The sequence below is a fragment of the Acidovorax sp. NCPPB 3576 genome (assembly GCF_028473605.1).
Lineage (GTDB): Bacteria > Pseudomonadota > Gammaproteobacteria > Burkholderiales > Burkholderiaceae_C > Paracidovorax.
Map to the genome: position 1 here is coordinate 905,131 of NZ_CP097267.1, position 226,790 is coordinate 1,131,920.

The 226,790-nt window shown below is 67.1% G+C and carries 205 protein-coding genes (2 of these 205 only partly in view); 125 read left to right on the forward strand and 80 right to left on the reverse strand.

Annotation, left to right across the window (positions count from 1 at the left end; translation table 11 throughout):
- Nucleotides 1-144: the 5' end (the start) of a cyanophycin synthetase gene (locus tag M5C98_RS04290; protein ID WP_272551183.1), read on the reverse strand. The gene continues 2,061 nt to the left of window position 1, outside the view; 144 of the gene's 2,205 nt are visible here — the first part of the coding sequence; the start codon lies at nt 142-144; its stop codon lies beyond the left edge, outside the window.
- Nucleotides 145-366: 222 nt separating this feature from the next.
- On the opposite strand from M5C98_RS04290, the gene M5C98_RS04295 reads away from it, so the two are divergent.
- From M5C98_RS04295 to M5C98_RS04305, 3 genes are all read left to right on the forward strand, one after another.
- Complete coding sequence (locus M5C98_RS04295) at nt 367-2,685, forward strand: cyanophycin metabolism-associated ABC transporter (RefSeq protein ID WP_272551185.1); 2,319 nt, start codon at nt 367-369, stop codon at nt 2,683-2,685.
- 20 nt (nt 2,686-2,705) lie between these two features.
- Complete coding sequence (locus M5C98_RS04300) at nt 2,706-3,209, forward strand: cyanophycin metabolism-associated DUF1854 family protein (protein WP_272551186.1); 504 nt, start codon at nt 2,706-2,708, stop codon at nt 3,207-3,209.
- Between the two features lie 214 nt (nt 3,210-3,423).
- Nucleotides 3,424-3,855 carry a hypothetical protein gene (locus M5C98_RS04305; RefSeq protein WP_272551187.1) on the forward strand — a complete coding sequence of 144 codons (432 nt, stop codon included), beginning with the start codon at nt 3,424-3,426 and terminating at the stop codon, nt 3,853-3,855.
- Between the two features lie 99 nt (nt 3,856-3,954).
- On the opposite strand, the gene M5C98_RS04310 is transcribed toward M5C98_RS04305, so the two are convergent.
- The 4 genes from M5C98_RS04310 to M5C98_RS04325 all read right to left on the reverse strand — a co-directional run bounded on the left by M5C98_RS04310 (nt 3,955) and on the right by M5C98_RS04325 (nt 7,865).
- Nucleotides 3,955-4,401, reverse strand: a complete 447-nt coding sequence (locus M5C98_RS04310; protein ID WP_272551188.1) for an EF-hand domain-containing protein — start codon at nt 4,399-4,401, stop codon at nt 3,955-3,957.
- Nucleotides 4,402-4,552: 151 nt separating this feature from the next.
- Nucleotides 4,553-5,458: a 5'-nucleotidase gene (locus M5C98_RS04315; RefSeq protein ID WP_272551189.1), complete on the reverse strand. Its 906-nt coding sequence runs from the start codon at nt 5,456-5,458 to the stop codon at nt 4,553-4,555.
- Nucleotides 5,459-5,486: 28 nt separating this feature from the next.
- Nucleotides 5,487-6,722 (reverse strand): type II secretion system inner membrane protein GspF, encoded by a 1,236-nt coding sequence (gene gspF / locus M5C98_RS04320; RefSeq protein ID WP_272551190.1) that lies wholly within the window; start codon nt 6,720-6,722, stop codon nt 5,487-5,489.
- Nucleotides 6,723-6,845: 123 nt separating this feature from the next.
- Nucleotides 6,846-7,865 carry an LLM class flavin-dependent oxidoreductase gene (locus tag M5C98_RS04325; protein ID WP_272551192.1) on the reverse strand — a complete coding sequence of 340 codons (1,020 nt, stop codon included), beginning with the start codon at nt 7,863-7,865 and terminating at the stop codon, nt 6,846-6,848.
- Nucleotides 7,866-8,050: 185 nt separating this feature from the next.
- On the opposite strand from M5C98_RS04325, the gene M5C98_RS04330 reads away from it, so the two are divergent.
- Nucleotides 8,051-8,647 carry a peptidoglycan recognition protein family protein gene (locus M5C98_RS04330; RefSeq protein ID WP_272551193.1) on the forward strand — a complete coding sequence of 199 codons (597 nt, stop codon included), beginning with the start codon at nt 8,051-8,053 and terminating at the stop codon, nt 8,645-8,647.
- A 9-nt stretch (nt 8,648-8,656) separates the two neighbouring features.
- The gene (locus M5C98_RS04335) at nt 8,657-9,049 is read left to right on the forward strand and encodes a hypothetical protein (protein ID WP_272551195.1); all 393 of its coding nucleotides are present in this window, start codon (nt 8,657-8,659) and stop codon (nt 9,047-9,049) included.
- Between the two features lie 9 nt (nt 9,050-9,058).
- Here the strand turns inward: M5C98_RS04335 and M5C98_RS04340 are convergent, their stop codons facing one another.
- The 10 genes from M5C98_RS04340 to gspG all read right to left on the reverse strand — a co-directional run bounded on the left by M5C98_RS04340 (nt 9,059) and on the right by gspG (nt 18,547).
- Nucleotides 9,059-10,420: a GspE/PulE family protein gene (locus M5C98_RS04340; protein ID WP_272551196.1), complete on the reverse strand. Its 1,362-nt coding sequence runs from the start codon at nt 10,418-10,420 to the stop codon at nt 9,059-9,061.
- Between the two features lie 4 nt (nt 10,421-10,424).
- Entirely contained in the window at nt 10,425-12,836 is a 2,412-nt protein-coding gene (gene gspD / locus M5C98_RS04345) for a type II secretion system secretin GspD (protein ID WP_272551197.1), read from the reverse strand.
- A 4-nt stretch (nt 12,837-12,840) separates the two neighbouring features.
- The gene (gene gspN / locus M5C98_RS04350; protein WP_272551198.1) at nt 12,841-13,656 is read right to left on the reverse strand and encodes a type II secretion system protein N; all 816 of its coding nucleotides are present in this window, start codon (nt 13,654-13,656) and stop codon (nt 12,841-12,843) included.
- Nucleotides 13,657-13,705: 49 nt separating this feature from the next.
- Nucleotides 13,706-14,302 (reverse strand): type II secretion system protein GspM, encoded by a 597-nt coding sequence (gene gspM / locus M5C98_RS04355; protein WP_272551199.1) that lies wholly within the window; start codon nt 14,300-14,302, stop codon nt 13,706-13,708.
- On the reverse strand, nt 14,299-15,534 hold the full coding sequence (gspL, locus tag M5C98_RS04360; protein ID WP_272551200.1) for a type II secretion system protein GspL: 1,236 nt from the start codon (nt 15,532-15,534) through the stop codon (nt 14,299-14,301). The genes gspM and gspL overlap by 4 nt, the downstream gene beginning before the upstream one ends.
- Nucleotides 15,535-15,590: 56 nt before the next feature.
- A complete protein-coding gene (gene gspK, locus M5C98_RS04365; RefSeq protein WP_272551201.1) occupies nt 15,591-16,589 on the reverse strand; it encodes a type II secretion system minor pseudopilin GspK in 999 nt (332 codons plus the stop codon).
- On the reverse strand, nt 16,586-17,272 hold the full coding sequence (locus tag M5C98_RS04370) for a PulJ/GspJ family protein (RefSeq protein WP_272551202.1): 687 nt from the start codon (nt 17,270-17,272) through the stop codon (nt 16,586-16,588). The genes gspK and M5C98_RS04370 overlap by 4 nt, the downstream gene beginning before the upstream one ends.
- 1 nt (nt 17,273) lies before the next feature.
- A complete protein-coding gene (gene gspI, locus M5C98_RS04375) occupies nt 17,274-17,657 on the reverse strand; it encodes a type II secretion system minor pseudopilin GspI (protein ID WP_272551204.1) in 384 nt (127 codons plus the stop codon).
- Nucleotides 17,654-18,091: a pilus assembly FimT family protein gene (locus M5C98_RS04380; protein WP_272551205.1), complete on the reverse strand. Its 438-nt coding sequence runs from the start codon at nt 18,089-18,091 to the stop codon at nt 17,654-17,656. Before M5C98_RS04380 ends, gspI begins: the two co-directional genes overlap by 4 nt.
- 78 nt (nt 18,092-18,169) lie before the next feature.
- Nucleotides 18,170-18,547 (reverse strand): type II secretion system major pseudopilin GspG, encoded by a 378-nt coding sequence (gene gspG / locus M5C98_RS04385; RefSeq protein WP_272553150.1) that lies wholly within the window; start codon nt 18,545-18,547, stop codon nt 18,170-18,172.
- Nucleotides 18,548-18,669: 122 nt separating this feature from the next.
- On the opposite strand from gspG, the gene M5C98_RS04390 reads away from it, so the two are divergent.
- Complete coding sequence (locus M5C98_RS04390; RefSeq protein WP_272551207.1) at nt 18,670-19,113, forward strand: general secretion pathway protein C; 444 nt, start codon at nt 18,670-18,672, stop codon at nt 19,111-19,113.
- A 114-nt stretch (nt 19,114-19,227) separates the two neighbouring features.
- Here M5C98_RS04390 and M5C98_RS04395 read toward each other — a convergent pair whose 3' ends face one another.
- From M5C98_RS04395 to ilvA, 3 genes are all read right to left on the reverse strand, one after another.
- Nucleotides 19,228-19,812, reverse strand: a complete 585-nt coding sequence (locus tag M5C98_RS04395; RefSeq protein WP_272551208.1) for a histidine phosphatase family protein — start codon at nt 19,810-19,812, stop codon at nt 19,228-19,230.
- Complete coding sequence (locus M5C98_RS04400) at nt 19,809-20,621, reverse strand: adenosylcobinamide-GDP ribazoletransferase (protein WP_272551209.1); 813 nt, start codon at nt 20,619-20,621, stop codon at nt 19,809-19,811. The genes M5C98_RS04395 and M5C98_RS04400 overlap by 4 nt, the downstream gene beginning before the upstream one ends.
- Before the next feature lie 78 nt (nt 20,622-20,699).
- Nucleotides 20,700-22,265 (reverse strand): threonine ammonia-lyase, biosynthetic, encoded by a 1,566-nt coding sequence (ilvA, locus tag M5C98_RS04405; RefSeq protein WP_272551211.1) that lies wholly within the window; start codon nt 22,263-22,265, stop codon nt 20,700-20,702.
- A gap of 304 nt (nt 22,266-22,569) precedes the next feature.
- Here ilvA and M5C98_RS04410 point away from each other — a divergent pair, with 304 nt between their 5' ends.
- Nucleotides 22,570-23,019 carry an OsmC family protein gene (locus M5C98_RS04410; RefSeq protein WP_272551212.1) on the forward strand — a complete coding sequence of 150 codons (450 nt, stop codon included), beginning with the start codon at nt 22,570-22,572 and terminating at the stop codon, nt 23,017-23,019.
- A 49-nt stretch (nt 23,020-23,068) separates the two neighbouring features.
- On the opposite strand, the gene coq7 is transcribed toward M5C98_RS04410, so the two are convergent.
- Nucleotides 23,069-23,686 carry a 2-polyprenyl-3-methyl-6-methoxy-1,4-benzoquinone monooxygenase gene (gene coq7, locus M5C98_RS04415; protein ID WP_272551214.1) on the reverse strand — a complete coding sequence of 206 codons (618 nt, stop codon included), beginning with the start codon at nt 23,684-23,686 and terminating at the stop codon, nt 23,069-23,071.
- A gap of 306 nt (nt 23,687-23,992) precedes the next feature.
- Here coq7 and M5C98_RS04420 point away from each other — a divergent pair, with 306 nt between their 5' ends.
- From M5C98_RS04420 to M5C98_RS04460, 9 genes are all read left to right on the forward strand, one after another.
- On the forward strand, nt 23,993-25,027 hold the full coding sequence (locus tag M5C98_RS04420; RefSeq protein ID WP_092743423.1) for a porin: 1,035 nt from the start codon (nt 23,993-23,995) through the stop codon (nt 25,025-25,027).
- A gap of 208 nt (nt 25,028-25,235) precedes the next feature.
- On the forward strand, nt 25,236-26,357 hold the full coding sequence (locus M5C98_RS04425; RefSeq protein WP_272551215.1) for a porin: 1,122 nt from the start codon (nt 25,236-25,238) through the stop codon (nt 26,355-26,357).
- A 265-nt stretch (nt 26,358-26,622) separates the two neighbouring features.
- Complete coding sequence (locus M5C98_RS04430) at nt 26,623-28,203, forward strand: ABC transporter substrate-binding protein (RefSeq protein WP_272551216.1); 1,581 nt, start codon at nt 26,623-26,625, stop codon at nt 28,201-28,203.
- Between the two features lie 121 nt (nt 28,204-28,324).
- Nucleotides 28,325-29,305 carry an ABC transporter permease gene (locus tag M5C98_RS04435; RefSeq protein ID WP_272551217.1) on the forward strand — a complete coding sequence of 327 codons (981 nt, stop codon included), beginning with the start codon at nt 28,325-28,327 and terminating at the stop codon, nt 29,303-29,305.
- A gap of 3 nt (nt 29,306-29,308) precedes the next feature.
- Entirely contained in the window at nt 29,309-30,529 is a 1,221-nt protein-coding gene (locus M5C98_RS04440; RefSeq protein WP_272551219.1) for a M20 aminoacylase family protein, read from the forward strand.
- A gap of 53 nt (nt 30,530-30,582) precedes the next feature.
- Complete coding sequence (locus tag M5C98_RS04445) at nt 30,583-32,154, forward strand: ABC transporter substrate-binding protein (RefSeq protein WP_272551221.1); 1,572 nt, start codon at nt 30,583-30,585, stop codon at nt 32,152-32,154.
- Between the two features lie 103 nt (nt 32,155-32,257).
- Nucleotides 32,258-33,169 carry an ABC transporter permease gene (locus tag M5C98_RS04450; protein WP_272551222.1) on the forward strand — a complete coding sequence of 304 codons (912 nt, stop codon included), beginning with the start codon at nt 32,258-32,260 and terminating at the stop codon, nt 33,167-33,169.
- 9 nt (nt 33,170-33,178) lie between these two features.
- Entirely contained in the window at nt 33,179-34,156 is a 978-nt protein-coding gene (locus M5C98_RS04455) for an ABC transporter ATP-binding protein (RefSeq protein WP_272551223.1), read from the forward strand.
- A complete protein-coding gene (locus M5C98_RS04460) occupies nt 34,153-35,226 on the forward strand; it encodes an ABC transporter ATP-binding protein (protein ID WP_272551224.1) in 1,074 nt (357 codons plus the stop codon). The genes M5C98_RS04455 and M5C98_RS04460 overlap by 4 nt, the downstream gene beginning before the upstream one ends.
- 118 nt (nt 35,227-35,344) lie before the next feature.
- Here M5C98_RS04460 and M5C98_RS04465 read toward each other — a convergent pair whose 3' ends face one another.
- Together M5C98_RS04465 and M5C98_RS04470 are read right to left on the reverse strand one after the other, a co-directional pair.
- Nucleotides 35,345-35,779, reverse strand: coding sequence for a DoxX family protein (locus tag M5C98_RS04465; RefSeq protein WP_272551225.1), 435 nt, complete (start codon nt 35,777-35,779; stop codon nt 35,345-35,347).
- Nucleotides 35,780-35,957: 178 nt separating this feature from the next.
- Nucleotides 35,958-36,560, reverse strand: a complete 603-nt coding sequence (locus tag M5C98_RS04470; protein WP_272551226.1) for a TetR/AcrR family transcriptional regulator — start codon at nt 36,558-36,560, stop codon at nt 35,958-35,960.
- Nucleotides 36,561-36,727: 167 nt separating this feature from the next.
- On the opposite strand from M5C98_RS04470, the gene fabF reads away from it, so the two are divergent.
- Nucleotides 36,728-37,996, forward strand: a complete 1,269-nt coding sequence (fabF, locus tag M5C98_RS04475; RefSeq protein WP_272551227.1) for a beta-ketoacyl-ACP synthase II — start codon at nt 36,728-36,730, stop codon at nt 37,994-37,996.
- An 87-nt stretch (nt 37,997-38,083) separates the two neighbouring features.
- Here fabF and M5C98_RS04480 read toward each other — a convergent pair whose 3' ends face one another.
- Together M5C98_RS04480 and zwf are read right to left on the reverse strand one after the other, a co-directional pair.
- Nucleotides 38,084-38,929: a MurR/RpiR family transcriptional regulator gene (locus tag M5C98_RS04480; protein ID WP_272551228.1), complete on the reverse strand. Its 846-nt coding sequence runs from the start codon at nt 38,927-38,929 to the stop codon at nt 38,084-38,086.
- Nucleotides 38,930-39,103: 174 nt separating this feature from the next.
- Nucleotides 39,104-40,570 carry a glucose-6-phosphate dehydrogenase gene (gene zwf / locus M5C98_RS04485; protein WP_272551229.1) on the reverse strand — a complete coding sequence of 489 codons (1,467 nt, stop codon included), beginning with the start codon at nt 40,568-40,570 and terminating at the stop codon, nt 39,104-39,106.
- 170 nt (nt 40,571-40,740) lie between these two features.
- Here zwf and tal point away from each other — a divergent pair, with 170 nt between their 5' ends.
- The 3 genes from tal (at nt 40,741) to M5C98_RS04500 (ending at nt 45,382) form a co-directional block, all read left to right on the forward strand.
- Nucleotides 40,741-41,688 (forward strand): transaldolase, encoded by a 948-nt coding sequence (gene tal / locus M5C98_RS04490; protein WP_272551230.1) that lies wholly within the window; start codon nt 40,741-40,743, stop codon nt 41,686-41,688.
- Between the two features lie 3 nt (nt 41,689-41,691).
- Entirely contained in the window at nt 41,692-43,287 is a 1,596-nt protein-coding gene (gene pgi, locus M5C98_RS04495) for a glucose-6-phosphate isomerase (protein WP_272551231.1), read from the forward strand.
- 148 nt (nt 43,288-43,435) lie between these two features.
- On the forward strand, nt 43,436-45,382 hold the full coding sequence (locus tag M5C98_RS04500) for a methyl-accepting chemotaxis protein (protein ID WP_272551233.1): 1,947 nt from the start codon (nt 43,436-43,438) through the stop codon (nt 45,380-45,382).
- Nucleotides 45,383-45,420: 38 nt separating this feature from the next.
- Here M5C98_RS04500 and M5C98_RS04505 read toward each other — a convergent pair whose 3' ends face one another.
- The 3 genes from M5C98_RS04505 to M5C98_RS04515 are packed head-to-tail and all read right to left on the reverse strand — an operon-like array spanning nt 45,421 to nt 47,635.
- Nucleotides 45,421-45,594: a hypothetical protein gene (locus M5C98_RS04505; protein WP_272551235.1), complete on the reverse strand. Its 174-nt coding sequence runs from the start codon at nt 45,592-45,594 to the stop codon at nt 45,421-45,423.
- 44 nt (nt 45,595-45,638) lie between these two features.
- Complete coding sequence (groL, locus tag M5C98_RS04510; RefSeq protein WP_272551237.1) at nt 45,639-47,291, reverse strand: chaperonin GroEL; 1,653 nt, start codon at nt 47,289-47,291, stop codon at nt 45,639-45,641.
- A gap of 53 nt (nt 47,292-47,344) precedes the next feature.
- Nucleotides 47,345-47,635, reverse strand: coding sequence for a co-chaperone GroES (locus M5C98_RS04515; RefSeq protein ID WP_005799501.1), 291 nt, complete (start codon nt 47,633-47,635; stop codon nt 47,345-47,347).
- 577 nt (nt 47,636-48,212) lie between these two features.
- Here M5C98_RS04515 and M5C98_RS04520 point away from each other — a divergent pair.
- From M5C98_RS04520 to M5C98_RS04605, 18 genes are all read left to right on the forward strand, one after another.
- Nucleotides 48,213-48,584: a DUF2304 domain-containing protein gene (locus tag M5C98_RS04520; protein WP_272551238.1), complete on the forward strand. Its 372-nt coding sequence runs from the start codon at nt 48,213-48,215 to the stop codon at nt 48,582-48,584.
- Entirely contained in the window at nt 48,581-50,065 is a 1,485-nt protein-coding gene (locus tag M5C98_RS04525) for a mannose-1-phosphate guanylyltransferase/mannose-6-phosphate isomerase (RefSeq protein WP_272551240.1), read from the forward strand. Before M5C98_RS04520 ends, M5C98_RS04525 begins: the two co-directional genes overlap by 4 nt.
- 66 nt (nt 50,066-50,131) lie before the next feature.
- Nucleotides 50,132-51,427 (forward strand): nucleotide sugar dehydrogenase, encoded by a 1,296-nt coding sequence (locus M5C98_RS04530; RefSeq protein WP_272551241.1) that lies wholly within the window; start codon nt 50,132-50,134, stop codon nt 51,425-51,427.
- A gap of 20 nt (nt 51,428-51,447) precedes the next feature.
- Complete coding sequence (locus M5C98_RS04535) at nt 51,448-52,398, forward strand: Gfo/Idh/MocA family oxidoreductase (RefSeq protein WP_272551242.1); 951 nt, start codon at nt 51,448-51,450, stop codon at nt 52,396-52,398.
- Nucleotides 52,399-52,402: 4 nt separating this feature from the next.
- Nucleotides 52,403-53,218, forward strand: coding sequence for an ABC transporter permease (locus tag M5C98_RS04540; protein ID WP_272551243.1), 816 nt, complete (start codon nt 52,403-52,405; stop codon nt 53,216-53,218).
- 2 nt (nt 53,219-53,220) lie between these two features.
- The gene (locus M5C98_RS04545; RefSeq protein WP_272551244.1) at nt 53,221-53,970 is read left to right on the forward strand and encodes an ABC transporter ATP-binding protein; all 750 of its coding nucleotides are present in this window, start codon (nt 53,221-53,223) and stop codon (nt 53,968-53,970) included.
- A 15-nt stretch (nt 53,971-53,985) separates the two neighbouring features.
- Nucleotides 53,986-54,579 carry an acyltransferase gene (locus M5C98_RS04550; protein ID WP_272551246.1) on the forward strand — a complete coding sequence of 198 codons (594 nt, stop codon included), beginning with the start codon at nt 53,986-53,988 and terminating at the stop codon, nt 54,577-54,579.
- A gap of 9 nt (nt 54,580-54,588) precedes the next feature.
- Nucleotides 54,589-55,683: a DegT/DnrJ/EryC1/StrS family aminotransferase gene (locus M5C98_RS04555; protein ID WP_272551247.1), complete on the forward strand. Its 1,095-nt coding sequence runs from the start codon at nt 54,589-54,591 to the stop codon at nt 55,681-55,683.
- A gap of 183 nt (nt 55,684-55,866) precedes the next feature.
- Nucleotides 55,867-56,943: a non-hydrolyzing UDP-N-acetylglucosamine 2-epimerase gene (wecB, locus tag M5C98_RS04560; protein ID WP_272551248.1), complete on the forward strand. Its 1,077-nt coding sequence runs from the start codon at nt 55,867-55,869 to the stop codon at nt 56,941-56,943.
- 5 nt (nt 56,944-56,948) lie between these two features.
- Nucleotides 56,949-57,740 carry an N-acetyltransferase gene (locus tag M5C98_RS04565; protein ID WP_272551249.1) on the forward strand — a complete coding sequence of 264 codons (792 nt, stop codon included), beginning with the start codon at nt 56,949-56,951 and terminating at the stop codon, nt 57,738-57,740.
- Nucleotides 57,737-59,566, forward strand: a complete 1,830-nt coding sequence (locus tag M5C98_RS04570; protein ID WP_272551250.1) for a glycosyltransferase family 4 protein — start codon at nt 57,737-57,739, stop codon at nt 59,564-59,566. The genes M5C98_RS04565 and M5C98_RS04570 overlap by 4 nt, the downstream gene beginning before the upstream one ends.
- Nucleotides 59,563-60,345: a polysaccharide deacetylase WbmS family protein gene (locus M5C98_RS04575; protein WP_272551251.1), complete on the forward strand. Its 783-nt coding sequence runs from the start codon at nt 59,563-59,565 to the stop codon at nt 60,343-60,345. Before M5C98_RS04570 ends, M5C98_RS04575 begins: the two co-directional genes overlap by 4 nt.
- A gap of 3 nt (nt 60,346-60,348) precedes the next feature.
- Nucleotides 60,349-62,238 carry an asparagine synthase (glutamine-hydrolyzing) gene (gene asnB / locus M5C98_RS04580; RefSeq protein WP_272551252.1) on the forward strand — a complete coding sequence of 630 codons (1,890 nt, stop codon included), beginning with the start codon at nt 60,349-60,351 and terminating at the stop codon, nt 62,236-62,238.
- Nucleotides 62,231-63,397, forward strand: a complete 1,167-nt coding sequence (gene wecB / locus M5C98_RS04585; RefSeq protein ID WP_272551253.1) for a non-hydrolyzing UDP-N-acetylglucosamine 2-epimerase — start codon at nt 62,231-62,233, stop codon at nt 63,395-63,397. The genes asnB (M5C98_RS04580) and wecB (M5C98_RS04585) overlap by 8 nt, the downstream gene beginning before the upstream one ends.
- A 95-nt stretch (nt 63,398-63,492) precedes the next feature.
- Nucleotides 63,493-65,379 carry an asparagine synthase (glutamine-hydrolyzing) gene (gene asnB / locus M5C98_RS04590; RefSeq protein ID WP_272551255.1) on the forward strand — a complete coding sequence of 629 codons (1,887 nt, stop codon included), beginning with the start codon at nt 63,493-63,495 and terminating at the stop codon, nt 65,377-65,379.
- A gap of 7 nt (nt 65,380-65,386) precedes the next feature.
- Nucleotides 65,387-66,541, forward strand: a complete 1,155-nt coding sequence (locus M5C98_RS04595; protein ID WP_272551257.1) for a glycosyltransferase — start codon at nt 65,387-65,389, stop codon at nt 66,539-66,541.
- Between the two features lie 4 nt (nt 66,542-66,545).
- Nucleotides 66,546-67,691, forward strand: coding sequence for a glycosyltransferase (locus M5C98_RS04600; RefSeq protein WP_272551258.1), 1,146 nt, complete (start codon nt 66,546-66,548; stop codon nt 67,689-67,691).
- Nucleotides 67,688-68,767, forward strand: coding sequence for a glycosyltransferase (locus tag M5C98_RS04605; RefSeq protein ID WP_272551260.1), 1,080 nt, complete (start codon nt 67,688-67,690; stop codon nt 68,765-68,767). The genes M5C98_RS04600 and M5C98_RS04605 overlap by 4 nt, the downstream gene beginning before the upstream one ends.
- Nucleotides 68,768-68,776: 9 nt before the next feature.
- On the opposite strand, the gene M5C98_RS04610 is transcribed toward M5C98_RS04605, so the two are convergent.
- From M5C98_RS04610 to M5C98_RS04620, 3 genes are all read right to left on the reverse strand, one after another.
- Nucleotides 68,777-70,618 (reverse strand): glycosyltransferase, encoded by a 1,842-nt coding sequence (locus tag M5C98_RS04610; RefSeq protein ID WP_442867229.1) that lies wholly within the window; start codon nt 70,616-70,618, stop codon nt 68,777-68,779.
- An 18-nt stretch (nt 70,619-70,636) separates the two neighbouring features.
- Entirely contained in the window at nt 70,637-72,634 is a 1,998-nt protein-coding gene (locus tag M5C98_RS04615) for a tetratricopeptide repeat protein (RefSeq protein ID WP_272551261.1), read from the reverse strand.
- A gap of 168 nt (nt 72,635-72,802) precedes the next feature.
- On the reverse strand, nt 72,803-73,540 hold the full coding sequence (locus M5C98_RS04620; protein WP_272551263.1) for a TetR/AcrR family transcriptional regulator: 738 nt from the start codon (nt 73,538-73,540) through the stop codon (nt 72,803-72,805).
- 306 nt (nt 73,541-73,846) lie between these two features.
- Between M5C98_RS04620 and M5C98_RS04625 the strand changes: the two genes are divergently transcribed.
- The 6 genes from M5C98_RS04625 to M5C98_RS04650 all read left to right on the forward strand — a co-directional run bounded on the left by M5C98_RS04625 (nt 73,847) and on the right by M5C98_RS04650 (nt 82,136).
- Nucleotides 73,847-75,196, forward strand: a complete 1,350-nt coding sequence (locus M5C98_RS04625; protein ID WP_272551264.1) for an NAD(P)-dependent oxidoreductase — start codon at nt 73,847-73,849, stop codon at nt 75,194-75,196.
- 49 nt (nt 75,197-75,245) lie between these two features.
- Complete coding sequence (preA, locus tag M5C98_RS04630; protein WP_272551265.1) at nt 75,246-76,553, forward strand: NAD-dependent dihydropyrimidine dehydrogenase subunit PreA; 1,308 nt, start codon at nt 75,246-75,248, stop codon at nt 76,551-76,553.
- Nucleotides 76,554-76,625: 72 nt separating this feature from the next.
- Nucleotides 76,626-78,116: an NCS1 family nucleobase:cation symporter-1 gene (locus M5C98_RS04635; RefSeq protein ID WP_272551266.1), complete on the forward strand. Its 1,491-nt coding sequence runs from the start codon at nt 76,626-76,628 to the stop codon at nt 78,114-78,116.
- A gap of 38 nt (nt 78,117-78,154) precedes the next feature.
- A complete protein-coding gene (gene hydA, locus M5C98_RS04640; protein WP_272551267.1) occupies nt 78,155-79,624 on the forward strand; it encodes a dihydropyrimidinase in 1,470 nt (489 codons plus the stop codon).
- Between the two features lie 26 nt (nt 79,625-79,650).
- Nucleotides 79,651-80,907, forward strand: a complete 1,257-nt coding sequence (locus M5C98_RS04645) for a Zn-dependent hydrolase (protein ID WP_272551268.1) — start codon at nt 79,651-79,653, stop codon at nt 80,905-80,907.
- Between the two features lie 116 nt (nt 80,908-81,023).
- Nucleotides 81,024-82,136 (forward strand): peptidoglycan-binding protein, encoded by a 1,113-nt coding sequence (locus M5C98_RS04650; RefSeq protein ID WP_442867230.1) that lies wholly within the window; start codon nt 81,024-81,026, stop codon nt 82,134-82,136.
- A gap of 109 nt (nt 82,137-82,245) precedes the next feature.
- Here the strand turns inward: M5C98_RS04650 and M5C98_RS04655 are convergent, their stop codons facing one another.
- From M5C98_RS04655 to M5C98_RS04670, 4 genes are all read right to left on the reverse strand, one after another.
- Nucleotides 82,246-83,292, reverse strand: a complete 1,047-nt coding sequence (locus tag M5C98_RS04655; protein ID WP_272551270.1) for a bifunctional nicotinamide-nucleotide adenylyltransferase/Nudix hydroxylase — start codon at nt 83,290-83,292, stop codon at nt 82,246-82,248.
- Between the two features lie 231 nt (nt 83,293-83,523).
- Complete coding sequence (locus tag M5C98_RS04660; protein ID WP_272551271.1) at nt 83,524-85,227, reverse strand: NAD+ synthase; 1,704 nt, start codon at nt 85,225-85,227, stop codon at nt 83,524-83,526.
- A 68-nt stretch (nt 85,228-85,295) separates the two neighbouring features.
- Complete coding sequence (gene pncB, locus M5C98_RS04665; protein WP_272551273.1) at nt 85,296-86,486, reverse strand: nicotinate phosphoribosyltransferase; 1,191 nt, start codon at nt 86,484-86,486, stop codon at nt 85,296-85,298.
- A gap of 46 nt (nt 86,487-86,532) precedes the next feature.
- The gene (locus M5C98_RS04670; RefSeq protein ID WP_272551275.1) at nt 86,533-87,408 is read right to left on the reverse strand and encodes a cysteine hydrolase; all 876 of its coding nucleotides are present in this window, start codon (nt 87,406-87,408) and stop codon (nt 86,533-86,535) included.
- A gap of 179 nt (nt 87,409-87,587) precedes the next feature.
- Between M5C98_RS04670 and M5C98_RS04675 the strand changes: the two genes are divergently transcribed.
- Entirely contained in the window at nt 87,588-88,268 is a 681-nt protein-coding gene (locus M5C98_RS04675) for an NUDIX hydrolase (protein WP_272551277.1), read from the forward strand.
- Between the two features lie 50 nt (nt 88,269-88,318).
- Here the strand turns inward: M5C98_RS04675 and M5C98_RS04680 are convergent, their stop codons facing one another.
- The 4 genes from M5C98_RS04680 to metK form a co-directional block, all read right to left on the reverse strand.
- Complete coding sequence (locus tag M5C98_RS04680) at nt 88,319-88,765, reverse strand: hemerythrin domain-containing protein (protein WP_272551279.1); 447 nt, start codon at nt 88,763-88,765, stop codon at nt 88,319-88,321.
- A gap of 14 nt (nt 88,766-88,779) precedes the next feature.
- On the reverse strand, nt 88,780-88,965 hold the full coding sequence (locus M5C98_RS04685; RefSeq protein ID WP_272551280.1) for a DUF1328 family protein: 186 nt from the start codon (nt 88,963-88,965) through the stop codon (nt 88,780-88,782).
- Nucleotides 88,966-89,208: 243 nt separating this feature from the next.
- Nucleotides 89,209-92,067, reverse strand: coding sequence for an ankyrin repeat domain-containing protein (locus M5C98_RS04690; protein WP_272551282.1), 2,859 nt, complete (start codon nt 92,065-92,067; stop codon nt 89,209-89,211).
- 302 nt (nt 92,068-92,369) lie between these two features.
- Nucleotides 92,370-93,551 (reverse strand): methionine adenosyltransferase, encoded by a 1,182-nt coding sequence (gene metK, locus M5C98_RS04695; RefSeq protein ID WP_272551283.1) that lies wholly within the window; start codon nt 93,549-93,551, stop codon nt 92,370-92,372.
- 131 nt (nt 93,552-93,682) lie between these two features.
- Here metK and M5C98_RS04700 point away from each other — a divergent pair, with 131 nt between their 5' ends.
- Together M5C98_RS04700 and M5C98_RS04705 are read left to right on the forward strand one after the other, a co-directional pair.
- The gene (locus tag M5C98_RS04700; RefSeq protein ID WP_272551284.1) at nt 93,683-94,534 is read left to right on the forward strand and encodes a lysophospholipid acyltransferase family protein; all 852 of its coding nucleotides are present in this window, start codon (nt 93,683-93,685) and stop codon (nt 94,532-94,534) included.
- Complete coding sequence (locus M5C98_RS04705) at nt 94,531-95,403, forward strand: lysophospholipid acyltransferase family protein (RefSeq protein WP_272551285.1); 873 nt, start codon at nt 94,531-94,533, stop codon at nt 95,401-95,403. The genes M5C98_RS04700 and M5C98_RS04705 overlap by 4 nt, the downstream gene beginning before the upstream one ends.
- Before the next feature lie 56 nt (nt 95,404-95,459).
- Here M5C98_RS04705 and M5C98_RS04710 read toward each other — a convergent pair whose 3' ends face one another.
- Together M5C98_RS04710 and yihA are read right to left on the reverse strand one after the other, a co-directional pair.
- Nucleotides 95,460-96,380 carry an alpha/beta fold hydrolase gene (locus M5C98_RS04710; protein WP_272551286.1) on the reverse strand — a complete coding sequence of 307 codons (921 nt, stop codon included), beginning with the start codon at nt 96,378-96,380 and terminating at the stop codon, nt 95,460-95,462.
- A 50-nt stretch (nt 96,381-96,430) separates the two neighbouring features.
- The gene (yihA, locus tag M5C98_RS04715) at nt 96,431-97,171 is read right to left on the reverse strand and encodes a ribosome biogenesis GTP-binding protein YihA/YsxC (RefSeq protein ID WP_272551287.1); all 741 of its coding nucleotides are present in this window, start codon (nt 97,169-97,171) and stop codon (nt 96,431-96,433) included.
- Between the two features lie 84 nt (nt 97,172-97,255).
- On the opposite strand from yihA, the gene M5C98_RS04720 reads away from it, so the two are divergent.
- The 5 genes from M5C98_RS04720 (at nt 97,256) to M5C98_RS04740 (ending at nt 103,282) form a co-directional block, all read left to right on the forward strand.
- The gene (locus M5C98_RS04720; protein WP_272551288.1) at nt 97,256-97,903 is read left to right on the forward strand and encodes a c-type cytochrome; all 648 of its coding nucleotides are present in this window, start codon (nt 97,256-97,258) and stop codon (nt 97,901-97,903) included.
- 117 nt (nt 97,904-98,020) lie between these two features.
- Complete coding sequence (locus tag M5C98_RS04725; protein WP_272551289.1) at nt 98,021-100,177, forward strand: cytochrome c biogenesis protein ResB; 2,157 nt, start codon at nt 98,021-98,023, stop codon at nt 100,175-100,177.
- A complete protein-coding gene (gene ccsB, locus M5C98_RS04730) occupies nt 100,174-101,544 on the forward strand; it encodes a c-type cytochrome biogenesis protein CcsB (RefSeq protein WP_272551290.1) in 1,371 nt (456 codons plus the stop codon). Before M5C98_RS04725 ends, ccsB begins: the two co-directional genes overlap by 4 nt.
- 71 nt (nt 101,545-101,615) lie before the next feature.
- Nucleotides 101,616-102,611 (forward strand): protein-methionine-sulfoxide reductase catalytic subunit MsrP, encoded by a 996-nt coding sequence (msrP, locus tag M5C98_RS04735; protein ID WP_272551291.1) that lies wholly within the window; start codon nt 101,616-101,618, stop codon nt 102,609-102,611.
- Between the two features lie 50 nt (nt 102,612-102,661).
- Nucleotides 102,662-103,282 carry a sulfite oxidase heme-binding subunit YedZ gene (locus M5C98_RS04740; RefSeq protein ID WP_272551292.1) on the forward strand — a complete coding sequence of 207 codons (621 nt, stop codon included), beginning with the start codon at nt 102,662-102,664 and terminating at the stop codon, nt 103,280-103,282.
- Between the two features lie 57 nt (nt 103,283-103,339).
- Here the strand turns inward: M5C98_RS04740 and M5C98_RS04745 are convergent, their stop codons facing one another.
- From M5C98_RS04745 to lptM, 3 genes are all read right to left on the reverse strand, one after another.
- Nucleotides 103,340-104,182: an MBL fold metallo-hydrolase gene (locus M5C98_RS04745; protein ID WP_272551293.1), complete on the reverse strand. Its 843-nt coding sequence runs from the start codon at nt 104,180-104,182 to the stop codon at nt 103,340-103,342.
- A gap of 80 nt (nt 104,183-104,262) precedes the next feature.
- Entirely contained in the window at nt 104,263-105,546 is a 1,284-nt protein-coding gene (gene lysA, locus M5C98_RS04750) for a diaminopimelate decarboxylase (protein ID WP_442867231.1), read from the reverse strand.
- Nucleotides 105,543-105,767 carry an LPS translocon maturation chaperone LptM gene (gene lptM, locus M5C98_RS24755; RefSeq protein ID WP_442867232.1) on the reverse strand — a complete coding sequence of 75 codons (225 nt, stop codon included), beginning with the start codon at nt 105,765-105,767 and terminating at the stop codon, nt 105,543-105,545. Before lptM ends, lysA begins: the two co-directional genes overlap by 4 nt.
- A 12-nt stretch (nt 105,768-105,779) precedes the next feature.
- Between lptM and cyaY the strand changes: the two genes are divergently transcribed.
- A complete protein-coding gene (gene cyaY / locus M5C98_RS04755; protein ID WP_272551294.1) occupies nt 105,780-106,109 on the forward strand; it encodes an iron donor protein CyaY in 330 nt (109 codons plus the stop codon).
- 167 nt (nt 106,110-106,276) lie between these two features.
- Here cyaY and M5C98_RS04760 read toward each other — a convergent pair whose 3' ends face one another.
- Entirely contained in the window at nt 106,277-108,664 is a 2,388-nt protein-coding gene (locus M5C98_RS04760; protein WP_272551295.1) for a penicillin-binding protein 1A, read from the reverse strand.
- Between the two features lie 261 nt (nt 108,665-108,925).
- Between M5C98_RS04760 and M5C98_RS04765 the strand changes: the two genes are divergently transcribed.
- The 14 genes from M5C98_RS04765 to M5C98_RS04830 all read left to right on the forward strand — a co-directional run bounded on the left by M5C98_RS04765 (nt 108,926) and on the right by M5C98_RS04830 (nt 127,969).
- The gene (locus M5C98_RS04765) at nt 108,926-110,005 is read left to right on the forward strand and encodes a pilus assembly protein PilM (RefSeq protein WP_272551297.1); all 1,080 of its coding nucleotides are present in this window, start codon (nt 108,926-108,928) and stop codon (nt 110,003-110,005) included.
- Nucleotides 110,002-110,628 carry a PilN domain-containing protein gene (locus M5C98_RS04770; RefSeq protein WP_272551299.1) on the forward strand — a complete coding sequence of 209 codons (627 nt, stop codon included), beginning with the start codon at nt 110,002-110,004 and terminating at the stop codon, nt 110,626-110,628. The genes M5C98_RS04765 and M5C98_RS04770 overlap by 4 nt, the downstream gene beginning before the upstream one ends.
- Nucleotides 110,629-110,630: 2 nt before the next feature.
- Nucleotides 110,631-111,305: a type 4a pilus biogenesis protein PilO gene (locus M5C98_RS04775; protein ID WP_272551300.1), complete on the forward strand. Its 675-nt coding sequence runs from the start codon at nt 110,631-110,633 to the stop codon at nt 111,303-111,305.
- The gene (locus tag M5C98_RS04780) at nt 111,302-111,841 is read left to right on the forward strand and encodes a pilus assembly protein PilP (RefSeq protein WP_272551301.1); all 540 of its coding nucleotides are present in this window, start codon (nt 111,302-111,304) and stop codon (nt 111,839-111,841) included. The genes M5C98_RS04775 and M5C98_RS04780 overlap by 4 nt, the downstream gene beginning before the upstream one ends.
- Entirely contained in the window at nt 111,838-113,979 is a 2,142-nt protein-coding gene (gene pilQ, locus M5C98_RS04785) for a type IV pilus secretin PilQ (RefSeq protein WP_272551303.1), read from the forward strand. The genes M5C98_RS04780 and pilQ overlap by 4 nt, the downstream gene beginning before the upstream one ends.
- 13 nt (nt 113,980-113,992) lie before the next feature.
- Entirely contained in the window at nt 113,993-115,828 is a 1,836-nt protein-coding gene (locus M5C98_RS04790) for an Ig-like domain-containing protein (RefSeq protein ID WP_272551304.1), read from the forward strand.
- Nucleotides 115,810-116,355 (forward strand): shikimate kinase, encoded by a 546-nt coding sequence (locus M5C98_RS04795; protein WP_272551306.1) that lies wholly within the window; start codon nt 115,810-115,812, stop codon nt 116,353-116,355. Before M5C98_RS04790 ends, M5C98_RS04795 begins: the two co-directional genes overlap by 19 nt.
- 253 nt (nt 116,356-116,608) lie before the next feature.
- Complete coding sequence (gene aroB, locus M5C98_RS04800; protein WP_272551307.1) at nt 116,609-117,772, forward strand: 3-dehydroquinate synthase; 1,164 nt, start codon at nt 116,609-116,611, stop codon at nt 117,770-117,772.
- 57 nt (nt 117,773-117,829) lie between these two features.
- On the forward strand, nt 117,830-118,999 hold the full coding sequence (locus tag M5C98_RS04805; RefSeq protein WP_272553156.1) for a deoxyguanosinetriphosphate triphosphohydrolase: 1,170 nt from the start codon (nt 117,830-117,832) through the stop codon (nt 118,997-118,999).
- Nucleotides 119,000-119,107: 108 nt separating this feature from the next.
- Nucleotides 119,108-119,728, forward strand: coding sequence for a DUF1415 domain-containing protein (locus M5C98_RS04810; RefSeq protein WP_272551309.1), 621 nt, complete (start codon nt 119,108-119,110; stop codon nt 119,726-119,728).
- Nucleotides 119,725-120,663, forward strand: a complete 939-nt coding sequence (locus M5C98_RS04815) for a class I SAM-dependent methyltransferase (protein ID WP_272551310.1) — start codon at nt 119,725-119,727, stop codon at nt 120,661-120,663. Before M5C98_RS04810 ends, M5C98_RS04815 begins: the two co-directional genes overlap by 4 nt.
- Before the next feature lie 138 nt (nt 120,664-120,801).
- A complete protein-coding gene (locus tag M5C98_RS04820) occupies nt 120,802-121,506 on the forward strand; it encodes a transposase (RefSeq protein WP_272551311.1) in 705 nt (234 codons plus the stop codon).
- A gap of 179 nt (nt 121,507-121,685) precedes the next feature.
- Complete coding sequence (locus M5C98_RS04825) at nt 121,686-126,440, forward strand: glutamate synthase-related protein (RefSeq protein WP_272551312.1); 4,755 nt, start codon at nt 121,686-121,688, stop codon at nt 126,438-126,440.
- A 50-nt stretch (nt 126,441-126,490) separates the two neighbouring features.
- Nucleotides 126,491-127,969 carry a glutamate synthase subunit beta gene (locus M5C98_RS04830; RefSeq protein ID WP_272551313.1) on the forward strand — a complete coding sequence of 493 codons (1,479 nt, stop codon included), beginning with the start codon at nt 126,491-126,493 and terminating at the stop codon, nt 127,967-127,969.
- A 203-nt stretch (nt 127,970-128,172) separates the two neighbouring features.
- Here the strand turns inward: M5C98_RS04830 and M5C98_RS04835 are convergent, their stop codons facing one another.
- From M5C98_RS04835 to M5C98_RS04855, 5 genes are all read right to left on the reverse strand, one after another.
- Nucleotides 128,173-128,451 (reverse strand): hypothetical protein, encoded by a 279-nt coding sequence (locus M5C98_RS04835; RefSeq protein WP_272551314.1) that lies wholly within the window; start codon nt 128,449-128,451, stop codon nt 128,173-128,175.
- Between the two features lie 356 nt (nt 128,452-128,807).
- The gene (locus M5C98_RS04840) at nt 128,808-131,018 is read right to left on the reverse strand and encodes a TonB-dependent siderophore receptor (protein ID WP_272551315.1); all 2,211 of its coding nucleotides are present in this window, start codon (nt 131,016-131,018) and stop codon (nt 128,808-128,810) included.
- A gap of 175 nt (nt 131,019-131,193) precedes the next feature.
- Nucleotides 131,194-133,644, reverse strand: a complete 2,451-nt coding sequence (locus M5C98_RS04845; protein ID WP_272551316.1) for a TonB-dependent siderophore receptor — start codon at nt 133,642-133,644, stop codon at nt 131,194-131,196.
- Nucleotides 133,644-134,624: a FecR domain-containing protein gene (locus M5C98_RS04850; protein WP_272551317.1), complete on the reverse strand. Its 981-nt coding sequence runs from the start codon at nt 134,622-134,624 to the stop codon at nt 133,644-133,646. Before M5C98_RS04850 ends, M5C98_RS04845 begins: the two co-directional genes overlap by 1 nt.
- The gene (locus M5C98_RS04855; protein ID WP_272551318.1) at nt 134,621-135,187 is read right to left on the reverse strand and encodes a sigma-70 family RNA polymerase sigma factor; all 567 of its coding nucleotides are present in this window, start codon (nt 135,185-135,187) and stop codon (nt 134,621-134,623) included. The genes M5C98_RS04850 and M5C98_RS04855 overlap by 4 nt, the downstream gene beginning before the upstream one ends.
- A gap of 358 nt (nt 135,188-135,545) precedes the next feature.
- Here M5C98_RS04855 and M5C98_RS04860 point away from each other — a divergent pair, with 358 nt between their 5' ends.
- From M5C98_RS04860 to hisD, 15 genes are all read left to right on the forward strand, one after another.
- Nucleotides 135,546-136,346 carry an amino acid ABC transporter substrate-binding protein gene (locus M5C98_RS04860; RefSeq protein ID WP_272551319.1) on the forward strand — a complete coding sequence of 267 codons (801 nt, stop codon included), beginning with the start codon at nt 135,546-135,548 and terminating at the stop codon, nt 136,344-136,346.
- 173 nt (nt 136,347-136,519) lie between these two features.
- Nucleotides 136,520-137,173, forward strand: a complete 654-nt coding sequence (locus M5C98_RS04865) for an amino acid ABC transporter permease (RefSeq protein ID WP_272551320.1) — start codon at nt 136,520-136,522, stop codon at nt 137,171-137,173.
- Complete coding sequence (locus M5C98_RS04870) at nt 137,154-137,948, forward strand: amino acid ABC transporter ATP-binding protein (RefSeq protein ID WP_272551321.1); 795 nt, start codon at nt 137,154-137,156, stop codon at nt 137,946-137,948. The genes M5C98_RS04865 and M5C98_RS04870 overlap by 20 nt, the downstream gene beginning before the upstream one ends.
- Before the next feature lie 206 nt (nt 137,949-138,154).
- Nucleotides 138,155-138,973 (forward strand): ABC transporter ATP-binding protein, encoded by an 819-nt coding sequence (locus tag M5C98_RS04875; RefSeq protein ID WP_272551322.1) that lies wholly within the window; start codon nt 138,155-138,157, stop codon nt 138,971-138,973.
- On the forward strand, nt 138,970-139,752 hold the full coding sequence (mlaE, locus tag M5C98_RS04880) for a lipid asymmetry maintenance ABC transporter permease subunit MlaE (RefSeq protein ID WP_272551324.1): 783 nt from the start codon (nt 138,970-138,972) through the stop codon (nt 139,750-139,752). Before M5C98_RS04875 ends, mlaE begins: the two co-directional genes overlap by 4 nt.
- A 39-nt stretch (nt 139,753-139,791) precedes the next feature.
- Nucleotides 139,792-140,289: an outer membrane lipid asymmetry maintenance protein MlaD gene (mlaD, locus tag M5C98_RS04885; RefSeq protein WP_272551325.1), complete on the forward strand. Its 498-nt coding sequence runs from the start codon at nt 139,792-139,794 to the stop codon at nt 140,287-140,289.
- Nucleotides 140,286-141,050 carry an MlaA family lipoprotein gene (locus tag M5C98_RS04890; RefSeq protein WP_272551326.1) on the forward strand — a complete coding sequence of 255 codons (765 nt, stop codon included), beginning with the start codon at nt 140,286-140,288 and terminating at the stop codon, nt 141,048-141,050. The genes mlaD and M5C98_RS04890 overlap by 4 nt, the downstream gene beginning before the upstream one ends.
- 137 nt (nt 141,051-141,187) lie before the next feature.
- Nucleotides 141,188-141,841 (forward strand): MlaC/ttg2D family ABC transporter substrate-binding protein, encoded by a 654-nt coding sequence (locus M5C98_RS04895; RefSeq protein WP_272551327.1) that lies wholly within the window; start codon nt 141,188-141,190, stop codon nt 141,839-141,841.
- Between the two features lie 22 nt (nt 141,842-141,863).
- Nucleotides 141,864-142,139, forward strand: a complete 276-nt coding sequence (locus M5C98_RS04900; protein WP_272551328.1) for an STAS domain-containing protein — start codon at nt 141,864-141,866, stop codon at nt 142,137-142,139.
- A gap of 130 nt (nt 142,140-142,269) precedes the next feature.
- A complete protein-coding gene (locus M5C98_RS04905; RefSeq protein ID WP_272551330.1) occupies nt 142,270-143,259 on the forward strand; it encodes an ABC transporter ATP-binding protein in 990 nt (329 codons plus the stop codon).
- The gene (locus M5C98_RS04910) at nt 143,256-144,011 is read left to right on the forward strand and encodes an ABC transporter permease (protein WP_272551331.1); all 756 of its coding nucleotides are present in this window, start codon (nt 143,256-143,258) and stop codon (nt 144,009-144,011) included. Before M5C98_RS04905 ends, M5C98_RS04910 begins: the two co-directional genes overlap by 4 nt.
- Nucleotides 144,012-144,048: 37 nt before the next feature.
- A complete protein-coding gene (locus M5C98_RS04915; RefSeq protein WP_272551332.1) occupies nt 144,049-144,291 on the forward strand; it encodes a BolA family protein in 243 nt (80 codons plus the stop codon).
- 94 nt (nt 144,292-144,385) lie between these two features.
- Nucleotides 144,386-145,669, forward strand: a complete 1,284-nt coding sequence (gene murA, locus M5C98_RS04920; protein ID WP_272551333.1) for a UDP-N-acetylglucosamine 1-carboxyvinyltransferase — start codon at nt 144,386-144,388, stop codon at nt 145,667-145,669.
- 70 nt (nt 145,670-145,739) lie between these two features.
- Entirely contained in the window at nt 145,740-146,384 is a 645-nt protein-coding gene (gene hisG, locus M5C98_RS04925) for an ATP phosphoribosyltransferase (protein WP_442867233.1), read from the forward strand.
- Between the two features lie 96 nt (nt 146,385-146,480).
- Entirely contained in the window at nt 146,481-147,794 is a 1,314-nt protein-coding gene (gene hisD, locus M5C98_RS04930) for a histidinol dehydrogenase (RefSeq protein WP_272551335.1), read from the forward strand.
- On the opposite strand, the gene M5C98_RS04935 is transcribed toward hisD, so the two are convergent.
- The gene (locus M5C98_RS04935; RefSeq protein WP_272551337.1) at nt 147,737-148,144 is read right to left on the reverse strand and encodes a DUF2917 domain-containing protein; all 408 of its coding nucleotides are present in this window, start codon (nt 148,142-148,144) and stop codon (nt 147,737-147,739) included. The two genes, hisD and M5C98_RS04935, sit on opposite strands and share 58 nt — an antisense overlap.
- A gap of 152 nt (nt 148,145-148,296) precedes the next feature.
- Here M5C98_RS04935 and M5C98_RS04940 point away from each other — a divergent pair, with 152 nt between their 5' ends.
- From M5C98_RS04940 to hisA, 7 genes are read left to right on the forward strand one after another with little or no spacing between them, the layout of a single operon-like run.
- Nucleotides 148,297-149,748 (forward strand): aminotransferase-like domain-containing protein, encoded by a 1,452-nt coding sequence (locus M5C98_RS04940; protein ID WP_272551338.1) that lies wholly within the window; start codon nt 148,297-148,299, stop codon nt 149,746-149,748.
- A gap of 59 nt (nt 149,749-149,807) precedes the next feature.
- On the forward strand, nt 149,808-150,032 hold the full coding sequence (locus tag M5C98_RS04945) for a CopG family transcriptional regulator (protein ID WP_272551339.1): 225 nt from the start codon (nt 149,808-149,810) through the stop codon (nt 150,030-150,032).
- The gene (locus M5C98_RS04950) at nt 150,029-150,481 is read left to right on the forward strand and encodes a PIN domain-containing protein (RefSeq protein ID WP_272551340.1); all 453 of its coding nucleotides are present in this window, start codon (nt 150,029-150,031) and stop codon (nt 150,479-150,481) included. Before M5C98_RS04945 ends, M5C98_RS04950 begins: the two co-directional genes overlap by 4 nt.
- A complete protein-coding gene (locus M5C98_RS04955; RefSeq protein WP_272551341.1) occupies nt 150,478-151,608 on the forward strand; it encodes a pyridoxal phosphate-dependent aminotransferase in 1,131 nt (376 codons plus the stop codon). The genes M5C98_RS04950 and M5C98_RS04955 overlap by 4 nt, the downstream gene beginning before the upstream one ends.
- The gene (gene hisB / locus M5C98_RS04960) at nt 151,605-152,243 is read left to right on the forward strand and encodes an imidazoleglycerol-phosphate dehydratase HisB (RefSeq protein WP_272551342.1); all 639 of its coding nucleotides are present in this window, start codon (nt 151,605-151,607) and stop codon (nt 152,241-152,243) included. Before M5C98_RS04955 ends, hisB begins: the two co-directional genes overlap by 4 nt.
- A gap of 50 nt (nt 152,244-152,293) precedes the next feature.
- Nucleotides 152,294-152,965: an imidazole glycerol phosphate synthase subunit HisH gene (hisH, locus tag M5C98_RS04965; protein WP_272551344.1), complete on the forward strand. Its 672-nt coding sequence runs from the start codon at nt 152,294-152,296 to the stop codon at nt 152,963-152,965.
- Nucleotides 152,966-153,025: 60 nt separating this feature from the next.
- Nucleotides 153,026-153,772 carry a 1-(5-phosphoribosyl)-5-[(5-phosphoribosylamino)methylideneamino]imidazole-4-carboxamide isomerase gene (hisA, locus tag M5C98_RS04970; protein ID WP_272551345.1) on the forward strand — a complete coding sequence of 249 codons (747 nt, stop codon included), beginning with the start codon at nt 153,026-153,028 and terminating at the stop codon, nt 153,770-153,772.
- Nucleotides 153,773-153,948: 176 nt separating this feature from the next.
- Here the strand turns inward: hisA and M5C98_RS04975 are convergent, their stop codons facing one another.
- The 9 genes from M5C98_RS04975 to M5C98_RS05015 form a co-directional block, all read right to left on the reverse strand.
- Entirely contained in the window at nt 153,949-155,154 is a 1,206-nt protein-coding gene (locus M5C98_RS04975; protein ID WP_272551346.1) for a spherulation-specific family 4 protein, read from the reverse strand.
- Nucleotides 155,155-155,238: 84 nt separating this feature from the next.
- Complete coding sequence (locus tag M5C98_RS04980; protein WP_272551347.1) at nt 155,239-156,456, reverse strand: spherulation-specific family 4 protein; 1,218 nt, start codon at nt 156,454-156,456, stop codon at nt 155,239-155,241.
- Nucleotides 156,457-156,526: 70 nt separating this feature from the next.
- Nucleotides 156,527-157,900 (reverse strand): exopolysaccharide Pel transporter PelG, encoded by a 1,374-nt coding sequence (pelG, locus tag M5C98_RS04985; protein ID WP_272551349.1) that lies wholly within the window; start codon nt 157,898-157,900, stop codon nt 156,527-156,529.
- The gene (pelF, locus tag M5C98_RS04990) at nt 157,900-159,432 is read right to left on the reverse strand and encodes a GT4 family glycosyltransferase PelF (RefSeq protein WP_272551350.1); all 1,533 of its coding nucleotides are present in this window, start codon (nt 159,430-159,432) and stop codon (nt 157,900-157,902) included. The genes pelG and pelF overlap by 1 nt, the downstream gene beginning before the upstream one ends.
- Nucleotides 159,429-160,442 (reverse strand): tetratricopeptide repeat protein, encoded by a 1,014-nt coding sequence (locus M5C98_RS04995; RefSeq protein WP_272551351.1) that lies wholly within the window; start codon nt 160,440-160,442, stop codon nt 159,429-159,431. The genes pelF and M5C98_RS04995 overlap by 4 nt, the downstream gene beginning before the upstream one ends.
- Complete coding sequence (locus tag M5C98_RS05000) at nt 160,435-161,835, reverse strand: PelD GGDEF domain-containing protein (protein ID WP_272551352.1); 1,401 nt, start codon at nt 161,833-161,835, stop codon at nt 160,435-160,437. The genes M5C98_RS04995 and M5C98_RS05000 overlap by 8 nt, the downstream gene beginning before the upstream one ends.
- 4 nt (nt 161,836-161,839) lie before the next feature.
- Complete coding sequence (locus M5C98_RS05005) at nt 161,840-162,391, reverse strand: penicillin-binding protein activator LpoB (protein ID WP_272551353.1); 552 nt, start codon at nt 162,389-162,391, stop codon at nt 161,840-161,842.
- A 23-nt stretch (nt 162,392-162,414) separates the two neighbouring features.
- Nucleotides 162,415-166,413 (reverse strand): tetratricopeptide repeat protein, encoded by a 3,999-nt coding sequence (locus M5C98_RS05010; protein ID WP_272551355.1) that lies wholly within the window; start codon nt 166,411-166,413, stop codon nt 162,415-162,417.
- On the reverse strand, nt 166,373-169,231 hold the full coding sequence (locus M5C98_RS05015) for a bifunctional glycoside hydrolase 114/ polysaccharide deacetylase family protein (protein WP_272551356.1): 2,859 nt from the start codon (nt 169,229-169,231) through the stop codon (nt 166,373-166,375). Before M5C98_RS05015 ends, M5C98_RS05010 begins: the two co-directional genes overlap by 41 nt.
- Nucleotides 169,232-169,594: 363 nt before the next feature.
- On the opposite strand from M5C98_RS05015, the gene galE reads away from it, so the two are divergent.
- The gene (gene galE, locus M5C98_RS05020) at nt 169,595-170,602 is read left to right on the forward strand and encodes a UDP-glucose 4-epimerase GalE (protein WP_272551358.1); all 1,008 of its coding nucleotides are present in this window, start codon (nt 169,595-169,597) and stop codon (nt 170,600-170,602) included.
- A gap of 12 nt (nt 170,603-170,614) precedes the next feature.
- On the opposite strand, the gene M5C98_RS05025 is transcribed toward galE, so the two are convergent.
- Entirely contained in the window at nt 170,615-171,943 is a 1,329-nt protein-coding gene (locus M5C98_RS05025; protein ID WP_272551359.1) for a dicarboxylate/amino acid:cation symporter, read from the reverse strand.
- A 152-nt stretch (nt 171,944-172,095) separates the two neighbouring features.
- On the opposite strand from M5C98_RS05025, the gene M5C98_RS05030 reads away from it, so the two are divergent.
- The 11 genes from M5C98_RS05030 (at nt 172,096) to tatC (ending at nt 178,875) form a co-directional block, all read left to right on the forward strand.
- Nucleotides 172,096-172,971: a D-hexose-6-phosphate mutarotase gene (locus tag M5C98_RS05030; protein WP_272551360.1), complete on the forward strand. Its 876-nt coding sequence runs from the start codon at nt 172,096-172,098 to the stop codon at nt 172,969-172,971.
- 55 nt (nt 172,972-173,026) lie between these two features.
- Complete coding sequence (gene hisF / locus M5C98_RS05035; protein ID WP_272551361.1) at nt 173,027-173,806, forward strand: imidazole glycerol phosphate synthase subunit HisF; 780 nt, start codon at nt 173,027-173,029, stop codon at nt 173,804-173,806.
- Nucleotides 173,807-173,808: 2 nt separating this feature from the next.
- Nucleotides 173,809-174,405 carry a hypothetical protein gene (locus M5C98_RS05040; RefSeq protein WP_272551362.1) on the forward strand — a complete coding sequence of 199 codons (597 nt, stop codon included), beginning with the start codon at nt 173,809-173,811 and terminating at the stop codon, nt 174,403-174,405.
- 120 nt (nt 174,406-174,525) lie between these two features.
- Nucleotides 174,526-174,915 (forward strand): phosphoribosyl-AMP cyclohydrolase, encoded by a 390-nt coding sequence (gene hisI, locus M5C98_RS05045; protein WP_272551363.1) that lies wholly within the window; start codon nt 174,526-174,528, stop codon nt 174,913-174,915.
- 11 nt (nt 174,916-174,926) lie between these two features.
- Nucleotides 174,927-175,343, forward strand: coding sequence for a phosphoribosyl-ATP diphosphatase (locus tag M5C98_RS05050; protein ID WP_272551365.1), 417 nt, complete (start codon nt 174,927-174,929; stop codon nt 175,341-175,343).
- Nucleotides 175,340-175,723: a DUF4870 family protein gene (locus M5C98_RS05055; protein ID WP_272551366.1), complete on the forward strand. Its 384-nt coding sequence runs from the start codon at nt 175,340-175,342 to the stop codon at nt 175,721-175,723. Before M5C98_RS05050 ends, M5C98_RS05055 begins: the two co-directional genes overlap by 4 nt.
- A complete protein-coding gene (locus M5C98_RS05060) occupies nt 175,716-176,750 on the forward strand; it encodes a patatin-like phospholipase family protein (protein ID WP_272551368.1) in 1,035 nt (344 codons plus the stop codon). Before M5C98_RS05055 ends, M5C98_RS05060 begins: the two co-directional genes overlap by 8 nt.
- Nucleotides 176,751-176,794: 44 nt before the next feature.
- Complete coding sequence (locus tag M5C98_RS05065; RefSeq protein ID WP_272551369.1) at nt 176,795-177,154, forward strand: histidine triad nucleotide-binding protein; 360 nt, start codon at nt 176,795-176,797, stop codon at nt 177,152-177,154.
- Nucleotides 177,155-177,259: 105 nt separating this feature from the next.
- The gene (tatA, locus tag M5C98_RS05070; RefSeq protein ID WP_272551370.1) at nt 177,260-177,508 is read left to right on the forward strand and encodes a Sec-independent protein translocase subunit TatA; all 249 of its coding nucleotides are present in this window, start codon (nt 177,260-177,262) and stop codon (nt 177,506-177,508) included.
- A 23-nt stretch (nt 177,509-177,531) separates the two neighbouring features.
- Nucleotides 177,532-178,026 (forward strand): Sec-independent protein translocase protein TatB, encoded by a 495-nt coding sequence (tatB, locus tag M5C98_RS05075; protein WP_272551371.1) that lies wholly within the window; start codon nt 177,532-177,534, stop codon nt 178,024-178,026.
- A 57-nt stretch (nt 178,027-178,083) separates the two neighbouring features.
- A complete protein-coding gene (gene tatC, locus M5C98_RS05080) occupies nt 178,084-178,875 on the forward strand; it encodes a twin-arginine translocase subunit TatC (RefSeq protein ID WP_272551372.1) in 792 nt (263 codons plus the stop codon).
- A gap of 285 nt (nt 178,876-179,160) precedes the next feature.
- Here the strand turns inward: tatC and M5C98_RS05085 are convergent, their stop codons facing one another.
- A complete protein-coding gene (locus M5C98_RS05085) occupies nt 179,161-180,324 on the reverse strand; it encodes a S1C family serine protease (RefSeq protein ID WP_272551373.1) in 1,164 nt (387 codons plus the stop codon).
- 303 nt (nt 180,325-180,627) lie between these two features.
- Here M5C98_RS05085 and M5C98_RS05090 point away from each other — a divergent pair, with 303 nt between their 5' ends.
- From M5C98_RS05090 to M5C98_RS05105, 4 genes are all read left to right on the forward strand, one after another.
- Nucleotides 180,628-181,950 (forward strand): MFS transporter, encoded by a 1,323-nt coding sequence (locus M5C98_RS05090; protein WP_272551374.1) that lies wholly within the window; start codon nt 180,628-180,630, stop codon nt 181,948-181,950.
- A 101-nt stretch (nt 181,951-182,051) separates the two neighbouring features.
- Complete coding sequence (locus tag M5C98_RS05095) at nt 182,052-182,459, forward strand: GFA family protein (protein WP_272551375.1); 408 nt, start codon at nt 182,052-182,054, stop codon at nt 182,457-182,459.
- Nucleotides 182,460-182,658: 199 nt separating this feature from the next.
- Nucleotides 182,659-183,612: an ADP-ribosylglycohydrolase family protein gene (locus M5C98_RS05100; protein WP_272551377.1), complete on the forward strand. Its 954-nt coding sequence runs from the start codon at nt 182,659-182,661 to the stop codon at nt 183,610-183,612.
- Between the two features lie 200 nt (nt 183,613-183,812).
- Complete coding sequence (locus tag M5C98_RS05105; protein ID WP_272551378.1) at nt 183,813-184,604, forward strand: Nif3-like dinuclear metal center hexameric protein; 792 nt, start codon at nt 183,813-183,815, stop codon at nt 184,602-184,604.
- 106 nt (nt 184,605-184,710) lie between these two features.
- Here M5C98_RS05105 and M5C98_RS05110 read toward each other — a convergent pair whose 3' ends face one another.
- The 4 genes from M5C98_RS05110 to M5C98_RS05125 form a co-directional block, all read right to left on the reverse strand.
- Nucleotides 184,711-185,754, reverse strand: coding sequence for a VWA domain-containing protein (locus tag M5C98_RS05110; protein ID WP_272551379.1), 1,044 nt, complete (start codon nt 185,752-185,754; stop codon nt 184,711-184,713).
- A 26-nt stretch (nt 185,755-185,780) separates the two neighbouring features.
- Nucleotides 185,781-186,842, reverse strand: coding sequence for a DUF58 domain-containing protein (locus M5C98_RS05115; protein WP_272551381.1), 1,062 nt, complete (start codon nt 186,840-186,842; stop codon nt 185,781-185,783).
- On the reverse strand, nt 186,823-187,851 hold the full coding sequence (locus tag M5C98_RS05120) for an AAA family ATPase (RefSeq protein ID WP_272551383.1): 1,029 nt from the start codon (nt 187,849-187,851) through the stop codon (nt 186,823-186,825). The genes M5C98_RS05115 and M5C98_RS05120 overlap by 20 nt, the downstream gene beginning before the upstream one ends.
- Nucleotides 187,852-187,912: 61 nt before the next feature.
- The gene (locus tag M5C98_RS05125; protein ID WP_272551384.1) at nt 187,913-188,890 is read right to left on the reverse strand and encodes a S1C family serine protease; all 978 of its coding nucleotides are present in this window, start codon (nt 188,888-188,890) and stop codon (nt 187,913-187,915) included.
- A 158-nt stretch (nt 188,891-189,048) separates the two neighbouring features.
- Here M5C98_RS05125 and M5C98_RS05130 point away from each other — a divergent pair, with 158 nt between their 5' ends.
- The 7 genes from M5C98_RS05130 to M5C98_RS05160 all read left to right on the forward strand — a co-directional run bounded on the left by M5C98_RS05130 (nt 189,049) and on the right by M5C98_RS05160 (nt 196,996).
- The gene (locus tag M5C98_RS05130; RefSeq protein ID WP_272551385.1) at nt 189,049-189,885 is read left to right on the forward strand and encodes a TatD family hydrolase; all 837 of its coding nucleotides are present in this window, start codon (nt 189,049-189,051) and stop codon (nt 189,883-189,885) included.
- Between the two features lie 164 nt (nt 189,886-190,049).
- Nucleotides 190,050-190,655: a DNA-deoxyinosine glycosylase gene (locus M5C98_RS05135; RefSeq protein ID WP_272551386.1), complete on the forward strand. Its 606-nt coding sequence runs from the start codon at nt 190,050-190,052 to the stop codon at nt 190,653-190,655.
- A complete protein-coding gene (locus M5C98_RS05140; RefSeq protein WP_442867234.1) occupies nt 190,642-191,424 on the forward strand; it encodes a spermidine synthase in 783 nt (260 codons plus the stop codon). The genes M5C98_RS05135 and M5C98_RS05140 overlap by 14 nt, the downstream gene beginning before the upstream one ends.
- A gap of 93 nt (nt 191,425-191,517) precedes the next feature.
- Nucleotides 191,518-193,311, forward strand: a complete 1,794-nt coding sequence (locus M5C98_RS05145) for a GspE/PulE family protein (RefSeq protein WP_272551388.1) — start codon at nt 191,518-191,520, stop codon at nt 193,309-193,311.
- A gap of 230 nt (nt 193,312-193,541) precedes the next feature.
- A complete protein-coding gene (locus M5C98_RS05150; RefSeq protein ID WP_272551389.1) occupies nt 193,542-194,030 on the forward strand; it encodes a tripartite tricarboxylate transporter TctB family protein in 489 nt (162 codons plus the stop codon).
- An 18-nt stretch (nt 194,031-194,048) separates the two neighbouring features.
- Nucleotides 194,049-195,560 carry a tripartite tricarboxylate transporter permease gene (locus M5C98_RS05155; protein ID WP_272551391.1) on the forward strand — a complete coding sequence of 504 codons (1,512 nt, stop codon included), beginning with the start codon at nt 194,049-194,051 and terminating at the stop codon, nt 195,558-195,560.
- Nucleotides 195,561-196,438: 878 nt separating this feature from the next.
- Nucleotides 196,439-196,996, forward strand: a complete 558-nt coding sequence (locus M5C98_RS05160; protein ID WP_272551392.1) for a hypothetical protein — start codon at nt 196,439-196,441, stop codon at nt 196,994-196,996.
- 96 nt (nt 196,997-197,092) lie between these two features.
- On the opposite strand, the gene M5C98_RS05165 is transcribed toward M5C98_RS05160, so the two are convergent.
- Genes M5C98_RS05165 through M5C98_RS05175 form a run of 3 tightly spaced genes read right to left on the reverse strand, consistent with a single transcriptional unit; the run spans nt 197,093 to nt 198,775 of the window.
- On the reverse strand, nt 197,093-197,437 hold the full coding sequence (locus tag M5C98_RS05165) for a hypothetical protein (RefSeq protein ID WP_272553158.1): 345 nt from the start codon (nt 197,435-197,437) through the stop codon (nt 197,093-197,095).
- Nucleotides 197,438-197,479: 42 nt separating this feature from the next.
- Entirely contained in the window at nt 197,480-197,866 is a 387-nt protein-coding gene (locus M5C98_RS05170) for a hypothetical protein (protein WP_272551393.1), read from the reverse strand.
- Between the two features lie 15 nt (nt 197,867-197,881).
- The gene (locus tag M5C98_RS05175; RefSeq protein WP_272551394.1) at nt 197,882-198,775 is read right to left on the reverse strand and encodes a DUF6402 family protein; all 894 of its coding nucleotides are present in this window, start codon (nt 198,773-198,775) and stop codon (nt 197,882-197,884) included.
- A gap of 439 nt (nt 198,776-199,214) precedes the next feature.
- On the opposite strand from M5C98_RS05175, the gene M5C98_RS05180 reads away from it, so the two are divergent.
- Nucleotides 199,215-200,090 carry a DMT family transporter gene (locus tag M5C98_RS05180; RefSeq protein WP_272553160.1) on the forward strand — a complete coding sequence of 292 codons (876 nt, stop codon included), beginning with the start codon at nt 199,215-199,217 and terminating at the stop codon, nt 200,088-200,090.
- Nucleotides 200,091-200,256: 166 nt separating this feature from the next.
- Nucleotides 200,257-201,087: an SDR family oxidoreductase gene (locus tag M5C98_RS05185; RefSeq protein ID WP_272551395.1), complete on the forward strand. Its 831-nt coding sequence runs from the start codon at nt 200,257-200,259 to the stop codon at nt 201,085-201,087.
- 31 nt (nt 201,088-201,118) lie between these two features.
- On the opposite strand, the gene M5C98_RS05190 is transcribed toward M5C98_RS05185, so the two are convergent.
- From M5C98_RS05190 to M5C98_RS05210, 5 genes are all read right to left on the reverse strand, one after another.
- The gene (locus tag M5C98_RS05190) at nt 201,119-201,502 is read right to left on the reverse strand and encodes a hypothetical protein (protein ID WP_272551396.1); all 384 of its coding nucleotides are present in this window, start codon (nt 201,500-201,502) and stop codon (nt 201,119-201,121) included.
- Complete coding sequence (locus tag M5C98_RS05195; protein WP_272551397.1) at nt 201,499-202,002, reverse strand: tlde1 domain-containing protein; 504 nt, start codon at nt 202,000-202,002, stop codon at nt 201,499-201,501. The genes M5C98_RS05190 and M5C98_RS05195 overlap by 4 nt, the downstream gene beginning before the upstream one ends.
- A 208-nt stretch (nt 202,003-202,210) precedes the next feature.
- A complete protein-coding gene (locus M5C98_RS05200) occupies nt 202,211-203,041 on the reverse strand; it encodes an urease accessory protein UreD (protein ID WP_272551398.1) in 831 nt (276 codons plus the stop codon).
- A gap of 78 nt (nt 203,042-203,119) precedes the next feature.
- The gene (locus M5C98_RS05205; protein ID WP_272551400.1) at nt 203,120-203,656 is read right to left on the reverse strand and encodes a nucleoside deaminase; all 537 of its coding nucleotides are present in this window, start codon (nt 203,654-203,656) and stop codon (nt 203,120-203,122) included.
- Nucleotides 203,657-203,672: 16 nt separating this feature from the next.
- Nucleotides 203,673-204,698, reverse strand: a complete 1,026-nt coding sequence (locus tag M5C98_RS05210; protein WP_272551401.1) for an ABC transporter substrate-binding protein — start codon at nt 204,696-204,698, stop codon at nt 203,673-203,675.
- Nucleotides 204,699-205,384: 686 nt separating this feature from the next.
- Between M5C98_RS05210 and M5C98_RS05215 the strand changes: the two genes are divergently transcribed.
- Nucleotides 205,385-206,323: an isopenicillin N synthase family dioxygenase gene (locus M5C98_RS05215; RefSeq protein WP_272553162.1), complete on the forward strand. Its 939-nt coding sequence runs from the start codon at nt 205,385-205,387 to the stop codon at nt 206,321-206,323.
- Between the two features lie 18 nt (nt 206,324-206,341).
- Here the strand turns inward: M5C98_RS05215 and M5C98_RS05220 are convergent, their stop codons facing one another.
- Both M5C98_RS05220 and M5C98_RS05225 read right to left on the reverse strand, forming a co-directional pair.
- Nucleotides 206,342-208,894: a sensor histidine kinase gene (locus M5C98_RS05220; protein ID WP_272551402.1), complete on the reverse strand. Its 2,553-nt coding sequence runs from the start codon at nt 208,892-208,894 to the stop codon at nt 206,342-206,344.
- A 1-nt stretch (nt 208,895) separates the two neighbouring features.
- On the reverse strand, nt 208,896-209,690 hold the full coding sequence (locus M5C98_RS05225) for an ABC transporter substrate-binding protein (RefSeq protein ID WP_272551403.1): 795 nt from the start codon (nt 209,688-209,690) through the stop codon (nt 208,896-208,898).
- Nucleotides 209,691-210,024: 334 nt separating this feature from the next.
- On the opposite strand from M5C98_RS05225, the gene M5C98_RS05230 reads away from it, so the two are divergent.
- Both M5C98_RS05230 and M5C98_RS05235 read left to right on the forward strand, forming a co-directional pair.
- Complete coding sequence (locus M5C98_RS05230) at nt 210,025-210,675, forward strand: response regulator (RefSeq protein WP_272551405.1); 651 nt, start codon at nt 210,025-210,027, stop codon at nt 210,673-210,675.
- A complete protein-coding gene (locus tag M5C98_RS05235; protein WP_272551406.1) occupies nt 210,668-211,405 on the forward strand; it encodes a response regulator in 738 nt (245 codons plus the stop codon). Before M5C98_RS05230 ends, M5C98_RS05235 begins: the two co-directional genes overlap by 8 nt.
- An 87-nt stretch (nt 211,406-211,492) precedes the next feature.
- Here M5C98_RS05235 and M5C98_RS05240 read toward each other — a convergent pair whose 3' ends face one another.
- A complete protein-coding gene (locus tag M5C98_RS05240; RefSeq protein ID WP_272551407.1) occupies nt 211,493-212,185 on the reverse strand; it encodes a FadR/GntR family transcriptional regulator in 693 nt (230 codons plus the stop codon).
- A 216-nt stretch (nt 212,186-212,401) separates the two neighbouring features.
- Here M5C98_RS05240 and M5C98_RS05245 point away from each other — a divergent pair, with 216 nt between their 5' ends.
- The 8 genes from M5C98_RS05245 (at nt 212,402) to M5C98_RS05280 (ending at nt 220,163) form a co-directional block, all read left to right on the forward strand.
- Nucleotides 212,402-213,085, forward strand: coding sequence for an amino acid ABC transporter permease (locus M5C98_RS05245; protein WP_272551408.1), 684 nt, complete (start codon nt 212,402-212,404; stop codon nt 213,083-213,085).
- A gap of 18 nt (nt 213,086-213,103) precedes the next feature.
- Nucleotides 213,104-213,754, forward strand: coding sequence for an amino acid ABC transporter permease (locus tag M5C98_RS05250; protein WP_272551411.1), 651 nt, complete (start codon nt 213,104-213,106; stop codon nt 213,752-213,754).
- Entirely contained in the window at nt 213,738-214,466 is a 729-nt protein-coding gene (locus tag M5C98_RS05255; protein WP_272551412.1) for an amino acid ABC transporter ATP-binding protein, read from the forward strand. The genes M5C98_RS05250 and M5C98_RS05255 overlap by 17 nt, the downstream gene beginning before the upstream one ends.
- A 79-nt stretch (nt 214,467-214,545) precedes the next feature.
- On the forward strand, nt 214,546-215,322 hold the full coding sequence (locus M5C98_RS05260) for a transporter substrate-binding domain-containing protein (protein ID WP_272551414.1): 777 nt from the start codon (nt 214,546-214,548) through the stop codon (nt 215,320-215,322).
- A 59-nt stretch (nt 215,323-215,381) separates the two neighbouring features.
- On the forward strand, nt 215,382-216,392 hold the full coding sequence (locus M5C98_RS05265; protein ID WP_272551415.1) for a zinc-binding alcohol dehydrogenase family protein: 1,011 nt from the start codon (nt 215,382-215,384) through the stop codon (nt 216,390-216,392).
- A gap of 13 nt (nt 216,393-216,405) precedes the next feature.
- Nucleotides 216,406-217,569, forward strand: a complete 1,164-nt coding sequence (locus M5C98_RS05270; RefSeq protein ID WP_272551416.1) for a mannitol dehydrogenase family protein — start codon at nt 216,406-216,408, stop codon at nt 217,567-217,569.
- A 49-nt stretch (nt 217,570-217,618) separates the two neighbouring features.
- On the forward strand, nt 217,619-219,175 hold the full coding sequence (locus tag M5C98_RS05275) for a UxaA family hydrolase (protein ID WP_272551417.1): 1,557 nt from the start codon (nt 217,619-217,621) through the stop codon (nt 219,173-219,175).
- Between the two features lie 22 nt (nt 219,176-219,197).
- Complete coding sequence (locus M5C98_RS05280) at nt 219,198-220,163, forward strand: sugar kinase (RefSeq protein WP_272551418.1); 966 nt, start codon at nt 219,198-219,200, stop codon at nt 220,161-220,163.
- Nucleotides 220,164-220,375: 212 nt separating this feature from the next.
- Here the strand turns inward: M5C98_RS05280 and M5C98_RS05285 are convergent, their stop codons facing one another.
- The 5 genes from M5C98_RS05285 to M5C98_RS05305 all read right to left on the reverse strand — a co-directional run.
- On the reverse strand, nt 220,376-221,146 hold the full coding sequence (locus M5C98_RS05285; protein ID WP_272551419.1) for an SDR family NAD(P)-dependent oxidoreductase: 771 nt from the start codon (nt 221,144-221,146) through the stop codon (nt 220,376-220,378).
- Between the two features lie 154 nt (nt 221,147-221,300).
- Nucleotides 221,301-222,107 (reverse strand): oxidoreductase, encoded by an 807-nt coding sequence (locus M5C98_RS05290; RefSeq protein WP_272551420.1) that lies wholly within the window; start codon nt 222,105-222,107, stop codon nt 221,301-221,303.
- Nucleotides 222,108-222,149: 42 nt separating this feature from the next.
- On the reverse strand, nt 222,150-225,236 hold the full coding sequence (locus M5C98_RS05295) for an efflux RND transporter permease subunit (protein ID WP_272551421.1): 3,087 nt from the start codon (nt 225,234-225,236) through the stop codon (nt 222,150-222,152).
- Nucleotides 225,229-226,347 (reverse strand): efflux RND transporter periplasmic adaptor subunit, encoded by a 1,119-nt coding sequence (locus tag M5C98_RS05300; RefSeq protein ID WP_272551422.1) that lies wholly within the window; start codon nt 226,345-226,347, stop codon nt 225,229-225,231. Before M5C98_RS05300 ends, M5C98_RS05295 begins: the two co-directional genes overlap by 8 nt.
- 72 nt (nt 226,348-226,419) lie before the next feature.
- On the reverse strand, nt 226,420-226,790 hold the 3' portion of the coding sequence (locus M5C98_RS05305) for a TetR/AcrR family transcriptional regulator (protein WP_272551423.1). The gene runs 247 nt beyond the window's last position; only the last 371 of its 618 coding nucleotides appear in the window; its start codon lies off the right edge, out of view; its stop codon occupies nt 226,420-226,422.

Genomic DNA, 226,790 nt, shown 5'->3' on the forward strand with positions numbered 1-226,790 from the left:
GTTGAACCCCGGCAGTGCATTGGACGGGTGGTCTTCGAGCGCGCCGAGATCCAGCCAGACTTCGAGCACCGGACGGTAAGTCCAGATGTTGGGACCGCGCAGGTAGTTGATGCGCAGCAGTTGGATGTCATTGAATGTCGCCATGGAGTGCAGCGTAAAGGAAACTGCGGCCCGAAGCGGACCGATTTGCGGAAGGAGTGTCGGCCAATTGTGCGCGCACTCGGGTATGGCCTAACGGATGTCAGCGCGGCCGGCGGGGAAGGCGTTACATGCGGATGCCAAAGCGGCGTCCGGAGCATCGGGGAGAATGGGTGCCAGAGCACGGGCTGGCTTCTCGGACTGTCCAGGGCGGAAAAACCAACCAAAATGCAATATCAACATCCTGTGGACGCCTCGAGTGTCTTGAATGGCCCCGACGGGGCCGAATGGCGAGCCAGGCTCGCCCCCCACGAAAACGTGCTGGCCGCGCTGCGGGTTGACCTGAGCCCGGCGCTGCGCTTTGCGCCCGGCCTGCTCTTGCTGACCCCCCAGCGCCTGCTGTCGCGCACCGATGGCGGCGCCGTGCAGGAATGGCCCCTGGCCGCCGGCATGGCCTTGCGCCTGTCGGACCACGGCGGCGTCGGTGCCCTGGAGCTGCACGACGCCGAGCGCCGCCTGGCGCTGTGGCGCTTCACCTTGGGGTCGCACCCCGAGGCCTTGCGCCTTCTGCAGAAATTCGACCAGCGGCTGGCCGCGCTCGGCATGCCGCACGATGCCACGGTCGAGTCCGAAAATCCCGACGAGCCCCGCTGCGAGGTCTGCCAGACCGCCCTGCCGCCCGATACCGAAGAATGCCCCGCCTGTGCCCGCGCGCCGGCCCCGCAGACCTCCACCTGGGTGCTGCTGCGCCTGTGGCGATTCGCCCGGCCCTATCGCAAGCAACTGGCGACCGGGTTCGGCCTGACGCTGGCCTCCACCGCGGCCACCCTGGTGCCGCCGTACCTCACGATTCCGCTGATGGATGACATCCTCATCCCCTTCCAGAACGGCCAGCAGATTCCGGTGCATCTCGTGGCGCTTTACCTGGGCGGCCTGCTGCTGTCGGCGCTGCTGGCATGGGGGCTGGGCTGGGCGCGCACGTACATTCTGGCGCTGGTGTCCGAGCGCATCGGCGCGGACCTGCGCACCACCACCTACGAGCACCTGCTGCGCCTGTCGCTGGACTACTTCGGCGGCAAGCGCACCGGCGACCTGATGGCGCGCATCGGCTCGGAGACCGACCGCATCAACGTCTTTCTGTCGCTGCACGCGCTCGACTTCATGACCGACGTGCTCATGATCCTGATGACGGCGGCCATCCTGTTTTCCATCAACCCGTGGCTGGCGCTGGTCACGCTGGTGCCGCTGCCGTTCATCGCCTGGCTGATCCACAACGTGCGCGACCGGCTGCGCACCGGCTTCGAGAAGATAGACCGCGTGTGGTCCGAGGTCACCAACGTGCTGGCCGACACCATTCCCGGCATCCGCGTGGTGAAGGCCTTCGCCCAGGAAAAGCGCGAGGCGCAGCGCTTTCGAGATGCCAACCAGCACAACCTGGAAGTGAACGACCGGCTCAACAAGACCTGGTCGCTGTTCACCCCCACCGTCTCGCTGATGACCGAGATCGGCCTGCTCATCGTCTGGGGCTTCGGCATCTGGCTGGTGGCGCACAGCCAGATCACCGTGGGGGTGCTGACGGCGTTCATCGCCTACATCGGGCGCTTCTACACGCGGCTCGATTCGATGAGCCGCATCGTCTCGGTCACGCAGAAGGCTGCGGCCGGCGCCAAGCGCATCTTCGACATCCTGGACCACGTGAGCAACGTGCCCGATCCGGCCCAGCCGGTGACGATGGAGCGCGTCGAGGGGGCCATCGCCATGCGCAACGTGGGCTTTCGCTACGGCAGCCGCTCGGTCATCAAGGGGTTGAATCTCGATATCCGGCCCGGCGAGATGATCGGGCTGGTGGGCCACAGCGGCTCGGGCAAAAGCACGCTCGTCAACCTGATCAGCCGCTTCTACGACGTGACCGAGGGCTCGATCCAGGTCGATGGCGTGGACGTGCGCCGGATGCGTGTGGCCGACTACCGCCGCCACATCGGGCTGGTGCTGCAGGAGCCGTTCCTGTTCTTCGGCACCATCGCCGAGAACATCGCCTACGGCAAGCCCGAGGCCACGCGCGCCGAGATCGTGGCGGCCGCGCGCGCCGCCCATGCGCACGAGTTCATCCTGCGGCTGCCCCAGGGCTACGACTCGCTGGTGGGCGAGCGCGGGCAGGGCCTGTCGGGCGGGGAGCGCCAGCGCATCAGCATCGCCCGCGCGCTGCTGATCGACCCGCGCATCCTGATCCTGGACGAGGCCACTTCGGCCGTGGACACCGAAACCGAAAAGGAAATCCAGAAGGCGCTCGATAACCTGGTGCAGGGCCGCACCACCATTGCCATCGCCCACCGCCTGTCCACGCTGCGCAAGGCCGACCGCCTGGTGGTGATGGACCGCGGCGAGGTGGTCGAGGTCGGCCCGCACGACGCCCTGATGGAAAAGCAGGGTGCCTATTGGCGCCTGTACGAAGCCCAGGCCCGCCGGGCCGAGGAAGACGCCGAGGCGTCGGGCCTCGTCATCGACAGCGCGTTGCTGCACCCCGCCCATCCGGCGGGCAACTCCTGACCCTTGAGAGAGCGCACGCCATGACCTCTTCGCCAGTCTTCAACGCAGCCTCTTCGGTGGCGACCGTGCGCCTGCAGCGCAATGCGCACGGTCGCTTGGTGCTCACCCTGCCCGACGGCACCCAGCACGCCGACGTGGTGCCCGTGCGGGCCTTTCCCATCGCAGCGCCCGCCGAGGGCATCTCCCTGGTCGGAACGGACGGCCATGAACTGCAGTGGATCGAGCACCTCGACCACCTGCCCGCCGCCGCCCGGGCGCTGGTCGAGGAAGACCTCAATGCCCGCGAATTCGTGCCGATCCTGCAGAAGCTGGTCAGCGTGTCGGGGTTTTCCACCCCCAGCACCTGGTCGGTGGAGACGGACCGTGGCCCCGCGCAACTGGTGCTCAAGGCCGAGGAAGACATCCGCCGGCTGGGGGGACGCACCACCTTGCTCATCGCCTCGGCCGACGGCGTGCAGTTCCGCGTGCCCGATGTGGCGGCGCTGGACAAGCCCTCGCGCCGGCTGCTGGAGCGTTTTCTATAGCGCCACCGCCCCGCAGGGCGTGGTGCCGTGCCGTTTTTACCGGGTCAGGCCTGGGGCCTGGAGCGGGCCAGGGTTTGTCGAATGACTAGGGGTAAACCCTGGTTTTTGCGTTGATCCCTTAAAAAGGCCTTAATTCCCCCTTCTTTTTGCCGTTATGAAGTACGACAAGGGATGAATTCCGCTTGCCGCTCCACCTTCACGAACGGACCCCGCCATGCAAATGCCACCTGTTGACCGATCGCCGAGCTGGCGTCCCCAGGGCGCCGATTTGTATTCCACGGGGGCCTCCGGCGCGGTTCCTGTGCGGCCCATCCATGCGGCCAACCCCGTCGAGTCGATGGACCGTCTGGGCGAGGGGGCCATCGTGCGAGAGCCGGACAAGCCGTCCGACCCGGACAACCGCAACCGCGACTGGACCGAGGTCAAGAAAAAGGATGCGGTCGAGGAGCCCCAGGACCCGCCGCCCGAGCCCATCTACAAGCAACTTCTCGAATTCATCCAGTCGATGTGGCGCGCCAGCGGCAGCGCCATCGAAATAGCGCAAGAACTCAACAAGACGCCGTTGCAGGAGCGCCTGGCCCAGGAGGCCAAGGACGAGCCGCTCACCTATGCCGACCCCAAGGTCAAACGCACCGGCGGACTCTGAAACGATTTGCTATTAAATAAATAGCATATCGCCCTAGTGTTGATTGCGCTGGGGGCGGTTTTGACTATCAGCCTGCGGGCCGCGGCAGCGGATGGACGCCTAGGGTTTAGCCGCGCTGGCCGGGGTTTTCGCCGCTTCGGCCCGAGCGCGGTCGCGTTCGGCGCGGTACTTGACGGCGAACGCCTGCACTTCGTCATAGGACACGAACCCGTCGTGGTTGGTGTCGGCGTCGTCGAAAGCGTTGGCCAGGCGGGGGAACAGCGCCACTTCCGAGCGGCTCAGCTTGCCGTCGCCATTGAAGTCCAGCATCTTGAACTCCTTTTGCGCCTTGATTTCGCCCTTGCTCAGCGGCGCGCTCGCCTTGGCCTGAGGGGCGGAAGCCGCGGCGGCCGGGGGCGTCGCGGCCACGGCGCTGAAGGCCAGGCCGATGGCGAGCAGGGAAAACAGCGCGATGGCACGCAGGGCGGTGGCCTGGGATGGTCGGGCTGGCGTGGCAATGGCGCGGCCAGGGCTGCGGGGCGACAGGGGGGCGGCTGGGGCGTTCATTGGGGGCATGTTGTCACAGATGGTGGAGCCGGCCGGTTTTGCAATCGGGAACCGCAGGGTTTCACCGGCGGTTGCAAAGGTTTGCGCTTCTTTGCCTGTCGGCACGCGCTCGACAGCCTCTCCAACCACCCTTCAACCGGCGCCAACCGACTCAGCCGGGATTGGAAATGCCGCTGTTCACATGCCCCGAAGGGACGTGCCGCGCCGCCGAGGTGACGTGGCCGGTCTGGTCGTCGAAGAAGAAATCGGGCTCGAACTCGCGCAGAAACCCGCCCTTGTCCAGCCCACCCAGGAACATGGCCTCGTCCACGGCGATGTTCCAGTTCATGAGCGTCTGGATGGCGCGCTCGTGCGCCGGCGCGCTGCGGGCGGTGACCAGGGCGGTGCGCAGGCGCATGCCCGACGAACTGCCCGCCGCCTGCTGCAGGCGGTGCAGCGCGGCCAGCAGGGGTTTGAAGGGGCCGTCGGGCAATGGCTGCGCGGCCTTGTCGGTCTCGTGGCGCTGGAAGGCGGCGAGCCCCTGCGCCTGGTACACGCGCTCGGCCTCGTCGGAGAACAGCACGGCGTCGCCGTCGAAGGCGATGCGCACCTCGTGCGGATTGGCGTGGCTGGCCTGCACCGATTCGGTCAGCACCCGCGCGGCCGGGTAGCCCAGCTGCAGGGCCTGGCGCACGTCGGCCTCGTTGGCGGACAGGAACAGGTGTGCGCCCAGCGGCCGCAGGTAGCGGAACGGATCGCGCCCCTGCGTGAACACGCCGCGCTCCAGCGGCACATGCGCCGCGCTGGCCGAGCGGAAGATGCGCATGCCGCTCACCGGGTCGTTGCGCGACAGCACCACCACCTCCACGCGCTGGTGGCCGGGTTCGTTGAAGGCCAGCAGCTTCTTGACCAGCGAAAACGCCACGCCCGGGCGCGCCGGCGTGTCCAGGCGGTCGAGCTGCAACTGCATGTAGGTCTGCGGCTGCAGCGGGTCGAACAGGCGGTTTTCCTCCTCGAAGTCGAACAGCGCGCGCGAGGAGATGGCGACGACGAGCTTGTCGTCCAGCGTCATGGCCATGGCGGGCTCCGGCGGCGGCGTGGGCTGGTCATTTGACGAATTGGTTGAGCTGGATGATGGGCATGAGCACGGCCAGCACGATCAGCATGACGATGAGCCCCATGGCGACGATGAGCAGGGGCTCCAGGATGGTGGCCAGCTGCAGCGCCCTGCGCTGCACCTCGGTGGACAGCTGCGTGGCGGCGCGCTGCAGCATCACGGGCAACTGGCCGGTCTGCTCGCCCAGGCGCGCGAACATGGCGACCAGGCCGGGAAAGCGCTTTTTCTGCGCCATGGCCGAGGCCAGCGGCGCGCCCTCGCGCACCAGCACCAGCGCGTCGAGCGCATCGGCGCGCATGGCGCGGTTGTTCAGCGTTTCCGCCGCGGCCTGCAGCGCCCGCAGGATGGGCACGCCCGCGCCGGCCAGCATGGCCAGTGTGCCGGCGAAGCGCGCCGCGTTGTAGCCGCGCGCCAGCTTGCCCACCAGCGGCAGTGTCAGCCACACGGCGTCGAACTTCTCGCGAAATCGCGGCTGCGCCAGGGCATACCTTGCCCCGAATGCTATAAAAATAAGAGCGATCAGCGCTGCCCAGCCGTAGTGGCGCACGGCGTCGCTGAGGGCCAGCATGGCCACGGTGAGAAAGGGCAGCGCGCGCTTGGTGCCGGCGAACACGGCCGCCACCTGGGGAACCACATAGCCCACGAGGAACAGCACGATCACGATTGCCACCAGGGTGACGATGGCCGGGTACAGCGCCGCGCCGACCAGCTTGGCCTTGAGGGCCTGCCGGTCTTCCAGGTCGTCCGCCAGGCGCTCCAGCACCAGCCCCAAGTTGCCGCTGTGCTCGCCGGCGCCGATCACTGCGCAGTAGATGGACGAGAACTCGCGCGGGTGGGCGGCGAGGGCGCGGGCGAAGGTGGAGCCGGCATTCACCTCGGCGCGCAGGGTGGCGACCAGATGGCGCTGGCGTTCGTCGTCGGCCTCGTCGGCCAGGGCGGTAAGGGCCCGCTCCAGCGGCAGGCCCGAGGCGACCAGTCCGGCGAGCTGGCGCGTCCAGATCGAGAGCGCCGTGGCGCCGAACACGGGCCGCGTGAAAAGCCGCTGGCTGAACGTGGTGGCCTCCCCGCCGGTCGGGCCCTGGCCCGCCGCGAGCGCCTCCACGGCCATGGGCACGAGCGCCTGGGCCCGCAGCAGGCTGCGGGCGGCCTTGGCGGTGTCGGCTTCGATGGTGCCTTTGCGGGTCTGGCCCTGCGCGTCGAGGGCTTCAAAGGAAAAGGCGGGCATGCGGTTCAGTCAGGGGCGGCAAGGTGGTGGCAACGGGGCGGTGCGTGATGGTAGCCGCTGCCGGTGGCAGGCCGATGTCGCGCAGCGGTGGGTGGCCCTGAAGCCCGCCCGCCGCATGCCCGCTCACTCCGCCCGGTTGGCGGCGGCCACGATGTCCAGCGACCGATGGCGCAGCGCCGGGTCGTACACGTCGGTCACCAGCATGAACTCGTCGGCACGGGTTTCCTCGGCCAGCGCGCGCAGGCCGGCGCGCACCGTGTCCGGCCCGCCGATCACGCCGGCGGCCAGGAAGTCGCCGATGGCGGCACGCTCCTGGGGAGACAGCCGCGCCGCGAAGTCCTCCACGGGCGGCTGCAGTTGCAGGCGGTTGCCGGTCAGGATGCCCAACACCCGCTGGTAGGTGCTGCTGGCGAGGTATTCGGCCTCGGCATCGGTCGGGGCGGCGATCACCGGCACGCCCACCACCACGTAGGGCGCGGCCAGCGTGGGGGAGGGGCGGAACAGCCGGCGGTACAGATCGATCGCCTGGTGCAGCATGCGCGGCGCGAAGTGCGAGGCGAAGGCATAGGGCAGGCCGCGCTCGGCCGCGAGCTGGGCCGAGAACAGGCTGGAGCCCAGCAGCCAGATGGGCACCTCGGTGCCGGCGCCGGGCGTGGCCACGAGGCGCTGGCCGGCCTGCACGGGCCCCAGCAGGCGCTGCAGCTCGGCCACGTCGCGCGGGAAGTCCTGTTCGGTCTCCACGCGGTCGCGGCGCAGGGCACGCATGGTGGGGCCGTCGGTGCCGGGCGCGCGGCCCAAGCCCAGGTCGATGCGGCCGGGGTACAGCTCGGCCAGCGTGCCGAAGGCCTCGGCCACCACCAGCGGCGCGTGGTTGGGCAGCATGATGCCGCCCGAACCGACGCGGATGCGCTGCGTGGCGCCGGCGATGTGGCCGACCAGCACGGCCGTGGCCGAGCTGGCGATGCCGGGCATGTTGTGGTGCTCGGCCAGCCAGTAGCGCGAAAAGCCGAGCGATTCGGCATGCTGGGCGGTGCGCACGGCGATCTGCAGGGCCTCGGCCACCGTGCCGCCTTCGCGCACGGCCACCAGATCGAGCATGGAGAGGGCGGGGAATCGTTGCGTGGGGCGTTGCGGAGAGGTCATGCGGGCGATTGTGGGGCGCCGGCCAAACCTGTGCTCGCCCATGGACATCCACTCATACCGCCGATGGACAAGGCCGTCTCGCGCAGGGTCGGCGCCTTGTAATATTCGGCCCCCAAGGGAGGGGTGATCGCCTCAATGGCAAATCACACGATCAACACAATGCGGCTCCGACCGCAACGACTTCTATGAAAATTGTCGATGGAATGATTCATGGCTCACGGATATTGCACAACCGTTATTCGAATCTTGAGCATGGCGAATTGTCGAGCGTCAACGGCATCATCCTGCACCAGACCAACAGCACTACCGCCTTTCCGACGCTGCTGGCCTATTACTGGCGCAGCGTGGGTGCGCACTTTCTCATCGCGCCTGGCGGGATGATTTACCAGACGGCGCGAATGGATCGGGTTTGCTTCCATGTCGGTGCAATCAAGTCCAAGTGCAGGGTGACCCATACCTGCACCCCAGACCAGACCAAGGCACTGAAAAGCATCCTGGCTTCGTCTTTGCCGCAGAAGGACAAGGACTTTGCGATACACCAACTGGAAATGAAAAAACCGGCCCATCTCAGGTACCCGAGCAATCTGGATTCCCTGGGCATCGAAGTCGTGGGCGCCTCGAAAGATGATCAATACGCATCGCCGACTGCCGCACAAAACGCTGCCAGCGTGTGGCTCATCGACGCCTTGATGCAGCACCTCAACCTCAAACGCACGGCGGTTTACCGCCATCCCGAGGTTTCCAGAAAACTGGAATCGGAAGCCTCTCAGGTCGCGTATTGAGTTCTTGAGATGAAGAAAAAAGCATTCTTTCTCTTTGTGTTGCCGGTGCCGCTGGCCGCTTGCATCGCCTATCTGTGGATCACCCATACGCCGCATGTGCACGCTGTGCGAATAGAGAAGGTGGTCAAGGTGGATATGGACCCCGACACCGCTTTGATGTGTGCCGGCTTTGAGATGAACGTCGAGCAGTTCAATGAAAAGTTCAACCAGGCCAAGCACTTCTGGCAGTTGTTCCTCGATGATTACTCATGGCTGCCTTGCTACTACAAAACCACCATCGAAGGCAAGGAGTACCGGCTGCGCGCCGGTGGATTGGCGGAGGTCGTCACCGCAGAGGGCGATATCACCTACTTTGATTGGGGCGACGGACCAGTTGATCACCAAAAGTACTCCGCTCCGTGAAGCGCCGCTTCAATCCCGCGTGACGCGCAGCACTTCCTCGGGGCTGGTGATGCCAGCGCGCACCAGGCGCTCGCCGTCGTCGCGCATCAGCGTCATGCCGCCGGCCAGGGCCGTGGCGCGCAGTTCGGCTTCGGAGGCCTGGCTGTGGATCTGGGCGCGCAGCGTGTCGTCCACCACCAGCATCTCGAACACGCCCGTGCGGCCGCGGTAGCCGCTGGGGTCGGACGGATCGAGCTTGCGCACCAGGCGCTGGGCCAGCACGCCGAGCAGCGAGCTGGACAGCAGGAAGGGCTCCACGCCCATGTCGGTCAGGCGCGTGACGGCGCTGGCGGCGTCGTTGGTGTGCAGCGTCGCCAGCACCAGGTGGCCGGTGAGCGAGGCCTGGATGGCGATCTGCGCGGTCTCGAAATCGCGGATCTCGCCGATCATGATCACGTCCGGGTCCTGGCGCAGGATGGCGCGCAGGGCCTTGGCGAAGGTGAGGTCGATCTTGGCGTTCACCTGCGTCTGGCCCACGCCCGGCAGCTCGTATTCGATGGGGTCTTCCACCGTCATGATGTTGCTGCTGGTGGCGTCCAGGCGACCCAGCGCCGAATACAGCGTGGTGGTCTTGCCCGAGCCCGTGGGCCCGGTCACCAGGATGATGCCGTGCGGCTGGTGGATCAGGCTGTCGAAGCGGCGCAGGGTGTTGCCCTGCATGCCCACGGACTCCAGGCTCAGCTTGCTTTCGCTCTTGTCCAGAAGGCGCAGCACGGCGCGTTCGCCATGGGCGCTGGGCAGGGTGGACACGCGCACGTCGATGGCGCGGGTGCCCAGGCGCAGGCTGATGCGGCCGTCCTGCGGCAGGCGCTTTTCCGAAATGTCGAGGTCGGCCATGATCTTCAGGCGCGAGATCAGCGCGGCATGCAGCGCGCGGTTGGGCTGCACCACCTCGCGCAGGGTGCCGTCCACGCGAAAGCGCACGCTGGAGTGGCGTTCGTAGGGCTCGATGTGGATGTCGCTCGCGCCGTCGCGCGCGGCCTGCGTGAGCAGCGCGTTCAGCATGCGGATGATGGGCGCGTCGCCCGCCGACTCCAGCAGGTCTTCCACCGCCGGCAGCTCTTGCATCATGCGCGAGAGGTCGGCATCGGATTCGACCTCGCTTACCACGGTGGCCGCGCTCGATTCGCCCTGCGAGTAGGCCGCGCTGATGCGCTGCGCCAGCGCGTGGGCATCCAGCGGCATGAGCTCGCGCACGGCGTACTTGCGCAGCACCTCCGACAGGGCGCCGGCATCGGGCGTGGGGCCGTGCCACAGAACGGTGGTCTGGCCGTCGTCCTCGAGCAGCAACTGGGCAGTGCGCGCGAACGCGTAGGGAAGCGGGTGGCGCATGGGCTTACTGGGGACTGAGCTTTTCCGGGGGCGCGGTGTACTCGTCGGATGGCGAGGTCACCGGCCGCGGAAGGGCGCGCTGCTCGGGCGCCAGCGGTGCGATCGGCGCGGTGCGCAGCGGTGCCTGCGGCACCAGCGGAGTCGTGGGTGCGGTGGTGTCGCTGCGCAGCGGCGGCAGCACCGGCGCATCGGACACGCTGCGCATCACGGTGCTGGGCGCGGGCTGCGTGTTCTGCTGCAGGGCGCGGATGGCCTCGTAGCGGTCGGCCATCACGGCGTCGCTGGTGGCGGCGTCGCGGATCACGAGCGGGCGCAGGAACACCATCAGGTTGGTCTTCTTGCGCGAGCGGTTTTCGTTGCGGAACAGGCCGCCCACCAAAGGCAGGTCGCCCATCAGCGGCACCTTGTCCTGGCCGAGCGCGTAGCGGTCTTCCAGCAGGCCGCCCAGCACGATCACGCTGCCGTCGTTCACCAGCACGGTGGATTCGATCGATCGCTTGCTGGTCGTGGGGCCGTTGGCGGCAGTGAGCGTGCCGTCGTTCACTTGAGAGACTTCCTGATACAGCGTGAGCTTGACCAGGCCGTTCTCGTTGATCTGCGGTCGCACGCGCAACATCAGGCCCACGTCCTTGCGCTCGACGGTGGTGAACGGGTTGACGGTGCTGCTGCCGGTGCTGTTGGCGTAGGAGCCGGTCACGAACGGCACGTTGTTGCCGATGATGATCTGGGCCTCTTCGTTGTCCAGCGTCATCAGGTTGGGGGTGGAGAGCACGTTGGCATCGCCCGTGTTCTCCAGGAAGTTGGCCAGCGCGCCCAGGTAGTAGTTGCCGTTGATGCGCGGCGCGATGGCCACGTTCATGCCGTTGCCCAGGCTGCTGCCGCTGGAGGTGAGGGCCGACGCGATGCTGGTCGAGTTGCCGCTGGCCGCCGCCAGGGCGAGGTTGATGATGTTGGAGCCGCCGCCCTGCGTGGAGTTGGTGCCGATCACGCCCACCGTGCCGCTGCCGGTGTTGCCCACCACGCTTTGCCACTGGATGCCGAACTCCGCCACCTTGTTGGCCGCGACTTCCACGATCAGGCTTTCCACCAGCACCTGTGCACGCCGGCCGTCGAGCTGGTCGATCACGGCGCGCAATTGCCGGAACTGCGGCTCGGGCGCGGAGATGATGAGCGAATTGGTCGTCGGGTCGGCCTGGATCTGCCCGCCGGTCGAGGGCTGGTTGCTGTTGGACGAATTCCCCAGGCTGCTGGCGTTGCTGCCCAGTCCGCCACCGCTGCTGCTGCTACTGCTCCCACCGAATGCGGAGTTGTTGCTCATGGAGCTGCCGCCCCCGGTCTGCGACATGCCGCCGCCCGAGAGGCCGGTGGAGCCCAGCCCTGAACCCGTGGGCGCGCCGGACGTCGCTCCCGAGCCCGAAGACCCACTGCCCGTGGCCGACGACAGCGCCGCGCGCAGGGTGGCCGCGAGCTTGGTGGCGTCGGCGTTCTTCAGGTACACCACGTGGATGTTGCCGCCGGCAGCGCTGCTGCCGGGCGTGGGCGGCTGGTCGAGCTTTTGCACCAGCGACCGCACGAGCGCCAGGCGCGCCGGGTTGGCCGCCCGCAGGATGAGCGAGTTGCTGCGCGGCTCGGCCAGCAGCGTGGTGCGAAACGATGTGTCGGACTGTCCCTGGGCCACGGCCGGCACGGCCCCGGCCGCCGTGCCGCTGCCCTCCAGCAGCCGCGACACCAGCGGCGCCAGTTCGGTGGCCAGCGCGTTCTGCAGCGGGATGACCTCCACGTCGCTGGCGTTGGAGACGTCCATCGCCGCCACGATGCGCGCCAGGCGCTGCAGGTTGTCGGCGTAGTCGGTGATCACCAGCGAGTTGTTGCCGGGGTTCACGTTGATGGTGTTGTTGGGGCTGATGAGCGGGCGCAGCACCGGCACCAGGTTGGCCGCGTTCTCGAAATTGAGCTTGAAGATCTGCGTGACGATCTGCCCCCCACCCCGCGTACCGCCGAGACCGCTTTCCGACACGTTCACGCTGCCGGCCTGCAGCTTGGCATCGGCCTCGGGCACGACCTTGTACAGGCCCGCGGCCTCCACCACCGTGAAGCCCTGCAGCCGCAGCGCGGCCAGGAACTGCTGGAAGGCGGCGGCGGGCGTCACCGCGCGTTCGGTCACCAGGGTGAGCTGGCCCTTCACGCGCGGGTCCACCACCACGTTGCGGCCGGTGATGGTCGCCATGGTGCGTGCCACGGCCTCGATCTCGGCGTTGGCGAAGTTCAGCGTGACCGGCTCGCCGGCGCGCACGCTGCTGGTGCCGGTGCCCACGGCCGTCTGGGCCTGGAGCGTGCCGCCCGCGCAGGCCAGCAGGGCCCCAGCGGCCAGGGAGTGAAGCGCGAACCGCAGGCGTTGCGAAGTCAAGGAAGTCATAGGGTCAACCCACGGTGATGATGGAGCGCGCGCCGGTGCGCCGCCCGATGATATTGAGGAGATTGGCCAGCGCGCCCTCGCGCTCGGGCGCTGCGGTGGCCTCGCCGGTGAAGCGCAGACGCTGGCCCACCCACTGGCCGCTGCCGGACAGGCGAAGGGCGCCGTCGAGCGTGGACAGCGCCAGGGTGGGCGCCTGCCCGCCCTGCAGCACCAGCCGGTAGCTGCCCATGGGGCGCAGCGTGGACAGGCGCGAGGACATGTCCAGCGCATCGATCTGCGCCTGCCCGTCCACCACCAGGCGGCCGGCGGACCAGTCGAACGAAAGGCTCTGCGTGCCCAGGGCCAGCTGGCCCTGCGGCTGCAGCGTGTTCCAGGGCGTGCCCAGGCCGGCGAGCACGGCGGCCGGCCACTGGCTGCGGCCGTCGGCCACGGTCACGCGGGCACCGCCCCAGTGCGGGCGCAGCCGCAACTGCACCGGCTGGGGCGTGCAGCAATCGGCCCGCAGTTCGGCACGGGCGCCGTTCCACGCCGGGCGCAGGCGCCACTGCAGGCGGCCGGGCAGGGCGGCCTGGTCCTGGCTGCCACGCCCGCCGGTCAGCACCACCTGGGCCGAGCCGGTCCACACCGTGCCGCGTGCCTGCGCCAGCAGCACCTGCCCGCCGCTGGCCTGCTCCACGGCGCTGGCCAGCCACTGCGCGGGCGCGAAGACCAGCAGTGCCGGCAGCGCGCCCAGCAGCACGCCGGCCAGCGCCCAGCCGCGCGGCGAGCGCGGTACGGCGGAGCCGGCAAGGGAGGTGCGGGGGGCAGGGTGGCGGGACAAGGTGGCGTTCAAAAAAGGATTCGGGAAAGCAAAGGCATCGAAATACGGATCAGCCCGGCGGCAATGCCAGCACCAGCGTGCCGTCCCACCGTGGCATGTCGGGGGCCGCAGGCTGGTTGGACAGGGCCGCTGGCGGCTTGTTGGCGGCCGTGGGACCGACCACGGCCGTGCTGCTGCGCGCCAGGCGCGCCTCGATCGGCACGGTGCGGGCATTGGTGCGCGCCTGCGACAGCCACAGGGCCAGCGCATCGGCGGGCGCTCCCTTGAGCGTGACGGTGGCGCGGTCGCCCAGCACCGCCATCTGCGCGGTGGTGCCCAGGCGCTGCGTGAGCGAGCTGCGCAGCACCTGGGCGGTGTCGCCCAGCGGCGCGCGGGGTGCGCTTTGCAATTGCAGCGCCTCGGCCTGCAGCGACTGCATGTGCTGCAGTTGCGCATCCAGCTCGGCGTGGCGGGCAGGCGCGCTGCGCAGGGTCTGCAGCGCGGGGGCGATCGCCACCCACCACAGCAGCGCGGCGGCGACCAGGCCGGCAGCAGCCAGCGCCAGCGATTGCTCGCGCGGAGCCAGGGCGTTCCAGCGCGCTTTCAGGGGCGCAGCTGCGCTGTTGTTGGAGGAAGAGGGAGAGGAGGCAGGTGCGGGGCGCTTCATGGCTGGCCTCCGGTGCGCAGCAGCCACTGGCCGTCCTGCATTCGCGATGAATAGCCGGCGGCGGACAGGCGCTGGTTGGCGCTGGCCAGCGCTTCGGCCGGCAGCTCGAGCCCGCGCAGGCGCAGGTCGCCCGCGCTGTAGTCGAGTGCCGTAGGCAGTTGGCCCGGCGGCAGCGCGGCGCCCGCGGCGGCCAGCATGGGTTCGAGGTCGCGCGGCGAGACGCTGCCAGCGGCCTGGCGCAGCTGGGCGAGTTCGCGCTCCATCTGCACGGGCGCATCGACCACCACTTTCACCTGCGGAAAGGTCTGCGTGAGCGCGGCACGCACGCCAGCCTGCTTGGCCTCCAGCGCCTGGCGCTCCTGCCAGGCCCAGGCATTGAGGCCCACGAGCTGCGTGGCCACCAGCACCCCGAGGGCCCAGCGCGCGGCGCGCCATTGCGGCGCGCGCGCGAAAGTGCCCAGCGTGCTGCCGGCCTTGCGCAGTGCACGGGTGCGGCCGCTGCTGGCCAGGTCGAACTGTGCCAGGTCCCACTCGCCGCGTGCGGCGTCCAGGGCGCGCTGGCTGGCGGTGTAGATCACGGCGGGGCGGCCCAGCATCTGCTCGGCGAGCGCGGCCACGGCGGGCTCGGCGCGCACCGCAGGGGGCTGCTCGGCCTCGGCCATCGCGCCCGTGAGCTGCAGGGCCATGGGCGACAGCGGCACCACCACCACGGCCTGGTCGGGCCCCTGTGCGGTGGCCACCAGTTGCGCGTCTTCGGGCGTGCCCACGGCGAAATAGCCGGGCGCGCCGCTGGCGGTGGGGCCGGGTGCCCATTCGGGCACCACGCGCTGCACCGGGCGGCCGGCGGCTTCCAGGGCCTGGAGCGCGGCGCGCAGCCAGGTCCGGTCGCACACGGCAACCCAGGCGGGCGCGCCGGGGCGGGCCCCGGGCTCCAGCGCGAAGTGCAGCGCGGCGGGGTCGTCCAGCAGGCGCTCTTCGAGCAGCCCTTCGAGCACGGCGCGCAGGCGCGGCGCCTGCGCGCCGGCACCGGGCGGCAGGGTCACGCGCTGCCATGACAGGGCACGGGCCGGCACCACGGCCACCACCTCGCCGGCGCGGCCGGGGTCGGGCAGCAGCGCGGCGGTCGTGCTCGCGTGTCGTGTGGCGGTGTGGCCGTCGGTGGTCAGCGTGTAGCCGTACTCGGTGGCCGGCCCCGGGTGGCCCGGGGGCAAGGAAAGGATGAGGGTGCTCATGGATGGGTTTCGCGGGCCATTTTAGGGGCGTGGCATGACGGATCGCGCGGCCGGGGTCAGCGGGTGGCCACGGCGGCGTCGTTGCGCGCGAAGACCCCCCGTTCGCGCCACAGTGTGCGGGCTTCGCGGCCGGCCTTGTAGACCAGGGAGCGTTCCTGCACCACGGTGCTTCCCAGCCGCAGCCGGCCGAGCACTTCGTAGTACGACGAGGAGACGGTGTGCGTGGTGGTGTCCATTTGCGCGGAGCCGCTCAGCAGCTTGCGCGCGTCTTCCTCGTTGCGAAAGTGCCGCGCCTCGCGCGCCTGCACCAGCTGCTGCGCGCCGGCCATGTCCAGCCCCTCGATGCTGGCCTGCAGCACCTGGGCGCTGGCCGTGTTCAGGTTCACCCGCGTGCTGCGTGGCAGCACGGTGGCGTAGGGCTCCAGCGCCGCGATGGTGGCGGCGTCCACGCCCAGCCAGGACAGCTGCGACAGGGTGCGCGGCATCAGGGGCGCATTGCTCGCATCACCGCCCGTGGCCTTGGCCTGGCGCAACCCGTCGGCCAGCAGGTTCAATTGCTGGCGCGGCAGGCCGAGCTGCTCGAAAAGGCGGGTGAACTGGCGCAGGGGAATTTCCTGCACCGCGTTGCCGTCCACCAGGTTGAAGAGGTTCAGGCGAGACTGCAGGTCGATGATCCGGCCGGACAGGAAGGCATCGGCCGTGTCGGTGCTCGCGTCCTCGGGCTGGCTCACGTTGCGGTCGGCCGCGAGGAAGGTGGACAGGCGCGCTTCTTCCAGCGGCACGGCCCAGGGCTCGGCCAGGTGGTCGGTGCCGTCGCTGTCGCGCGCGGCAGCGTCCTCGCGCAGGATGAGCCGCGACCAGTCGAGCGCGCCCGCCAGGATCCATGCCGACTGTGCCCGCGCCCGTTCGGCGGTTTCCACCTCGACCGCGCGCCACTGCTGCCACATGGCCGCGGCGGCGAACGTGGCCACCAGCGTCACGGTGAGCATGGCGGCCAGCAGCGCCGCGCCGCGTGCTGCGGGGCGGCGGCCGGGCGTGCGGTGGGCGCGTGTCATGTCTTGCCTCCGCCGTTCACCGGGTTGACCCAGTCGCGGGTGAGCGTGCCCGCCAGCGCCCGGCCGGAGGGCAGCGTCAGCTGCAGCCGCACGCCCTCGGGAATATTGGTCGCCGCCGTCGGGCCCTGCGATTGCGGCAGGTTGGCGGTCGTCTCGCTGCTGGACAGGGCGTTGTACCAGGCCCCGTCGCGGTAGTAGTAGATCTGCCAGTTCACCAGCGGCATGAGCACGGTCTCGGTGCGACGCTCTGCCTCGCCCGGCGTGCGGGCCCATTGCGCCGCGCGCTGCCAGGCCTCGCGCCATTGCGCCCGCGTGCGCACCGGCAGCGACTGCCAGCGCAGCCATTGGTCGATGCCGTTCACGTTGCGCCGCGTCCAGGCCACGACCACCGGGCCCTCGTCGGGCTCGGCGGTGCTGCGGCGCGTCATGCGCAGCACCTGGCCGTCCCAGTCGAGCGGCTCGGTCTGGTCGATGGCCTGCAGGGCATCCAGGTCGGTGCCCCACTGGGCGAGCGCCGCCTGGATGACGAGCAGGCCGTCGGCCCGCTCCCGCGTCTGCTCCTGCGCGCGCACCATGCCGTCGAGTCCGCGCCAGCTCATGATCGCCAGGATCGCCATGATGGCGATGGCCACGAGCAGTTCGATCAGCGTGAAGCCGCGCGAAAGCCGGGTTCGGTGGCCCATGTCAGTACCTCCCCACGATGGTGGACAGGCGCAGCACGGAGTTCTGCCCGTCGGACACCTGGGCATCGACCCGGCGGAACTGCGGGTTGGGCGTGGGCCGCACGACCAGCGTGACGTCGTAGCGGCGCCCGGCCTGCTCGCAGGCCAGCGTGCTGTCGCCGATGGGCGGCATCTGGCGCGACAGGCGCACCTTCACGAGTTCGTTCTCGGCGCACAGGTGGGCCAGCAGCACGTCGGTCTGGCGCGCGGCGTTGCGCGTGAGGGCCGACGTGGCCTGCAGCCCCGCCATGAGCGCGATCGCCACGATGGCCAGCGCCACCATCACCTCGACCAGCGTGAAGCCGCGCTCACGCGGCCGGGGATGCCCGCCGGGGCGGCCCGTCATGGCGCGGGCTCCACGGCGAAGGGCCGCAGACCGTCGGTGACCACGCGCACCGCGCGCCCCGGGTGGCCCTGGTTGGCCAGCACGACCTGCTGCGGGCCGATGAGCGGCTCCGGCCCGAGCTGCAGCAGGCCCGGCCCCAGCACCTGCGTGCCAGGGTCCAGCCAGGCACCGGGCGACGGATTGCCCGGCAGCCCTTCGAAGCGAAAGCCCCCGGCGAACGCGCGCCATCGCACCCTGGCGCCGGAGGCCCGCGATTGCGCGCGCGCTGCCTCCAGCAGCGCCGAAAGCCGTTCGCCCTCGCGCTCCAGCAGGGTCTGGCCGTTGTCGCGCAGCGCAAAGCCGACGCCGGCGGTGGCCAGCGCGATGATCGAAACCACCACCAGCAGCTCGAACAGGGTGAAACCCCGGGCGCGGCGGAAAGGGTGCGGGGTCACAGGATATCGATCGCCACAGGGCCTGGGGGCGGTGAGTTCATGGGCGCCGCGTCAGGCTGCGGCCCCGTGGGGCGGCCGTCACTGCCAGCTGCCGATGTCCGCATCCTTGCCCTCGCCGCCGGACTGGCCGTCGGCCCCGAACGACATCACGTCCACTTCGCCCTTGATGCCGGGGCTGAGGTACTGATAGGGGCGTCCCCACGGGTCGTTGGGCAGTTTGTCCAGGTAGGGGCGCCAGTTGCCGGGCGCTGGGCCCGATGCGGGCTTGGCGATGAGCGCCTGCAGGCCCTGCTCGGCCGTGGGGTAGCGCTGGTTGTCCAGGCGGTACAGCTTGAGGGCCTGCACGATGTTGGTGATGTCGGTGCGCGCCGCGGTGCTGCGGGCGTCGTCGGCACGGTCGAGCACGTTGGGCACGATGAGCGCGGCGAGCACGCCGATGATCACCAGCACCACCATCAATTCGATCAGGGTGAAGCCGGCCGCCAGGCGGCGGCGTGCGGTGCGTGCAAGGGAAGAGGCGTGTGAATTCACTGAGGGGCGACTCGGGTAAGGCAGATGCGGTCAATCATAATCGTGCGATGGTGACAAACACATACGGCAGGTGGGGCGTGCGCCTGGGCACGATGGCCCTGTGGGCGCTGGCAGGCGCAAGCGTGGTCTATTGGGGCCTGCGCCTTTCGGCCCGGCCGGCGGGGCCCGGCGTGGCGGCGGCAGCGCCCGCGCCGCTCGCTCCCGATGCCCAGGCCCTCGCGCGGCTGTTGGGCGCAGGCCCTGCAGCGCCAGCCGCGCCGGCGGTGCGCGAACCCAGCCGGTTCGCGCTGGTCGGCGTGCTGGCCGGCACCTCCAGCGGCGGCGGCGCGGCCTTGATCGCCGTGGACAGCCAGCCGGCCAAGCCGTTCCGCGTCGGGGCCACGGTGGCCGAAGGGCTGGTGCTGCAGGCCCTGGGCCGCCGCCAGGCACGCCTGGGGCCGTCGCACGACGGCGCGGCCACGGTCACGCTGGAAATTCCGGACAAGCGATAAGCGGAGTGGAAGGGGGGTCAGCGAGGATCGCGGGTAACAAATGAAAATCCATGAAACCCCGTGACAAAGACCCCCGGATTCCGGTCCGCTGCGAACGTTTGGCGCAAAACGTTTTCAGGCCGAGGGTGCCTCCAGCGGTACCGTGGCCCATTCCCCATAGCCCGTCGCGGCCACCGGCCATTCGTCGGCACGCGGCATGCGCCCGGGATGGGTCTGCAGCCATTGCACGCAGCGCGCCACGCCGGCATGGGTGATCCACAGCACATCGCCACGGCGGTCATGCGATAGCTGGCGCGCCTCGGCCAGCGCGGAGTCCACGCGCTGCAGCATCGCGACCAGGCTGTCGCCGCCGCTGGCGCGGGGGGCGTCGAAGTTCATCGTCCATGCATCGATCTCCGCCCGGGCAATGGCATCCCAGCCGCGGCCTTCCCAAGTGCCGAAATCCATCTCGGCGATACGGGCGTCGGGCTCACTGGCCAAATCGACCCTCATCGCAATCAGGGCGTACGCAAGCTGCTCACATCTTTGTAGCGGCGAGTGGCGCATGGCCGCGAACGTGCCAGGCAGCGCGTCGGCCAGCCGGCGGGCGGCATCGGCCGTCGCGGCAGGGTCTGCGGGCACATCGAGTGCGCCGTAGCAGACGCCCGGCGCCACGAGCGGCAGGGCGTGCCGCACCAGCCACAGGCGCCGCAGCGTCACCGCAGGCCCTGGCCGAGCGCGATGGCCGCGCCCAGGTAGATGGCGATTTCGCCGACCTGCTGGGTGGCGCCCAGGCAGTCTCCCGTGAACCCGCCCAGCCGCCGCACGAACCAGCGGCGCATCCACAGCGCAGCCAAGGCGCTGGCAGCGATGGACGCTATCAATACAGTAACGCCCAGCGCATATCCCATCAGCGCCAGAGGCCCCATCGACCACAAGAACGCCGTGGCCAGCGAACGCCCGCTGATCTGGTCTGCCAGCGGCTTGCTCTTGGAGGTGGCCGTGTCGCCCACATGGGCCAGGGTGCGTACCAGCAGCAGGGGCCAAAAGCGCGACAGCACATGGGCTGCGGCCAGCACTGGCAGCACCACGCCCAGGCCGCCCGCGCCCAGCAGCGCGAGCAAGGCCAGCTTGGCGGCGAGCGCCAGCACCAGCGCCATGGCCCCGAAGGCGCCGATGCGCGAGTCCTTCATGATCTCCAGCGCCCGCTCGCGCTGCAGGCTGCCCCCCAGGCCGTCGGCCACGTCGGCCAGGCCGTCTTCATGGAAGCCCCCGGTGACCAGCACGGTGGCCACGGTGCTGAACGCCGCACACACCCAGGGCGCGGCCGGCTGGGGCCCCAGAGCCCACCCGAGCGCGGCATACACCGCCGCCGCGGCAGCAGCCACCAGCCAGCCCACGCCCGGAAAGTGCCCGGCGCTGGCGCGCAACAGGGCCGGGCTGTAGCCCACCCAGGCCGCAGTGCGGCCGGTGACGGGAATCCGGGTGAAGAACTGCACGGCCAGCAGATAGTGGCGAAGCGCCTGCATTTTGTTTGCTACTAAATTAATAGCTATATGCCCTAGTCCTTATTGCGCTGGAGGCCATTTTTGCCTGAAGCGTTTGAACTAGGTGCGCCCAGCCTGCAGGAACAGCTGGTAAGCCGGGTTCAGCGTTTCTTCCACATAGGGATAGCCCAGCGTGGCTAGGAAGGCGTCGAACGCCGCCGCATCGCCCGGTGGCACCTGCATGCCCACCAGAATGCGCCCGTAGTCGGCGCCTTGGTTGCGGTAGTGGAACAGGCTGATGTTCCAGCTCGGCTGCATCAGGCTCAGGAACTTGAACAGCGCCCCTGGCCGCTCGGGGAAGACGAAGCGCAGCAGCCGCTCCTCCTGCGCGAGCGCCGAGCGGCCGCCCACCAGGTGGCGCAGGTGCTCCTTGGCCAGTTCGTCGTGCGTGAGGTCGAGCGCCTCGAATCCGTGGCCCTGGAAGTTGCGGGCGATCTTCTCCGACTCGCCCTTGCCGTGCGTGGTCAGGCCCACGAACACATGGGCGCGTGCCGCGTCGCTGATGCGGTAATTGAACTCGGTCACGTTGCGCGGGCCGCCGGGCAACTGCCCCACCACCTCGCAGAACCGCTTGAAGCTGCCGCGCTCTTCGGGAATGGTGACGGCCAGCAGGGCTTCGCGCTCCTCGCCCACCTCCGCGCGCTCGGCCACGAAGCGCAGCCGGTCGAAATTCATGTTGGCGCCGCACAGGATGGCAGCGTAGGTCTCGCCCTGCGTCTGGTGCGTATCGACGTACTGCTTGATGGCGGCCACGGCCAGCGCGCCGGCCGGCTCCACGATGCTGCGCGTGTCCACGAAGATGTCCTTGATCGCGGCGCACACGGCGTCGGTGTCCACGGTCATGAACTCGTCCACCAGGCCTTGGGCCACGCGGAAGGTTTCCTCGCCCACCAGCTTGACGGCGGTGCCGTCGGAAAACAGGCCCACATCGGCCAGCGTGACCCGGCTGCCCAGGGCCACGGATTGCGCCATGGCGTCGGAATCGTTCATCTGCACGCCGATCACGCGGATCTCGGGGCGCACCGCCTTGATGTAGTTGGCCACGCCGCTCACCAGTCCGCCGCCGCCGATGGCGACGAACACCGCATCGAGCCGGTTGCTGCCCAGGCTTTGCAACTGGCGCAGGATTTCCATGGCGATGGTGCCCTGGCCTGCGATCACATCGGGGTCGTCGAAGGGGTGCACGAAAGTCAGGCCCTGCGCCACCTGCAATTGGGCCGCGTGTTCGTAGGCGTCGGAATAGCTGTCGCCGTGCAGCACGACCTCGCCGCCCAGCGTCCTGACCGCGTCCACCTTGAGCTGGGGCGTGGTCGTCGGCATCACGACGACGGCGCGGGCCCCCAGCTTTTGGGCGCTCATCGCCACGCCTTGGGCATGGTTGCCGGCCGAGGCGCAGATCACGCCTTTTTGCAACTGCTCGGGCGACAGGTGCGCCATCTTGTTGTAGGCGCCCCGCAGCTTGAAGCTGAACACCGGCTGCTGGTCCTCGCGCTTGAGCAGCACCTGATTGCGAAGCCGGCGGCTCAAGGCCTTGGCGGGTTCCAGGGCCGACTCGACCGCCACGTCATAGACGCGGGCGGTGAGGATCTTCTTCAGGTAGTCCAGGGGCGTGAGGTGCGGGGTCATGTCGTGCAGATGTTGCCGCGCCGGTCGCGGGCGGGCCGCCATCATAGGCGTTGCCCCAGGGGCACCGCCGCCGTGCGCAGGACAAAAAAAACGGCCCCGGACTGTGAAGTCCGGGGCCGAATCCATCCTTTGAGGAGATGGAGGAGACAATGGGTGCGAACAAACCGTTTCGGGCTTGCTGTCCACTCTTTCGAGCAACGCATGGTTCGAAGTGTAGCCCAAACCATGCTGCGTTGCAGCAAAATTGACGGGCCATCCCGGGATGGAAATGCCGTTTTCGCTTTTTTTGATGGAGAAAAACAACATGGAATGCACAGTCACCTGGACGGGCGCCTCAGGCACCCGATCCGGCATGGGATTCATCGCCGAAACCGGCAGCGGCCATGTCCTGGCCATGGACGGCGCGCCGGATGCCGCCAACCCCGCCAACGGAGGGCAGAACCTGGCGCCTCGTCCCATGGAAACCGTGCTGGCAGGCACTGGCGGATGCACGGCCTACGACGTTGTGCTGATTCTCAAGCGCGGCCGGCACGATGTGCGCGGCTGCAGCGTCAAGCTCACCTCCGAACGCGCGTCGGTCGATCCAAAGGTGTTCACCCGCATCCACATGCAATTCACCGTGACGGGCAAGGCGCTGCCTGCTGCGGCGGTCGAGCGTGCGATCGCCATGAGCCACGAAAAATACTGTTCGGCCAGCATCATGTTGGCCAAGACGGCGGAGATCACCACGGGCTTCGACATCGTCGAGGGCTGATGCGAGCAGCGCGTTGGCCGGGCCAGCCGCTTCAACCGGTGCAAGTCAGTCAGATGCGATGGGCCACTGTGGTCATGCACTTGGCGGCGACTTTCATCAGCAGGCGCACCGGCGTGGGCAACTCCTGTCCACCTGCCGCCAGGGCGCCGCTGGCGTGGCGCTCTTCGTCGCTTTTCATGCGCGACACCACTGCGCGGGACGCGAGGTCCTGGGCAGGCAATCGCTCCAGATGGCTCTGAAGATGCTGAGCCACCTGCCGTTCGGTTTCCACCACGAGTCCCAGGCTCACCCGGTCGCTGACCTGGGCCGCCGTCCAGCCGATGGCGAACGCGCCGGCGAACCACAGCGGATTGAGCAGGCTCGGCCGGTCGCCCAGCGCATCCAGCCGCTCGCGCGTCCAGGCGAGGTGGTCCGTTTCTTCGCGCGCCGCTTCCAGCAGGTGGGCGCGCAATTGGGCATCCCGCGTCACGGCGGCCTGGCCGGTGTAGAGGGCCTGGGCGCATACTTCCCCCACGTGATTCACCCGCATCAGGGCGCCCGCCAGGCGCTTTTCCGCCGGCGAGAGTGGGGCCTCGGGATGTGCGCTGGCCGGTGACGGCTCGCCAGCCCGCGGTTTCGCAAAGAGAGTGCGCAGGGCGGTATCGACCGCCGACAAAAGTGAATCCATGGAAAAATCGGGTGAAGTTCGAAAAGTGCGACAAGGCTTTCGAATGGATACAAAAATGCGAGCAGGCTTTGCCCACGGGGCGCCGCGACAAGTCAGTTCCGTGACGTCTCTCGGGTTGTTGCAGTACAGCAACGATTTGGGCCTTTCGGTGCAATTGTGAGGGAATTCCTTTGCGAAACGGACGTGGCTCTGTTGCAATAAGGACAACTTCCCCACCAGGAGGTTGGCCCGGGGATCCGGCGGACTGCGCTTGTGCATCTCAGCCCCCCGAACCGGCGCCCTCGTTTAACCTTGGAGTAACTCGCAATGAAAAAATCCCTGATTGCCCTGGCTGTGCTGGCTGCTTCCGGCGCTGCAATGGCTCAATCTTCCGTCACGATGTTCGGTATCGTTGACGCTGGCGTTGGCCGCGTTTCCGCCGACAATTCCGTGACCGGCGTGTACAACAGCGGCAATGCAACCAGCCGTCTGGGTTTCCGCGGCGTTGAAGACCTCGGTGGCGGTCTGAAGGCTGGCTTCTGGCTCGAAGGCGCTATCCAGAACGACACCGGTACCGGTGCTGGCGGCGGCGCTACGGGTCCTGGCTTCGAATTCAAGCGTCGTTCCACGCTGAGCCTGATGGGCAACTTCGGTGAAGTTCGTCTGGGTCGTGAACTGACGGCTGGCTACGACAAGCCCAGCTCGTATGACCCGTTCGGTCAAGTTGGCGTTGCTAACTTCCTGGGCTTCGGCATTGCTGGCCAACCTTTCCGTATCGGCAACGGCGTGAGCTACCGCACCCCTGGCAACCTGGGTGGCTTCTTCGGTACCGTGCACTACGCTTTCGGCGAAACGCCTTCCAACGCTGCCTACGACAAGGCTGGCAACTACCTCGGCCTGGCCGGCGGCTACGAAAACGGTCCTCTGAGCGTGACCCTGGCAGCTGACAAGCTGCGCGGCGCTACCGCTCCCCAAGACGTGACCACGTACTCCATCGCTGGTTCGTACGATCTGGGCGTCGTGAAGCCAATCTTCATCTATCACCAAGAAAAGAACAACGCTGCTGTGCAGACCAAGTACGCTACGTACCTGATCGGCCTGACCGCTCCTGTTGGTCCTGGCACGGTGAAGGCTTCGTTCGCGAACCTGGACCTGAAGAACAGCGGCGCCGATTCGCGCGTGCTGGCTCTGGGCTATGTGTATGACCTGTCCAAGCGCACCGCTGTGTATGGCACGATCGCTCACATGCAAAACAAGGGCGGCGCAACGCGCGTTCTGGCCAGCAACGGCCTGACCGGCGCTACCGCTCTGCCTGGCGAGAACGTCAACGGCTACCAAGTTGGTATCCGTCACTCCTTCTAATAGAGCGCTGACGTAAGTCAGCGGTTCTTGAGAAGAAAAAAGCCGCCGACCTTCGGGTCGGCGGCTTTTTGCATTCATGCCCCCTCTGTCGCGCATGTAACAAATAACTAGGGAAAACGACTGTGGGTATGCCGCCATACGCTCTGTTCTACAAAAAAAGGGATTTCTAAAATGAATTTCCCTTATTCCAAGCAGAAAGAGACAACACATGCGCACTCCGTTTGTGACAAAGACCATTGCTGCCGCTGCATTGGCTGTGGCCTCGCCATTGCTGTTCGCCCAGGCCAATACCAGTAGCGTGCAGCTATACGGTATTGTGGATATGGCATATCGCCACACCAACAACGAAGGCCCTGCTGGCAGCCCTGGCGGCTCGCTGAACCAGATGGTGGGCGGCGGCATGTCGCAAAGCCGTTGGGGCATCAATGTGAGCGAAGACCTGGGCGGTGGGTTGAAAGCCTTGGTCAACTTGGAAAACAGATTCGGTGCGGACACGGGGACGGCAGCGACTCCTTATTTCCAGCAGTCATGGGTGGGTCTGCAAGGCGGTTTTGGACGGCTGACCATGGGTCGCCAGTACAACATCCTGTTTGATTTGGTCACGAGCACCTATGCCTCGTATCCCTATTCCCCCTACATGGACGTGTACAAGCCGGAAATCGGTTTTGCACTGGGCGCGCGGGCCGACAACATGCTCAAGTACATGGCCGAGGTCGGTCCGTGGCGAGGTGCGGTGCAGTATTCATTCGATGAGAAAAATCCCACCGGCGGCAAGACGGCGGGTGGCTATCTGCGCTATGCGGCGGGCGGCCTGGCTGCTGGCCTGGGTTACCAGAACTACGAATTTGCTTCGGGTAAGAAAGTCGATGCCTGGACGGTGGGCGGTTCCTACCGCATGGGCGACTGGTACTTCAACGCGGGGTACGGCCAGAACAAGGTGGACGATGGCCTCACCGCCGTGGACCGGGCGGTGCTGGGAGCCATGTGGCAGGGCACGATCAACGGCGGCTTCGGCGGGCCGGCCTTCCTGGCTGCCAACAAGCGCACCATCTACAAGATCGGCGCGGGTTACCAGATCACACCCCAGTTGAACATCGGGGCGCACTATTTCCGTGCCGAGCAAAAAGGCGCCACCGCGGCGGCCAAGGGCAAGGCGGACTTCTTCACGATGGCCTTCGACTATGCGTTCTCCAAGCGCACCGACGCGTACCTCGAACTCGACCACACCAAGCTCAAAGGCGACCAGATCAGCCTGAGCAATGCGGCAGGCCAGGTCAATGGTGCCAAGAGCCGCACGGGCTACACGATCGGCCTGCGGCACCGCTTCTGATGGGTCCTGGCTGCGCCCCCCCCAAGGCACAGCCGATCGTCAATGCGAACGCCAGCCTCTCCGCAATAGGCTGTCTGCACTGAGTGCACCCGAAGGGCCGGGCGGCCCGCCAGCGCCGATCCGCGCATGGTAGGGACTGGCACCTTCCTTGCATGGGTTTCCCGCTCATGCCAGATCCTGGGCCGGTCAGACCCCGGTTTCCAGTGACCTTCCGCATTCCTCAAAAAGGAATGCGGCATGTTCCACGCTTTATCCAAGAGGTTCCATGAAGCTCATCACTGCCATCGTTTCGGGCGCTGCCGCCTGCGCCATTCTCGCTTCGCCCCTTGCCCATTCCAAAACGTTCAAATGGGCCAGCCAAGGCGAGATCTCGACATGGGACATCCACTCGCAGAACAACGCCCTGCAGAACGGGCTGCACGCGAACGTGTACGAAACGCTGACGTACTACAACAGCCGCACCTTCGAGATCGAACCCGTGCTGGCGACGGCATGGCGGGAGGTGACTCCTACGCAGGTGCGCTTCACGCTGCGGCAAGGCGTCAAGTTCCATGACGGCTCGGCGTTCACGGCCGACGATGCGGTGTACTCGCTCTCGCGGGCCATGGCCAAGACCTCCAACTACACGCCGTTCGTTCAAGGCTTCGACCGGATCGTGAAGGTCGATGGACAGACGTTCGACATCTTCCTCAAGTCGCCCAATCCCGTGCTGCTGCGACAGCTGACCGAGCTGCGCATCATGAGCAAGGCCTGGGCCGAGAAGAACAAATCCGTGGAGCCCAAGGACATCAAGGGCACCGACGAAAACTTTGCCCACCGCAACGCCATGGGCACGGGGCCGTACACCCTCGAGTCCTGGCAGCCGGATGTGCGCATGGTGTTCAAGCGCAACCCGAACTGGTGGGGAACGATGGAAGGCAACGTGACGGAGATCGTCTACACGCCCATCAAATCCGCCTCCACGCGCGTGGCGGCCTTGCTCTCCGGCGAGGTGGACATGGTGCTCGATCCGTCGCCGCAGGACCTGGCAAGGCTGCGCTCCGGTGCCGACCTGAAGGTGGTCGATGGGGTGGAGAACCGCACCATCTTTCTCGGCATGGACCAGTTCCGCGAGGAACTGACGGGCTCCAGCGTGAAGGGCAAGAACCCGTTCAAGGACGTGCGCGTGCGCCGTGCGTTGTACCAGGCCGTCGATGTGAACACGCTCACCCGTAGCATCATGCGCGGGCTGGGCAAGCCGACCGGCACGCTGGTGGCGCCCCAGGTCGCAGGCTGGACCGAGGCGGTAGGCAAGCGCATGCCGTATGACGTCGAGGCCGCGAAGAAGCTCATGGCGGACGCCGGCTACGCCGATGGCTTCGAGGTGGACTTCGCCTGCCCCAACAACCGCTACATCAACGACGAAGCCATCTGCCAGGCCGTGACGGCCATGTGGGCGCGCATCGGCGTGAAAGCCAAGCTGCGCACGCTGCCGCAGGTGACGTACTTTCCGATGATCCAGCGCAGCGAAGCCAGCATCTACATGCTCGGCTGGGGCGTGCCGACCTTCGACGCGCTCTACAGCCTGCAGTCGCTGGTGCGCACCGTCGGCACGGGCGGCGATGGCAACTACAACGTGGGCCGCTACAGCAACGAGCGCATGGACTACCTCGTGGACCGCATCAAGGCGGAGACGGATGCACCGGTGCGCTCGCGCATGCTGACCGAGGCGCTGCAGTTGTCCAACGACACGGTTTCGCACATTCCGCTGTACGACCAGGTCATTCCCTGGGCCATGAAAAAGACGGTGGAAGTGGTCCACCGGGCCGACAACCGCGTGGACATGCGCACGGTCAAGATCAATTGATTCACGCAATGCGGCGGAGACTGCCAACCCGGGTTTCCGCTTGCCCAACTGTCGGCTGGGGGGTATTCGCGGCAATGGCCCATCCCCCTGCTAGCATGCCCGATTCACTCACGGTTCACTGATGCTTGCCTTTATTCTGCGACGCCTGATCCAGGCCGTCATCGTGATGATCGCGGTGGCCTTCATCTCCTTCATGCTGTTCCAGTACGTCGGAGATCCCGTCACCTTCCTGCTCGGCCAGGATGCCACGCCCGAGCAGATCCGTGAGCTGCGCGCGGCACTCGGCCTGGACAAGCCGTTCATCGTGCAGTTCTGGCACTTTCTGGTGAACGCCGCGCAAGGCGAGTTCGGCCTCAGCCTGCGCCAGGGCGCCAAGGTGTCGCGGCTGATCGCCGAGCGCTTTCCCGCCACGCTGGAGCTGGCGCTCGTGGCCGCCGTGCTCGCGCTGCTGATCGGCGTGCCGATGGGCGTGTATGCCGCGCTGCGGCGCGGCAGCTTTGCGAGCCAGCTATTCATGACGCTGTCGCTGCTCGGCGTGTCGCTGCCCACCTTCCTGATCGGCATCCTGCTGATCCTCGTGTTCGCCGTGCACCTGGGCTGGTTCCCGAGCTTCGGGCGGGGTCCTGTCACGCAACTGGGCTGGTGGAGCACCGGCCTGCTCAGCCTCAAGGGCTGGCACCACATCACGCTGCCGGCGATCACGCTGGCGATCTTCCAGCTCACGCTGATCATGCGGCTCGTGCGCGCCGAGATGCTGGAGGTGCTGCGCACCGACTACATCAAGTTCGCCCGCGCGCGCGGCCTGTCCGACCGGGCCATCCACTTCGGCCATGCCCTCAAGAACACGCTGGTGCCGGTGATGACCATCACGGGCCTGCAACTGGGCGGCCTCATCGCCTTCGCCATCATCACCGAGACGGTGTTCCAGTGGCCGGGCATGGGCCTGCTGTTCATCCAGGCAGTCACCTTCGCGGACATTCCGGTGATGGCGGCCTACCTGTGCCTGATCGCGCTCATCTTCGTGGTGATCAACCTCGTGGTCGATCTGCTGTATTTCGCCGTCGATCCACGCCTGCGCGTGGGCAAGGCCGGAGGGCACTGAGACATGGCGCAGGCGCTTCGCTTCAAAGCCGGGGGCCGGGCCTTCGCGCACATCGCGCAGTACCACCCCGAACTCACCGCGTTCCGGCGGGACCTGCACGCCCACCCCGAACTCGGCTTCGAGGAGGTGTACACCGGGGCCCGCGTGAAGGAAGCGCTCAAGGTCTGCGGCGTGGACGAAATCCACGATGGCATCGGGCGCACGGGCATCGTCGCCGTGATCCGCGGGCAGGGCCGGGGCAGCCGCAGCATGATCGGCCTGCGTGCCGACATGGACGCGCTGCCGATGGCCGAGCAGAACGATTTCGCGTGGAAGTCCTGCAAATCCGGCCTCATGCACGGGTGCGGTCACGACGGGCACACCGCCATGCTGATCGGCGCGGCGCGCTACCTGGCCGCCACGCGCCATTTCGACGGGACCGCCGTGCTGATCTTCCAGCCCGGAGAAGAAGGCTTTGCCGGCGCGCGGGTGATGGTGGAGGACGGCCTGTTCGAGCGCTTTCCCGTGCAGTCGGTGTACGCCATGCACAACTGGCCTGCCATGAAGCCCGGCACCATCGGATTGAACTCGGGCGCCATGATGGCTGCGGCCGACCGCGTGACGATCGAGATCACCGGCCGGGGCGGCCACGGCGCGCATGCCTACCAGACGGTGGACGTGGTGCTGGTGGCGGCGCACATCATCACCGCGGTGCAGGGCATCGTCTCGCGCAACGTGCGCCCCATCGACAGCGCCGTGATCAGCCTGTGCGCGATCCAGGCGGGCGATCTGGGCGCCTTCAGCGTGCTGCCCGGCACGGCCACGCTGGTGGGCACGGTGCGCAGTTTCGATCCGGTGGTGCAGGACATGCTGGAGCGGCGCATCCAGGAGCTGTGCAGCGCCATTGCGCTCGGCTTCGGCGCCACCGCCACGGTGCGCTACGAACGCATCTACCCGGCCACCATCAATACCGAAAGCCACGCGCAGTTCGCGGGCGACGTGGCCGAATCGCTGGTGGGCGGCGAGAACGTGGTGCGCGACATGGACCCCAGCATGGGCGCGGAGGACTTCTCCTTCATGCTGCAGAACAAGCCCGGCGCCTACCTGCGCATCGGCCAGGGCACGGGCCCGGGCAACAGCGCGTTGCACAACAACCGCTACGACTTCAACGACGACATCCTGCCGCTGGGCGCCGCGCTGCATGCCAGCCTGGTCGAGCAGGCCATGCCCCTGGCGAGCGCATGACGCCCGCATCGGCCCGCATGCGCACACCCCCCTTTTCTTCCTCAGGAGTCCCCATGAAATTCCAGACAAAAACGGCGTTGGCCCTGGCGATGGTCGCCACGGTGTCCGTCGCGGGGGCGCAGACCATCCGCGTGGCGAACCAGGGCGATGCCCTGTCGATGGACCCGCACTCGCTCAACGAGTCATTGCAATTGAGCGTGACCGGCAACGTCTATGAGCCGCTCGTGGGACGCAACAAGGACCTGAGCCTCGCGCCTGCGCTCGCCACCAGCTGGAAGATGACGGCGCCCACGGTCTGGCGCTTCGAACTGCGGCGCGGCGTGCAGTTCCACGACGGCACCCCGTTCACGGCCGACGATGTGGTGTTCTCGCTGGGCCGCACGCAGGTCGAGGGCTCGGACATGAAGAGCTATACGAACGACTTCAAGGAAGTGCGCAAGATCGACGACTACACGGTCGAGATCGAGACCCGCTCGCCCTATCCCATCCTGCCGGACGTGCTCACGCTCGTTTACGTCATGAGCAAGAAGTGGTGCGAGACCAACCAGGCCATGACGCCGGTGGACCGCCGCAAGGGGGTCGAGAACGCCGCGTCGTTCCGTGCCAATGGCACGGGGCCGTTCCGCGTGCGCGAGCGCCAGCCCAACGTGCGCACGGTGTTCACGCGCAACGGTACCTACTGGGGCGCCATCGAAAGCAACGCCAGCGAAATCATCTACACCCCGATCGGCAACGACGCCACCCGCGTGGCCGCCCTGCTGTCGGGCGAGGTGGACGTGATGGAGCCCGTGCCGGTGCAGGACATCGAGCGCGTCAACACCAGCCCCAACACCCGCGCCGTGACGGGTCCCGAGCTGCGCACCATCTTCCTGGGCATGGACCAAAAGCGCGACGAGCTGCTGTACTCCAGCGTGAAGGGCAAGAACCCCTTCAAGGACAAGCGGGTGCGGCAGGCGTTCTACCAGGCCATCGACATCGAGGGCATCCGCAAGACCGTCATGCGCGGCGCGGCCAACCCCTCCGCCCAGCTGGTCGGCCCCGGCATCAACGGCTTCCAGGCCGACATGAAGCGGCTGCCCTACGACGCCGATGCGGCCAAGAAGCTCATGGCCGAGGCGGGCTACGCCAACGGCTTCGAGCTGACGATGAACTGCCCCAACGACCGCTATGTGAACGACGGCCGCGTGTGCCAGGCGGTGGCCGCCAATCTGGCCCGCATCAACGTCAAGATCAACCTGCAGGCCGAAACCAAGGGCACCTATTTTCCGAAGGTGCTGCGGCGCGACACGAGCTTCTACATGCTCGGCTGGTCGCCCGCCACCTACGACGCGCACAACGCGCTGAATGCGCTCATGGCCTGCGTGGACGACAAGGGCGCCGGCCAGTTCAACCTGGGCGCGTACTGCAACCCCAAGGTCGATGAGCTCACCAAAAGGATCCAGTCGGAAACCGACAAGACCCAGCGCAACGCGATGATCCGCGAGGCGTTCGAGATCCACGCGGCCGACATCGGCCACGTGCCGCTGCACCAGCAGGCGCTGGCCTGGGGCGTGAGCAAGAAGGTCAAGCTGGTGCAGATGGCGGACAACTTCATGCCCTTCAAATGGATGAGCATCGTCAAGTGAACGCCGGTGTGGCGTGGCAAGCGGGGTGGCCCGGCAGGGCGCCCCACCGAGGCGGCAGCCATCCGGCGCCGGCGCAGTGAGTTTTCTGGGGTTTCCAAACACGATGAATAAAACGCTCTTCCGATGGTTCGACAGCGATGTCGGCCACAGCTTTCGCACCTCGCCCGTGGCCATCGGCGCGGCGGTGATCGCGCTCATCTGCGTGTTCTGCTCGTTCTTCGCAGGATGGGTCGCGCCGCACAACCCGTTCGACCTGACCACGCTCGAACTGGGCGATGCGCGGCTGCCGCCGGCCTGGAGCGCCGAGGGTTCCTCCAAATACCTGCTGGGCACGGACGATCAGGGCCGCGACATTCTTTCCGCGGTGATCTATGGCGCCCGCATCTCGCTCATCGTGGGTTTTGCCTCGGTGGTGCTGTCGGTGGTGGTCGGCGTGGCGCTCGGGCTGCTGGCGGGCTTTCGCGGCGGCTGGGTGGATGCGGTGCTCATGCGCCTGTGCGACGTGATGCTGTCGTTCCCGGCCATCCTGGTGGCGCTGCTGATCGCCGGCGTGGGCCGCGCGGTGTTTCCCAACGCGCACGAGTCGCTCGCGTTCGGGGTGCTGATCCTCTCGATCTCGCTCACCGGCTGGGTGCAATACGCGCGCACCGTGCGCGGCTCCACGCTGGTGGAGCGCAACAAGGAATACGTCCAGGCCGCGCGGGTGACGGGCGTCAACTCGCTGCGCATCATGCGCAAGCACGTGCTGCCCAACGTGATGGGCCCGGTGATGGTGCTGGCCACCATCCAGGTGGCGACGGCCATCATCACCGAGGCGACCTTGTCGTTCCTGGGGGTGGGCGCGCCGCCCACCTCGCCGTCGCTGGGCACGCTGATCCGCATCGGCAACGACTACCTGTTCTCGGGCGAGTGGTGGATCACGGTGTTTCCGGGCGCCATGCTGGTGCTGATTGCCCTGTCGGTGAACCTGCTGGGCGACTGGCTGCGTGACGCGCTGAATCCCCGTCTCCGCTGAAAGCACCCCATGAGCCTTCTCGAAGTCAAGAACCTCGTCGTCGAATTCCCCAGCCGCCGCGGCACCCTGCGCGCGCTGGACGACATCTCCTTTTCCATCGCGCCCGGCGAAATCCTGGGCGTGGTGGGCGAGTCGGGCGCCGGCAAGTCGCTCACGGGCGCGGCCATCATCGGCCTGCTGGAGCCGCCGGGGCGGGTGGCCTCCGGCCAGATCGTGCTGGAGGGGCAGCGCATCGACAACCTGTCGTCGCGCGAGATGCGGCACATCCGCGGCCGGCGCATCGGCGCGATCTTCCAGGACCCGCTCACCTCGCTGAACCCGCTGTACACCGTGGGCCAGCAACTCGTCGAGACCATCCAGGCCCATCTGCCGGTGAATGGCGCCGAGGCGCGCCGCCGCGCCATCGACCTGCTCAAGGACACGGGCATTCCGGCCGCCGAGCAGCGCGTGGACCATTACCCCCACCAGTTCTCGGGCGGCATGCGCCAGCGCGTGGTGATCGCCCTGGCGCTGGCGGCCGAGCCGCAGCTCATCGTGGCGGACGAGCCCACCACGGCGCTGGACGTGTCGATCCAGGCGCAGATCATCCAGCTGCTCAAGAACATCTGCAAATCGCGCGGCGCGGCCGTGATGCTCATCACCCACGACATGGGCGTGATCGCCGAGACCTGCGACCGGGTGGCGGTGCTCTACGCCGGCCGCGTGGCCGAGATCGGCCCCGTGCACGAGGTCATCAACCATCCGGCGCACCCCTACACGGCCGGATTGATGGCGTCCATTCCCGACATGGAGCAGGAGCGCGAGCGCCTGAACCAGATCGACGGCGCCATGCCGCGCCTGAACGCCATCCCCCAGGGCTGCGCCTTCAATCCGCGCTGCCCCCACACCTTCGACCGCTGCAAGGTGGAGCGCCCCGACCTGCTGCAGGCCGGCGCCACGAAAGCCGCCTGCTGGCTGCACGACCTGCCCGAGAAAGCCGCCGCATGAGCGCCCACGTTCCCACCCCTTCCGCCAGCACCAGCGCCGGCGCCGGCAAGCCCCTGGTGCAGGCGCACGACCTGGCCAAGACGTTCGATGTGTCCGCCCCCTGGCTCAACCGCGTGCTGGAGCGCAAGCCGCGCACGCTGCTGCATGCCGTCGATGGCGTGAGCTTCGAGATCGAGCGCGGCAAGACGCTGGCGCTCGTGGGCGAGTCCGGCTGCGGCAAGAGCACCGTGGCGCGGCTGCTGGTGGGCCTGTACGAGCCCACGCGCGGCGGCCTCACCTTCGACGGGCAGGACGCCCACGCGGCCTTCAAGGGCAAGGACGCACAGGCCATGCGCCGCCGCATCCAGATGATCTTCCAGGACCCGTATGCCAGCCTCAACCCGCGCTGGCTGGTCGAGGACATCATCGGCGAGCCGCTGCGCGAACACGGCCTCATCACCGACAAGGCCGAGCTGAAGGCCCGCGTGGGCGAACTGCTGCAGTCGGTGGGCCTGTCGCCGCTGGACATGGTGAAGTACCCGCACCAGTTCTCGGGCGGGCAGCGCCAGCGCATCTCGATCGCGCGGGCCCTCGCCACCGAGCCGGAATTCCTCGTGTGCGACGAGCCCACGTCGGCGCTGGACGTCTCGGTGCAGGCGCAGGTGCTCAACATCATGAAGGACCTGCAGCGCGAGCGGCACCTGACCTACCTGTTCATCTCGCACAACCTCGCGGTGGTGCGCCATGTGAGCGACCAGGTGGGCGTGATGTACCTGGGGCGCCTGGTGGAGCTGGCCGACAAGCGCGAGCTGTTCGCCACGCCGCGCCATCCCTACACGCGCATGCTGCTGGACGCCATCCCCAAGATGCACGACACCGGCCGCTCGCGCACGCCGGTGCAGGGGGAGGTGCCCAATCCTTTGAACCCGCCGTCCGGCTGCGCGTTCAACCCGCGTTGCCCGCATGCCAACGACCGCTGCCGCACCGAGCGCCCCCAGTTGCTGAACCAGGGCGGCGCCCGCGTGGCCTGCCACGGCATCGAGGAGGGCCGCATTCCGCTGGTGGCGGTGCCCGTTCCCGCCGCGGTTTGATCGAAATCGGGCGGATGCCCTAGTGAATCATGCCCTGGTTGCTATATTGTTTATAGCAAACGGCATGGGCTCAGGTGAGCCCGGTTGAGCGGCGGCGGGTGCCGCCGCGCATCCTTCTTCAGTTGAATTTGGCGTTCACGCCGCCCACGCTGTAGCGGCCGGCGCCCAGCAGCACCACGCTCAAAGCGCCGAACAGGTACAGGCCTTGCAGTTCCAGCGCCCATCCGCCCTGCTTGTTGAGCGCGAAGAGGTCGGCCATGTGCACCAGGCCGAACGCCACCAGCATGTTGACCACCACGATGGCGGCGCCGGCACGCGCGCCCAAGCCGATGATCATCAGCACGGGCGCCAGGATCTCGCCGACGAACACCAGGTAGCCCAGGGCGCCGGGCAGGCCGGCCCGCTCCAGCATGCCGCTGATGAAGCCCACTCCGTTCTGCAGCTTGAAGATGCCGTGCAGCAGCACCAGCACGCCGACGGCGACACGCAGGACGAGTTGGCCGGCATCTTGGGATGCTGCGGCGGAAGCGGTATGGCGGGATGCGTTGTTCATGGTTTCTCTCCTCTCAGATAAAAACCGCAGTATGCGGGGCCGTATCCGGCGTGTCAGTGCGTTTTCTCACAATCTTTCAGCCTGCCGAGTTTGGGTTTTAGGCCCGCATTGGCAGGAGAGGGGGCCGCTTTGGATCTGCCGGGCTGGCGCGTTCTCTGCAGCCGCCGAATCAGCCTTGTCAGCCTTTTGCGTCGTCGGGCGGCGCGGTCAGTTTCTCGCGCAGCGTGGCGAGGATTTCGTCGGAAAGCGCGGGCCTGCCCGCTGCCGTGGCCCGTGCCAGCACGAGCCCGCCCACCATGGTCGCCAGCATTTCCATGGCACGTGCCCGGTTTGGAGCGCTGGGGACACCTTCGCCCGGTGCCAGGTCTTCGATCACCCGGGCGAAGCGGTCGATGTTGCGTTCGATGCCCTGGGCAAACACCTCGGAGAGGTCGCCGCCGGCCCGGGCGGCATCCACGGCCAGTGCCGCTGCAGGGCAGCCTTCCCCCGGATGGTCACGGTGGGTGGAGGACAGGTAGCTCTTCACACGCGATGCCAGGTCGGTGGCGTCTTGCGCGCCCTCCAGCGGCGCGATCGACCAGTCGAACGCCTGTGCGCAGGCCTCGCGCACCAGGGCGTCCTTGGAGGCGAAGTGCCGGTACAGCCCGCCGTGCGTCAGCCCCGCATCGCGGGTGATGTCGGCCACGCCCACGCCCGACAGGCCGCGCTCGCGGTAAAGGCGCGCGGCGGCATCCAGAATGCCTTGCCGGTTTTCCGCCGCTTGGGCCTTGGAAACTTTCATCGCAGAAGACCTCTGTTTGATTGCGACCATACGCAAAAGTGAATCGCGCATTTATGATGACGACTGCAATCATAAAAGCGCGGGCATCCCGTGCACCAACCAGCGAGGCCGATGATGGTGAATCACGAGGTTACCCCGGACGGGGTGTTTTTGAACGGAGCGCCATGATGCGGCGCGTGGTTGTCACCGGCTTGGGGTTGGTGTCCCCCCTGGGCTGCGGGGTGGAGCTGGCGTGGGCGCGCCTGCTGGCCGGCGCGTCGGGCCTGCGGCGCCTGCCCGAATCCGTCGTGGAAGGGTTGGCCGCCAAAGTGGGCGGCGTGGTGCCGTCCATCGCGGAGGATGCGGAAGGCGGCTGGGACCCGGGCACCGTGGTGGGCACCAAGGATGCGCGCAAGATGGACCGCTTCATTCCCTTTGCATTGGGCGCCGCGCAGCAGGCCCTGGCGCAGGCGGGCTGGACGCCTGCGGACGACCGGGCGGCCCATCGCGCCGCGACGGTGATCGCCTCCGGCATCGGCGGCTTCGGTGCCATCGCCGAGGCTGTTCGCACCACCGATGCGCGGGGGCCGCAGCGCCTGTCGCCCTTCACCGTGCCGTCGTTTCTGATCAATCTCGCGGCCGGCCATGTCTCGATACGGCATGGCCTCAAAGGGCCCATCGGCGCACCCGTCACCGCCTGCGCCGCCAGCATCCAGGCGATCGGCGATGGCGTGCGAATGATCCGCTGCGGCGAGGCCGATGTCGCGGTCTGCGGCGGCACCGAAGCCGCCATCGACCGCGTCAGCCTGGGCGGCTTTGCCGCCGCCAAGGCCTTGTCCACCGGCTTCGCCGACGATCCCGCTGCCGCATCGCGCCCGTTCGATGCGGCACGCGACGGGTTCGTCATGGGGGAGGGCGCCGGCATGCTGGTGCTGGAGGCGCTGGAACACGCACTGGCGCGCGGCGCCGTGCCGCTGGCCGAGGTGGTGGGCTATGGCACCTCGGCGGATGCGTACCACATCACCTCCGGCCCGGAGGACGGCGACGGTGCCCGGCGCAGCATGGAGGCCGCCCTGGCGCAGGCCGGACTGCAGCCGGCGCAGGTGCAGCACCTCAATGCCCATGCCACGTCCACCTACGTGGGAGACCGGGGCGAGCTGGCGGCGATCCGCCGCCTGTTCGGCGAGGGCGCTGCGGTGGCCATTGCCTCCACCAAGGCGGCCACGGGCCATTTGCTGGGGGCAGCGGGCGCCGTGGCGTCGGTTTTCACGGTGCTGGCGCTGCGCGATCAAGTCGTGCCCGGCACGTTGAACCTGGACCAGCCCGACGACCTCGCCCAGGGGCTGGACATCGTGGCCCACCGGCCCCGCCCCATGGCGCTGGCGCATGCGCTGGTCAACGGCTTCGGGTTCGGCGGCGTCAATGCCTCGCTGGTGCTGCGCCGGTGGATGTCCTGACATCGCTATAAAAATAATAGCTACATGCCCTGGTGGATATTGCGGTGGAGGCCTGAAAGGCCCCTGCCTTTTGGAGGATTCCCCGGATCAGGTGTACCGCTTGGCCCGCAGGTTGTCCTTCATCTGCTGCAGGCGGGGCTGCAGCGGCTCGCCGATGCGCAGGGCCACGCAGGTGGCCAGCACGTCGATCACCAGCAGGTGCAGCAGCCGCGAGACCATGGGGCTGTAGCGGTCGTAGCCCTCGGGGTGGTCGGCTGCGAGGTGGATGTGGCAGGCCAGGGCCAGGGGCGAACCGCTGGCGGTGATGGCGATGGTTGTGGCGCCGTTCTTGCGCGCGATGTCGGCCGCGTCCATCAGGTCGCGCGTGCGGCCGGAGTTGGAGACGATCACCGCGCAGTCGCCCGGGCCGAGCAGGGTGGCGCTCATCACCTGCATGTGGCCGTCGCTCGTGCTGATGCTGGTGATGCCCAGCCGGAAGAACTTGTGCTGCGCGTCCTGCGCCACGATGCCCGAATTGCCCGCGCCGTAGAACTCGATGCGCCGGCCGGTCTGCCAGGTGTCCGCGATGGCCTTGGCGGCCCGCTCGATGGCGCCCGTGCTGGCGGCGTTGCGGTATTGCAGGAAAGCGGCTGCGGCGTTGTCCACCACCTTCACCAGCACGTCGCCGGTCTTGTCGTCGGCGTCCACGCTGCGGTGGATGAAGGGCACCCCTTCGCTCACGCTGCCCGCCAGCTTGAGCTTGAAGTCGGCCAGGCCGTCGTAGCCCATGCTGCGGCAAAACCGCACCACGGTGGGCTTGCTCACGCTGGCGCGGGCGGCCAGTTCGCGCACTGGCAGCCGGGCGAATGCCCGCGCGTCGTCCAGCACGAGCTGCGCCACGCGCTGCTCGGCAGGGGCCAGCGAGGGCAGGGATGCGGTGATTCGTTCAAGCATGACTGGGGGCCTTCATGGCCGGACAGCGCGCGCGCTGCAAGCCACCGACGCGGCCTTGACCGTCAGAAGGCCGCGGAGCAGGCCACGCCAGCAGACGCCGTGGAACTGGCTTTGCCAGGCCACGGGCGTCGTCCCCCTCCGGGGGAAGGCGCCGCAGGCGACACAGGGGGCGACTCAAGTCTCCTCCATCCAGGTGTGGCCGTCGCGCGCCACCATGGCGCTGGCGGCGCTGGGGCCCCAGCAGCCGGCGGCGTAGGGCCGGGGGCCGTCGTCGGAGTCGCGCCAGGCCTGCATGATGGGCTCCACCCAGCGCCAGGCGGCTTCCTGCTCGTCGGCCCGCACGAAGAGGTTCAAGCGCCCGCCGATCACGTCCAGCAGCAGGCGTTCGTAGGCGCCCACGCGCTCGGTGCCGAAGCGCTGCTCGAAGTCGAGGTCCAGGTGCACCGGCGCGAGCGCCTGCGCCTCCGCCACGCGGGTGCCGCGCTTTTCCTGGCCCGCCGCGAACAGGTGCAGCGCCACGCCGTCGCGCGGCTGCAGGTGGATCACCAGGCGGTTGGCCGCGCCCATCGGCGAGCGGTAGATGGGGTGGGGCGTGGGCCGGAAGTTGATGGCAATGTGCGCCTCGTGCGAGGCCAGGCGCTTGCCGGTGCGCACGTAGAAGGGCACGCCGGCCCAGCGCCAGTTGGCGATCTCGGTGCGCAGGGCCACGAAGGTCTCGGTGCGGCTGCCGGGCGCCACGCCATCCTCGTCGGCGTAGCCTTTCACGCGCTCGCCGCTCAGGCTGCCGGCCGTGTACTGGCCGCGCACCACGTCGCGTGCCAGGGTGGCGGGCGTCCAGGGGACCAGCGAGCGCAGCACCTTGAGCTTTTCGTCGCGGATGGCATCGGCATGGGCGTTGATGGGCGGCTCCATGCCGATCGCGCACAGCAGCTGCAGCGCGTGGTTCTGCACCATGTCGCGCAGGGCGCCCGTGCCGTCGTAGAACGCGCCGCGCTTTTCCACGCCCAGCTTCTCGGCCATGGTGATCTCGATGCTGGCGACGGTCTCGCGGCGCCACAGGGGCTCGAAGAGCGCGTTGCCGAAGCGCAGCGCCAGCAGGTTCTGCACCGATGGCTTGCCCAGGTAGTGGTCGATGCGGAAGATCTGCCACTCGTCGAACACCGTGCGCACCGCCGCGTTGATGGCGCGGTTGGATTCGAGGTCGTGGCCCAGCGGCTTTTCCAGCACCACGCGCGTGTTCGGCGTGGCCAGCCCGGCGGCGCCGAGCTGCTGGCAGGCGGTGGTGAACAGGCCCGGGGCGGTGGCCAGGTACATGACCACGGTATCGGCCTGCCGCTCGCCCAGCCGCTCGGCCAGCCGGGCGTAGTCCTCGGGCTTGGACAGGTCCATGCGCTGGTACTGCAGCAAGGCCGCGAACTGCTGGAATTCCTCCGCGCTCGGGCGCTTGTCGTCCACCACGGCGGCGAAGCGGCTGGCGATCAGTTCGCGGTAGGCGGCGTCGGTCAGGTCGTCGCGCGCCACGCCGATGATGCGGCCCCCCTCGGGAAGCGAGCCGTGGCGGAACGCCTGGAAAAGGGCCGGCAGCAGCTTGCGCCATGCCAGATCGCCCGTGCCGCCGAACAGAACCAGATCGAAACTCATCGTTGTCGCGTCCCCAGAGAATTGGTAAGGAAGGTGCCGGGCATGTTACCGAGTTTCATCATGGGGCGGCGACTGACAGGAACCCGGGTTACCGCGCAATACACTCTGCGGTTGCCGTGCCGCCGGGGCCCGTCCGAGCGCCCCCGCACGCCACCTCACGGGAGCATTGCATGAACCAACTCGACGCCCTCAAACAGGTCACCACCGTGGTGGCCGACACGGGCGACTTCCGCCAACTGAGCGCCTACCAGCCGCAGGATGCGACGACCAACCCCTCGCTCATCCTCAAGGCGGTGCAAAAACCCGACTACGCGCCGCTGCTGCAAGAGGCCGTGACCCGCTGGAAGGGCCATCCGCTGCAAGAGATCATGGACCGGCTGATCGTGCGGTTCGGCTGCGAAATCCTCTCCCTCATTCCCGGCCGCGTCTCCACCGAAGTGGATGCGCGCCTGTCGTTCGACACCATGGCCACCGTCACGCGGGGCGAACGCATCATCGAGCTGTACCAGGCCGAGGGCGTGGACACCGCCCGCGTGCTCATCAAGATCGCCGCCACCTGGGAGGGCATCGAAGCCGCCCGCATCCTGGAGGAGCGCGGCATCCACACCAACCTCACCCTGCTGTTCTCGCCCGTGCAGGCCGTGGCCTGCGGCCGCGCCAAGGTGCAATTGATCTCGCCCTTCGTCGGCCGCATCTACGACTGGTACAAGAAGCAGGCCGGCGCTCAGTGGGACGAGGCGGCCATGGCCGGCCCCAACGACCCCGGAGTGCAGTCGGTGCGCCAGATCTACCAGTACTACAAGCATTTCGGCATCGCCACCGAGGTCATGGGGGCGAGCTTTCGCAACGTGGGGCAGATCACCGCGCTGGCCGGCTGCGACCTGCTGACCATCGCCCCCGACCTGCTCGCGCAGCTGGCGGCCAGCGACGCGCCGCTGGCCCGGGCACTCGACCCCGAAGCCGCGCGCGCGCTGGACCTGCCGGCCGTCGAATACGACGAGCCCGCCTTCCGATACGCGTTCAATGCGGACGCCATGGCGACCGAAAAGCTCGCCGAGGGCATCCGCGCCTTCGCGGCCGATGCGGCCAAGCTCGAACAGATGATGCAGGCCGCCTGACCCATGACCATTCCCCAACGCATCCGCTGCGACCACACCACCGCCTGGGCGGCGCTGCAGGCCCGCTACGACGAAAGCGGCCGCACCTTCGACGTGCGCCAGGCGTTCGCCACCAACCCGCTGCGCTTCGAGGACTTCAGCCAGGAGGCGCCGCACCTGTTCGCCGACCTGTCCAAGAACCGCATCGACGGGCCGACCGAGGCGCTGCTCATGCAGCTGGCGCGCGAGTGCGGGCTGGAGGCCTACCGCGATGCGATGTTCGCGGGCGAGGCGATCAACCACACCGAGCAGCGCGCAGTGATGCACTGGTTGTTGCGAAATCCGGCCAACGCCCTAGAAAATCATGCCCCTGATGCTACTGATTTTGTAGCAAGCGGCCTGCGTGACGTGCACACCACGCTTGACGCGATGCTGGCGCTGGCCGAGCGCGTGCGCGCCGATCCCGCCATCACCGACATCGTGAACATCGGCATCGGCGGCTCGGACCTCGGCCCCTCGATGGTGGTGAAGGCGCTGGAAGACCTGCGCCAGAGCGACAAGCGCCTGCATTTCGTCTCCAACGTCGATGGGCAGGAACTGGGCACGCTGCTGCACACCCTGCGGCCCGAGAACACGATGTTTCTCATCGCCTCCAAGACCTTCACCACCGCCGAAACCATGTCCAACGCCCATGCGGCGCGCGACTGGTTCCTGTCGCACGGCGGCAGTCCGCGGCAGGCCGGGCGCGTGTCGGTATCGCGCCATTTCGTCGCGCTGACGACCAACGTCGAAGCCGCGGCGGAGTTCGGCATCGACACCACGCTCGGCTTCTGGGACTGGGTGGGCGGGCGCTATTCGCTGTGGTCGGCCATCGGCCTGCCGATCGCCATCGCCATCGGCGCGGCGCATTTCCGCGACCTGCTGGCTGGCGCCCACGCGATGGACGAGCACTTTCGCCACATGCCGCTGGAGCGCAACCTGCCGGTGCGCCTCGGCCTGCTGGACGTGTGGTATCGCAACTTCCATCGGTTCGCCAGCCGCTGCGTCGCGCCCTACAGCCACGGCCTTCGCCGGCTGCCGGCCTACCTGCAGCAGCTGGAGATGGAGAGCAACGGCAAGGGCGTGGACTGGGAGGGCCGGCCGCTGGCGGTGCAGACCTCGCCCGTGGTGTGGGGCGAACCCGGCACCAACGGCCAGCACGCGTTCTTTCAGATGATTCACCAGGGCTCCGACGTGATTCCGGTGGAGTTCATCGCGCTGCGCAAGGGCGCGCGCGACCTGCCGCACCACCACTCGCGCCTCGTGGCCAACGCCCTGGCCCAGGCCAAGGCGTTGATGCTGGGCCGGCCGCAAGAGCCTGGACACCGGCACTTCACCGGCAACCGGCCCAGCACGTTCCTGGTGCTGGACCAGTTGGCGCCGGCTTCGCTGGGTGCGCTCATCGCGCTCTACGAGCACCGCGTGTTCGTGAGCGGCGCGATCTGGGGCATCAACAGTTTCGACCAGTGGGGGGTGGAGCTGGGCAAGGTGCTGGCCAAGGAACTGGAGCCCCGCCTGTCCTCGGGCGACACCGAAGGGCTGGACGCTTCGACCGCCGGACTGCTGCGCCAATTGCGGTGACGTGGGCTTTCGGGGTGCCGGGCCCGCAGCCGGCACCGGATGGAAAAGCCGCAGGGGATGTGCCCTGGGGCCACCGCAACGTGGAGTGTAAAAGGGGGCTGGAGGGCTCAACGCCGCCGGATTGCTGCCGATAACGGAGGGAGACCGCGTGTCTTCCTTCCTTTATCCCACCATCGGGCTGCCTATGATCCGCACCTCCTCCACGCAAACACGGTTCACTCTCCTGATCTGCGGCTTCTTCCTGCTGCTGCTGCTGGGAACGTTCGCCGTCATCCAACTGTCCGTCACGCCGGACCTGTCCACGCTGGAGGGCAAGGTCGTCTCCGCCAACGTGGACCAGATCTCGGTGCGCATCAGCGAGCAGCTTCGACAGGTCGAGGCCCAGTCCCGCAGCATCACCCAGACCGTGGCCCTGCTCGCCAGCGACCAGATCGACGTGCTGCAGCCTGGCCTCGTGGACCAGTACGGCGACCCCAACGTGTTCGGCGGCGGCATCTGGCCCCTGCCCAACAAGCGGGAGCCGGGCCGCGACAAGTTCAGCACCTTCTTTGCGCGCGATGCCAGCAACAAGCTGGTGGTCAACACCCATTGGAATTCGGCGGAGTCGCTCAAATACTGGGAGCAGCCCTGGTATGAGAACGGCAAGACGGCGGCCAAAGGCACCTGCAAGTGGGCCAAGGCCTATCAAGATGCCGCCAGTCCGCAGCCGCGCACCAACTGCGCCATGCCCATCTACAAGGGCGATGAGCTGTATGGCGTGTCCACCATCGACGTGACGCTGGGCTTTTTCAACCGCCTGGTGGCCGACATGGAGAGCAAGGTCCAAGGCCAGATCCTGATCGTGGAGGGCGACGGCAAGATCGTCAGCAACAGCACGAAGATCCAGGGCAACATCGTTTTGAAAAACGTCTCGGACATCGCATCGAGTTCGCCCATGGCCGCAGAAATTCAGCGGATGCTGCCCACCCTGCAAGGCGGGGCGTCAGCAGAGGGTTCGTTCCGGGACGGGCAGGAATCGCAAGTGCTGTTCCTCAAGCCCATTCCAGGCAGCCCATGGTTCATCGCCACGGCCATCCCCGCATCGCTTTTGGCCATCAACAGCCACCGCATCCTGACCAAGCTGGCCGCTGTGCAAGTGCCCATGGCCTTTGTACTGCTGGGCCTGATGGTGATGGGAGTGCGTCTTTTCATGAAGCGCCTGTCGGTTCTGAAGAGCAACATCGATGCGCTTTCTGCGGGGGAGGCCGACCTCACGCGCCGCCTGCCGGAAACGGGGGGCGCGGAATTCAGCGAAGTCGCTGCAAGCTTCAACGCCTTCATCGCCCGCCTGCAGGGCGTGGTGAGCCAAGTGGTCACGGGGGCGTCGTCGATCGCCTCGGCCTCGGGCGAAATTTCGAGCGGCAACCACGATCTTTCCGTGCGCACGGAGGAGCAGGCGGCTTTCCTGCAGGAAACGGCGGGCTCCATGGAGCAGATCACCAGCACCGTCAAGCGCAACGCCGACAGCGCCAACCAGGCCAACCGCCTGGCCACCGATGCGTTCCAGGTGGCGTCCCGGGGTGGCCAGGTGATCGGTAACGTGGTCGAGACCATGGATTCGATCAGCAGCTCGTCCAAGAAGGTGGTGGACATCATCGGGGTGATCGACGGCATCGCGTTCCAGACCAACATCCTGGCGCTGAACGCCGCGGTGGAAGCCGCGCGGGCGGGTGAGCAGGGCCGCGGATTCGCCGTGGTGGCCAGCGAGGTGCGCAGCCTGGCCCAGCGTTCGGCCGAAGCGGCCAAGGACATCAAGAACCTGATCGCGGACTCGGTCACCAAGGTGGAGTCCGGCAGCGCCCTGGTGGTGCAGGCCGGCACGACGATGAGCGAGATCATCGCCACCAACACCAGCGTCGCCTCGATCATGGGCGAGATCATGGCCGCCAGTGTGGAGCAGAGCCGGGACATCGAGCGGGTGAACCAGGCCATCGCCCAACTGGACACCACCACCCAGCAGAACGCGGCGCTGGTGGAGGAGGTGTCCGCCGCAGCGCGCTCCATGCAGGAACAGACCGACTTGCTGCGCCAGGTGGTGGGGGCCTTCAAGGTGTGATGGAGCGGTCAGGCAGCCGAAGCTGAAAGCGGCGGCAGCTACTGCATCAAAGAATCCCTGCCGATCTTGCGGCCTGCGGGGATTTTCATGGGCTGAGCATGCGAAGCCTGCCTGGAAGATTCCATGCAATCAGGTGGTATCCCAGCGGAGCTGTTCGCCGCTCCATCAAAGAAAAACCCCGCAAGCCTTGCAGCCTGCGGGGTTTTTTCCATGGTGCAACCGGGTGGGAATCGATCCCGCCCGGTGCGGCTGGCAATTACATGCCCATGCCGCCCATGCCACCCATGCCGCCCATATCAGGCATGCCGCCGCCTGCAGCAGCTTCGTCCTTCGGGGCTTCGGCGATCATGCATTCCGTCGTCAGCAGCAGCGATGCCACGGAAGCGGCGTTCTGCAGAGCCGTGCGGGTGACCTTCGTCGGGTCCAGAATGCCCAGTTCCAGCATGTCGCCATACGTGTCGTTGGCGGCATTGAAACCGTAGTTGCCCTTGCCTGCCAGCACCGCGTTCACCACCACCGAGGCTTCGCCGCCGGCGTTGTTCACGATTTCGCGCAGGGGGGCTTCGATGGCCTTCAACACCAGCTTGATGCCGGCGTCCTGATCGGCGTTGTCGCCCTTGATCGAGGTGCCGACGGCTTGCTTGGCACGCAGCAGGGCCACGCCACCACCGGCCACAACGCCTTCTTCCACCGCTGCGCGCGTGGCGTGCAGGGCGTCTTCCACGCGGGCCTTCTTTTCCTTCATTTCGACTTCGGTGGCAGCGCCGACCTTGATCACTGCCACACCGCCGGCCAGCTTGGCCACGCGTTCTTGCAGCTTTTCGCGGTCGTAGTCGGACGTGGCTTCTTCGATCTGCACGCGCACTTGCTTGACGCGGGCTTCGATGTCTTCGGCAGCGCCGGCGCCGTCGATGATGATCGTGTTTTCCTTGCCCACTTCGATGCGCTTGGCTTGACCCAGGTCGGCCAGGGTGACCTTCTCGAGCGTCAGGCCCACTTCTTCAGCGATGACCTTGCCGCCCGTCAGGATGGCGATGTCTTCCAGCATGGCCTTGCGGCGGTCGCCGAAGCCAGGGGCCTTCACGGCCACGACCTTCAGGATGCCGCGGATCGTGTTGACCACCAGCGTCGCCAGGGCTTCGCCCTCGACTTCTTCGGCAATGATCAGCAGCGGACGGCCGGCCTTCGCGACTTGCTCCAGCGTGGGCAGCAGGTCACGGATGTTGCTGATCTTCTTGTCGAACAGCAGCACGAAGGGGTTGTCCAGAATCGCGGATTGCTTTTCAGGATTGTTGATGAAGTAGGGCGACAGGTAGCCGCGGTCGAACTGCATGCCTTCCACGACGTCCAGTTCGGACTCGAGGGACTTGCCGTCTTCCACGGTGATCACGCCTTCCTTGCCGACCTTGTCCATGGCGTCAGCGATCAGCTTGCCGATCGTTTCGTCGGAGTTGGCGGAGATCGAACCGACCTGGGCGATTTCCTTGGAGGTCGTGGTGGCCTTGGAAGCCTTCTTCAGCTCTTCCACCAGGGCCGTCACGGCCTTGTCGATGCCGCGCTTGAGGTCCATCGGGTTGATGCCGGCGGCCACGTACTTGAAGCCTTCGCGCACGATGGCCTGTGCCAGCACGGTGGCGGTCGTGGTGCCGTCACCGGCGTTGTCGGACGTCTTGGAAGCCACTTCCTTCACGAGCTGGGCGCCCATGTTCTGCAGCTTGTCCTTCAGTTCGATTTCCTTGGCCACGGACACACCGTCCTTGGTCACGGTGGGGGCGCCGAACGAGCGCTCGAGCACCACGTTGCGACCCTTGGGGCCCAGGGTGACCTTGACCGCATTGGCCAGGATGTTCACGCCTTCGACCATGCGGGCGCGGGCTTCGCCGCCGAAAACTACGTCTTTTGCTGCCATTTGATTTCTCCGGATTCAGTAAACAGGATGTTCGGGAAAAGGGCCGGGAGGGCTTACTTTTCGACGACTGCGAACAGGTCGTCTTCCTTCATCACCAGCAATTCGTCGCCCTTGACCTTGACGGTCTGGCCAGAGTACTTGCCGAAAAGAACGCGGTCGCCGACCTTCACGTTCAGGGCGATCAGTTCGCCCTTGTCGTTCTTCTTGCCGGGACCGACGGCCAGCACTTCACCTTGATCGGGCTTTTCAGCAGCGTTGTCGGGGATCACGATGCCGGAAGCGGTCGTGGTTTCGCTTTCAATGCGCTTGACGATCACGCGATCGTGCAGGGGGCGAAGGTTCATTGCATCTCTCCTGGTTCAAAAAAGGATTGCGACATCAACAATGCGCCCGCAGGGTGCGGGCGCTTTCTGACTTCAGCGGCCATGTGCCGGCGTTGCTAGCACTCGGTCGCGTCGAGTGCTAATGATACGGGCATTCTCTGGCATTTCAAGGGGGACCCTGTGAGGGCTTGATATCGAAGCCCGTGCAAACCGTGCCAGGATTCCAAGTCAAAGCCGTGAATCCAACCCGTTCCCGGGCGCCGCCGGCGCAAGAGGCCGGATTGCGCCGATGCGGTTCGCGTGCGCTGGCGGGATCGCCGCGTGAGTTGGCTGGGGACGGGCCGCCGCATGCTTTTCGAAAGCCAGGCATCGGATGGGGGCGCCTGCGTGCATCGGACAAACATCGTTGAACGCCCATCACCAGAGGCGGCTGCCTCAAGCAAGATAAGGCGTGCACCTACAATACCGACCTCCTTGAGACCGGAGGTGATCCGGCGTCCTAACACAGCCTGCATCGCCATGCAGGACCGGGGCGTCGTTCTCGGCGCTCTCAATCAAACCGCCCGGGGGCGGGTAGATCAACAGATTCGGGAGTCCGATGGCGTCTTTGCAAGCAACCACCGCGCTGATGGGCATCGGCCTTGCGGTGCTGATCCTCTACCTGATCCGCAGGGACCACCTGTATCTGATGCATGGCCTGTTCTGGGTGGTGGTGGCTGGCGCTGCCGCCATGCTGGGTGCCTGGCCCGGGTTGATCGATCGCCTGGCGAGGTTGTTGGGCATCAGCTATCCCCCTGCGTTGCTGCTGCTTCTCGCCAGCATGGTGCTGCTGGTGAAGTCGCTCCACACCGACATGGTGAACACCCGCATTGAACGGGATGTCCGCCGATTGAACCAGCGGCTGGCCCTGCTGCAAGCCGACAACGAAAGCCTGCGTGCGCACGTCATGGGTGATGGGTCGCAACCATGACCGTGGCGCAGCCGTTGTTGCCAGTCATTCTGTGCGGCGGGTCGGGCACGCGCCTGTGGCCCCTGTCGCGGGAGGCGTATCCCAAGCAGTTTCTGGCATTGGCAGGCGCTACCACCATGCTGCAGGACACGGCGCTGCGGTTGCAGGGGTGGGACCCTGACATCGGCATTGCGCCCCATCCCATCCTGGTTTGCAATACCGAGCACCGTTTCATCGCTGCCAGCCAATTGCTGGCGGTCGGCATCCAGTCGGCACGCGTGCTGCTGGAGCCCGAGGGGCGCAACACCGCCCCCGCGCTGACGCTGGCCGCACTGCAGGCAAGCTCGGAAGGGGAGGACCCGGTCATGCTGGCCATGCCGGCCGATCATGTAGTGAAGGACCTGCCCGCGTTTCACGCCGCAGTCCGCAAGGCGTACTCCCTGGCCCAGGCGGGGGGGCTGGTGACGTTCGGCGTTGTACCGGACCGGCCAGAAACCGGCTACGGCTACATACAGTGCCATGCGGCCGGGCCGCAGGGCGCGGGTATTCACCGCATCGCCAGCTTTGCCGAAAAGCCCGACGCTCCGACCGCGCAGCGCTATCTGGACGCAGGCGATTACTTCTGGAACAGCGGCCTGTTCATGGTGCGCGCCAGCCAGTGGCTGGCCGCCATGCGCGCATGCCGCCCCGACATCCTCGCGGCGTGCGAAGCCGCGATGGAGGGGGCACAGCGGGATCTCGACTTCATCCGGCCTGAGGCATCCGCCTTCAAGGCCTGTCCTTCCGATTCCATCGACTACGCCGTGATGGAGCGGCTGCCCCTGATGCCTGAACTCGGCATCGCCATCTTTGCCGTCGCCCTGCAGGCCGGTTGGTCCGACCTGGGCGCTTGGGATGCCTTGTGGAGCGTGCTTGAGCAGGACGGCGAAGGCAACGCCACCGTCGGCGATGCCCTGCTGCAGGACAGCCAGAACAGCTTGTTGATGTCCACCCACCGGCTCGTGGCGGGCGTGGGTCTGGACCATATCGTGGTGGTCGAAACGCCCGATGCGGTTCTGGTCGCGGACAAACGCCGCACCCAGGACGTCAAGCACATCGTGGCTCGGCTGAAGCAGGACGGCCATGCTTTGGCCCACCACCACCGGAAGGTGCATCGGCCGTGGGGCTGGTATGACGCCATCGACAGCGGCGAACGCTTTCAGGTCAAGCGCATCGTGGTCAACCCCGGGGCGCGCCTGAGCATGCAAATGCACTATCACCGCGCCGAACACTGGGTGGTTGTGCGGGGCACCGCAGAAATCACCAATGGCGAAGACACCTATCTGCTGGCGCAGAACGAGTCCACGTTCATTCCGGTGGGTCGGCGCCACCGATTGGCCAATCCCGGCAAGACACCCCTTGAAATCATCGAAGTGCAGTCCGGCGACTATTTGGGCGAGGACGATATCGTCCGCTTCGACGACATCTATGGGCGCTCATCCGGTCCCGAGAGCGTTTCATGATGGGCTGTGTTTGCGAACGGTGCGGTATTCGCGCCTGACTTCTCCCCATTCTTCCGACATAAAAATATGAATCTAGAACAAGCAAGCATCGCCGTGATCGGGCTTGGCTACGTGGGCCTGCCCTTGGCGGTGGAGTTTGGCCGCCAGCGTCCGGTCATCGGCTTCGACATCAATGCTGCGCGCATCGCCGAGTTGCAGTCGGGCAAAGACGGCACCCTGGAAGTGAGCCCGGAAAACCTGCAAGCTGCCCGCCATTTGCAATACAGCGCCAACCCGGAAGACCTGCGCAACTGCAAAGTCTTCATCGTGACCGTGCCCACGCCGGTGGACAAAGCCAACCGGCCCGACATGTCGCCGCTGGTCAGGGCCAGCGAAACCGTGGGCAAGGTCATGCCCGATGGCGCCGTGGTCATTTACGAATCCACGGTGTATCCCGGCGCAACCGAAGAGGTGTGCGTGCCGGTGCTCGAGCGGTTCAGCGGCAAGACCTTCAACACGGATTTCTTCTGTGGCTATAGCCCGGAGCGCATCAACCCGGGCGACCGGGTCAATACCCTCACGAAGATCAAGAAGATCACCAGCGGCAGCACCCCCGAAGTGGCAGACGCGGTGGATGCCTTGTACGGCAGCATCATCACCGCCGGTACCCACAAGGCCAGCAGCTTGAAAGTGGCCGAGGCGGCCAAAGTCATCGAAAACACGCAGCGCGACTTGAACATCGCCTTGGTGAACGAACTGTCCGTCATCTTTGAACGGCTGGGCATCGACACCCTCGACGTGCTGGAAGCGGCCGGCAGCAAATGGAATTTCCTGCCGTTCCGTCCCGGTCTGGTAGGGGGGCACTGCATCGGCGTCGATCCTTACTACCTGACGCACAAGGCCGAGGAAGTGGGCTATCACCCGCAGGTCATCCTGGCCGGGCGGCGCATCAACGACAACATGGCGCGCTACGTGGCGCGCAACACCATCCGGCTCATGCTGAAGAACGGCATGGACGTGCCCCGCTGCCGCATCGGCATTCTGGGCATCACGTTCAAGGAAAACTGCCCGGATATCCGCAACAGCAAGGTCGTGGACATGGTGCGCGAATTCCTGGCGTGGGGTGCGGACGTGGTGATTGCCGATCCCTGGGCCAGTGCGCAAGAAGTCGATCACGAGTACAGCCTGCCATTGGGGCTCGTCGATGCCGACCATCCGGTGGACGCGTTGGTCGTGGCCGTCGGCCATAACGAGTACCGGCAAGCCACCCCGGCAGAACTCCGTGCCTACTGCCGTGGTGTCCAACCCGTCCTTGCCGATGTCAAGAGCCTCTACAACCGCGAGCAGGCTGCAGAAGCCGGCTTCACCGTCTTTCGCCTGTAAATCCTTCCCTCGAATCCGACATGAAAAATTTCGCCCTCATCGGTGCCGCCGGCTACATTGCGCCGCGCCATATGCGTGCCATCAAGGACACCGGCAACCATCTGGCCGTGGCGTACGACATCAATGACTCGGTCGGCATCATCGACAGCATTTCGCCGCAGAGCGACTTCTTCACCGAGTTTGAACGGTTCGCGGAGCATGCACACCAGCTCAAGCGCAATGCGACCACGGCACTCGATTACGTGGCGATCTGCTCGCCCAACTACCTGCATCACGCGCACATCGCGGCGGGCTTGCGCCTGGGGTGCGATGTCATCTGCGAAAAGCCGTTGGTTCCCACGCCGCAACTGATGGATGAACTGGCGCGCATCGAGCAGGAAACGGGTCGGCGGGTGTTCAACATCCTGCAACTGCGCCACCACGACGCGATCTTGAAGCTGCGCGACAAAGTGGCCGCGGCACCCAAGGACACCAAGTTCGATGTCGAACTGACCTACATCACATCGCGTGGCAAGTGGTATCTGGAAAGCTGGAAGGGCGACCCTCGCAAGTCGTTCGGCGTGGCCACCAATATCGGCGTGCATTTCTTCGACATGCTGCACTTCATCTTCGGCAGGCTTCAGGACAATCGCATCCACCTGAGCGAGGAGACCAAGGCGGCCGGCTACCTGGAGTATGAGCGTGCCCGGGTGCGGTGGTTTTTGTCCATCGACGCCAATGATCTTCCGGACGAAGTCAAAGGCAAGAAGCCCACCTATCGCAACATCGATGTGAGCGGCGAGCAGCTCGAGTTTTCCGAAGGGTTTACCGATCTGCACACCACCAGCTACCGCGAGATTTTGGCGGGCCGGGGGTATGGATTGGCGGATGCGAGGCACTGCATCGAAACGGTGGATGTGATTCGCAGCGCCTCCGTTGCACGCGATGCGGATGAGCGCGTGCATCCTTTCGTTCGCCTGAAGGGGTATTGAGAGCATGGACGCTTCTCGTTTGAAGCCGCTTTCTCAGCTGCAGTTGTTGTTGTCCGATGTGCAAGATGCATTGAAGCTTTGGCGCTTCTGGTTGCATCTGGGCTTGGAAGATATCCTCAAGCAATATCGAAGGTCGTTTCTCGGGCCTGTATGGATATCCATTAATACGGCCATTTTCATCGGCGCATTCGGACTGATTGGATCGCAAGTATTCAAGATCGATGTTCAGACCTATCTGCCATTTTTTTGCGTCAGTCATGTACTGTTTCTTTTTATATCGCAGTCCATTTCAGATAGCTGTCAGACCTTCATCGCCGCCAGCGCATTTTTGAAGCAGACGCCTTACCCAAAGACCGCATTCGGCTTGCGGGTAATTTGGAGAAATTTATTGATGATGGGGCACAACATTCCCATCGCAATCATCGTTCTTCTGGCCTTTGGCGGTTTGGGTGATATCAGATTGCTGCCTTTCTTGTGTGGATTGGCATTTACGGTCATTTGCGCAGCATTGCTGTCTTGCATTTTGGGGGCACTTTGCGCGCGGTTTCGGGACATTCCAATGATTGTTACGAGCCTGATGCAAATTTCCATGTTCCTCACACCCGTCATGTGGCAGCCGTCGCAGTTGAGTGAGCGTGCGCAGCTCATCGTGCATATCAATCCATTGGCGGCATTTCTCGACTTGGTTCGTGCGCCAGTATTGGGGCAATCAGTCAGCTCATATAGCTATTTGATGGCTGGTGGTACGTTTCTTCTGCTTCTGTTTGCATTCTTTACTGTCTTTTTGAAGAGCCGGCGAAGGCTCGTGTATTGGCTCTGATCATGGCAAGTATCGAATTAGAGCGGGTCAATGTCGATTTCCCGCTGTTCTCTTCACGTTCGCGTGGCCTTTTGAATACCTTATTGGGGAAGGCTCAGGGGCATAGGGGGCGGATCGAAGATGTTGGTGGTGGTGCCATCGCTGTCCGTGCGCTGCGCGATATCACTTTGAGGCTCAAGGACGGCGACAGAATGGGGCTTGTCGGGCGCAACGGCGCAGGTAAATCCACTCTGCTACGGGTTTTGTCCAGTGTTTACGAGCCGACCTCGGGTGTCATGCGTGCATCCGGTCATATCTCGTCACTGATTGATCTCATGCTGGGCATGGACCCTGATGCCAGTGGATATGAATTCATTGCCACACGCTGCGTGGTCATGGGAATCGGAAGCCGTGAGGCAAAGGCCTTGGTGCCTGACATCGAGGAGTTTACCGAGCTGGGCGACTACCTCCATTTGCCGGTGCGCACATATTCGTCTGGAATGATGCTGCGGCTCGCTTTTGCTGTATCCACTGCCGTGGCTCCGGATATTTTGCTAATGGATGAAATGATTGGCGTCGGTGACGCGCAGTTCATCGATAAAGCACGCATACGACTTGAAAACATGATGAGCCGGGTGAAGATTCTCGTGCTTGCATCGCATAGCGATCCAATATTGAAGACCTTTTGCAATCAAGGTATTTGGTTGAATGAGGGCCAGATTCGCATGCAGGGCAACATCGAAGATTGCCTTTCTGCATACCATGCAAATTAAATCATCGAAAGTCCCATGAGCGAACAGAATTATTCGGCCCATTCGACCGCAATCATTGATGATGGTGCGCAGATCGGATCGGGCACACGGATATGGCACTGGGTTCATATCTGTGGCAAGGCGCGTATTGGACGGGACTGTTCGTTTGGTCAGAATGTTTATGTTGGCAATGACGTGGTAATTGGCAATAACGTCAAAGTGCAGAATAACGTGAGTGTGTATGACTCTGTTATTTTGGAGGACGATGTTTTTTGTGGGCCCAGTGTTGTATTCACCAATGTATATAACCCGCGTAGCGGTGTCACGCGTAAACATGAGTATCGGCCTACGCTGGTTCAACGTGGAGCGACGTTGGGGGCGAATTCCACGATCGTGTGTGGCACCACGGTAGGAGCATATTCCTTCGTTGCCGCGGGCGCCGTAATAAATCGTGATGTCAAGCCGTATGCATTGATGGCGGGAGTTCCCGCAAGACACATCGGCTGGATGAGTGAGCATGGAGTTCGTTTGAACTTTTCGCAGGGCGATGGAGTGGCCGTGTGCGCTGAATCGGGTGCGGAATATGAATTGTGTCAAGGCGACGTGCGGCGCCTTGATGCCAGACCATGAAAGTGGCTTATGGAATTTATTGATCTCAAATCTCAATATCTTGCATTGAAGGCGGAGGTTGATGGCCGCATTCAAAAGGTGCTCGAGCATGGCCAATATATATTGGGTCCGGAAGTGGCTGAGTTGGAAGAGCGACTCGTTGAGTACACAGGTGCTAAATACTGTATTTCAGTGGCCAATGGCACCGATGCTTTGCAAATTGCCTTGATGGCATTGGGGGTCGGACCGGGTGATGAAGTCATTACGCCCGGATTCACCTACATCGCGACGGCTGAAACTGCTGCTTTGTTGGGGGCGAAGCCTGTCTATGTGGATGTGCTTCCAGGATCGTGCAATGTGGACCCGTCCCTCATCGAATCAGCGATTACGAGCAAAACCAAAGCCATTATTCCAGTGAGCTTGTATGGGCAATGTGCGGATTTCGATGCGATCAATGAAATTGCATCTCGCCACGGAATCCCCGTCATCGAGGATGCCGCCCAGAGTTTCGGAGCGACCTATAAGGGTAAAAAGAGCTGCAATCTCAGTCGCATCGCCTGTGCGAGCTTTTTCCCCAGTAAGCCGTTGGGTTGTTATGGCGATGGCGGTGCAATATTCACAAACGATGAAGGCTTGGGAAAAATCATTCGTCAGATAGCCAGGCACGGTCAGGAGCGGCGTTATCACCATGTGCGCATAGGTGTGAATAGCCGGCTTGACACGTTGCAGGCAGCCATTTTATTGGCCAAGCTGGAAGTTTTTGACGCGGAGTTGAAGAAGCGGAGCGAGGTGGCTTTCGATTATGTTCAGGGATTGAGTGGCTGCAAGAATCTGGCTGTACCAGAATATTCAAAGAGCGAAATTTCTAGCTGGGCGCAATTTACCATTCAGCATCATCAACGCGATGTGTTGGCAGAGAAGCTGAAAAGCAGGGGTGTCCCAACTGCCATTCACTACCCTGTGCCTTTAAATAAGCAACCTGCGCTCGGCGACAACGGCTTCAGTTTGCCCGTGGGTGACAGGTTGGCGAGGCAGGTGCTTAGCTTGCCTATGAGTCCATGGTTGAGCCGGGTTGATCAAGATTTTGTTATTAAATCTGTTTTGGAAATTTGCGAAGAGATTTGATGTATCTTTCGATTTTTATTGGCTTGATTAAATAAATCATTTGCCTGCGGTTTGTTGCTTGCCTGGTGGTTAAGTAGTCTTAAGCTCGAGGTTTATGATTGGATTTTGCCTCTGAATAATAATGTTGCGGCCGCTTCACAACTACTTGCGTTAGACGGTTCATGTTGGATTGAGGGAAAAATAATGAAGGTACTCAGAGTGGTGGGGGCGCGGCCCCAATTTATGCAGGTGCCTGTGGTTCGTGACGTGCTGCTCCAAAGAGGGCATGAGCATGTGTTGTTGCATACCGGCCAGCACTATGACGACAGCATGAGTGCGGTATTTTTTAGAGAGCTCGGCATCCCCCCTGCCGATATCAACCTCGGTATTTCCGAGTTAGGCCATGGCGGTATGACGGGTCGCATGATGGAAGGCATAGAGCGGTCGCTGCAAGAGGTGCGCCCAGATGTTCTGCTCGTGGATGGCGATACCAACTCGACGATGGCCGCAGCTCTGAGCGCAGTCAAACTGCATATTCCGGTGGTTCACATCGAAGCAGGTTTGCGTGATTTCGACCGCAAGCGGCCCGAAGAGATCAACCGTGTGGTGACTGACCACGTCGCCTCGATCAATTGCGCACCGATTCCACGCGCCATCAGCAATCTTGAGAATGAAGGTCTGGGTGCGTCCGCTGTGTTGACCGGTGACGTCTTGCTGGACTGTTTCGTGCATTATTTCGAGCGGCGCAGCCACAGCGTCGTGGCGGAACTCGAACTGCAGCCGGGTGGCTACTACCTGTCCACCTTGCACCGGCCCGAGAACACCGATCTCGTCAATGCGGAGCGTTTCTCCGCGATCTTTGGTTTTCTTTCCGATCTTGACAAGCCGGTCATCCTGCCCTTGCACCCACGCAGCCGACGCATGGTGGAGCAATGGCAAAGCGCAGGAGGGCGACTGGGAGCCATTCGTCTGGTGCCACCGGTCACGTATCTCGAAATGCTTGCCTTGCTCGAAGGGGCTGATTGCGTGTTCACGGACTCCGGCGGGTTGCCGCGCGAAGCGGTGTGGATGGGCTGCCGCTGCGTCATGCTATTTCGTGAAGACACGTGGCACGATCTTTTGGAGCAGGGTTGGGCTGCTATCGGGAAGACCGACAGATCGTCGATCGAAGCCGCTTTCAATCAGGCAGTGCGGCCAGATAAAAAATCTACGCGCGACTTCTTCGGTGGGGGAGAGGCTGCAAAGAGAGTGGTTGAACAATTAGAGAGCATGAAGGAGTAACGACGATGACCACAGACATGATCTCGACAAAGGCCAAGATAGGCCGCAATGTCACGCTGGGCGCGCACGTCAGAATCCACGACAACGTTGAAATCGGCGATGACACGGTGATTGGCGATTTTTGTGTCATCGGTCATCCTGCCGGGGGCGAGTACCAAGGACAACCGCTGCAGATCGGGCCGCGCAGCGTGATCCGATCGCACTCCATCCTGTATGAGGGCAGCAGCTTTGGTGCGGATTTGAGGGTAGGTCATACCTCTCTTATCCGAGAAGGGGTGAAGGCCGGGGTGAATTTGCAGATCGGCAGCTTCAACGATCTTGAAGGTGACACGGTGATCGGCGATTGGGTGCGGTTCCATAGCAATGTGCACGTGGGCCGTGGCGCGGTGATCGGCGACCTGGTGTGGATCTTTCCCTATGTCGTGCTCACGAATGATCCTATTCCGCCATCTGGCCTCAAGGAGGGTGTGACTCTTGGCGCAGGGTCTGCGGTATGCACCAGCGCGGTGGTGCTGCCTGGCACGGTGGTCGGACGTGGGGCGTTCATCGCAGCGATGACCCGTGCAAGGGGAAATATTCCTGGGGGCGCACTCGTGGTGGGGGGGGAGGGACACATCGTCGGGACCATCCGGAAGCTGCGGCACAAGGAGTCGGGCAAGCAGCACCCGTGGATGACGCACTTCGCAGATTACTACCCCGCCGAAGCGCAATCGGCGATTACCGCTTTGCATCAAGCCGTCGAGTCGGATGTCGAACTGCTGGAGCGTGAACTCGCAGCAAAAAAGGCCAGTTCGTGACCCAGTCTTCTTCCAATATCCTGATGATCGATCGCAATTGCATGGTCGACCGTCGAATCGTGCTGGAGGCCAAGCTCCTGCGCGAGCAGGGCCATCGTGTTGCCCTGGTGGCTGCCTATGGCATTTTGGGTGGCAATGACGCGCAAATCGATGGCTTGCCCATTGTCCGATTCAATGAATCAGCCTTGCTGAGCCACGGCAATGACCCGACTTTCACCGCTTTCGAGGATGCGTGGAAGGGGCCTGACGAAGACGATTTGATCCAGCAGGAGTTGGATGCAGAGTTCGACCAAATATCACGTGATCGCTTCAACGCTGCGCTGGGCATCACGCGCAAGCTGTTGGGCAGCACGTTAGGTAGGGCCGTGGCGGCTTTGATGGCCCCGCGTTTCTCGATCAAGCAGTTGATTGCAGCCAACCAATTGCCGGGTTTGATCCGTAAGCCTGCGGTGCTGGTACTGGCGTTGGCCTCATTCAATTGGACCGCATTGGCGGGATGGCGCAAATTCAGTCGCGAGTCCCCGGGGCCCGCAACCGCTGGCCCGCGCGTGCGGATCGCGAAGCTGCAGTTCGGCCTCAGCCGCGCACGGGCCCTCAAGGCCCAAGCCAGAGGGATGTCGCCACTGTGGTCCAGCCTGCGCTATCCCCGCTATGGCTTGGAGCAGCTGCGCGGCAGCCGCAATCCGTTGCGTGTGGTGGTCGGGGTGCCGCTGGCGCTGCTGACCTGCGACGCCTATGTATGGGGCCGTCTTTGGTCGTTCGCTTCCGGAGATTTTTCGTTCGAGGAGCGCGTTCCCCAGGCGTTGCAAGGGCTTCACCCCGACATCATTGAGCACTTCATGGGGCAGCCGCTGGACAGTTGGGAACGCAAGGTGCTGCGCTTCGGAGGCGAACTGGATCGCGTTGATGCGGTTCACGCCCACGACTTGCCGGCATTGCGCGTGGCGACGCTGATTGCCAAGCGGCGCCGTATCCCCTTGATCTATGACGCGCACGAACTGTATAGCTACCAGCCTGGCATCGTCGGGGACCGCAAGAAACGGCTGCTCCAAACCGAGCACACGTTGATCGGTCATTGCGACGAGATCGTCGTCATCAACGAGGATCAAGCCCGCGTGATGCAGCGCGATCATGGGGTGGGGTCTTATACACCCCTCACCAATGCCACCGAGCAGCCTCCCGGCTTTGACATCCACCGGCGGACGACGGTCGTGCAGGACCATCTGGGGCTGGAGCCAGGTACACCGACTCTGATGTTCATGGGGGGCATCAATCGCACGCGCAAGATACACCTGCTGTTTGAAGGATTGGCCCTGTCAGAGGTGCAAGCCCATTTGATTTTGCTGACTTGGGGGATGGAGATCCCAGAATTCCAGCAGATGGCGCTGGATTTGGGCATATCGGACCGGGTGCATTTCATGGACCCGGTGCCCTGGAGCGAAATTGTCGATTGGGCCGCCTCTGTCGATGTGGGGGTCATGCCGTATCAAGCATTGGACCTGAACACCAAAATCTCTTCGCCCAACAAAATGTACGAATTCATCGCGGCGGGTACGCCGATGATCGGCTCCAGCGAACTGGTCAATGTGCGGCGCGTGGTGGAAGCGGAAGGCTTTGGCGTGCTGGTGCCATTCCATAAGTCCGAGGATTACGCCAAAGCCATTGATGCGATATTCGATGTGACCTTGGGAGGACCGGACCGCTTTCGTCCTGCCTTGATCGCGAAGGCCGACAAGTATCTATTTTCCGCGCAAGCAGAGGCTTTCGCGTCCATGTACCAGCGGGTCTTCGCGCCCGGACGCACGCCCAAAGCGGATATGTCATGAGCAGCATGCAACATTATTTCAAAGACGATCCGTTCCGTGATTTTTACAACTTGGATGGGTTAGATACCGTTGTCCTCACCACGGACATCGACTGGGCGCCCGATTACGCCACGCAAGCCGTACTCGATCTGGTGGCCCAGGCCGGCATGAAGATCACGGCCTATGCGACCCACGACAGCCCGCTGTTGAAAGCGTCCACAGAATTCGTCGAAATCGGGTTGCATCCGGACAATACCCGCCCCGATCCAGTGCACCGCTTCGCTCGAAAGCTGCCCGATCTGATGGAGATATTCCCGGACGCTGTCGGGCTGCGCTGCCATCGCAATTTCTTTGGCCAGAACATCAGTGACCTCGCAAAAGAGTGCGGGCTGCGTTACGACCTGAGCACCTTTCTTTGGCGCCAGCCTTTCGCCCAAGCCTATGTGGATTACAACGGCTTGGTGAAGATGGCCTATGTCTGGGAAGATGGCATTCACGTCGATGTGGGCGAGCCTCTCGCATTGGAGCGCGTCGGCCTGGATAGCCCGGGCCTGAAGGTATTGAATGTGCATCCCATGCTGATCTACCTGAATGCGCCGGATGACCATCTGCGCCGCCGGCTGACCAAGGGAATTGCGGATCTCACATCGGTGCCGCGCAGCCACTTCGAAAGCGACATCCACACGGGTTATGGCTTGCGCGACTTCTACCGTGACCTGCTGGCCGAACTCAAGCGCCGAGGCGTCAGAACCGTGTTTGCCCGCGATGTCGCGGCTGCAGTAGCGAAGCAGGGGCACTGAACCATGTGTGGCATTTTTGGTTTCGTCGCTGCCGCACCAGTGGACAGCGCAGAGCAGGTGCTGGCCACCGGGATTGCACGCCAGCGCCACCGGGGGCCGGACGGGGAAGGCACCTGGATATCGGGTGACCGAAGGGTGGGCTTCGCGCACATGCGTCTGTCCATCATCGATCTCTCGGCGCATGCCTCTCAGCCCATGCACGATGTCGATTCGGGCGTGGTGATTACCTACAACGGCGAGATCTACAACTACCGGGAACTGCGGGAGGAGATCGGAGGCGAGTTCCGCACCCAAAGCGATACCGAAGTGATCCTTCGGGCTTACCTGAAGTGGGGTGAAGACTGCGTCGGTCGCCTGCGCGGGATGTTTTCCTTTTTGGTGTGGGACCCGCGCACGAGCAAGGTGTTTTTGGCGCGTGATCGTTTCGGCATCAAGCCGCTCTACTACACGGAGCAGGCTGGAGTGGTGTATTTCGCCTCCGAGATCAAGGCATTGACGCCCTTCATGGCCCATCGGAGCATTTCCCGCCAAGCCCTGTCCGAGTACTTTACTTTCCAGTTCACCATCAGCGGAGCCGCATTGCTCGAGGGCGTGCACGAGGTGCCTGCCGCATATCGCGGCACGATCGCTCCGGGCGGGGGGTTGGCACTCAGCCGTTATTGGGAGATCCATTACGAGCCTGACCTCTATCACACGGAACAGTATTTCGTTGAGCGTTTGCGCGAGTTGATGGCCGAGTCGGTCAACCTCCATCTGCTTGCCGATGTCGATGTGGGGGCCTACGTGAGCGGGGGCGTCGATTCCAGCTTGCTGGCCATCCTGGCGCGTGAGGCAAGGCCCGGCGGTCCGTTCAAAATCTTCAATGGCCGCTTCAACGACGGCCCTTCCTATGATGAATCTCGCTATGCACAGGATGTGGCGGCCGAGAACAGCATGTCGTGTTACGTGCAGGACATCAGCGAAGATGACTTTGTCGAAAATATCCGCAAGGTCATCTATCACTTGGACGGTCCGATCGCCGGTCCCGGCGCCTTCCCTCAATTCATGGTCTCGCGGCTGGCGGCCAGCAAGCTCAAAGTGGTGCTGGGCGGACAAGGGGGCGACGAGATTTTCGGTGGCTACGCGCGCTATCTGGTCGCCTATTTCGAGCAGTGCATCAAGGGGGCCATCGAGGGGACGGCACACGGCGGCCAGTTCATCGTCACCTACGAATCCATCATCCCCAACTTGGTAACGCTCAAGGAATACCAGCCACTGATCAAGGAGTTTTGGTCGGAAGGGTTGTTCGGCCCACGCGATGAGCGCTACTTCCGGTTGATCAACCGGGCCAACATGCTGGGTGGGGTGATTGATTCTGCTGCCGTGGACTTTGAGCCGGTGCGTGATGCCTACAAGAAAATATTCTGGGGCAACAATGTCGGTCCTGAGGCCTACTTCGACCGGATGACGCATTTCGACTTCAAGACGCTGTTGCCAGCGCTGCTGCAGGTCGAAGATCGAATGAGCATGGCCCACGGCCTGGAGTCGCGTGTGCCCTTTCTCGATCACCCCGTGGTCGAGTTTGCCGCCACCATTCCACCGAACATCAAGTTCGCCAACGGTGAACTCAAGCGCCTTCTGCGCGTGGCTTTCGGGCAACGTCTGCCCGAATCCATCCGCAAACGCAGTGACAAGATGGGCTTCCCGGTGCCGCTGAACCAGTGGCTCAAGAGCAAGGGACGGGCGTCGGAGTTCGTGCAGGACGTGCTGGGTTCGACGCGTGCGCGGCAGCGGGGCTACTTGCAACCCGGCGCCGACATAGGCCGCCTCATCGGCGCACAGGGGGCGTTCAACCGCAACTTGTGGGCCCTGCTGTCGCTGGAACTGTGGCAGCAGGAGTTCATTGATGCCTGAAGCCGGCAATCCGTCATCCGCTGCATTTCCCAATGCATCAACAATGAAGATTCTCACCGTCATCGGGGCACGGCCCCAACTCGTCAAAGCGGCAGTGGTTTCGCATGAGATTCAGGCGAGGCAGCAGGCTGGTACGGCCGTGCAGGAACTGATTGTTCATACGGGCCAGCATTTCGACAAGAACATGTCCGACGTGTTCTTCGACGAGATGTCCATTCCGCGGCCGCACCGCATGCTCGCTCTGGGGGGGCTATCGCATGGCGCGATGACCGGCCGGATGATCGAGCAGATCGAATCGGTGTTGGTGGAAGAGCGTCCCGACTGGATGCTGGTGTACGGCGATACCAATTCGACCATGGCCGGTGCCTTGGCTGCCGTGAAACTGCACATTCCGGTGGCGCATGTCGAGGCGGGGCTTCGCTCCTGGAACCGCGCCATGCCGGAAGAAATCAATCGCGTCGTGACGGACCATGTATCCAGCCTGCTGTTTGCCCCCACCGATTCCGCAGTGGCCAATCTCAAGGCCGAGGGGATTGCCGGGCAGCAAGTGGTTCGCACGGGAGATGTGATGTTCGACGCCTCGCTGTTTTATGCCAGCAAAGCCGTGAACCTCCCTTTGCCGGCCGGCGTGGGCAACCGCCCCTTCGCGTTGGTGACCATCCATCGCGCAGAGAACACGGACGATCCCAAACGCCTGCAGGCCATCGTGGAGGCTCTGGAGAGAGCGTCACGCGCGATCCACATGGTTTTTCCGGTGCACCCGCGCACGCGTGGGGCTTTGGGTCGCTTGGGTTTGCTCGATCGGCTGGAGGCCATCGCCACTTTGCTGGACCCGGTCGGATACCTCGAAATGGTTCAACTGGAAAAGGCCTGCACCTTGGTCGTCACGGACTCAGGCGGGGTGCAGAAGGAGGCGTATTTCTTCGGCAAGCCATGTGTGACGCTGCGCACTGAAACGGAGTGGACTGAACTCGTCGAGATCGGCGCCAATGTATTGGTCGCGCCGGACGATGCGCAAAGCATCGCGCAGGCGATTGCCGATGGAGTGCAGCGGACCGTCGATACCAGTGCCCAGTTGTATGGCGATGGCCATGCCGCAGCACACATCGTGGATCAGTTGCTCTCGAATCTGCACGGAAGTGCTTGCACCAACCCCTGATCTGCGACTTGAAGTGATTCATTCATTGCCAAGCCCGGTGGGGAACTTCATGTCCAACAATCCATGATGGCCTCGCTTCAGAATAGGCCGACCCTATGTGCGGCATAGCAGGCAGTGCTTCGGGCATCGGGGATGGCCGCCTCGAAGGTCGATTAAAGGCGGCTCTTCATTTGCTGCAGCGACGAGGCCCGGACGAAAGCGCGTCTGCTTTCTGGCGCACCGATGGAGCGATGGTCGCGTTGGGCCATACACGCCTCAGCGTGATCGACCTTTCTTCGGCGGCTCAGCAGCCCATGTCCAGTAGCGATGAAAACTTCACGCTGGTGTTCAACGGAGAGATTTATAACTATCTCGAATTAAGGCGCGAACTGGAACAGCTAGGGCGGCAATTCCATTCCAGGTCTGACACCGAAGTTCTCCTGCAGGCTTGGCAGGTGTGGGGCGAGCGCGCCTTGCCGCGTTTGGTGGGCATGTTCGCCTTTGTCCTTTTGGACCGCCGTTCCGGAACATTGCACGGTGCCCGCGACGCGTTCGGCATCAAGCCGATTTACTACCACGCAGATCACCAGGGGCTGTGCTTTGCCTCCGAGATTCCAGCCGTGCAGGCCCTGCGGTCCTCTGCTCCCCGTCTGGACTGGCACGTCGCGTACGACTATCTGGCGCACGGCCGCTACGACAACGACGCGCGCACTTTCTTTGCGGATGTTCGCGCGCTGCCGCCTGGCCACCGCTTTACCTACGACCTCCAGTCCCGTCAGCTTGAGCTGCACGCCTGGTGGAAGCCGACGATTGCCCCGGTTCAGCGGCTGACGCTTGACGACGCAGCGGATGGCCTGCGCAGCCGTCTGCTGGACAGCGTTCGGCTTCATCTTCGCAGCGATGTTCCGCTGGGCGCGGCCCTGTCCGGTGGGCTGGATTCGTCTGCCATCGTCGGTTGCATGCGCCATCTGGAGCCCGATGCGCCGATCCACACGTTCAGCTTCATTGCATCGGGCAGCTCCGTTTCGGAAGAGCAATGGGTCGATCGCATGAATGCCTATGCGGGGGCTGTGGCGCACAAGGTGAGCATCGCGCCCCAGGAGTTGGCGGCCGACCTGGACGACATGATCGCGGCGCAGGGCGAGCCGTTTGGCAGCACCAGCATCTATGCCCAGTACCGGGTGTTTCAGTTGGCGCGAGAGCACGGCATGACCGTCACGCTCGACGGGCAGGGCGCTGATGAATTGTGCGGCGGCTATGTCGGCTACCCCGGGCCGCGTGTGCACAGCCTGTTGGATGAGGGGCGGTGGCTGGGCGCTGCGGCATTCCTGCGGCAATGGGGGCGTTGGCCCGGCAGGGCCGGCCTGGATGGGCTCAAGGCGGCCGTGGCCGAATACACGAGCGACACTGCCTACCAGGCGCTGCGGCGCATGAATGGTGCCGATGCCAGCCCGCCCTGGCTGGATGGGCGGGTGCTCGCAGACGCTGGCGTCGCCCTGCGCTTTCCGCGCGAGTCGCCCCCCCAAACCGCCCCCGGAAGGCGCCTGGTGGCCGAACTCGCCCGTTCGCTGCACGGCGTGGGCTTGCCAGGGCTGCTGCGCCACGGGGACCGCAACTCCATGCGATTCTCGGTGGAAAGCCGGGTGCCCTTTCTGACCACGGGGCTTGCCGACTTCTTGCTGACCTTGCCAGAGGATTACCTGGTGTCGCCCCAAGGCGAGACCAAGCATCTGCTGCGCCGTGCCATGCGGGGACTGGTGCCGCAAGAGGTGCTCGATCGCCGGGACAAGATCGGCTTCGCCACGCCGGAACAGGCGTGGCTCGTGCAGATGGCGCCCCAGGTGCGCGAATGGCTGCGGCACCCGCTTGGGTTGCCGTTCTTTCGCCAGGACGAAGTGCTCAGGGCATTCGACCAGGTGGTCGCAGGCCAGCGGCCTTTCAGCTGGCAGGTGTGGCGCTGGATCAATTTCACGCGCTGGCACGCCCGGCATTTCGCGGGTTGACGTAGCCATGGCCCGTGTGCTGCTGCTGTCGCTCTCGCCCATTGCCTCCGATCCGCGTGTGATGCGCCAATACGAGGCGCTGAGCGCGGAGCATGAGGTCCATGTGATGGGCTTTGGAGACTGCCCGCCCGGAGTGCGGCATTTCACGCCGGTGGAGCAGCCCCGGCCCGACCCTGGCGTGGTTCTGCGCAATGCGGTTCGCCTGGCGCTGCGCCGCTATGAAACGTATTACTGGCAGCACCCGCAGATCCGCGCATTGGAGAAAGCCGCCGCGCAGGTGCCCGCAGGCTTCGACTTGGTATTGGCCAACGATGTGATGGCATTGCCGATGGCCCTGCGGCTGGCAGGCAAGGCGCCCGTGTGGCTGGACGCGCATGAATATGCCCCGCGCGAATTCGAGGACCTGTGGGCATGGCGCATGTTGCTGGGGCCTTTCTTCGATGCCACCTGCCGTGATGCATTGCCCCGCGTGGCGCGCATGAGCACGGTGTGCGCAGGCATTGCGCGCGAGTACGAACGGTGTTACGGCGTGCCGGTGTCGGTGATGCCCAATTGCCCAGAACCGCAGGCTTTGCCTGTACGGCCCACGCAGGCTGACCGCATCCGGCTGATCCACCACGGCGCAGCCATCGCCTCGCGCAAGATCGAGGTGATGATCGACCTCATGGACCATCTGGACGACCGTTTCAGCCTGGACCTGATGCTGGTGGAGCAAGACCCGGCATACTTCGCGGCGCTGAAGCATCGCGCAGCCCGGCATGCCCGCATCCGGTTCATCCCGCCTGTCCCCATGCGGGACATCGCGGCGCACACCAATGGCCACGACATTGGGCTGTTCCTGCTGCCGCCCACCAATTTCAACTACCTGCATGCGCTGCCCAACAAGTTCTTCGAGTTCATGCAGGCACGCCTGGCGATTGCCATCGGCCCCTCGCCCGAAATGCAGGCACTGGTGACGGAGTCGGGGTGCGGCGTGGTCAGCGGTAGCTTTGAAGCGGCAGACCTGGCCGCCCAGCTCTCCCGCCTCACACCCGAAAACATCGATGCCATGAAGCACGCTTCCGACCGTGCCAGCCGGCGCTTCAACGCCGCGGTAACGCGCCAGTGGCTCCGCGACGAAGTACGGGATTTGCTGGCGGGCCCCACCAGCGCGGCTCACTGACGTCATGCGCGCCCTCGTTCTTGGCACCCAGTCGTTCATTGATGGCGGCACCAAAGTCGGCTCGCAACATCTGGCGCAAGCGCTGGCGGCGGCCGGGTGGGCGGTGGACTATGTGCCCACCCTCTCGTCGCCCATGGACGTGATCGGCCGGCAACGCCATGCCAGGCTGGCCCGGGCCTGGGGCGGTGGATTGCGGGAGCGCTCGGTGGGCATCTCTCCCGGCCTGACCGAATGGAGCGTTCAGTCGTTTTTTCCGGCGCATCGGTGGTTTTTGCGCTGGCCCTGGCAGTTGAAAGCGTATGGTCACCGCTGCCCGGCGGCGCTGCGCAACGTGCAGTTCGACGCCTGCATTGCCGACGTGGCGCCCAACATGCTGCTGCTGCACCAGATCACTGCGCATGCGAAGGTCTGCCGCCTCAACGATTGGCCGCGGGGCTTTGCGCGGGACCTTCATCCGGTGCTGGTGAATGCGCTCGAGTCGATGGTGGGCAGCGCCTGTTTCGATGAGGTGTGGGCCGTCTCGCAACCGCTGGCGGAATACGCGCATGCGCTGAATCCGCAGGCCAGGGTGGAGCAGATTCCCAATGGCGTGGAGGCCAGCATGCTCGTGCCTTTAAGCCATGACCACCCGATCGCGCGAAGGCCCCGCAGCGCAGTTTACGTGGGAGGGCTGACGGCTTGGCTGGACATCGGGCTGCTCGCGCAGGTGGCGCAGTTGCTGCCCGACTGGACGTTCGATGTCCATGCGCCCGGCGCCCCGCCGCAGCACGGGTGGCCGGCCAATCTCCGTTGGTGCGGCGCCGTGGCGCGCAACGAATTACCGGCAGTTCTCCAAAGCCACGAGGTGGGGTTGATTCCCTTTCGCGAGGCCGATGGCCGCATGCGCTATGTGGAGCGCCCCTTGAAGTTCTACGAGTACATCGCGGCCGGGCTGGGCGTGGCGAGCACCGACCTGGGAGCGCTGCGGCATGGCATGGGCGACCTGGCCTGCTATGGCAACGGTGCACAGGCGTTTGCCGATGCGGTGGTGCGCGCGCGCGAGCAGGCGCAGGCACGCTCCCCCGGCTTTGCAGACGGCTTCGTGCAGGCGCACGACTGGAGCGCCCGGGCCCAGACCATGCTGGCTCGGCTGGAGATCTTGCTGGCATGAAAAACTACCTGCTGTACGACTTCATGCAGGTGGCCGGCGGTGCGGAGCGCGTGACGCTCACGCTGGCGGAGGCCTTTCCCGAGTTTCAGACCGTGGTCAGCCGCTGCTACCCCGATGCCCAGCCGTTGATGAGCGCTTCTCCCGCCACGGTGCAGACGCTGCACGGTGGCTGGTCTTCCGTGCTGCCGCGCATTCTGGAGAGCCTGTGGTGCTTTCGCTTCCGGGCGGGGCTTCTAAAAGATGCACAGACCGTGCTGTACAGCGGCTTTTACGCGCCCCTGGCCGTCTATCAACAGCGGGCTGGCCGGCGCTTGTACTACTGCCACACGATTCCCCGGTTTGCCTACGACCTGTACGACAGCACGCTGGCCGGTTTTCCGTTCTGGCTGCGGCCTGCGTACGCCCTGTTCGTGCGCTGGTTCCGGGCGCAGTACGAGGCGGCCATCGGGCGCATGGACCGCATTTTCGTGAACTCCGAGAACGTGCGGGCACGGCTCCATCGCTACACGGGGCTGGACGCCGAGGTGGTCTATCCCCCCGTGGCGACGCAGCACTTTCGTTTTTTGGGAGACGAGGGCTATTACCTGTCCACCGCACGGCTGGTGCCGAACAAGCGGGTGGAGGTGATCGTGCAGGCCTTCCTGCAGATGCCAAATCGCTCCCTGGTGGTCTTGTCGGGCGGGCCGGAGCTGGAGCGATTGAAGGCCCTGGCGGGAAATGCGCCCAACATTCAATTCACCGGTTGGCAGACCGATGAGGCGCTGCGGCACTGGGTGGGCAACGCGCGCTGCGTGATCTATCTGCCCGTGGATGAGGACTTCGGCATGTCCCCCGTGGAGGCCATGGCCGCAGGCAAGCCCGTGATCGGCGTGGCCGAAGGCGGATTGCTGGAGACCGTGGTTCCCGGCCAGACGGGTGTCCTGGTCGCTCCTGCGCCCACGCCTGGGGCCGTCATGGACGCCGTGACACAGATCGAGCAGATCCATGGCGAAGACCTGTCCGCCCAGTGCCGGCTGCGCGCCCAGCAATTCACCGAAGCCGCCTTCATTGCAAGGATGCAGGCGATCCTTCGATAAGCCCTGGGGCTACTCTGCCGAGCCGCGCGTGCGCCAATGCGCAATGCACAGCAGGGACGACACTGCCACATACCGCAGCGCGTTGGCCCAGGATTGGAAAATCTTCGAGCGATCCACCTTGGCGGTGTGCATGGGCAAGGCGACTTCCTTGATGCGCAGGCCCTGGCGCCGCATCAGCAGCAGGGTGCCGATGTCCTGGTAGTCGAGCAGGGTGGCCTCGGTGGACACCGCCACTTCGAGGGCCTTGCGGTTGTACAGGCGAAAGCCGGACACGAAGTCGTGCAGCGCAAACCCTGTCAGGAACCGGAACCAGCCCCACGCCAAACGGCGCGCCCAACTGGTTCGGGTCGCGAAATGGCTCACCACCACATCGCCGTCCTGGCGGCGGGACAGCAGGCTGGAGATCTCTTCCACCTCATAGCGGCCTTCCGCATCGATGGTGATCACCGCGTCATAGCCCCGCGACAGCCCGTAGCGAAGCCCCGTCTGCAGGCTGCCCCAGGTGGTCATGGCCAGCAGTGGGCGCAGCACCCACGCGCCCGCGCTCTCCGCCAGATGGCAGGTGCCATCGCTGCTGCGGTTGTCCACCACCAGCACATCGGCCCCCACCAGCGAGCGAACGCGCTCGATGAGGTGCTGGATGCTCGCTGCATGGTTGCGCGTGGAGATCACCACCAGCACGCGCGGATTGGGCGGGGCCGGCGTGCTGCCAAGGGCCAGGTACTGGTACTGGTGCGCCAGCGCGCGTTCGCACTGGGCAATGTCGAAATGCTGGAGCAGCGCCTGGTATCCCGCTTCGCCGAACTGCGTGCGCAGCCGCGTGTCGTGCTGCAACCGGGCCAGGGTGCTGCGCCAGCTCTCCACGTCTTCGATGGGCACATGCAAGCCGGAGCGTGCGTGCGCCACCACCCAGGGCATGCCGGAGCCGGGCAGGTCTGTCACCACGCACGGGCGCTTGTGCATCATGGCTTCCAGCAACACGATGCCGAACGCTTCGGTGCGCTCGCGGGAAGCCAGGCAGAAGACGTCGCAGGCTTCGAGCAGGGCGTGCTTTTCCGCATCGAGCACCGAGCCGACCAGGCGCACCGCGGGTTCGCGGCCCGCGGGCGTGGTGTCCCGGATCAGGGATTCCAGCGACACCCGCAACTCGCCCTCGCCGGCGATCACCAGTTCCACCCCTGGCATGGCCTGCACCGCCTTGATGAGCGTCTCGAACCCCTTGTAGTAGGTGAGGCGCCCGATGGACAGCAGCCGCAGCTGCGTTTTGGGGCCCCACTGCAACTCGCTGCGCAAGGTGGCGGGCGGGGGCGGCCGCCGCAGGTTGATGCCCAGGGGAATGACTTCGCACTTGCTGCGCCACGGCTGCAGGGGCGCGCTGGCCTCCAGGTAGGGCGGCGACGTGGCGAAGATCATTTGCGCCCGGTCCAGCACCGCATGCTCGAAGGGGCGGTACAAAAAGTACGCCAGCGCCACCGACAGCTTGATGTCCGAGACGACGATGTCCGAATGCCAGTGCACCACGCACGGCACCTTGCGGGCCGCAGGCAGCGTCAGCGCCCAGAGCGCGGAATTGTTGGGCAGGTGCAGGTGCAGCACATCGGGCTGGAAGCGCCGGATGGCCCGCCCCAGCGCCGAGCGAAAGCCCAGGGCGATCGGGGCATACACCAGATTGAACTGCACCGGCACCCGCACCAGCCAGGGCGGATCCTGGGGCAATGGCGTGCCGTGCACCAGGGCAAACGCTTCGATGCCCTGGGCGCGCTGGGCCTCGATGAGATCGGCCAGAAACACTTCCATGCCGCCCAGGTAGGGCGGAAAGAATTTGCCGATGTGCAGGACGCGCAGTGCCACGGGGTTCGCTGACGCGGGCTATTTCTTCAGGGCCGCCACCTGGGCGCGCACCTGCGGATACTGCGGATTGCGCGGATCGATCGCGATGGCGCGGTCCAGGTCCTTGAGGCTGTCGTCCAGGCGGCCGGCCGTGCGGTGGGCCATGGCCCGCCCGTAGTAGGCCGCGGCGGCGTTGGGCGTGCGCGCGATGATCTGGTCGAACAGCGCAATCGCCGCCTTCGTGTCGCCCTTGCCGACCTGCGCCATCCCGAGGCCCAGCATCAGCCGCTGGTTGTTGGGCGTGGCCTTCATCAAGGTGCTGAAATCGCTGATGGCATCGTCGTACCGCTGCGCGCCAATCGCGGCTTCGGCACGGCGCATGCGCATCGATTCGCGCATGCGGTCGACTTCCTTGTCGGTGATGCCTTCGGCAGCGCGCGTCATGCCCTGGGTAAAGCTGTCGTACGCTGCGGCAAACTGCCCCAGCGCGAAAGCGGATTCGCCCCGGTGGTAGTACAGCGGCAGATCGGTGAAGCCTTGCTTTTCGGCCTCCGTGAACGCAGCCAGCGCCTCGGCATGTTTCTTTTGCTGCTGCAAGGCAACGCCGATGTTGAAGCGTGCGGAGCCCTGCAGCGATCCCAGCGCCTCGGCGGTGGCAAAGCTCTTCTGGGCCTCGGCGACCGAGCCGCGGTCCAGGTGATAGGCGCCGAGGTTCAGGAACGGCCGCCAGCGGCCCACGGCGCTCGGCGATGCCTGCAGGTCGATCTTTTCAGCGGCGTCTCCCCACGCGGCGTAGTCGTCCCGCAGGGACTCCACGCGCTCGAAGGCCAGCAGGCTGAACACCAGGCCCACCATGCAGCCCAGCACATAGATGGTTTTCGGCTTGAATCCGGTCAGCACGATGGCGATCAGCACCGGCATGGCGATGGCCCACAGATAGCTGCGGTAAAGCACGAACGGGTCTTGCACCCACACCGTCGCGAATTCGGTCACGAACAGCAGCAGGGGGAACATCAGCGCGACGCCTACCAGGCTCAATGCGCCACGGCGGCGTATCACGGCCCAGATCGCAGCGGCCCACAGCGCCAGATAGCCGAAGACGCCCAAAATCTGCGGAAACGCGGCATACGACAGGGGGAACGCGGGCCGCAGGTCCACCGACATCCACATCACGTTCGGGAAGAACCAGAGGAAGCCGTAGGCAAAGAAGAGCGCCGCCTCGTTCAGGATGCTGAGCGGGTACATGCGCTGCGTGATGCCGGGGCTCAGGCGCTCCAACTGCTTGGCGAAGTCCAGCGAGCGCTGGTCGAACAGCTTGCCGATGAATTCGCCGTAGATGCCGAAGAAGATCACCGCCGCGACCGCAATGATCGCGGCGCAGGCGCCCGCCAGGGTGGCGATGGTCTTCCAGCTGGGGCGGCGCACGTGGATGTACAGAGGCACCGCCATCGCCGCGATCATGACCGCGTGCTCCTTGGACAGCACCGCCGCCACGTAGCTCAGAAGGGCCAGGCCATACCAGAGCACGCCCCGGCCGGACAGCCCCCGCACGAAGCACCAGCACGCCAATACCGCGAACAGCGTGGCCATGACGATGGAGCGCTGCACCAGATAGGCCACCGCATACACCGCCATGGGGTTGACCGCGAACAGGGCCACGCCCACCCGCACTGCCGCCTGCCGCGACAGGCCGAAATGCGGCTGCGATTCGAATTCCTCCGGGAAGCGCGTGCGGGCCAGCAGGTCGCGCACCAGGGCATACAGCGCGGCCACCGTGGCCAGGTGCAGCGCGATGTTCACGAGCCGCTGCTTGCCCCAGCCGGGGCCGGCCAAGGAGTCCACCCAGATGAAGCTGCCATAGGACAGCATCCGCTGCTTGAAGGTGAGCAGGCTGCCGTAGCTGCCGAAGATGGCGCCGTCGGAAAGCCGCAGATCGTCGAACAGCAACGCATGGTTCCAGCCGGGCAGGTAGATGACCAGCACGGCCGCCAGAACGGCGATGCCGAAAACAGCAAGGGAAATGGACGGTTTGGCCATGGGCGGATAGAAAGCGGGTGGACGGGCGCGGCGGTGCGAAGCAGTGCGCGCAGGCAGCCGGGAAGTCTAAGCGATGGAATTTTCGCACTGCCTCGGCGCCGCCAGATGCCGTCGGCTCCTGGCCTGGCCATGCCAAGCGGTCCGGCAAAACCGCGCAACGGCCGGGCTTCAGTCCTGCCCGGGCGCCGATGGCCCGGGCTCCAGGCCCCGCAGCACCAGGTGGCAGAGCAATTCCTCTGCCTTGTCGTAGTCGCGCTCCGTCAGGGCGGGCTTGCCCAGCAGCAGCGCGAACTGGGCCTGCTGGTCGGCATAGGCCTGGGTCACGGACCAGATGATGAACATCAGGTGGGTGAAATTCACCTTGGCGATGCGGCCCTCGCGCGCCCAGCGCTCGAAGGTGCGTACGTCGTTCTTGAGCACCGGGCCCACGCGTTCGGCAATCACGCCCGCATAGCGCGGCGCGCCGGCGATGACCTCCTTGGCGAACACCTTGGCGGCGTTGGGCCGCTCCAGCGACGAGCGCAGCTTGGCGCGGATGTAGCGGCGCAGCGCCTTGTGCGGATCATCGCCGTGGGACATCTCTTCCATGCCGGCCAGCCACTGGTTGAGCACATCGTCCAGCACGCGCAGGTACAGCGCCTCCTTGTTCGGAAAGTAATACAGCAGGTTGTGGCGGCTGAGCCCGATGGCCGCGGCGATGCTCTCCAGCGATGCGCCCTCGAAGCCGAACTGCGCAAACTGCGTTTCCGCCTCGGTGAGGATGGCCTGCTCCTTCTTGAGCCGCGAGGCGGTGGGCGGGCGTACCGGGTCGGCGGGCACCCCATCGGACGTGGGGGGCTGCGGGGCGGTGCGTGTTCGCACAGGCGCGGGGCGGGAGGGCTTGGGCGAAGGGCTCATTTGCACCATTGTGGAACGACTGCGGGGTGTTTTCGCTGGCACGGTGTTTGCACTAGGGGATTTTACCGATTGGTAAATTTTTACTGGTTGGTAAATTGAAAACCAGCAGGGCACGGCACCGCCGAAGACACCTGCACCACGACAGCGAGGCCCCCGATGAAACCTCTGCAGACTGTTCCGATGTGCGGCCGCCCGGCCGCCTGCGCCCGGCCCCGCCAGCGACGGAAAAGGCACGCCCATGCGCCCCGCCGCGTCCGTGTGCCCCTCTCCCGTCCCTGATCTCCCGTCCCTGACCCTTCGTCCCAAGGACCCCCGATGGAAACGACCGCAAGCCGCGCCTGCGGCATTCATGCCGCACGCCTGAACCTGGCCGACTACGCCGTGAACTTCGGCGATGCGCACCCGCCGCTCACCCGGGCGCAGGCCCTGGTAGAGGCCGAGCGCTGCTATTACTGCTTCGATGCGCCGTGCGCCACGGCGTGCCCGACTGGCATCGACATTCCCTCGTTCATCCACCGCATCGCGCAGGGCAACGACCGCGGCGCGGCCCGTGCCATTCTGGAGGCCAACCCGCTGGGCGGCATGTGCGCCCGCGTCTGCCCGACCGAGGTGCTGTGCGAGCAGGCCTGCGTGCGCAACTCGCATGACGACAAGCCCGTGGAGATCGGCGCGCTGCAGCGCCACGCCACCGATGCGTACTTTGCCGACCCGGGCGCGCCCCTGTTCACCCGTGCCGCGCCCACGGGCCGTCGGGTGGCTGTGGTGGGCGCGGGGCCCGCAGGGCTGGCCTGCGCCCATGGCCTGGCGGTGCGCGGGCACGACGTGGTGCTGTTCGAGGCACGCCCCAAGCTGGGCGGCTTGAACGAGTACGGCCTGGCCAGCTACAAGACCACGGGTGGCTTCGCGCAAAAGGAGATCGAGTGGCTGCTGTCCATCGGCGGCATCGAGGTGCGCTGCAACCAGGTGCTGGGCCGCGACGTCACCGTGGACAGCCTGCTGCAGGCCTACGACGCCGTTTTCCTCGGCCTGGGCCTGGCGGGCGTCAATGCGCTGGGCATCGCCGAGCCGCAGGCCGAGGGGCTGCGCAACGCGGTGGATTTCATTGCCGATGTGCGCCAGGCGCAGGACCTTTCGGCCGTCCCCGTGGGCCGCCGCGTGGTCGTGATCGGCGGCGGCATGACGGCCGTGGACGCTGCCGTGCAGGCGCGCAAGCTGGGCGCCGAAGAGGTGACCATCGTCTATCGCCGCGGAGCCGACAGCATGTCCGCCTCCGCTGTGGAGCAACGCTGGGCGCAGACGAACGGCGTGGCCATCCGCCACTGGGCAGCGCCCAAGGAATTGCTCAGCGAGGGCGGGGTGGTGCGTGGCATGCGGTTCGCGGCCACGGCCCTGGCGGGCGGTCGGCTCGTGGACACGGGCGAAGCCTTCACGCTGGAGGCCGACATGGTGCTCAAGGCCATCGGCCAGAGCTACCTGCCCGAACACGCCGGCCCCACGGTGGCCCTGCAGGCCGGGCGCATCGCCACCGACGACATGGGCCGCACCAGCGTGGCACGGCTGTGGGCCGGCGGGGACTGCCGTGCCGGCGGGCGCGACCTCACGGTCGAGGCGGTCGAGCACGGCAAGGTGGCCGCCCTCTCCATCAGCGAGGCGCTGCGCGGCTGACGGCCGGCACCTTCTCCTTCCCACACCCCGCACCCACGGAGCATTTCCCATGGCAGACATCCGCAGCCGCTTTCTCGGCATCGAGAGCCCCAACCCGTTCTGGCTGGCCTCCGCACCGCCCACCGACAAGGAGATCAACGTCACCCGCGCCTTCGAGGCGGGCTGGGGCGGCGTGGTCTGGAAGACGCTGGGCGAAGACCCGCACGTGGTCAACGTCAACGGCCCGCGCTATGCCACGCTGATGTCGCAGGACCGCCGCGTGATCGGGCTCAACAACATCGAGCTCATCACCGACCGCCCGCTGCAGACCAACCTGGACGAGATCCGCCGCGTGAAGCGCAACTGGCCCGACCGCGCGATGATCGTCTCGCTCATGGTGCCCTGCGTGGAAGAAAGCTGGAAGCGCATCCTGCCCATGGTGGAGGACGTGGGGGCCGACGGCATCGAGCTGAACTTCGGCTGCCCGCACGGCATGAGCGAGCGCGGCATGGGCGCCGCCGTGGGCCAGGTGCCCGAATACATCCAGATGGTGACGGCCTGGTGCAAGCATTACAGCCGGCTGCCGGTGATCGTGAAGCTCACGCCCAACATCACCGACGTGCGCCAGCCCGCTCGCGCCGCCAAGGCCGGCGGGGCCGATGCGGTGTCGCTCATCAACACCATCAACTCCATCATGGGCGTGGACCTGGAACGCATGGTCATGAGCCCCAGCACCGGCGGCCTGGGCTCGCACGGCGGCTACTGCGGCCCGGCGGTCAAGCCCATCGCGCTCAACATGGTGGCCGAGATCGCGCGCGACGCGCAGACCGCCGGCCTGCCCATCAGCGGCATCGGCGGCATCTCCACCTGGCGCGATACGGCCGAGTACATCGCCCTGGGCTGCGGCACCGTGCAGGTCTGCACCGCCGCCATGGTGTACGGCTTCAAGATCGTGCAGGACATGTGCGACGGGCTGTCCAACTTCATGGATGCGCACGGCTACCAGACCCTCGACGACTTCCGCGGGCAGGCCGTGCCGACGGTCAAGGACTGGAAGCAGCTGGACCTGAACCACATCGACAAGGCCGTGATCGATCAGGACGCCTGCATCCAATGCGGCCGCTGCCACGTGGTGTGCGAAGACACCTCCCACCAGGCCATCACCTTCACCAAGGACGGCGGCGTGCGCCGCTTCGAGGTGAACGATGCCGAATGCGTGGGCTGCAACCTGTGCGTGTCGATCTGCCCCGTGCCCGAATGCATCACGCTGCGCAGCCTCGCGCCCGGCGAGGTCGATGCGCGCACAGGCAAGGTGGTGACGGGCGAGTACGCCAACTGGACCATGCACCCCAACAACCCGCAGCGCGTGGCCGCCTGAGCCGCTGCGCCGCGCATCGCCGTCCTTTCCGCTTGCCTGCCTGCCTGTCCCCAACGTCCCGGAGACCGTCCCATGAAGACCCTGCATGCCCCTGGTGCCAGCAACGAACTGTGGAACGACGACCTGGCGCCCACCCAGCCGCACCAGCGCACCTGGCGCTGGTATCACTTCGCGGCCCTGTGGGTGGGCATGGTGATGTGCATTCCCGCCTACACCCTGGCCGCCAGCCTGATCGACAGCGGCATGTCGTGGGGGCAGGCGGTGGGCACGGTGTTCCTGGGCAACCTGATCGTGCTGGTGCCCATGCTGCTCATCGGCCATGCGGGGGCCAAGTACGGCATTCCCTACGCGGTGCTGGCGCGCGCCTCGTTCGGCACGCGCGGCGCCAAGCTGCCGGCGCTTCTGCGCGCACTGGTGGCCTGCGGCTGGTACGGCATCCAGACCTGGTTCGGCGGCATGATGATCTACACGCTGGCCGGCGTGCTCCTCGGGCACCCTTTGGCGGGCGACAAGATCGCGGGGCTGGGCATCAACCTGGGCCAGCTGGTGTGCTTCCTGGTGTTCTGGGCGATCCAGTTCTACTTCGTGGTGCACGGCATCGAGTCCATCCGCAAGCTCGAGACCTGGACGGCGCCGATCAAGATCGTCATCTGCTTTCTGCTGCTGTGGTGGGCGTATGACAAAGCGGGCGGTTTCGGGCCCATCCTGGACCAGCCCTCGCAGTTCGCGCCCGGCGGCAAGAAGGAGGGGCAGTTCGGCGCCGTGTTCTGGCCGTCGCTGACCGCCATGGTGGGCTTCTGGGCCACGCTGGCGCTCAACATTCCCGACTTCACGCGGTTCGCCAAATCGCAAAGGGACCAGGTGGTGGGCCAGGCCATCGGCCTGCCGGTGCCCATGGGGCTGCTGGCCGCGCTGGCGGTGTTCGTCACCTCGGCCACGGTGGTCATCTATGGCAAGGCGCTGTGGGACCCGGTGGACCTGGCCAGCCGCATGACGGGCGCGGCCGTGCTGATCGCGCTCATCATCTTGCTGATCGACACCGTCAGCGTGAACCTGGCGGCCAACCTCGTGGGGCCCGCCTACGACTTCTCCGCGCTGAGCCCCTCGCGCATCAGCTACCGCGTGGGCGGCTACATCACCGTGGGCATCGCCATCGCGATGATGCCGTGGAAGATCCTGGAATCGACCCAGGGCTATATCTTCACCTGGCTCATCGGCTACTCGGCGCTGCTGGGGCCGGTGGCCGGCATCCTGATGGTGGACTACTACCTGGTGCGCCGCACCGAGCTGGACGTGGCCGCGCTGTACGAAGAGCGCGGCGCCTACCGCTACCGCGGCGGCTGGAACGCGGTGGCCGTGGTGGCCTTCCTGCTGGGCGTGGCGCCCAACATTCCCGGCTTTCTGAACGCCGCGTTTCCGGCTGCCTTCCCCGGCGTGGGCGAGGTGTTCAAGCAGATCTATGCCTATGCCTGGTTCATCGGCCTGGCGATTGCCGCCGTGGTGTACCGCCTCGGCATGGCCGGCCAGGTGCGCCCGGCGCCCGCGCCCCTGCGCCGCGCCTGACCGCGGCGGCCACCCCTTCATCTTTCAGGAGATCTGCCATGAGCCCGACCCCTTCCAACGCCCTGCTGATCCGCGGCGGCACCGTGGTGCATGCCGACCGCGAGGAGCGCGCCGACGTGCTGTGCGTGGACGGCCGCATCGCCGCCGTGGGCCCCGATGTGGCGGGCGAGGCGCCCGTCGGCGCCGAGACGCTGGATGCGAGCGGCCAGTACGTGCTGCCCGGCGGCATCGATCCGCACACGCACATGCAGCTGCCCTTCATGGGCACCGTCACCATGGACGATTTCTTCACCGGCACGGCGGCGGGCCTGGCGGGCGGCACCACCAGCATCATCGACTTCGTGATCCCCGATCCGCAGGAGCCGATGATGGACGCCTACCGCAAATGGCGCGGCTGGGCCGAAAAGTCAGCGGCCGACTACGGCTTTCACGTGGCCGTGACCTGGTGGAGCGATCAGGTGCGGGCCGACATGGGCACGCTGGTGCAGGAAGAGGGCATCAACAGCTTCAAGCACTTCATGGCCTACAAGAACGCCATCATGTGCGACGACGAAACGCTGGTGAACAGCTTTCAGCGTGCGCTGGAGCTGGGCGCCATGCCCACCGTGCATGCCGAGAACGGCGAGCTGGTGTACCTGCTGCAGCAGGAGGTGGCCAAGATGGGCATCACCGGCCCCGAAGGCCATCCGCTCGCCCGCCCGCCCATGGTGGAAGCCGAGGCGGCCAACCGCGCCATCGCCATCGCCGACGTGCTGGGCGTGCCCATCTACGTGGTGCATGTGAGCTGCGCCGAAGCGGCCGAAGCCATCGCCCGCGCCCGCGCCCGGGGCCAGCGCGTGTTCGGCGAGGTGCTGGCCGGCCACCTGCTGATCGACGACAGCGTGTACCGCGACCCGGACTTCGCCACCGCCGCCGCCCACGTCATGAGCCCGCCGTTCCGTCCCCGCTCGGGCGGACACCAGGAGGCGCTGTGGCGCGGTCTGCAATCGGGCCAGCTGCACACCACGGCCACCGACCACTGCACCTTCTGCGCCGCGCAAAAGGCCATGGGCCGCGACAACTTCGCCAAGATCCCCAACGGCACGGGCGGCGTGGAAGAGCGCATGGCCGCCATCTGGGACGGCGGCGTGAACACCGGCCGGCTCACGCCCTCGGAGTTCGTCGCCATCACCTCCACCAATGCGGCCAGGCTCTTCAACATCTACCCGCGCAAAGGCTTCGTCGGCGCCGGGGCCGATGCCGACCTGGTGCTGTGGGACCCGCAAGGCACCAAGACGTTTTCGGCGAAGACGCAGCACAGCAAGGGCGACTTCAACATCTTCGAGGGCCGCACCGTGCGCGGCATTCCCAGCCACACCGTCAGCCAGGGCCGCGTGGTGTTCGCCCATGGCGACCTGCGCGCCGAGCCAGGCCAGGGGCGCTACATCAAGCGCCCTGCGTTCGGCCCCCAATTCCAGGCGGTGCAAAAACGCGCGCAGGACCTCGCCCCCACGGCGGTCGCCCGCTGACCGTCACCCCGCATCCGGAGAACACCATGGACACGACCACCCGACCCGACATCAGCCATCTGCGCGTCAACGGCGAGCGCCTGTGGGATTCGCTCATGGAACTGGCGCAGATCGGCGCCACGCCCAAGGGCGGCGTCTGCCGCCTGACCCTCACCGACCTGGACAAGCAGGGCCGCGACCTCGTCACCCGCTGGGCGCGCGAGGCGGGCATGACGGTCACCATCGACCAGATCGGCAACGGCTTCATGCGCCGCCCGGGGCGCAACAACCGCTTGCCGCCCATCATGACCGGCAGCCACATCGACACCCAGCCCACGGGCGGCAAGTTCGACGGCAACTACGGCGTGCTGGCCGGCATCGAGGTGGTGCGCACCCTGAACGAACACGGCATCGAGACCGAGGCGCCGATCGAGGTGGCCTTCTGGACCAACGAGGAGGGCTCGCGCTTCGTGCCCGTGATGATGGGCTCGGGCGTGTTCGCCAAGGCCTTCACCCTGGAGCATGCCTACGCCGCCACCGATACCGAGGGCAAGACGGTCAAGGGCGAGCTCGAGCGCATCGGCTACGTGGGCGATCAGGTGCCCGGCGACCACCCCATCGGCGCGTATTTCGAGACCCACATCGAGCAGGGCCCGGTGCTGGAGGACCATGACAAGACCATCGGCGTGGTGACCGGCGTACTCGGCATCCGCTGGTACGACTGCACCGTGACCGGCATGGAGGCCCACGCCGGCCCCACGCCCATGGCCCTTCGCAAGGATGCGCTGCAGGTCGCCACGCGCCTCATGCAGGAGGTGGTGGCCTGCGCGCACCGCCACCCGCCGCACGGTCGCGGCACGGTGGGCATGGTGCAGGTGCACCCCAACAGCCGCAACGTGATTCCCGGCCAGGTCAAGTTCAGCATCGACCTGCGCAACGCCACCGACGCCGATTGCGAAAGCATGGACCGCGACATTCGCGACTTGGCCGCCCGCCTCAGCGCCGACACCGGCCTGCCGATCCAGATCGACCTGGTGTCCAGCTACCCCGCGCAGGTGTTCCACCCCGACTGCGTGGACGCGGTGGGCCGCGCGGCCGCCAGCCTGGGCTACAGCCACATGCCGGCCGTGTCGGGGGCGGGGCACGACGCGGTGTACATGGCGCGCCTGGCGCCCGCGGGCATGGTGTTCATCCCGTGCAAGGACGGCATCAGCCACAACGAGATCGAAGACGCCCAGCCCGAGCACATCACGGCCGGCTGCAACGTGCTGCTGCACGCCATGCTGGAGCGCGCCGGCACCTGACCCTCCAGACCTCGCGGGCGGCCCGCCGCAGTGTTACAGCAACCCTCCCACGGTAGGGTTGTGGCCCGTCTCCAAGGCGCATAACGTTCACTGCTTTGCTTGAAGCGATGCCTCCCATGACGACACCGACCCTGCGCGCCGGCCGCGCAGCCCCTGCCTTCTGCGCCTCCCGCACCTCTCTCCTGGCCGCTGCGGTGGCCGCCACCCTGGCGCTGGCCGGCTGCGAGACCACCAACATGCGAATGGGCAGCCCCGATGCCAAGACCGTCGCCACGGGCAGCGCGGCCGGCGGTGCCACCCAGGGCGCCAGCAGCGAGCTGGAACGCTGCGATTCGCCGCTGGGCACCGTCTCGCTGATCGAGAACCAGCAGGCCGGCTGGTACACCATCCTGCGCAACGAATACCGCCTGCCGCCCACGGCCAACCTGTTGCGCCTCTTGGTGCAGCAATCCAACTGCTTCGTCGTGATCGAGCGCGGCGCGGCAGGCATGACGGCCATGGACCGCGAGCGCGCCATCATGCAATCGGGCGAAATGCGCGGCGGCAGCAACTTCGGCAAGGGCCAGATGGTCGCCTCCGACTACGGCCTGTCGCCGGAAATCGTGTTCAACAACGACAACGCCGGCGGGGCCTCCGCATCGCTGGGCGGCCTGGTGGGCGGACGCGCGGGCGGCCTGCTGGCCGCGCTGGGCGGCAGCTTGAACACCAAGGAAGCGAGCGCATTGCTCACCCTCATCGACCACCGCTCCGGCGTGCAGGTGGCGGCCTCCGAGGGCAGCGCCTCCAAGACCGACTTCGGCGCCATGGGCCAGCTGTTCGGGGGCTCGGGCGGCGCCCGCCTGGGGGGCTACAGCAACACGGCCGAGGGCAAGGTGATCGCCGCGGCCTTCATGGACGCCTTCAACCAGATGGTGCGCTCCCTGCGCAGCTACAAGGCCCAGTCGGTCAAGGGCCAGGGCCTGGGCGGCGGCGGGCGCCTGGGGGTGGACGGCGGCGCTGCGCCGTCACAGACCTCGGCGCCGCGCGCGCAACCTGCGCCTTCGGCCACCGCAGGCCTGTCGCTGCGCGATGCGCAGGCCAAGCTGAACGCGCTGGGCCACGACACCGGCACGCCCGACGGCGCCATGGGCGCGAAGACGGCAGCCGCCCTGCGGGCCTTCCAGAAAGAGCGCGGCCTGCCCGTCACCGGCCGACTCGATGCGGCGACGGCGGCCCAGCTGAGCCAGTGACCTTCGCCCTGGGCGGCCTCCGCCACGGGTAATGCGCGGTGCGCAGCCGCAGTTTGCGGGGGCGTGCTGCGTCTTGCGTCCGACCCGATCGCTTGCGCCGGGCCAGCGCCTAGCCGGCGCTTTGGTCGCCGGTCAGGTTCAGGAAGTGGTCCAGCATGTGGAAGTGGTCTTCGAAAAAAGCCTCTTCCATCGCCGCCAGTGCCGCGATCGGTATCCACTGCACCTGCATGGCGTCGTCGTCGGCCTGCACGGCGGGGAAGGGCGCATCGCCCAGGTCGAAGTAGTGGGCGTGCGTGATGGTGCGCCCGCGCTGGCTGCGGTCCGGGTGGTCGAAGACGGCGGTGGCGCGCAGCGCGCGGCGCAGGGTGGCATCGGCCACGTCGCAATGCGTTTCTTCGGCCAGCTCGCGCAGGCATGACTGCCACAGCGTTTCGCGCTGCTCGATGAAACCGCCGGGCATGGCCAGCTGGCCCTTGCCCGGGGCGTGCGCGCGGCGGATGACCAGCACGTGGTCCTGGCAGCGCAGTACCGCGTCCACCGTCACGAACACCGGCGGGTACGGCGCCTGCGCCCACGACTCGCGGTAGCTGCGCAGCACGCGCCATTCTTCCTGCAGGGCCGCGTAGTGCGGCTGCTGGGCGAACACGTCCAGGAATTCGAGCGTGCTGGCCGGCATCTGGTCGGCCAGGGCGCCGAGCGCCGTCAGCACGCCCTGGGGCGCCGCGCCGAAGTACGCGTCGCGGATGGCGGTGGCATCGATGCTGCCCTGCCGGTCCATGGGGATCAGCGACCAGCCGGGGAAGGCGTCCAGGTAGCTGCTGGTCGCGTCCTTGAAATGGCCCACCAGGCCGATGCGCGCATCGGGCAGCACGTGCGTGGACACGGCGCGCAGCACTGCGGCCACCCACAGGGCCTCGTTGTAGTGGTCGCGCACGGGCAGCACGGTCAGCCGGGCCCGGTCGGCCTCGGGCAGGGCATTGCGCAGCATGGCTTCGCGCTCGGCCCAGGTGAACGGGTTCTTGGGCGAGCGGGCCTGCCAGGCCGAGCCCATGACCACGATCACGTTTTTGGCGCTGTCCAGCGCGCGCTGCAAAAGGGCCAGGTGGCCGTTGTGGACGGGCTCGAAGCGGCCGATGTAGATGGCGGTGTCGTACATGTGTGTTCCGGTTGGGCGCCCCGCGCCGTGAGCGGCGCCATCGGGGCTGCTGGGAATGTAGCCGGCATGGCCGGTGCGGGCGGCGGGCAGGGCGAATGCGCCGGCCGCCCTGCTTCGGCGGCAGTGCGGTCGATTCATTAATTTGCTACAAAAATAATAGCGATATGCCCTAGTGTTGATTGCGCTGGAGGCCAATTTGATGCAAAGCCTTCTGGGGCGCAGGCCACGGCCTCACACATACCGTGCGGCAATCGGCATCTGCCGCCCGGTGCCGAAGGCCTTGGCCCGCAAGCGCACGATGGGCGGGGCCTGGCGCCGCTTGTATTCGCTGCGCGCCACCAGCATGCGCACGCGGTGCGCCAGGGCCCGGCCGTCCGCGCTGGCCTGCAGCTGGCGCGCGAAGGCCTGCGCGGTGGCGTACTCCGCGCGCGACAGGCCATCGCCCTCGATGAGCAGCTTGAGGATCTCGTCCAGCACCGGGTAGGGCGGCAGGCTGTCGTCGTCCTTCTGGCCCGGGGCGAGCTCGGCCGAGGGCGCCTTGTCGATGATGGCCTGGGGAATGATCTCGCGCCCCGCGTTCTCGTTCACGTGGCGCGACAGCTCGAACACCTCGGTCTTGTACAGATCGCCCAGCAGGCCCAGGCCGCCGTTGGTGTCGCCGTACAGCGTGCAGTAGCCCACCGAGAGTTCCGACTTGTTGCCGGTGGTGAGCAGCAGGTGGCCGAAGGCGTTCGAATACTCCATCAGCGTCGTGCCGCGGATGCGCGCCTGCACGTTCTCCAGCGGTAGCCCGCGCAGCGGCTGCCCGAAGCTGGTCTCGAACTGCGCGGAAAAGCCCGCCACCAGGTCCGCGATGGGGTGGGTGTGCAGCACCACGCCCAGGTTGCGGCACAGCTGCACCGAATCGTCCACCGAGCCGCTCGACGAAAACCGCGAGGGCATGGTGATGCCCACGACGTTCTCCTGCCCCAGCGCCTCGGCCGCCAGCGCCAGCGTGAGTGCGCTGTCGATGCCGCCCGAGCTGCCCACCACCGCCTGCGTGAACCCGCAGCGGCGCGCGTAGTCCCGCAGGCCCAGTACGATCTGCTGGCGGTAGAACGCCATGGTGGGCAGGCCCTCTCGCGGCACGGGCGGCAGGTCGGTGCCGTCCAGCCGGGCGAAGTGGCCGTTGTCCAGCAGTTGCACGGTGGAGACGTCCTCCTCGAAGCGGCGCGATTCGAACACCACGCCGTCCTCGGGCTCGACCGCGAAGGAGGCGCCGTCATAAACCAGCTGGTCGTGTCCGCCGACCTGGTTCACATAGACGATGGGCAGGCCGTGCCGCCGCGCCGCATCGCCGAACACCTGGTGGCGCAGTTCGCGCTTGCCGATGTGGCTGGGGCTGGCGTTGATGCTCACCACCAGGTCGGGCGCGGCATCGGCCATGCGCTGGAAGGGGTTGGTCTGGTAGTCGGCTCCGCCGTCGTTCCAGCCGTCCTCGCACACGATGAACCCCACCTGCGAGGTGCCGATGCGCAGCACCTTGGCCACATCCGGGCCGGGCTCGAAATGCCGGCGCTCGTCGAAGACGTTGTAGGTGGGCAGCAGCTGCTTGGCATACGACAGCCGCACCTCGCCCGCCCGCAGCACCCGCAGCGCGTTCAGCAGCCGCTTGCCCGGCCCCGGCGTGCGCACCGGCATGCCGACCACCCAGTGCAGCGCGGGCAGGCCGGCCGACGCCTGGCACAGCCGGGCCAGGCCCGCGTCCAGCCGTTCGAGAAAGGCGGGCTCCTCCAGCAGGTCGCCGGGGTAGTAGCCGCACAGCGACAGCTCGGAGAACACCACCAAGTCGGACTGGGCGGCGGCGGCCTGCTGCGCGGCGGCGATCATGCGTTCGACGTTGCCTTCGATGTCGCCCACGGTGAGATTGAGCTGGGCCAGGGTGATGCGGAGCATGGGTGGTTTCCTTGGGGGTTTGCGTCGATGGGCCCGCGGTGCGGTGCCGTGCGTGGAGTGCGGTGGGGTTATTCGGGCCGCACGTTGAACACCTGCCGCAGGTACGCCAGGTAGGTCTCGTCGTCGCACAGCGTCTTGCCCGGGCTGTCCGAGAGCTTGGCCACCGGCTGGCCGTTGGCGTGGGTGATCTTCATCACGATGTTGAGCGGCGCCACGCCCATGTCGTTGGTCAGTTGCGTGCCGATGCCGAAGCCCAGTTGCACCCGGTCGCTGAAATGGCGGTGCAGCGACAGCGCCTTGTCCACGTTCAGCCCGTCCGAGAACACCAGCCGCTTGGTGTGCGCATCGATGCGCAGGCGGGCATAGTGCGCCAGCGCCTTCTCGCCCCAGGCCACCGGATCGCCCGAATCGTGGCGCAGGCCGTCGAACAGCTTGGCGAAGTACAGGTCGAAGTCGGCCAGGAAGGCGTCCATGCCCACCGTGTCGGTCAGCGCGATCCCCAGGTCGCCCCGGTACTCCTGCACCCAGTCCTCCAGCGCGGCTTTTTGAAAGTCGCGCAGCCGCACGCCCAGGGCCTGGTAGGTCTGCAAATACTCGTGCGCCATGGTGCCGATGGGCACCAGGTTCAGGTCGCGCGCCAGCATCACGTTGGAAGTGCCCTTGAACCACTGCGGCGCCTGCTGTGCGAAGGCCTGCACCACCTCGCGCTGCCACGCGCCGCTGTAGCGCCGGCGCAGCCCGAAATCGAACATCTCGAACGGGTGCGTGCGCTCGGGCTCGCCCGAGAGCGCCTGCACGTGCGCGATCTTGTCCGCCAGCCGGCGGCGGCCCTCGGCCAGCGCCGTGGCCGGGTCGAAGCGTCGGAAATACAGCTCGTTCACGATCGCCAGCACGAAGATCTCGAAGCCCATCACGTGCACCTGCGGGCCGCGCGCCACGATGTGCAGATCGCCCCCCTCGGCCCGCGCCTCGATGAACGCGCGCTGGAACTGGAACAGGCGCAGGAAGTCCACGAAGTCGCTTTTGATGAAGCGCAGGCCCGCCAGGTAATCCAGCTCGCCGGGAGAGAACCGCAGCGTGCACAGCGCGTCGAGCGCCGTATTCACCTCGCCCAGCAGATCGGCCAGCGGATAGTCCGGCCGGTTGCGGCACACGAAGCGGTATTCGGCCTGCGTCTGCGGGTGGCTGTGCAGCAGTGCCTGCCACATCGTGAACTTGTACAGGTCGGTATCGAGCAGGCTGGTGATGACGGGTTGCATGGCGATTGCTATGTTTTTAGGAGTGAATGCCGGGAGCGAACATGCGCTAGAGGCTGATTTCATCGCTGCGAGCCAGGTGCGCCCCCTGGGCCCGCATCGCACCGAGAAAGTCCTGCTGCTGCGCCTCGAACCCGCTCACGGGCGACATGCAGTCGGTCAGCAGCACGAGACGGTCGGCCCGCCAGCCCGGCTGCAGGCGGGGCAGGTGCTGCACGATGTGCTCGGTGGTGGCGCGCACGCAGTGGCTGCCGGCCTCGCCCGCGACGATGAGGCGGTCCGCCGCCCCGAGCGCGTGGAGCAGCCGCGTGTTGAGTGCCGTGGCGGGGTCGTCGGCATCGGGCACCTCGGCCTCGATGGCGCTGTAGTGTTCGGTCCAGGGGTTGGTGCCCTTGAACACGTTCTGCACCGCGCGCTGGCGCTGCGCCTGCCACGCGCCGCAGGCCGCCAGCACGTCGGCGTGCACGCCGTGGCCCCAGCCACCGATCTCGCAGTGCACGGGCCACACCATCAGCGTGTAGCGGCTTTGCGATTCCAGCGCGTCCAGGTAGGCCAGCACGCGGGGCAGCGCCGCCGCATCGCGCGGGGCGAACGCGCCGGCGCGCACCTGCGCTGCGGTGATGGGGGTGAACGGGCCGACCTCGCCGCCGTCGCCCTGGCGCCAGAACGGGGGGTGCGCCACGTCGTAGCGCTGGTGCGAATCGAGCGTGACGGTGATGGCCTCCAGCGCTTCGCCATGGCGGCGGATGAAGGCCGCCAGGCGCTGCATGTCGGCATGCGCGCCGGGCACGGGCAAGGCGGGTGCAACGGATTGTCCGGTGAGCGGGTGCGACGGCTGCCAATCGGGGGGCAGGTCGCAGAAATCGTTCTGGGGGTCGATCACCAGCAGCTGGGTCGTCAAGGGGCGGTTCATGGAGCGGGTCATGGAGCAAGGTCCTCGGTGCGATGGATGCAGTCTATTCCTGTTAGTTTGACTTTGCAACTAAGTGGATTGAAAGGCATTGTCAGAAAATGAAAGGCCGGTCGATGCGGCCTGATGGGTGGCATCTGCATTGCGCGAGTGGTAGGCTCGTTCGTCCGATCCTGCACATAACTATCCCATCGATGTCCTCTGCCGCCTCGACCACCGTCATCTGCACCGTGGATACCGTGCTGCTCACGCTGCAGGGCGGCGCGCTGCACGTGCTGCTCGTGCGCCGCGACAAGGCCCCTTATGCCGGCGCGTGGGCTTTGCCGGGGGGCTACATCCACGCGCAGGACGATGCCGATGCCCAGGCCAGCGCCGCACGCGTGCTGCGCGAGAAGGCCGGGCTGCAAAGCCCTTACCTGGAGCAGCTCGCCACGTTCTCGGGCCTGGCGCGCGACCCGCGGGGCTGGTCGCTGGCGGTGGCCTATTGCGCGCTCGTCCCTGGTGAAGCGCTGCAAGGCCTGCCGCCGCGGCAGGGCGTGAAGCTCGTGCCGGTCGATGCCTTGCAGCCGTTGCCGTTCGACCACCGCGCCATGGTGGATGCGGCGCTGGCGCGCGTGCGCAACAAGAGCCTGTATTCCTCGCTGCCCGTGCACCTGTGTGGCGAGTTGTTCACGCTGCCGCAACTGCAGGCCGTGTACGAGGCGGTGCTGGGCGAGCCGCTCAACAAGGTCAGCTTTCGCCGCAAGATGGACGAGCTGGACATGCTCGAACCCGCTCCTGGCATGGTGCAAGGCGGCGCCCACCGGCCCGCGCAGATGTACCGCCTGCGGCCCGCGTTCCGCAAGGCACTGGCGCTGTCGCCGCGCGCGCTTTGAACGGAAAAAAGCCCCTTGCGGGGCTTTGGGGGAAATGAACCGCAAATGCGTCAGGCCGCGACTGCCTTGGCTTCGTCGTAGGTCTTCAAGTATTGCTGGGCCAGTTCGGTCTTCTGCTTTTCGGTGAGCAGCTTGCCGGCCATCTGAAAGAAGCGGTGTTCCTCTTCCTCCAGATGGTGGCGCACCTTCTCGCCCAGCTTCCTGGCCACCGCCAGCCAGGCGGAGCTGCCCGGGTCGGCGGCCTCCAGGTCTTCGACCAGTTCGTCGAGCGCGTGGTGTTCCGCAATGGCGTGGCGCGACAGGTCGATGCCGGCATCGTGTTCCATCAGCGGGCGATAGAAGTGGCGGTCCTCGGCCAGCTCATGGGCGGCCAACTCGCGCTTGAGTTCGGTGAACCGCTCGTGACGCTCCGGGGTGTCGCCGCTGGTGGCCTCCACCTGGCGGACCATGTCGCGCTGCCGCTCGTGGCTCTCGCGCAGGGCTTCGAAGATGTTCATGCGCGGTGCCCGCCTTACTTGATGGCCTTGCGCGCAGCGCCGATGCCCAGGACGGCCAGCACCACGAACACGACGGCGATGACCAGGAAGATGAAGAACAGGATCTTGGCGATGCCCGCAGCGCCTGCGGCGACCCCGGTGAACCCCAGCGCGCCGGCGATGAGGGAAATGATGGCGAAGACGATGGCGTATTTCAACATGGTGAGAACTCCGGTGGGATGAGGTATGGAGCGATCATTTCAGCGCGGCCGCGGCACGGGCGTCAGCAGAGCGGGGCTGCGGCTGTAGGAAAGGTGCGCAGGCAAGACGGCGCAGACGGCGCAGGGCGGCAAAGGACTTCTTCTGCCCGTCGCACCCGTTCAGCAGCTGCGCAGGTCAAGCCATGGCCGCAATTGGCCGTACTGGCGATGGGTGACCCGCGGCACGTGGCGGCCGTTTGCGGCTCAGGCGCTTGTGCTTTTGCTCGTGCCGGGGGCCGACTGGCTGGCTTTTTTATTGGCGTTCCGGGCTTCGACCAGCAGATGCAATACCTTGGGGTGGCCCTTCGATTTCGCCAACCGTTCGGCTCGCGCCAGGCTGCCGTGCGCGCCCGCGTCCAACAGCAGTTTCACCACGTCCGCATGTCCGTTGGCCGCTGCCTGGGTCAGGGCCGTCTCGGAGGATTCGCCTGACCAGCTTTCCAGGTTGCCCGCAAGACCGTGGCGCAGCAGCAGCGCGATCACGTTGGCATGGCCGTTCGATGCCGCCAGCATGGTGGCGTTTTCGCCGTAGAACTGGGTGGCTTTCACGTCGCCGGCGGCTTCTTTCTTCAGCAAGGTCTCCATGACCTCGGCATGCCCATTGCGGGCCGCAAGCATGAAGGGCGTCAGACCGTCTCTATCGGTCGATGTCGAATCCACCTTCGCGCCCAAAAGCAGCTCCACGGCGGGTGCGTGGCCATTCTTTACGGCTGCGAAGAGGGCGGAATATCGAATCTCGGTTCTGCGATCGGCCTGCGCGCCCGCTTGCAGCAGCAGGGACATGATCGCGACGTTGCCTGTTTCCGCCGCTCGCATCAGCGGCGTGGTTCCATCCGGAGCGTCGCGATCAACGTTCGCCTTGGCATTTATCAGCGGCTTTGCCGCGCGGGCATTCTGTTGCCCCACGGCCCGCATGAGCGCGCATTCCCCGCGCCAGTCGCGCTGGTTCAAATGGCTGCGGCTCGCCAGCATGGCGGCCAATTCGTAGTGGCCGTTGTCGAGGGCATCCATCAGCGGTGTCACGCCGCCGTGCATGAATCCCGTGTAGGCGTTGGGTTTGGCGCCCGCCTGCAGCAGCAGCCGTGCCGTTCCCATGCGGCCTTGGCGGGCAGCCTCGTGCAGCGCTGTCCTGCCCTCGTCGCTCGCCACATCCACGCGTGCCCCGGCTTTGTGCAACATTTGCAAGAGGGTTTCGTTGCCGGCGGCGGCGGCCACCATGAGGGGCGTTCTGCCGGTTCTGGATTTCTGGTCCAGCATGCCGCGGTTCTTGGGCCCCTTGAGGGACGCCTGCACCAGGATGCCCACGGAGGCCACGTCGCCCGCCTGGACTGCAAGGTACAGGGCGGTTTCTCCATTCTTGTTGCGGGTATCGATCGAAGCATTGGCTCCCAGCAGCTTGTTGACCATGGCGGTTTGGCCATAGCGGGCTGCGTGCATCAAGGGCGTGTCCCCCCGGGCATTGACCGTTTGCAGTGCCGCAGCGGACGCGAGCAGGGTCACGACCGAATCGGCTCCCGCAGCGACGGCGTGGTGGAGCAGGGTGTTTTGATTCTGGTCTTTCCATGACGATGGCATGGGCAAAACCACCAGCAAGCTGGCCAGCGCCAGATCGCCGGCCATGAGGCTTTGCGCCACGGCGTTGGGCCGTGCCCGTTCCGGGAGCTTGTCCACTTCCTCCGCAGCCTGGTTCAGCAGAAAGAATTCCGCTTCCGCAGAGGCTTCCCGGTAGCGCTTCAATGCCGGATGCATCAGAGCGGCTTGCCAATGCAATTGCGCCGCAGGCGTGCCGTGGCGGACCATGTTCCAGACCTTGGCGGGATCGAGGTTGCGCAACTCCTCGGGGTCCTTGGTCGCGGTGAGGGCGCTCATGAGCAGCGCGGACGGCCACTCCACGGCAGGAGAAAGGTCGGACAGCCGCATGCCGCGGTAGCCGACTCCGCCGGCCTTGTCCATCTCCTTGACGTAGAAATCTCCGTCGGCGATGCGCTTGATCCTGCGGTTGCCCTCGGCCGTCAATGCGGTATCGACGACCTCGAACTTCTCTTTATCGAGCAGCCCCTGTTCCTTCATGTTCTTTGCGATGACGCGCATGAGCAGTGCGGGATGCTCGAGAACGGAATAGGGCGCGTCTTCATCGCCGGTGGGCTCGTGCTCCGAGATGACGACCCAGGCAGGAATCGAGCCGAATCGCCCTTGCAATCCGGCTTCCATGGAGTCGCTGTACTCATTGTGCAATTGGGCCGCTGTTTCCAGCGTCAGCGGCCGGCCCAGGTGTTGCCTGAAACGCTCCTTCACCTCGCTCAGGCATTCGTCGGCCAACTGTCGAACCAACTCGACCGGGTTTACGCGGGCCTGCACGAACGCCGCGGCTTCCTGAGCATGGGCGCTGACGGTGCGCACATCGACGAAGCTGTCGCTGCGTTCCGTGACACCGAACTGCTCCGCCAGAAAATTGCGGTAGCCGTTCACATAATGGATTTCGTTGCCTGCGTAGTTTTCCAATCCCTTGTGTTTGGACTGACTGAAATCACGCAGCGCCTGGTTCAGCATGTCTTCCCAGACCCTTTTGGCGTGGGTGTGCAAGCCTTTGGCCAGGTTCAGGTCCTGGGCGGCCATGATCAGGTTGGTCGTGGTGCCTTCGGAACACACCAGAAGTCCTGACGCCAGGTTCTCGATGATTTCCATGCGTGTCGAAAGCGGGATCGTGTGGTCCGCCACCGCCGTGCACAGCGTGTCCAGCGAGGCCTTGCCTTCGCCGTAGAGGCGCGATATCTGCGTGGAATAGTGCCCGGCCACGCCACCTTCCACCCGGCTTTTGAAGGTGTCCAGCGCCTCGATGGACTGCTGGGATTTGGAGGAGGGATGTTGTTCGAGAAAGGTTTTCAGTTTGCCGATGCCTGCCCGGTACTGCGTCATGAGCTGCTTGCCACGCCCCGATTTTTCGAAGGCCGGTATCGAAGTCCCGTCAACGCTCGGTTCGTAGCGCACGGCTTCTTGCGGCGCGTAAGGCTCCGCAGCCGCGGTCGCGCGGGGCGGCTTGTGGAATTGCGGTGTGATCTGCATGGTCGGCCTCCGGAATGCCGGGACCATACGGGGTTGCGCGCGTGGGCGGTGCGCGCATCCGAAGCAGTTGCCGTGCGGCCGCTGTTGCTCTACCGGCAGGCTCATATCGCTTTGCAACACGAGCCTGCATGACGGCCGGGAACCGCGCTGTCCGCGCGGCGGGCTTACCGCCCCGCGGCAGCCCGCAGTGCTGCTGCCTTGTCCGTCTTTTGGCTATGGCCGGCCCTGCGGGCCTTCACATCGCTGCGCGATATGAGCCGTCGCCGAAAGCGCTGCCAAACCACGCGGATCGCGCGGCGGGCTTACCGCCCCGCAGCAGCCCGCAGTGCTGCTGCCTTGTCCGTCTTTTCCCAGGTGAACTCGGGCTCTTCGCGGCCGAAGTGGCCGTAGGCGGCGGTCTTTTCGTAGATGGGGCGCAGCAGATCGAGCATCTGGATGATGCCCTTGGGGCGCAGGTCGAAGTGTTCCTGCACCAGCTTGGCGATCTGGTCGTCCGGAATCACGCCCGTGCCTTCGGTGTACACCGTCACGTTCATGGGGCGGGCCACGCCGATGGCATAGGCCACCTGGATCTGGCACTGGCGCGCCAGGCCTGCGGCGACGATGTTCTTGGCCACGTAGCGCGCGGCGTAGGCGGCCGAGCGGTCCACCTTGGTTGGGTCCTTGCCGCTGAACGCGCCGCCGCCATGGGGGCAGGCACCGCCGTAGGTGTCCACGATGATCTTGCGGCCGGTCAGGCCGCAGTCGCCTTGCGGGCCGCCGATGACGAAGCGGCCGGTGGGGTTGATGAGGTACTTGGTGTCCTGGAGCCACTCGCTGGGCAGCACGGGCTTGATGATTTCCTCGATGACGGCTTCGGTGAAGCTGGCCTTCATCTTGGTGGACGTCTCGCTCTGGTCGGGGTGGTGCTGGGTGGACAGCACCACGGTGTCGATGCTGTGGGGCTTGCCGTCCACGTAGCGCATCGTGACCTGGCTCTTGGCGTCGGGCCGCAGGAAGGGCAGGCGCCCGTCCTTGCGCAGCTGGGCCTGGCGCTCGACCAGGCGGTGGGCGTAGTAGATAGGCGCGGGCATCAGCTCGGGCGTCTCGTCGCAGGCGTAGCCGAACATCAGGCCCTGGTCGCCGGCGCCGGTGTTCAGGTGGTCGTCGCTGGCCTGGTCCACGCCCTGGGCGATGTCGTTGCTCTGCTTGTCGTAGGCCACCAGCACCGCGCAACCCTTGTAGTCAATGCCGTAGTCGGTGTTGTCGTAGCCGATGCGCTTGATGGTGTCGCGCGCGATCTGGATGTAATCCACATGCGCGTTGGTAGTGATCTCGCCCGCCAGCACCACGAGCCCGGTGTTGGTGAGGGTCTCGGCCGCCACGCGGCTGCGGGGGTCCTGCTTGAAGATCGCGTCCAGAATCGCGTCGGAAATCTGGTCGGCGACCTTGTCAGGGTGGCCTTCCGAGACGGATTCGGAGGTGAAAAGGAAATCGTTCGCCATTTGAATAAACTCCTGTGTTCCGGCATTTTGGGCGTTGCCCTCAGCCTTGGGAGCTTTGGCGAACGCTTTAGCAGATTTGTTTTACGTCGCCCTGCAAGTTGCTCATTTAACTCAGCGACCTCGCCATTTTAATGCCAACCCTTTTCCGTTTCCTTTCCCGGCTTCCGCTCTGGCTCGTCCATGCCCTTGGCGCGGCCGCGGGCTGGCTGGTTTTCTGCCTCTCGCCCACCTACCGGCGGCGCTTTCGCGAGAACGCGGCGCGCGCCGGCTATTCGTTCTGCCAAGTGCGTGCGGCCGTGGGCCACGCGGGCCGCATGGCGGCCGAACTGCCCCGCCTGTGGCTGCGCGAGCAGACGCCGTGCCGCATCGAGAACGCCGCCGCGGTCGAGCGGGCCTGGGGCGCGGGCAAGGGCATCGTCTTTCTCACCCCGCACCTGGGTTGCTTCGAGCTGTCGGTGCAGGCCGCGGCCCAGCGCTGGAGCGCCGAGCGCGGGCCCATCACCATCCTGTACCGCCCCGCGCGCCAGCCCTGGCTGGCCGGCGTGATGGCCACCGCGCGCAACCGCCCCGGCATCCGCGCGGTGCCCACGGCGCTCACAGGCGTGCGCCAGATGATCAAGGCGTTGCGCCGCGGCGAGGCCGTGGGCCTGCTGCCCGACCAGGTGCCGCCGCAGGGCCAGGGCGTGTGGTCGCCGTTCTTCGGCCGCGAGGCCTACACCATGACCCTGGCCGCGCGGCTGGCGCAGCAGACGGGCGCCACGGTGGTCCTGGCGCGCTGCGAGCGGCTGGGCGCCGGCCGCGGCTATGTCTTGCATTTCGAGGAGTTGTCCGTGCCCCTGTCCGAAGACCTTGACGCGGCCGTGCTGCAGATCAACCAGGCGATGGAGCACACCATCCGCCAGAGCCCCGGCCAGTACCTGTGGGGCTACGCCCGCTACAAGCAGCCGCGGGCCGACGCGCACGCCGCAGGGGCCGCGGCATGACGGGCCGCATGAACGTGTGGCTGATGGGCGTGCTGGCCCGCCTGCCGCTGCCGGTGCTGCGCGGCCTGGGCTGGGTGATCGGCCAGGTGCTCTACCTGCTGGCCGCGCCGCGCCGCAAGGTGGCGCTGCGCAATCTGGAGCTGTGCTTTCCCGATGCGTCCCCCGCCCAGCGGCGCGCCTGGGCCCGCGAGACCTTCGTGCGCTTTTGCCAGACCTGGCTGGACCGCAGTTGGCTGTGGATGGCGCCGCGCGCGGTGGTCGAAAAGCGGCTCACCATCCACGGCGCGCTGCACGAGCTGGACGGCGACGCGCCCACCATCATCTTCGCGCCGCATTTCCTCGGCATGGACGCGGCGGGCACGGCGCTCACCCTGCAGACCGACCGGGCCTTCACCTCGATCTTCACGCCGCACCCGGACCCGGCCGTGGACGCCTGGCTGTTCGCGGGCCGCCAGCGCTTTGGCAACGTGCGCATGCTCAACCGGGGCGACGGCGTCAAGCCCATCCTGAGCGGGCTGCGCAAGGGCGGGCTGCTGTATCTGCTGCCGGACATGGACTTCGGCCCGAGCGAGTCGGTGTTCGTGCCGTTCTACGGCGTGCGCGCGGCGACGATCCCTTCGCTGTCGCGCTTCGCCCGCCTGGGCCGCGCCAAGGTCGTGCCGCTGGTGGGGCGCATCACCCCGACGGGTTACAGCGCCGAGATGATGCCGGCCTGGGAGAACTTTCCCACCGACGACCTGGAGGCCGACACCGCCCGCATGAACCGCGAACTGCAGCAATGGGTGGACACCATGCCGGGCCAGTATTACTGGGTGCACAAGCGCTTCAAGTCGCGTCCGGACGGCGAGCCTTCGGTGTACCGGAAATAAACGAAAGTTTCAGCACAATCGCCGCCATGCCGGCGGATTGATTGCCTGTGTTGCTATTAATTTGGTAGCAAATGTGTCGCCAGGCTTTCGGTGATGGCCTGGATCGCCACTTTTGGCTGCTCGTGCACGATCCAGTGCGAGGCGCCCGGCACCTCGGTGCGGGCCAGCGACGGCACCCACTGCTCCAGCCCCTGCAGCAGCCCCGGCAGCAAGGCCGGGTCGTCCAGGCCCCAGACCACGCGGGTGGGCACGTTCACCGTGAGCATCGAATCCGGCAGGGTGAGCGCGCCGGCGCCGGCATCGCCCTCGCGCGGCGGGCGCAGCGGGCTGGCGCGGTAGTAGTTGCACGGGCCCGTCAGGCCGGCACCCCAGGTGGCGCGGTACTGCTCGCGCACCTCGGGCGTGAGCCAAGCGGGTGCCGTGCCGTCGGCCTGGTCGAAAAAGCCGAACAGCCGCCGGAAGTCGTCGGCCGCGAGCAGCGCCTCGGCGTCCGGCCGGCAGAGAAAGTGCATGTACTGGCTGGCCGCCTGCTGTGCCGGGTTGCTCTGCAGCTCGCGCAGGAACGTGCCCGGGTGCGGCGAATTCACAATCACCAGCCGCTGCATCAGTTCGGGCCGCTGGTTGGCCAGGTTCCAGGCCACTGCGCCGCCCCAGTCGTGCGCGATCAGCGCGGCCAGGGGCTGGGAGCCGCCGCATTCCGCCGCGATCAGGGCCGTGATGTCCTGCACCAGGTGCTTGGCGCGGTAGGCGGCCACCTCCGGCGGGGCGCTCGATGGCGCGAAGCCGCGCAGCCAGGGCGCCACGCAGCGGTAGCCGCCATGGGCCGGGTCGGCGAAGTGCTCCAGCAGCGCATCCCAGATGAAGGCGCCTTCGGGAAACCCGTGCAGGAACAGCAGCACCGGACGGCCGCGCTCGCCAGCGGTGCGGCAGTGCAGGGTGGTGCCGTGGGGCAGCTCGTGCGCAAGGGTGTTGATCATGATGCTCTGCTTTTGATAGCTGTCAGCGCATGACCTGTCTGCGCTGGAGCCTATTCTTGCTCTGAATCCTCGTCAGCGTCCGGAGGGGTGTTTTCGCCCTCCGCCTCGGGCGAAGGGCCGTCCACGGGGTGCGACCACTGCCACAGCAGTTGCGCCACCTCGTCCACCCCTTGCTTCTTGAGGGCCGAGAACATCTTGACCTCGCCGCCGCCGGCCTGCAGTCGCGTGATGGACAGCACCTTGGCCTGTTCGGCGCGGGTGAGCTTGTCGGCCTTGGTGAGCAGCACCAGGAATTTCAGGCCCGATTCGACGCGCGGGCGCACGGCCTCCAGCAGCGCTTCGTCCAGCTCGGTCAGGCCCAGGCGCGGGTCGCACAGCAGCACGATGCCGGTCAGGCTCTGGCGGGTGACCAGGTAGCTCAGCATCACCTGCTGCCAGCGGATCTTGTCCGAGCGCGACACGGCGGCGTAGCCGTAGCCGGGGAGGTCGGCCAGCACGGCGTCGGTCACGCCCTGCTTGCCCAGCGAGAACAAATTGATGTGCTGCGTGCGACCGGGCTTCTTGGAGGCGAAGGCCAGCTGCTTTTGCTGCGTGAGCGTGTTGATGCAGGTGGACTTGCCGGCATTGGAGCGGCCCACGAAGGCGATCTCGGGCACGTCGATGGTTGGCAGGTGGTGCAGTTGCGCCGCCGTCGTCAGGAACCGCGTGGTGTGCATCCACCCCATGGCGACTTTGGCGTCGGGTGCGGGCGGGAGGGAGCCAGCAACTGGCGCATGTGATGTAGTCGTCATAACGGGGGTTACCAAGGATAGAGGGCCAGGGGGTCGCATTGTAGAATCGCGCCGTTTTGCGCCCATAACACAAGAACCCTCGATATGAAGAAATTGCTTGCTCCCATGCTGATGGCTGCCGTGCTGGCAGTTGCTGCTTTCCCGGCTTTTTCGCAGGGGGCCGCTCCCGCTGCCGCGGCGCAAAAACCCGCCAAGCCGGACCTCGTCAAGGGCGAAGCCACCTTCACCGCGGTGTGCGTGGCCTGCCACGCAGCCGATGGCAACTCCACCATCGCCATCAACCCCAAGCTGGCCCAGCAGCATCCCGAATACCTCGTCAAGCAGCTGCAGGAGTTCAAATCCGGCAAGCGCAACAACCCCGTCATGAAGGGCTTCGCCTCGGCCCTGTCCGATGACGACATGCGCAACATCGCCTGGTGGGTGGCATCCAAGCAGGCCAAGCCGGGCTTCGCCAAGGACAAGGAACTCGTCGCCCTGGGCGAGCGCATCTACCGCGGCGGCATCGCCGACCGCAACATCGCCGCCTGCGCCGGCTGCCACAGCCCCAATGGCGCGGGCATTCCGGTGCAGTACCCCCGCCTGTCGGGCCAGCACGCCGACTACACCGCCGCGCAACTCGTCGCCTTCCGCGACGGCGTGCGCAGCAACAGCCTGCAGATGACGCAGGTCGCCGCCAAGCTCAACGACCGCGAAATCAAGGCCGTCGCCGACTACATCGCTGGCCTGCGTTGACCTGGGTCAATCCCCCGGGCCGGCCGCCGTGCCGCGCCCCTGAACCAACCGCCGATAATCACACCCAAGACGGGCGGGTCCATCTGAACGGATGGCCCGCCCTTTTGTCTTTCTTCCATGTCTGAAACCACCCACGGCATCCGCATCCACACCCGCTCGCAGGCCATGCGCGCGGCGGTGGAATTGCTGTCGTCCATGCGCTTCGCGATCTCGCTGCTGACGGTGATCTGCATCGCCTCGGTGATCGGCACGGTGCTCAAGCAGCACGAGCCCGCCGCCAACTACGTGAACCAGTTCGGGCCGTTCTGGGCCGAGCTGTTCATGGCGCTCAAGCTCAACGCGGTGTACAGCGCCTGGTGGTTCCTGCTGATCCTGGCGTTCCTCGTGGCGAGTACCTCGCTGTGCATCGCGCGCAACGGCCCGCGCTACCTGGCCGACGTGCGCAACTACAAGGAAAACGTCCGCGAGCAAAGCCTGCAGGCCTTCGGGCTGAGGGCGCAGGGACCGCTGCCCGGCGAAACCCCCGAAGCCGCGGCGCGCCGCATCGGCGACATGCTGGCCGGCGGCGGCTGGAAGGTGCGGCTGCAGCAGCGCACCACGCCGGCCGGGCCCGGCACGGGCTGGATGGTGGCGGCCAAGGCGGGCGCGGCCAACAAGATCGGCTACATCGCGGCGCACAGCGCCATCGTGCTGGTGTGCGTGGGCGGCCTGCTGGACGGCGACCTGGTCGTGCGCGCGCAGATGTGGCTGGGCGGCAAGACACCCTACAACGGCGGCGGCCTGATCTCCGAAGTGCGGCCCGAACACCGTCTGTCCGAGCGCAACCCCACCTTCCGCGGCAACCTGCTGGTGGCCGAGGGCACGCAGTCGAGCACCGCCATCCTGAGCCAGTCCGACGGCGTGCTGCTGCAGGAGCTGCCGTTCGCCATCGAGCTGAAGAAGTTCATCGTCGAGCATTACTCCACCGGCATGCCCAAGCTCTTCGCGAGCGAGATCGTCATCCACGACAAGGCCACCGGCGAGGCCACGCCCGCGCGCGTGGAGGTCAACCACCCGGCGAACTACCGCGGCATCGAGATCTACCAGTCCAGCTTCGACGACGGCGGCTCGCGCCTGCAACTGCGCGCGGTGCCGCTCGCGCCCGGCATAGCGCCTTTCGACGTGGAGGGCGTGGTGGGCAGCTCCACGCCGCTCGCGGCCAGCGCCGCGGGCCAGCCGTTCACGCTCGAATTCACCGCACTGCGCACCATCAACGTCGAGAACTTCAGCGGCACCGGCGCCGTCTCCTCCGGCGCCGACGTGCGCAAGGTGGACCTGCGCCAGGCCATCGAGTCGCGCCTGGGCGCAGGCAACAAGACGGCGACCCGCAAGGAACTGCGCAACATCGGCCCGAGCGTGAGCTACAAGCTGCGCGACGCGGCGGGCCAGGCGCGCGAGTTCCACAACTACATGCTGCCGATGGACACGGGGGACGGGCAGCCTGTCTTCCTGCTCGGGGTGCGCGAGACGCCGTCCGAGCCGTTCCGCTTCCTGCGCATTCCGGTGGACGACCAGGGCAGCATGCAGGGCTTCGTGCGCATGCGCCTGGCGCTGGCCGATCCGGCGCTGCGCGAGCAGGCGGTGCGCCGCTACGTGGCCAAGGCGGTGGACCCCGCGCGCCCCGAGCTGGCCGAGCAACTGGCGCAATCGACCGTGCGCGCCCTGTCGCTCTTTGCGGGCTCCGCCCCAGGCACTGCTGCAGGTGCGGAAGGCCGCGGCGGGCTGCAGGCGATCTCGGACTTCATGGAGGCCAACGTGCCGCCGGCCGAACGCGAGCGCGCGGGCGAGGTGCTGATCCGCATCCTGAACGGCGCGCTGTTCGAGCTGGCCCAGTTGACGCGCGAGCGCGCGGGCCTCAAACCCCTGGAGCAAAGCGATGCCACCCAGGCGTTCATGACGCAGGCGGTGCTGTCGCTCAGCGATGCACAGGCCTACCCGGTGCCCGTGGCGTTCGAGTTGAAGGACTTCACCCAGGTGCAGGCGAGCGTCTTCCAGGTGGCACGAGCGCCGGGCAAGAACATCGTGTACCTCGGCTGCGCGCTGCTGATCATCGGCGTGTTTTCGATGCTCTACGTGCGCGAACGGCGCCTGTGGGTGTGGCTGGTGCCCAAAGAGGGCGGCGCGCAGGCCACCATGGCGCTGTCGAGCAACCGCAAGACCCTGGACGGCGACCGCGAGTTCGCCCGGCTCACCGACAAACTCATCGGGGCGCGGCCCCACGGAGACACCGCATGAACACCGCCGCCACGCAAGCTGCCCGCGATCGCACGAATCGCGCCGACCGCACCATCACCCTGAACGAGGGGTTCCTGGCCCGGCGCAATGCCTTGGACTGGGTCTTCGCGGCGCTGGTCGCGGCGGGCGGGCTGTTCGCGCTGCAGCGCTACGGCGCGTTCATGGATGTTTACGAAAAAGGCATCCTGCTCGGCGCCATTCCCTGCACCGTGTGGCTGGGCTGGTTCTGGCGGCCGCTGCGGGTGCTGATGGTGGTGGTGGCGGCCTTCGCCCTGGCCGCCATCGGCCTGTACCAGCAGGACGGCGCCGGCAGCCTGGCGCGCGCCGACACCGTGTTCGGCCTCAAGTATTTCCTGTCCAGCCAGTCGGCCATCCTGTGGATGAGCATGCTGTTCTTCATGAGCACGGCGTTCTACTGGATCGGCATGTTCTCCCGCGGCGAGGGCCGCACCCTGTCGCTGCTGGGCTCGCGCCTGGCGTGGGTGGGCATCGGCATGGCGCTCATCGGCACGCTGGTGCGCTGGTACGAGAGCTACCTCATCGGCGCCGACGTGGGCCACATCCCGGTCAGCAACCTGTACGAGGTGTTCGTGCTGTTTTGCTGGATGACGGCCGCCTTCTACCTTTACTACGAGGCGCAGTACGAGACCCGCGCGCTGGGCGGCTTCGTCATGCTGGTGGTCAGCGCCGCCGTGGGCTTTCTGCTCTGGTACACCGTGGTGCGCGAGGCGCACGAGATCCAGCCCCTGGTGCCCGCCCTGAAGAGCTGGTGGATGAAGCTGCACGTGCCCGCCAACTTCATCGGCTACGGCACCTTCGCGCTGTCGGCCATGGTGGCGTTCGCCTACCTCATCAAGCAGCAGGCCGGCGAGACGCGCTGGTACAAGCTCGCGCCCCTGTGGCTGCTGGGCGTGGTGCTGTGCTTCGAGCCCATCGTGTTCCGCCAGGGCGCCACCGAGAATGGCGGCAGCTACTGGATGGTGTATTTCGGCGTGTCGGCGTTCATCGTGGCGGGCATCTTGCTCGGGCGCCGGCGCATCGCCGCCCGGCTGCCGTCGTTCGAGGTGCTGGACGACGTCATGTACAAGGCCATCGCCGTGGGCTTCGCCTTCTTCACCATCGCCACGGTGCTGGGCGCGCTCTGGGCGGCCGAGGCCTGGGGCGGCTACTGGAGCTGGGACCCCAAGGAGACCTGGGCGCTGATCGTGTGGCTCAACTACGCGGCCTGGCTGCACATGCGCCTGATGAAGGGCCTGCGCGGCACCGTGTCGGCCTGGTGGGCGCTGGTGGGGCTGGGCGTGACCACGTTCGCCTTCCTGGGCGTGAACATGTGGCTGTCGGGGCTGCACAGCTACGGAACGTTGTAGCCCACAATGAATCCTTTGGGGGCCGGTGCGCGTATAACCGGCATCGTCCCCCCGAACCACAAGGATTCCCCATGCCGATTCCCCGCAGAGACAACGGCTTCATCCACGCCGCCAGCAGCGAAATCACCCCCCGCGCCGTCTACGAAGGCCGGCGCGACCTCATCAAGCTCATGGCCGGCGGCGCTGCCGGGGCGGCCCTGGCCACCTGGGCCGCGCGTGATGCCGGCGCCCAGGCCGCGCGCCCGGGCAAGCTGGCGGCGCTGCCGGGCGGCAAATCGGCGGTGGCGGGCGCCAACACCATGGAAAAGGTGACCGACTACAAGGACGCCAGCACCTACAACAACTACTACGAGTTCGGCGTGGACAAGGCCGACCCGGCCCGCAACGCCCACACCCTGAAGACCACGCCCTGGACGGTCGAGGTGGAGGGCCTGGTCAACAAGCCGGGCAAGTTCGGCATCGAAGACCTCATCAAGCTCAGCGCCCAGGAAGAGCGCATCTACCGCCTGCGCTGCGTCGAGGGCTGGTCCATGGTGATTCCGTGGGTGGGCTACTCGCTGGCCGAGCTGCTCAAGCGCGTGGAGCCGCAGGGCAGCGCCAAGTACGTGGAGTTCGTCACGCTGGCCGACAAGAAGACCATGCCCTTCGTCGGCTCCGCCGTGCTCGACTGGCCCTACACCGAGGGGCTGCGCATGGACGAAGCCATGCACCCGCTCACGCTGCTCACCTTCGGCATGTACGGCGAGGTGCTGCCGAACCAGAACGGCGCGCCGGTGCGGCTGGTGGTGCCCTGGAAGTACGGCTTCAAGAGCGCCAAGAGCATCGTCAAGATCCGCCTGACCGACAAGGAGCCCGGCACGGCCTGGAACAAGGCCGCCAAGCAGGAATACGGCTTTTATTCCAACGTGAACCCCAACGTGGACCACCCGCGCTGGAGCCAGGCCAGCGAGCGGCGCATCGGCGAGGACGGCCTGTTCGCCAAGAAGCGCAAGACGCTGATGTTCAACGGCTACGAGGCCCAGGTGGCCTCGCTGTACGCCGGCATGGACCTGAAGAAGTTCTACTGACCCGCCCTGCGTCCGACATCCCGCCGCCAGCGCCTTCGAGGGCCGCCGTCATGAAAAAACTGCTGATGCATCCTGCCGCCAAGCCGGTGGTGTTCGCCCTGTGCCTGCTGCCGCTGGCGTGGCTGGTGTTCGGCGCCGCCACCGACCGGCTCGGCCCCAACCCGGCCGAGGCGCTGATCCGATCCAGTGGCGACTGGGCGCTGCGGGCCCTGTGCCTGGCGCTGGCGGTGACGCCGCTGCGCGTCATCACGGGCACGCCGGCCCTGGCGCGCTTTCGGCGCATGCTGGGGCTGTTCGTGTACTTCTATGCGGTGCTGCACCTCATGGCCTACGCGTGGCTGGACATGGGCTTCGACTGGCCCGAGATCGTGTATGACATCGGCAAGCGGCCCTTCATCCTGGTGGGCACGTTGGCCATCGTGCTGCTCACGCTGCTGGCGGCCACGTCGTTCAACCGCGCCATCCGCTGGCTGGGCGCCAAGCGCTGGCAGGCGCTGCACCGGATCGTCTATGCGGTCGCGGGGCTGGCGCTGCTGCATTTTTTCTGGATGCGCGCGGGCAAGAACAACTTCGCCGAGGTGGCGGTGTACGCGGCCATCCTCGGCGCGCTGCTGGGCTGGCGCGTGTGGAAGCGCTACGCCCGGCGCCCGGTGGCCGCCCGCACGGCATGATGCTATTAAATTAATAGCTATACGCCATAGTATCGATTGCGCTGGAGGCCTTTTTGGCTAGGATCGCCCTTGCACGGCGTGCAGCGCTGGACGCACCTGCCGGGTGGCGGGGTCGATGAACGCCGTGGGGAACTGATAGGCCCGGTCGTCGAACAGGTCGATGCCGCACATCAGGTTCTCGATCCAGTCGAAGAAATCGCCGATGGCCTTCGGGCCCATGATCGGCGCGCCGTGCTGCGGCACCAGCATGGCGATGTCCATCTGCCGCACCATGCGCACCCACAGCCGCAGGATCTTGTTGGACACCATGTAGCGGCGGTGAAAGCCTTCCATGCGCGGAATGTGCGGCCCCAGATCGGTCACGGGCTCGCGCGCCTCGGCGCCCGAGGTCATCGACACGCCCAGGTCCCCCGTGAAGAGGATGCGGCTGACCGGGTCGTAGAAATGGAAGTTGCCCTCGGAGTGCATGAAATGCGCCGGCAGCAGCACCAACTCATGCCGCCCCAGCGGCAGGTGGCCGCCGCCGTCCGGCACGCCGATCACCCGGTTCTCCGTCTTGCCGACCTTGGTGAAATGGGGCGCGAAGCGCTCCCACACGCGCGAGATCACCAGCGTGGCCTTGGTGCTGGTCATCCAGCGGTCGAGCGAGGCGATGATGTCCGGATCGGCATGCGAGGCGATCAGGTACGACAGCTTGTGCGGCGGGAAATGCTTGGACATCCCCATGAACAGCTCGTTGAAGGCGAGGTTGCCGCCCGGGTCGATGATGGCGCCCGTGTCGCCGTCCACGATCAGGAATTGATTGGCCTGAACGGCCTGCCCGTCCTCCTCGATGAGGTCGGAGAACATCAGGCAGGCGTGGTGCTTGTCTCGGTACAGTTCCAGCGGTTCCAGGGCCATGGCATTGCAGCATTCTTGAAAAATGCAAATGTAGGCCGCCCCTGGCGCTCAGGGCTTGATGCGAATCAAGCGTGGGCCAGTCAGCCCACCAGTTTTTCGTGGCGGAAGGTGTCGGCCAGCGATTCGCGCGCGCGGATCAGGTGGACCTGCGTGCCATCCACCAGCACCTCGGCCGGGCGGGCGCGCGTGTTGTAGTTGCTGCCCATGGAGCTGCAGTACGCGCCGGCCGACAGCACGGCCAGGTGGTCGCCCGGCTGCACCGCCAGCGTGCGGTCGCGGCCGATCCAGTCGCCGCTCTCGCAGACCGGGCCCACCACGTCGTACACCTCGCTGGCAGTGCTTGCGGCCGCGGCCTGCACCGGCACGATGGCGTGGAACGCCTGGTACATCGCGGGGCGCGGCAGATCGTTCATGGCCGCATCGACGATGCAGAAGTTCTTCTGCTCGCCGGGCTTCACGTAGAGCACCTCGGTCACGCACACGCCGGCGTTGCCCACCAGCGAGCGGCCGGGCTCGATCATGAAATGGCGGTCGCCGAAGCCGCGCGCATCCAGCTTGGCCAGCAGCTTGGCCCACAGCGCATCGGCGGCGGGCGGCGTGTCGCCGTTGTAGTCGATGCCCAGGCCACCACCGAAATCGATGTGGCGGATCGGGATGCCAGCGGCCTCGATCTCTTCGATCAGGTCGATCAGGCGGTCGGTCGCATCGAGGTAGGGCGTCTCGTCGGTGATCTGCGAGCCGATGTGGAAGTCGATGCCCTCCACCTGCAGGCCCGGCAGCGACGCGGCGTGCTGGTAGGCCGCGACGATGCGCTCGTGCGCCACGCCGAACTTGTTGCCCTTGAGCCCGGTGGAAATGTAGGGGTGCGTCTTGGGGTCCACGTTCGGGTTGACGCGGATGCTGATGGGCGCCTTCGTGCCGCAGGCGACGGCCACCTCGCTCAGCACGTCCAGCTCGGACTCGCTCTCGACGTTGAAGCAGCCGATGCCGATCTGCAGGGCCTGGCGCATCTCGGCCCGTGTCTTGCCGACGCCCGAGAAGATGATCTTGCGCGGATCGCCGCCCACGGCCAGCACGCGCTCCAGCTCGCCACCCGACACGATGTCGAAACCGCACCCCTGGCGCGCGAACAGCTGCAGCACGGCCAGCGAAGAGTTCGCCTTCATGGCGTAGCAGATCTGCACGTTGCGGCCGGCAAAGCCACGCTGGTAGGCCGCCAGCGCATCCAGCATGGACGCCTGGGAATAGACGTACAGCGGCGTGCCATGCTGCCGCGCCAGATCGGCCACGGGAAGTTGTTCGATGAAAAGCGCGTCGGCGCGGTAGGCGATGTGGGGGTGGCCGGGCAGGGCAGGCAAGGTCATGGAGTCGGGGAAGAAGCGGAACGGGAAGGGGCGGACGGGACGATCGGCGACGGCACGGGCGCGTCGCGCATCGGGTCCAGCGTTTGCGGCAGGGTGGCCCGCTGGCTGGCAGCGGGGTCGGCGGGCAGGTACAGGGGGCCACGCTGGCCGCAGCCCCACAGGGCCGCCGCACTCGCCGCAAGGGCAAGCGTCCTGACTAGAATTTGCGATGCTCTCAACATCCGCCGATTCTAATGACTGACCTCGAATTCCTGGACCATGCGGAAAAGCTCCTGCTCGCCGTCGAGCAAGGCTGCGATCGCATCAACGACACCTCGGACGCCGACCTGGACGCGCAACGCTCCGGAGGCATGGTGACCATCGCGTTCCAGAACGGCAGCCAGGTCGTCATCAACCTGCAAAGGCCGCTGCACGAAATCTGGCTGGCGGCGCAGTCCGGCGGCTACCACTACCGCTTCGACGGCCAGCGCTGGATGGACACCAAGGGGGCGGGTGAGTTCTTCGACGCCCTGACCCGCGCCGCCAGCGAGCAGTCGGGCTTGGCGTTGTCTTTTGCTTCCTGAGCGGTGGGGGTGGGCGCACCTTCCTTCACGTCCTTGCACGGCCTGACCGCTCACGGGTTCTTGCCGCTCGAACACCCCCGTAACAAAAAAGCCCTTGCGCGATTGCTGCGCAAGGGCTTTTTTCAAGATGGCCGCGTTGAACGGCCGGCCGGTCGATCCGTTTCAGGTCAATTGCGGAACAGATCCAGAATCCGGTTGCGCTCCTCTGCCGGTGGGGGCGCCTGCGGCGGCGATCCCGGCACGGCGGCGGAGGCGTCTTCCATGCCCACGCTGGCGACCCCGGCGTTGCGGGCGAATTCTTCATAGAACCATTCGCCACCCACGTTCACCACGCCGGGCGGCACGGTCGGCTCGGCCACGGGAACGCCCTTGAGTGCACGCTCCATGAAGCTGATCCAGATCGGCAGGCTCAAGCCGCCGCCGGTTTCACGGCTGCCCAGGTTGCGGGGCGTGTCGTAGCCGATCCAAGTCACCGCGGCCACCGTGGGCTGAAAGCCGGCGAACCAGGCGTCGACCGCATCGTTGGTGGTGCCGGTCTTGCCGTACAGGTCGGGGCGCTTGAGCGTGGCCTGCGCGCGCGCCGCCGTGCCGGAGCGGGTGACTTCCTGCAGCAGGCTGTCCATCACGAAGGCATTGCGCGCATCGATCGCACGGGGGTTGTCGGACGTGGCCGGCGGCTGGAAGTCCGACAGGATGCGCCCCTTGTGGTCGGTGACACGGCTGATCAGATAGGGGTTCACGCGGTAGCCGCCGTTGGCGAACACCGAATACGCTGACACCATCTGCATGGGCGTGACCGAGCCGGCACCCAATGCCATCGTCAGGTAGGGCGGGTGCTTTTCGGCGTCGAAGCCGAACTTGGATACCCACTCCTGGCCGTTCTTCGGGCCGACGGCCTGCAGGATGCGGATGGACACCACGTTCTTGGAGCGGGCCAGCGCGGTGCGCAGCGTCATCGGGCCGTCGTACTTGCCGTCGTAGTTCTTGGGCTCCCACGGCTGGCCGCCCGTCACGCCCGCGCTGAAGAAGAGCGGGGCGTCGTTCACCACGGTTGCCGGAGTGAAGCCCTTTTCGAGGGCTGCCGAGTAGATGAACGGCTTGAAGCTCGAACCCGGCTGGCGCCAGGCCTGCGTCACATGGTTGAACTTGTTCTTGTCGAAGTCGAAGCCCCCCACCAGGGCCTTGATTCCGCCGGTGCGCGGATCGACCGCCACCAGGGCGCCTTCGACTTCCGGCAACTGGGTGATGTCCCAGGTCTTCTTGGGCGTCTGGATCACACGGATCACCGCGCCACGGCGAATCTTCACGTTAGGCGGTGCTTTGTCGCTCAGGCCCGACTGGACGGGCTTGAGGCCATCGCCGGTGATCTCGATCGGCTCCCCGCTGGCACGCGCCGCCACGATCTTCTTGGGCGTGACCTCCAGCACCACCGCCGACATCACGTCGCCGTTGTCGGGGTGGAGAGCGAGGGTGTCGTCGATCACGTCCTCGGCCTCCTGGGCATTGGTGGGCAGGGCCACGAACTTCTCGGGCCCGCGATAGTGCTGGCGGCGCTCGTAATCCATGATGCCCTTGCGCAGGGCGATATAGGCGGCTTCCTGGTCGCCGGCATTGAGGGTCGTGTAGACATTGAGGCCCCGGGTGTAGGCCTCGTTGCCGTACTGGGCGAAGATGAGCTGGCGGGCCATTTCGGCCACGTACTCGGCGTGGATGCGCGTGGTGTCGGGGCCGGAGCGGATCTTCAGGTCTTCCTGCTTGGCAGCGGCGGCATCCTGCGCCGTGATGAAGCCGTTCTCCTGCATGCGGTCGATGATGTACAGCTGGCGAATGCGGGCGCGCTTGGGATTGCTGATCGGGTTGTAGGCCGAAGGGGCCTTGGGCAGCCCGGCGAGCATGGCCGCCTCGGCGATCGAAATGCTTTGAAGGGGCTTGCCGAAATAAGCCTCGGACGCTGCTGCAAAACCATAGGCCCGGTTTCCGAGATAAATCTGATTCATGTAGATCTCGAGAATCTGGTTTTTGGTCAGCAAGTGCTCCAATTTGAAGGTTAGTAATATTTCGTAAATTTTCCGGGTAAATGTTTTTTCGGACGACAAATAAACATTCCGGGCCACCTGCATCGTGATGGTCGAGGCCCCCTGGCTCTTCACCCGGCCCATGTTGGCAAGCGCGGCCCGAACGACGCCCTTGTAGTCCACGCCCCCGTGCTGGAAGAACCGTGCATCCTCGATGGCCAGCACCGCATTGGTCATCACTTTGGGAATGTCCTGGATGGGCGTCAGGTTGCGCCGCTCTTCGCCGAATTCGCCCAGCAGTGCGCCTTCGACGGAATACACCCGCATGGGCAACTTGGGGCGGTAGTCCGCCAAGTCTGAAATGTCGGGCAGGTTGGGGTAGGCCACCGCCAGCGCGACGGCGATGGTGAGCGCCACGCCCACGGCCCCGGCCGCCGCCAGGCCCAGCAACCAGGCCGCGCTGCGGACGATCCAGCGCCACCAGGCCGGCCGTTTCGGCGTGTTCTGGCCAGGGTTCTTGTCGGGAGGTGATGACGGCATAGCGTTCCAGAAGAGAGCAACCGGCCATTATAAAAATATGGGCTTGGTCCGTCTGCCAAATCGTTCGCCAGGGTGGCGTGCCTATACCACAGGCACATGAAAATCGGTATCGGAAGGGACGTCAAATGAACGTCTGCTTTTGACAACGCCAGTTCCGTAACAGCGCCGTAAAACTCTTGGCTGGGCTGCAACCTTACTGATAGCATTCATGTGAAGTGTTAAGTTTTGTTGCGTCAAATTGGCAAGTTACGGGGGCTAATCTTGATCTCTTTGGGGTCTTTTTTCAGTCGCCAGTCCGCGCCACTGCTGGGTATCGACATCAGTTCCTCAAGCGTCAAGCTGGTGGAGTTGGGGCGCGACAAGGCGGGAGGGCTGGTACTGGAGCGATGTGCGATCGAGCAGTTGGAGCGCGGTTGGATCACCGACGGCAATATCGAGAAATTCGATGAAGTCGCGGAGGCCCTGCGCCGGCTGGTCAAAAAGAGCGGCACCCGCACTAAAAACGTGGCTTTGGCGCTGCCGCCATCGGCCGTCATCACCAAACGCATCACCTTGCCCGGCGGCATGTCCGAGCAGGAGTTGGAAGTGCAGGTGGAGTCCGAAGCCAACCAGTACATCCCGTTCTCGCTCGATGAAGTGAGCCTGGATTTCTGCGTGGTCGGCCCAAGCAAGAACTCGCCGGGCGACGTCGATGTGTTGATCGCTGCTTCGCGCCGCGAGAAGGTTCAGGACCGCCAGGGCCTGGCCGAGGCGGCGGGTCTCAAGCCCGTGATCGTCGACATCGAATCGCATGCCTCCCGCATGGCTGCGGGCCGCCTGATCGAGGCGTTGCCCAACCATGGCAACGATGCCTTGGTCGCGCTCTTCGAGGTTGGCGCCTTGACCACCAGCATGCAGGTGCTTCGCAATGACGAAGTGCTGTACGACCGCGACCAGGCGTTTGGCGGCGCGCAATTGACGCAGCTGATCGTGCGGCAATACGGTTTTTCGCTGGAAGAAGCCGAAGGCAAGAAACGCAGCGGGGATTTGCCGGAAGACTATCAGTCTGCCGTGCTGCGTCCTTTCGTGGAAAGCATGGCGCAGGAGATCGGCCGTGCACTGCAGTTCTTCTTTACCAGCACGCCCCACAACCGGGTCGATCACATCATGCTGGCGGGTGGCTCTGCGCCGCTGCCCGGCTTGACCGAAGCCGTGACCCAGCATTCAGGCTGTGCCTGCACCGCCATCAATCCGTTCGATGGCATGGAAATCGGAAGCGCCGTGCGATTGAAGAAGATGGTCCGCGAGGCGCCTTCCTACCTCACGTCCTGTGGCCTGGCCATGCGGAGGTTCCTGCAGTGATTCTCATCAACCTGCTTCCCCACCGCGAGGCGGCCCGAAAACGCCGCAAGGAATCGTTCCAGGCAACGATGTTCGCGTCTTTTCTGGTGGGTCTCGCCATCGCTGGCGGCATCTATTGGTGGTATCAGATGGTGATCACCGGCCAGCAGGACAAGAACACGTTCCTGCAGAACGAAATCAAGGTTCTGGAAGGCCAGATCAAGGAAATCGCGACCATCGAAGAAGAAATCACGGCCCTTCGTGCCCGCCAAAAAGCGGTGGAAGACCTGCAGTCGGATCGCAATCTGCCGGTGCACTTGCTCAATGAACTGGTTCAGCAGTTGCCAGATGGGGTGTACGTTACCAATCTCAAGCAAGTCGATCAGGTGATCACGATGCAGGGGATGGCGCAATCGAATGAGCGCGTGTCGGAAATGCTGCGAAACCTGGCGGATAACACCCCTTGGTTCTCCAAGCCCGAACTGGTGGAAATCGTGGCGGCCAACATTGCGCTGAATCCGAGAGAGCAGCGCCGAGTTGCGTCGTTCAACCTGAGGTTCCGGCTGATGCGCACCAGCGAGGCACAAAAAGCCATGGACGCCGCAAGCGCCCCTGCCACTGCACCCAAAGCGGTTGGAAAGTGAACATGGCAACGAAAAAAGCGTCCTCCATTGATTTTGTGGCCCTGCAATCCGGTTTGCAGCGGCAATTTCGTAATCTTGATCCCAAAGATCCTTCACTGTGGCCCGCGCTGCCGAGGGCTTTGCTTTGCATCGCCATTGCAGCGGGGATTGCCACCTTCCTTTGGTTCTTCAAGCTGAATGAGTACGAAGCGGAACTTGAAACCGAGCGGGCCAAGGAACTCACTCTGCGCGCCGATTATGAAAAGAAGCTGGTAAAGGCCGTGAGCCTGGAGGCGCTTAAAAAGCAGCGCGAGCAGGTGCAGCAATATGTGATTCAGTTGGAAAAACAGTTGCCAAGCAAAGCGGAAATGGCGGCCCTGTTATCTGACATCAATCAGGCCGGTTTGGGGCGCAGCTTGCAGTTTGAATCGTTCAAGCCGGGGCAAATCGTGGTGCGTGATTATTATGCGGAGTTGCCAATCGCCATTAGGGTGACAGGTAAGTACCATGATATTGGAGCGTTTGCTTCCGATATTGCCAATCTTTCCCGCATCGTGACGCTCAACAACCTATCCATCGCTCCTGCGGGCAAGGATGCGGGCAGCCTCACGATGGAGGCCACTGCCCGGACTTTCCGCTATCTCGACCCCGAGGAAATTCAGGCGCAACGCCAGGCGGCTGCGGGAGTCAAGAAATGAGAATCTGGCAGATCGCTTTCTTGGCTCTGTGCAGCGTGTTGGCAGGGTGCGGCTCTTCGGGTGAGGAGGAGCTTCGCCAATGGATGACGGATTTGCGTGCCAATACCAAGCCGCGCATTACCCCGCTCACAGAGCCCAAACAATTTCAGCCGCAAAACTACAAGGCGGATGGAGCGACAGATCCCTTCAATTCCGTGAAGTTGACGCAGGCTCTCCGGCGCGACTCGACCCAGCTGGCGGCGAATGCCACTTTGATCGCGCCAGAGATGTCTCGCCGAAAAGAGCCCTTGGAAGCCTACCCCTTGGACACCATGGCCATGGTCGGGAGCCTGAACAAGACGGGGACTCTGACTGCGCTGCTCAAGGTGGATAACTTGTTGTACCAAGTGAAGGTGGGTAATTATCTTGGCCAAAATTATGGAAGGATTACCCAAATCACTGAAACAGCCATTCAGCTGCGGGAAATCGTTCAGGACGCAACGGGTGACTGGATAGAGCGCCAGACCACGCTTGATCTCCAAGAGGTGAAGAAATGACTCAGAAAAACAGTTTTGGTGCACGCTATCGGGCGTTGTTGTTGGTTGCTGTCGCATCGCTAAGCAGCACTTGGGCTTATGCCCAGACGGCCATCGAGGGTGTCCAAGGGGTTATGCAGGGTGGGACCGAATTGGTGCGCATCGATTTGTCGCAACCACTTGCCGCCCTGCCGACGGGTTTTGCGATTCAGGCCCCTGCCAGAATCGCGCTGGACTTTCCCGCGACGACCAATGCCACCGGCAAGACCTTGGTGGAGGTCAATCAGGGCAACCTGAAGTCAGTGAACATCGTCCAGGCAGGTGACCGTTCGCGTGTTGTGCTGAACCTCAAACAGCCAACGTCCTATCGTGCCGAAATCCAGGGCAAGTCCTTGATGGTGGCATTGGAGCCCGTCTCCAACACGGCGGCTGCGCAGCCTTCCCCGGTGGCCGTTTTCGCGGAAGACCGCAACAGCGATGTCCTGCCCCTGCGTGACCTCGACTTCCGCCGCGGCAGTGATGGAGCGGGTCGTGTCATCGTAGGCCTGGCCAACAATCAAGTCGGCGTGGACCTGCGCCAGCAAGGCAAGGGCCTGGTGGTCGAATTCCTGAAGTCGTCGCTGCCGGAGGGCCTGCGCCGCCGTCTGGATGTGACGGACTTCGGCACCCCGGTGCAGATCGTCACGACATCGCAGCAGGGCGAGCGCGTTCGGATGACCATCGATCCCATCGGCGAGTGGGAGCACAGTGCTTATCAAAGCGACAACCAGTTCGTGGTGGAAATCCGCCAGAAAAAGGTGGACCTGAGCAAGTTGACGCAAGGTCCTGGATTCAGCGGAGAAAAACTCTCGCTCAACTTCCAGAACATCGAAGTGCGTTCGCTGCTGCAAGTGATTGCGGACTTCACGAACTTCAACATCGTGACTTCCGATACCGTCACGGGTGCACTGACCCTGCGATTGAAGGACGTGCCCTGGGATCAGGCCTTGCAAATCATCATGGATGCCAAGGGCCTTGGCATGCGCAAGTCGGGCACGGTCCTCTGGATCGCGCCCAAGGACGAAATCGACGCTCGCACCAAGAAGGATTACGAGGCCGCGCTTGCGATTCAGAAACTCGAGCCGCTGCGCACGCAAGCCTTCCAATTGAACTACGCCAAAGCGGCCGACATGGTGACCCAACTGGCGACCAGCACGAGCAGCGGCGGTACGAGTGGCACATCCACGCGCTTTCTGTCCGAGCGGGGCAGTGCGATCTCCGAGCCTCGAACCAACCAGCTGTTCGTGACGGACACGCCGAGCAAGTTGGAAGAAGTGCGGCAACTGCTGTCGACGCTGGATGTGGCGGTGCGCCAGGTCATGATCGAAGCGCGGATTGTCGAAGCACGCGACACCTTCGGCCGGTCACTCGGCGTCAAGCTCGGTGCGTCTGACCTGAGGGCCAGCCGCGGCGGCGACGGCGGCTACGGCATCGGTGGCAACAACCGTGTCGCCTTCGGCACGAGCTATAGCAATGCCGTGTCGACCAGCGGCGCCAGTTCCACCGCCACCGATCCTGGGGGCACGTTCGTCAATCTGCCAGCGCAGTTGTCCACGACGAGTGCGGTGGGCTCGTTTGCCTTGTCCATCTTCAATTCGGCGGCCAACCGTTTCCTGACGCTCGAGCTTTCGGCGATGGAGGCAGACGGCCAAGGCAAGATCGTGTCCAGCCCGCGTTTGATCACGGCGGACCAGACGAAGGCCTTGATCGAGCAGGGCACGGAGTACCCTTACTCCGTCACGGCCCCCAACGGCGCCACCACCATTGCCTTCAAGAAGGCGGTGCTGAAGCTGGAGGTGACGCCGCAGATCACCCCGGAAGGCAACATCATTCTGGACCTGGATGTGAACAAGGACAGCCGTGGCGAGAGCACGACCCAGGGCGTGGCCATCGACACCAAGCACATCAAGACCCAGGTGTTGATCGAAAATGGCGGGACTGTGGTGATCGGGGGTATCTTCGAGATGGAAGAAACCAACCAGGAAAATAAAATCCCCGTGCTGGGTGATGTGCCGGTGGTGGGCAACCTCTTCAAGAGCCGGACCAAAGAATCCACGAAGCGTGAAATGCTGGTATTCATCACACCCAAGGTCATTTCCGATCGCGGACCAGTTCGTTAACTATAGGTAAATAATGAAGTCATTCATCAAAATCATTGCCCTATCGCTGGCTGCCACTCTGGTCGCTTGCGGTGGCGGCGGGGGGAGCGCTGGCACCACGCCCGGAGGAACGACTCCGGTCAGTACGGCAGCCTCTGTGGAAATCTTGACGTCTGCCACGGGTCTGGCGTCGGCCGACAAGACCGGCCTGACGTTGACCGCCGTGGTGAAGGATGCCGCCAACAATGCGCTGTCCGCACAGACGGTGTCTTTCACGGCATCCAGCGGCACGCTGGCGAGCGTCGTGAGCACCACGGCTGCAGACGGCAAGGCAACGGCGGTGTTGACCGCCGGCACGGACCGCTCCAACCGCGACATCGCCGTCACTGTGAAGTCGGGATCGATCACGAAATCCATCACCATTCCGGTGACGGGTACCACGTTGACCGCATCGGGCTCGTCGTCGCTTCTGACCGGCGCCACGACCAACTTCGCGGTGAGCGTGAAGGACAGCGGCGGCGCGGCCATTGCCGCCAGCACGGTGGCCGTCACGTCGTCCCTGGGCAATGCCATCACGATGGCCAGCACTTCGACGGACGCCAATGGTGCCGTGACGTTCGCTTATGCGGCAACGCGCAGCGGCACGGACACTGTGACCATCCAGAGCGCCGGTGCGCAAACCCAGATTTCCATCAATGTCACCAGCGTGGATTTCGCGTTCTCGGCGCCCACGGCCAATACCGAAGTCGAGGTCAACACGGCGCGGACGGTCTCCGTGCGCTATGCATCCGGCGGCGCCGGTGTGGCGGGCAAGGTCATCTCGTTCAGCACCACCCGCGGCTCGGTGTCTCCCAGCCAGGCGACGACCGATGCCAATGGCATTGCCTCGACCCAGGCTTCGGCCGCATCCGTGGGCGTGGCAACGATCAGCGCAGTGGTGGACAACGGCGCCGTAACCACGCTGCCGCTGAATTTCATCGCTTCGACGCCAGCTACGCTGGTGTTGCAGACGTCTTCCGCCGCTTTGCCGCCGAACGTGGCGGGCAGCTCTGCCAATCAGGTCCAGTTGCGCGCCACGGTGCGTGATGCCGCCGGCAACGCCGTCAAGGGCAAGACCGTTTTCTTCACGGCAGTGCAGGACCTGAGCGGTGGCAGCATCAAGACGGGCTCCGCCGTCACGGATGCCAATGGCTTGGCGACGGACGTGTTCATCTCCGGTGCCACGTCTACGGCGGCCAACGGCGTGCAGATTCGTGCGACCGTTGCCAACACCAATGTGACGGCCACGTCCTCGCTCACGATCAGCAGCCAGGCGCTTTTCATCTCCATCGCTGCCAACAACACCATCGAGAAGCTGAACACGACGTATCGCAAGACGTTCTCGGTGCAAGTGAACGATGCCAATGGCGCGCCGGTCGCAAATCAGAACCTGACGCTTTCCTACTGGCCGCCTTACTATCGCAAGGGTAATTTGGTCTACAGCGATGCGGATAACCAGTGGATAGAAAATGCCGGTAGCATCATTTCCTGCCTGAATGAAGATGCCAACCGCAACGGCATTCTGGACGCGGGTGAAGATGTCAACGGCAATGGTCAACTCACCCCGGGTCTTCCAGGGGTGATCGCTCCGGCGTCGGTTACGACGGATGCCGCTGGTTCTGCCGAATTCACTTTGACCTATGGACAGCAATACGCGTTCTGGGTGAATTTCGAATTGGCCGCCAAAGCCATTGTGTCCGGTACGGAATCCAGTTCGTTCTTTGCTTTCCTGGCATCGGCGGCAGCATCTGACTTGACGGACAAGACGATTACTCCAGCATCTCGTGTGAGCCCTTTCGGGACGGCAAGTACTTGCAGCACCCCCAACTGAGTCTCCACCTCATCGGCCTTCCAGGCTCCGGGAAATCCACCGTCGGGCGTCAACTCGCCCGGCGGCTGGGGATTCCCTTCATCGATTCGGACCACGTGATCGAGCAGCGCATCGGCTGCTCGATCCGTGGTTTTTTCGATCGTGAGGGGGAAGCCGCCTTTCGCGATATCGAAGAGCAGGTGATCGACGAGCTGACCGCCGGCCGAGGCGCGGGCCCGGCGCATGTGCTGGCTACCGGGGGCGGCGCCGTGCTGCGTGCGTCCAACCGCGACCGCCTCAGGGCGCACGGCAAGGTGGTCTATCTCGACGCGTCGCCCGAAGACATCGTTCGCCACGTGCGGCACGACACGTCCCGCCCCCTGCTGCAGGGAGCGGACCCGCTGGGCCGGTTGAAAGACCTGCACCAGCAACGGGATGCGCTCTACCGGGCCACGGCCCACTACGTGGTGTCCACGGGGCGGGGCAAGACCGTCGCGGCTTTGGTGAATCACATCGCCATGCAGCTGGAGCTGGCCTCCGTCGGCTGACGGCGGCGCTGCTTCCGCGCTCGCACACTTTCGCACCGGTCACCGACGACACGGTGCATCCCCGCAGCAACGCTGCTATCCGTCCGCTGGCCTCTGGCAGCGCCGGTGCAGCGAGCCGCTTTTTCTTCTCCCATCTCTCTCCGAATGTCTGCATGCTGTGGCTGCACGGTACTGATCGGACCTGTGCCTGCAGAGATCCGTCCGCATGGGCTTGGCCCAGCGGCCCGCTAGACTCTCGACCATGGATCACGACATGCCACTGGCCTCCCAGGCCCCCTTTTCCCGCGCCGCCCATCCATCCGACGGCGCGCTGCCGGGCGATCGCCCCGTCCAGGTGGACATCGCCCTGGGCGATCGCAGTTACCCCATCCTCATCGGCGAATCGTTGCTGGACGACCCGGCCACCTATCAGGCCTTGCCGGCCGCCGCGTCGGCCCTGATCGTCACCAATTCGACCGTGGCGCCGCTCTATGTGCAGCGGCTCGAGGCCGCGCTGGCAGCGCGCTACCCGCGGGTGCTGCAGGTCGTCCTGCCCGACGGCGAAGAGCACAAGACCTGGCAGACGCTCAACCTCGTCTTCGATGCACTGCTGGCCAACGGCTGCGACCGCAAGACCGTGCTGTTCGCCCTGGGCGGCGGTGTGGTGGGCGACATGACCGGCTTCGCCGCGGCCAGCTACATGCGCGGGGTGCCGTTCGTGCAGGTGCCCACCACGCTGCTGGCGCAGGTCGATTCGTCGGTGGGCGGCAAGACCGCCATCAACCATCCGCTGGGCAAGAACATGATCGGCGCGTTCTACCAGCCGCAGCTGGTGGTGTGCGATCTGGCCACGCTCGATACCTTGCCTCCCCGCGAGCTGAGCGCGGGGCTGGCCGAAGTCCTCAAGTACGGGCCGATCGCCGACATGGCGTTCCTCGACTGGCTTGAGACCGCGATGGATGCCCTGCGCGCCGGCGACCATGCCGCGCTGGCCCACGCCGTGCGGCGCAGCTGCGAGATCAAGGCCTTCGTGGTGGGGCAGGACGAGCGCGAGGCCGGCCTGCGCGCCATTCTCAACTTCGGTCACACGTTCGGCCATGCCATCGAGGCGGGCATGGGCTACGGCGTCTGGCTGCATGGCGAAGGCGTGGCGGCGGGCATGGTGATGGCGGCCGAGCTGTCGTGCCGGCTGGGGCTCGTGGACGCGGCCTTCGTGCAGCGACTGCGCCAGCTGATCGAGCGTGCCGGGTTGCCCGTGCGCGGTCCCGTGATCGATGCGGCAGACAACGCGGGCCGCTATCTCGAACTGATGCGGGTGGACAAGAAATCCGAGGGGGGCGAGATCCGCTTCGTGGTGATCGACGGCCCCGGGCGTGCGGCGGTGCGCGCCGCGCCGGATGCGCTGGTGCGCGAAGTCATCGATGTCTGCTGTGCCTGAATGCTATTGTTTGAATAGCACAAAAATGAAGCCAATCGAGCGGTGAAAGCCCTTTTGATGCAGCCCCATGGATTGGCGCCGTACGCCTGCGACCCTGCCGAGACCCGGGGACGCCGCCATCCCCAGTCGGCGGCGCCCACGCGCTCGGAATACCAGCGCGACCGCGACCGCATCGTGCATTCCACCGCCTTTCGCCGGCTGGTCTACAAGACGCAGGTGTTTCTGAACCACGAAGGCGACCTGTTCCGCACGCGATTGACGCACTCGCTCGAAGTGGCGCAACTGGGCCGCTCGATCGCCCGCTCGCTGCGCATCAACGAAGACCTGGTGGAAGCCGTCTCGCTGGCGCACGACCTGGGCCATACCCCGTTCGGCCATGCCGGGCAGGACGCTTTGCACGATTGCATGGCGGCGCACGGCGGCTTCGAGCACAACCTGCAGAGCCTGCGCGTGGTGGACGAGCTGGAAGAGTGCTATCCCGACTACAACGGCCTGAACCTCACGTTCGAGACGCGGGAAGGCATCCTCAAGCACTGCTCGCGCGCCAACGCCGAGCGCATGGAGGCGCTGGAGCCCGGCGGCATCGGCCTGCGCTTCCTGGAGCGCGGGCAGCCCAGCCTGGAGGCGCAGCTGTGCAACCTGGCCGACGAGATCGCCTACAACGCGCACGACATCGACGACGGCGTGCGCTCCGGCCTCATCACGCTGGCGCAACTGAGCGAGGTGCCGCTGTTCGAGCGCTACCGCGCCGAGGCCGAGCGCGACCATCCCCACCTGGCGGCGCCGGCGGGCCAGCGGCGGCTCCTGAACGAGGCGATCCGGCGCATGCTCAGCGCGCAGGTGTACGACGTGATCGATGCGACGAACGCGGCCATCGCCCAGGCCGCGCCGGCACAGGTGGACGATGTGCGCCGCGCGCCGCCCCTGGTGGCGTTCAGCGCCGAGATGCGCGCGCAGTCGCAAGGGTTGAAGCGCTTTTTGTTCCAGAACCTGTACCGCCACCCGCAGGTGATGGAAACCACCGGGCGGGCCCAGCAGGTGGTGCGCGATCTGTTCGCGGCCTACACGGCCTCGCCCGAGGCGATGAAGCCGCGCTTCGCGGCGCGCGCCGCGGCTGGCGACGAGGTGCAGCGGATGCGCACGGTGGCGGACTTCATCGCCGGCATGACGGACCGCTTCGCGGTGCGCGAGCACGAGCGGCTCACGGGCCAGCGGCTGCTCGCCTGAGCGCTCCGGCCGTGCAGGCCGCCCTTGCCGCCGTGTGGCGGCAAGGGCCCGCAGCCAGGCCCTTTTGCGGCCGGCCGATAAAATGGGCGCCCCCCGAAGAAAGCCCCCATGACCGAATTGCCCGCCTCCCCCCCGCACGCCTTTGCGCACGACACCGTGAAAGAGGACATGGTGCGCTGGCTGGAGCGCGCGGTGATCGGCCTGAACCTGTGCCCGTTCGCCAAGGCGGTGCATGTGAAGGCGCAGATCCATTACGTCGTGAGCGAGGCGACCGATGGCCGGGGCCTGCTGGAAGACCTGCAGCGCGAACTGGAATCGCTGGCCGAAATCTCCGCCGATCGCCGTGACACCACCTTGCTCATGGCGCCGGGCTGCATGGAGGATTTTCTGGACTTCAACGACTTCCTCGCGCTGGCCGACGATCTGGTCGAGGCCATGGACCTGGGCGGCATCCTGCAGGTGGCCTCGTTCCACCCGCAGTTCCAGTTCGACGGCACCGACGTGGACGACGTCACCAACAGCACCAACCGCGCGCCGTATCCCACGCTGCACCTGCTGCGCGAGGAGAGCATCGACCGTGCGGTGGAGGCCTTCCCCGAGGCCGAGGCGATCTTCGAGCGCAACATCGAAGTGCTGGAAGCACTGGGCGCCGAAGGCTGGAAGGCACTGGACGTCGGCCCGCGCTGCCCGATGGCGGGACACTCCACAGGTGCGGGAGAACGCGCATGAAGCGCCAGAAAGGCGCCGCCGGGCAGGGCGCTTCTTCTGCCACGGCGGCGAAGGTGTCGCCCGAGGACCAGGTGCTGCAGGAGCTACGCCCAGGCCAGTCCATCGAACTGCTCAAGGCGCTGCACATCCTCACCCGCGAAGGGCGGCTCAACCAGGATTCGCGGCGCAAGCTCAAGCAGGTGTACCACCTGTTCCAGTTCATCGAACCGCTGCTGCAGGAGCTGTCGCAGGACGGCCATGCGGCCACGCTGGCGGACCACGGGGCGGGCAAGTCGTACCTGGGCTTCATCCTGTACGACCTGTTCTTCAAGGCCCTGGGGCGCGGGCACATCTACGGCATCGAGACGCGGGCCGAGCTGGTGGAGCACTCCCGCGCCCTGGCCCAGCGGCTGGCGTTCGGGCGCATGTCGTTCCTCAACCTGTCGGTGGCGGAATCCACCGATGCCGCCGTGCTGCCGCAGCGCATCGACGTGGTGACGGCGCTGCATGCCTGCGACACGGCCACCGACGACGCCATCGCCTTCGGGCTGGCCAAGCAGGCGCGTGCGATGGTGCTGGTGCCCTGCTGCCAGGCCGAGGTGGCCGCGTGCCTGCGCCAGGGCAAGGCGCTGCAGCTGTCGCGCACGCCGCTGGCCGAACTGTGGCGCCATCCGCTGCACACGCGCGAGATGGGCAGCCAGATCACCAACGTGCTGCGGTGCCTGCATCTGGAAGCCAGCGGCTACCAGGTGACGGTGACCGAACTGGTGGGCTGGGAGCACAGCATGAAGAACGAGTTGATCGTGGCCCGCTACACCGGCCAGAAAAAACGCAGCGCGGCCGAGCGGCTGCGGGCCATCCTGGCGGAGTTCGGGCTGGAGCAGACGCTGGCGGCGCGGTTCGGCCTGCCTCTGGGCACGGACGCGTCGCCCGAGGCGGCTCCGGCAACGGTTTGAGGGTTTTTGGCTGCATGCCGGTGTTTTATTTGCCTTCGATGCTATAAAAATAGTAGCAATCGCGCGGAGCGGGCGGCACATGCGTAATCGGGGACGGATTCCCCCTACCATGGCGCCAGATCCACTTTGCGCGACCCCATGGCCCGATTGCCCCGCCTGACCCTTGCCGGCTACCCGCACCACGTGATTCAGCGCGGCAACAACCGCCAGGCCATCTTCGCCGACCGTCAGGACCACGAAACCATGCTGGCCCTGCTGACCGAGCAGGCGCGCCGCTGCGGCGTGGCCGTCCATGCCTACGTGCTCATGGGCAACCACTTCCACCTGCTGGCCACGCCCCAGACGGCCGACGGGCTGCCGCTGATGATGCAGGCCGTGGGCCGCAGCTACGTGCGCTACTTCAACAACCGCCACGCGCGCACCGGCACGCTGTGGGAGGGGCGCTACCGCTCCACCGTGCTGCAACCCGAGCGCTACCTGCTCGCGTGCATGGCCTACATGGACCTGAACCCGGTGCGCTCCGGCGCCACCGCGCAGGCGGTGGACTACCCCTGGTCCAGCCACGCCCATTGCCTGGGCCTGCGCAGCGACCGGCTCATCACGCCGCATGCGCTCTTCTGGGCGCTGGGCAACACGCCGTTCGCCCGCGAGGCGGCGTATGCGGCGCTCGTGCAGTCGGGCGTGAGCGGCCTGGAGCAGCAGGCTTTGACCGATTCCGCGCTCTCCGGATGGGCCCTGGGCGACCCTTCTTTTGTGCAGACCCTGCAGCAGCAAACCGAGCGGCGGTTGGTCAGAGCGAAAGCCGGCCGCCCGCCCACTCTGCCGAAGCCCATCCTCAAATAGCTGTTCATCGCTTGATGGATATCGTTCAATTGCTCCTGTTTTTGATGTGTCCCCGATATAAATAAATGAGATAAATTCTCATCGATAATTTGTATCTGACCCCATTTAAAGTGCTTGCCCGACCTTGCTGCGATGCACTAATCTTGCGCTCCCTGCGACCCATTTCCGAGGAGAGCGCCATGACGACGGCTGCCGAGATCCAATACCTGCAAGAGCACGGTCTCTATTCATCTACCCAAGAGCACGACGCGTGCGGCCTGGGCTTCGTGGCCCACATCAAGGGGGTGAAGCGCCATGACATCGTGACGCAGGCGCTCAAGATCCTCGAAAACATCGACCACCGCGGCGCCGTGGGGGCCGACAAGCTGATGGGCGACGGCGCGGGCATCCTGATCCAGATTCCCGACGCGCTCTACCGCGAAGAGATGGCCCGGGCCGGCACGGCCCCCGATGGCTCGACCGGCGTGGTGCTGCCGCCCTCCGGCGAATACGGCGTCGGCATGATCTTTTTGCCCAAGGAACACGCCTCGCGCCTGGCCTGCGAGCAGGAGATGGAGCGCGCCATCAAGGCCGAGGGCCAGGTGCTGCTGGGCTGGCGCGACGTGCCGGTCAACCGCGACATGCCGATGTCGCCCACCGTGCGCAAGAAGGAGCCCATCCTGCGCCAGGTCTTCATCGGCCGCGGCAACGACGTGATCGTGCAGGACGCGCTGGAGCGCAAGCTGTACGTGATCCGCAAGACGGCCAGCGCCGCCATCCAGAACCTCAAGCTCAAGCACAGCAAAGAGTATTACGTGCCCAGCATGTCCAGCCGCACGGTGGTCTACAAGGGCCTGCTGCTGGCCGACCAGGTGGGCACCTATTACCTGGACCTGCAGGACGAGCGCTGCGTCTCGGCCGTGGGCCTGGTGCACCAGCGCTTTTCCACCAACACCTTCCCCGAATGGCCGCTGGCCCACCCGTACCGCTACGTGGCGCACAACGGCGAGATCAACACCGTCAAGGGCAACTACAACTGGATGAAGGCCCGCGAGGGTGTGATGGCCTCGCCCGTGCTCGCGGCCGACCTCAAGAAGCTCTACCCCATCAGCTTCGCCGACCAGTCCGACACCGCCACGTTCGACAACTGCCTCGAACTGCTGACCATGGCCGGCTACCCCATCAGCCAGGCCGTGATGATGATGATCCCCGAGCCGTGGGAGCAGCACACCACCATGGACGAACGCCGCCGCGCGTTCTACGAATACCACGCCGCGATGATGGAGCCCTGGGACGGCCCCGCCTCCATCGTGTTCACCGATGGCCGCCAGATCGGCGCCACGCTGGACCGCAACGGCCTGCGCCCCTCGCGCTACTGCATCACCGACGACGACCTGGTCGTGATGGCCTCCGAGTCCGGCGTGCTGCCGATCCCCGAGAACAAGATCGTGCGCAAGTGGCGCCTGCAGCCGGGCAAGATGTTCCTGATCGATCTGGAGCAGGGCCGCATGATCGACGACGAGGAGCTCAAGGCCAACGTCGTCAACACCAAGCCCTACAAGCAGTGGATCGAGAACCTGCGCATCAAGCTCGACAGCGTGGGCGGCGAGGCGCCGGCCGGTCCGCTGCCGGCCGAACTGCCCCTGCTCGACCGCCAGCAGGCCTTCGGCTACACGCAGGAAGACATCAAGTTCCTGATGGCGCCCATGGCCAGGAACGGCGAAGAGGGCATCGGCTCCATGGGCAACGACAGCCCGCTGGCCGTGCTGTCGGGCAAGAACAAGCCGCTGTACAACTACTTCAAGCAGCTCTTCGCCCAGGTGACGAACCCGCCGATCGACCCGATCCGCGAGGCCATCGTGATGTCGCTCAACAGCTTCATCGGCCCCAAGCCCAACCTGCTGGACATCAACCAGGTCAACCCGCCGATGCGGCTCGAAGTGAGCCAGCCCATCCTGGACTTCGCCGGCATGGCCAAGCTGCATGCCATCGAAAAGCACACGCAGGGCAAGTTCAAGAGCGCGACCATCGACATCACCTATCCGCTGGACTGGGGCCGCGAGGGCGTGGAGGCCAAGCTGGCCTCGCTGTGCGCGCAGGCGGTCGATGCCATCAAGGGCGGCGCCAACATCCTCATCATCAGCGACCGCGCCGTGAACGCCACGCAGGTGGCCATCCCCGCGCTGCTGGCGCTGTCGGCCATCCACCAGCACCTGGTGCGCGAGGGGCTGCGCACCACGGCCGGCCTGGTGGTGGAGACCGGCACGGCGCGCGAGGTGCACCACTTCGCCGTGCTGGCCGGCTACGGCGCCGAGGCCGTGCACCCCTACCTCGCCATGGAAACCCTGGCCGAGATGCACGCCGGCATGCCGGGCGACCTGTCGCCCGAAAAAGCCATCTACAACTACGTGAAGGCCATCGGCAAGGGCCTGTCGAAGATCATGTCCAAGATGGGCGTGTCCACGTACATGAGCTACTGCGGTGCGCAGCTGTTCGAGGCCATCGGCCTGAACACCGACACCGTCAGCAAATACTTCACCGGCACCGCCAGCCGCGTGGAAGGCATCGGCGTGTTCGAGATCGCCGAGGAAGCCATCCGCATGCACAAGGCCGCGTTCGGCGACGACCCGGTGCTGGAAACCATGCTGGACGCCGGCGGCGAATACGCCTGGCGCGCGCGGGGCGAAGAGCACATGTGGAGCCCCGACGCCATCGCCAAGCTGCAGCATTCCACGCGCGCCAACAACTGGAACACGTACAAGGAATACGCCCAGCTCATCAACGACCAGAGCCGCCGCCACATGACGCTGCGCGGCCTGTTCGAGTTCAAGTTCGATCCGGCCAAGGCCATTGCCGTGGACGAGGTCGAATCGGCCAAGGAAATCGTCAAGCGCTTCGCCACCGGCGCCATGTCGCTGGGATCGATCTCCACCGAGGCGCACGCCACGCTGGCCGTGGCCATGAACCGCATCGGCGGCAAGAGCAACACGGGCGAGGGCGGCGAGGATGCCGCGCGCTACCGCCAGGAATTGAAGGGCATTCCGATCAAGCAGGGCGACACGCTCAAGAGCGTGATCGGCGCCGAGAACGTCGAGGTCGATTTGACGCTGCAGGACGGCGATTCGCTGCGCTCCAAGATCAAGCAGGTGGCGTCGGGCCGCTTCGGCGTCACGGCCGAATACCTGTCGTCGGCCGACCAGATCCAGATCAAGATGGCCCAGGGCGCCAAGCCCGGCGAGGGCGGCCAGCTGCCCGGCGGCAAGGTCACCAACTACATCGGCAAGCTGCGCCACAGCGTGCCCGGCGTGGGCCTGATCTCGCCCCCGCCGCACCATGACATCTATTCCATCGAAGACCTGGCCCAGCTCATCCACGACCTGAAGAACGTGGCGCCGCACGCCAGCATCAGCACCAAGCTGGTGTCCGAAGTGGGCGTGGGCACCATCGCCGCAGGCGTGACCAAGTGCAAGAGCGACCACCTGGTGATCGCCGGGCACGACGGCGGCACGGGTGCATCGCCCTGGTCGTCCATCAAGCATGCGGGCGGCCCGTGGGAGATCGGCCTGGCCGAGACCCAGCAGACCCTGGTGCTGAACCGCCTGCGCGGCCGCGTGCGCGTGCAGGCCGACGGCCAGATGAAGACCGGCCGCGACGTCGCCATCGGCGCGCTGCTGGGCGCCGACGAGTTCGGCTTCGCCACCGCGCCGCTGGTGGTCGAGGGCTGCATCATGATGCGCAAGTGCCACCTGAACACCTGCCCCGTGGGCGTGGCCACGCAGGACCCCGAACTGCGCAAGAAGTTCTCGGGCAAGCCCGAGCACGTGGTGAACTACTTCTTCTTCATCGCCGAAGAAGTGCGCCAGATCATGGCCCAGCTGGGCATCCGCAAGTTCGACGACCTCATCGGCCGCACCGATCTGCTGGACATGCGCTCCGGTATCGCCCACTGGAAGGCGCGGGGCCTGGATTTCAGCCGCCTGTTCGCCCAGCCGAACGTGCCGGCCGACGTGCCGCGCTTTCATGTCGATGTGCAGGACCACAACATCGAAAAGACGCTGGACCGCAAGCTCATCGAGCGCAGCCAGCCCGCCATCGAAAAGGGCGAGCGCGTGCAGTTCATCGAAGTGGCGCGCAATGTGAACCGCTCGGTGGGCGCCATGCTCTCGGGCGCCGTCACGCGTGCCCACCCCGAGGGGCTGCCGGACGACACCATCCGCATCCAGCTGGAAGGCACGGGCGGGCAGTCGTTCGGCGCGTTCCTCACGCGCGGCATCACGCTGTACCTGATCGGCGATGCCAACGACTACACCGGCAAGGGCCTGTCGGGCGGCCGCGTGATCGTGCGTCCGTCGATCGACTTCCGCGGCGACACCACGCGCAACACCATCGTGGGCAACACGGTGATGTACGGCGCCACCAGCGGTGAATCGTTCTTCGGCGGGGTGGCGGGCGAACGCTTCGCGGTGCGCCTGTCCGGCGCGTCCACCGTGGTGGAAGGCACCGGCGACCATGGCTGCGAATACATGACGGGCGGCACCGTGGTGGTGCTCGGCAAGACGGGCCGCAACTTCGCGGCCGGCATGAGCGGCGGCGTGGCCTACGTGTACGACGAGGACGGCCTGTTCGACACCCGCTGCAACCTGTCCATGGTGACGCTGGAGCGCATCCTGCCCGGCGACGAGCAGACCGCCAGCATCTCGCGCGGCATCTGGCACCGCGACCAGACCGACGAAGCCCAGCTCAAGAAGATGCTGGAAGACCACAACCGCTGGACCGGCAGCAAGCGTGCGCGCGAACTGCTGGACAACTGGGCAGCCTCGCGCGCCAAGTTCGTGAAGGTGTTCCCGACCGAATACAAGCGCGCGCTGTCCGAAATCCATGAACGCAAGGTGCTCGAGGAGCCCGCGACCCCCGCGGTCGCCAACCCCCCGAAGGAAACGGTGCCCGCCAAGTAAGGCCCGCCCGATCCATCCGCACCGCATTCAACGATCCAAGGACAGACATCATGGGAAAGACCACCGGCTTCATGGAATACGAGCGCATCGAAGAGGGCTACCGCCCTCCTGCCGAGCGCCTGAAGCACTACAAGGAATTCGTCATCGGCCTGGATGACGCGCAGGCCAAGATCCAGGGCGCGCGCTGCATGGACTGCGGCACGCCGTTCTGCAACAGCGGCTGCCCGGTCAACAACATCATTCCGGACTTCAACGACCTGGTGTACCAGCAGGACTGGAAGAGCGCCATCGCGGTGCTGCACAGCACCAACAACTTCCCCGAGTTCACCGGCCGCATCTGCCCCGCGCCCTGCGAGGCCGCCTGCGTGCTCAACGTGAACGACGACCCGGTGGGCATCAAGTCCATCGAGCACGCCATCATCGACCGCGCCTGGGCCGAGGGCTGGGTCAAGCCCCTGCCCCCGAAGCACAAGACCGGCAAAAAGGTCGCCGTGGTCGGCTCCGGCCCGGCCGGCATGGCGGCGGCCCAGCAACTGGCGCGCGCGGGCCATGACGTGACCCTGTTCGAGAAGAACGACCGCATCGGCGGCCTGCTGCGCTACGGCATTCCCGACTTCAAGATGGAGAAGTCGCACATCGACCGCCGTGCCGAGCAGATGGCCGCCGAGGGCGTCACCATCCGCACCGGCGTGTTCATCGGCGCCGCCAAGGACGGCCTGGGCAAGGGCTCCAAGGTCACCAACTGGGCCAAGGAAACCATCACGCCCGAGCAGCTGAAAAAGGACTTCGACGCCGTGCTGCTGACCGGCGGCGCCGAGCAGTCGCGCGACCTGCCTGTGCCCGGCCGCGACCTGGACGGCGTGCACTTCGCGATGGAGTTCTTGCCCCAGCAGAACAAGGTCAACGCGGGCGACAAGCTCAAGGGCCAGTTGCGCGCCGATGGCAAGCACGTCATCGTGATCGGCGGCGGCGACACCGGCAGCGATTGCGTGGGCACCAGCAACCGCCACGGTGCCGTGAGCGTCACGCAGTTCGAGCTGATGCCCCAGCCGCCCGAGGTCGAGAACCGCCCCATGACCTGGCCCTACTGGCCGATCAAGCTGCGCACCAGCTCCAGCCACGAAGAGGGCTGCGAGCGCGAGTTCGCCATCTCCACCAAGGAGCTGCTGGGCGAGAAGGGCAAGGTCACCGGCCTCAAGACCGTCCGCGTCGAATGGAAGGAGGGCAAGATGGTCGAGGTGGCCGGCAGCGAGCAGATCCTCAAGGCCGACCTCGTGCTGCTGGCCATGGGCTTTGTGAGCCCCGTCGCGCAGGTGCTGGACGCCTTCGGCGTGGACAAGGACGCCCGCGGCAACGCGAAGGCCACCACCGACTTTGACGGCGGCTACGCCACCAACGTGCCCAAGGTGTTCGCCGCGGGCGACATGCGCCGGGGCCAGTCCCTGGTGGTGTGGGCCATCCGCGAAGGCCGCCAGGCCGCGCGTTCGGTGGACGAGTTCCTGATGGGGTACTCCGACCTGCCGCGCTGAGGCTCGTCCGAAGCGGCACGCTTTGAAACACAACGGCGCTCTTCGGAGCGCCGTTTTCTTGGGGCCAATGCGATGGCCCGACCGACCGAAAAAAAAGCCCCTGCCGAACGGCAGGGGCTTTCGCGGGAAGGCAGCGTTTGCGGCGCAGCGCCGTTCACCCTTTCCTTCCTCTTTTTTTCTCCTACCTCCCTCTCCTACCGAAATCAGGGGGTGATTTCGATGATCTGGGTGATGTGGGGCTGGCCCTGGCCTGGCAGCGGTTGGTAGATGTGGAGCTTCACCACGCGCACAGGGGCGTTGGGCAGCACGTTCTGGGCCTGGGACAGGAACGAATAGTTGGTGCCGGCGACCACTTGGGTTGCAAAGGCGAACGGGGTGTACTTGGTTCCCACCAGGGTCACGGCTTCCGCGAAGACCTTCTTGGCCTCTGCGGTGAGTTCGAAATTGAAGCCGGTCCAGCCGCCTGCAAGATTGTTCGACATGTCGCTCATCCTCTCTAGAGTTTGGTCGCTGCTTGAGTGAAGCCAAAAACGTGCGAGCCTCCGTTTCTGGCTGCCCATTCGTCACCGGAGAGCGTTTTTTTGAATTCTTGGTGATTCTTCGATCGCGCCGTGCCCAGTCCACGGATTCTGGCGACGGGCCTTCTTTCTGCCCTTAACCGGGGCTGAGAAGTTCTGAAACGTTCTGAAATTTCTCGAAGCCCTGCGATCGGTGCGCGGTGGGTCTTTCCGGCCTGAAAGCAAAACGGCGCCTGGCGGCGCCGTTCGTGGATGCTATGAAAATATGAGCTACATGCCGGCACATTCATTGCGCTGGAGGCTGTTTTTGCTCTGAGTCCTCAGAACTTGTATTGCATGCCCACCGTCACCTGCCGCGGGCTGCCGGGCATGACCCAGACACGGTTGTAGGCGCTGTGGTAGTAGGTCTTGTCGAACAGGTTGTCCACGTCCAGCGACACGCGCAGGCGCTTGTCCAGGTTCCAGTAGGTGGTGAGCTTGGCCACGGTGTAGGCGGGCAGGCGCGGCTCGCCCGTGTCGCCACGGCGCTCGCCCACATGGGTGAAGCCGCCGCCCACGCCCAGCAGGCCGCCGCCGGCCAGCGCCATTTCGTGCGTGACGAAGGCGCTGGCGCTCTGGCGTGCGAACTGGGTGATGAGCGGGTCGGCGTCCAGGTAGGTGTAGCTCAGCGCCACGCGCCAGCCGGGCGCGACCCAGCCGGCCAGTTCGGCCTCCAGCCCCCGGTTGCGCACCTTGCCGGGCACCGGCACCAGGTACACGCCGTCGTCGTCCCAGGTGGCCGTGTTGCGCTTGCTGATGTCGAACACCGCCACGCTGCCGCCCAGGCGCGCATCGGCGCTCTGCCACTTCATGCCCAGCTCGCGCGCGGTGCCGGTCTCGGGCTGGATCTGCTGGCCGGACGCGGTGGTCTGGGCCTGTGCGCGGAATGATCGGCCGGCGCTGGCATACACCGACAGCGCGGGCGTGGCCAGCCAGGTCAGGCCCAGGCGCGGCGAGGTGGCGCTGGGGTCCTGGGTGGTGACGCGGCCGGTGCTGCGCTCGTCGATCTCGCCGCGGTAGCGGTCGTGGCGCACGCCCGCCAAGAGCTTCCACTGCGGCGCGAGGCTGATCTGGTCCTGCACGTAGAAGGCGGTGGTGCGGTCGTTCACCGTGCGGTCGATGGCGCGGGCCGTGAGCGCGGGGCGCGCGGCGGCGCCGTACACCGGGTTGGCCACGCTGATGCCGTAGCCGAAGCGGCCGCCGCCAGCCTGGGTGCGCATGGTCTGGTCCATGTCGAAGCGCGAGACCTCGGCGCCGATCAGCAGCTCATGCTGGAAGGCGCCGGTCGTGAGGCGCCCGTTCAGGTCGAGCTGCACCGTGGTGTCGTCGGACCGGAAGTCGCGGCTGATGAGCCGGCGGCATAGCCAGCCGCTGGCCTCGACCGAGGTCTGGCAGGGCGCGGGGCCGTACTGGTGGGATTCGCTGGCCAGGCCGCCCAGCGTGTTGCGCTTGTACTGCAGGCCGGCGCGCAGGCTCCAGTCGGACGACAGCGCCTGCTCCAGGAAGAACTGGTGCGTCTGGTTGTCCACGGTGATGTCGCCATCGCCGGGCTCGCCGTAAAAGCGCGAGGTGGGCACCGCGCCCAGCTGGCCGTTGACCGAGACCACGCCCCGGTCGAGCGGCGCGCGCTGGCGCAGCCACTCGCCGTCGTAGCGCAGCACGGTGTCCGGTCCGAGCTTCCAGGTGATGGCCGGGGCGATCAGCTCGCGGCGGCTGTGCACGAAGTCGCGGAAGCTGTCCTTGTCCTCCACCGACACGTTGAGCCGGTAGGCCAGCGTGGCGGGCTCGGTGGCGCTGCCGTTCAGCGGGCCGGTGCTGTCCAGCGCCAGGCGCCTGGCGTCGTGCGTGCCGTAGTAGGCCTCGACCGAATGGGCCGCCTTGAACAGCGGCGGCTTGGTCACGACGTTCACCGTGCCGCCCGGCTCGCTGTTGCCGTACAGCGCGCCCATGGTGCCCTTGAGGAATTCGAAGCGCTCCACGTTGGCGGTGTCGCGCGGCGCGTTGAAGCCGCGGTTGGCCGGCATGCCGTTGCGCAACAGACTCATGCCCATGTCCTCGTGGCCCACGAAGCCGCGCATGGCCACGTTGTCCCAGATGCCGCCGAAGTTGTTCTGCCGCGAGACGCCGGCCACGTAGTCCAGCACGTCATCGAGGCGCTGGGCGCCCAGGTCATCGACCAGTTGCCGCGTGACCACGCGCACGGCCTGGGGCACCTCGCGCAGCGGCGTGTCGGTCTTGGTCGCGCCCTCCGATTCCTGGGCGTGGTACTGGCCGGACTGCTGGCGGCCGACGACCTCGGTGGCGGGCAGTTGCGGCTCGGCGGCCGCTGGCGCCTGGGCGAAGGCGGGCAGGGCGGCGCCCTGCACCAGGGCCGCCAGGCTGGCGGCGGCCAGCAGCGAGCGGCGCGGCGCGCGCTGCGCTGTGCAGGCATGGGCCGCGTGCGCGGTGGCAGGGAAGGGAACGGGTTGGCCGGCGGCAGAAGGGCGGTGCATGGTGCTCTCTCGTTGGTGGTATGCAGGAGAAGACACGCGGCGATGGGGAAAGGGGACAGCGTTCGTGGAAATTTTTCTTATGCCGGATCGCAACCACTGAAACGGCACCGGTCCCGCCCCTGTCTCTGATCGGCAGCTTGCGAGGCCGCGAATCCACCCCGCGCCGGCGCAACGCTCAAAACGTGTGCTTGGCCGTGAACGTGACGTGGCGCGGCGCGCCGGGCACCACCCACACGCTGTTGTAGGCGCTGGCGTAGTAGCGCCGGTCGAACGCGTTATCCACCTGCAGCGACAGGCGCAGCGCCGGCCCCGCCTGCCAGTGCGCCAGCAGCCGCGTGGTGGTGTAGGCGGGCAGCCGGGGCGAGCCGGCATCGCCCGTGCGCTCGCCCACGTGCGTGAGCCCGCCGCCGAGGCCGACGGTGTGCCCGCCCGCGCCGCCGCTGCTGCTGCTGCTGTCGTCCAGCGCCCATTCGCGCACCAGCAGCAGGCTGCCGCTCGCGCGCGGAAACTGCGGCAGCGACCGCTGCAGCCAGGCGCCGCCGGCCACCACGCTCCAGCCGGCCGCGGGCCGGCCGGCCAGCTCGAACTCCGCGCCCCGGCTGCGCACGCGGGCCGCCGCCACGCTGTGGTCCGGGTGCTGCAGGTCGGTGACCAGCACGTTGCGCTTGGCGATGCCGTAGAACGCCAGCGACGCCGACAGCCGGCCCTCGGGCGGCTGCCACTTTATGCCGATCTCGCGCGCCAGTCCTTTTTCGGGGGCGAAGGCGGCGCCCTGCACATCCACGCCCACGTTCGGGCGGAACGAGGCGCCGACGCTGGCGTACACGGCCCAGCCCGGCACGGGCAGCCAGGTCAGGCCCGCCCGCGGCGACAGGGCGCCCTGCGACTGGCGCCGCGTGCTGCCGGCCAGGCGGTCGTCCACGGCCTGCCGGAAGCGGTCGTGGCGCAGGCCCAGCAGCGCCTTCCACTGCGGCGCCAGTTCGATCTGGTCCTGCAAGTACAGGCCCACGCCGCGCTGGTGCTCGTCGGTGGACAGGAAATCCTGCGTCGCCGGCCGCTCGTCGCGGTACACGGGCCGGCGCACGTCGATGCCATCGGCCTGCCAGGTGCTGGTCGGCGACTGCTGCATGACCTGCGAGAGCCGGAATCGAAACACCTCCATCCCCGCCAGCAGCGTGTGCCGCAGCCCGCCCGCCTCCCATTGCCCTTGCAGATCGAGCTGGCCCGAGCGGTCGCTGGAGGCGAAGTCGCGCCAGCGCCGCTGGCGCCACAGCCAGCCGCGCGCGTCCAGGTCGGCCAGCGCCTCGCCGTAGCCGTGGCCGTAGGTGGTGAAGCCCTCCATGGTGCCGCGCCGCGCCATCAGGCCCGCATGCAGGCGCCAGCCGTTGGCCAGTGCGTGGTCCAGCAGCCACTGGTGCGTCTGGTTGACCATGGCCAGGTCGCCGTCGCCGGGATCGCCGTAGAAGTGCGTCGCCGGCACGGTGCCCACCTGCCCGCCGAGCGCCACCACGCCCCGGTCCAGCGGCGCGCGCTGGCGCAGCCATTCGCCGTCGTAGCGCAGCGTGGTGGCCTCGGCGAGGCGCCAGGTGAGCGCCGGCGCCAGCATCTCGCGGCGCGTGCGAACGTGCTCGCGAAAGCTGCCCTTGTCCTCGGCCACCGCGGTGAGGCGGTAGGCGAGGCGCGCGGGTTCGCCAGGCGTTGGCGCGGTGCCTGCGGCCGCATCCAGCGGGCCGCCCAGCGTGAGCACGGCGCGCCGGGCGTTCCAGCGGCCCAGGCTCCATTCGAGCGTGCGCAGCGGCTCCCACGGCGCGGGCTGCGTCACCACGTTGAGCGTGCCGCCGGGCTCGGACACGCCGTACAGCGCCGCCACGGGCCCGCGCAGGAACTCGAAGCGCTCCACGTTGGCCGTGTCGCGCGGTGCGTTGTAGCCCCGGTTGCCGGCCATGCCGTTGCGCAGCAGGCTCATGCCGGTGTCCTCGTGGCCCGCGAAGCCGCGCAGGGCGATGTTGTCCCAGGTGCCGCCGAAGTCGTTCTGGCGCGATACGCCGGGCACGTAGTCGAGCGCGTCGTCCAGGCGCGTGGCGCCCAGGGCGTCCAGCGTCGGGCGCAGCAGGGTGGACAGGGCCTGCGGCACCGCGAGCGCGGGCGTGGCCGTGCGGGTGGCCGCGCCGGCCCCGCGCCCGTTGCCGCTCCCGAGGGCGGCGTCGGCGCCCTCGGCCTCGCGCAGGGCGGTCACGCGCACCACGGGCAGCACGGCGGCGTCCGGCCCGGGCAGGGCCGGTGCGGGTGCGGCGGGCATGGCGCCTGCGGGCTGCAGCACGAAGACGCCGGGCGCCTCCTCGGCTGCCGCGAGCCCCGTGCCCGCCAGCAGCCGCGCCAGCGCCTCGGCCGGCGTGAACCGCCCCGCCACGCCGGGCGCCTGCAGGCCGCGCAGCAGCGCCGCATCGGCCTGCACCGAGGCCCCGGTCTGCGCCGCCAGGGCCGGCAGCCGGTCGGCCAGCGGGCCCGGGGGCAACTCGACCGCCCGCGGCGCGGGGGCCGGGGATTGCGCCGCGGCAGCGCCCGCCAGCAGGCACAGCGCCAGGCAGCCCGCCCGCGTGCGCAGCCCGGCCATCCGCCCTGCCATCAGTCCTGCACGGTGGCCGGCAGCACCCGCGCCCAGTAGCGCGTGCGCCAGGCCACGCGCACCGGCAGGGTGCGGGGCAGGGCGTCGAGCACGGCGTCGCTGCGGTCGATCTGGAAGGCGCCGGTGATGCGCAGCGCGGCCACGGCCGGGTCGCACTGCACCACGCCGGCGCGGTAGCGGGCGAGGTCTTCGAGGAACTCGCCCAGCGGCTGGTTGCGCGCCACCAGCAGGCCCTCGGTCCAGCGCCCGGCGAACGGGTCGGCGGGCGCGATCGGTGCGATCCGGCCGGCGGTGAAGCGCAGCGCCCGCCCGGCCGGCACCGTCTGCGCCAGTCCCTGCGCGGTGCGCACGGCCACGGCGCCTTCGTGCACCGTGAGCCGGCAGCCGTCCGGCGCGTCGCGCGCCACGAAGCGCGTGCCCAGCGGGCGCAGTTCGCCCTCGCGCGTGGCCAGCACGAAGGGGCGGTGGCCGGGCGCGCCGGCGTCCGCGCCGGTCTGCACCAGCACCTCGCCGTGCAGCAGGCGCACGGTGCGCTGCGCGGGCGAGTAAGCCACGTCGATGGCCGTGGCGGTGTTGAGCCACAGGCGCGTGCCGTCGGGCAAAACGAGGTCGCGGCGCTCGCCCCACGCCGTGCGGTGGTCGGCCGTGAAGGCCTCGCCCCACTGGCGCCAGGCCAGATGCGCGGCGGGCAGCGCCACGGCCAGGCCGCCGAGCGCCCGCAGCGCACGGCGCCGCCCGTTGCCGCGCGCCCGGCCCAGCACGGCCTGCGCCAGCGGCGGGCTGACGAGGCCCAGTTGCGCCTGCATGCGCTGCGCGCGCTGCCAGGCGCGTTCGTTCTCGGGGTGTTCGGTGCGCCAGCGCTCGCAGGCCGCGTGGTCCTGCGCGGTGGCGTTGCCGGCATGCAGCCGGGCCAGCCAATGCGCGGCCGCGCGCACGGCGGCGCGGTCCGGGGGCAGGGCGGTGGGGGCGGCGGGGTTCAATCCACCGCCAGGATGCAGGCCTCGAACGCCTGCGCCATGTAGCGCTTGACGCTGCGCTCGGTCACGCCCAGCGTGGCGGCGATGCGGGCGTAGTCCTGCCCCTCGATCTGCGACAGCAGGAAGGCGCGCCGCGCGCGCTCGGGCAGGCCGGCCAGGGCCGCGTCCAGCCGGTGCAGCGCCTGGCGGGCCATGGCGTGCTGCTCGGCCGAGGGCAACTGCGCCTCGGGCAGCGTGGCCAGCGCGTCGAGCCAGGCGCGCTCCAGCGACAGCCGGCGAAAGTGATTGGCCACGAGCCGGCCCGCCACGGTGACCAGGTAGGCCCGGGGCTCGCGCGGCGTGGCGGCATGTGCGTCGCCATCGGTGCCAGCCTCGGCGCCCAGCCGGTGGGCGAGCAGCCGCACGAAGGTGTCCTGCGCCAGGTCCGCCGCCTGGTCCGGGCAGCCGAGCCGCGCGCGCAGCCAGCCCAGCAGCCAGCGGTGGTGCGCGCCGTACAGGCGGCCGATCTCGTCGGCAGGCCGGGGGGCGGGCGCGGCGGCAGGGCGGACAGCGGATACGGGAGCCACGGGCAGGAATCCGATCGGTAAACGCCCGGCGGGCGGTCAATGAGAATGTGTCGCATTATCTCATCCGTTGGCCGCCCGGTGGCCTGCCGCGCATTCCGATGGCCATGCCCATGGCATTTGGTAGCCAGCGATCCAGTGGTTTTGTTTTTGCTATTAAATTAATAGCAATATGCCTTAGTATTCATTGCGCTGGAGCCCTTTTTGACTCAAAGTGCCTGAGCACCCTGCACCGCCTTGGGGCGCGCTTGGCGCTCTCGGAGACAATACCGCCCTGGACCCACCCCCTTCGCGCGTGGCCGCCTGTTGTGCCGGGCCGCCGCGCGCATTGCTTTTCGTCTCTCTGGAACACCCCCTCGCCATGAAAAAGATTGCAGCCGTTTTATTGATGTCCCTGGGCGCCCTGCTGGCCGGTTGCGGCAAGAACGACAGCGCGCAGCCCGCTGCCGTCGCCGCCCCCGCGCCGGCCACCGCCACCAAGATCGTGGTGGGCCTGGACGACAACTTCCCGCCCATGGGCTTTCGCGACGAGAAGAACGAACTGGTGGGCTTTGACATCGACATGGCGCGCGAAGCCGCCAAGCGCATGGGCGTCGCGGTCGAGTTCAAGCCGATCGACTGGAGCGCCAAGGAGGCCGAGCTGTCCGGCCAGCGCGTGGATGCCCTGTGGAACGGGCTGACCATCACGCCCGAGCGCAAGCAGAACATCGCCTTCACCGCGCCGTACATGGAGAACCACCAGATCGTGGTGGTGTCGGCCCAGTCCCCCATCAAGGCCAAGGCCGATCTGGCCGGCAAGGTGGTGGGCGCGCAGGAGGGCAGCAGCGCGGTCGATGCGGTCAAGAAGGAAGGCGCGGTGTTCAAGTCGTTCAAGGAGTTCAAGACCTTCGGCGACAACGTGACGGCGCTGATGGACCTGTCCACCGGTCGGCTGGAAGCCGTGGTGGTCGATGAAGTGGTGGGCCGCTACTACGTGGCCAAGAAGCCCGGCGCCTACGCCGTGCTGGATGAGAACTTCGGCACCGAAGACTACGGCGTGGGCGTGCGCAAGGACGACACCGCGCTGCAGGGCCGCCTGGACAAGGCCCTGGCCGATATGAAGCAGGACGGCACGGCCGGCAAGATCGCCACGCAGTGGTTCGGCAAGAACATCCTTAAATAAAGAACAACCCCCTGAGGCGCTGCGCGCCTTCCCCCTTCTCTCGCCTCACTGCGTGAGGCGGGAAGGGGGACGCAGCCGGCGCGGCGGGGCGGCCCTTGCGCGGCTGCCGCTGGCTTTGGGCCGCGCCAGGGCAACGGCCGCTCCCTGCGCCAACACTGAATCGTCGCGACTCCATGGATTACGTTCTCTCCCTTCTGGGGCCGATGGCACAGGGCGCCGCGGTCACCCTGAAGCTCTTCGCCATCACGCTGGTGCTGGCCGTGCCGCTCGGCCTCGCGCTGGCGCTGGCGCGCGTGTCGCGCTTCGCGCCGCTGTCGGCGCTGGTCAACGGCTACATCTGGCTCATGCGCGGCACGCCGCTCATGCTGCAGATGCTGTTCATCTATTTCGCGCTGCCGTTCGTGCCGGTCATCGGCGTGCGGCTGCCGGACTTTCCCGCCGCCGTGGTGGCCTTCGCGCTCAACTACGCGGCGTATTTCGCGGAGATCTTCCGCGCCGGCATCCAGTCGGTGGACCGGGGCCAGTACGAGGCCGCCCGCGTGCTGGGCATGACCTACGGCCAGACCATGCGCCGCATCGTGCTGCCGCAGATGGTGCGCCGCATCCTGCCGCCCATGAGCAACGAGACCATCACCCTGGTCAAGGACACCTCCCTCATCTACGTGCTGGCCCTGAACGACCTGCTGCGCGCCGCGCGCGGCATCGTGCAGCGCGACTTCACGACCACGCCGTTCATCGTGGCGGCGGCTTTTTATCTGACCATGACCCTGGTGCTCACCTGGGGCTTCCAGCGCCTGGAAAAACGCTATGCCAAACACGACGAGTGACGACGCGGCCGGCGCGGTGCCCATGATCGAGGCGCGCGGCCTGCACAAGGCCTTCGGCGCCACGCCCGTGCTGCGCGACGTGTCGCTCACCCTCGGGCGCGGCGAGGTGGTGGCGGTGATCGGGCCCTCGGGCTCGGGCAAAAGCACCTTCCTGCGCTGCCTGAACCACCTGGAGACCATCGACAGCGGCCACATCGCCATCGAGGGCGAAGCGCTGGCCACCACCGACGCGGCGGGCCGCTGCACCTACGTGCCCGAGGCCCGCGTGCGCGGCATCTGCCGCAAGATGGGCATGGTGTTCCAGTCGTTCAACCTGTTCCCGCACCTGACCGTGCTGCAGAACCTGATCGAGGCGCCCATGGTGGTGCGCGGCATGCCGCGCGAGGCCGCCGTGGCCCGCGCCGAGGCGCTGCTGGCCAAGGTGGGCCTGTCCGAGAAGCGCGACCACTTTCCCGGCCGGCTGTCGGGCGGGCAAAAGCAGCGCGTGGCCATCGCCCGCGCGCTGGCCATGGAGCCCGACATCCTGCTGTTCGACGAGCCCACCTCCGCCCTCGACCCCGAGCTGACCGGCGAGGTGCTGCGCACCATGCGCGAGCTGGCCCGCGACCGCATGACCATGCTGGTCGTCACCCACGAGATGGGCTTTGCGCGCGAGGTGGCCCACCGCGTGGTGTTCATGGACCGGGGCGAGCTGATCGAATCGGCCCCGGCCGCGGAGTTTTTCGCGAATCCGCAACATGCGCGAACCCAGGCATTTCTTCGCAGCATGCTTTGACGGGCAGGCAATGGCCTTGGAAAATTCAGGCCAAATCGGCCTCCACCGCAATATTCACTAGGGCATGACGCTATCAAAAAAAGAGCAAATGCCTGCGCCGGCTTTTTGCAAACATCCATGCATGTATGTTTGCGTTACCATCGCCTGCCCGGGGTTTGCCCTGACCCGCGACAATCGCGGGTTGGTCCCCTTCTTCATCCCTCTGAATGCCTGAGCACCCACTTCTCGTCGAACTGCGCAACGTGACGTTCTCGTACGGCGAGCGCGACATCCTGCGCGACGTCTCGCTGTCCGTGCCGCGCGGCAAGGTCACGGCGCTCATGGGCGCCTCCGGCGGCGGCAAGACCACGGTGCTGCGCCTCATCGGCGGCCAGCAGCGGGCGCAGCAGGGCGAGGTGCTGGTCGGCGGCCAGGACGTGGGTCGCATGGATGCCGCCACGCTCTACGCCGCGCGCCGGCGCATGGGCATGCTGTTCCAGTTCGGCGCGCTGTTCACCGACATGAGCGTGTTCGAGAACGTGGCCTTTCCGCTGCGCGAACACACCGACCTGCCCGAGGAGCTGATCCGCGACATCGTGCTGATGAAGCTCAACGCCGTGGGCCTGCGCGGCGCGCGCGACCTCATGCCCAGCCAGGTCTCGGGCGGCATGGCCCGGCGCGTGGCGCTGGCCCGGGCGATCGCGCTGGACCCCGAACTCATCATGTACGACGAGCCCTTCGCCGGGCTCGATCCCATTTCCCTCGGCACGGCGGCGCAGCTCATCCGGCAGATGAACGACGCCATGGGCCTGACCACCCTCATCGTCTCGCACGACGTGGAAGAAACCTTCCGCGTGGCCGACCACGTGATCGTGCTCGGCCCCGGCACCGTGGCCGCGCAGGGCACGCCCGACGAGGTGCGTGCCAGCCGCGACCCGCTCGTGCACCAGTTCGTGCACGCGCTGCCCACCGGCCCGGTGCCGTTCCATTACCCCGGCCCCGACGTGGCGCAGGATTTCGGCCCGACCCCCGGAGGTGCGCGATGAGCTGGTGGCGTCCTTCCGATGTGGGCTTCGCGGTGCGCAGCCAGCTGGCCGGCGTGGGCCGCGCGGCGCGCCTGTTCGGCCGGCTGGTGGCCCTGATCGGCCCCACGCTGCAGCGCCCGGGGCTGGTGCGCGACCAGATCCATTTCCTGGGCAACTATTCGCTGTCCATCATTGCCGTGTCGGGCCTGTTCGTGGGCTTCGTGCTCGGCCTGCAGGGCTACTACACGCTGCAGCGCTACGGCTCGGCCGAATCGCTGGGCCTCCTGGTGGCGCTGTCGCTGGTGCGCGAGCTGGGCCCGGTGGTCACGGCGCTGCTGTTCGCCGGCCGTGCGGGCACCTCGCTCACGGCCGAGATCGGCCTCATGCGGGCGGGCGAGCAGCTCTCGGCCATGGAGATGATGGCCGTCGATCCGGTGCGCCGCATCCTCGCGCCGCGCTTTTGGGCCGGCGTGTTCACCATGCCGCTGCTGGCCGCGGTGTTCAGCGCGGTGGGCGTGATCGGCGGCTGGATCGTGGGCGTGCTCATGATCGGCGTGGACGGCGGCGCCTTCTGGGGCCAGATGCAGGGCGGCGTGGACGTGTGGAAGGACGTGGGCAACGGGGTGCTCAAGAGCCTCGTGTTCGGTGTCACCGTCACGTTCATCGCGCTGCTGCAGGGCTATCTGGCCAAGCCCACGCCCGAAGGCGTGTCGCGGGCCACCACGCGCACGGTGGTGATGGCGTCGCTCGCCGTGCTGGGGCTGGACTTCGTCCTCACCGCCCTGATGTTCAGTATTTGACGGGGCCGCACGCCGGGCCCCATAGGAAACACACACACCATGCAGCATTCCAAGAACGATATCTGGGTCGGCCTGTTCGTCCTGCTGGGCGGCGCGGCGCTGGTCTTTCTGGCCTTGCAGTCGGCCAACCTGCTCCGGCTCAATTTCCAGACCGGCTACCAGGTCACGGCCCTGTTCGACAACATCGGCGGCCTGAAGCCCCAGGCGGCGGTGCGCAGCGCCGGCGTGGTGGTGGGCCGCGTGCAGTCCATCACCTTCGACGACAAGAGCTTTCAGGCCAAGGTGACGCTGGAGCTGCAAAAGCGCTACGCCTTCCCCAAGGACAGCTCGCTCAAGATCCTCACGAGCGGCCTGCTCGGCGACCAATACATCGGCATCCAGGCCGGGGCCGACGAGGCCAACCTGGCCGAAGGCGACAAGATTTCCTCCACCCAATCGGCCGTGGTGCTGGAAAACCTGATCGGACAATTTCTCTATGGCAAGGCAGAAGGCGGCGGCGCAAGCGCTCCTTCCTCCAGCACAGGTGGCAAAAAATGACGACAACAACGACCATGAAAAGGGCCCTGGCCCACGGCAGCGCGCTCGCCCTGGGCGCGCTCTTCCTGACGGGCTGCGCGAGCGGCCCCGGGGCCAACCCGCGTGACCCGCTGGAGCCCTACAACCGCAGCATGACGAACTTCAACGACAACGTCGATTCGATCATCCTGCGGCCCGTCGCCACGGCCTACCGCGACGTCACGCCGCAACCCGTGCGCACCGGCGTGAGCAACTTCTTTGCCAATCTGAACGATGCCTGGTCGTTCGTGAACAACCTGCTGCAGCTGCGCGGCGAGGGCGCGCTCAACAGCCTGGTGCGCTTCAACGTGAACACGGTGTTCGGCCTCGGCGGCGTGTTCGACGTGGCGAGCGAAATGGGCGTGGACCGCGCCAAGCAGGACTTCGGCCTCACGCTCGGCCACTGGGGCATTCCCACCGGCCCGTACCTCGTGCTGCCGCTGCTCGGTCCCTCCACCGTGCGCGACACGCTCGCGCTGCCGGTCGATGCCAAGGGCGATCTCGTCTCGTACGTGGACCCGGTGTCGGCGCGCAACTCGCTGTATGCCCTGCGCGTGGTGAACATCCGCGCCAACCTGCTGCGCGCCAGCTCGGTGCTGGACACGGCGGCGCTCGACAAGTACAGCTTCACGCGCGATGTGTTCCTACAGGTTCGCAGCCAAGAGGGTGGCGCGCCGGCCAGCAACGGCGACGAAGAATACGACGACGGTGGCGGCAAGCTGCCCGAAGAGCCGGCGCGCTGAAAGCCCGGCCCTTGCGAGACGCGGTTGCAGTTGCTTGCATCCGTGCACCGGACCGACGCATCTTTGCGCCGGCCCGACCCGAAAATGAATGAATCGAAGGGGCGCCGCCTTGGCGCGCCCGAGGAAGGAACCACACCATGATGAATCGACGCACCCTGGGCCAAGCCGCCCTTTGCACCGCCGCCGTCCTGTGGCTGGGCGCCCCGCTCGCCGCCCTGGCCGCCGAAGAAGCGCCCGACGCGCTGGTCAAGCGCCTCTCGGCCGATGTGCTGGACACCGTGCGCAACGACAAGAGCATCAAGGCCGGCGACGTGAACAAGATCATGGCGCTGGTGGACAAGACCATCCTGCCGCACGTGAACTTCCGCCGCATGACCGCCGCTGCCGTGGGCCCGGGCTGGCGCCAGGCCACGCCCGACCAGCAAAAGCGCTTGCAGGACGAATTCAAGACGCTGCTGGTGCGCACCTATTCCGGCGCACTGAGCCAGGTCAACGACCAGAGCATCACCGTCAAGCCGCTGCGCATGGCCGCGGACGACAAGGACGTCCTGGTGCGCACCGAGATCCAGGGCCGTGGCGAGCCGGTGCAGCTCGACTACCGCCTGGAGAAGACGCCCGGCGACGGCGCCGGCTGGAAGATCTACAACCTGAACGTGCTCGGCGTGTGGCTGGTGGAAACCTACCGCGGCCAGTTCGCCCAGGAGATCAACGCCAAGGGCGTGGATGGCCTGATCGAGTCGCTGGTGGCCCGCAACAAGACCAACGCCGCCAACGCTGCCAAGGGCAGCTGACCGCCCGCCGGAGCCGACCGCGATGCTGGTGCTTCCTTCGGAACTGACCCATGCCCATGCCCAGGCCAATGCCAGCCTGCGCATGCTGCTGCAGGGGCTCAAGGCCAACCGAGACGAACTGCTGGTGGTGGATGCCAGCGCGCTGACCACCTTCGATTCTTCGGCGCTGGCGGTGCTGCTGGGCTGCCGCCGCGCCGCGATGCTGGAAGGCAAGCGGTTCGAGGTGAAATCGCTGCCCGCCGGCCTGCAAAAGCTTGCCGGCCTGTACGGCGTGGGCGAACTGCTGCCGGCCGCCTGAACCCTCCGGGCAGAGCCGGCCGGTGTGTCCCGTGCCCCCTGCGGCGCGAGCGGCCGGCCTTCGCTCTTTTCCGTTCCCATCGCCTTGGCGCGGCACCGGTCGCCGGCACGCCGTAAAATCATCGGCTCCCATGCCCGCAGTCTCCTTCCAGTCCGTCTCCAAAACCTATTCCACGCCCAAAGGCCCTTTCCAGGCGCTCGACGACGTCAGCCTGGACATCGAGGAGGGCGAGTTCTTCGGCCTGCTCGGGCCGAACGGCGCGGGCAAGACCACCCTCATCAGCATCCTGGCCGGCCTGGCCCGCGCCACCAGCGGCCATGTGCGCGTGCAAGGCAGCGATGTGCAGGCCGATTTCGCCGCTGCCCGCCGCAAGCTGGGCATCGTGCCGCAGGAGCTGGTGTTCGACCCGTTCTTCAATGTGCGCGAGGCCCTGCGCATCCAGTCCGGCTACTTCGGCGTGAAGAACAACGAGGCCTGGATCGACGAACTGCTGGAAAACCTGGGCCTGGCCGACAAGGCCCACGCCAACATGCGCCAGCTCTCGGGCGGCATGAAGCGCCGCGTGCTGGTGGCCCAGGCGCTGGTGCACAAGCCGCCGATCATCGTGCTGGACGAGCCCACCGCGGGCGTGGACGTCGAGCTGCGCCAGACGCTGTGGCACTTCGTCGCCCGCCTGAACAAGGAGGGCCACACGGTGCTGCTCACCACCCATTACCTGGAAGAGGCCGAGGCGCTGTGCAACCGCATCGCCATGCTCAAGCGCGGCCCACAAGGCGGAAAGGTGGTGGCGCTGTCCACCACTTCCGACCTGCTGCAGGGCGCGTCCACCAACGTGATGCGCTTCAAGACCGACGATGCGCTGCCGCCCGCCATGGCGGCGGTCGCCCGCGTCACCGGCCGCGTGGTGCAGTTGCCCGCGCAGGATGCGCAGGACATCGAGCGCCACCTGGCCGCGCTGCGGGCCGCGGGCGTGGCGGTGAGTGACGTGGAGATCCGCAAGGCCGACCTGGAGGACGTGTTCCTCAACGTGATGGCGCAAAGCAGCTACCCCGACCCCGCGCGCGAGCCCGCGCCGCCCGAAGGCCCCGAGGCCACGGCCGAAGGCGGGGTGCGGCTATGACCGGCTGGCAAACCCTGTTCTACAAAGAGGTGCTGCGCTTTTGGAAGGTGAGCTTCCAGACCGTGGCCGCGCCGGTGCTCACGGCCGTGCTGTACCTGCTGATCTTCGGCCACGTGCTGGAAGACCACGTGAAGGTGTACGACCGCATCAGCTACACCGCCTTCCTGATTCCGGGCCTGGTGATGATGAGCATCCTGCAGAACGCCTTCGCCAACAGCTCGTCCAGCCTGGTGCAGAGCAAGATCATGGGCAGCCTGGTGTTCGTGCTGCTCACGCCGCTGTCGCACTGGGCCTGGTTCGTGGCCTACGTGGGCTCGTCCATCGTGCGCGGGCTGGTCGTGGGGCTGGGCGTGTTCGTGGTGACGCTCGCGTTCGCGCGGCCCGATTTCGCCGCGCCGCTGTGGATCCTGGCGTTCGCGCTGCTGGGCGCGGCGCTGCTGTCCACGCTGGGGCTGATCGCCGGCCTGTGGGCCGACAAGTTCGACCAGATGGCGGCGTTCCAGAACTTCGTGATCGTGCCCATGACGTTCCTGTCGGGCGTGTTCTATTCCATCCAGTCGCTGCCGCCGTTCTGGCAGACGGTGAGCCACCTGAACCCGTTCTTCTACATGATCGACGGCTTTCGCTACGGCTTCTTCGGCCAGAGCGACACGTCGCCGTGGCTCAGCCTGGGGATCGTGGGCGTGGCCTGGCTGCTGGTCAGCGCGCTCGCGGTGCACCTGCTGCGCACCGGCTACAAGATTCGCAATTGACGACGCGACGACGCACCCAAGAATTCCGAGCCCACCCATGACCGCCGACCAACTCAAAGACCTCATCGCCGCAGGCCTGCCTTGCGAACACCTCGCGCTGGAAGGCGACGGACGGCACTGGTACGCCACCATCGTCTCGGCCGAGTTCGAGGGCAAGCGTGCCATCCAGCGCCACCAGCGGGTCTATGCCACGCTGGGCACCCGCATGCAGACCGACGAGGTGCATGCGCTGTCCATGAAGACCTTCACGCCCGCCGAGTGGGCTGCGCAGAGCGCCTGACGCCCTGCGTGCGATTGCTCACTTTTTGATAGCTAACTGCCCTAGTGTTAATTGCGCTGGCGGCACTTTTGACTGAAACACCGGGCTCGATGCCATGGACAAACTCCTGATTCGCGGCGGCCGCGCGCTGCATGGCGAGGTGCTGGTTTCCGGCGCCAAGAACGCCGCCTTGCCCGAGCTGTGCGCCGCGCTGCTCACGGCCGAGCCCGTCACGCTGCTGAACGTGCCCCAGTTGCAGGACGTGGCGACCATGCTCAAGCTCATCCGCAACATGGGCGTGGCGGCCGAGCGCTCGCCGGACGGCACGGTGCGCATCGATGCGGGCGCGCTCTCCACGCCCGAGGCGCCGTATGAGCTGGTCAAGACCATGCGCGCTTCGGTGCTGGCCCTGGGGCCGCTGCTGGCGCGCTTCGGCGAGGCGACCGTCTCGCTGCCGGGCGGCTGCGCCATCGGCTCGCGGCCGGTGGACCAGCACATCAAGGGCCTGACCGCCATGGGCGCCGAGATCCTGGTGGAGCATGGCTACATGATCGCCAAACTGCCGGCGGGCGCCACGCGCCTGAAAGGTGCGCGCATCACCACCGACATGGTCACCGTCACCGGCACCGAGAATTTCCTCATGGCCGCCACGCTGGCCGAGGGCGAGACGGTGCTGGAGAACGCCGCGCAGGAGCCCGAAATTTCCGACCTGGCCGAGATGCTGATCGCCATGGGCGCCCGGATCGAAGGCCACGGCACCAGCCGCATCCGCATCCAGGGCGTCGAGCGCCTGCATGGCGCCACCCACCGCGTGGTGGCCGACCGCATCGAGGCCGGCACCTTCCTGTGCGCGGTGGCGGCCACGGGCGGCGAGGCCCTGCTGCGCCACGGCCGTGCCGACCACCTGGACGCCGTGATCGAAAAGCTGCGCGAAGCCGGCGTGCAAGTGCAGCCGGAGCCGCAAGGCATCCGCGTCAAAAGCCCGGGCGCCGCGCAATTGCGGGCGCAGGGCTTTCGCACCACCGAATACCCCGGCTTTCCCACCGACATGCAGGCGCAGTTCATGGCGCTGAACGTGGTGGCGCAGGGCACGTCCACGGTCACCGAGACCATCTTCGAGAACCGCTTCATGCACGTGGACGAGCTGGCGCGCCTGGGCGCCAAGATCCAGACCGACGGCAAGGTCGCGGTGATCGAGGGCCTGGGCGGCGCGGCCGCTCGCCTGTCGGGCGCCACGGTGATGGCCACCGACCTGCGCGCCTCGGCCAGCCTCGTCATCGCCGGCCTGGTGGCGGACGGCGAGACCGTGGTGGACCGCATCTATCACCTGGACCGCGGCTACGACTGCATGGAAGCCAAGCTGCGCGGCCTCGGCGCCGACATCGAGAGGGCGGCGTGAGCCGCCTTCGCTGCTGCCCGGTTCCCTGGCGCGCGGCGGCCGGGTTCCTCTTTTCTTCACCCCTATGACCATGATCACTCTTGCCCTGTCCAAGGGCCGCATCTTCGACGAAGCCCTGCCCATGCTGGCCGCCGCCGGCATCGCGGTACTGGACGATCCCGAGAAGTCGCGCAAGCTCATCCTGACCACCAACCAGCCCGGCGTGCGCGTGGTGCTGGTGCGCGCCTCCGATGTGCCGACCTACGTGCAGTACGGCGGCGCCGACCTGGGCGTGACGGGCAAGGACACGCTCATCGAGCATGGCGGGCAGGGCCTGTACCAGCCGCTGGATCTGCAGATCGCCAAGTGCCGCGTGAGCGTGGCGGTGCGGGACGACTTCGACTACGTCCGCGCGGTCAAGCAGGGCTCGCGCCTGCGGGTGGCGACCAAGTACACCGCCATCGCGCGCGATTTCTTCGCGACCAAGGGGGTGCACGTGGACATGATCAAGCTCTACGGCAGCATGGAGCTGGCGCCGCTCACGGGCCTGGCCGATGCCATCGTCGATCTGGTGTCCACCGGCAACACGCTGCGGGCCAACCACCTGGTGGAGGTGGAGCGGATCATGGACATCAGCTCGCACCTGGTGGTGAACCAGGCGGCGCTCAAGCTCAAGCAGGCGCCGCTGCGCCGCATCATCGACGCGTTCGCGTCGGTCATCCCCGCCGGCGGCTGACGTTGCGCGGGCACCTCAGGCCGCATCCCATGCCGTCCAGGGCACGGCAGAATCCGGGCTGTGCCCCTTCCTTCCGCGATGAGAGATAGAAAATCCATGAAAGCCACGCCTGTTCGTTTGCGTACCGATAGCGCCGATTTCGAGGCCGCCTTCCGGGACCGCCTGCATTGGTCCGCCGAGACCGATGCCGCCATCGAGCAGCGCGTGGCCGACATCCTGGCCGACGTGCAGGCCCGCGGCGACGCGGCCGTGCTGGAATACACCCGCCGATTCGACGGCCTGCAGGCCGACTCCATGGCCGGGCTGGAACTGACGCAGGCCGAATTGAAGGCCGCCTTCGAGGCCATTCCCACCGCGCAGCGCGAGGCCCTGGAAGCCGCCGCTGCCCGGGTGCGCCGCTACCACGAGGCGCAGCGCAAGGCCAGCGGCGAAAGCTGGAGCTACCGTGACGAGGACGGCACGCTGCTGGGCCAGAAGGTCACGCCGCTCGACCGCGTGGGCATCTACGTGCCCGGCGGCAAGGCCGCCTACCCCTCGAGCGTGCTGATGAACGCCATTCCCGCGCACGTGGCGGGCGTGGGCGAGATCATCATGGTGGTGCCCACCCCGCAGGGCGCGCGCAACCCGCTGGTGCTGGCCGCCGCCCATGTGGCCGGCGTGACGCGTGCCTTCACCTTAGGGGGCGCGCAGGCCGTGGCCGCGCTGGCCTACGGCACGGCCACGGTTCCGAAGGTGGACAAGATCACCGGGCCCGGCAATGCCTATGTGGCGAGCGCCAAGAAGCGCGTGTTCGGCACGGTGGGCATCGACATGATCGCCGGCCCGAGCGAAATCCTGGTGCTGGCCGACGGCTCCACGCCGCCCGACTGGGTGGCCATGGACCTGTTCAGCCAGGCCGAGCACGATGAACTCGCGCAGTCCATCCTGCTGAGCCCCGACGCCGCCTACATCGACGCGGTGCAGGCCGCCATCGACCGGATGCTGCCCACCATGCCCCGCGCCGAGATCATCGCCAAGAGCCTCAGCGGCCGCGGCGCGCTGATCCTCACCCGCAACATGGAAGAGGCCTGCGCCATCAGCAACCGCATCGCGCCCGAGCACCTGGAGGTATCAAGCCGCGAGCCCCACCGCTGGGAGCCGCTGCTGCGGCATGCCGGTGCGATCTTCCTCGGGGCCTACACCAGCGAATCGCTGGGCGACTACTGCGCTGGCCCCAACCACGTGCTGCCCACCAGCGGCACGGCCCGCTTCTCGTCGCCGCTTGGCGTGTACGACTTCCAAAAGCGCAGCAGCCTCATCGAGGTGAGCGAGGCCGGTGCGCAGACGCTGGGCAAGATCGCCGCCGAGCTGGCCTACGGCGAGGGCCTGCAGGCCCACGCGCGGGCGGCCGAGATGCGCATCAAGGCCTGAACGCGGGCCACCGCACGCTGGCCCCTGCCCACCGTGGGTGCCACGTGGGCGCAGGGCCCGCACCGCCAGGCCAGCCACGCGGCCTGCGCGCCTTCGGCGCTCACCCGCAGCGTGGCGGGGCCGGGCAGGTCCAGTCGCTCGCCGGCGGCCAGAAAATAGTCTTCCTCGCAGCCATCGCAGGTGACCCAGGCGCAGCCCTGCAGCACCTCCAGCACGGCGGACTGATGGGCCGGGCAGGCGAGGGTCTGCACGGGTGCGAGCGGCAGCAGGGTCCAGTGCGCGGCCGATGTGCCGGCGGCGGCAGGCAAGGAGGGCAGGGCGGCCGGGGTGGGGTGCGTCAGGGAGTTCATGGGATCGACTGTGCTCGGGTGCGCCGGTGCGCACCAGCCACAGTCGCCCGCCATGTCAGCCAGTGCAGATGCGCCGCACGGCCATCTGTGTGGTATCGGTTGGCGCCCATCTGTACTGCTGCATTCGGCGCCGGGCAGTACAGAATCGCACGATGGACGCCGCCGACACCACGCCCCTTTATCTGCAGATCGCGGCGCAACTGGCCGAGCTGGTGCGCAACGGCACGCTGGCACGGGGCGAAAAGCTGCCGTCGGTGCGCGAGCTGGCCCGCCAGCGGGCGGTGGCCCAGAGCACCGTGGTGCAGGCCTACCACTGGCTGGAGGACGCACGCCTGATCACCGCGCGCCCGCGGTCGGGCTTCTTCGTCGCGGCGCGCCCCGCCAGCCTGCCCGAGCCGACCACGCCGCGCCCACTGCGCCGCGCGCGCGAGGTCTCGGTGGACTGGCTGGGCCAGCGCATCCTGGGGCGCGAGCAGCCGGCCGACATGGTGTCGTACAGCAGCGGCACGCCCGGGCCCGAACTCTTCAACCCCGACCGGGTGCGGCGCGCCGTCACCCGGGCGGCGCAGCGCCACCGCCACCTGCTGTGCACCTATCCGTCCTCGTCCGGCCACGAGGAGGCGCGCCGCGCGCTCGCCCGCTATGCGGTGGGGCTGGGCTGCAGCCTCGATCCCGAGAACATCGTGATCACCGGGGGCTGCATGGACAGCATCGTGCTGTGCCTGCGGGCGGCCACGCGGCCCGGCGATATCGTGGCCCTGGAATCGCCCACGCATTTCTCGTTTCTGGAAGTGCTGCAGGGGCTGCACCTGCGCGCGCTCGAAATCCCCACCCACCCGCGCCACGGCCTGTCGCTGGACGCGTTGCAGCTGGCGCTGGAGACCCAGCCCGTCAAGGCCGTGATGGTGGTGCCCACGCTCAGCAACCCGCTGGGCAGCTGCATGCCGCAGGCGGAACGGCGCCGTCTGGCGCACATGGCCGCGCGCCACGGCATGGCCGTGATCGAGGACGCGATCTACAACGACCTCGTGGAGGTGGACGAGCTGCGCCGCACCGTCAAGTCGTACGACACGACCGGCCACGTCATGCTGTGCGATTCGTTTTCCAAGACCCTGGCGCCGGGCCTGCGCCTGGGCTGGGTGGAGGCTGGCCGCTGGAGCCAGGCGATGCGTGCCATCAAGGACCTGCAGGCCGGTGGGCAGTCGGCGGTGCTGGAACTGGCGCTGGCCGACCTCATCACGCAGGCCGGCCATGCGGCATCGATGCGGCAACTGCGCGCGGCGGTCGCTGCCCGCATGGACGCGGTGCGCGGTGTGATCGCGGCGCACTTTCCTCCGGGCACGCGCGTCAGCGATCCGCCGGGCGGCCTGCTGCTGTGGCTGGAGTTGCCGCGCGCCCTCGACTCGGTGCTGCTGCACGAGGCCTGCCTGGCCGAGGGCCTGCTCATCGCACCGGGCACGGTGTTCAGCGCCAGCGGGCGGTTTCGCAACTGCCTGCGCATCGGCGTGGGCGGCGACTGGACGCCCGCGCACCTGCAGGGCTTGCGCACGGTGGGGGAGACGGCCACCCGAATGCTGCGGTCGGCCGCAAGGCGTGTGGCTTGAGATGTCTTTGAAAATCACACGAACTTCGTGTTCCACGAAGTTCGTGTAGCATTTGGCCCATGAAGAACGTGACCATCACCATGGACGACGCCGCGGCCGAATGGGTGCGCGTGGAAGCGGCCAAGCGGGGCAGCAGCGTCTCGCGATTGGTGGGTGAATGGCTGGCCGAGAAGATGCGTCAGGAAGATGCCTACGCGCAGGCCATGCGCGAGGCGCTGAGCTTCGAGAGCTGGGGCGCCTCCGACGGCCCCTATGTGCCGCGCGAGATCCTGTTCAAGCGATGAGCACCACACCGATCTTCGTCGATACCGAAGTGCTGCTGTCCAGCGTGGACGACCGCGATCCGGCCCGGCAGGCGCGTGCGCGCGAATGGCTCACGTTCTGCTGGCAGACGCGCAGCGGCCGCGTCAGCTCGCAGGTGCTCAACGAGCTGTACAACCAGGCCATTCAGCGCTTTCGGGGGCCGCACACGCTGCAGCAGGTGCGCGCCCAGGTGCGGCGCTTTCGCGTGTGGCAACCGCCGCACCTGGACGCCTACACCGTCGATGGCGCGTGGGACCTGCAGGACCGCTACGGGCTGAGCTACTGGGATGCGCTCATCCTGTCTTCGGCGCACCAGCAGGGCTGCCGCTACCTGCTGACCGAGGCGCTGCCGCACGACCAGCCCATGGACGCCGTGCGCCCCATCAACCCCTTCCTCATCGCCCCCCACGAACTGGACACCGCCGAATGACGAGCCCCGCCACCTCCGCTGCCACGCCGCCCAGCGCCCTCGACCGCATCCGTCCCGACGTGCGCGCCATGCATGCCTACACCGTGCAGCCCTCGGCCGGCCTGCTCAAGATGGACGCGATGGAAAACCCGTTCCGCCTGCCGGCGGACCTGCAGGCGGCCCTGGGCGAGCGGCTGGGCGCGCTGGCGCTCAACCGCTATCCCGGCGACCGCATCGCCGACCTCAAAGCCGCGCTGGCCGATTACGCCGGCATGCCGGAAGGCCACGCCATCGTGCTGGGCAACGGCTCCGACGAGCTCATCACGCTGCTGGCGCTGGCCTGTGCCCAGCCCGGCACCGGCCAGCGCGCCACGCTGCTCGCGCCCATGCCCGGCTTCGTGATGTACCCGTTGAGCGCGCAGCTGCAAGGGCTGGATTTCGTGGGCGTGCCGCTCACGGCCGACTTCGAACTGGACGAGCCCGCCATGCTCGCGGCCATCGCCCGGCACCGCCCGGCCATCACCTACATCGCCTATCCCAACAACCCCACCGCCACGCTGTGGGACGAGGGCGCGGTGCAGCGCATCATCGACGCGGCGGGCGCGCAGGGCGGCATCGTGGCCATGGACGAGGCCTACCAGCCCTTTGCCAGCCGCACCTGGATCGACCGCATGCGGGCGGAGCCCGCGCGCAACGCGCACGTGCTGCTGATGCGCACGCTCAGCAAGTTCGGCCTGGCCGGCGTGCGGCTGGGCTACCTCATCGGTCCCGGCGCGCTGGTGGCCGAGATCGACAAGGTGCGCCCGCCCTACAACGTGAGCGTGCTCAACTGCGAGGCCGCGCTGTTCGCGCTGGAGCATGCCGGCGTGTTCGCGGCCCAGGCCGCCGAGCTGCGGCAGGAGCGCACTGCGCTGCTGGCCGCGCTGCGCGCCCTGCCGGGCGTCGAAAAAGCCTGGGACAGCGAGGCCAACATGGTGCTGCTGCGCGTGGCCGATGCCGCCCGCACCTACGAGGGCATGAAGGCCCGTCAGGTGCTCGTCAAGAACGTTTCTACAATGCACCCACTGCTGGCCAATTGCCTGCGCCTCACGGTCGGCAGTGCGGCCGACAACGCCCAGATGCTCGCCGCGCTCCAGGCCTCCCTATGACCTCTTCTGCACTCGTTCCTTCCGCCCCGTCCGATCATCCCGATGCCGACCGCATCGCGGAGGTGTCCCGCACCACGGCGGAAACCCGCATCCACGTGCGCGTGAACCTCGACGGCACGGGCGAAGCCCGCCTGTCCACGGGCATCGGCTTTTTCGACCACATGCTCGACCAGATCGCACGGCACGGCCTGATCGACCTGCGCATCGAGTGCGAGGGCGATCTGCACATCGACGGCCACCACACGGTGGAAGACGTGGGCATCACGCTCGGCCAGGCGTTCGCGCGGGCCGTGGGCGACAAGAAGGGCATCCGCCGCTACGGCCATGCCTATGTGCCGCTGGACGAGGCGCTGTCGCGCGTGGTGGTCGATTTCTCGGGCCGTCCGGGGCTGCACCTGCACATTCCGTTCACGGCGGGCAGCATCGGCGGCTTCGATACGCAGCTCACGTATGAATTCTTCCAGGGCTTCGTGAACCACGCGGGCGTCACGCTGCACATCGACAACATCAAGGGCATCAATGCCCACCACCAGTGCGAGACGGTGTTCAAGGCCTTCGCCCGCGCGCTGCGCGCCGCGCTGGAGCGCGACCCCCGTGCGGCCGGTGTCATTCCCTCCACCAAAGGGTCCCTCTAAGGTTTTGGCCAGATCGGCCTCCAGCGCTCATCCAACATGCGCAAGCAGCTATGAAAAGTGAAGCAAAAACCGTGGCCGTCGTGGACTACGGCATGGGCAACCTGCGCTCCGTCTCGCAGGCCGTCCAGGCCGCGGCCGAGGGCACCGGCTGGACCGTCGTGGTCACCTCGCGCCCCGAGGACGTGCGTGCCGCACAGCGCGTGGTGCTGCCGGGGCAGGGCGCCATGCCCGACTGCATGAGCGAACTGCGCGAATCGGGCCTGCAGGCATCGGTGCTGGAGGCCGCCGCGTCCAAGCCGATGTTCGGCGTGTGCGTGGGCATGCAGATGCTGCTGGACCGCAGCGCCGAGGGCGACACGCCCGGCCTGTCGCTGATCCACGGCGAAGTGCTCAAGTTCGACCTGGCCGGCCGCCACCAGCCGGACGGTAGCCGCTACAAGGTGCCCCAGATGGGCTGGAACCGCGTGGGCCAGGTGCGCCACGGCGGTGGAGCTGTTCACCCTGTTTGGGCCGGCGTGCCGGACCAGAGCTACTTCTATTTCGTGCACAGCTTCTATGCGCGCCCGCTGGATGCAGCGCACTGCGCGGGCGAGGCCGACTATGGCGGCCCCTTTGCAGCGGCGATTGCGCGCGATAATATTTTCGCCACGCAATTCCATCCGGAAAAGAGCGCGGAGCACGGCCTGGCGCTCTACCGCAACTTCCTTCACTGGAATCCCTGATTCTTCAACCCCCCTGCCGGGCCTGCGGCCCGACCTGGCACATTCCTTAGCCTCCCCATCATGCTGCTCATCCCCGCCATCGATCTCAAGGACGGACACTGCGTGCGCCTCAAGCAAGGTGACATGGACCAATCCACCACCTTCGGAGAAGACCCGGGCGCCATGGCCCGCAAGTGGGTGGAAGCCGGGGCGCGACGCCTGCACCTGGTGGACCTGAACGGCGCCTTCGCCGGCACGCCCAAGAACTACACGGCCATCAAGTCCATCCTGAAGGAAGTCGGCGACGACATTCCCGTGCAGCTCGGCGGCGGCATCCGCGATCTGGATACGATCGAAAAGTACATCGACGGCGGCCTGCGCTACGTGATCATCGGCACCGCCGCCGTGAAGAACCCCGGGTTCCTGAAAGACGCCTGCAGCGCCTTCGGCGGCCACATCATCGTGGGGCTGGATGCCAAGGACGGCAAGGTCGCCACCGACGGCTGGAGCAAGCTCACGGGCCACGAGGTGGTCGATCTGGCCAAGAAGTTCGAGGACTGGGGCGTGGAGTCGATCATCTATACCGACATCGGCCGCGATGGCATGCTGTCGGGCATCAACATCGATGCCACGGTCAAGCTGGCGCAATCGCTCAGCATCCCCGTCATCGCCTCGGGCGGCCTGGCCAACATGGCCGACATCGACCAGCTGTGCGCGGTGGAGGGCGAAGGCATCGAAGGCGTGATCTGCGGCCGTGCCATCTATTCCGGCGACCTGGATTTCGCCGCGGCACAGGCCCGAGCGGACGAATTGAACGGCGCTGCCTGACGCCTTCGGTCAGGCCGCCCCAGGATGCCTTGCGGCGGCTGAGGCGGGTTTTCAGGCACAGGCACTTGCAAGTGTCCCGGTGCCGGGCCGTCCGTGCCATCGGTCCGGCGGCTTCCCCTCCAACGCGATAACCCGCCGAGCGCCGGGCACTCTTCAACGCTCGGCGCCTGCCTGGGTCAACATCCCGTGACGGCGCGCCCCTGATTCACTGCGGCCACCGTCTGCAGCAGGTTCGTCCAGTACGAAGGCAGCGCATCCCAAGGGTTGCCCACGTCCGCCACCGGGTCGTATTCGAGGTTCGTCATGTAGATGGGGCCGGCGTTGTACCGGGCCGAGGCGGCGGTCTGCACGGCCCGTTGCATGTCGGCGCAGGTGGCGGTGTTGTGCACCAGCGAGCTTTGGCGGCTGTTGGCCAGGGTGTACAGCCAGGGCGCGGTGCGCGGGTCGTAGCTGGCATAGGTGCTGTTGCGGCCTTCGAAGGTGACGAGCACGTCGGCCACCGCGGCGTAGCCGGCGGCAGGCACCATGCCGGGGTTGCCGATCACGCGCAGGCTGGCATCCTGGGCCTTGATGTAGCTGTAGATCTCGCGGTAGAAGTCGAGCCGCGCTGTTTCGGACGCCATCTCGTCCAGGAAGATGCCGCTGATCGCCCCCCGCCCGAAGAGCGCGATGTAGTTGTCGATGTTGGCCTTGATGCTGGCCAGCGAACGCGAGCCCGTGCCGTAGCCGGTATAGACATAGCCCACGACCTTGCCGCCGGCCGACACGAAGGCGTTGACGGCGCTCACATAGCTGGCCTCCGCCGTGCTGAACACGCCGTTGTTGGGGTTCAGGATGGCGGTGACGGACACCGCAGGGTTCGCCGCCGCGCCGCTGGCCAGCAGCGCCCAGCCCTGGCCCGACGAAGGGTGGAAGTAGGCGGGCACCAGCACTTCCAGCGCCGCGGGTGCCGGGCGCAGGTACACCACGCGCGTGGCGGTGACCGACTGGCCGGACACGCTGGTGGTGGCGCTGATCTCCTGCCGGCCCGCCGCCGCGTTGGACAGGGTGGCCGTCGCCACGCCCGCGCGGGTGGCGCTGGTGGTCGAGAACGTGCCGGGCAGGGCGGAAAAGCTCACCGCCGTGCCATCGGCCGCGTCGGCACCGTTCACCGTGACGCGCGCCGTAACGGCCAGGGCGGCATTCGCGTTGAAGACGGCCTCGGCCTCCGGAGCGCTCAAGGTGATGGCAATGCTGGTCGGGGTGGGGGTCACCGGTGTCGAGGGGTCGGTCGATCCCCCTCCACCGCCGCCGCCGCAGGCGGCCAGCAAAGCGGCAAGGGACAGGCCGCACCAGCGGGTGAGGCGGGCAATGAGGGTGACGCGGGCGGGAATGCGGGGCATGGTGTGTCCTTGGCGGGCGATGAAGGGGATGGTGATGTGTCGGAGGGCAGTGGTGCAATCGGCGTGCGGGGGGCAGGCTGCGGATCAGCAGGTGGGCAAGGTGGCGCCGCGGTTGACCGAATCCACGGTGCCCAGCAGGCGGGTCCAGTAGGGCGGAAGGGTGTCCCAGGGGTTGCCTTCCTGCGTGTCGGGGTCGAACGTGTCGTCGGTGACATAGACCACGCCGCTGTTCACGCGCGCCGTGGCCGCCGAGCGCACGGCGGCCTGCATGGCCGCGCAGTCGGCCGCGTCGTGCACCAGGGCGTTCTGGCGCGTGTTGGCCATCTGGTAGAGCCACCCGCCGCTGGCGCGGGGGTCGTAGTCGGCAAACGCCGCGTTGCGGTTCTCGAAGGTCACGAGGGTGTCGGCCACGGCGGCATAGGCGGCGTTGGGCACGGTGCCCGGGTTGCCCACCACGCGCAAGGTGGCGCCCTTGCTCTTGATGTAATCGAAGAGCTGCCGGTAATAGGTGATCCGGCCTGGGGCGGACGACATCTCGTCGATGAAGAGCCCGCTCACCAGCCCGGTGCCGTAGAGGCTGAGGTATTTGTCGATGTTGCCCTTGACCTTGCTGATCGAGCGCGACCCATAGCCCGTGTACACATAGCCCAGCAGCTTGCCGCCCGCCCGCACGAAGGCCGTGGCGGCGGTGGTGAACTCGGGGTTGGCGCGGGTGAAGACGCCGTTGTTGGGGTTGAGGATGGCTGTGACGGTGACGGACGGGTAGGCGGCGGCACCTGCGGTCATGGCATCCCAGGGCGAGCCTTCCGAAGGGTAGAAATACGCGGGAACCAGCACTTCCATGGGCGCGGCGGCGGGCCGCACGTAGAGGGTGCGCGAGGCGGTCACGGCGCCGTCGCTCAAGGGCACCGATGCGCTCAGGGTCTGGCGGCCCAGTCCGGTGGGCGTGAACGTCGTGCCGGCCCCGCCGCCTTGTAGCGCAGCCACCGGTGGCGCAAAACTGCCCGAGGTGGCGGAGAAATCGACGGCCATGCCGTCGGGGATGGCACCCGTGCCGGCCTGCAACGTCAACGACACCGGTACGCTGGCCCCGAGATCGAACACGTCCTGCTCCGGCGGCGCGGCAAAGGCGGCTTGCGCGCCGGCCTTGACGGCTTCGGCCTTTTGCGAGCTGACCTCGGCTGCCTCATTGCCACCGCCGCCGCAGGCGGTCAGCAATCCGGCAAGCAGCCCGCAGACCGGCCAGATTCCCCTGCGCAGCGGTGCGCGGTCCGGCAAGGCACGGTGAATCGCGTTCGGCATGGCGCTCCCCTTTTTTCGTGCAATCGGTGGAATACCGTTTCGATCCATTGTCCACCGAACGCGCGCCGGGCTACTGCAGCATGAAGGTTTCGTACTCCAGCCGGTTGAGCTGGCGTGACAACAGGTACATGCCGGTGCACAGCGTGAGCAGCGTGGACAGCGCAAAGCCATAGCCGTACAGGGCCGCGCCGGCATACAGCGTGAAGCCGGTGAGCGCGATGTTCAGCAGCACGAACTGCACGCACAGCAGCAGCACGATGCGCCGCTGGTCCAGGTAGAAGAACACGTTCAGGATGGCCATCAGCCCCACCTGCAGGCCCGCGCCGATCACCTGCACGTGCAGCAGCGGCAGGTACAGCCGCGAGATGCCCAGCACGTCCAGCAGCGCCGGCCCGGCCACGAAGGTCACCAAAATGGCCAGCGTCTGGATCTTGCCGATCTCGCCCAGCCCCTGCTGGATCGAATAGACCATCTCGTCGCGCATGGCCTCGATGTATTCGAGCGAGCCGCCGCTGCGCACCGCGTCGTAGAACTTGTCGTAGTACTCGACGAAGTCGGTCTCGATGCGCACCAGGAACACCGCCATGCCCGGGATGATGGACAGGTAGGCCAGGAACACCGGAAGGTCGTAGATGAGCGATGCGCGCAGCCCGCCGATGATGTTCTGGGACGTCGGCGGGAAGTACCAGAACATGAACTTGTCGATCCAGATCCCGAAGTTGTACAGGAACCCGATGGCCACCAGCGACGGATACAGCAGCTTGCGCTCCGCGAAGTCGAACGCGATCAGCCGCCCCTTGGGGTTGAACTCCTGCACCACCAGAATCCACATGCCCGCCAGCAGCAGGTAGTTGCCCAGCACGAAGCCCGTCAGCAGCCCCTCCAGGCCCCAGGGGCGCATGAAGAGCGAGCCGATCACGATCACCGCGTAGGCCAGCCCGAACAGCAGCACGATCTCCTTGTAGCGCTTCATGCCGGACAGCAGCACCGTCAGCACCCACACGTCGCACATCAGGGTGAAGCCCGCCAGCATCAGCATGCGGTACACCAGCCCCAGGTTGGGCAGCAGCAGGAACAGCGCGACCGTGCCCAGGGCACCTGCCACCAGGGTGACCACCAGCAGCAGCCCGTGCAGGTTGGGCAGGATGAGGTCCTTGCGCTTTTCGAACAGCCGGTCCGACACGAAGCGCGTGAAGGCCAACTGCACCAGCCCCGTGAGAATCAGGCTGCCCGCCACCATGTAGGTAACCGAGGTCTGGAACTGCGTGACCAAAAAGCCCGGCACCACCACGCTGGCGCTGAAAATACCGATGAGCAGGATGCCCACGATGGAGAAGACCCACGGGCCCGAGCCGATGACGCCCGCATACGCGTAGGCCTGCACCAGGCTCACCAGGGTGTTCTTGCGCAGCATGCGGCGCAGTTCGAATCCGATGCCAGCCATCAGCGGGGGCCCTCCGTCTTCCGGAACGCGGTCTCGTACACGCTGCGGTAGCGGTCGAACATCATCGTGTCGGTGTAGTAACGCTCCACGCGCGCGATGGCCGCCCGGCTGGCACTCTCCCATGCGGCGGGGTCGTTGAGCAGCGACAGCGAGGCATCGGCCAGGCGCTGTGGGTCGGCGATCGGCACCACCTTGCCCGAGGCGCCGAGCGCCTTGTCGTCATCGTCCAGGCCTTCGATGAGCTGGCGGCACGAGCCCACGTCGGTGGACACGGTGGGCACGCCCGCGGCATAGCCCTCCAGGATCACCAGGGGCAGCGCCTCGCTGATCGACGAGAGGATCACGAGGCCGATGCGCGGCATGAGGTCTTCCACTCGCTGAAACCCCAGGAAGCGGATGTTCTGCTCCAGCCCCAGGCTGCGCACGAGGTTCGTGCACTCCTGCGCGTAGGCCGGGTCTTCCTCGGTGGGGCCGGCGATCCAGCCCTCGGCCTGCGGCAGCTGGTTGACCACGCGGCGCATGGCGCGGATGAAGGTCTTGATGTCCTTGATGGGCACCACGCGGCCGATGAGGCACAGCACCGGCGGCACCTGGGCCGGGCGCTTGTCGCGCAGCGGCGCGAAGCGGCCGAGGTTGATGCCGTTCGGTATGTTGAAGGTGCGCGACGCCTCGGCGCCGTCGGTCACCTGCCGCAGCCGGTTGGTTTCGTAGAGCGCGATGATCGGGTCGGCCGCCGCATAGCAGAAGTAGCCCAGCCATTCGAAGAACTGGATCCACATCTGGCGGAAATACGACAGCTCGGTCGGGTCGCGCTGGAAGACGTTTCGGTTGTCGCGGATCCACTCGCTCTTGAACAGGTCGATCTTGCGTTCCTTGGTGTAGATGCCGTGTTCCGACAGGATCAGCGGCACGCCGCGCGACTGCTCGATCAGCCCGCCGAGAAAGCCGGCGTAGCCGGTGGAGGCGCAGTGCACCACGCGCACCGGAATCAGCTGCTGCGCCACGCGGGCCAGGGTCCACAGCGGCTGGTACATGATGCGCACCGTCCAGAAGTAGTCCACGAACGACGGGTCGGTGCAATGGTCGCGGTAGCTCTTGCAGATGATCTCCCAGGCCCGCTCGCTGTAGAGAAAGTCTTCGAGCGGCAGGCGCCCGCCGGGCTGCATCTGCCTGGTGATATCGCGGAACGCGGCCATGGTCTGCGGGCTGCGGTCGCCCGTGCGGAACGACTCCACCAGGGTGTGCACCATGTCCAGGGCCGCACGGTCGCCCTTGCGCCGCGCGGGCAGCGTGCGCACGCCCAGGTGGTCGTAGAGGTAATGCTCCTCGAAGTGCACGACGTTCGGCGGCAGCTCGTACTTGAACGTGGAATAGTCCTCGCGGCGGCTGCCCAGGAAGACGATGGCAAAGCGGTACTCCGGGTAGGCACGGATGATCTGGTTGATCCAGCTGGACACGCCTCCACTCACATAGGGGAAGGTACCCTCCAGCAGCAGGGCCACATCCGCCTCGCTGGCTTTGGGCCCTGTCATGGCGTGCTCCAGTAATCGAGAACGGGGCGCAGCCGTGGCAGCGCGCGCCATTGGTTGAGCTGCTGCACCAACTCGCGCGTTTGCGCGAAGTCGCGCCGCTCAAAGCACAGTTCGGCCTGGTAGGGCAGTACGCGCGTGGCGGGCAATCCCAAGTTCCGGGCGAGCGCGTAGGCGGCTTCGGCCTCGTCCACGCGGCCCAGCAGGTGCAGCAGGCGGCCGCGGCGCAGGTTCAGTTGCGGATGGTCCGGCTGCTGCGCGAGCACCTGCTCGCAGTACTGCAGCGATTCCTTCACGGCATGGTCGCGCAGGTCGCCCTGCACCAGCTCCTGATAGACCAGCTCCCAGTACAGGTCGGACAGCCGGAAGGCCGATTCGACGGTGAGCGGCCCCGGCACGTCGCCTTCGGTTTCCCTGGCCAGGCGCAGCGCATCCAGTTCGCTGTCGATGGTGCGGTTGATGCGTTTTTCCAGCGTATCCAGCATGCCGTAGGCGAGCAGGCGCAAATCCTCGCTCGGATCGCTCAGCACCGTGCGCAGCAGGGGCGAGGCAATGCGGCCGGACACGTGCTGCAGCGCCACCATGGCGCGCATGCGCGTCTGCATCGGGGCCTGGCTGTTGCCCAAAAAGGACCGCAACCCGGACTGGCGAAAGCTCCCCTGCATGCGCTGGTGGCGATCGAATTCGGGCAGCCGCAGCGATTCGAAATCGCCCTGCGACGATGGGCTGCGATAGATGCGCAGCACCACGACGGCCGCGATGACCCCGACGAATCCGACGATGGGCACGGCATAGCTGAACACCGCCATCAGGCCCAGCACCGGCGCGCGCGGCCGGGCCTGGTCGCCTGACAGCAGGGGCAGCAGAAAGAAGGACAGCATCACGCAGGCCAGGGCATGCACCACCAGGTAGCTGGACAGGGCCGCATCCGTGTGGCCTTGCAGCAGCGCGGGCCCGCTCCAGGCGCCGATCTCCAGCAGCAGCGCGGAGATGGCGAACTTGAGGTTAAGCATGGGCCATTCCGTTCAGCCGCTGCAGCACGGCCAGGGGCTCGCCGTTCAGCGCGATGATGTGCGGGAACACGCCGGCCTCCGCCAGCGGCTTGCCGCTCTTTTGGCCCGACCAGATCTCCAGGCGGTTGATGTAGCCCTCGGCGGTGGCGTTGTCGCCCAGTGGCATCAGCATGGCCAGCACCTGGCGATCGTTGCCGGTGATGAGCCAGCTTTCGTCCAGCTCGCGTTTCAGCCGCTCGATCTGGCCCGGCAGGCCGGCCTCGATGGCGCGCGGCAGGAACTCCAGCGCCACGATCACGCTGGGCACCTTGGCCGTGTCGCGGATGTGGGCCAGGCGCTGCGCCTCGAAGGCGAAGTCGGCGGGGCACTGCGGCAGCTCCTTCAGGATCGGCGCGGCTACCGTCTGCATGGCCAGGCCGTCGGTGTAGTAGCCCAGCAGCAGGTTGATGGTCTGCAGGTTCTCGGCCTGCAGCGAGAAGAACGGCATGTCCTCGATCACCAGCAGCCCGTAGATCTCGCCCCCGAGGTCCAGCAACGGCGCGGCGGCGAGGTAGCGGGTCTGCTGCTGGTCCGCCAGCATCTGGCTCACGTGGCAGAGCTTGCGGGTTTCCAGTGCCTGCTGCACGAGCGGGTCGCGCTCGTGCAGCTCCGCGCCGCTGCCGATGCGGGCCACGGCCCGGGCCTCGATGCGGTCCTCGGTGGCGGCATACAGCGCCGCAGATTCGAGCTGGCAGTACTGGGCCAGCAGGCGCAGCAGGGTCTGCGCGCCCTGGGCCGCATCCTCTTCGGAACCGTTCAGCGCCTGCAGCGTGGACAGCGCGTCGCGCATGGACATCGGCCGGCCGATCAGCTCCTGCTCCAGGCGGTCGTGCGACAGGCGCAGCAGGTAGTACTGCCGCACCAGATGCTCCAGGCGCTGGTCGAGGTACAGCTGCACGTTCTCGGCGCGGCGGGTGCGTGCCTGCCAGAGGCTGGAGAACTCGCCCACCAGCATCACGAGGATCAGGCCCCCGAGAAAGAAGATCTGCGGAAAGGTGTCGTAGTGCCCGAAGTTGAGCGCCAGCCAGCCGGCCAGCAGCACGAAGGCACCGCCCAGCCCGGCCAGGGGGCCGTAGCGCAGGGCAACGATCACGGGTGCGAGCCAGGACCAGGGAAACGCGGCCTCGCTCCACAGCGGGTCGAAGGGCTCCAGCAGCATGCCCAGCGCGAGCGCGATGATCGGCAGCAGCAGCGTCTCTGCCAGCATGACCGCCGGGCGGGTGTCGGTGTCGGCCAGCTTGCCCAGCAGGTTGGTGGGCAGGTGGCGCACGCTCGGCGTGGCTGGCGGCTCGGGCGCAGCCGCCCCGACGGTGCGCCGCCGCTGCTCGGCCGACGAGGGGGTCTCTGATGCCATGGCTTCAGCGGGCGCGTGACAGGCCGGAGTCCAGCAGGTCGCGGATCAGCTTCTGCGCCACGCCGGACAGCGCTTCGCGGCTCCAGCCGCTCTTGCCGCCAGTGCCGCTCCAGATCGTGTCGCCGGAGGCCACATCGATGATCTGCAGCGTCACGCCCGCGGCGGGCTCGCCGTCCACGCCGACCTTGTAGCGCCATTCGTCCACCGCCCCCGTGAGCGCGTATTTCGCCTGCTGCTCCCGCGCCCAGGCCAGCACTTCCTGCTGGCGCTTGGCGTCGCCCGCATCGAACAGCGCTTCCTGCTGCGTGCTGGTGGGGTAGCGCTGGATGCGGCCCACGCCGCGCGCATGCAGCAGGGCCTGCGCGATGGCCTCGGCGCGGTTGCCGGCCAGCGGGGTCTCGGTGTGGTTGGCGAACGGCAGCACCACCCAGGTGGCGTTGCGCTCCAGCGCCGGGGGCTCGCCGCGGTCGATGGTGGAGCAGGCGGCCAGCAGCAGCAGGGCGCCGCCGGCGGCGATGACTTGCAGGCGTTGCAGCAGGGTGCGGTGGTGTTGCATGGTGGATTCCTTTGAAGACGACATCAGAAGTGGAGACGGTAGGTGAACAGCAGGCTGCGCGTGAGGCCCTGCAGCTGCAGGCCCGATTTGCCCACGCCCCAGCTCAGGCCCAGGTGGTCCGCGCCGAGCACGCTGCCCGCCATGCCCAGGCGCAGTTCGTAGCCCGGGCCCAGCACGCTGTGCCAGGTGCGGCTGGCCGTGGCGAAAGGCAGCAGGGCGCGCGTGTATTCCTGCTCGTAGCGCATGTTGGTGGACACCTGCAGGCCGTAGAAGCTGAAGCTCTCGGGCAGGAAGAAGTCCTGCCCCAGCGGGCCGGCGTTCACCGGCACGTAGCGGCGCACTTCCAGGTCCCGCGGCGCGAGCGTGCTGAGGTCGCGCCGCGAAAAATCGTGGTGCGACCAGAACGCACCGAACTCCAGCAGCGGCGTTTCCTGCCGGTAGGTGTGCGTGTAGTTGATCGAGGTGTGCCGGCCATTGCCCAGCGAGGCACCGGTCTGCAGGGTGTAGCGCTCGTCGGCATAGCCCAGGGTGAACTGGTCCTGCCGCGTGGCCTGGTAGCGCAGGCTGGCGCCGGCGCGGTCCTTCCTTCCGGCGATGCGCAGCGCCAGGCTTTCCTGGCTGGGCAGCTGCATGCCGAGCTCCATCCGCAGGGTCAGCCGGTTGTCGATGCGCTGCTCGTGCTCGACCTGCAGCGGCGTGTAGGCCAGAAAGCTCTCGCGGCGGCCGGCGCGGAACATCGTCTCGCCGTCGGGGTGGCGCCAGCGCACCTGCACGTCCAGCGCGCGCTCGTCGGGCGGATTGCGCACCACGAGCGCGCTGGTGGCATGGCGGCGGATGCTGATGAAGTTCACGTCCATGGCGAGCCGCGGGCTGATGGCGATGTGGAACACCGCGTCGGCCTCGCTCTCGTCCATGCCGCCCAGTTGCTGGTACTGCAGCTTGGTGCCCGCGTGGTCGCTGAAGGCCAGCAGGCTTTCGGTGAGCTGCAGGTGCAAGGGCTGGTCGTCGTGCTGGTCCTGCTGGGCGTCGAAGGCGGCGGTCTGCGCGAGGCGGATGTCGTCCACGGCGCGCGCTGCATTCACGCGGTCGTAGCGGGGCAGGCGTTCGTCGAACTCCTGCAGCAGCTGGCCGGTGGCGGCCTTGTCGTCTTCGGCCAGCGCCACCGTGATCTCGGCCCACAGCGGGCGGTTGCTGCGCACGCCGCGGCTGCGGGCGTACTGGTGCCACAGGAAGCCGCGCTCGGCCGTGTATTCGCCGGCGTCCTGCAGCCAGCCGATGGCCGTCTCGGCCGCCGCGTTGGACATGCCGCCCTGGGCGTCGCGGTCCAGGCGCAGCAGTTCGCGCAGCACGTCGACCGAGGGGTCGCCGGGCCGCTGCGTGAGGAACAGCCGGGTGCGGGCGATGCGCCGCGTCTGGTCCAGGCCTTCTTCGGTGAGCCAGCGCTGGCGCGCCTGCGCCGGCGTGAGGCGCACGCCGCCGTCGCCCTTGCGCACCGACTTCCATTCGCGCGACAGCAGTTCGCGGCGCAGCCGCCACGAGCGGTCGGACTGCTGGTTCTGGTCCAGCGCGTCGGCGTAGTTCATGAGCCACAGGAAGTCTTCCTGGTGCTCCTTGAGGTGCGGCGTGAGGTAGCGGTCCAGCGCCACCTGCGGCAGCGACAGGGCCTGGTAGGCCGCCGCCAGCGCATCGTGCACATCGCTGTCGCGTGCCCAGCTGCGCTCCTGCGTGGCCAGCAGGGTGCGCAGCGAAACGGCATCGTTGCTGTCGATGAACAGCCACATCAGCGCCTGGCGCATCTCCGACGAATCGGGGCTCAGCCGCAGGCCGGCTTCGAAGTGCCGACGCGCCTCGGGCAGGTTGCCGGTGTTCTGGTAGTAGGTGCCGGCCAGCCGCAGGAACTCCGGAATCTGCCACAAGCGCGCCAGCGAGCGCCGGGTCGCCGTGGGGCTCGCGTCCAGCTGGGTGAGCAGGGGGCCGAACGCCTCCCACCGGCTGCGGCCGGAATACAGCGCCAGGGCCTCGACCAGGTAGCGCGGCTCGTCGAACCGCTGCCAGGCCAGCACGGACACCCGCGCGGCTTCCAGCGGCTGGTCGGTGATGAGCAGGCGCACCAGGGCGTCGAAGTCCGACACATCCGTGCCCTTGGTTTCCACCAGGCGCCGGTAGGCCTGCACGGCCAGGTCGTTGCGCTCGCGGCTTTCGGCCAACTGGCCCGTGAGCCGCCAGAAGTCGGTTGCCATGTCCTGCGCGGGCAATTGCTGCTGCTGGGCCGTCTCCAGCCACTTCAGGCCTTCGTCGGGCCGGCCGTGGGTGAGGGCGAGAATGGCCGCGCGCATGGCGCGGGCGGGCGTCACCTGCGCCTTGTCGGCCAGCAGGCGGCGCCAGTTGTCGAGCGCGAGCGTGGGCTGGCCCGCGCGTTCGGCGAGGTTGGCCAGCAGTTCCACCGCCTGCGGGCTCTTGGCGTGGTCCTTCAGATAGTCGATGGCGGGCTGTGGCTCGCCGATGCGCTCGTAGGCATCCACCAGCGCGCGCACCAGGTTGAAATCGTCGGGCCGGCTGCGCAGCTGGTGGCGCAGGGCCTGCACCAGGGCGCTGTCGTCGAACTGGCCCGGCGCCAGGCGCAGCACGGCCTGCCATGCGGCTTCCTTCTGCGTCTGCCGGGCGATGAAGAGCCAGTTCTCCAGCGCCGGGGTGGGGCGCTGCGTCCATTCGGACACCTGGGCCAGCCGTTCGCGCCACGCCAGGTCCTGCGGCTGCTGCTGCACGGCGGCGTTGGCCAGCGCCCAGGCGTCGTCCAGCTTGCGGTTTTCGAGGAAGACCTCGTAGCCCAGCGTATAGATCTTGTCGTCGAAAGGCAGGCCGGGCGGTGGCACGTTGCGCGGCGCAGGCCGCGCGGCAGGGGTCGCCGGCGGGGTTTCGGCCGCCTGTGCCATGCGCTGCAGGCGCCACGGCCCGGCGGGCACGGTGTCGGGCGCCTGCAGGCGCAGCCACGGCGGCACCATGAGGTGAGCGCCGTCGTCGTATCGGTGCTGCGGCGCGGCAGCCGCAGGGGTCAGGGGGCGCAGCAGGGCGCCCACGGGCCGCATGGCTTCGGCATCGTCGCCCTGGGCCAGGGCGCTCGACGGTGCCGGCCAGGGCGGGCTGAGCGAAATGCGCAGCAGGCGCCGCACATAGTGGTCCGCCACCGCGGGCTTGCCGGCGGCGCGGGCCAGGTTGGTGATCATGAGCAGCGTCTGCGGGTCGTCGGCCAGGGGGCCGATCTCGCGCTCGGCCAGGGCCAGGGCGGCCACGGGCTGGTTGCCCGACTGCAGCGTGCGCACGGCGGCCAGGTAGTACGCCTTGGCCTGCTCCGCATCGGGCGTGACCTGGCGCGCCAGCATGTACAGCTCGGCGCTGCCCGCATAGTCGCCCGTGCCCAGCGCTTCCTTGGCGGCCCGCTCGTACAGCCGCGCTGCCTCGCGCGGGTCCTTGGCCTCCTGCGCCAGCTGGCGGCTCATGGCGACGCCGGTGGCGCGGTCTTCCATTTCGCCCGCGCGGCGGGCCAGCAGCAACTGGCGGTCGGCGGGCCACTTTTCCCTGGCCAGGGCCTGGAGCTGGCGCTTGAGGCCCTCGCGCTGGGCTTTGCGGCGCTCGGTTTCCTTTTCGGGCGTGCGCTGGTATTCGGCGTACGAAAGGTCCCACAGGCTCCACAGTGCATCACGGTGCAGTTCCGGGTCGCTGGAGTCCAGCGCGGGCTGCAGGGTGGCCCGCGCGTCCGCCATCTCGCCCACGGCGATCTGGCGCTGCGCCAGCAGCAGGCGCAGGCGGGGGTTGTCGGGATCGCTGCGCAGCAGGTTGGTCAGGTAGGCCACCGACAGCGCGATGTCAGTGGTTTCGGAGAGGCGCCGCTCCAGATCCTGGCGGGGATACAGCAGCCACAGCCCCCCGCCGACCATGCTGGCCAGCAGGGCGATCAGCCACGAAGGCGCCAGGACGGGGCGCTCAGCGGGCTGGGCACTGGAGCTGGATTTGCGCAGCAGCATCGGCGATCCGGAATTGTTGAACGTCCGGGCCGGCCTGGACGGCCGCCCGCGTGGGGGTGAGCAGTTTCTGGTTGGCGCGCACCTGGCAGTTGCCGGCCGCGGCCACGCTGAATGCGAGCGGGGCGTGGGCCTTCAGCGTGAACTCGGTGCGCTCGCCCTGGTCGCGCACGTTCCAGTCGCCGATGCGGCCATTGGCATCGAACAGGTAAGGGCCCTGCGCCACCACGGCGGGCGCGCTGGCCGTGGCCGCAGGCGCCGCGGCGCCGGCCTCGGCCGCCGCCCCGCGGGTCTGCACCCACGCCGCGCTGCCGGTCAGGTGCACGTAGGTGCCTTCGGCGCCGGCGCGGTAGCCCGCCACGCCCTGGCTGGCCTGCACCAGCGGCGTGCCGAGGGACGGGGGCAGGCGCAGCGTGCGCAGTTCGCCGTCGCCGCGCACGCGCCAGCCTGCGCCGTCGCGCGCCAGCGCATAGGTGTGGAAGTCGCGCACCTTGCGGATGAACTCCGAGGCGAACACCGGGTGCAGCGGCTGGGCCACCGCCCAGTCGTACACCTTGCGCAGCACGTTCAGGCCGGCGCGCTTGGTGGTGGAATACACGTGGTAGTAGATGTCCACGGGCTTGATGCGGCGGGGCGTTTCCGTCATCTCGAAGCTCTGCAGCACCTGCTCGTAGCCGTAGTACGGGCCGCGCCACAGGTTGGTGTAGATGTTCTCGTTGGTGATGGGGGCGTACACCTGCAGGTAGCCGTTCTTCTGGATGCCATGCGCCCCCACCGCCGTGAGCGAGGGGTTGGTGCGGGTGATGGACGTGTCGCCGCCGTTCATGTTGAGCAGGCCCGCGCGTTCGGTGATCTCCAGCGCCTCGGCGCCCGGTGCCGTGTCGCCGGACCACAGCAGGATCTTGACCTTCTTGTCCGGTGGCGCGAGGCGGCTGTTGATGTATTCGGTCGAGCCCACGATCTCGCGCTTCAGGTCCATCGTGTAGCCCGGCACCTCCAGGCTCATGGCGGCTTCGGAGTTCTCGCTGAACAGCCCGTGGCGCACGCTTCGGTCCCACAGGAAGGGGTGCGAGTAGGTGTGGCTGGCGATCTCGACATGGGGCAGGCGGAACATGCGCCGCGCGATGTCCTCCAGCTCCTTGCTCATCTCCGGGTGCAGGCCGTGCGGCGCGATCTCGGCCTCGATCACGGACATGGTCTGCGGCACGGTGCGGTATTTCTCGAATACTTCCTTGAGCAGCACCAGCCCGGCGTTGGGGCTGCCCGGCAGTTCGGCCAGGGACGGGAAGCCGTCGCCGTCCACGTGCGAGAACATCAGGCGGCGGCCGTTCTCGGTGGTGACGTCCGGCACGGGAATGGGCGGCAGGCGCAGCGCCTGCGTGAGGAAGGCGAAGGGGTCCACCACCCAGCGCGCATAGTCGGTGCCCGGCACCTCCACCACCACGAAGGGGTCCACCACGAAGCCGCCCCAGGGCATGATCGCGCCGCCCACGAAGGACTGGCCGCGCTGGTCCTTGAACTCCACCAGGGAGCGGCCCGCCTGCACCGGCACGCCGTTGCGCATGACGGGCTCGAACTGCGCCCGGGCCGCCGGCTCCACCGCCATCTCGAAGCCCATCATCGGGTCCTGGACCACGGATTTCTGCGTGCCGCGCGGCGGCATGGCATTTCCCTGGATGCCCAGTTTTTCGTTGAGCTGGCGGTCCAGCGCGAAGCCGAAGTTGCCGAACACCGCCAGGGGCGTGCGCTCAGCGAGCCGGGCCTGCAGCCACTGGTTCATCGCCTTGGTGCGGGTCTCGGGCAGGAAGCCGGAAAACCAGGTCACGATGCCCGCGTAGCGGTCCTGGTACACGCCTGCGGGCAGTTCGTTGCGCACGTCGGCATAGTCCACCACGTAGCCCATGTGGTTGAGCGGCATCTGCAGGAAGCGATGGGCCGCGGCGTAGTTCAGCGCCGGGCTTTCGCCGCCGTAATAGACCACCAGCACCCGCCGCGGCACCACCTCGATGCTGCCGATGCCGACGGTGTGCACCTGGCTGTCCGTCACCCAAGGGATGAAGCCCAGGTCCTTGATCTTCTGCGCCGTGGCGCGCGTCAGCTCGCGGTCCGCGGGCGGCACGTAGTCGATGGCCAGCACCGGCAGGCCGTCGCGCTCGCGGATCGTGCGCAACTGGCCCAGCAGCCATTCGCGGTCTTCCGCCTTGACGGGTTCGTAGCGCTGGGCCCCGGCGTTCCAGCCCTGGTATAGCGACTCGGCCGCCACCATCTGGATCTTGTCCTTGACCCGGGGAACGACCTCGAACCCGCGGTTCAGGATGAGCCGGATGCCGGGAAAGCGCTGGTGCAGCAACTCGATCACGCGCACGATGCCGGCCTGCTGCGCCGCCTCGTCGAACTGGTTGGCGAGCCGGTACGAGTCGAGCGTGTCGAGGAAAAAGCCGCGGTAGCCGCTTTGCCACAGCGGGCCCACCACGCGGGAGGCGAAGAACTCGGGCCAGTCGGCCGGCGTCTGGTCGATCACCTCGGAATTCCAGGCGCCGTTGCGGGCCAGCTTCCACGCCGCGGGGATGTCGCCGTAGTAGGGCCGTGACGACTGCACCTCCGCCACCGAGACGTAGGCATACAGCTCGCTGCCGCTTTGGCGGTAGGCCACCGGGTCCTGGCCATGGCCGGGTTCGACCACCACGATGTCGAACACTTTCAGTTCCGACAGCGGGGCCGCCGGGCCGTAGTGCAAGGCCACGGCTGGCGCAGCCGCCGACACCCAGGCCGGTAGCGCCAGAAATAGGCTCAAAAACAACAGTCGTAACGTGAGTTGCACGGCAGTCAACGGTGGGATTGCAAAAGATGAAACGGTTCGGGAGCAGGAAATCTCTTTCGGATCACTGGGTCTGCAACCGTGGAAGCTGTGGTTCTTCCGTGGTGAATGCTGCTACTTATAGACACATTGGCGTGGAAAAGGGAGGTGGATACACCTCCGTATTAATAAAAACAATCGACACAATAGCTTTCATATGCCCTCATTCCACAACGAAGGCGGTCCCGGAGTTAAATATCAGGAAGGTTCGGCGTCCCAGGGTTGACGTGTCGCCGTGTTTATGTTGTCCGGAAATGGGCCGCTCCCGAGCGCGCACGGGACGTGTACGCAGGGCGGAGGCGTTCGGTTTCAAAAAGGAGAAATTTCGTGATCCTCGTCACAGGCGGGGCCGGTTTCATCGGCTCCCACACTTGCGTCGCGCTGGCAGCCGCCGGCATTCCCTATCTCATCCTGGACAACTTCGGCAACAGCCGCCGCTCCGTGCTGGACCGCCTGGCCCGCATCACGGGCAAGGCGCCCGAATGCATCGAGGGCGACGTGCGCGACGAGGCCCTGCTGGCGCGCCTCTTTGCCGAGCACCCCATCGAGGCGGTGGTGCATTTCGCGGCGCTCAAGGCGGTGGGCGAGTCGGTGCGCCAGCCACTCGCCTACTACGACAACAACGTGGCCGGCACCGTGGTGCTGCTGCGGGCCATGCAGAAGGCGGGGGTGCGGTCGCTGGTGTTCTCCTCGTCGGCCACGGTGTACGGCGAACCCGCCTCGGTGCCGATCCGCGAGGATTTCCCGCTGTCGGCCACCAACCCCTACGGCTGGACCAAGCTCATGATGGAGCAGGTCCTGGCCGACGTGGACACGGCCGAGCCCGGCCAGTGGCGCATCGCGCGGCTGCGCTACTTCAACCCCGTGGGCGCCCATGAAAGCGGCCTGATCGGCGAAGACCCGCAGGACGTGCCCAACAACCTGCTGCCCTACGTCGCCCAGGTCGCCGTCGGCCTGCGCGAGAGCCTGAGCGTCTATGGCGACGACTACCCCACCCCCGACGGCACGGGCGTGCGCGACTACATCCACGTGTGCGACCTGGCCGACGGCCACGTGGCGGCGCTGCGCTACCTGCGCGAGCACCCCGGCCTGCTCACCGTGAACCTGGGGACGGGCCGGCCCGTGTCCGTGCTGGAGATGGTGCGCGGCTTCGAGCGCGCGAGCGGCCGCCCGGTGCCCTACCGCGTGGTGGCGCGCCGGCCGGGCGACGTGGCCCAGTGCTGGGCCGACCCGGCCCTGGCCGAGCGGCTGCTGGGCTGGAAGGCCCACCACGGCCTCGATCGCATGTGCGCCGACGCCTGGCGCTGGCAGGACGGGGCGGCGCGCACGCTCTGACGCGCCGCGGGCTCAGGCAGGCGCCTGCGCAGGGGCGCCGTCGCCGCGCGGCGCATCGGGCTCGGTGTCCAGCGTGGCGGCGTGCACGGCCGCTTCTTCCTCGGACAGCAGGGCGCCTTCCCACTTGGCCACCACCGCCGCGGCGATCGAGTTGCCCACCGCGTTGGTCGCCGAGCGGCCCATGTCGAGGAAGGTGTCCACCCCGAGGATCAGCAGCAGGCCGGCCTCGGGAATGTTGAAGTGGTTGAGCGTGGCGGCGATCACCACCAGCGAGGCGCGCGGCACGCCCGCCATGCCCTTGGAGGTCAGCATCAGGATCAGCAGCATGGTCACCTGCGTCTCCAGCGGCAGGTGGATGCCGTAGGCCTGCGCGATGAACAGCGTGGCGAACGTGCAATAGATCATCGAGCCGTCGAGGTTGAACGAGTAGCCCATCGGCATCACGAAGCTGGAGATGCGGCGCTTCACGCCGAACCGGTCCAGCGCGTCCAGCAGCTTGGGGTAGGCCGCCTCGGAGCTGGCCGTGGCGAACGACAGCAGGAACGCCTCGCGGATGTTGCGCAGCAGCACCACGATGCGCTTGCCCAGGGCCAGGTAGCCGGCCAGGATCAGCAAGGCCCACAGGACGAACAGCGCCAGGTAGAAGTCCACCATGAAGACCGCGAACTTCAGCAGGATGCCCAGGCCGTTCACCGCCACGGTGGCGGCCATGGCCGCCAGCACTGCCACGGGGGCGAACTTCATCACGTAGCCGGTGATCTTGAGCATCACGTGCGACAGCTCCTCGATGCCGCGCACCAGCGTGCGGGCCTTTTCGCCCAGCGCCGCCAGGGCGATGCCGAAGAACATCGAGAACACCACGATCTGCAGGATCTCGTTGTTGGCCATGGCCTCCACGAACGAGCGCGGCACCAGGTGGTTCACGAAGTCCTTGAGCGTGAACTTGGACGTCGCCAGGTGCGCGGACTGCCCCGCATCCGGCAGCGCCAGCCCCATGCTGGCGCCCGGCTGCAGCACGTTCGCCAGCACCAGGCCCAGCAGCAGCGACACCAGCGACGCCGTGAGGAACCACCCCATGGCCTTGGCGAACACCCGGCCCACCGACGACGCATCGCCCATGTGGGCGATGCCCACCACCAGCGTGGAGAACACCAGCGGCGCGATCAGCATCTTGATGAGGCGCAGGAACACGTCCGAGGCGATGGAGATGTAGCCCGCGATGCGCGTGGCCTCCTCCGGCTGGAGCACGTTGGTGTGGATCAGGTGGCCGATCACGATGCCGAGCGCCATCGCGACGAGGATGCCGACCGCGGGCGGGAGCTTTCTTTTCTTGGGCTGCATGGGTGACAGGGCGCGGCCGGTGTGCCCCGAAACGGGGACTCGGCGATGCACCGATTTGGGGAAAAACCCGCGATTGTGCTGCATGTGGGCCGGCGCCCTGCCACCTGCCCCGCGGCCCCGCCCAGCGCATGGCGGGCTCCTACAATCGCCGGATGACCGCCACCCCGCCCGTGCCGCCCTCCGCGCGCTCCGTGACCTTCCATGGCCTGCCCGCGCTGCAGCTGGCGCTGCCGACGGGCGAGACCGCCACCGTGGCGCTGCAGGGCGCCCAGGTGCTGTCCTGGACAGGCCCGGGCGGCGACGAGCGGTTCTTCCTGAGCCCGCGCGCCGCCCTGGACGGCCACTCGCCGATCCGCGGGGGCGTTCCCGTTTGCTTTCCCCAGTTCAACCAGCGCGGCCCGCTGGCCAAGCATGGCTTTGCGCGCACCTTGCCCTGGCGGGTGGAGCGCCGCAGCGGCGCAGGCGAGGGCGGTGCCGAGGCGGCCCGCGCCGTGTTCGCGCTGGACGACACGCCCGAGACGCGGGCCTGGTGGCCCCACGGGTTCGCGGCGCGCCTCACGGTGGAGCTGTCCGCCGAACACCTTTTGCTCGACCTGTCGGTGCGCAACACCGGCACCACGGCGTGGGATTTCACCGCCGCGCTGCACGGCTACTACCGCGTGAGCGACATCGCCGCCACCCGCGTGGAGGGGCTCGACGGCTGCGCCCGCTGGGATTCGGTGGCCGACGTGCATTCGGTGCAGCAGGGCCCCGTGGCGTTCGACGGCGAATACGACTGCATCTTCTCGGCCGCGCCCGCGCCGCTGCGGCTGCACGCGGGCGACCACGCGCTGACCCTCGCGCAAAGCCCGTCCTGGGGCAACACGGTGGTCTGGAACCCCGGCGCCGCCCTGTGCGCGAAGCTGGCCGACCTGCCCCCCGACGGCTACCGGCACATGGTGTGCGTGGAAGCCGCCTGCATCGACCACCCCGTGCACCTGGCGCCCGGCGCCGGCTGGTCGGGCTGGCAGCGCCTGGGGGCCGGCTGAACTGCCCGGCACTGCCTGAACCGCACCCTCAACCGTTTCTTTTTTCGGAATCTCCATGCTTGCCAAACGCATCATTCCCTGCCTCGACGTGACCGGCGGTCGCGTGGTCAAGGGCGTCAACTTCCTTGAACTGCGCGACGCGGGCGACCCGGTCGAGATCGCCGCGCGCTACAACGGCCAGGGCGCCGACGAGCTGACCTTCCTGGACATCACCGCCACCAGCGACGGGCGCGACCTCATCCTGCACATCATCGAAGCCGTGGCCAGCCAGGTCTTCATTCCGCTGACCGTGGGCGGGGGCGTGCGCACGGTGGAAGACGTGCGCCGCCTGCTGAACGCGGGCGCCGACAAGACCAGCTTCAACTCCGCCGCCATCGCCAACCCGGACGTCATCAGCGCGGCCTCGGCCAAGTACGGCGCGCAATGCATCGTCGTGGCCATCGATGCCAAGCGCCGCCAGGGCGAGGACCTGCAGGCGCGCGGCGAGGGCTGGGACGTGTACAGCCACGGCGGGCGCAAGAACACCGGGCTGGACGTCCTGCAATGGGCCACCGAGATGGCGCGGCGCGGCGCGGGCGAGATCCTGCTCACCAGCATGGACCGCGACGGCACCAAGTCCGGCTTCGACCTGCAGCTCACCCGCGCCGTGAGCGACGCGGTCAGCGTGCCGGTGATCGCCTCGGGCGGCGTGGGCAACCTCGACCACCTGGCCGACGGCGTGCAGCAGGGCGGGGCGGATGCCGTGCTGGCCGCCAGCATCTTCCACTACGGCGAATACACCGTCGGCCAGGCGAAAGCGCGCATGGCCGAGCGGGGCATTCCGGTGCGGCTGTGAGGGTGCGCCGCGCTCTGTTTCGTGCCGGTGCCGCAGCGTGCCTGGCCGGCATGGTGGTCGCCGTGCTGGCCGGCTGCGCGCAGGTGCCGCGCAGCGGCGGCGCCACGCCGCCCCCGGCGTATGCATCGGGCTACTTCGACCGCGCTCCGTGCGCCGACCGCATCGGCCGCTGCTTCGGCGCCACCATCGGCGGCCAGCCGGTGGAGGTGATCGCCACGCGCGAGGAATTCGAGCGCCTTCGGGCGCAGCTGCGTGCGCTCAACGGCGGCGTGCGCGATGTGTACTGGACCGTGCGCCGCCCGCTCGGCAGCGCCGAAGCGCTCGATGTGAAGACCTTCGCCAACGATTTCGGCCGGGCCTACGTGGGCGAGCCCCGCGAAGAGGCCGACGTGACCGTGTACGCCCTCGATGGCCAGGACCTGGACAGCGAAACCGAGCACGTCGCCAGCCCCGACGTGCGCATCGGCGGCCGCCCGGCCGTGGTGCAGCAGGAAACGCTCACGCAGGACACCCTGCCGCCCGGCCGCTATGCCTTCGCCATCAAGTACCTGGGCCGCGCGAACTGGGACCGCAAGTGGGTCTTGCTGTCGGTGAAATGACGCGGCAATGGGGCTATGAACGAAAATGGCCTCCACCGCAATCAACACTAGGGCGTATTGCTATTAAATTAGTAGCAATCACGCATTTTTGCAATGCAGCGAACGACCGGAAATGAATCCATGAACTGGCTCGACGAAGTGAAATGGGATGCGCAGGGCCTGGTGCCCGCCATCGCGCAGGAGGCGGCCACGGGCGATGTGCTCATGTTCGCGTGGATGGACCGCGAGGCCCTGGCCAAGACCGCCGAACTGGGGCGCGCGGTGTATTTCAGCCGCTCGCGCGGCAAGCTGTGGTTCAAGGGCGAGGAATCGGGCCATGTGCAGACGGTGCACGAGATCCGCCTGGACTGCGACAACGACGTGGTGCTGCTCAAGGTGACCCAGCTCGGCCATGAGCCGGGCATCGCCTGCCACACCGGCCGCCACAGCTGCTTTTTCAGCGTGCTCAAGGACGGCGCGTGGCAGGCGGTCGATCCGGTCTTGAAAGACCCCGAGTCCATCTACAAATAACGGCAATGCCCATGACCATCCCCCTCACCGACGCCCCGGCCCCGCAGGCCCGCCCGTCCGAAGACGCGCTCGCGCGCCTGGCCGCCGTGATCGAAAGCCGCAAGCCCGCCCATGGCGGCGATGCGGACAAGAGCTATGTGGCTCGGCTGCTGCACAAGGGCCCGGACGCCTTCCTCAAGAAGATCGGCGAGGAAGCCACCGAGGTCGTCATGGCCGCCAAGGACGTGGACCACGGCGCCGACCCGTCCAAGCTGGTGTACGAAGTGGCCGACCTGTGGTTTCATTCCATGATCGCCCTCGCGCACTACGGCCTGACCCCGGCCGACGTGGTGGCCGAACTGGAGCGCCGCGAGGGCACCAGCGGCATCGAGGAAAAATCCCTGCGCAAGGCCCTGGCCCGCGCCAACGACGAAGGAGCGACCCCGTGAGCGACATCATCGACGTGGAACCGAACGAGCGGGCCGAATCGCTCAAGACCGTGGGGTGGATCAGCTACCTCCTGCACTTGATCGTCGCCGTGGGCGCCGTGATCCCGGGCGCGCAGCCGGGGGCCTTGCTGCTGGTCATCGCGCTGGTCATCGACCTGGTCAAGAAAAGCGATGCCGAAGGCACCTGGCAGGCCAGCCATTTCTCTTACCGCATCCGCACCGTGCTGTGGGCCGGCGTGCTCTACGTGGTGACCGCGCCGCTGTGGCTGCTGTTCATCGCGCCGGGCTGGATCGCCTGGGGCCTGATCTCCATCTGGTTCCTGTATCGCATCGTGCGCGGCATGGTGGCGATGAACAAGGGCCAGGCGGTCGATGCCTGAGGCGGCAGCCCCCAAGGCGCCGCGGCGGCTCAACCTCGCGCTGCAGGGCGGGGGCTCGCACGGCGCGCTGACCTGGGGCGTGCTCGATGCGCTGCTGGAAGACGGGCGCTTCACGCTCGACGGCATCAGCGGCACGAGCGCCGGCGCCATGAACGCCGTGGCCCTGGCCCATGGCTTCGCGCAGGCCGCCAAGGCGCATCGGCACGGCAGCGCCGACGCGGTGCACCGCGCCGGCTGCGAGGAGGCCCGGGCCACGCTCAAGCGGCTGTGGGAGGGCGTGGGCACCATGGGCAGCCTGCTGTGGGGTGTGCCACTGGCCTCCAGCCCCTTCATGGGCATGATGTCGCAGTGGCTCTCGCCCTACCAGACGAACCCGCTGGACATCAACCCGCTGCGCCGGCTGCTGGAGCGCGAGGTGGACTTCGACGTGCTGAGCGCCGCCCGCCACCCCCGCGTCTTTGTCTGCGCCACCAACGTGCGCACCGGGCGCGGCGAGATCTTCTCCGGCAAGACCCTGAGCGCCGACGCCGTCATGGCCTCGGCCTGCCTGCCGCTGATGTTCAAGGCCGTGCAGATCGGCGACCAGCATTACTGGGACGGCGGCTACTCCGGCAACCCGGCCCTGCATCCACTGATCTACAGCACCGAATGCAGCGACATCCTGCTGGTGCAGATCAACCCCATCGAGCACGCCGAGGTGCCCGACACCGCCTCCGAGATCATGGAGCGCATGAACGAGGTCACCTTCAACGCCAGCCTGCTGGCGGAGATGCGCGCCATCGAGTTCGTGCGGCGCCTGCTGGCCGAGGGCAAGCTGGATGCCGAGCGCTACAAGAGCGTGCGCATGCACCGCATCGACGGCGGCTCGCTGCTGGCGGGGTTCGGCTCGTCCAGCAAGACGCGCGCGGACCTGTCGTTCATCCGCCAGTTGTTCGAGCTGGGCCGCACCGCGGGGCAGCAGTGGATCAAGACGCACCAGGCCGACGTCGGGGTGCGGCCCACGGTGAACCTCGCCGACAATGCCTGACCCCGGGCCGCCCCGGCAACGATTCCTCTTTTTTCGACCCCACCATGCAGCACGATCCGAACTGCCTTTTCTGCAAGATCATCGCGGGCCAGATTCCCTCCAGGAAGGTGTACGAGGACGAAGACATCTTCGCCTTCCATGACATCCACCCCTGGGCGCCCGTGCATTTTTTGATGGTGCCCAAGGAGCACGTGCATTCCATGGCCGGCGTGACCGAAGCCCATGCCGGCGTGCTGGGCCGCATGATGGCGCTGGCACCCCGGCTGGCGCTGGAGCAGGGCTGCAATCCCTATCCCGAAGGCGGTTTCCGCATCGTGGTGAACACGGGAGTGGAAGGTGGCCAGGAAGTGCACCACCTGCACGTTCACGTGATGGGCGGCCCGCGGCCCTGGCTCAAAGGCTGAACCGGCGGCGGCCGGGAAGGGCTGTGCAGCCCGGGCGCCGCAGGGGTATGAACTTCCCCGTCATGCGGCGGGTCTAGAATGGTCCGTATTCGTTAGGAGATTGACATGGGTTCGTTTTCCATCTGGCACTGGCTGATCGTGCTGCTGATCGTGGTGATGGTGTTCGGCACGAAAAAGCTCAAGAACATGGGTTCCGACCTGGGCGGCGCCGTCAAGGGCTTCAAGGACGGCATGAAGGACGGCTCCGCGAGCGACGTGCCCCCGGCCACGCCCCCCGCAGGCCAGGTCGTCAACAACACCGCCGTTGACCCCAAGGGCACCACCATCGACGTCGAAGCCAAGCACAAGAGCTGAGCCCGCCGGCCGGCACTTCCTCCATGATCGACATTGGCCTGTCCAAAATGATGCTGATCGGCGCCGTGGCGCTGATCGTCATCGGACCCGAAAAGCTGCCGCGCGTGGCGCGCACCGTCGGCACGCTGCTGGGCAAGGCGCAGCGCTACGTGGCCGACGTGAAGTCCGAGGTCAACCGTTCCATGGAACTGGACGAGCTGCGCAAGATGAAGGAAACGATGGAAGGGGCCGCACGCGACGTGCACCAGACCATCCACACCAGCGCCAGCGACTTCGAGAAAGACTGGAACAACGACTTTTCCGGCACCGCGTCCGGCACGGGCACCGACCCCGCCGGTGTATCGTACGACGCGGCCGGCGACGCCAGCGTGGTGCCCGCGTACAAGCACCCCGGCAAGAACTGGCGCCTCAAGCGGGGCGCCACGCCGCAGTGGTACAAAGCCCGCAGCGGCGTGCGCACCAAGGCCCTGTCGGGCGCGGCGCGCGTGGCCCGCTTTCGGCCCCAGAAATTCCATTGATGGCTGCGCACCCCGCGCAGCCACCCGCGCGGGTGCAATGCCCGCCCCTCCTGCACCATGTCCGAAATCCCCACTAAAGAAGACGAGCTGGCCGGCACCGAGCAGCCGTTCGTGCAGCACCTCATGGAGCTGCGCGACCGGCTCGTCAAGGCGCTGATCGCCATCGGCGTCGTCGCAGGCATCCTGTTTTTCTACCCCGGTCCGGGCGCGCTCTACGACCTGCTGGCCGCGCCCCTGGTGGCGCACCTGCCCAAGGGGGCCACGCTGATCGCCACCTCGGTGATCTCGCCGTTCATGGTGCCGCTCAAGATCTTGCTGATGTCCGCCTTCCTGGTGGCGCTGCCCGTGGTGCTGTGGCAGGTGTGGGCCTTCGTGGCGCCGGGCCTGTATTCGCACGAGAAGAAGCTGGTGCTGCCGCTGGTGGTGTCCAGCACGCTGCTGTTCCTGGTGGGCGTGGCGTTCTGCTACTTCTTCGTGTTCGGGCAGGTGTTCGCCTTCATCCAGAGCTTCGCGCCCAAGAGCATCACCGCCGCGCCTGACATCGAGGCGTACCTGAGCTTCGTGCTCACCATGTTCCTCGCGTTCGGCCTGTCGTTCGAGGTGCCGATCGTCGTGATCGTGCTGGCCCGCATGGGCATCGTGAGCGTGGAAAAGCTCAAGGGCTTTCGCGGCTATTTCATCGTGCTGGCCTTCATCATCGCCGCCGTGGTCACCCCGCCCGACGTGGTGTCCCAATTGGCGCTGGCCGTGCCGATGTGCCTGCTGTATGAGCTGGGCATCTGGGCCGCGCAGATCTTCATCCGCCATACCAAGTCGCCCGAGGACGAACAGGCGCAGGAACCCACCTGATCGGATCGGGGCCGGCGGGGCTTGGCACTCCGGCGCGGCGTGCCTTGGCCTTCTCCGCCGGGTCCGGCTGCACCGGGACCGGGGTGGTGATCGGTTCTTCATCTCGGCGCTGATGCCGCGCCAGGGGTTGCCTGCAGAGCACCCCATGGCCTGATCCTCGCCGGGCATTCCGCATCGCCCGCAAGGCCCTCTGGACCACGGCGCCACGCACGGGCCACCCGCAGGGCTCGTGCACCGCCCCATCCATTCCCATCGTCCCGCGAAGCATCGCGGGACAGCGCCTCCTCAGCGCTGCTGCTGCGGCACCTGCTGCGCCCGCTGCGGCCGGGGCCGCGTGCCGGGCACCACTTCCAGCTCCACCCGCGAATCCCCGCGCTGCAGCTGGAACGTGGCCGGCGCGCCGGGCTTGAGCGAGGCCACCGCGGTGAGCAGGGCGGAGACGCTGGCGGTCGGCTTGTCTTCCACCTGCACGATCACGTCGCCCGGGCGCATGCCGGCGCGGGCGGCGGGGCCGTCCTGCAGCACGCCGGTGATGATCACGCCCTCGGAGGCCTTCACGCCGAAGGTCTGCGCCAGTTCGGGCGACAGCTCGTTCGGCTCCACGCCGATCCAGCCGCGCGTGACCTGTCCGTCCTTCACGATGCCGTCCAGCACCAGCTTGGCGGTGGACACGGGAATGGCGAAGCCGATGCCCATGCTGCCGCCCGAGCGCGAGTAGATGGCGGTGTTGATGCCCATCAGGTTGCCGTTCACGTCCACCAGCGCGCCGCCCGAATTGCCCGGATTGATGGCCGCGTCGGTCTGGATGAAGTTCTCGAACGTGTTGATGCCCAGCTGGCTGCGGCCCAGCGCGCTCACGATGCCGCTGGTGACCGTCTGCCCCACGCCGAACGGGTTGCCGATGGCCAGCACATGGTCGCCCACGGCGAGCTGGTCGGAGTTGCCCAGCACGATGACCGGCAGCTTGTCCAGCTGTACCTTCAGGATGGCCAGGTCGGTGTCCGGGTCGGTTCCGATCACGGTGGCGCGCGTGCGGCGGCTGTCGGTCAGCGTGACCTCGATCTCGTCCGCGCCCTCGACCACGTGGTTGTTGGTCAGGATGTAGCCGTCCGGGCTGATGATCACGCCGCTGCCCAGGCCGGTCTGCGCCTGCTGCGTGCCCTGGTCGCCGAAGAAGAACTGGAACCACGGGTCGTTGCTGCGCGGGTGGCGCACGGCCTTGCTGGTGTTGATGCTGACCACCGCCGGCGCCGCCTTGCGCGCCGCGGCGGCGAAGCTGCCAGGGGCGGGGGGAACCGCCGGGGTGCTGGGCGCCTCGATCAGCGACACCCCCGCACCGCTGCGCGTCGCGCCGCGCCGCAGCCAGTCCGGCTGGAGGGTGGCGACGACGAAGTAGCCCGCGACGAGCACCGTCACGGTCTGGGAAAACAGCAGCCAAAAGCGCTTCATGGTGGGCAGTGATGAAAACCGGGGAAGGGCGATTGTCGCCAGTTTGGGCTGGACCTGGGGCGAACAAGGCCGGTGGGCCGTCAGCCCGGGGTCAGCCCCGCAGGCGGGCCGCTCAGGGCAAACCCTTAAAATGCCGCAGCGACTGCCACTGCCAACCCCCGTCCCGTTCTCCCTGCGCGGCCCGGCCCACCGGCCCCGCCGCCTTGCCGACACGCCCCATCCGGAATGCCTGCTGAACGCCGGCCGCGCACCGCGCCCGCGGTGCCTGCGCAGTCCCGCCATCGATCCCTCCGGAACCTGCCAATGACTTCACCTTCCCCCGCCGCCGGCCCCACGGTCGCCGCGCCCCGCCGCCCGCTCACCCGCCACGACTACCAGACGCTGGGCCTGTCCGCCCTGGGCGGCACGCTCGAGTTCTACGACTTCGTCATCTACGTCTTCTTCGCCGCCGTGCTGGGCGGGCTGTTCTTTCCGGCCGACATGCCCGACTGGCTGCGCCAGCTGCAGACCTTCGGCATCTTCGCCGCCGGCTACCTGGCGCGCCCCGTGGGCGGCATCATCATTGCCCACTTCGGCGACAAGCTGGGCCGCAAGCGCATGTTCACGCTGTCGATCTTCCTGATGGCCGTGCCCACGCTGGTCATCGGCCTGCTGCCCACCTACGCCAGCATCGGCGTGGCGGCGCCGCTGCTGCTGCTGGCCATGCGCGTGCTGCAGGGCGCGGCCATCGGCGGCGAGATGCCCGGGGCCTGGGTGTTCGTGGCCGAGCATGTGCCCGCCAACCGCTACGGCCTGGGCGTGGGCACGCTCACCGCCGGCATCACGGGCGGCATCCTGCTCGGGTCGCTGGTGGCCATCGGCATCAACCGCAGCTACGCGCCTGCCGAAGTGCAGGAATTCGCCTGGCGCATTCCGTTCATCCTGGGCGGCGTGTTCGGCCTGGTGTCGGTGTACCTGCGGCGCTTCCTGCACGAAACGCCCGTGTTCCAGGAGCTGGCCGCCCGCCGCGCCGTGGCGCGCGAACTGCCGGTCAAGACCGTGCTGCGCGACCACCGCGGCGCCATGCTGCTGGTGGCCCTGATGACCTGGGTGCTGTCCACCGCCATCGTGGTGGTGGTGCTCATCACGCCCACCTACCTGCAGAAGGTGTTCCACATTCCCGCCACGCTGGCGCTGGAGGCCAACGCGGTGGCCACGCTCACGCTCACCATCGGCTGCGTACTCGTCGGCTGGGCCACGGACCGCTTCGGCACGCGCCCGGTGATGCTGGTGGGCTGGGGCGGGCTGGTGGTCACCACCTACCTGTTCTACACGGGACTGCCGGGCACGCCGGCCACGCTGGTGTTCAACTACGGGCTGATCGGCCTGTTCGTGGGCTCGATCGCGCTGCTGCCGATCGTGGGCGTGCGGGCGTTTCCGCCCGAGGTGCGCTTCACCGGCCTGTCCTTCTCTTACAACATGGCCTATGCGGTGTTCGGCGGCATCACGCCCATCCTCATCACGCTGTGGCAGCAGCACGACGTGCTGGCCAACGCCCACTACGTGGCGGCCATGGGCGTGCTCGGGTTCGCGCTCGGGTTCGTGCCGCTGGCCTCGCGCGGCTGGCAGCCGGCGGCGAAGGCCTGATGCGGAAGGATTGCTCCTCTGAGGGGCTGCCGTCAATGAACGGGCTGTTGGCTTCGCCATTGGTGGAGCCAGAAGAGGTCGTCAAGACCAAGGAGTAGACGATGAAGATCGAAGGTGGGTGCTACTGCGGAGCAATCCAATACGAAGCGCAAGTTCAGCCCGGCACGACAACCGTCTGCCACTGCGACGATTGCCAGGCCCAGTCAGGGTCGGCCTTTCGCGCCAACATCGCCGCGCCCGCGTCCAGTTTTCGGCTCGTGAAGGGCACGCCCCGCACGTACATCAAGACAGCGGCCAGCGGAAACCAGCGCGTACTCGCGTTTTGCGAGGTGTGCGGCAGTTCGCTTTATGCGTGCGATGTGGACAGCCCCCAAACCTACTCATTGCGGATCGGCACGGTGAAGCAACGGCAGGAACTCGGCACACCGCAGCGCCAGATCTGGACACGGCGCCGTCATGAATGGGTCGGCCTGCCTGACGGCGTCCAGTCTTTTGAAGGACAGCCTTGAGCTCGCGCTCAGGCACCAAACGGGCGCAATGAGCAGGTTACCGTCTCACTCTGCGCTTCGGACGGTGAAGGTATGGGGCTGGATTCGGCGAGCATGAGGCTCTGATCCGGCGGCGGAGGAAGCATGAGAGGGCAGTCCCGGCCATGGCCGACCGCTCGATGTACGCTCACATCCAATCCAAAGCCGAAATTCACGCTGAATGCCCGCGATACCAACCCATCCGCCCTCAAGGAAGTCACGCCTTCGCGGTGCGATCTACGGCCTGTTGGTGGGCGATGCGCTGGGTGTGCCCTACGAATTCTCCAGCGCAGCGGAGTTGCCGAAGCCCGGTCTCATCGAGATGGCACCTCCAGCGCATTTTCAACGTGCGCATCCAGGCGTTCCCCCGGGCACGTGGAGCGACGACGGCGCACAAGCACTGCATTTACTCAAGGTCCTTCTCGGTGGGCATGTCGCCATAGAGACCCAGTTGGCCGAAGGCCTGCAATCCTGGATGGCGTCGGCCGAATTGACACCCGACGGCCGGGTGTTCGATGTGGGAATCCAAACGCAGGAGGCGCTTTCCCGCCTTGCGCGAGGTGTTCCTCCCCATCAGAGCGGTCCCTACGAAGAGCGAAACAACGGCAACGGATCACTCATGAGAGTTCTTCCCGCTGCGTTGCTTCCTGCCGCCGACGATGGCGTTTTCATTGAACGCGCGCGCAGGCAGAGTCTCCCCACCCATGGTCACGCCAGATCATTGCTCGCGTGCTCTTTGGCCACCCTGATTTCTGCAGGATTGCTGGAAGGCTTCACGTTTGTCCAGGCGCTCGACCAGGCACAGGACCGCCTCGAAGAGATGACCGTCGAGATGGAGAAAGAAGAGCTTCGAGTGCTGCTGGATGGCCGCCTGGACGCTCCCAACGGAAGCGGCTATGTGGTGGACTGCCTCTGGTCCGCGGTGGCAGCAGTGCTTCGGACCCGCACCTTTGAGGATTGCGTGCGCTGCGCGATCTGCTTTGGCAACGACACGGATACCACGGCTTGTGTCGCTGGGGGATGGGCCGGGCTGCTGTACGGCGAGGAATCCATTCCATTGCGGTGGCGAGAGCAATTGCGAGGCAAGCATCTGGTGGAGCCGCTGCTTGAACGCTTGATCGCGTGCTGGGACTGACTTCGACCGCCATGGTGCGAGTCATGGGCCCACGGCGCTGTGTGGATCGGCGGGCGGCATTGAAAGCCGGTTGAACATTCCATGGTCCAGCTCGCGTCTTGCGTGCGCGAAGGGGCTCGGCCGGTGCCCGAAGCCTTCAGGGCGGCAACCGGGACTTGCCCCTTGCGGCAAGTCCATGACCGCGCTGCCACAATCGTTCCATGACCCGCCCCATCGCTTCCCCCTCCCACGGCATTGCCACCCCCGGCGTGTCCCGTCACGACCTGCAGCGCGCGTTCGACACCCTGCTGCAGCCCGAGCGCTTCAAGGACTACGGCCCCAACGGCCTGCAGGTCGAAGGCAAGGACCGCATCGCGCGCATCGTGAGCGGCGTCACGGCCAGCCGGGCGCTGATCGATGCGGCCATCGAGGACGGGGCCGATGCGATCTTCGTGCACCACGGCCTGTTCTGGCGCGGGCAGGACGGGCGCGTGACGGGCTGGATGAAGCAGCGGCTGCAGCGCCTGCTGGCCCACGACATCAACCTGTTCGCCTACCACCTGCCGCTGGATGCGCACGCCGAACTGGGCAACAACGCGCAACTGGGCCGCGTGCTGGGCGTGGCGGCCGATGCGCGCTTCGGCGAACAGGACCTGGGCTTCGTGGGGCCCGCTCAGTTCGCCGATGCGCAGGCCCTGGCCCGGCAGGTGGAGAGCGTGCTCGGCCGCACGGTGACGCTGGTGCAGCCCGAACCCCGCCCGATCACCCGCCTGGCTTGGTGCACGGGCGGCGCGCAGGGCTACTTCGAGGCAGCGGTCGCGGCGGGCGCGGATGCGTTCATCACGGGCGAAATTTCGGAGCCGCAGGCCCACCTGGCGCGCGAGACGGGCGTGGCCTTCATCGCGGCGGGGCACCACGCCACCGAACGCTACGGCGCCCCCGCCGTGGCCGAACGGGTGGCCGTGCAACTGGGCATCGCCCACCGGTTCATCGAGATCGACAACCCGGCGTGAATGCGACAAAAATCACGTTTGCTATTTAATTGATAGCAGTGTGCCCTAGTGTTGATTGCGCTGCAGGCCCAAAAGGCCCAAAACCTGGCAGACCCGAAGCCTTCGCCTACATCACCCGCCCGTACCACCACACCGACAGCGCGGCCGCCAGCAGCATGAGCACCGCGCCGGCCAGCGCGAACAGGGCGGACACCTCGGTCTCCTTTTTCTCGACCGTGAGGCGCGAGCTGAGCGTCTCGTACACCTTCTGCAAGTCGGCCGCCGTGGCGGCGTGGAAGTATTCGGCGTTGGTGCGCAGGGCCACGGCCTTGAGCGTGTCCTCGTCCAGGCGCACGCGCATGGACCAGCCCTCGAAGCCGATCGTCTCGCCGGCCACCGTGCCCACGCCCACGGTGTACACGCGCACGCCGCGGTCGGCGGCCCACTGGGCGGCTTCGAGCGGGTCCACGCCCGTGGTGCGCTGGCCGTCGGTCAGCATGATGATGGCGGCGGAGGTGTACGAGCCCGGCGCCACGGGCGTGAACGGCTTTTTGCCCTGCGCCCGGCCCACCTCGTCGATGGGCTGCGAGCGCATGGCCTGCCGCCCGCCCAGGGCGGCGATGTCGATGCCCGAGTCGGGGAACAGCGTGGCCAGCGACAGCAGGATGCCGTTGCCCGTCGCCGTGCCGCGCTGCAGCTGGAAGCTGTCGATGGCCTTCACCAGGTCTTCATGATTTTGCGTGGGCAGCTGCGCCAGTTGGGCGCTGCCGGCGAACGCCACCACCCCCACGCGCACGTGGCGCGGCAGGTCGGCGATGAAGGCCTTGGCGGCGTTCTGCGCGGCGGTGATGCGGTCGGGCAGCACGTCGGCCGCGCGCATGCTGCCCGAGACGTCCATGGCCAGCATGATGGTCTGCTGCTGCGAGGGCAGGGTGATGACGGCCAGCGGCCGCGCCGCGGCCATCAGCAACGCGGCCAGCCCCAGCAGGAACAGGGCGGGCGGCACGTGGCGCCGCCAGGTGGTGCGCGCGCCCAGGGCCTCGCGCACGAGCGCGAGGCTGGGGTAGTGCAGGGCGGTGGCCCGGCGCCGGCGCAGCAGCCACACGTAGAGCAGCACCAGCACCGGCAGCGCGATCAGCAGCCAGAGGAACGTGGGCCAGAGAAAGACCATGGTGCAGCGGCTCCTACTTTTTCTGTCTACGCGGCCCGGGCGGCAGTGCCCGCGACGGTGGGGGATGCCGGGGCGCGGTAGGCGGGTTTGGCCGGCTGGCGGCCGCGCAGTTCCATGAAGCGCACCAGGGCGTCCAGCAGGTCGTCGCCGGTGGCCAGCTCCAGCGTGTCGGCGCCGGCCCGCGCGAGCGATTCGCGCAGGGCGGCCTCGCGCTGCGCGGCCAGGCGGGCGAAGCGGTGGCGAAAGGCCTTGTCGCGCGTGTCCACCTGCAGCTGGTCGCCGGTCTCGGGGTCGCGCAGGGTGACCAGGCCCACGTCGGGCAGCTCGAGTTCCAGCGGGTCGAGCAGGCGCACGGCGACGACGTCGTGGCGCTGCGCGAGCTGGGCCAGGGGCTTTTCCCAGCCGGGCGCGGTGATGAAGTCCGACACCACGAACACCGCCGAGCGCCGCCGCACGGTGCCCAGGGCCGTGCCCAGCAGGTGCGACAGGTCGGTGGCGCCGGGCGGTGCCGCAGCGGGCCCAGGCACCTGCAGCAGGCGGTGCAGCAGGTGCAGCACATGGGCGCGGCTGGCGCGCGGCGGCAGGATGGCGTCCACGCCCGGGGCCCGCGCCGCACCGGCGGGCGCAGGGGAGGGGGAGGCCGCGGCACCGGCGCCGGCGCCGTACAGCATGGCGCCCACGCGGTTGCCGTGGCGCGTGAGCAGGCGCGCCAGCACGGCCACGAAGCCGGCCAGGAGGTCGCGCTTGGCCTGCCCCGGCGGGCCGAAGTCCAGCGACGGGCTCAGGTCCAGCAGGAACCAGGCGGCCATCTCGCGGTCTTCGGAGAACACGCGCACATGCGGCACGGCGAGCCGCGCGGTGACGTTCCAGTCGATGTGGCGCACGTCGTCGTGCGGCTGGTACTCGCGCAGGTCGGCCAGGTCCAGCCCGCCGCCGCGCAGCAGCGTGCGGTAGTCGCCCTGCAGCAGGCCGTCAAGCCGGCGGATCACCGTCCACTCGAGCTGGCGCAGCAGCCGCTCGGCCTGGCCGGGCAGCGCCGCTGCGCTTGCAGCCGGCGGGGCGGCGGCGTCAGGCGCGCTGCGGCTCATGGCGGGCCCCGTCCTGGGCGTCGTGGTGCAGGGGCCGGGGCGGCGCGGGCAGGTGGGCCATGAGCTGGCCGACGAGGGCGTCGGCGTCCAGCCCGTCCGACAGCGCCTCGTACGACAGCGTGATGCGGTGGCGCAGCACGTCGGGCGCGAGATCGGCCATGTCCTCGGGCAGCACGTAGGCGCGCCCGCGCAGCATGGCCAGGGCCCGAGCGCCCTCGGCCAGGTGGATGGTGGCGCGGGGGCTGGCGCCGCAGGCGATGCGCGGGGCCAGGCCCGGCAGGCCGTACTGGGCCGGCGCGCGCGTGGCGGCCACCAGGCGCACGGCGTACTGCAGCAGCGACGGGTCCACGTACACCGTGCGGCACTCGGCCTGCAGCGCGGCGAGCTGGCCGGTGGTGGCCACGGCGGCCACCTGCACGGGGGGCGCGAGCGCGCGCTGGGCGATCACGAACTCTTCCTCTTCGCTCGGGTAGCCCACGAGCACCTTCATCATGAAGCGGTCCACCTGCGCCTCGGGCAGCGCGTAGGTGCCCTCGGTCTCGATGGGGTTCTGCGTGGCCATCACCAGAAAGGGCTCGGGCACGCGGTGCGTCTCGCCCGCGATGGTCACCTGGCGCTCCTGCATCACCTCCAGCAGCGCGCTCTGTACCTTGGCGGGCGCGCGGTTGATCTCGTCGGCCAGCAGCAGGTTGGTGAACACCGGGCCGCGCGTGGTGCTGAACTCGCCCGTGCGCTGGTTGTACATGCGCGTGCCCACCAGGTCGGCGGGCACCAGGTCGGGCGTGAACTGGATGCGCTTGAACTGGCCCTGCACGGTGCTGGCCAGGGTCTTGACGGTGAGCGTCTTGGCCAGGCCGGGCACGCCTTCCACCAGCAGGTGGCCCTGCGACAGCATGGCCACCATCACGCGCTCCAGGAAGCGGTCCTGCCCGACCACGACGCGCTTGACCTCATAGAGGATCTGCTCCATCAGCGTGGCGGTGCCGGGGGTCTGGGAGGGCAGGTCCATGGGGCGGGCTCCGAATGACGGGAAAAGGGAAAAGGCGGCGTGCGGTGGATAAAAAAGAGCGCTAGAACGGCGGCATGCCGACCGCCGCCGCCGCGTTCTCGATGGGCACGGCGAAGCCGATGCCGATGAAGGTGCGCGCGGGCGTGGGGTTCAGGATGGCGGTGACGATGCCGACCACCTCGCCGTCGAGCGTGACCAGCGGCCCGCCCGAGTTGCCCGGGTTGGCCGCGGCGTCGAACTGGATCAGGTGCTGCAGCTCGCGCTTGCCTTCGGGCGAGTCGAACTCGCGCTCCAGCCCCGACACCACGCCGGCCGAGGCCGAGGGGCCGATGCCGAACGGAAAGCCCACCGCCACCACCGCATCGCCCGGGCGCAGGTTCTGCGTGGAGCGCAGCGGGGCGGCCACGAGGTCGTCGGGAATCTTGTGGGCCTGCAGCACCGCCAGGTCGTTCTCGGGCTGCACGCCGGTGACGCTGGCGCCGGCCTCCATGCCGTCGGAGAAGGTGATCTGCACGCGCGTGGTGCCCTGCACCACGTGCAGGTTGGTGAGGATGACGCCTTTGTCCAGGATCACCACGCCGGTGCCGATGCCACGCTCGACCTCCTTGCCCTTCTTGGTGCGGCCGTAGCCCACCACGCGCACCACCGACGGCGCGATGGTCTGCACCGCGCGCGCCGTGGCCGAGGGCAGGGGCTGCGTCTCCAGCGTGCGCAGCACGGCGGCGTCGATGTCCTTTTGCGTGAGGGGCGCCGGGGGCGGGCGCTGGCCCATCCAGACGCTGGCGGCCAGCAGCACCGACAGCAGCACGATGGCGGCCCACAGGGCGCGCTGGGTGTGAATGGGGGCGGGGGTGGTAACGCGCGGTGATGGCGGGGCCGGGGGAGCGCCTGCGGGCTCGGCGTGTGCGCCGTCCCCGCTGCGCCGGGCGGCGGTGGGCAGGCCACCGGCCGGGCCATGCGATGCGGCCTCGTGCGGTGGCGCCTCGGGGGCGCTGCGGCGGTCGGAGCGGGAGCTGCTGTAGCGGGGTGGCCTGGGCATGCTGACACCTCTGGAAGCGGGCGCGCCACGCAGGGAGGGAAGGAGGGGGCGGCGGCGGAACGGTCACGGTAGCACGGAAAAGCCCGCCGCGCATGTGACAGGGCGTATCGGCCCGGGCCATGCACCGCCGGGCCTGCCGCGTCGGGCATCATCCGCGCATGCACACCTGGATCGACACCCACTGCCATCTGGATGAGTTCGAGGCGCATGCCGGGCTGGCGCACCTCGACCAGATCCGTGCCGAGGCCGCGCGTGCCGGCGTCGCGCACTGCGTGTTGCCGGCGGTGGAGCTGGGCAACCTGGACGCCGTGCGCCGCCTGGCGCACCGCCATGGCGACAGCTACGCGCTGGGCATCCACCCGCTGTTCACCGGCCGCGCCGGCGACGGCGACGTGGACACGCTGGCCCAGGCGCTGCAGGCCCACCACGCCGACCCGCGCCTGGTGGCCATCGGCGAGATCGGCCTCGACTACTTCGTGCCCACGCTGGACGGCCCGCGGCAGGAGCGCTTTTACCGGGCGCAGCTGCAACTGGCCCAGCGCTTCGACCTGCCGGTGATCCTGCACGTGCGGCGCTCGGCCGACAAGGTGCTCAAGGGCCTGCGCGAGCGCCCGGTGCGCGGCGGCATCGCCCATGCCTTCAACGGCAGCCTGCAGCAGGCCCAGGCGTTCATCGCCATGGGATTCAAGCTCGGCTTCGGCGGGGCGGTCACGTTCGACCGCGCGCTGCAGCTGCGCCGGCTGGCGGCCGAGCTGCCGCTCGAATCGCTGGTGCTGGAAACCGATGCCCCCGACATTCCTCCGCACTGGCTCTACGTGACCGCCGCCCAGCGGGCCGCCGGCGCGCCGCCCGCGCGCAACGCGCCGGGCGAGCTGCCGCGCATCGCCGAGGTGGTGGCCGGGCTGCGCGGCATGCCGGTGGCGGAGCTGGCGCAGGCCACGCGGGCCAACGCCTGCGCGGCGCTGCCGCGGCTGGAGGCGCTGCTGGCGATCTGAGTCTTTTTGGCCGCCAGCGCAATAAGCACTAGGGCATATTGCTATGATATTTATAGTAACCCGCTGGCATCCCGTGCGCCTCGGCCCGGTCTCGCGACATCGCTGGGCCCGTCGATTCCCGGTCCCCCTCTTTTTCTCCCCAATGCCCCCCGATGATGGTCGCCATGGATTCCGCCTCCGATCCGCCTGATCCCCCGCACCCTGCACCCCCCGCGCCTTCCGGTCCCGTGCCGGCGGCGGCCCCGCGTCTTGTCGGGCTGGCGCCGGTCGTCTCGCCGCGCACCGTGGTGCTGCTGCTCGGCAGCTTTCCCGGCGCGGCCTCGCTGCGTGAGGGGCAGTACTACGGGCACCCGCAGAACCACTTCTGGCGCATCCTGCAGGCGCTGTGGCCGCAACCCGTGCTGCCCGGGCGTGACGACTACGCCGGGCGCTGCGCCTGGCTGCTGGACCGGGGCCTGGGCCTGTGGGACGTCTATGCGGCCTGCGAGCGCGAGGGCAGCCTGGACACCGACATCCGCAACGCCGTGGTGAACGATTTCCGGGCGCTGCGGGCGCAGTGCCCCCGCCTGGCCGCCATCGCCCACAATGGCGGGGAGAGCTTCCGGCACGCCAAGGCCGTGCGCACCCACCTGGGCCTGCCACCCGCGCTGCTGGAGGGCGGCGTGCAGTCCCTGCGGCTGCCCTCCACCAGCCCGGCCAACGCCTCGTGGAGCTTCGACGAGAAACTGAACGCCTGGGCTGCCGCCTTGGGCACTTATGGATTGGTGTGACGATTTGACCCGCAAGAAAAACGACAGCGAAGCCCTGCCCGAGGTGAGCGTCTCCGACGATGGCGAGGTGCGCCACCTGCACCTGGGCACGCCGTGGATCCAGGGCTCCATGCGCGTGGCCGAGCCCTTCGTGCTGGAGCTGGAATACGTGCAGCGCATGATGGCCTGGCTGCTCTTCGTCGAGCCCGCCAGCGTCACCAAGCGCCACGCCATGCAACTGGGCCTGGGCGCCGGTGCCCTCACCAAGTTCTGCCACAAGAAGCTGCGCATGTGCGCCACCGCCATCGAGCTCAACCCCCAGGTGCTGGCCGTGTGCCGCGCCTGGTTCAAGCTGCCGCCCGACGGCCCCAAGCTGCGCGTGATCCTGGGCGATGCCGCCGTGGAGATCCGCGACCCGATGTGGCTGGGCACGGTCGATGCCCTGCAGGTGGACCTGTACGACCACGAGGCCGCCGCGCCCGTGCTCGACAGCGCCGCCTTCTATGCCGACTGCCGCGCGCTGCTGTCCGAGGACGGCGCCATGACCGTCAACCTGTTCGGCCGCGCCTCCAGCTACGAGCGCAGCCTGGGCAAGATGGCCGAGGCCTTCGGCGCCGATGCGCTGTGGGCCTTCAAGCCCACGCGCGAAGGCAACACCGTGGTACTGGCGCAGCGCACGCCCACGCGGCCCAAGCGCGCCGAACTGATCGAGCGCGCCGAGGCCGTGCAGGCCCGCTGGGACCTGCCGGCCACCAAGTGGGCGCGCGTTTTCAAGCCGGTGGCCGCATGACGCGGGCCGCTCCGGCCTTCCGCCGTGGTAGGTGCTGGTGCTGCCGCCGCACCGCTGCGCTCGCCCTTCCTCTCCTTTGAACGAGGCCCGCCCATGAGCACCGCCACCCCCACCGACACCCCGACGAAGCCCCCTGCCTATACCGGGCCGCTGGAGTGGCGCCGGCTGGTGGACTGGCTGCGGGCCGACGGCGTGATCTCGGCCGAGGAGGCCGCCCGCACCATCGCCCGCTGCTCGCAGGCCGAAAGCCGCCAGCACCCGCTGGTGCGCCTGGCCAACGTGGCCATGGCCCGCGCGAGCGACGGCCGCCCGCTCGATGCCGAGCTGCTCACGCAATACCTGGCCCAGCGCAGCGGCCTGGCGTACCTGCGCATCGACCCGCTCAAGGTGGACGTGGGCCGCGTGGCCGACACCATGAGCGCCAGCTACGCCGAGCGCCACAAGGTGCTGCCCGTGCAGGTCACGCCCAAGGAGGTCGTGATCGCCACGGCCGAGCCCTTCATCGACGACTGGGTGGCCGAGGTGGAGCGCCAGGCGCGCCGCACGGTGCGCCGCGTGGTCGCCAACCCGCAGGACATCCAGCGCTTCACCGCCGAGTTCTTCGCGCTGGCCAAGTCGGTGCGCGCCGCGCAGAAGGCCGGCGGGGCCTCGGCGGGCAGCAGCTTCGAGCAGCTCGTGGAGCTGGGCAAGAGCAACAAGCAGCTCGATGCCAACGACCAGGGCGTGGTCAAGGTGGTGGACTGGCTGTGGCAGTACGCCTTCGACCAGCGCGCGAGCGACATCCACCTGGAGCCGCGCCGCGAGCAGGGCGTGATCCGCTTTCGCATCGACGGCGTGCTGCACCCGGTCTACCAGATGCCCATGGGCGTGCTCAACGCGATGGTCTCGCGCGTGAAGCTGCTCGGCCGCATGGACGTGGTGGAGCGCCGCCGACCGCAGGACGGCCGCATCAAGACCCGCAACCCGCGCGGCGACGAGGTGGAAATGCGCCTGTCCACGCTGCCCACGGCCTTCGGCGAGAAGATGGTGATGCGCATCTTCGACCCCGACAACGCGGTGAAGGACCTCGACGCGCTGGGCTTTTCGCAGCACGACGCCACGCGCTGGGAGGCGCTGGTCAAGCGCCCGCACGGCATCATCCTGGTGACCGGCCCCACGGGCTCGGGCAAGACCACCACGCTGTACTCCACCTTGAAGCGCGTGGCGACCGAAGAGGTCAACGTGAGCACGGTGGAAGACCCGATCGAAATGATCGAGCCCAGCTTCAACCAGACGCAGGTGCAGCCGCAGCTCGACTTCAACTTCGCCGAAGGCCTGCGCGCGCTGATGCGCCAGGACCCGGACATCATCATGGTGGGCGAAATCCGTGACCTCGCCACGGCCGACATGGCGGTGCAGGCCGCGCTCACCGGCCACCTCGTGTTCAGCACGCTGCACACCAACGATGCGCCCAGTGCCGTCACGCGGCTCATGGAGCTGGGCGTGCCGCCCTACCTCATCAACGCCACGCTGCTGGGCATCCTGGCGCAGCGGCTGGTGCGCACGCTGTGCAAGCAGTGCAAGCAAAAGGACGAGGCCGCCTCGGTCGAGGCGCTGGCCGAAGTGGTCAAGCCCTGGAAGCTCAACGGCGGCTACCAGCCCTACAAGCCCGTGGGCTGCGTGGACTGCCGCATGACGGGCTTTCATGGCCGCATGGGCCTGTACGAGCTGCTCACCGTGAGCGAGGCGCTCAAGGACCGCATCAACCAGGCGCCGTCCATCGACGTGCTGCGCCGCCAGGCCGTGCAGGACGGCATGCGCCCGCTGCGCCTGGCCGGCGCGCTGCGCGTGGCCGAAGGCATCACCACGCTCGAAGAAGTGATCGCCGCCACGCCGCCGCTGGAATAGGCCGCGCCGCCGCGCAGGGCTCCCGGGGGCCGGCTGCGCGCACGTTGTCCGTGCCGTGCCGGGCCCTTCATGCACCGCCTGCGGACGCTCTGCCGTAGCGCGCCGGCACGGCTTTTTCCGAGGCGCCACCCTGCGGTTTTCCCTAGGCGCTGGATAGGTGGAATCCACATCGATCCCGAGTGGACCGGACTGCACAATCGCCCGTCAAGTTCTTGTAAGGAGACGTTTTCGTGAAAATCAAGAGCCAGAAAGATTTCTTTTCGGGCCTCATGTTCATGGGGGTGGGCGTGGCCTTCGCGGTCGGCGCCTCCAACTACAACATCGGCACCGGCGCCCGCATGGGCCCCGGCTACTTTCCCCTGATCCTCGGCATCATCCTCGCCATCCTCGGCGTGGCGATCACGTTCTACGCCACGGTGGTGGAGAGCGTGGATGGCGACAAGGTCGGCAAATGGGCGTGGAAGCAGCTGTTCTTCATCCTGGCCTCGAACTTCGCGTTCGGCGTGCTGCTGGCGGGACTGCCCTCGTTCGGCGTGCCGGCCATGGGACTGATCGTCGCGATCTACGCGCTGGTGTTCATCGCCAGCCTGGCCGGCGACACGTTCAATGCCAAGGAAGTTTTCGTCCTCGCCACCGTTCTCGCGGTCGGCAGCTACGTGGCTTTCGTGTGGGCGCTGAAGCTGCAGTTCCCGGTGTGGCCCAGTTTCATTTCGGGTTGATCAGGAGCATCGAAAACCATGGAATTGTTTGACAACCTGGCGATCGGCTTCGGCGTCGCCTTCACGTTTCAGAACCTCATCTACTGCTTCGTCGGCTGCCTGCTGGGCACGCTGATCGGCGTGCTGCCGGGCATCGGGCCCGTGGCCACCATCGCCATGCTGCTGCCCGCCACCTACGCGCTGCCCCCCGTGGCCGCGCTGATCATGCTGGCCGGCATCTACTACGGCGCGCAATACGGCGGATCGACCACCGCCATCCTGGTGAACCTGCCGGGCGAATCGTCCTCGGTGGTGACCGTGATCGACGGCTACCAGATGGCGCGCAAGGGCCGGGCAGGGCCCGCGCTGGCAGCCGCCGGGCTGGGCTCGTTCTTCGCCGGCTGCGTGGGCACGCTGATCCTGGCCGCCTTCGCGCCGCCGCTGACCGAAGTCGCCTTCAAGTTCGGCCCCGCCGAATACTTCTCGCTGATGGTGCTGGGCCTGATCGGCGCCGTGGTGCTGGCCTCGGGCTCGCTGCTCAAGGCCGTGGCCATGATCGTGCTGGGCCTGCTGCTGGGCCTGGTGGGCACCGACGTGAACTCGGGCGTCGCCCGCTACAGCTTCGACATCCCTGAACTGACCGACGGCATCAACTTCGTCGTGATCGCCATGGGCGTGTTCGGCTACGGCGAAATCATCGCCAACCTGTCCAAGCCCGAGGACGACCGCGAGGTGTTCACCGCCAAGGTGCACGGCCTCATGCCGACCAAGGAAGACTTCAAGCGCATGATCCCCGCCGTGCTGCGCGGCACGGCGCTCGGCTCGGCCCTGGGCATCCTGCCTGGCGGCGGCGCGCTGCTGGCGGCCTTCGCGGCCTACACCATCGAGAAGAAGACCAAGCTGCAACCCGGCGAAGTCCCCTTCGGCAAGGGCAACATCCGCGGTGTGGCGGCCCCCGAGTCGGCCAACAACGCCGGCGCGCAGACCTCCTTCATCCCGCTGCTGACGCTGGGCATTCCGCCCAACGCCGTGATGGCGCTGATGGTGGGTGCCATGACGATCCACAACATCCAGCCCGGCCCCCAGGTGATGACGAGCAACCCCGAACTCTTCTGGGGCCTGATCGCCTCGATGTGGCTCGGCAACGCGATGCTGATCATCCTGAACCTGCCGCTGATCGGCCTGTGGATCAAGCTGCTGACCGTGCCCTACCGCTGGCTGTTCCCCTCCATCGTGCTGTTCTGCGCGGTGGGCGTGTACGGCACGAACAACAACACGTTCGACGTGTGGCTGGTCGGCATCTTCGGCTTCATCGGCTACCTGTTCCACAAGCTGGGCACCGAACCCGCGCCCCTGCTGCTCGGGTTCATCCTGGGCCCGATGATGGAAGAAAACCTGCGCCGCGCCCTGCTGCTGTCGCGCGGCGACTGGAGCGTGTTCGTCACGCGCCCCATCTCCGCCGGCCTGCTGGCCGCCGCCGTGCTGCTGCTCATCATCGTGCTGCTGCCGGCCGTGAAGAACAAGCGCGAGGAGGCCTTCGTCGAGGATTGACACTCGGTTGGGTACCCCTTCACGATTGAGAAAAACGGCACCTTCGGGTGCCGTTTTTCTTGGGTGTCTCGGGCGCCTTTGGATTTGCACGACCCGGCTTCACAAACCTTCAACCACTTCGCGCAGAACGTGGTCATAACGGGCAACACGTTGCGGCAGATGGCGCATGAGGGCGCCCCAGGGCGCGGCGGAGCGATTCTTTGCGGCGCCGTCCTCGGATGATGTGTACTACGCACGCAATCGGAGCGAAATGGACCGGCCGCCATCTGCATCGGTCTGGGGGCTCCCGCTGGACGAAGGCAACGGGCTCTTCTTCTGACATGCCGCTGGCATATCGGGGACGACACTCACGCTGGGTGGCGATCTCTGCGAGCCGGGCACGGCGGGCGGCTTTTCGCCATGGTCCTGTCAGGCAAGGGTGCTGGCCAACTGCGGTAAGGGGTCCACCCCCCCGACCCGTTGAACCATTCGATTCCCGGGGATGTGAAGGGGTTGAACTGAAAACGCTTGATGGCGTTTTTCACCTAGTGATTTGCACTTTTGGGTTTCGCACCGTGAGCAATTTTTTCGGGTTGTCATGTGATGCGGGGCGCACTGGCCGCCACGCTTCAGGCCATTGAAGCAATGAGGTAAACACCATGGGCGTAAGCTCTTCCAAATCAAGCGGGCGCTCCAGCGGACTGGGCCGTGACGTAGCTACAGCGAGCTTGCCCCCGCCACGCGATCAGCCATCAGCCATGCGTTCTGGCACTCAGAGCAGCAATAGTCACCTGAGTCACTTAGGTGAGTTGGGCCGCAATCGACCTGGGACATCCAGCACCGGCGTTGCAGCGCTACAGCCGGTACGGCAATCGCTCCCCTCTCCAGGGCAGGCGGCAGTGACCGATGTCCTGAAATTTGTGCGTGAAACCTACTACAAGCCCAACATGAAATCGGGCAATAAAGTAAAGGGCGAAGGTGGAGACGACGAAGTGCGCCGCCAAGAAATGGCAACGCAAGAAGTTATACGGATTCGGGAGCAGGACGATCCCGTCGCCGCCGCCATGGCGGGGAAGGCCCACCAATGCGGAGAATTGACGGATCTGGCCATATATCATCTGCAAAAGCGACATATCCAAGCCCAATGTCTATCGCTTGGCGAAGATGAAGAAGGAGATGCACTGCATGAAGTCGCCATCATTGGCCCTGCTTCAAATCCCTTGCCTGTAGACATGACGCAGTGGCATCCAGACGTGTATGTCTGCGATCCCTGGGCCAACATCGCATGCAGTGCCAGGGATTATCCTAAAGAGTTCGAGCAGAAGATGAAGAAGTGGCAGGATGCTGGCAAGCTGATTGGCTGTCCACCAGAAGGCTTCGTCCTGCCCAACAACGAGAAATGGGTGAATGGCGTGCTTTATGCAAAAAAAGAGGCTCTAGGGGCAGAGCTTCAATAGGCTGCGGATGTTCACTGATCACGGCGAAAGGCGATGTGGAATGGCGTCGCGTGAGGTCGTCAGCACCAAGGTGAAGGATACCCACGGCATGCATGGTCAAGGCATCACCGCTGAGTCCGGCAAGGGCGGGCAGTCCGTGCACTTCGGGGGGATGTTCTCGAACACCACGTCGCGCCCTGCACGCACCTTGTTCATGGGCGGGTTGAGGTACCAATACAACTGGCCGTTGATCCAGAGGTCCACCACGTCGCTGGTGCCTAGTAGTGTTCTTGGCTTTACGCGATAAAGCCGAATCACGTGGGGATAACGCATGTCCATGTGCGTTAAACGTTGAAGCCAGGAGGCTTCGTAGTAATCCAACCGGTACACACGGCGGGGGCTGTAGTGACTTCGATCGTAGGTGGGGGTAACGAAGTACCGCCCTGCGACGATCAATGCGATCGCGAGAGCCGTCCGCTTTAGAAAACCCGGTACTTTTTCTTCTCAGGGCATGATTTCGGCATCGGTCAGCGGTGGACAGTCGGCGCACTCCGGCGGAATGTTCTCGAACACCACGTCGCGCCCTACACGCACTTTGTTCATGGGCGGGTTGAGATACCAATACAACTGGCCGTTGATCCAGAGGTCCACCACATCGCTTTCGCCCAGCAGTGTTCTCGGCTCTACGCGATAAAGCCGAATCACGTGGGGATAACGCATGTCCATGTGGGTTAAACGTTGAAGCCAGGAGGCTTCGTAGTAGTCCAACCGGTACACACGGCGGGGGCTGTAGTGACTTCGATCGTAGGTTGGCGTCACGAAGTACCAGCCCCCGACGATCAAGGCAATCGCGAGAGCAGCCCGTTTTAGAAGACCCCGATATTTTTTCATTCCGCGCACCTCACTTCACCACTGGAATTTCAGCGGGAATGCCAGTCGAATCCTGTGCACATTCGATAGCACCATGAAGTCTCCACCTCGATGATTTTTTCCTCGCCATTGGCGAAAATCCTTGTTCTGCACGATGTACTTGTACCCTTGCACCGTGCTGGGAGGTTCATCCACTACGGCGTCATCAACGGGTACGTTCAGCCGCGTGCTGACACCACACTCCACGCCGCTAAAACCCCAGCAGCCTAATGGCTGGGAGATGAAGTTGCCGCCGTCGTTGAAGTCATAGGCATCACGCAAATAAAAGCCGAGCTCTTCGATTTCCACTTTGGCTTTGCCCGGTCCCTGGGGAAAAACCGTGCCCGATACCGCCACATTCATTTGTGCTTCTCCCATCGCGCCATAGAAGTCGTCCATGGGATCACTCCATCTGCCAAACGACAGGTAGTTGACTTGGCACGTGTCCTCCAGGATTTTGGCCGGCAGCGCGAGATTGCCTAAACGCCAGCACTGGTCCTGGCGCCCTCTGCTTTGGCGATCCACTCGGTCTTTCAGTTGGGCAATGCCTGCAGGGCTTGCCCATTTCGATCGCAAGCTGGCCATGGCCACCTGCACCCGTGCGAAACCTAATGCCCATTCCATCATGACGGTGCTTTCGTCGAGATGCTGAGCAGGAAGTTGACTCAGACGATTGGGGGGTTCGCTGAATTTCATTTCCTTTGTCATCTGGTATGCCGCACCTTTAAACCACCGCTCCATCAACGCCGCCGCGACCGGCCACCCCAAGCGCGAGCGCATCACCGATGGAATGTCCCGCAGCTGGAATAAACGAGTGGCATATTGCGGCGCGTTCTTGCGCCCAAGCATGGACTGCAGGGCCTCCTGCGGCGCCTTCAGAAGATCGACCATTTCCCGACTCCCTTTGTTTTCCAGTAACGCTGAGGCTTGCGCGACCGGGGCAGATTATGGAGAGGAAATGGCTTGAATCCCGCAGAGGTACTCCATGAATGGGTTGCGAGACGTAACTGTTCAGCAAATCAACGCGGTGTTTCACGATGCCGCCCCGCGGTGCCCTGGGTGCGGCTGCGGATAACTGCGACCCCGCCGGTATCGCCGATCGCGGGGCGGGCCGCGCACAGGGCCGATGGCTGTGCCGCCGCCTGCGTGCGACACTGAATGAATGCGCACCCGGCCAACGCACCGGGCTGCCCAACCCGCCGAATCCATGCAGCAGTCCACACCCCCCGATACCGCGCGCTCCACGGCCCCTGCCGTCGAAGCGTCCGCTTCCGTTCCAGCACAGCCCTCGGGGCCTTTGCCCGCGCCCAATGCCGGCGTGGCCGCCGGCATGGCCCTGGCCCTGGTCGGCGCCATCGCCTTCAGCGGCAAGGCCATCATCGTCAAGTTGGCCTATCGCCACGGCGTGGACGCGGTCACGCTCATCATGTACCGCATGCTGTTCGCACTGCCCATCTTCGCGGCCATGGCGTGGTGGGCCAGCCGGGGCAAGGCGCCGCTCACGCGCCGCGACTGGGCGGGGGTGGCGTGGCTGGGCTTCACGGGCTACTACCTGGCGAGCTTTCTCGACTTTGCCGGGCTGGCCTACATCAGTGCCAGCCTGGAGCGGCTGATCCTGTACCTCAACCCCACCCTGGTGGTGGTGCTGGGCTGGGTGCTGTATCGCCGCAGCATCCGCTGGGGGCAGGTGCTGGGCATGGCGATCAGTTACTGCGGCGTGGTGCTGGTGTTCGGGCACGAGGCGGGATTGCAGGGCGCGTACGTGGCCTGGGGCGTGCTGCTGGTGTTCCTGTCGGCCGTGAGCTATGCGGTCTATCTGGTGTACAGCGGCGAGATGGTCAAGCGCATCGGCTCGCTGCGCCTGGTGGGCCTGGCGACCACGGTGGCCTGCATTTGCTGCCTGCTGCAGTTCGCGGTGCTGCGGCCGCTGGGCGCGGCGGTGGTGGCGCCCGAGGTGCTGTGGCTGTCGCTGCTGAACGCCACGCTGTGCACGGCGGTGCCCGTGCTGCTGGTGATGATGGCCATCGAGCGCGTGGGCGCGGGCCTGGCCGCGCAGGCCGGCATGGTGGGGCCGCTGTCCACGATCCTGATGGGCGTGTGGCTGCTGGACGAGCCGTTCACGCTGTGGGTGGCGTCGGGCACGGCGCTGGTGCTCACGGGCATCTTCGTCTTCACCCGCATGGCGGCGCGCAAGCCCGCGGGCTGACGCCTCGGTGAGCCGGTGCACAGCGGCGGGCATTCCCCTTGCCCGGCGCTGGCGTGCGGCGCTTCGTATCATGGTCCTTCGATCATCGGCGCACCTGGGGCAGGGCGCGCGATGCATCCCTGTGTGATTCGCAACGGGCCGGGCGCGCCGGCCGTGAAAGGAGACTATGGACCTGGGTATTGCCGGTAAATGGGCGTTGGTGTGCGGCGCCAGCAAGGGTTTGGGGTATGGCTGCGCCGAGGCGCTGGTGCGCGAGGGCGTGAACGTGGTGATCAACGCCCGCAACCCCGAAGCGCTGGAGCAGGCCGCCGCGCAACTGGTGGCCGCGGCGGCGAACGAGTCGGCCACGCTGGCGCACAAGCACCCGCAGCCGGTGGTGCTGGCCGTGGCGGCGGACATCACCACGCCCGAGGGGCGCGCTGCCGCGCTGTCGGTGGCGGGCGGGCCCGGGGCGGCGTTCGATATCGTGGTGACCAACGCGGGCGGCCCGCCGCCGGGCGACTTCCGCGACTGGGACCGCGATGCGTGGATCAAGGCGGTGGACGCCAACATGCTCACGCCGATCGAGCTGATCAAGGCCACGGTGGACGGCATGGCAGCGCGGGGCTTCGGGCGCATCGTCAACATCACGTCGAGCGCGGTGAAGGCGCCCATCGACATCCTCGGGCTGTCCAACGGCGCGCGCAGCGGCCTCACGGGTTTCGTGGCGGGCGCCTCGCGCAGCTCCATTGCAGCGAAGGGCGTGACGATCAACAACCTGCTGCCGGGCAAGTTCGACACCGATCGCCTGTCGGCCAACATCCAGGCGACCGTCAATAAGACCGGCAAGAGCGAAGACGAGGTGCGCCGCGCGCACCAGGCGGCCATTCCGGCGGGCCGCTACGGCACGCCGCAGGAGTTCGGGGCAATCTGCGCCTTCCTGTGCAGCGTGCAGGCGGGCTATTTGACGGGGCAGAACGTGCTGGCCGACGGCGGGGCGTTTCCGGGAACGTTCTGACTTGGGGGCCGCTTCTGGAGCGGCGGCCCCTTCAAGCCCGCAGCCGGGCCCCGTCGGCGGCCGCTTTGCGCCGCCGCTGTTCGCCCAGGCGCAGGCCGAGCACCAGGCTGGCGAGGAACAGCGCGAGCGCCAGGTACGCCTGCAGGTAGTAGCCCCAGCCCTGTTCGGCATACAGGTACGGCCCGACGTCGGTGGAATGGATCTCCAGCAGCAGCCCGGCGAACCACAGCGCGGGCACCACGGCCAGCGCCGCGCCCAGCCACCGCCGCCAGGCCATGCCCGCCATGCACACGGCCGAGGCGCCCAGGGCCACGGCCCAGATGTGCCACAGGGCCGGCGTCTTGTCGCTGACTTCGGCCAGGGCGAGGCCCGGCATCAGCGCCAGGGCAAGGAGGGCGGTGGTGCGGGCCTTCATTCGGCCGGGTAGCGGACGGTGAGCGGTATGTAGCATTCGTGCAGGCCCCCCAGTTCGCTCTTGAGCTTCTCGACGAACTTGTCGATGTGCACGGTCAGGTCGATGCAGCCGGCGCTGCCCGGCGTCGAGCCGCCGTGGATGAAAAAGCCGCCGCGCCCGTAGGTCTCGGTGTCCGGATAGGGGTGGATGGTCAGGCGGAAGTTGCCCCAGGCCGCACGCGGCGAGCGGTACAGGTTCTTGAGCCAGTTGTTGGACCACATCTCGGACGGCTGAATCCAGTAGTCCCCCGCGGGGATAGGCCCGGCGTTGCGGGTCTTCTGCCATTCGGTGGAGTAGTCGAAGTGGCCGTTCTTGGGCTTGCCGGACACGGCGGGCAGCGCGAGGACGGATTGCGTGCCCGTGCCGCGCAGGACCTTTCCGTCGAATTGCAGTGCGATTTTCGATTGCAGGCATCCGGGGGCATGGGGTCGGCTGCGCTCCAGGGCGTAGGTATCTGACATGGCAAGTGCGAAGGGGTTGGGGCCGCGCGAAGGGGGCGCAACGGGCAGGGTGCCCGGGGCGGCTCGGCGCGGCCGGCCGATTCTAGGAGGGGGCTCTGCCATGGCCGGTGCGCTTTTGTAATGCGCGGTGTCTGGACGTATCGGGCCGCAGCGCCACACGGTGGCATATGGGCCGCGGGCCCCATGGGCCTGCAGGCGCGCGGTGGCGCTACACCGACCAGGTGCGCGGCCGCTGCGCCGCCATGCCCCAGCACTGCGCGCGCCAGGCCGCCCACACGGCCTGCAGCAGGCCCATGGCGGGCTCCACCACGGGCGCGAGCACCCGCACCACCACCACGTTCGGATGGGGGCTGGTGGCGCCGGCCGTGGCGGCCAGCGGGTGCGCCTCGATGGCGGCGCGGGCGGCATCCAGCGCGCCTTCGCGCCGCTCGCGCGGCAGGGCTTCGCCCGCGATGAAGAAGATCGACGCCATGCAGCGGTGCCCCGCCAGGCCCAGCGCGCCGTCGAGCAGCAGCCGGTCGGCCGCGTCGATGCGGCCGCGCTCCAGCCACACGCCCGGCACCTCGATGTGCTGGGTGAATCGGCCCGATTCGAACGGCTGCCCGGCGTGGGGCAGCCCGAGCGCGGTGACGTCCCAGCCCAGGCATTCGGCGCCCGGGGCCACCTCCAGCGTGAGCCGGTTCTCGGCCTGGCAGGCGTTGTAGCAAAGGGCTTCGAGCGGCAGCCATTCGAGCCGCGCGCCGGGCGCCAGCACGGCGTGCGCGCGCTGCAAGGCGGGAGCACCGGTGGATCGGTAAAAGCGCGTGGCGCCGGGGGTGGTGACCAGGCCGTGCGCGCCGGCCGCGACGGTGGTGCGGATGTCCAGCGTGTCGCCCCCCACCAGCCCGCCGGGCGGGTGCACCAGCACGTTGTGGCACACCGCATCGCCTTCGGGGTACAGGCTTTGCAGGATGCGCAGCGGGCCGCCGTGTTCGAAGCGTGCCACCGTGCGCTCGGCCTCGCGGCGGTAGTCCAGTTGCAGGTGGGCGTGCCAGGTCATTCGGTTGCTATCAAATCGTGAGCTAGACCGGCATGATATACGCCGGCGCCGGGGCGATTCGGTGCTTGTCTCTCGGGGTCAGGCTTTCCACGCGCCCTGGTGCGAGGCCGATGCCTCGTCGATCAGCGCGGGGCCGATGCATTCGATGGCATGGGCCGAGGCGGCGAACACGTCGCGGCACGACAGCTCGGCGTCGCGCTGGTCCAGCCGCTCGCCGCGAAAGGCGCGCAGCCGCACGGCGTCGATGCCGTACACCACGCGCCCGATGTTGGCCCAGAAGATCGCGCCCGCGCACATCACGCAGGGCTCGCCGGACGAGTACAGCGTGGCCTGCGCGAAGGCCTCGCGCGGATGGTGCGGGCTGGCCAGGCGCACGGCCGAGGTCTCGGCATGCGCGGTGCAGTCGCCCGTTTCGCCGTTGGCGTTCCAGGCCTCGGCCAGGATGCGATCGTCCGCACCCACGATGACGGCGCCGAACGGGCGGTTGCCGCGCGTGCGGGCCTGGCCGGCGAGCGCGATGGCGCGGCGCAGGTACAGGCCGTCGCGCGGGGCGAGGGGGACTTCTGCGGGCAGCAAGGCCGTGGCGGGCTGGGGTGAAGGGGCGAGGGTTTTCATCGAAAGGCCTCCGCTTTCAGGCCGGCACCTTGCGCTCACCCGCAGCGGGCAGGAACGCCGGGTTGAACACCCGTTCGGCCGCCGGCTTGCGGGCCAGGCCGAACGTGGTGGCGATTTCGTCGATCTGCCGGGCCAGCACTTCGGGGTTCACGCTGCCCAGGCCGATGGCCTGCGTTTCGGCGGTGGCGAGGTATTGCCGCGTGATGGCCCAGCGGGCGCGCTCCATGTCCATGTTCAGGATGGGTTCGCGCGCCTTGATGGCGGCCAGCGCGGCGTCGGGATTGGCCAACGTTTCGCGCAGCGCCCGGTTCGTGGCGCGCAGGAAGGCCCGCGCCACTTCGGGGCGCTCCTGCAGCAGCCGGCCGGCCAGGATGGCGTTGCCATAGAGGTTCAGCCCGGTCTTGCCGTATTCGAGCACGGCCAGGTCCTGCGGCGGCATGCGGGCGAACAGGGATACCGCCGAGTCGTGGAAGTAGGTGGCCGCGTCCACGTCGCCGCGCACCATCACGTTGTCGCGCGCGCTGAAGTCGGTGGTCACCCACTGGAACAGGTCGGGGCTGGTGTTGAGCTGGCGCGCCACCATGGGCCAGCTGCGGCGCGTGGATTCCACGGCGGCGGCGGCCACCCGCTTGCCCTTGAGCGACTGGAAGTCGGTGGTCACGCCGCGGTCCTTGCGGCCGATGATGACGAAGGGCGCGCGGTTGTAGTACTGGTAGATGGCCTGCACGGGCGCGTCGGCGTTCTGCGCGTGGAACTCGGCCAGCGCGCTGATGTCGCCCAGCCCCAGGTCGTAGGCCCCGCTGGCCACGCGCGTGATCGAGGCCACAGAGCCCGAGCCCACGTCGATGCCCACGTCCAGCCCCTCGTCCTTGTAGTAGCCGTTGGCGGCGGCCAGGAAGAACGGCGCGGTCTGGCTGGTCACGCGGAAGTCGAGCGTGAACTTGAGCGGAGTGGCCTTGCTCTGGGCGTGCACGGCGGGCGCGGCCAGTGTGGCGGACAGGAGGGTGGTGGCGGAGGTGGCGAGGAATCGGCGGCGTTGCATGGCGGTGGCTCCAGGTTCGGACGTGACAACCGGCCACGGCGCATCTGCGCCGTGCATCGGTGCGAACTGAGCAATTTCCGGGCAACGGCGCCGTGGGGGAACGGACCGGGCTGAACGCTTCTACTCGGGGGCGGCGTTGCATGAAGCGTGCCTGCACGACGCAGTTCGGCCCCATCAGGGTGGGCGGGCGGGGCGTGGCCGATGCCTGTCGCCGCTGGTGCATTTTCGGCAGGGCCGGCACGCGGGTGGTGCATTGCCGTCCCCGTTGCGGTGAGGCGGTGCGCGGTGGCACGTGCAGCCGCTGCGCCATGGCCTGCCCACCCGCTGCGCACGGATTGGCCTGCGATTTGCTTGCATGCCCCGCAAGAGTAGAAGCGTTCAGCCCGATGGCCCGCCCCGTGCAGGCCCATCGGCGGGTCATTGCTCTTGAAGCCGGTGGTGGCCGCCGGCGCGCCGTTGCCGTCCTGGCGAATGCGTGCCGCCGGGCGCCGCCTTTGTCCCCTTCAAGAGCCCCGTGGCGCGTACCTGTCTGGCCGTGTCCGCCATGGGCCTTGGTTCATCCGACGAGGAAACCCGCCATGCAGCAGAGTACCGCCACCCACCCCGCCACCCACCCCGCCATCTCCCATGCCGACCCCGTAGACGCCACCGCCGATGTGCGCGGCGAACTGGAAAAGGAAGCCCGCATGGGCGGCATGGGCGCCGAGACCAGCGCCCGTGAAATCCGCTGCATCGACCTGTCCGACTTCGAACACCGCAAGGCGGAGATTGCCGATCAACTGTGGAGCGCCTCGGTCGAGATCGGGTTTTTCCAGGTCACCGGCCACGGCATTGCCGTGGAAGACATCCGCCACGCGTTCGCGCGCGCCCAGGCGTTCTTCGACCTGCCGCGCGAGACCAAGGCGCAGTGGCCGCTGGCGCGCAACGCGGGCTGGGAGCACAAGGCGCAGGTGCGCCCGTCCACGCGCACGCCGGACCAGAAGGAGTCCTACCAGGTCACCCGGCCGCGCATGGCGGGCCTGTGGCCCAGCGAGGCCGAGCTGCCGGGCTTTCAGGAGGCCACCTTGCGCTTCGAGGCGCAGTGCTGGCACGTGGGCATGCAGCTGCTGTCGTGCTTCGCGCATCGGCTGGGGTTCGATCCGGACTTCTTCACCCGCGCGCACGACCCGTCGAGCGCGGCCTACCAGAGCACCCTGCGCATGCTCCACTACTTCGCCGTGGACCCGGCGCTCAAGGACGAGCTGGGCCTGTGGCGCGCGGGGGCGCACACGGATTTCGATTGCCTCACGCTGCTGTTCCAGCGCCCGGGCCAGGGCGGGCTGCAGGTGCTGCCCGGCAAGGAGATGGAGAGCCGCCAGTGGACCAGCGTGGAGCCGGCCGAAGGCGTCATCACCTGCAACATCGGCGACATGCTGACGCGCTGGAGCGACGACCAGTTGCCCAGCAACTTCCACCGCGTGCGCAATCCGCTGCCGCACGAGTACCAGGGCGCGCGCTACAGCCTGGCGTTCTTCTGCCAGGCCAACGAGGATGCCGTGGTGGAAGGGCCGGGCCGCAAGTACCCGCCGATCACCGCAGGCGACTACCTGCGCCAGCGCATCACGGCGAATTTCGCCAAGTACTGAAGAGCGGCTGCGCCGGTGCTAGTCCGTGGCCGTCAGCGGCGCGGGCATGGTTTCGGACTGGCCGCGCGCCGGCAGGACGATGTGAAAAATGCTGCCCTGGGCCGCGTTGCTGGCATGGATGCGGCCGCCGAAGGCCTCGACGATCTTGCGGCAGATGGCCAGCCCCAGGCCCGTGCCGCCGGAGCCGTCGCGCGTCTTGCTCGACTGCACGAAGGCTTCGAAGATGCGGTCCAGTTCCTCCTCGGGCACGCCCGGGCCGCTGTCCTCGATCTCGATGTGGATCTGCCCCAGGGCGTCGATGAAGCCGCGCAGTTCGATGGTCGAGCCCCCGGGCGAGAACTTGATCGCGTTCGCCAGCACGTTGCGCACGACCTGCTGGAACCGCAAGGGGTCCGCCTTGGCGACCAGCGGCAGGTCCGGCAGGTCCAGCTGCAGGTACAGCCGGTGCCGGGCGAGCAGGGGATCGAACTCCCGCGCCACCGAGCGGATGAGCCCGCGCAGGTCGGTGCGCTCCAGGTGGAACGTGCCCACCGTGCTTTCGATCTTGGCCACGTCCAGCAGATCGTTGACCAGCGTGAGCATGCGCTGCCCGGCGGAGTGGATGTCGGTGAACATGCCGCCCAGCCGCGCATCCGCCGGGCTGCGCAGGGTGCCCAGTTCGGCGAACCCGATGATCGACTGCAGCGGCGTGCGCAGCTCGTGGCTCATGTTGGCCACGAACTCCGACTTGGTGCGCGAGGCCTCCTCGGCCGCGTTGCGCGCCTCCTGGATGGCGCGCTCGGCCATGCGGAAATCGGTCACGTCCATCAGGATGCTCAGCACGCCGGTGGCATGGTCCATCTCGTCCGTCAGCACCGCCTTGAAAACGCGGGCGTCGCGGTGGGAGCCGTCCCCGTGCAGCAGCCGCGTCTCCAGCGTCATCTTGCCGCCATGCATCAGCAGGTGCTGGTTCGCCTCGACCACCACGTTGGCCTCGTCGAGCGGCAAAAAGGCATGCAGCCGCTCGCCGATCACCTGCGCACGGGCCATGCCCTTGTATTCCTCCCAGGCGCGGTTCACCAGCACCACGCAATGGTTGCCGTCGGTCAGGGACATGGGCAGGGGGTTGGTGTCGAGCAGCAGGTTCTGGAAGGCCAGTTGGGCCTGCAGCTTGAGCTGGGCCTGCCAGCGCTCGGTCACGTCCACCGCGCTGCCGGCAAAGCCGGCGATGCGCCCTTCGCTGATGAGCGGGGCCACCGCCAGTTCGAACAGCAGATGGCGGCCGTCGGCGCTGCGGATGAGGGCCTGGCAGGTGCGCGCCTGGATGGTGGATTCGGTGTCCAGCATGGCCACGACCTCGCTGCGGCTGGCCGGGTCCACGATGTCCGCCAGCGTCTGCCCCACGGCGTGCGAGGGGCTGCGCCCGCTGATCGTGTCCCACCGCGCGTTGGCGTAGGTGATGACGCCCTGGGCATCGGTGCGAAAGATCAGCTCCTGCACGCTGCTGATCAGCACCGCCAGATCGTGCTGGCTCTGCGCGATTTTTCGCTGTGCCTGGTTCATCGAGCGCTGCGCGGCCTCGCGCGCGCGCAGGCCGCGCCAGGCCGTGGCGGTCAGCACGAGGGCCAGCAGCACGGCGGCCAGGCCGATGCCCAGCATGCTGCGGGCCTCCTGCAGCCACCGGTCCTGCGCCATCGCGTAGGGCTCCTCGACGATCGCCACCAGCGGCTTGTCGCGCGAGGCGCGGAACGCCACGATGCGGTCGCCGCCCAGCACGCCCGCGCCGGTGTAGCTGGCGTAGTCGCGCTGGGGCAGGTAGCTGTGGAAGATGGGCAGGCTGTCGATCCGTCGGCCCATCAGCTTGGCGGCGGGGGCAGAGGTGGCCAGCACCTGGCCGTCGTCGCTGGCGATCACCGCGTCGTAGCTGAGGGACTCCAGCGTGAGGTACTGGAAGTTCGACAGCGCGCCGGGGTTCACCAGGCCCACGAGCATCAAATCCCTGCCGCCGTTGTTGCGAAAGCCGCGCAGCAGCGGGATGAACGACATGCCCGGGGGTGCCACGTCGGGGGCCGTGGTGCGGCGCAGGCTGCCCAGGCTGCGGCCCGGCACCAGCGGGCCGATCCGCTGGTGTTCTTCTTCCACCCAGGGCCCCAGGCCCGTGACGTCGATGAAGGTGCCGGCCTCGCCAAGGAAGGTGCTGGCGATCACCAGGCCCTTGGTGTCCACCACCGCCACGCCCCGCATGAAGGGCAGCCCCGCCAGCACCTGTCGCATCGCATTCTCCATCGCCGGCGGGCTGGAGGGGGCATCGGTCAGGGCCTGCGAATGCGCGAGCACGCCCAGCGCCATGTCGCCGGCGTCGAAGGTGCGGGCGGCCTGGTCTTCGATAATGCGGGCCAGCAACTGGGCCTGCACCTGGCTGGCCGCCACCGTCGCGCGCATGTCGTTGGCGGCGAGGAGGGCCATCGCCATGGCGGCCAGCAGCGCTGCCGCCAGGCCGGCCGCGAGGACGAGGGAACTGACCGGCAGCCCGCGAAACCGCAGTGCCGGCTCTGCCGCCAACGAGGAGGGGGAGGGGCCGCGGGGCTTCATGTCAGGGCTCGATCACTTGGCTCAGGCCGTTCTTTTCCGCTGCGGCCTTGAGCCGGCCGTCGCGCTTGATGCGCGCCACGAAATCGTTCATCTTGCCGAGCCAATCGCCGTCGCCGGGGCGAACCGCATAGGCGTACGGGATGACCCGGATGGGCCGCGACGGAACGAGCAGCTTGGCCCAGTTGGCGTTGTCCAGCAACTGGCGGCTGTAGAAGTAGTTGGTCATGAACACATCCACGCGGCCCGAGATGAGTTCCTGCTCGCGCGTGGCGGGCGCATCGACCGGCACCACCATCGCGTGCTGCAGTTGCGCCGTCATGAGCGGGCCCGTCAAGGTGCCCTGCTGCACGCCCACCCGCACGCCTGGGCGATCGATGTCGGACCACTGCGCCACCACGGCATTGTTCTTGGTGGTGATGGCATACACATCGCTGTGCAGGTAGGGCCGCGTGAAACTCAGCACCTGCTGGCGCTGCGGCGTCACGGCGATGGCGGACATGGCCACCTCGCACCGCTGGCTCGTCAGGTCGGCCACCAGGGTCGGAAACGACGAATCCACGTATTCGATGCGTGCGCCCAGGTCTTTCGCGAGTTCGGCCGACAGGTCGATGTCGATGCCCTTCAGTTCGCGCGTGCGGGGATGGCGGTAGGTCACACCGTAATAGGCGGGCCAGATGCAGACCCGCAAGACCCCGGTCGAGCGCACCCGCTCGGCCACCGGCCCCGCGTGCGCGGCCGGCCACCCGGCCAGGCAGGCCCACCCGAGCAGCGACAGTGAAAGGGCGATCCGCTTCATGCCATCCATTTTCTTCAGGGCCGGGCCCTGAACGGGTCGGGACGCGCGATGTCCCCGAGGTGTCGGCTGGCGAGGCCCGCGGCCTGGAGGATCAGCGCATCATAGGGGCCGCAGCGCTTCGGGAGGGCCGGCAGGGCGGGCGTCTCCCACGGCGTTGTGCCGGATTCTCGCCGGACGCTCATGCAGAGACGATCAGTGGTGCAGGCCATGGCAGCAGATGGTGGAAAAATGATAAAAATAAAAATCGACGCCGTTTGCCGATTTTAATCATAAAAATCATTTTTATCATCTTTAAATTGGTTTGTTTTGAACCCAACAGCGGCACAATTCACGCATGGCAATATCTGCTCCTGAGATCCCCGACGCGACCGATCACTGCACCACCCTGGAGGTGGCCAAGCTGCTCGGCATGGCCGTTCGATCCGTTCAACTCATGGTGGACCGGGGAGAACTGCAAGCCTGGAAGACACCCGGCGGGCACCGCCGCATCTCCCGCGCCTCGGTGCAGCAATGGCTGCAGGGCAACAAGGCGGCGCCCGCCGTGCCGCACACCCGCCGCGCGAGCGACGCACGGCCTGGAGAGGACTCCGCCGCGCCCAAAAAGCCCTTGCTGCTGCTCATCGAGGATTCGACGCACTTTCAGAACCTCATCCAGCTCATCGTGCAGCAGCAGTTTCCCGAGCTGGCGCTCCAGGTGGCCGACGACGGCATCGCCGGGCTGGCCCTGTACGGGCAATTGCAGCCCGACATCCTGATCGTGGACATCTTGCTGCCCGGCCTGGATGGCGCGACGCTGATCACCACGCTGCGCTCGCACCCCCAGTTCGCGCGCAGCGAACTCATCGTGGTGACCTCGCTCGACGAATCGCAGCGCGCGCCCTACGCCTTCGCGCTGCAAGGCGTGGCCGTGATCCACAAGCCGCGCCTGGTGGCCGAATTGCCTGCCGCGCTGCAGGCCTGCCTGGAGACGCTGCGCCGTGGATGAGCCGGTCGTCCTCCTGGTGGAAGACGATGCGCTGGTGTCCCGCTTCGTCGGCATGGTGCTCGACGATCTGCCGATCCGCCTGCAGGTCTGCAGCAGCGTGGAACAGGCGCTGCAGTTTCTGGCGGAGCAGCGCGTTCAATTGGTCATCACCGATCTGATGATGCCCGGCGAGTCCGGCATGGGGCTGATCCAGCGCATGACCGCCGACCGCGCCCTGGCCGCCGATGCCAAGGTCGTGGTGTTCAGCGCGGGCTTGAACACCAAGGTGCGCGAGCAGCTCGCATCGATGAACATCTGGCGCACGCTGGCCAAGCCCGCCTCGGTGGGCGACCTGCAAGGCTGCGTGCGGGATGCGCTGCAACTGGCTGGCCAAAAAGCGCCCACGTCCCCGCCGTCCGAGCCTGCCGCCCCGGCAGCGCCGGGCCTGGCGGAACACGAAGCCCTCGCGGTGGCCACGCACTTCGCCCACAACCGGCCCCTGTTCGAAACCTACCGTGAACGTTGTTTCGTGCAGTTCCCCAGGGATTGCGCGGAAGGCGACCAGGCCGCTGCCGTGGCCGACCTGGCCGTGCTGCGCCGGCTGGCGCACAACCTGCGCACCGTGCTGCTCACGCTCGGGCGCACCGAGGGCCACCAGGTGGCCACCCGCCTGGAAGAGGCCGCTTGCGCCGAAGACGCCCCGGCCGCCGTGGCGGGCTGGAAGGCTTTGCGGGAGCATCTGGCCCCCTGAGTCTGCGGGCCGTTGCCCGCGGTGTTTGCCGAACGGCGTTGCAGCCTTCACGCTGGCGCGCCCCGGCCCGGGCTTGTGCCGACCACTTCACGGCATGACCCAGCGGTCCGCCGCTGCCCGGATGTGCGAGCGCATGGCCGATTCCGCCAGCAAGGGGTCGCGCGCCGCGAGGCAGCGGTAGATCTGCTCATGCTCGGCCAGGGCCGCATGCCACGTTGGCTGGCCTTCCAGTCGCTCGCGCATGTGGCTGGCCAGCGGCCCGCGGCGCTCGTCGAACAGGCTGCCCACCAGTCGCACCAGCACCGAGTTGCCGGTCATCTCCGCGATGCGCACGTGGAACTCGCGGTCGTGCTCCAGCACGTCGCGCCCGGCCGCGATGTCGGCGCGCATGGCGTCGATGCTCGCCTGCACGCGGGCGAGGCCCTCCGGCGTGGCATGCACGCACGCCAGCACGATGACCGCCCCCTCCACCGCACCGCGCGCCTGCATCAGCTCGGCCGGGCTCTCGCCCATGGACGGGGGCAGGGCGGAGCGCCGCAGCGCGCGGCTGCACACGTACACGCCCGAGCCCATGCGGATCTCCACGCTGCCTTCGATCTCCAGCGCGATCAGCGCCTCGCGCAGCGAGGGGCGTGACACGCCCAGCTGCTGCGCCAGATCGCGCTCGGGCGGCAGGCGGCTGCCTTCCCGGTAGTCGCCCTGCTGGATCAACAGGCGCACCTTGTCCGCGATCTGGTGGTACAGGCGCCGGGATTCGAAGGCTTTGGAAGAATCGATCATCAAGGGAATGGTGAAATTGGCCAGACCATATGGCCTGACCAAAAAAGGGATTGCGCGCAGTGTAGGGGGTGAATTCACCAGATTCCAAGCATTGGATCGCTGAAAGCCCTGCGGCTGGGGTTAACCCGGTAAGGCCAATTTGAATTTGGCGCTCAAATTGGCCTTACCAGAAACCCCTGCGATGGGCCGCCGAGCGGTCCGAACGCCGACACTGCCTTGAACTACGCTTTCGACTTCTCCGCGCCGCTGGCCTACTGGCCCGACCTCCTGGCAGGGGCGTGGACCACGCTGTCGCTGTCGCTGGCATCGACCTTCTTCGGCTTCCTGGTGGGCGTGTTCTGCGCCCTGGCCAACACCGGCCGCTCGCGCTGGCTGGCCCGGCTGGCGGGGGTGTACATCGAGGTCATCCGCAACACGCCGCTGCTGGTGCAGGTGTTCATCGTGTACTTCGGGCTGGCCTCGCTGGGCCTGCAGGTGGGCGCGTTCACGGCGGCCATCGTGGCGCTGGTGGTGAACGTGGGGGCCTACACCAGCGAGATCGTGCGGGCGGGCATCGAGTCGATTCCCAAAAGCCAGCTGGAGGCGGCCGAGTGCATGGGCCTGTCGCGCTGGCAGACGCTGCGCCACGTGGTGCTGCCGCCGGCCATCGAGCGCGTGTACCCGGCGCTGTCCAGCCAGTACGTGCTGCTGATGCTTGCCTCGTCGATCTGCTCGCAGATCTCGGCGGAGGAACTGACGGCGGTCGCCAACCGCATCCAGTCGGACACCTTCCGCTCGGTGGAGACCTATCTCATCGTGGCCGCGGCGTATCTGGCGATGTCGCTGGTGATGCGCGGCGCGCTGTGGCTGGTGGCCATGGTCGCCTTCCCGCGCCGCCGGCGTCTGGGCACCCCCCTTTGAAAGCCGCAGGCACGCACCATGGGCTTTCTCAACGCATCGCACTTTCAATTCCTGTTCAACGGCCTGCTGTGGACCGTGGGGCTTTCGCTGCTGGCGTTCGCCGGCGGCGGGCTGCTCGGCTTTGCCGTGGCGCTCGGCAGCTCGTACGGGCCACGCTGGTCGCGCCTGGCCGTGTCTCTCTACATCAAGCTGATCCAGGGCACGCCGCTCCTGGTGCTGCTGCCGCTGGCGTATTTCGGCCTGCCCTCGCTCGGGTTCGACGTGGCGCCGCTCACGGCGGCGGCGCTGGCGCTGTCGATCTACGTGTCGGCCTACCTGGGCGAGATCTGGCGCGGCTGCATCGAGTCGGTGCCGCGCACGCAGGCCGAGGCCGCCGAGTGCCTGGCCCTGCGCTGGCACCAGCGCGTGTGGCACGTGATCCTGCCGCAGGCCGTGAAGATCGCCACGCCGCCCACCGTGGGCTTCATGGTGCAGATCGTCAAGAACACCTCGCTGGCCTCGGCCATCGGCTTCGTGGAGCTGGCGCGCGCGGGTCAGATCATCAACAACTCCACCTTTGAGCCGTTCGTGATCTTCGTGATCGTGGCGGCCCTGTATTTCGCCCTGTGTTACCCGCTGTCGGTGCTGAGCCGGCGCCTGGAGAGGAGCTTTCATGTCGCCCATCGTTGAGATCGAGAACATCTCCAAATGCTTCGGCGCCACGCGCGTGCTGGAGGGCGTGTCGTTCACGGTGAACAAGGGCTCGGTGGTGGCCATCATCGGCCAGAGCGGATCGGGCAAGAGCACGGCGCTGCGCTGCATCGACCGGCTGGAGACGGTGGATGCCGGCCGCATCCGCGTGTGCGGCCACGAGGTGACCGCGCCGGGGCTCAACCTGCACCAGCTGCGCCGCGACGTGGGCATCGTGTTCCAGAGCTACAACCTGTTCCCCCACCTCACCGTGCTGGAGAACATCATGCTGGCCCCGCGCCTGGTGCAAAAGGCCGCCAAGGCCGAGGTGCGCGAGCGCGCCCAGGCCGTGCTGGCGCAGGTGGGCCTGTCCGACAAGGCCGACTGCTACCCCTCGCAGCTGTCGGGCGGCCAGCAGCAGCGCGTGGCCATCGCGCGCTCGCTGGCCATGCGGCCGCAACTGATGCTGTTCGACGAGGTGACCTCGGCGCTGGACCCGCAGCTCACCGGCGAGGTGCTGCGCGTGATGGAAAAGCTGGCCGAAGGCGGCATGACCATGATTCTCGTCACGCACGAGATGGGCTTTGCCCGCAAGGTGGCCGACGAGGTCATCTTCATGCACCGGGGCCGCGTGTGGGAGCACGGCCCGGCCTCGATCCTCGATGCGCCCGCCACCACCGAGCTGCGCGATTTCGTCGGCAACGGCCTGTAGCGCTGCCATCGGTCCCAACCGAGCCCCGCGCGAGACGGGGCCGGCCCCAACCCTTCCTTTTCAAACGGAGACAAGCCCCATGACCACACCGCGTTCCTTCCTGCTGCGCACCCTGCTGGCCTCGGCCGCCCTGATGGCCTTCGGCGCCGGCAGTGCCCATGCCGATCTGCTCAAGGACATCCGCGAGGCCAAGAAGATCCGCATCGCCCTGGACACCGGATCGCCGCCCTACGGCTTCGTGGACGACGCGATGAAGCCCGTGGGCTCCGACGTGGAGACCGCGCAGCTGCTGGCGCAGGACCTGGGCGTGGCCCTGGAGATGGTGCAGACCACCAGCCCCAACCGCATCCCGTTCCTGCAGACGGGCAAGGCCGACATCGTGGTCGCCTCGCTGTCGGTCACGCCCGAGCGCGAGAAGGTCATCGACTTTTCGGTGCCCTACGCGCAGATCCTCGCCGTGGTCGCCGCCCCGAAGGCCGCGGACATCAAGGGCTTCGACGACCTGCAGGGCAAGCGCGTGGCCACCACGCGCGGCTCCAACAACGACAAGGTCGTCACGCAAGGCGCCAAGGGCGCGCAGATCGTGCGCTTCGACGATGACGCCACGCTGGTCACCGCGGCGGTGAGCGGGCAGGCCGACATCATCGCCACCTCGCCCGCCATCGTGAACACGGTGCTCGCCAAATCGCCCCAGAAAGACCTGGTGCAGAAGTTCGTCATGCAGAAGGTGCCGCTCGGCGTCGGCCTGCGCAAGAACGAGCCCGAGCTGAAGGCCTGGATCAACGACTGGATCACCAGGAACACGGAGAACGGCAAGCTCGTGGCGATCTACAAGAAGTACCACGGCGGCAACTGAGCCAGCGGCTCAGTCCACCGACCCACCCACCCCTCTTTTTCCTGCATTGCGAGCCTCCCATGCTGACCGTCATCTGTGAAACCCCTGGCACCCTGCGCGCCGTGGAGCGCGAACGCCCCGTGCGCGGCGAGGGCGAAGTGCTGCTGCGCGTCAAGCGCGTGGGCGTGTGCGGCACCGACCTGCACATCTATACGGGCAACCAGCCGTTCCTGCAGTACCCGCGGGTGATGGGGCACGAACTGTCGGGCGTGGTGGAAGAGGCCGTGCCCGGCGGGCGCCTGGCGGTGGGCGACGTGGTCTATGTCATGCCTTACCTCTCGTGCGGCACCTGCGTGGCCTGCCGGCAGGGCAAGACCAATTGCTGCGTCAACATCCAGGTGCTGGGCGTGCACCGCGACGGCGCCTTCACCGAATACCTGTCGCTGCCCGAAGCCTTCGTGCACAAGGCAGACGGCGCGACGCTGGACCAGGCCGCGATGATCGAGTTCCTCGCCATCGGCGCGCACGCCGTGCGCCGGGGCAATGTGCAGCCCGGCCAGCGCGTGCTGGTGGTGGGCGCCGGCCCGATCGGCATGGCCGCCATGATCTTCGCGAAGCTGCGCGGCGCCGAGGTGACCGCCATCGACGGCCGGCAGGACCGCGTGGCCTTTTGCCAGCGCGAGCTGGGCGTGGCCCATGCCGTGGCGCTGGGCGAAGGCGACGAGGCGCAGCTGTCCGCGGCCACGGGCGGCGAGTTCTACGACCAGGTGTTCGACGCCACGGGCAATGCCAAGGCCATCGAGCGCGGCTTCGGCTTCGTGGCGCACGGCGGCACCTACGTGCTGATCTCGGTGGTGCGCGACACCATCACCTTCTCCGACCCCGAGTTCCACAAGCGCGAGACCACGCTGCTGGGCAGCCGCAACGCCACCACCGAAGACTTCGAGACCGTGCTGGCCGCCATGCGCGCGGGCCAGGTGCCCACGGCCGCGCTCAACACGCACCGCATGGCCCTGGCCGACGTGCCGGCCGATTTCGCACGGCTGCTGGACCCCGCCCAGGGCGTGGTCAAGGCCCTGGTGGAAGTCTGAGGAACGCGCGGCCATGGTCCAACCCATCCTCCAGTTCGGCACCAGCCGGTTCCTGCAGGCGCACGTCGATCTGTTCGTGTCCGAGGCGCTCGCGGGCGCCCCCGGCGCGGGCGATGCGCTGGGCGGCATCACCGTGGTGCAGACCACCGACCGCCCCGACGGCGCGGCCCGCATCGCGGCGCTGGCGCGCGGCGCGGGCTACCCCGTGCGCATCCGGGGTCTCGCCGGCGGCGAGCGCGTGGACCGCACCGTGCAGTGCACGGCGGTGCGCGAGGCCTGGCAGGCTGCCACGCACTGGCCCGAGCTGCGCGCCGCCGTGGCCGGCGAGGTGCGCGTGATCGTCTCCAACACGGCAGACCGCGGCTACCTGCTTGACGACCGCGATGACCGCGACGACCGCGATGACCGCGACGGCCCCGCCGCGCTGCGCCCGGGCAGCGCGCCGCCGCACAGCTTTCCCGCCAAGCTGCTGGTGCTGCTGCACGGGCGCTGGCAGGCCGCGCCGCAGGCGCCGATCACGCTGCTGCCGTGCGAACTGGTCGAGCGCAACGGCGACGTGCTGCGCGATGTGGTCGCGGGCCTGGCGCGCCAATGGGCGCTGCCGGCCGAATGCATCGAGTGGCTCACGGCGCACTGCGTGTGGGCCAACTCGCTGGTGGACCGCATCGTGTCCGAGGCCATCGAGCCCGTGGGCGCGGTGGCCGAGCCCTATGCCGTGTGGGTGGTCGAGCGCCACCCGCGCCTCACGCTGCCGTGCACGCACCCGGCCATCGTGCTCACCGACGACCTGGCGTTCTACGAGCGGCTCAAGCTGCTGCTGCTCAACGCCGGCCACACCTACCTGGCCGAGCACTGGCAGCGGGACGGGCGCGCCGCCGGCGAGACCGTGCGCGAGGCCATGGCCGACGTCGCGCTGCGCGCCGGGCTGGAGGCGCTGTGGGCCGAAGAGATCCTGCCCGTGTTCGGCGCCCTGGGCGCGCGGGCGCAGGCCGAGGCCTACCTCGTCGATGTGCGCGAGCGCTTCGAAAACCCGTTCCTGGATCACCGCATCGCCGACATCGCGCAGAACCATGCGCAAAAGAAGCAGCGCCGCTTCGGCCCCCTGGTGGCCCTGGCGGCCGAGCATGCCCCGCACCTGGCCCAGCCGCGGCTGAAGGCGGCCCTGGCCACCGCCTGACCCTTTTCCATTCCTTCTTGCCACCACCCCTGCCGCGCAGCCCCCGACGATGAACACCGACCTGCAGCCCCCCCCGCCCCTGGCCCTTCAGCTGGGCGCCGCCGACAACGTGGCCGTGGCGCGCCAGGCGCTGGAGGCCGGCACGCGCCTGTCCATCGGCGGGCACGCCGTGCAGGTCCGCGAGCCCATCGCCTCGGGCCACAAGGTGGCGCTGGTGCCCATCCCGCGCGGCGCGGTCGTGCTCAAGTACGGCCAGGGCATCGGCATCGCCACGGCCGACATCGCGGCCGGCGACCACGTGCACGTGCACAACGTGGGCATGGCGGCATCCAGCCACGGCCACGGCCACAGCGCGGGCGCGGGCTACCGGCCCACGCCCGCATCAGGCGCGTTGCAAGAAACGCTGACCTTCGACGGCTTCGTGCGCGCCGACGGCCGCGTGGCCACGCGCAACTACCTGGGCGTGATCGCCAGCGTGAACTGCTCGGCCACCGTGTGCCGCCACATCGCCGATGCCTTCAAGGGCGAGGCGCTGGCTGCGTACCCGCAGGTGGACGGCGTGGTCGCCATCACCCACGGCAGCGGCTGCGGCATGGGGGGCAATGGCGAGGGGCTGGAACTGCTGCAGCGCACGCTGCGCGGCTACGCCAACCACCCCAACTTCGCGGGCGTGCTGGTCATCGGCCTGGGCTGCGAGGTCAACCAGATCGCGCCGCTGGTGGAGACGCTGACGGCGCGCGCGCCCGGCCTGTTCGCCACGCTCACCATCCAGGACGAGGGCGGCACGCGCGAGACCATCGCGCATGGCAAGGCCATCCTCGGGGACATGCTCGTGCAGGCGAACGCGGCGCGGCGCGAGCCGGTGCCGCTGCGGCATCTGGCGGTGGGCCTGCAGTGCGGCGGATCGGACGGCTACTCGGGTATCAGCGCCAACCCGGCGCTGGGCGCGGCGGTGGACCTCCTGGTGCGCCATGGCGGCACGGCCATCCTGTCGGAGACGCCCGAGATCTACGGCGCCGAGCACCTGCTCACGCACCGCGCCGCCACGCCCGCGGTGGCGGCCAAGCTGCTGGAGCGCCTGGCCTGGTGGGAGCGCTACGCGGCGCTGCACGGCGGCGACCTGAACAACAACCCCTCGCCCGGCAACAAGGCCGGTGGCATCACCACCATCCTGGAGAAGTCCCTGGGCGCCGTCGCCAAGGCCGGCTCCACCGGGCTGATGGACGTGGTGGGCTACGCCGAGCCCGTGCGCACGCAGGGCCTGGTCTTCATGGACACGCCCGGCTACGACCCCGTGTCCGCCACCGGCCAGGTGGCGGGCGGCGCCAACCTGATCTGCTTCACCACCGGCCGGGGCTCCACCTACGGCTGCAAGCCCACGCCCTCGCTCAAGCTGGCCACCAACACGCCCATGTTCCAGCGCATGGCGCTCGACATGGACTTCGACTGCGGCGGCATCGTGGAAGGGCGCCAGAGCATCGCCGACGCCGGCGAAGCGCTGTTTCGCCTCATGATCGCCACGGCCTCGGGCCAGCGCAGCAAAAGCGAGGACAACGGCCTGGGCGACAACGAATTCCTGCCCTGGCAGCTTGGCGCCGTGATGTGACGGCGCACCGACGAACCCCTGGATGAACGACGCCCCGATGCAACCCGACTCCCTTGCGCTCGATGTTCTGACCGTGGGCGAGCCCATGGCGCTTTTCATGGCCACCGCCCCGGGCGAGCTGCATGCCGTGGCCGACTACCGCCGCGCGGCGGCTGGCGCCGAACTGAACGTGGCCACCGGCCTGGCGCGGCTGGGCCTGCGCACCGGCTACATCACGCGGCTGGGCGCGGATTCGTTCGGCCGCTTCCTGCAGGGCGAGATGGAGCGCGAGGGCATCGACCGCCGCCATGTCGCCACCGATGCGGCGCACCCCACGGGCTTCATGCTCAAGACCCGCGCCGAAGACGGCAGCGACCCGCAGATCGAATACTTCCGCAAGGGCTCCGCCGCGAGCCGCCTGGGCCTGGCCGATGCGCCGGCGGGCCCGTTCCCGGCGCGCCATCTGCACCTGACCGGCATCACGCCGGCGCTGTCGCCCAGCACGCGCGAGCTGGTCTTCCACCTCGCGCGGCAGGCGCGCGCGGCGGGCGCCACCCTTTCGTTCGACCCCAACCTGCGGCCCCGGCTGTGGCTCTCGCCCGAGGCCATGGCCGAATGCATCAATGCCCTGGCGGCGCTGTGCGACACCGTGCTGCCGGGCCTGGGCGAAGGCCGCACCCTCACGGGGCGCGACACCGCCGAGGGCGTGGCCGATTTCTACCTCGCCCGGGGCGCGCGGCAGGTGGTCGTGAAGCTCGGGCCCGAAGGCGCGTTTTTTGCCCAGCAGGACGGGGTGCGGGGCATCGCGCCCGGCCGGCCGGTGGCGCGCGTGGTGGACACCGTGGGCGCCGGCGACGGCTTCGCGGTGGGCGTCGTCAGCGGCCTGCTCGAAGGGCTGGACCTGGCCCGCGCCGCCGCGCGCGGCAACGCCATCGGCGCGCGGGTGGTGCAGTTTCCGGGCGACTCGGACGGCCTGCCCACGCGGCAGGAGCTGGCCGGCGGGGCCTGACGGCACCCCTTGCGCACCGGAGTGCATCCCGGCGCACAGGAGGCGAAGAAGGCGCAATAGGTTCACAAGCGATTGCTATTAAAAGTATAGCTATACGCCCTAGTACTTATTGCGTTGGAGGCCTTTTTTATGCATGGCCTGTATGGGCCTGCCGTCCGGATCGGCCTGGCGCCTTTCCACTGGCTTTCGGTTGAACGGGCGCCGCCGCCCCTTCACTGCTCCGTGTAGTGGTAGGTCAGCCCGCCATCCACCGAGTGCGTGCCGCCCGTGATGTAGCCCGCATCGTCGCTTGCCAGGAACGCCACCAGCCCCGCCACGTCCTCCGGCACGCCCAGCCGGCCCATGGGAATCTGCGCCTGCAGGGCCTTGAGCTTGGCGGGGTCGTTCAGCAGCTTTTCGTTGATGGGCGTGGCGATGGCGCCCGGCGCCACGTTGTTGATGCGGATCGACAGCGGCGCCAGCTCGCTCGCCAGGTTGCGCGCCAGCATGCGCAGCGCACCCTTGCTCGCGCAGTACGAGGCGAAGTGCGGGAAAGCGATCTCCTCGTGCACCGAGCTGATGTTCACCACGGCGCCGCCGCGCTGCAGCGCGCGGCGGTGGCGCACGAAGGCCTGGGTGGCGAAGAACAGGCCCTTCACGTTCGTGTCCATCACCAGGTCGTAGTCCTCTTCGGTCACGTCCCAGAAATCGGCATGGCGCTCCACGCCGGCGTTGTTGACCAGGATGTCCAGGCCCCCCAGCGCCTCGACCGCGCGCTCGACCAGCCGGGTGGCCGCGCTGGCGGTGCCGATGTCGGCCGGCACATAGACCGCGCGGCGGCCCAGCGCCTGGATCTGCTCGATGAGTTCGCGCGGGCCGCCGTCGGGCTTGCGGCCGTTGAGCACGACGTCGGCACCCTCGCGGGCGAAGCGCAGCGCGATGGCGGCGCCGATGCCCTGGGTGCTGCCGGTGACGAGGGCGGTTTTCTGGGAAAGGCGTGGCATGGGAATGGTCGGTGGGGTGAGGGGTGAAGAAAGGGCTGGCGGGCGGGGCCGCCGGACGATGTGCCATTTCATCCCCGTTGGCCCGCGGGCCGTGTCAGCCAATGGCGCGAGGGCCGGAACGCGGCGGGTTTTTCCCCGCCTCGACCGATGAGCGTCAGCCCAAGCCGAGCGACTTGCGGAGGCTGGAGTCCACCGGACCGGCCGGCAGGAAGCGCCGCAGCTTGCTCAGCAATGACGCCTGTCCCGCCGGCGTGCTTCGCATCCGCCAGCGGCCGAGTGCCGCGTTCACGACCGTACTGGCCACCCCTTGCGGGCCGGGTGCGCTCTTGATGTTCTGGGTGACACCGCGTGTGGCGAGGCCGCGTTCGCGGTCATAGGCCGCGATCTTTTCCCGCGCCTGGGGTGAATTGGTGTCCAGATTGGTTTGGGTATAGGACGGCTGGACCATGGTCACCCGGATACCGAACTGGCGCACCTCGTGATCTAGCGTTTCGGAGAGCCCTTCCACGGCATGTTTGGATGCGCAGTACAAACCCATGTAGGGCGCTGGCAGAAAGCCCAGCACGGAACTGATGTTCACGATGCGGCCGCTGCCTTGTGCGCGCATGTGGGGCAGCACGGCCTGCACCGTGCGCAATATGCCGAAAACGTTGGTGTCGAACAGCGACAGTGCTTCGGCAGGGCTGGTTTCCTCCACGGCGCCGACCAGATTCATGCCAGCGTTGTTCACGAGAACGTCGATTTTTCCGGCCCTGCCGATGATGTCTCTCACGGCGGTTTGAACCGAGGTGTCGCTGCGAATGTCCATCTCGACCAGCTCCACGCCTGCCAGCGGCGCGGCGGCATCGATGTTTCGCACGGTGCCGAAAACCTGGCAGCCCTGGGCGGCGAGTTGTTCTGCGGTGGCCCGTCCGATGCCGGACGAGACCCCTGTGACGAGGGCGATTGTCTGATTTTTCATGGCGATGAGGAGTGATGTCAGTGGTTGTTTCGGTACATGTGTTCACGCGGCCACGGCGGCTGGTGGCCTCTGACCGTCGGGCCGGATTCCGAACCAGATCGAATACATGGCGGGCAGGAAGACCAGCGTCAGAACCGTTCCCGCCAACGTGCCACCAATCAGGGTGTAGGCCAGGGTTCCCCAGAACACCGAATGGGTGAGCGGTATGAACGCCAGGATGGCCGCCAACGCGGTCAGGATGACCGGGCGGGCCCGCTGCACGGTGGCTTCCACCACGGCATGGAACGGACCGAGTCCTTCCTGTTCGTTCTGCTGGATCTGCCCGATGAGGATCAACGTGTTGCGCATCAAAATCCCCGACAGCGCGATCAGCCCGACGAGCGCATTGATGCCGAACGGTTGCTGGAACAGCAGCAGCATGGGCACGACGCCGATCAGGCCCAGCGGGCTTGTGAGGAACACCATCACCATCGCCGACATCGACCGCACCTGCAGGATGATGATCATCAGCGTCACGGCGATCATGATCGGGAACAGCGGGAGCATGGCGGTCATTGCCTTGCCGGACTCTTCGATGGCGCCGGCCTCGTCGATGCGGTAGCCGGCCGGCAGCGCGTCCTTGATCGGCTGCAACTGCCGCGACATCGCTGCGGAAACATCGGGCGGCTGCAGCTCCTCCGCAATGTCGCCCCGAACCGTGATGGTCGGCATGCGGTCGCGGCGCCGCAGGATCGGCTCCTCCATGCGAATGTCGAACTCGCCCAGCTGCGACAGCGGGACGCGCTGGCCCGTCGCGGTGGTGAGCGTGAAGTCCGCCACCTTGGCCGGGTCGAGCCGGTTCGCGCCGGCGGACCGGGCCGTCACCTGGACCGTGCGGATGTCTTCGCGGACCGAGGTCACCGGCACGCCGCTCAGCAGGAACTGCAATTGCTGGGCAACGCTGGCCGATGTCAGGCCGACGGCCTGCAGGCGGTCTTGCTGCAGCTTGAAATGCAGCACAGGGGTGCGCTGGCCCCAGTCCACGTTCACCGTACGCATCATGGGGCTCGATTGCATCGTCTGCTGCACCTGCGATGCGATCACGCGCAGTTGTTCAGGGTCCGGACCCGAGACCCGGTACGCCACCGGGAAGGGCGAGTAGGGCCCGAACACCAGTTGGGTGACGCGAACCCTTGCCTCGGGCGCGAGCCCTTGGGCGATCGCGTCGCGCAGCCGCATCTTGAGGGCTTCGCGCTCGTGCGGGTTGTCGGTGCGAACCACGATCTTGGCGAACGAAGGGTCCGGCAACTCTGGCGAGATCGCCAGGAAGAAACGGGGCGCGCCCTGGCCGACGTAGGCGGTGACGATCTTCGACTCGGGCTGTTTTGCCAGCCAGGCTTCGACTTTCTCCGTGGCGGCGCTGGTCTGGCCGATCGACGTGCCATACGGCATCTGCACTTCCACCAGCACCTCCGGGCGGTCCGAGGTGGGAAAGAACTGCTTCTTCACCAGGCCCATGCCCAGCACGGCCAGCACCATCGCCAACACGACTGCTGCGACCACCAGCCACTTGGCTGCGATGACGCGTTCCAGTCCGCGGCGAAAGCGGGCGTATCGGGGCGTGTTGTACATCGCGGCATGGCCGCCTTCGACCTTTTTCAGCTCGGGCAGCAGCTTCACGCCCAGGTACGGCGTGAACACCACCGCCACGACCCACGAGACGATCAGCGCGATGCCCACGATCCAGAACATGTTGCTGGTGTATTCCCCGGCCGTGGAGCGCGCGAAGCCGTTGGGCATGAAGCCCACCGCGGTGACGAGCGTTCCCGAGAGCATCGGCGCTGCGGTGTGGCTCCAGGCGTAGGCCGATGCGGCCGTGCGGCTGAAGCCTTCCTCCATCTTCACCACCATCATCTCGATCGCGATGATCGCGTCGTCCACCAGCAGGCCCAGGGCGAGGATGAGCGACCCGAGCGTGATGCGGTCGAAGTTCTTGCCGGTGGCGGCCATGATCACGAACACCGCGGCCAGCGTCAGCGGCACCGCGGCCGCCACCACCACGCCGACGCGCCAGCCCATGCTGACGAAGCACACCACCATCACGACCACCAGGGCCGCGAAGAACTTCACCATGAATTCATCGACGGATGCGCTGATGTTGACGGATTGATCGGTCACCTTAGAGAGGGCCATTCCCAGAGGCATCTCGGCGTTGATCGCGGTGACCTCGGTGTCCAGCGATTGGCCCAGGTCGAGGCCGTTCCAGCCGTCGCGCATGATCACGCCCAGCAGCAACGTGGGCTCTCCGCCGTTGCGGATCAGCAGGGTCGATGGGTCTTCGTAGCCGCGCTTGACTGTGGCGATGTCCGAGAGCATCAAGGTGCGGCCCTGCGCGACGATCGGCGTGTTGCGTATCTTCTGCAACCCGTCCAGCGCGCCATCGATGCGGATGAAGACCTGCGGACCCTTCGTCTCCACGGAGCCTGCGGGCGTCAATGCGTTCTGGTGGTTCAGCGCGGTGAAGATGTCCTGCGGGGCGATGCCCAGCGTGGCCAGCCGCTCGTGCGAAAACTCGACATAGATGCGCTCGGACTGCTCGCCGATGATGTTGACCTTCTTCACACCCGGCACATGAAGCAGGCGCTGCCGCAGCGTTTCCGCATTGCGGGCCAGCAGGCGTTGCGGCTCGCCCTGCGCTTTGAGGGCGTAGAGGGCGAACGTGACGTCGGCGTATTCGTCGTTCACCATCGGGCCGATCACGCCGGCCGGAAGGTTCGGGGCTTCGTCGCCGAGCTTTTTCCGCGCCTGGTAGAACTCTTCCTGCACCGCCGACGGCGGGGTGGAGTCCAGCAGCGTCAGCGTGGTGAAGGCCAGCCCCGGGCGGGTGAAGGTTTCCGTGCGGTCGTACCAGCGCAGCTCCTGCAGGCGCTTTTCGAGCTTTTCCGCCACCTGATCCTGCATTTCCTGCGCGGTCGCTCCAGGCCATGCGGAGACGATCGTCATCACCTTGACGGTGAAGGCCGGGTCTTCCGCTCGGCCCAGTTTCAGGAACGAGACCACGCCTGCCAGCGAGATCAGGATGATCAGAAAGAGCGTGATCGAGCGCTCGCGAACCGCCAGCGCGGAAAGGTTGAAGCGGCCCTCACTCACGAACGGCTCCCACCGGCGCAGGCGCCTTCATGGCACCCTGGTCTGCCAGGCGAACCGCCGCGCCGTCGCGCAGCAAGTGGGCGCCGAGCGCCACGATCTTGTCGCCTGCCTGGAGCGAACCCGTGACCTGGGCGCGCTCATCCTCGATGCTCGAGATCGTGACGGGCACGCGAACCACCTGTGTACCCTTGACCCGCCACACGGCAGGCCCCTTTCCTTCGTCGAACACGGCGCTCAGCGGGATCTGCAAGGTCGATATGGCAGGCCGGCTACCGCCGGGAAGACGCACGGTGACGGTGGACCCGAGCGGCGCATGCGCCAAGTTGCCTTCGAGCACGTAGCGTGCTTCGAAGGTGCGGGTCACGCGGTCGGCCGTGTCGGACAACTGGCGGAGCCTGGCATCGACCGGGGCGCCCTCGCTCCCGAAAAGCGTCGCCTGCGCCGTTGATCCCACGGTGGGCCGGAGCGTTTCGGGCACCTGGATGACCGCCTCCCGCTTTCCGGTGCGCGCGATGCGCACCACGACCTGGCCCGCGCCCACGACCTGGCCGGGCTCGGCGAGCGTTTCCATCACCACGCCGTCGGCGTCCGCCACCAGTTCGGCATATCGCGTGGTGTTGCCTGCGATCTCGGCTTGGGCCAGGGCGGCCTTGAGTTGCGCCCTTGCGGAGTCCGCAGCCGCCTTGATCTGGTCGTAGGCGGATGCGGAGATGGCTCCGGTGCCGCGCAAGTCCAGGTAGCGCGCCTCTTCATCGCTCGCCTGCCGGGCGCGGGCCTGGGCCGCAGCCACTGCCTCCTGCTGGGCATTCGCTGCGAGCCGCAGATCAACGGGGTCGATGCGCAGCATCAACTGGCCGCGCTTGACGGTCTGCCCTGCGTCCACGAGCCGCTCCAGTACCTTGCCCGGCACACGGAAGCCGAGATCGCTTTGGACCCGGGCGGCCACGGTGCCCGTGAAAGCCCGCGTGCTCTCATTGCCGGGCGTGACAGCCACGGTGCGCACCAGCGGGGTTTCGTTGCGGGGATCGGGGGCGGGGGTTTTGCCGCACGCGACGAGGGCGATCGGCAGTGCGCACAGCGCGGCGAGGGGCAGGTAACGTTGCCGAAGCATGGGAGTCCTGAGGAATGGATCAGAACTCGATTTTGTTTTTAGTGACCATAATTGTCAATGGTCACTATTGTTTTAAGGCGAAAGGCTTCGCAAGACCAGACTGGACAACTGCCCTGGAGCACGCTCTGCATGGCCCAGGCTGTGCTGCAGCAACAGGGGATTCAGATAGGGGCGCATGACCAGGAAAATGGCATCGACCAATTCATCGAGCGGCGTCTTGCGCTCGAAGTCGCCCGACTGGCGTCCTGCCTCCAGGATCTCCGCCAAAAGCTGCTGAATGCGTTTTTCGTAAGCAACGGCTGATTGCCAATTCTCCCGTGCGGCCGAGGCTGCAATCTCATACAGCTTGCTGTCCTCCGAAAGCAGCCGCAGCGTTGCCTGCACGATCGCCTTGAACATCCGGCGCAATTGCTCGGGTGGGCGTTCGCCCTTGGCGACTGCCT

Excerpts from the sequence above, each read along its gene's own strand:
- M5C98_RS04685 (WP_272551280.1), bottom strand. The coding sequence starts at position 88,965 with ATGTTGAAATACGCCATCGTCTTCGCCATCATTTCCCTCATCGCCGGC.
- M5C98_RS05270 (WP_272551416.1), top strand. The coding sequence starts at position 216,406 with ATGGTCCAACCCATCCTCCAGTTCGGCACCAGCCGGTTCCTGCAGGCG.
- M5C98_RS04480 (WP_272551228.1), bottom strand. The coding sequence starts at position 38,929 with ATGCTTGAACGAATCACCGCATCCCTGCCCTCGCTGGCCCCTGCCGAG.
- M5C98_RS05300 (WP_272551422.1), bottom strand. The coding sequence starts at position 226,347 with ATGCTTCGGCAACGTTACCTGCCCCTCGCCGCGCTGTGCGCACTGCCG.
- M5C98_RS05200 (WP_272551398.1), bottom strand. The coding sequence starts at position 203,041 with ATGACCTGGCACGCCCACCTGCAACTGGACTACCGCCGCGAGGCCGAG.
- M5C98_RS05060 (WP_272551368.1), top strand. The coding sequence starts at position 175,716 with ATGCCTGAGGCGGCAGCCCCCAAGGCGCCGCGGCGGCTCAACCTCGCG.
- M5C98_RS04370 (WP_272551202.1), bottom strand. The coding sequence starts at position 17,272 with ATGGGCCACCGAACCCGGCTTTCGCGCGGCTTCACGCTGATCGAACTG.
- M5C98_RS04660 (WP_272551271.1), bottom strand. The coding sequence starts at position 85,227 with ATGCTCCGCATCACCCTGGCCCAGCTCAATCTCACCGTGGGCGACATC.
- M5C98_RS04410 (WP_272551212.1), top strand. The coding sequence starts at position 22,570 with ATGGAATGCACAGTCACCTGGACGGGCGCCTCAGGCACCCGATCCGGC.
- M5C98_RS04840 (WP_272551315.1), bottom strand. The coding sequence starts at position 131,018 with ATGCACCGCCCTTCTGCCGCCGGCCAACCCGTTCCCTTCCCTGCCACC.
- aroB (WP_272551307.1), top strand. The coding sequence starts at position 116,609 with ATGCCACTGGCCTCCCAGGCCCCCTTTTCCCGCGCCGCCCATCCATCC.
- M5C98_RS04875 (WP_272551322.1), top strand. The coding sequence starts at position 138,155 with ATGCCTGAGCACCCACTTCTCGTCGAACTGCGCAACGTGACGTTCTCG.
- M5C98_RS04710 (WP_272551286.1), bottom strand. The coding sequence starts at position 96,380 with ATGATCAACACCCTTGCGCACGAGCTGCCCCACGGCACCACCCTGCAC.
- M5C98_RS04390 (WP_272551207.1), top strand. The coding sequence starts at position 18,670 with ATGGTGACAAACACATACGGCAGGTGGGGCGTGCGCCTGGGCACGATG.
- M5C98_RS05205 (WP_272551400.1), bottom strand. The coding sequence starts at position 203,656 with ATGAAAACCCTCGCCCCTTCACCCCAGCCCGCCACGGCCTTGCTGCCC.
- M5C98_RS04650 (WP_442867230.1), top strand. The coding sequence starts at position 81,024 with ATGACGACACCGACCCTGCGCGCCGGCCGCGCAGCCCCTGCCTTCTGC.
- M5C98_RS05210 (WP_272551401.1), bottom strand. The coding sequence starts at position 204,698 with ATGCAACGCCGCCGATTCCTCGCCACCTCCGCCACCACCCTCCTGTCC.
- M5C98_RS04950 (WP_272551340.1), top strand. The coding sequence starts at position 150,029 with ATGAGCACCACACCGATCTTCGTCGATACCGAAGTGCTGCTGTCCAGC.
- M5C98_RS04790 (WP_272551304.1), top strand. The coding sequence starts at position 113,993 with ATGAAGTCATTCATCAAAATCATTGCCCTATCGCTGGCTGCCACTCTG.
- hydA (WP_272551267.1), top strand. The coding sequence starts at position 78,155 with ATGAGCCCGACCCCTTCCAACGCCCTGCTGATCCGCGGCGGCACCGTG.
- M5C98_RS05090 (WP_272551374.1), top strand. The coding sequence starts at position 180,628 with ATGACTTCACCTTCCCCCGCCGCCGGCCCCACGGTCGCCGCGCCCCGC.
- M5C98_RS04810 (WP_272551309.1), top strand. The coding sequence starts at position 119,108 with ATGACCGAATTGCCCGCCTCCCCCCCGCACGCCTTTGCGCACGACACC.
- M5C98_RS04555 (WP_272551247.1), top strand. The coding sequence starts at position 54,589 with ATGGAATTTATTGATCTCAAATCTCAATATCTTGCATTGAAGGCGGAG.
- M5C98_RS04550 (WP_272551246.1), top strand. The coding sequence starts at position 53,986 with ATGAGCGAACAGAATTATTCGGCCCATTCGACCGCAATCATTGATGAT.
- M5C98_RS04515 (WP_005799501.1), bottom strand. The coding sequence starts at position 47,635 with ATGAACCTTCGCCCCCTGCACGATCGCGTGATCGTCAAGCGCATTGAA.
- M5C98_RS05145 (WP_272551388.1), top strand. The coding sequence starts at position 191,518 with ATGAGCACCGCCACCCCCACCGACACCCCGACGAAGCCCCCTGCCTAT.
- M5C98_RS05155 (WP_272551391.1), top strand. The coding sequence starts at position 194,049 with ATGGAATTGTTTGACAACCTGGCGATCGGCTTCGGCGTCGCCTTCACG.
- M5C98_RS04450 (WP_272551222.1), top strand. The coding sequence starts at position 32,258 with ATGAATAAAACGCTCTTCCGATGGTTCGACAGCGATGTCGGCCACAGC.
- M5C98_RS05065 (WP_272551369.1), top strand. The coding sequence starts at position 176,795 with ATGCAGCACGATCCGAACTGCCTTTTCTGCAAGATCATCGCGGGCCAG.
- M5C98_RS04575 (WP_272551251.1), top strand. The coding sequence starts at position 59,563 with ATGAGCAGCATGCAACATTATTTCAAAGACGATCCGTTCCGTGATTTT.
- zwf (WP_272551229.1), bottom strand. The coding sequence starts at position 40,570 with ATGAGTTTCGATCTGGTTCTGTTCGGCGGCACGGGCGATCTGGCATGG.
- M5C98_RS04995 (WP_272551351.1), bottom strand. The coding sequence starts at position 160,442 with ATGCTTAACCTCAAGTTCGCCATCTCCGCGCTGCTGCTGGAGATCGGC.
- M5C98_RS04340 (WP_272551196.1), bottom strand. The coding sequence starts at position 10,420 with ATGCGCCACCCGCTTCCCTACGCGTTCGCGCGCACTGCCCAGTTGCTG.
- gspI (WP_272551204.1), bottom strand. The coding sequence starts at position 17,657 with ATGACGGGCCGCCCCGGCGGGCATCCCCGGCCGCGTGAGCGCGGCTTC.
- M5C98_RS04465 (WP_272551225.1), bottom strand. The coding sequence starts at position 35,779 with ATGAACAACGCATCCCGCCATACCGCTTCCGCCGCAGCATCCCAAGAT.
- hisG (WP_442867233.1), top strand. The coding sequence starts at position 145,740 with ATGATCACTCTTGCCCTGTCCAAGGGCCGCATCTTCGACGAAGCCCTG.
- M5C98_RS04980 (WP_272551347.1), bottom strand. The coding sequence starts at position 156,456 with ATGCCGAACGCGATTCACCGTGCCTTGCCGGACCGCGCACCGCTGCGC.
- M5C98_RS05220 (WP_272551402.1), bottom strand. The coding sequence starts at position 208,894 with ATGAAGCCCCGCGGCCCCTCCCCCTCCTCGTTGGCGGCAGAGCCGGCA.
- M5C98_RS04430 (WP_272551216.1), top strand. The coding sequence starts at position 26,623 with ATGAAGCTCATCACTGCCATCGTTTCGGGCGCTGCCGCCTGCGCCATT.
- pelF (WP_272551350.1), bottom strand. The coding sequence starts at position 159,432 with ATGACAGGGCCCAAAGCCAGCGAGGCGGATGTGGCCCTGCTGCTGGAG.
- M5C98_RS04425 (WP_272551215.1), top strand. The coding sequence starts at position 25,236 with ATGCGCACTCCGTTTGTGACAAAGACCATTGCTGCCGCTGCATTGGCT.
- M5C98_RS04895 (WP_272551327.1), top strand. The coding sequence starts at position 141,188 with ATGATGAATCGACGCACCCTGGGCCAAGCCGCCCTTTGCACCGCCGCC.
- M5C98_RS04605 (WP_272551260.1), top strand. The coding sequence starts at position 67,688 with ATGAAAAACTACCTGCTGTACGACTTCATGCAGGTGGCCGGCGGTGCG.
- M5C98_RS05010 (WP_272551355.1), bottom strand. The coding sequence starts at position 166,413 with ATGCTGCTGCGCAAATCCAGCTCCAGTGCCCAGCCCGCTGAGCGCCCC.
- M5C98_RS04835 (WP_272551314.1), bottom strand. The coding sequence starts at position 128,451 with ATGTCGAACAATCTTGCAGGCGGCTGGACCGGCTTCAATTTCGAACTC.
- mlaE (WP_272551324.1), top strand. The coding sequence starts at position 138,970 with ATGAGCTGGTGGCGTCCTTCCGATGTGGGCTTCGCGGTGCGCAGCCAG.
- groL (WP_272551237.1), bottom strand. The coding sequence starts at position 47,291 with ATGGCAGCAAAAGACGTAGTTTTCGGCGGCGAAGCCCGCGCCCGCATG.
- M5C98_RS04910 (WP_272551331.1), top strand. The coding sequence starts at position 143,256 with ATGACCGGCTGGCAAACCCTGTTCTACAAAGAGGTGCTGCGCTTTTGG.
- M5C98_RS05030 (WP_272551360.1), top strand. The coding sequence starts at position 172,096 with ATGACCGCCACCCCGCCCGTGCCGCCCTCCGCGCGCTCCGTGACCTTC.
- M5C98_RS04890 (WP_272551326.1), top strand. The coding sequence starts at position 140,286 with ATGACGACAACAACGACCATGAAAAGGGCCCTGGCCCACGGCAGCGCG.
- pilQ (WP_272551303.1), top strand. The coding sequence starts at position 111,838 with ATGACTCAGAAAAACAGTTTTGGTGCACGCTATCGGGCGTTGTTGTTG.
- M5C98_RS04540 (WP_272551243.1), top strand. The coding sequence starts at position 52,403 with ATGGACGCTTCTCGTTTGAAGCCGCTTTCTCAGCTGCAGTTGTTGTTG.
- hisI (WP_272551363.1), top strand. The coding sequence starts at position 174,526 with ATGAACTGGCTCGACGAAGTGAAATGGGATGCGCAGGGCCTGGTGCCC.
- M5C98_RS04620 (WP_272551263.1), bottom strand. The coding sequence starts at position 73,540 with ATGGTGCAAATGAGCCCTTCGCCCAAGCCCTCCCGCCCCGCGCCTGTG.
- M5C98_RS04305 (WP_272551187.1), top strand. The coding sequence starts at position 3,424 with ATGCAAATGCCACCTGTTGACCGATCGCCGAGCTGGCGTCCCCAGGGC.
- M5C98_RS04690 (WP_272551282.1), bottom strand. The coding sequence starts at position 92,067 with ATGCAGATCACACCGCAATTCCACAAGCCGCCCCGCGCGACCGCGGCT.
- M5C98_RS04975 (WP_272551346.1), bottom strand. The coding sequence starts at position 155,154 with ATGCCCCGCATTCCCGCCCGCGTCACCCTCATTGCCCGCCTCACCCGC.
- M5C98_RS04455 (WP_272551223.1), top strand. The coding sequence starts at position 33,179 with ATGAGCCTTCTCGAAGTCAAGAACCTCGTCGTCGAATTCCCCAGCCGC.
- yihA (WP_272551287.1), bottom strand. The coding sequence starts at position 97,171 with ATGACGACTACATCACATGCGCCAGTTGCTGGCTCCCTCCCGCCCGCA.
- M5C98_RS04445 (WP_272551221.1), top strand. The coding sequence starts at position 30,583 with ATGAAATTCCAGACAAAAACGGCGTTGGCCCTGGCGATGGTCGCCACG.
- lysA (WP_442867231.1), bottom strand. The coding sequence starts at position 105,546 with ATGACCTTGCCTGCCCTGCCCGGCCACCCCCACATCGCCTACCGCGCC.
- M5C98_RS04915 (WP_272551332.1), top strand. The coding sequence starts at position 144,049 with ATGACCGCCGACCAACTCAAAGACCTCATCGCCGCAGGCCTGCCTTGC.
- M5C98_RS05140 (WP_442867234.1), top strand. The coding sequence starts at position 190,642 with ATGGATTGGTGTGACGATTTGACCCGCAAGAAAAACGACAGCGAAGCC.
- M5C98_RS04595 (WP_272551257.1), top strand. The coding sequence starts at position 65,387 with ATGGCCCGTGTGCTGCTGCTGTCGCTCTCGCCCATTGCCTCCGATCCG.
- M5C98_RS05230 (WP_272551405.1), top strand. The coding sequence starts at position 210,025 with ATGGCAATATCTGCTCCTGAGATCCCCGACGCGACCGATCACTGCACC.
- gspD (WP_272551197.1), bottom strand. The coding sequence starts at position 12,836 with ATGACTTCCTTGACTTCGCAACGCCTGCGGTTCGCGCTTCACTCCCTG.
- M5C98_RS05285 (WP_272551419.1), bottom strand. The coding sequence starts at position 221,146 with ATGCCACGCCTTTCCCAGAAAACCGCCCTCGTCACCGGCAGCACCCAG.
- M5C98_RS04900 (WP_272551328.1), top strand. The coding sequence starts at position 141,864 with ATGCTGGTGCTTCCTTCGGAACTGACCCATGCCCATGCCCAGGCCAAT.
- M5C98_RS04460 (WP_272551224.1), top strand. The coding sequence starts at position 34,153 with ATGAGCGCCCACGTTCCCACCCCTTCCGCCAGCACCAGCGCCGGCGCC.
- M5C98_RS04625 (WP_272551264.1), top strand. The coding sequence starts at position 73,847 with ATGGAAACGACCGCAAGCCGCGCCTGCGGCATTCATGCCGCACGCCTG.
- preA (WP_272551265.1), top strand. The coding sequence starts at position 75,246 with ATGGCAGACATCCGCAGCCGCTTTCTCGGCATCGAGAGCCCCAACCCG.
- M5C98_RS04330 (WP_272551193.1), top strand. The coding sequence starts at position 8,051 with ATGAAAATTGTCGATGGAATGATTCATGGCTCACGGATATTGCACAAC.
- M5C98_RS04945 (WP_272551339.1), top strand. The coding sequence starts at position 149,808 with ATGAAGAACGTGACCATCACCATGGACGACGCCGCGGCCGAATGGGTG.
- M5C98_RS04675 (WP_272551277.1), top strand. The coding sequence starts at position 87,588 with ATGTCCTCTGCCGCCTCGACCACCGTCATCTGCACCGTGGATACCGTG.
- M5C98_RS04705 (WP_272551285.1), top strand. The coding sequence starts at position 94,531 with ATGACGGGCCGCATGAACGTGTGGCTGATGGGCGTGCTGGCCCGCCTG.
- gspG (WP_272553150.1), bottom strand. The coding sequence starts at position 18,547 with ATGGTGGTGCTGGTGATCATCGGCGTGCTCGCCGCGCTCATCGTGCCC.
- M5C98_RS04860 (WP_272551319.1), top strand. The coding sequence starts at position 135,546 with ATGAAAAAGATTGCAGCCGTTTTATTGATGTCCCTGGGCGCCCTGCTG.
- M5C98_RS04775 (WP_272551300.1), top strand. The coding sequence starts at position 110,631 with ATGGCAACGAAAAAAGCGTCCTCCATTGATTTTGTGGCCCTGCAATCC.
- M5C98_RS04805 (WP_272553156.1), top strand. The coding sequence starts at position 117,830 with ATGCAGCCCCATGGATTGGCGCCGTACGCCTGCGACCCTGCCGAGACC.
- lptM (WP_442867232.1), bottom strand. The coding sequence starts at position 105,767 with ATGTTGAGAGCATCGCAAATTCTAGTCAGGACGCTTGCCCTTGCGGCG.
- M5C98_RS04680 (WP_272551279.1), bottom strand. The coding sequence starts at position 88,765 with ATGAACATCTTCGAAGCCCTGCGCGAGAGCCACGAGCGGCAGCGCGAC.
- M5C98_RS04600 (WP_272551258.1), top strand. The coding sequence starts at position 66,546 with ATGCGCGCCCTCGTTCTTGGCACCCAGTCGTTCATTGATGGCGGCACC.
- M5C98_RS04530 (WP_272551241.1), top strand. The coding sequence starts at position 50,132 with ATGAATCTAGAACAAGCAAGCATCGCCGTGATCGGGCTTGGCTACGTG.
- M5C98_RS05110 (WP_272551379.1), bottom strand. The coding sequence starts at position 185,754 with ATGGTCTTTCTCTGGCCCACGTTCCTCTGGCTGCTGATCGCGCTGCCG.
- M5C98_RS04505 (WP_272551235.1), bottom strand. The coding sequence starts at position 45,594 with ATGGAAAAAACCCCGCAGGCTGCAAGGCTTGCGGGGTTTTTCTTTGAT.
- ccsB (WP_272551290.1), top strand. The coding sequence starts at position 100,174 with ATGAACACCGCCGCCACGCAAGCTGCCCGCGATCGCACGAATCGCGCC.
- M5C98_RS04435 (WP_272551217.1), top strand. The coding sequence starts at position 28,325 with ATGCTTGCCTTTATTCTGCGACGCCTGATCCAGGCCGTCATCGTGATG.
- M5C98_RS04335 (WP_272551195.1), top strand. The coding sequence starts at position 8,657 with ATGAAGAAAAAAGCATTCTTTCTCTTTGTGTTGCCGGTGCCGCTGGCC.
- tal (WP_272551230.1), top strand. The coding sequence starts at position 40,741 with ATGAACCAACTCGACGCCCTCAAACAGGTCACCACCGTGGTGGCCGAC.
- M5C98_RS04400 (WP_272551209.1), bottom strand. The coding sequence starts at position 20,621 with ATGCAGGCGCTTCGCCACTATCTGCTGGCCGTGCAGTTCTTCACCCGG.
- M5C98_RS04525 (WP_272551240.1), top strand. The coding sequence starts at position 48,581 with ATGACCGTGGCGCAGCCGTTGTTGCCAGTCATTCTGTGCGGCGGGTCG.
- M5C98_RS04760 (WP_272551295.1), bottom strand. The coding sequence starts at position 108,664 with ATGCCGTCATCACCTCCCGACAAGAACCCTGGCCAGAACACGCCGAAA.
- M5C98_RS04940 (WP_272551338.1), top strand. The coding sequence starts at position 148,297 with ATGGACGCCGCCGACACCACGCCCCTTTATCTGCAGATCGCGGCGCAA.
- M5C98_RS04955 (WP_272551341.1), top strand. The coding sequence starts at position 150,478 with ATGACGAGCCCCGCCACCTCCGCTGCCACGCCGCCCAGCGCCCTCGAC.
- M5C98_RS05005 (WP_272551353.1), bottom strand. The coding sequence starts at position 162,391 with ATGCAACACCACCGCACCCTGCTGCAACGCCTGCAAGTCATCGCCGCC.
- hisD (WP_272551335.1), top strand. The coding sequence starts at position 146,481 with ATGAAAGCCACGCCTGTTCGTTTGCGTACCGATAGCGCCGATTTCGAG.
- asnB (WP_272551255.1), top strand. The coding sequence starts at position 63,493 with ATGTGCGGCATAGCAGGCAGTGCTTCGGGCATCGGGGATGGCCGCCTC.
- pelG (WP_272551349.1), bottom strand. The coding sequence starts at position 157,900 with ATGGCTGGCATCGGATTCGAACTGCGCCGCATGCTGCGCAAGAACACC.
- tatC (WP_272551372.1), top strand. The coding sequence starts at position 178,084 with ATGTCCGAAATCCCCACTAAAGAAGACGAGCTGGCCGGCACCGAGCAG.
- M5C98_RS05280 (WP_272551418.1), top strand. The coding sequence starts at position 219,198 with ATGAACGACGCCCCGATGCAACCCGACTCCCTTGCGCTCGATGTTCTG.
- M5C98_RS05240 (WP_272551407.1), bottom strand. The coding sequence starts at position 212,185 with ATGATCGATTCTTCCAAAGCCTTCGAATCCCGGCGCCTGTACCACCAG.
- asnB (WP_272551252.1), top strand. The coding sequence starts at position 60,349 with ATGTGTGGCATTTTTGGTTTCGTCGCTGCCGCACCAGTGGACAGCGCA.
- M5C98_RS05115 (WP_272551381.1), bottom strand. The coding sequence starts at position 186,842 with ATGAGCCGCAGCGCGCCTGACGCCGCCGCCCCGCCGGCTGCAAGCGCA.
- M5C98_RS04745 (WP_272551293.1), bottom strand. The coding sequence starts at position 104,182 with ATGGCCCTGGAACCGCTGGAACTGTACCGAGACAAGCACCACGCCTGC.
- M5C98_RS04720 (WP_272551288.1), top strand. The coding sequence starts at position 97,256 with ATGAAGAAATTGCTTGCTCCCATGCTGATGGCTGCCGTGCTGGCAGTT.
- mlaD (WP_272551325.1), top strand. The coding sequence starts at position 139,792 with ATGCAGCATTCCAAGAACGATATCTGGGTCGGCCTGTTCGTCCTGCTG.
- M5C98_RS05120 (WP_272551383.1), bottom strand. The coding sequence starts at position 187,851 with ATGGACCTGCCCTCCCAGACCCCCGGCACCGCCACGCTGATGGAGCAG.
- M5C98_RS05130 (WP_272551385.1), top strand. The coding sequence starts at position 189,049 with ATGCACACCTGGATCGACACCCACTGCCATCTGGATGAGTTCGAGGCG.
- hisB (WP_272551342.1), top strand. The coding sequence starts at position 151,605 with ATGACCTCTTCTGCACTCGTTCCTTCCGCCCCGTCCGATCATCCCGAT.
- M5C98_RS05190 (WP_272551396.1), bottom strand. The coding sequence starts at position 201,502 with ATGAAGGCCCGCACCACCGCCCTCCTTGCCCTGGCGCTGATGCCGGGC.
- M5C98_RS05290 (WP_272551420.1), bottom strand. The coding sequence starts at position 222,107 with ATGAAAAATCAGACAATCGCCCTCGTCACAGGGGTCTCGTCCGGCATC.
- M5C98_RS04820 (WP_272551311.1), top strand. The coding sequence starts at position 120,802 with ATGGCCCGATTGCCCCGCCTGACCCTTGCCGGCTACCCGCACCACGTG.
- msrP (WP_272551291.1), top strand. The coding sequence starts at position 101,616 with ATGCCGATTCCCCGCAGAGACAACGGCTTCATCCACGCCGCCAGCAGC.
- M5C98_RS04700 (WP_272551284.1), top strand. The coding sequence starts at position 93,683 with ATGCCAACCCTTTTCCGTTTCCTTTCCCGGCTTCCGCTCTGGCTCGTC.
- gspK (WP_272551201.1), bottom strand. The coding sequence starts at position 16,589 with ATGACACGCGCCCACCGCACGCCCGGCCGCCGCCCCGCAGCACGCGGC.
- M5C98_RS05185 (WP_272551395.1), top strand. The coding sequence starts at position 200,257 with ATGGACCTGGGTATTGCCGGTAAATGGGCGTTGGTGTGCGGCGCCAGC.
- gspL (WP_272551200.1), bottom strand. The coding sequence starts at position 15,534 with ATGAGCACCCTCATCCTTTCCTTGCCCCCGGGCCACCCGGGGCCGGCC.
- M5C98_RS04815 (WP_272551310.1), top strand. The coding sequence starts at position 119,725 with ATGAAGCGCCAGAAAGGCGCCGCCGGGCAGGGCGCTTCTTCTGCCACG.
- wecB (WP_272551253.1), top strand. The coding sequence starts at position 62,231 with ATGCCTGAAGCCGGCAATCCGTCATCCGCTGCATTTCCCAATGCATCA.
- M5C98_RS05275 (WP_272551417.1), top strand. The coding sequence starts at position 217,619 with ATGAACACCGACCTGCAGCCCCCCCCGCCCCTGGCCCTTCAGCTGGGC.
- M5C98_RS05180 (WP_272553160.1), top strand. The coding sequence starts at position 199,215 with ATGGCCCTGGCCCTGGTCGGCGCCATCGCCTTCAGCGGCAAGGCCATC.
- M5C98_RS05105 (WP_272551378.1), top strand. The coding sequence starts at position 183,813 with ATGACCCGCCCCATCGCTTCCCCCTCCCACGGCATTGCCACCCCCGGC.
- M5C98_RS04645 (WP_272551268.1), top strand. The coding sequence starts at position 79,651 with ATGGACACGACCACCCGACCCGACATCAGCCATCTGCGCGTCAACGGC.
- coq7 (WP_272551214.1), bottom strand. The coding sequence starts at position 23,686 with ATGGATTCACTTTTGTCGGCGGTCGATACCGCCCTGCGCACTCTCTTT.
- M5C98_RS04780 (WP_272551301.1), top strand. The coding sequence starts at position 111,302 with ATGAGAATCTGGCAGATCGCTTTCTTGGCTCTGTGCAGCGTGTTGGCA.
- M5C98_RS04615 (WP_272551261.1), bottom strand. The coding sequence starts at position 72,634 with ATGGCCAAACCGTCCATTTCCCTTGCTGTTTTCGGCATCGCCGTTCTG.
- M5C98_RS05175 (WP_272551394.1), bottom strand. The coding sequence starts at position 198,775 with ATGGTCGATCTTCTGAAGGCGCCGCAGGAGGCCCTGCAGTCCATGCTT.
- M5C98_RS05050 (WP_272551365.1), top strand. The coding sequence starts at position 174,927 with ATGACCATCCCCCTCACCGACGCCCCGGCCCCGCAGGCCCGCCCGTCC.
- hisH (WP_272551344.1), top strand. The coding sequence starts at position 152,294 with ATGAAAAGTGAAGCAAAAACCGTGGCCGTCGTGGACTACGGCATGGGC.
- M5C98_RS04420 (WP_092743423.1), top strand. The coding sequence starts at position 23,993 with ATGAAAAAATCCCTGATTGCCCTGGCTGTGCTGGCTGCTTCCGGCGCT.
- pgi (WP_272551231.1), top strand. The coding sequence starts at position 41,692 with ATGACCATTCCCCAACGCATCCGCTGCGACCACACCACCGCCTGGGCG.
- M5C98_RS05135 (WP_272551386.1), top strand. The coding sequence starts at position 190,050 with ATGGATTCCGCCTCCGATCCGCCTGATCCCCCGCACCCTGCACCCCCC.
- fabF (WP_272551227.1), top strand. The coding sequence starts at position 36,728 with ATGCGGCGCGTGGTTGTCACCGGCTTGGGGTTGGTGTCCCCCCTGGGC.
- M5C98_RS05255 (WP_272551412.1), top strand. The coding sequence starts at position 213,738 with ATGTCGCCCATCGTTGAGATCGAGAACATCTCCAAATGCTTCGGCGCC.
- M5C98_RS04740 (WP_272551292.1), top strand. The coding sequence starts at position 102,662 with ATGAAAAAACTGCTGATGCATCCTGCCGCCAAGCCGGTGGTGTTCGCC.
- M5C98_RS05170 (WP_272551393.1), bottom strand. The coding sequence starts at position 197,866 with ATGAAAAAATATCGGGGTCTTCTAAAACGGGCTGCTCTCGCGATTGCC.
- M5C98_RS04325 (WP_272551192.1), bottom strand. The coding sequence starts at position 7,865 with ATGACCTCTCCGCAACGCCCCACGCAACGATTCCCCGCCCTCTCCATG.
- M5C98_RS05025 (WP_272551359.1), bottom strand. The coding sequence starts at position 171,943 with ATGCAGCCCAAGAAAAGAAAGCTCCCGCCCGCGGTCGGCATCCTCGTC.
- M5C98_RS05225 (WP_272551403.1), bottom strand. The coding sequence starts at position 209,690 with ATGAAGCGGATCGCCCTTTCACTGTCGCTGCTCGGGTGGGCCTGCCTG.
- M5C98_RS05085 (WP_272551373.1), bottom strand. The coding sequence starts at position 180,324 with ATGAAGCGCTTTTGGCTGCTGTTTTCCCAGACCGTGACGGTGCTCGTC.
- gspF (WP_272551190.1), bottom strand. The coding sequence starts at position 6,722 with ATGCCCGCCTTTTCCTTTGAAGCCCTCGACGCGCAGGGCCAGACCCGC.
- M5C98_RS04865 (WP_272551320.1), top strand. The coding sequence starts at position 136,520 with ATGGATTACGTTCTCTCCCTTCTGGGGCCGATGGCACAGGGCGCCGCG.
- M5C98_RS04300 (WP_272551186.1), top strand. The coding sequence starts at position 2,706 with ATGACCTCTTCGCCAGTCTTCAACGCAGCCTCTTCGGTGGCGACCGTG.
- M5C98_RS05125 (WP_272551384.1), bottom strand. The coding sequence starts at position 188,890 with ATGCCCAGGCCACCCCGCTACAGCAGCTCCCGCTCCGACCGCCGCAGC.
- M5C98_RS04315 (WP_272551189.1), bottom strand. The coding sequence starts at position 5,458 with ATGGCCATGACGCTGGACGACAAGCTCGTCGTCGCCATCTCCTCGCGC.
- M5C98_RS05195 (WP_272551397.1), bottom strand. The coding sequence starts at position 202,002 with ATGTCAGATACCTACGCCCTGGAGCGCAGCCGACCCCATGCCCCCGGA.
- M5C98_RS05095 (WP_272551375.1), top strand. The coding sequence starts at position 182,052 with ATGAAGATCGAAGGTGGGTGCTACTGCGGAGCAATCCAATACGAAGCG.
- M5C98_RS04635 (WP_272551266.1), top strand. The coding sequence starts at position 76,626 with ATGAAGACCCTGCATGCCCCTGGTGCCAGCAACGAACTGTGGAACGAC.
- tatB (WP_272551371.1), top strand. The coding sequence starts at position 177,532 with ATGATCGACATTGGCCTGTCCAAAATGATGCTGATCGGCGCCGTGGCG.
- tatA (WP_272551370.1), top strand. The coding sequence starts at position 177,260 with ATGGGTTCGTTTTCCATCTGGCACTGGCTGATCGTGCTGCTGATCGTG.
- pncB (WP_272551273.1), bottom strand. The coding sequence starts at position 86,486 with ATGCAACCCGTCATCACCAGCCTGCTCGATACCGACCTGTACAAGTTC.
- M5C98_RS04310 (WP_272551188.1), bottom strand. The coding sequence starts at position 4,401 with ATGAACGCCCCAGCCGCCCCCCTGTCGCCCCGCAGCCCTGGCCGCGCC.
- metK (WP_272551283.1), bottom strand. The coding sequence starts at position 93,551 with ATGGCGAACGATTTCCTTTTCACCTCCGAATCCGTCTCGGAAGGCCAC.
- murA (WP_272551333.1), top strand. The coding sequence starts at position 144,386 with ATGGACAAACTCCTGATTCGCGGCGGCCGCGCGCTGCATGGCGAGGTG.
- M5C98_RS05100 (WP_272551377.1), top strand. The coding sequence starts at position 182,659 with ATGCCCGCGATACCAACCCATCCGCCCTCAAGGAAGTCACGCCTTCGC.
- M5C98_RS05215 (WP_272553162.1), top strand. The coding sequence starts at position 205,385 with ATGGGCGGCATGGGCGCCGAGACCAGCGCCCGTGAAATCCGCTGCATC.
- hisA (WP_272551345.1), top strand. The coding sequence starts at position 153,026 with ATGCTGCTCATCCCCGCCATCGATCTCAAGGACGGACACTGCGTGCGC.
- hisF (WP_272551361.1), top strand. The coding sequence starts at position 173,027 with ATGCTTGCCAAACGCATCATTCCCTGCCTCGACGTGACCGGCGGTCGC.
- M5C98_RS04545 (WP_272551244.1), top strand. The coding sequence starts at position 53,221 with ATGGCAAGTATCGAATTAGAGCGGGTCAATGTCGATTTCCCGCTGTTC.
- wecB (WP_272551248.1), top strand. The coding sequence starts at position 55,867 with ATGAAGGTACTCAGAGTGGTGGGGGCGCGGCCCCAATTTATGCAGGTG.
- M5C98_RS05000 (WP_272551352.1), bottom strand. The coding sequence starts at position 161,835 with ATGGCATCAGAGACCCCCTCGTCGGCCGAGCAGCGGCGGCGCACCGTC.
- M5C98_RS05250 (WP_272551411.1), top strand. The coding sequence starts at position 213,104 with ATGGGCTTTCTCAACGCATCGCACTTTCAATTCCTGTTCAACGGCCTG.
- gspM (WP_272551199.1), bottom strand. The coding sequence starts at position 14,302 with ATGAAGCGCCCCGCACCTGCCTCCTCTCCCTCTTCCTCCAACAACAGC.
- M5C98_RS04725 (WP_272551289.1), top strand. The coding sequence starts at position 98,021 with ATGTCTGAAACCACCCACGGCATCCGCATCCACACCCGCTCGCAGGCC.
- M5C98_RS04870 (WP_272551321.1), top strand. The coding sequence starts at position 137,154 with ATGCCAAACACGACGAGTGACGACGCGGCCGGCGCGGTGCCCATGATC.
- ilvA (WP_272551211.1), bottom strand. The coding sequence starts at position 22,265 with ATGACCCCGCACCTCACGCCCCTGGACTACCTGAAGAAGATCCTCACC.
- M5C98_RS04670 (WP_272551275.1), bottom strand. The coding sequence starts at position 87,408 with ATGACCCGCTCCATGAACCGCCCCTTGACGACCCAGCTGCTGGTGATC.
- M5C98_RS04935 (WP_272551337.1), bottom strand. The coding sequence starts at position 148,144 with ATGAACTCCCTGACGCACCCCACCCCGGCCGCCCTGCCCTCCTTGCCT.
- M5C98_RS04470 (WP_272551226.1), bottom strand. The coding sequence starts at position 36,560 with ATGAAAGTTTCCAAGGCCCAAGCGGCGGAAAACCGGCAAGGCATTCTG.
- M5C98_RS04520 (WP_272551238.1), top strand. The coding sequence starts at position 48,213 with ATGGCGTCTTTGCAAGCAACCACCGCGCTGATGGGCATCGGCCTTGCG.
- cyaY (WP_272551294.1), top strand. The coding sequence starts at position 105,780 with ATGACTGACCTCGAATTCCTGGACCATGCGGAAAAGCTCCTGCTCGCC.
- M5C98_RS04825 (WP_272551312.1), top strand. The coding sequence starts at position 121,686 with ATGACGACGGCTGCCGAGATCCAATACCTGCAAGAGCACGGTCTCTAT.
- M5C98_RS04535 (WP_272551242.1), top strand. The coding sequence starts at position 51,448 with ATGAAAAATTTCGCCCTCATCGGTGCCGCCGGCTACATTGCGCCGCGC.
- M5C98_RS04295 (WP_272551185.1), top strand. The coding sequence starts at position 367 with ATGCAATATCAACATCCTGTGGACGCCTCGAGTGTCTTGAATGGCCCC.
- M5C98_RS04845 (WP_272551316.1), bottom strand. The coding sequence starts at position 133,644 with ATGGCAGGGCGGATGGCCGGGCTGCGCACGCGGGCGGGCTGCCTGGCG.
- M5C98_RS05260 (WP_272551414.1), top strand. The coding sequence starts at position 214,546 with ATGACCACACCGCGTTCCTTCCTGCTGCGCACCCTGCTGGCCTCGGCC.
- M5C98_RS04440 (WP_272551219.1), top strand. The coding sequence starts at position 29,309 with ATGGCGCAGGCGCTTCGCTTCAAAGCCGGGGGCCGGGCCTTCGCGCAC.
- M5C98_RS04565 (WP_272551249.1), top strand. The coding sequence starts at position 56,949 with ATGACCACAGACATGATCTCGACAAAGGCCAAGATAGGCCGCAATGTC.
- M5C98_RS04655 (WP_272551270.1), bottom strand. The coding sequence starts at position 83,292 with ATGTACGACACCGCCATCTACATCGGCCGCTTCGAGCCCGTCCACAAC.
- M5C98_RS04830 (WP_272551313.1), top strand. The coding sequence starts at position 126,491 with ATGGGAAAGACCACCGGCTTCATGGAATACGAGCGCATCGAAGAGGGC.
- M5C98_RS04905 (WP_272551330.1), top strand. The coding sequence starts at position 142,270 with ATGCCCGCAGTCTCCTTCCAGTCCGTCTCCAAAACCTATTCCACGCCC.
- M5C98_RS05265 (WP_272551415.1), top strand. The coding sequence starts at position 215,382 with ATGCTGACCGTCATCTGTGAAACCCCTGGCACCCTGCGCGCCGTGGAG.